This is a genomic window from Thermodesulfovibrio sp. TK500a, assembly GCF_055381765.1.
The window spans coordinates 1607256-1834496 of record NZ_AP041606.1; the positions used below are offsets into that span (position 1 = coordinate 1607256).

General features: G+C 37.9%; 243 protein-coding genes, 8 tRNA genes, 1 pseudogene and 1 riboswitch (2 of these 253 running past the window's edge). Of the genes and pseudogenes, 171 read left to right on the forward strand and 81 right to left on the reverse strand.

Annotated features, from left to right (window positions below):
* The 5 genes from ACZ430_RS08465 to ACZ430_RS08485 all read left to right on the forward strand — a co-directional run.
* Nucleotides 1-242: the 3' end of a Na(+)/H(+) antiporter subunit D gene (locus ACZ430_RS08465; RefSeq protein ID WP_297210712.1), read on the forward strand. Its footprint begins 1528 nt before the window's first position; 242 of the gene's 1770 nt are visible here — the last part of the coding sequence; its start codon lies off the left edge, out of view; its stop codon occupies nt 240-242.
* A gap of 12 nt (nt 243-254) precedes the next feature.
* Nucleotides 255-1694 (forward strand): complex I subunit 4 family protein, encoded by a 1440-nt coding sequence (locus ACZ430_RS08470; RefSeq protein WP_297210714.1) that lies wholly within the window; start codon nt 255-257, stop codon nt 1692-1694.
* Nucleotides 1691-3046, forward strand: a complete 1356-nt coding sequence (locus ACZ430_RS08475) for an NADH-quinone oxidoreductase subunit N (RefSeq protein WP_297210717.1) — start codon at nt 1691-1693, stop codon at nt 3044-3046. Before ACZ430_RS08470 ends, ACZ430_RS08475 begins: the two co-directional genes overlap by 4 nt.
* A 221-nt stretch (nt 3047-3267) precedes the next feature.
* Nucleotides 3268-4851 carry a methyl-accepting chemotaxis protein gene (locus tag ACZ430_RS08480; RefSeq protein WP_464910535.1) on the forward strand — a complete coding sequence of 528 codons (1584 nt, stop codon included), beginning with the start codon at nt 3268-3270 and terminating at the stop codon, nt 4849-4851.
* A 144-nt stretch (nt 4852-4995) separates the two neighbouring features.
* Nucleotides 4996-5895 (forward strand): lysophospholipid acyltransferase family protein, encoded by a 900-nt coding sequence (locus tag ACZ430_RS08485; protein ID WP_297210726.1) that lies wholly within the window; start codon nt 4996-4998, stop codon nt 5893-5895.
* Here the strand turns inward: ACZ430_RS08485 and ACZ430_RS08490 are convergent.
* The 5 genes from ACZ430_RS08490 to pal are packed head-to-tail and all read right to left on the reverse strand — an operon-like array spanning nt 5873 to nt 10768.
* Nucleotides 5873-7642, reverse strand: a complete 1770-nt coding sequence (locus ACZ430_RS08490; protein WP_297210729.1) for an ABC transporter ATP-binding protein — start codon at nt 7640-7642, stop codon at nt 5873-5875. The genes ACZ430_RS08485 and ACZ430_RS08490 overlap by 23 nt on opposite strands.
* Nucleotides 7633-8385, reverse strand: coding sequence for a glycosyltransferase family 2 protein (locus ACZ430_RS08495; RefSeq protein ID WP_297210732.1), 753 nt, complete (start codon nt 8383-8385; stop codon nt 7633-7635). The genes ACZ430_RS08490 and ACZ430_RS08495 overlap by 10 nt, the downstream gene beginning before the upstream one ends.
* A 6-nt stretch (nt 8386-8391) precedes the next feature.
* Nucleotides 8392-9360, reverse strand: coding sequence for a GTP 3',8-cyclase MoaA (moaA, locus tag ACZ430_RS08500; RefSeq protein WP_464910536.1), 969 nt, complete (start codon nt 9358-9360; stop codon nt 8392-8394).
* On the reverse strand, nt 9357-10223 hold the full coding sequence (gene ybgF / locus ACZ430_RS08505) for a tol-pal system protein YbgF (protein WP_297210737.1): 867 nt from the start codon (nt 10221-10223) through the stop codon (nt 9357-9359). The genes moaA and ybgF overlap by 4 nt, the downstream gene beginning before the upstream one ends.
* Nucleotides 10220-10768 carry a peptidoglycan-associated lipoprotein Pal gene (gene pal, locus ACZ430_RS08510; protein WP_297210741.1) on the reverse strand — a complete coding sequence of 183 codons (549 nt, stop codon included), beginning with the start codon at nt 10766-10768 and terminating at the stop codon, nt 10220-10222. The genes ybgF and pal overlap by 4 nt, the downstream gene beginning before the upstream one ends.
* A 378-nt stretch (nt 10769-11146) precedes the next feature.
* On the opposite strand from pal, the gene ACZ430_RS08515 reads away from it, so the two are divergent.
* From ACZ430_RS08515 to ACZ430_RS08550, 8 genes are all read left to right on the forward strand, one after another.
* Nucleotides 11147-11452: a DUF2325 domain-containing protein gene (locus ACZ430_RS08515; protein ID WP_297210744.1), complete on the forward strand. Its 306-nt coding sequence runs from the start codon at nt 11147-11149 to the stop codon at nt 11450-11452.
* Nucleotides 11449-12585, forward strand: a complete 1137-nt coding sequence (locus tag ACZ430_RS08520) for a carbohydrate porin (protein ID WP_297210746.1) — start codon at nt 11449-11451, stop codon at nt 12583-12585. The genes ACZ430_RS08515 and ACZ430_RS08520 overlap by 4 nt, the downstream gene beginning before the upstream one ends.
* A 9-nt stretch (nt 12586-12594) precedes the next feature.
* Nucleotides 12595-13383, forward strand: coding sequence for a diguanylate cyclase (locus tag ACZ430_RS08525; protein ID WP_464910537.1), 789 nt, complete (start codon nt 12595-12597; stop codon nt 13381-13383).
* Nucleotides 13384-13458: 75 nt separating this feature from the next.
* On the forward strand, nt 13459-13689 hold the full coding sequence (locus ACZ430_RS08530; RefSeq protein ID WP_297210751.1) for a FeoA family protein: 231 nt from the start codon (nt 13459-13461) through the stop codon (nt 13687-13689).
* Nucleotides 13686-13913: a FeoA family protein gene (locus ACZ430_RS08535; RefSeq protein WP_297210754.1), complete on the forward strand. Its 228-nt coding sequence runs from the start codon at nt 13686-13688 to the stop codon at nt 13911-13913. The genes ACZ430_RS08530 and ACZ430_RS08535 overlap by 4 nt, the downstream gene beginning before the upstream one ends.
* Nucleotides 13910-16123, forward strand: coding sequence for a ferrous iron transport protein B (gene feoB, locus ACZ430_RS08540; RefSeq protein ID WP_297210757.1), 2214 nt, complete (start codon nt 13910-13912; stop codon nt 16121-16123). Before ACZ430_RS08535 ends, feoB begins: the two co-directional genes overlap by 4 nt.
* Nucleotides 16124-16134: 11 nt before the next feature.
* Complete coding sequence (locus tag ACZ430_RS08545) at nt 16135-16269, forward strand: FeoB-associated Cys-rich membrane protein (protein WP_297210759.1); 135 nt, start codon at nt 16135-16137, stop codon at nt 16267-16269.
* A 94-nt stretch (nt 16270-16363) separates the two neighbouring features.
* A complete protein-coding gene (locus tag ACZ430_RS08550; protein WP_297210763.1) occupies nt 16364-16759 on the forward strand; it encodes a metal-dependent transcriptional regulator in 396 nt (131 codons plus the stop codon).
* A gap of 12 nt (nt 16760-16771) precedes the next feature.
* On the opposite strand, the gene ACZ430_RS08555 is transcribed toward ACZ430_RS08550, so the two are convergent.
* Genes ACZ430_RS08555 through ACZ430_RS08610 form a run of 12 tightly spaced genes read right to left on the reverse strand, consistent with a single transcriptional unit; the run spans nt 16772 to nt 27765 of the window.
* The gene (locus ACZ430_RS08555) at nt 16772-17977 is read right to left on the reverse strand and encodes an anion transporter (protein ID WP_297210765.1); all 1206 of its coding nucleotides are present in this window, start codon (nt 17975-17977) and stop codon (nt 16772-16774) included.
* Nucleotides 17978-17986: 9 nt separating this feature from the next.
* Nucleotides 17987-18826: a ParB/RepB/Spo0J family partition protein gene (locus ACZ430_RS08560; protein WP_297210767.1), complete on the reverse strand. Its 840-nt coding sequence runs from the start codon at nt 18824-18826 to the stop codon at nt 17987-17989.
* Entirely contained in the window at nt 18807-19577 is a 771-nt protein-coding gene (locus ACZ430_RS08565; RefSeq protein WP_297210771.1) for a ParA family protein, read from the reverse strand. Before ACZ430_RS08565 ends, ACZ430_RS08560 begins: the two co-directional genes overlap by 20 nt.
* Before the next feature lie 18 nt (nt 19578-19595).
* Entirely contained in the window at nt 19596-21371 is a 1776-nt protein-coding gene (locus tag ACZ430_RS08570; protein ID WP_297210774.1) for a penicillin-binding protein 1A, read from the reverse strand.
* Between the two features lie 2 nt (nt 21372-21373).
* Nucleotides 21374-21760: a M67 family metallopeptidase gene (locus tag ACZ430_RS08575; RefSeq protein WP_297210777.1), complete on the reverse strand. Its 387-nt coding sequence runs from the start codon at nt 21758-21760 to the stop codon at nt 21374-21376.
* The gene (locus ACZ430_RS08580) at nt 21757-22467 is read right to left on the reverse strand and encodes a HesA/MoeB/ThiF family protein (protein ID WP_464910538.1); all 711 of its coding nucleotides are present in this window, start codon (nt 22465-22467) and stop codon (nt 21757-21759) included. The genes ACZ430_RS08575 and ACZ430_RS08580 overlap by 4 nt, the downstream gene beginning before the upstream one ends.
* A gap of 4 nt (nt 22468-22471) precedes the next feature.
* The gene (locus ACZ430_RS08585; RefSeq protein ID WP_339944581.1) at nt 22472-23752 is read right to left on the reverse strand and encodes a homoserine dehydrogenase; all 1281 of its coding nucleotides are present in this window, start codon (nt 23750-23752) and stop codon (nt 22472-22474) included.
* 17 nt (nt 23753-23769) lie between these two features.
* On the reverse strand, nt 23770-24279 hold the full coding sequence (locus tag ACZ430_RS08590) for a coiled-coil domain-containing protein (RefSeq protein ID WP_464910539.1): 510 nt from the start codon (nt 24277-24279) through the stop codon (nt 23770-23772).
* Between the two features lie 9 nt (nt 24280-24288).
* Nucleotides 24289-25497: an alanine transaminase gene (alaC, locus tag ACZ430_RS08595; protein ID WP_339944585.1), complete on the reverse strand. Its 1209-nt coding sequence runs from the start codon at nt 25495-25497 to the stop codon at nt 24289-24291.
* 20 nt (nt 25498-25517) lie between these two features.
* Nucleotides 25518-26669, reverse strand: coding sequence for an iron-containing alcohol dehydrogenase (locus ACZ430_RS08600; protein WP_464910540.1), 1152 nt, complete (start codon nt 26667-26669; stop codon nt 25518-25520).
* Nucleotides 26656-27516 carry a lipoyl synthase gene (gene lipA / locus ACZ430_RS08605; protein ID WP_464910541.1) on the reverse strand — a complete coding sequence of 287 codons (861 nt, stop codon included), beginning with the start codon at nt 27514-27516 and terminating at the stop codon, nt 26656-26658. Before lipA ends, ACZ430_RS08600 begins: the two co-directional genes overlap by 14 nt.
* Before the next feature lie 45 nt (nt 27517-27561).
* On the reverse strand, nt 27562-27765 hold the full coding sequence (locus tag ACZ430_RS08610) for a cold-shock protein (RefSeq protein WP_297210800.1): 204 nt from the start codon (nt 27763-27765) through the stop codon (nt 27562-27564).
* 173 nt (nt 27766-27938) lie between these two features.
* Between ACZ430_RS08610 and ACZ430_RS08615 the strand changes: the two genes are divergently transcribed.
* Nucleotides 27939-28012, forward strand: a tRNA-Met gene (locus ACZ430_RS08615).
* Between the two features lie 55 nt (nt 28013-28067).
* Here the strand turns inward: ACZ430_RS08615 and ACZ430_RS08620 are convergent.
* The 10 genes from ACZ430_RS08620 to ACZ430_RS08665 form a co-directional block, all read right to left on the reverse strand.
* On the reverse strand, nt 28068-28580 hold the full coding sequence (locus tag ACZ430_RS08620) for a hypothetical protein (protein ID WP_297210802.1): 513 nt from the start codon (nt 28578-28580) through the stop codon (nt 28068-28070).
* A complete protein-coding gene (locus tag ACZ430_RS08625; RefSeq protein ID WP_297210805.1) occupies nt 28529-29458 on the reverse strand; it encodes a type II secretion system protein in 930 nt (309 codons plus the stop codon). The genes ACZ430_RS08620 and ACZ430_RS08625 overlap by 52 nt, the downstream gene beginning before the upstream one ends.
* On the reverse strand, nt 29455-30093 hold the full coding sequence (locus ACZ430_RS08630) for a prepilin-type N-terminal cleavage/methylation domain-containing protein (protein ID WP_297210989.1): 639 nt from the start codon (nt 30091-30093) through the stop codon (nt 29455-29457). Before ACZ430_RS08630 ends, ACZ430_RS08625 begins: the two co-directional genes overlap by 4 nt.
* Nucleotides 30071-30547 carry a pilus assembly FimT family protein gene (locus ACZ430_RS08635; protein WP_464910542.1) on the reverse strand — a complete coding sequence of 159 codons (477 nt, stop codon included), beginning with the start codon at nt 30545-30547 and terminating at the stop codon, nt 30071-30073. The genes ACZ430_RS08630 and ACZ430_RS08635 overlap by 23 nt, the downstream gene beginning before the upstream one ends.
* Nucleotides 30532-34275, reverse strand: a complete 3744-nt coding sequence (locus tag ACZ430_RS08640; RefSeq protein WP_464910543.1) for a pilus assembly protein — start codon at nt 34273-34275, stop codon at nt 30532-30534. Before ACZ430_RS08640 ends, ACZ430_RS08635 begins: the two co-directional genes overlap by 16 nt.
* Nucleotides 34276-34282: 7 nt before the next feature.
* Nucleotides 34283-34576: a hypothetical protein gene (locus tag ACZ430_RS08645; protein WP_297210814.1), complete on the reverse strand. Its 294-nt coding sequence runs from the start codon at nt 34574-34576 to the stop codon at nt 34283-34285.
* Between the two features lie 139 nt (nt 34577-34715).
* The gene (locus ACZ430_RS08650; protein WP_297210816.1) at nt 34716-35615 is read right to left on the reverse strand and encodes an ATP-binding protein; all 900 of its coding nucleotides are present in this window, start codon (nt 35613-35615) and stop codon (nt 34716-34718) included.
* The gene (locus ACZ430_RS08655) at nt 35612-36256 is read right to left on the reverse strand and encodes a response regulator transcription factor (protein ID WP_297210819.1); all 645 of its coding nucleotides are present in this window, start codon (nt 36254-36256) and stop codon (nt 35612-35614) included. The genes ACZ430_RS08650 and ACZ430_RS08655 overlap by 4 nt, the downstream gene beginning before the upstream one ends.
* A gap of 27 nt (nt 36257-36283) precedes the next feature.
* The gene (locus ACZ430_RS08660) at nt 36284-37072 is read right to left on the reverse strand and encodes a menaquinone biosynthesis protein (protein WP_297210822.1); all 789 of its coding nucleotides are present in this window, start codon (nt 37070-37072) and stop codon (nt 36284-36286) included.
* Nucleotides 37069-38517: an RtcB family protein gene (locus ACZ430_RS08665; RefSeq protein ID WP_297210825.1), complete on the reverse strand. Its 1449-nt coding sequence runs from the start codon at nt 38515-38517 to the stop codon at nt 37069-37071. Before ACZ430_RS08665 ends, ACZ430_RS08660 begins: the two co-directional genes overlap by 4 nt.
* 128 nt (nt 38518-38645) lie before the next feature.
* Between ACZ430_RS08665 and aroE the strand changes: the two genes are divergently transcribed.
* From aroE to ACZ430_RS08795, 26 genes are all read left to right on the forward strand, one after another.
* Entirely contained in the window at nt 38646-39500 is an 855-nt protein-coding gene (aroE, locus tag ACZ430_RS08670) for a shikimate dehydrogenase (RefSeq protein WP_297210828.1), read from the forward strand.
* Nucleotides 39500-40438, forward strand: coding sequence for a type IV pilus biogenesis protein PilM (gene pilM / locus ACZ430_RS08675; protein ID WP_297210830.1), 939 nt, complete (start codon nt 39500-39502; stop codon nt 40436-40438). Before aroE ends, pilM begins: the two co-directional genes overlap by 1 nt.
* On the forward strand, nt 40435-40989 hold the full coding sequence (locus ACZ430_RS08680; protein WP_297210833.1) for a PilN domain-containing protein: 555 nt from the start codon (nt 40435-40437) through the stop codon (nt 40987-40989). Before pilM ends, ACZ430_RS08680 begins: the two co-directional genes overlap by 4 nt.
* A 3-nt stretch (nt 40990-40992) precedes the next feature.
* On the forward strand, nt 40993-41595 hold the full coding sequence (locus ACZ430_RS08685) for a type IV pilus inner membrane component PilO (protein WP_297210836.1): 603 nt from the start codon (nt 40993-40995) through the stop codon (nt 41593-41595).
* A complete protein-coding gene (locus tag ACZ430_RS08690; RefSeq protein WP_297210839.1) occupies nt 41595-42080 on the forward strand; it encodes a pilus assembly protein PilP in 486 nt (161 codons plus the stop codon). The genes ACZ430_RS08685 and ACZ430_RS08690 overlap by 1 nt, the downstream gene beginning before the upstream one ends.
* Entirely contained in the window at nt 42077-44068 is a 1992-nt protein-coding gene (gene pilQ, locus ACZ430_RS08695) for a type IV pilus secretin PilQ (RefSeq protein WP_297210841.1), read from the forward strand. The genes ACZ430_RS08690 and pilQ overlap by 4 nt, the downstream gene beginning before the upstream one ends.
* Nucleotides 44068-44712: a response regulator transcription factor gene (locus tag ACZ430_RS08700; RefSeq protein WP_297210844.1), complete on the forward strand. Its 645-nt coding sequence runs from the start codon at nt 44068-44070 to the stop codon at nt 44710-44712. Before pilQ ends, ACZ430_RS08700 begins: the two co-directional genes overlap by 1 nt.
* Complete coding sequence (locus ACZ430_RS08705) at nt 44709-45539, forward strand: sensor histidine kinase (protein WP_297210847.1); 831 nt, start codon at nt 44709-44711, stop codon at nt 45537-45539. Before ACZ430_RS08700 ends, ACZ430_RS08705 begins: the two co-directional genes overlap by 4 nt.
* Before the next feature lie 96 nt (nt 45540-45635).
* Nucleotides 45636-45986, forward strand: coding sequence for a preprotein translocase subunit YajC (gene yajC / locus ACZ430_RS08710; RefSeq protein WP_297210849.1), 351 nt, complete (start codon nt 45636-45638; stop codon nt 45984-45986).
* 9 nt (nt 45987-45995) lie between these two features.
* The gene (gene secD / locus ACZ430_RS08715; protein ID WP_297210852.1) at nt 45996-47618 is read left to right on the forward strand and encodes a protein translocase subunit SecD; all 1623 of its coding nucleotides are present in this window, start codon (nt 45996-45998) and stop codon (nt 47616-47618) included.
* Nucleotides 47615-48520, forward strand: a complete 906-nt coding sequence (gene secF / locus ACZ430_RS08720; RefSeq protein WP_297210855.1) for a protein translocase subunit SecF — start codon at nt 47615-47617, stop codon at nt 48518-48520. The genes secD and secF overlap by 4 nt, the downstream gene beginning before the upstream one ends.
* A 1-nt stretch (nt 48521) precedes the next feature.
* Nucleotides 48522-50195, forward strand: coding sequence for a single-stranded-DNA-specific exonuclease RecJ (gene recJ / locus ACZ430_RS08725; RefSeq protein WP_297210858.1), 1674 nt, complete (start codon nt 48522-48524; stop codon nt 50193-50195).
* A complete protein-coding gene (gene panB, locus ACZ430_RS08730) occupies nt 50192-50986 on the forward strand; it encodes a 3-methyl-2-oxobutanoate hydroxymethyltransferase (protein ID WP_464910544.1) in 795 nt (264 codons plus the stop codon). The genes recJ and panB overlap by 4 nt, the downstream gene beginning before the upstream one ends.
* A gap of 17 nt (nt 50987-51003) precedes the next feature.
* Nucleotides 51004-52215, forward strand: a complete 1212-nt coding sequence (tyrS, locus tag ACZ430_RS08735; RefSeq protein WP_464910545.1) for a tyrosine--tRNA ligase — start codon at nt 51004-51006, stop codon at nt 52213-52215.
* A 132-nt stretch (nt 52216-52347) separates the two neighbouring features.
* The gene (locus ACZ430_RS08740; protein ID WP_297210868.1) at nt 52348-53130 is read left to right on the forward strand and encodes an electron transfer flavoprotein subunit beta/FixA family protein; all 783 of its coding nucleotides are present in this window, start codon (nt 52348-52350) and stop codon (nt 53128-53130) included.
* Nucleotides 53121-54299, forward strand: a complete 1179-nt coding sequence (locus ACZ430_RS08745; protein ID WP_464910546.1) for an FAD-binding protein — start codon at nt 53121-53123, stop codon at nt 54297-54299. The genes ACZ430_RS08740 and ACZ430_RS08745 overlap by 10 nt, the downstream gene beginning before the upstream one ends.
* Nucleotides 54299-55210, forward strand: coding sequence for an ACP S-malonyltransferase (gene fabD, locus ACZ430_RS08750; protein WP_464910547.1), 912 nt, complete (start codon nt 54299-54301; stop codon nt 55208-55210). Before ACZ430_RS08745 ends, fabD begins: the two co-directional genes overlap by 1 nt.
* Nucleotides 55207-56757, forward strand: a complete 1551-nt coding sequence (locus ACZ430_RS08755; protein ID WP_339944639.1) for a TRM11 family SAM-dependent methyltransferase — start codon at nt 55207-55209, stop codon at nt 56755-56757. Before fabD ends, ACZ430_RS08755 begins: the two co-directional genes overlap by 4 nt.
* Entirely contained in the window at nt 56741-57307 is a 567-nt protein-coding gene (locus ACZ430_RS08760) for a hypothetical protein (RefSeq protein ID WP_339944641.1), read from the forward strand. The genes ACZ430_RS08755 and ACZ430_RS08760 overlap by 17 nt, the downstream gene beginning before the upstream one ends.
* Before the next feature lie 14 nt (nt 57308-57321).
* Complete coding sequence (gene mdh, locus ACZ430_RS08765) at nt 57322-58260, forward strand: malate dehydrogenase (RefSeq protein WP_464910548.1); 939 nt, start codon at nt 57322-57324, stop codon at nt 58258-58260.
* A complete protein-coding gene (ndk, locus tag ACZ430_RS08770; RefSeq protein ID WP_366934800.1) occupies nt 58260-58673 on the forward strand; it encodes a nucleoside-diphosphate kinase in 414 nt (137 codons plus the stop codon). The genes mdh and ndk overlap by 1 nt, the downstream gene beginning before the upstream one ends.
* 433 nt (nt 58674-59106) lie before the next feature.
* Nucleotides 59107-59925, forward strand: coding sequence for a DUF169 domain-containing protein (locus ACZ430_RS08775; protein ID WP_464910549.1), 819 nt, complete (start codon nt 59107-59109; stop codon nt 59923-59925).
* 16 nt (nt 59926-59941) lie between these two features.
* On the forward strand, nt 59942-60568 hold the full coding sequence (locus ACZ430_RS08780; protein ID WP_464910550.1) for a TetR/AcrR family transcriptional regulator: 627 nt from the start codon (nt 59942-59944) through the stop codon (nt 60566-60568).
* 69 nt (nt 60569-60637) lie between these two features.
* Nucleotides 60638-61783, forward strand: a complete 1146-nt coding sequence (locus ACZ430_RS08785; RefSeq protein ID WP_464910551.1) for an efflux RND transporter periplasmic adaptor subunit — start codon at nt 60638-60640, stop codon at nt 61781-61783.
* Complete coding sequence (locus ACZ430_RS08790; protein WP_464910552.1) at nt 61783-64914, forward strand: efflux RND transporter permease subunit; 3132 nt, start codon at nt 61783-61785, stop codon at nt 64912-64914. The genes ACZ430_RS08785 and ACZ430_RS08790 overlap by 1 nt, the downstream gene beginning before the upstream one ends.
* Nucleotides 64915-65072: 158 nt before the next feature.
* Entirely contained in the window at nt 65073-66482 is a 1410-nt protein-coding gene (locus ACZ430_RS08795) for an efflux transporter outer membrane subunit (protein WP_297210894.1), read from the forward strand.
* A gap of 28 nt (nt 66483-66510) precedes the next feature.
* Here ACZ430_RS08795 and ACZ430_RS08800 read toward each other — a convergent pair whose 3' ends face one another.
* From ACZ430_RS08800 to ACZ430_RS08825, 6 genes are all read right to left on the reverse strand, one after another.
* Nucleotides 66511-66777: a hypothetical protein gene (locus tag ACZ430_RS08800; RefSeq protein ID WP_297210897.1), complete on the reverse strand. Its 267-nt coding sequence runs from the start codon at nt 66775-66777 to the stop codon at nt 66511-66513.
* Nucleotides 66743-67168, reverse strand: coding sequence for a flagellar export chaperone FliS (gene fliS, locus ACZ430_RS08805; protein WP_297210900.1), 426 nt, complete (start codon nt 67166-67168; stop codon nt 66743-66745). The genes ACZ430_RS08800 and fliS overlap by 35 nt, the downstream gene beginning before the upstream one ends.
* Nucleotide 67169: 1 nt before the next feature.
* On the reverse strand, nt 67170-68486 hold the full coding sequence (gene fliD, locus ACZ430_RS08810; RefSeq protein ID WP_464910553.1) for a flagellar filament capping protein FliD: 1317 nt from the start codon (nt 68484-68486) through the stop codon (nt 67170-67172).
* A 2-nt stretch (nt 68487-68488) separates the two neighbouring features.
* Nucleotides 68489-68875, reverse strand: a complete 387-nt coding sequence (locus tag ACZ430_RS08815) for a flagellar protein FlaG (protein ID WP_297210906.1) — start codon at nt 68873-68875, stop codon at nt 68489-68491.
* Nucleotides 68876-68935: 60 nt separating this feature from the next.
* Nucleotides 68936-70531 carry a flagellin N-terminal helical domain-containing protein gene (locus ACZ430_RS08820; protein ID WP_464910554.1) on the reverse strand — a complete coding sequence of 532 codons (1596 nt, stop codon included), beginning with the start codon at nt 70529-70531 and terminating at the stop codon, nt 68936-68938.
* Between the two features lie 129 nt (nt 70532-70660).
* On the reverse strand, nt 70661-72631 hold the full coding sequence (locus tag ACZ430_RS08825; protein WP_464910555.1) for a motility associated factor glycosyltransferase family protein: 1971 nt from the start codon (nt 72629-72631) through the stop codon (nt 70661-70663).
* A gap of 92 nt (nt 72632-72723) precedes the next feature.
* Between ACZ430_RS08825 and ACZ430_RS08830 the strand changes: the two genes are divergently transcribed.
* Entirely contained in the window at nt 72724-73908 is a 1185-nt protein-coding gene (locus tag ACZ430_RS08830) for an oligosaccharide flippase family protein (protein WP_464910556.1), read from the forward strand.
* A gap of 3 nt (nt 73909-73911) precedes the next feature.
* The gene (locus ACZ430_RS08835) at nt 73912-74853 is read left to right on the forward strand and encodes a UDP-glucuronic acid decarboxylase family protein (RefSeq protein ID WP_464910557.1); all 942 of its coding nucleotides are present in this window, start codon (nt 73912-73914) and stop codon (nt 74851-74853) included.
* A gap of 2 nt (nt 74854-74855) precedes the next feature.
* Here ACZ430_RS08835 and ACZ430_RS08840 read toward each other — a convergent pair whose 3' ends face one another.
* The 16 genes from ACZ430_RS08840 to ACZ430_RS08915 form a co-directional block, all read right to left on the reverse strand.
* Nucleotides 74856-75698, reverse strand: coding sequence for a glycosyltransferase family 2 protein (locus tag ACZ430_RS08840; RefSeq protein ID WP_297210919.1), 843 nt, complete (start codon nt 75696-75698; stop codon nt 74856-74858).
* A gap of 13 nt (nt 75699-75711) precedes the next feature.
* Nucleotides 75712-76569, reverse strand: a complete 858-nt coding sequence (locus ACZ430_RS08845) for a radical SAM protein (protein ID WP_464910558.1) — start codon at nt 76567-76569, stop codon at nt 75712-75714.
* A 1-nt stretch (nt 76570) separates the two neighbouring features.
* A complete protein-coding gene (locus tag ACZ430_RS08850; protein ID WP_297210926.1) occupies nt 76571-77383 on the reverse strand; it encodes an imidazole glycerol phosphate synthase cyclase subunit in 813 nt (270 codons plus the stop codon).
* On the reverse strand, nt 77373-77999 hold the full coding sequence (gene hisH, locus ACZ430_RS08855) for an imidazole glycerol phosphate synthase subunit HisH (RefSeq protein ID WP_297210929.1): 627 nt from the start codon (nt 77997-77999) through the stop codon (nt 77373-77375). The genes ACZ430_RS08850 and hisH overlap by 11 nt, the downstream gene beginning before the upstream one ends.
* A complete protein-coding gene (locus ACZ430_RS08860; protein ID WP_297210931.1) occupies nt 77977-79128 on the reverse strand; it encodes an N-acetyl sugar amidotransferase in 1152 nt (383 codons plus the stop codon). The genes hisH and ACZ430_RS08860 overlap by 23 nt, the downstream gene beginning before the upstream one ends.
* Nucleotides 79129-79146: 18 nt before the next feature.
* On the reverse strand, nt 79147-79902 hold the full coding sequence (locus tag ACZ430_RS08865; protein ID WP_297210934.1) for an oxidoreductase: 756 nt from the start codon (nt 79900-79902) through the stop codon (nt 79147-79149).
* Nucleotides 79886-80596 (reverse strand): acylneuraminate cytidylyltransferase family protein, encoded by a 711-nt coding sequence (locus ACZ430_RS08870; protein ID WP_297210936.1) that lies wholly within the window; start codon nt 80594-80596, stop codon nt 79886-79888. Before ACZ430_RS08870 ends, ACZ430_RS08865 begins: the two co-directional genes overlap by 17 nt.
* The gene (locus ACZ430_RS08875; RefSeq protein ID WP_297210939.1) at nt 80593-81495 is read right to left on the reverse strand and encodes a Gfo/Idh/MocA family protein; all 903 of its coding nucleotides are present in this window, start codon (nt 81493-81495) and stop codon (nt 80593-80595) included. Before ACZ430_RS08875 ends, ACZ430_RS08870 begins: the two co-directional genes overlap by 4 nt.
* Nucleotides 81496-81502: 7 nt before the next feature.
* Nucleotides 81503-82585, reverse strand: coding sequence for a sugar phosphate nucleotidyltransferase (locus ACZ430_RS08880; RefSeq protein ID WP_297210941.1), 1083 nt, complete (start codon nt 82583-82585; stop codon nt 81503-81505).
* Nucleotides 82575-83756, reverse strand: coding sequence for a UDP-N-acetylglucosamine 2-epimerase (neuC, locus tag ACZ430_RS08885; RefSeq protein WP_297210944.1), 1182 nt, complete (start codon nt 83754-83756; stop codon nt 82575-82577). The genes ACZ430_RS08880 and neuC overlap by 11 nt, the downstream gene beginning before the upstream one ends.
* Nucleotides 83746-84747, reverse strand: a complete 1002-nt coding sequence (neuB, locus tag ACZ430_RS08890) for an N-acetylneuraminate synthase (protein ID WP_297210947.1) — start codon at nt 84745-84747, stop codon at nt 83746-83748. Before neuB ends, neuC begins: the two co-directional genes overlap by 11 nt.
* Nucleotides 84744-85322, reverse strand: coding sequence for an acetyltransferase (locus tag ACZ430_RS08895; protein ID WP_297210951.1), 579 nt, complete (start codon nt 85320-85322; stop codon nt 84744-84746). Before ACZ430_RS08895 ends, neuB begins: the two co-directional genes overlap by 4 nt.
* Nucleotides 85319-86488, reverse strand: a complete 1170-nt coding sequence (locus tag ACZ430_RS08900; RefSeq protein WP_297210953.1) for a LegC family aminotransferase — start codon at nt 86486-86488, stop codon at nt 85319-85321. Before ACZ430_RS08900 ends, ACZ430_RS08895 begins: the two co-directional genes overlap by 4 nt.
* Nucleotides 86475-87674 carry an SDR family NAD(P)-dependent oxidoreductase gene (locus tag ACZ430_RS08905; protein WP_297210956.1) on the reverse strand — a complete coding sequence of 400 codons (1200 nt, stop codon included), beginning with the start codon at nt 87672-87674 and terminating at the stop codon, nt 86475-86477. The genes ACZ430_RS08900 and ACZ430_RS08905 overlap by 14 nt, the downstream gene beginning before the upstream one ends.
* Before the next feature lie 610 nt (nt 87675-88284).
* Entirely contained in the window at nt 88285-90243 is a 1959-nt protein-coding gene (locus ACZ430_RS08910) for a methyl-accepting chemotaxis protein (RefSeq protein ID WP_297210959.1), read from the reverse strand.
* Between the two features lie 80 nt (nt 90244-90323).
* Complete coding sequence (locus ACZ430_RS08915) at nt 90324-91634, reverse strand: LuxR family transcriptional regulator (RefSeq protein ID WP_297210963.1); 1311 nt, start codon at nt 91632-91634, stop codon at nt 90324-90326.
* A 235-nt stretch (nt 91635-91869) separates the two neighbouring features.
* Between ACZ430_RS08915 and ACZ430_RS08920 the strand changes: the two genes are divergently transcribed.
* The 15 genes from ACZ430_RS08920 (at nt 91870) to ACZ430_RS08990 (ending at nt 108579) form a co-directional block, all read left to right on the forward strand.
* Entirely contained in the window at nt 91870-93471 is a 1602-nt protein-coding gene (locus tag ACZ430_RS08920) for a hypothetical protein (protein WP_464910559.1), read from the forward strand.
* 28 nt (nt 93472-93499) lie between these two features.
* On the forward strand, nt 93500-94810 hold the full coding sequence (locus ACZ430_RS08925) for an HmuY family protein (RefSeq protein ID WP_464910560.1): 1311 nt from the start codon (nt 93500-93502) through the stop codon (nt 94808-94810).
* A gap of 13 nt (nt 94811-94823) precedes the next feature.
* Nucleotides 94824-98330: a hypothetical protein gene (locus tag ACZ430_RS08930; RefSeq protein WP_464910561.1), complete on the forward strand. Its 3507-nt coding sequence runs from the start codon at nt 94824-94826 to the stop codon at nt 98328-98330.
* 71 nt (nt 98331-98401) lie between these two features.
* Entirely contained in the window at nt 98402-98926 is a 525-nt protein-coding gene (locus ACZ430_RS08935; protein ID WP_297210975.1) for a hypothetical protein, read from the forward strand.
* Nucleotides 98923-100233, forward strand: a complete 1311-nt coding sequence (locus ACZ430_RS08940) for a hypothetical protein (RefSeq protein WP_440871057.1) — start codon at nt 98923-98925, stop codon at nt 100231-100233. The genes ACZ430_RS08935 and ACZ430_RS08940 overlap by 4 nt, the downstream gene beginning before the upstream one ends.
* Nucleotides 100230-100925, forward strand: a complete 696-nt coding sequence (locus ACZ430_RS08945; protein WP_297211429.1) for a hypothetical protein — start codon at nt 100230-100232, stop codon at nt 100923-100925. Before ACZ430_RS08940 ends, ACZ430_RS08945 begins: the two co-directional genes overlap by 4 nt.
* 22 nt (nt 100926-100947) lie before the next feature.
* Nucleotides 100948-101535 carry a hypothetical protein gene (locus ACZ430_RS08950; RefSeq protein ID WP_297211428.1) on the forward strand — a complete coding sequence of 196 codons (588 nt, stop codon included), beginning with the start codon at nt 100948-100950 and terminating at the stop codon, nt 101533-101535.
* A gap of 104 nt (nt 101536-101639) precedes the next feature.
* Nucleotides 101640-102107 carry a hypothetical protein gene (locus ACZ430_RS08955; RefSeq protein WP_297211426.1) on the forward strand — a complete coding sequence of 156 codons (468 nt, stop codon included), beginning with the start codon at nt 101640-101642 and terminating at the stop codon, nt 102105-102107.
* Between the two features lie 93 nt (nt 102108-102200).
* Nucleotides 102201-102632, forward strand: coding sequence for a hypothetical protein (locus tag ACZ430_RS08960; protein WP_297211425.1), 432 nt, complete (start codon nt 102201-102203; stop codon nt 102630-102632).
* Between the two features lie 12 nt (nt 102633-102644).
* On the forward strand, nt 102645-104852 hold the full coding sequence (locus ACZ430_RS08965; protein WP_464910562.1) for a hypothetical protein: 2208 nt from the start codon (nt 102645-102647) through the stop codon (nt 104850-104852).
* A complete protein-coding gene (locus ACZ430_RS08970) occupies nt 104849-106276 on the forward strand; it encodes a DUF2330 domain-containing protein (RefSeq protein ID WP_297211419.1) in 1428 nt (475 codons plus the stop codon). The genes ACZ430_RS08965 and ACZ430_RS08970 overlap by 4 nt, the downstream gene beginning before the upstream one ends.
* Nucleotides 106277-106298: 22 nt before the next feature.
* Nucleotides 106299-106577, forward strand: a complete 279-nt coding sequence (locus ACZ430_RS08975; RefSeq protein ID WP_297211416.1) for a hypothetical protein — start codon at nt 106299-106301, stop codon at nt 106575-106577.
* A gap of 14 nt (nt 106578-106591) precedes the next feature.
* Nucleotides 106592-107014 carry a hypothetical protein gene (locus tag ACZ430_RS08980; RefSeq protein WP_297211413.1) on the forward strand — a complete coding sequence of 141 codons (423 nt, stop codon included), beginning with the start codon at nt 106592-106594 and terminating at the stop codon, nt 107012-107014.
* Between the two features lie 65 nt (nt 107015-107079).
* On the forward strand, nt 107080-107577 hold the full coding sequence (locus tag ACZ430_RS08985; RefSeq protein ID WP_297211410.1) for a hypothetical protein: 498 nt from the start codon (nt 107080-107082) through the stop codon (nt 107575-107577).
* 84 nt (nt 107578-107661) lie between these two features.
* On the forward strand, nt 107662-108579 hold the full coding sequence (locus ACZ430_RS08990) for a histone deacetylase family protein (protein ID WP_297211407.1): 918 nt from the start codon (nt 107662-107664) through the stop codon (nt 108577-108579).
* Here ACZ430_RS08990 and ACZ430_RS08995 read toward each other — a convergent pair.
* From ACZ430_RS08995 to ACZ430_RS09040, 10 genes are all read right to left on the reverse strand, one after another.
* Nucleotides 108576-108998, reverse strand: coding sequence for a PPC domain-containing DNA-binding protein (locus tag ACZ430_RS08995; protein WP_297211404.1), 423 nt, complete (start codon nt 108996-108998; stop codon nt 108576-108578). The two genes, ACZ430_RS08990 and ACZ430_RS08995, sit on opposite strands and share 4 nt — an antisense overlap.
* Before the next feature lie 216 nt (nt 108999-109214).
* Nucleotides 109215-111335, reverse strand: a complete 2121-nt coding sequence (gene ldhH / locus ACZ430_RS09000) for an L-lactate dehydrogenase (quinone) large subunit LdhH (RefSeq protein ID WP_297211401.1) — start codon at nt 111333-111335, stop codon at nt 109215-109217.
* A gap of 12 nt (nt 111336-111347) precedes the next feature.
* Nucleotides 111348-111884, reverse strand: coding sequence for a LutC/YkgG family protein (locus tag ACZ430_RS09005; RefSeq protein WP_297211398.1), 537 nt, complete (start codon nt 111882-111884; stop codon nt 111348-111350).
* 10 nt (nt 111885-111894) lie between these two features.
* The gene (locus tag ACZ430_RS09010) at nt 111895-113202 is read right to left on the reverse strand and encodes a (Fe-S)-binding protein (protein ID WP_297211395.1); all 1308 of its coding nucleotides are present in this window, start codon (nt 113200-113202) and stop codon (nt 111895-111897) included.
* A gap of 1 nt (nt 113203) precedes the next feature.
* Complete coding sequence (locus ACZ430_RS09015) at nt 113204-114595, reverse strand: FAD-binding oxidoreductase (protein WP_297211392.1); 1392 nt, start codon at nt 114593-114595, stop codon at nt 113204-113206.
* Nucleotides 114592-116358 (reverse strand): L-lactate permease, encoded by a 1767-nt coding sequence (locus ACZ430_RS09020; RefSeq protein ID WP_297211389.1) that lies wholly within the window; start codon nt 116356-116358, stop codon nt 114592-114594. The genes ACZ430_RS09015 and ACZ430_RS09020 overlap by 4 nt, the downstream gene beginning before the upstream one ends.
* A 95-nt stretch (nt 116359-116453) precedes the next feature.
* The gene (hepT, locus tag ACZ430_RS09025; protein ID WP_297211386.1) at nt 116454-116879 is read right to left on the reverse strand and encodes a type VII toxin-antitoxin system HepT family RNase toxin; all 426 of its coding nucleotides are present in this window, start codon (nt 116877-116879) and stop codon (nt 116454-116456) included.
* Nucleotides 116872-117312, reverse strand: a complete 441-nt coding sequence (gene mntA, locus ACZ430_RS09030; RefSeq protein ID WP_297211383.1) for a type VII toxin-antitoxin system MntA family adenylyltransferase antitoxin — start codon at nt 117310-117312, stop codon at nt 116872-116874. Before mntA ends, hepT begins: the two co-directional genes overlap by 8 nt.
* A 6-nt stretch (nt 117313-117318) precedes the next feature.
* Nucleotides 117319-118218: an ornithine carbamoyltransferase gene (argF, locus tag ACZ430_RS09035; RefSeq protein ID WP_297211380.1), complete on the reverse strand. Its 900-nt coding sequence runs from the start codon at nt 118216-118218 to the stop codon at nt 117319-117321.
* Nucleotides 118190-119419 (reverse strand): acetylornithine transaminase, encoded by a 1230-nt coding sequence (locus ACZ430_RS09040; RefSeq protein WP_297211378.1) that lies wholly within the window; start codon nt 119417-119419, stop codon nt 118190-118192. The genes argF and ACZ430_RS09040 overlap by 29 nt, the downstream gene beginning before the upstream one ends.
* A gap of 67 nt (nt 119420-119486) precedes the next feature.
* On the opposite strand from ACZ430_RS09040, the gene ACZ430_RS09045 reads away from it, so the two are divergent.
* The 8 genes from ACZ430_RS09045 to pyk are packed head-to-tail and all read left to right on the forward strand — an operon-like array spanning nt 119487 to nt 127720.
* Nucleotides 119487-120038: a 5-formyltetrahydrofolate cyclo-ligase gene (locus ACZ430_RS09045; protein WP_297211375.1), complete on the forward strand. Its 552-nt coding sequence runs from the start codon at nt 119487-119489 to the stop codon at nt 120036-120038.
* Nucleotides 120031-120597, forward strand: coding sequence for a GTP cyclohydrolase I FolE (gene folE, locus ACZ430_RS09050; protein ID WP_297211372.1), 567 nt, complete (start codon nt 120031-120033; stop codon nt 120595-120597). Before ACZ430_RS09045 ends, folE begins: the two co-directional genes overlap by 8 nt.
* A 5-nt stretch (nt 120598-120602) precedes the next feature.
* Nucleotides 120603-121454, forward strand: coding sequence for a bifunctional methylenetetrahydrofolate dehydrogenase/methenyltetrahydrofolate cyclohydrolase FolD (folD, locus tag ACZ430_RS09055; RefSeq protein WP_297211369.1), 852 nt, complete (start codon nt 120603-120605; stop codon nt 121452-121454).
* Entirely contained in the window at nt 121454-122104 is a 651-nt protein-coding gene (locus tag ACZ430_RS09060) for a methylenetetrahydrofolate reductase C-terminal domain-containing protein (protein WP_297211366.1), read from the forward strand. The genes folD and ACZ430_RS09060 overlap by 1 nt, the downstream gene beginning before the upstream one ends.
* A gap of 2 nt (nt 122105-122106) precedes the next feature.
* Nucleotides 122107-122994, forward strand: coding sequence for a methylenetetrahydrofolate reductase (locus ACZ430_RS09065; protein ID WP_297211364.1), 888 nt, complete (start codon nt 122107-122109; stop codon nt 122992-122994).
* Nucleotide 122995: 1 nt separating this feature from the next.
* Nucleotides 122996-124705 (forward strand): type IV-A pilus assembly ATPase PilB, encoded by a 1710-nt coding sequence (gene pilB, locus ACZ430_RS09070; RefSeq protein WP_297211361.1) that lies wholly within the window; start codon nt 122996-122998, stop codon nt 124703-124705.
* A 6-nt stretch (nt 124706-124711) separates the two neighbouring features.
* The gene (gene nadB / locus ACZ430_RS09075) at nt 124712-126295 is read left to right on the forward strand and encodes an L-aspartate oxidase (RefSeq protein WP_297211358.1); all 1584 of its coding nucleotides are present in this window, start codon (nt 124712-124714) and stop codon (nt 126293-126295) included.
* Between the two features lie 6 nt (nt 126296-126301).
* Nucleotides 126302-127720 (forward strand): pyruvate kinase, encoded by a 1419-nt coding sequence (gene pyk, locus ACZ430_RS09080; RefSeq protein ID WP_297211355.1) that lies wholly within the window; start codon nt 126302-126304, stop codon nt 127718-127720.
* Here the strand turns inward: pyk and ACZ430_RS09085 are convergent.
* Complete coding sequence (locus ACZ430_RS09085) at nt 127715-128659, reverse strand: selenium metabolism-associated LysR family transcriptional regulator (RefSeq protein WP_297211352.1); 945 nt, start codon at nt 128657-128659, stop codon at nt 127715-127717. The two genes, pyk and ACZ430_RS09085, sit on opposite strands and share 6 nt — an antisense overlap.
* 83 nt (nt 128660-128742) lie before the next feature.
* Here ACZ430_RS09085 and ACZ430_RS09090 point away from each other — a divergent pair, with 83 nt between their 5' ends.
* Genes ACZ430_RS09090 through ACZ430_RS09105 form a run of 4 tightly spaced genes read left to right on the forward strand, consistent with a single transcriptional unit; the run spans nt 128743 to nt 130860 of the window.
* A complete protein-coding gene (locus ACZ430_RS09090; protein ID WP_297211349.1) occupies nt 128743-129003 on the forward strand; it encodes a metal-sensitive transcriptional regulator in 261 nt (86 codons plus the stop codon).
* An 11-nt stretch (nt 129004-129014) separates the two neighbouring features.
* Entirely contained in the window at nt 129015-129197 is a 183-nt protein-coding gene (locus tag ACZ430_RS09095; protein ID WP_297211346.1) for an FmdB family zinc ribbon protein, read from the forward strand.
* A 39-nt stretch (nt 129198-129236) separates the two neighbouring features.
* Nucleotides 129237-130220, forward strand: a complete 984-nt coding sequence (locus ACZ430_RS09100; RefSeq protein ID WP_339944742.1) for a 4Fe-4S dicluster domain-containing protein — start codon at nt 129237-129239, stop codon at nt 130218-130220.
* Complete coding sequence (locus tag ACZ430_RS09105; protein WP_297211341.1) at nt 130204-130860, forward strand: formate dehydrogenase subunit gamma; 657 nt, start codon at nt 130204-130206, stop codon at nt 130858-130860. The genes ACZ430_RS09100 and ACZ430_RS09105 overlap by 17 nt, the downstream gene beginning before the upstream one ends.
* Nucleotides 130861-130963: 103 nt before the next feature.
* Here the strand turns inward: ACZ430_RS09105 and ACZ430_RS09110 are convergent, their stop codons facing one another.
* The gene (locus ACZ430_RS09110) at nt 130964-131209 is read right to left on the reverse strand and encodes a hypothetical protein (protein ID WP_297211338.1); all 246 of its coding nucleotides are present in this window, start codon (nt 131207-131209) and stop codon (nt 130964-130966) included.
* A 57-nt stretch (nt 131210-131266) separates the two neighbouring features.
* Here ACZ430_RS09110 and ACZ430_RS09115 point away from each other — a divergent pair.
* From ACZ430_RS09115 to pheT, 39 genes are all read left to right on the forward strand, one after another.
* Nucleotides 131267-131340: transfer RNA gene (locus ACZ430_RS09115), tRNA-Arg, on the forward strand.
* A 3-nt stretch (nt 131341-131343) separates the two neighbouring features.
* Nucleotides 131344-131419, forward strand: a tRNA-His gene (locus ACZ430_RS09120).
* A 172-nt stretch (nt 131420-131591) separates the two neighbouring features.
* Nucleotides 131592-131963 (forward strand): 30S ribosomal protein S12, encoded by a 372-nt coding sequence (gene rpsL, locus ACZ430_RS09125; RefSeq protein WP_297211337.1) that lies wholly within the window; start codon nt 131592-131594, stop codon nt 131961-131963.
* A 14-nt stretch (nt 131964-131977) separates the two neighbouring features.
* Entirely contained in the window at nt 131978-132448 is a 471-nt protein-coding gene (gene rpsG, locus ACZ430_RS09130; RefSeq protein ID WP_297211334.1) for a 30S ribosomal protein S7, read from the forward strand.
* A 13-nt stretch (nt 132449-132461) separates the two neighbouring features.
* Entirely contained in the window at nt 132462-134546 is a 2085-nt protein-coding gene (gene fusA / locus ACZ430_RS09135; protein ID WP_464910563.1) for an elongation factor G, read from the forward strand.
* A 30-nt stretch (nt 134547-134576) separates the two neighbouring features.
* Nucleotides 134577-135776 (forward strand): elongation factor Tu, encoded by a 1200-nt coding sequence (tuf, locus tag ACZ430_RS09140; RefSeq protein ID WP_464910564.1) that lies wholly within the window; start codon nt 134577-134579, stop codon nt 135774-135776.
* A gap of 1 nt (nt 135777) precedes the next feature.
* Nucleotides 135778-136083: a 30S ribosomal protein S10 gene (gene rpsJ / locus ACZ430_RS09145; RefSeq protein ID WP_297210163.1), complete on the forward strand. Its 306-nt coding sequence runs from the start codon at nt 135778-135780 to the stop codon at nt 136081-136083.
* On the forward strand, nt 136080-136697 hold the full coding sequence (gene rplC / locus ACZ430_RS09150) for a 50S ribosomal protein L3 (protein WP_297210165.1): 618 nt from the start codon (nt 136080-136082) through the stop codon (nt 136695-136697). Before rpsJ ends, rplC begins: the two co-directional genes overlap by 4 nt.
* Complete coding sequence (gene rplD / locus ACZ430_RS09155) at nt 136694-137329, forward strand: 50S ribosomal protein L4 (RefSeq protein ID WP_297210168.1); 636 nt, start codon at nt 136694-136696, stop codon at nt 137327-137329. The genes rplC and rplD overlap by 4 nt, the downstream gene beginning before the upstream one ends.
* A complete protein-coding gene (rplW, locus tag ACZ430_RS09160; protein WP_297210171.1) occupies nt 137329-137616 on the forward strand; it encodes a 50S ribosomal protein L23 in 288 nt (95 codons plus the stop codon). Before rplD ends, rplW begins: the two co-directional genes overlap by 1 nt.
* Nucleotides 137617-138435 carry a 50S ribosomal protein L2 gene (rplB, locus tag ACZ430_RS09165; RefSeq protein WP_297210174.1) on the forward strand — a complete coding sequence of 273 codons (819 nt, stop codon included), beginning with the start codon at nt 137617-137619 and terminating at the stop codon, nt 138433-138435.
* A gap of 12 nt (nt 138436-138447) precedes the next feature.
* A complete protein-coding gene (rpsS, locus tag ACZ430_RS09170; RefSeq protein WP_297210177.1) occupies nt 138448-138735 on the forward strand; it encodes a 30S ribosomal protein S19 in 288 nt (95 codons plus the stop codon).
* Nucleotides 138736-138738: 3 nt separating this feature from the next.
* The gene (gene rplV, locus ACZ430_RS09175) at nt 138739-139080 is read left to right on the forward strand and encodes a 50S ribosomal protein L22 (protein WP_297210180.1); all 342 of its coding nucleotides are present in this window, start codon (nt 138739-138741) and stop codon (nt 139078-139080) included.
* A gap of 15 nt (nt 139081-139095) precedes the next feature.
* The gene (rpsC, locus tag ACZ430_RS09180) at nt 139096-139746 is read left to right on the forward strand and encodes a 30S ribosomal protein S3 (RefSeq protein WP_297210182.1); all 651 of its coding nucleotides are present in this window, start codon (nt 139096-139098) and stop codon (nt 139744-139746) included.
* An 18-nt stretch (nt 139747-139764) separates the two neighbouring features.
* Nucleotides 139765-140184, forward strand: coding sequence for a 50S ribosomal protein L16 (rplP, locus tag ACZ430_RS09185; protein WP_297210185.1), 420 nt, complete (start codon nt 139765-139767; stop codon nt 140182-140184).
* Nucleotides 140181-140378: a 50S ribosomal protein L29 gene (gene rpmC / locus ACZ430_RS09190; RefSeq protein WP_297210188.1), complete on the forward strand. Its 198-nt coding sequence runs from the start codon at nt 140181-140183 to the stop codon at nt 140376-140378. Before rplP ends, rpmC begins: the two co-directional genes overlap by 4 nt.
* Before the next feature lie 27 nt (nt 140379-140405).
* Complete coding sequence (rpsQ, locus tag ACZ430_RS09195) at nt 140406-140657, forward strand: 30S ribosomal protein S17 (RefSeq protein WP_297210191.1); 252 nt, start codon at nt 140406-140408, stop codon at nt 140655-140657.
* Nucleotides 140654-141022, forward strand: a complete 369-nt coding sequence (rplN, locus tag ACZ430_RS09200) for a 50S ribosomal protein L14 (protein ID WP_297210194.1) — start codon at nt 140654-140656, stop codon at nt 141020-141022. Before rpsQ ends, rplN begins: the two co-directional genes overlap by 4 nt.
* Before the next feature lie 13 nt (nt 141023-141035).
* Nucleotides 141036-141353 (forward strand): 50S ribosomal protein L24, encoded by a 318-nt coding sequence (gene rplX / locus ACZ430_RS09205; RefSeq protein ID WP_297210197.1) that lies wholly within the window; start codon nt 141036-141038, stop codon nt 141351-141353.
* Nucleotides 141353-141919, forward strand: coding sequence for a 50S ribosomal protein L5 (gene rplE / locus ACZ430_RS09210; RefSeq protein WP_464910565.1), 567 nt, complete (start codon nt 141353-141355; stop codon nt 141917-141919). Before rplX ends, rplE begins: the two co-directional genes overlap by 1 nt.
* A gap of 9 nt (nt 141920-141928) precedes the next feature.
* On the forward strand, nt 141929-142114 hold the full coding sequence (locus ACZ430_RS09215) for a type Z 30S ribosomal protein S14 (protein WP_297210203.1): 186 nt from the start codon (nt 141929-141931) through the stop codon (nt 142112-142114).
* A gap of 12 nt (nt 142115-142126) precedes the next feature.
* A complete protein-coding gene (gene rpsH / locus ACZ430_RS09220; RefSeq protein WP_297210206.1) occupies nt 142127-142522 on the forward strand; it encodes a 30S ribosomal protein S8 in 396 nt (131 codons plus the stop codon).
* Nucleotides 142523-142533: 11 nt separating this feature from the next.
* A complete protein-coding gene (gene rplF, locus ACZ430_RS09225; RefSeq protein WP_297210209.1) occupies nt 142534-143076 on the forward strand; it encodes a 50S ribosomal protein L6 in 543 nt (180 codons plus the stop codon).
* A 12-nt stretch (nt 143077-143088) separates the two neighbouring features.
* Nucleotides 143089-143448, forward strand: a complete 360-nt coding sequence (gene rplR / locus ACZ430_RS09230) for a 50S ribosomal protein L18 (RefSeq protein WP_297210212.1) — start codon at nt 143089-143091, stop codon at nt 143446-143448.
* 9 nt (nt 143449-143457) lie between these two features.
* The gene (rpsE, locus tag ACZ430_RS09235; RefSeq protein ID WP_297210215.1) at nt 143458-144000 is read left to right on the forward strand and encodes a 30S ribosomal protein S5; all 543 of its coding nucleotides are present in this window, start codon (nt 143458-143460) and stop codon (nt 143998-144000) included.
* On the forward strand, nt 143997-144437 hold the full coding sequence (rplO, locus tag ACZ430_RS09240; protein ID WP_297210218.1) for a 50S ribosomal protein L15: 441 nt from the start codon (nt 143997-143999) through the stop codon (nt 144435-144437). The genes rpsE and rplO overlap by 4 nt, the downstream gene beginning before the upstream one ends.
* Nucleotides 144437-145744 (forward strand): preprotein translocase subunit SecY, encoded by a 1308-nt coding sequence (secY, locus tag ACZ430_RS09245; protein WP_339945308.1) that lies wholly within the window; start codon nt 144437-144439, stop codon nt 145742-145744. The genes rplO and secY overlap by 1 nt, the downstream gene beginning before the upstream one ends.
* A 7-nt stretch (nt 145745-145751) precedes the next feature.
* Nucleotides 145752-146501 (forward strand): type I methionyl aminopeptidase, encoded by a 750-nt coding sequence (gene map / locus ACZ430_RS09250; RefSeq protein WP_297210221.1) that lies wholly within the window; start codon nt 145752-145754, stop codon nt 146499-146501.
* Between the two features lie 23 nt (nt 146502-146524).
* Nucleotides 146525-146743, forward strand: a complete 219-nt coding sequence (gene infA, locus ACZ430_RS09255) for a translation initiation factor IF-1 (RefSeq protein ID WP_297210224.1) — start codon at nt 146525-146527, stop codon at nt 146741-146743.
* A gap of 10 nt (nt 146744-146753) precedes the next feature.
* Nucleotides 146754-146867: a 50S ribosomal protein L36 gene (gene rpmJ, locus ACZ430_RS09260; RefSeq protein WP_297210227.1), complete on the forward strand. Its 114-nt coding sequence runs from the start codon at nt 146754-146756 to the stop codon at nt 146865-146867.
* A gap of 14 nt (nt 146868-146881) precedes the next feature.
* Nucleotides 146882-147247, forward strand: a complete 366-nt coding sequence (gene rpsM, locus ACZ430_RS09265; RefSeq protein WP_297210229.1) for a 30S ribosomal protein S13 — start codon at nt 146882-146884, stop codon at nt 147245-147247.
* Nucleotides 147248-147268: 21 nt separating this feature from the next.
* The gene (gene rpsK / locus ACZ430_RS09270; RefSeq protein WP_297210232.1) at nt 147269-147655 is read left to right on the forward strand and encodes a 30S ribosomal protein S11; all 387 of its coding nucleotides are present in this window, start codon (nt 147269-147271) and stop codon (nt 147653-147655) included.
* On the forward strand, nt 147656-148282 hold the full coding sequence (gene rpsD / locus ACZ430_RS09275; protein WP_297210235.1) for a 30S ribosomal protein S4: 627 nt from the start codon (nt 147656-147658) through the stop codon (nt 148280-148282). It abuts the gene before it with no gap.
* A gap of 33 nt (nt 148283-148315) precedes the next feature.
* Entirely contained in the window at nt 148316-149347 is a 1032-nt protein-coding gene (locus tag ACZ430_RS09280; protein WP_297210238.1) for a DNA-directed RNA polymerase subunit alpha, read from the forward strand.
* A gap of 5 nt (nt 149348-149352) precedes the next feature.
* The gene (gene rplQ, locus ACZ430_RS09285) at nt 149353-149754 is read left to right on the forward strand and encodes a 50S ribosomal protein L17 (protein WP_297210240.1); all 402 of its coding nucleotides are present in this window, start codon (nt 149353-149355) and stop codon (nt 149752-149754) included.
* An 80-nt stretch (nt 149755-149834) separates the two neighbouring features.
* Nucleotides 149835-149907, forward strand: a tRNA-Asn gene (locus tag ACZ430_RS09290).
* A gap of 69 nt (nt 149908-149976) precedes the next feature.
* Nucleotides 149977-150339: a 50S ribosomal protein L20 gene (gene rplT / locus ACZ430_RS09295; protein WP_297210242.1), complete on the forward strand. Its 363-nt coding sequence runs from the start codon at nt 149977-149979 to the stop codon at nt 150337-150339.
* Nucleotides 150340-151347: a phenylalanine--tRNA ligase subunit alpha gene (gene pheS / locus ACZ430_RS09300; RefSeq protein ID WP_464910566.1), complete on the forward strand. Its 1008-nt coding sequence runs from the start codon at nt 150340-150342 to the stop codon at nt 151345-151347.
* Nucleotides 151347-153431 carry a phenylalanine--tRNA ligase subunit beta gene (pheT, locus tag ACZ430_RS09305; protein WP_297210245.1) on the forward strand — a complete coding sequence of 695 codons (2085 nt, stop codon included), beginning with the start codon at nt 151347-151349 and terminating at the stop codon, nt 153429-153431. Before pheS ends, pheT begins: the two co-directional genes overlap by 1 nt.
* Here the strand turns inward: pheT and ACZ430_RS09310 are convergent.
* The 4 genes from ACZ430_RS09310 to mltG form a co-directional block, all read right to left on the reverse strand.
* The gene (locus tag ACZ430_RS09310) at nt 153420-153620 is read right to left on the reverse strand and encodes a heavy-metal-associated domain-containing protein (protein WP_297210249.1); all 201 of its coding nucleotides are present in this window, start codon (nt 153618-153620) and stop codon (nt 153420-153422) included. The two genes, pheT and ACZ430_RS09310, sit on opposite strands and share 12 nt — an antisense overlap.
* A 12-nt stretch (nt 153621-153632) precedes the next feature.
* Nucleotides 153633-153887 carry a hypothetical protein gene (locus tag ACZ430_RS09315; protein ID WP_464910567.1) on the reverse strand — a complete coding sequence of 85 codons (255 nt, stop codon included), beginning with the start codon at nt 153885-153887 and terminating at the stop codon, nt 153633-153635.
* Nucleotides 153888-153980: 93 nt separating this feature from the next.
* Nucleotides 153981-155048: a flavodoxin-dependent (E)-4-hydroxy-3-methylbut-2-enyl-diphosphate synthase gene (gene ispG, locus ACZ430_RS09320; RefSeq protein WP_366934790.1), complete on the reverse strand. Its 1068-nt coding sequence runs from the start codon at nt 155046-155048 to the stop codon at nt 153981-153983.
* The gene (mltG, locus tag ACZ430_RS09325; RefSeq protein WP_464910568.1) at nt 155035-155964 is read right to left on the reverse strand and encodes an endolytic transglycosylase MltG; all 930 of its coding nucleotides are present in this window, start codon (nt 155962-155964) and stop codon (nt 155035-155037) included. The genes ispG and mltG overlap by 14 nt, the downstream gene beginning before the upstream one ends.
* Nucleotides 155965-156213: 249 nt before the next feature.
* Here mltG and yedE point away from each other — a divergent pair, with 249 nt between their 5' ends.
* From yedE to ACZ430_RS09355, 6 genes are read left to right on the forward strand one after another with little or no spacing between them, the layout of a single operon-like run.
* Complete coding sequence (yedE, locus tag ACZ430_RS09330) at nt 156214-157305, forward strand: YedE family putative selenium transporter (protein WP_297210262.1); 1092 nt, start codon at nt 156214-156216, stop codon at nt 157303-157305.
* 3 nt (nt 157306-157308) lie between these two features.
* Complete coding sequence (locus ACZ430_RS09335; protein WP_297210265.1) at nt 157309-157527, forward strand: sulfurtransferase TusA family protein; 219 nt, start codon at nt 157309-157311, stop codon at nt 157525-157527.
* A 1-nt stretch (nt 157528) separates the two neighbouring features.
* On the forward strand, nt 157529-158083 hold the full coding sequence (locus ACZ430_RS09340) for a putative Se/S carrier protein (protein ID WP_297210267.1): 555 nt from the start codon (nt 157529-157531) through the stop codon (nt 158081-158083).
* Complete coding sequence (locus ACZ430_RS09345; RefSeq protein ID WP_297210270.1) at nt 158071-158919, forward strand: NAD(P)H-hydrate dehydratase; 849 nt, start codon at nt 158071-158073, stop codon at nt 158917-158919. Before ACZ430_RS09340 ends, ACZ430_RS09345 begins: the two co-directional genes overlap by 13 nt.
* A gap of 23 nt (nt 158920-158942) precedes the next feature.
* Nucleotides 158943-160067: an ABC transporter substrate-binding protein gene (locus tag ACZ430_RS09350; protein WP_464910569.1), complete on the forward strand. Its 1125-nt coding sequence runs from the start codon at nt 158943-158945 to the stop codon at nt 160065-160067.
* On the forward strand, nt 160051-162552 hold the full coding sequence (locus ACZ430_RS09355) for a hybrid sensor histidine kinase/response regulator (protein ID WP_464910570.1): 2502 nt from the start codon (nt 160051-160053) through the stop codon (nt 162550-162552). The genes ACZ430_RS09350 and ACZ430_RS09355 overlap by 17 nt, the downstream gene beginning before the upstream one ends.
* Here the strand turns inward: ACZ430_RS09355 and lpxK are convergent.
* Genes lpxK through ACZ430_RS09385 form a run of 6 tightly spaced genes read right to left on the reverse strand, consistent with a single transcriptional unit; the run spans nt 162547 to nt 168081 of the window.
* Complete coding sequence (gene lpxK, locus ACZ430_RS09360) at nt 162547-163509, reverse strand: tetraacyldisaccharide 4'-kinase (protein ID WP_464910571.1); 963 nt, start codon at nt 163507-163509, stop codon at nt 162547-162549. The genes ACZ430_RS09355 and lpxK overlap by 6 nt on opposite strands.
* Nucleotides 163506-164144: a histidine phosphatase family protein gene (locus ACZ430_RS09365; RefSeq protein ID WP_464910572.1), complete on the reverse strand. Its 639-nt coding sequence runs from the start codon at nt 164142-164144 to the stop codon at nt 163506-163508. Before ACZ430_RS09365 ends, lpxK begins: the two co-directional genes overlap by 4 nt.
* Nucleotides 164141-164653 (reverse strand): cob(I)yrinic acid a,c-diamide adenosyltransferase, encoded by a 513-nt coding sequence (gene cobO, locus ACZ430_RS09370; RefSeq protein WP_464910573.1) that lies wholly within the window; start codon nt 164651-164653, stop codon nt 164141-164143. The genes ACZ430_RS09365 and cobO overlap by 4 nt, the downstream gene beginning before the upstream one ends.
* Nucleotides 164653-165243, reverse strand: a complete 591-nt coding sequence (locus ACZ430_RS09375; RefSeq protein WP_464910574.1) for a MarC family protein — start codon at nt 165241-165243, stop codon at nt 164653-164655. The genes cobO and ACZ430_RS09375 overlap by 1 nt, the downstream gene beginning before the upstream one ends.
* Nucleotides 165244-165286: 43 nt before the next feature.
* The gene (locus ACZ430_RS09380; RefSeq protein WP_464910575.1) at nt 165287-167359 is read right to left on the reverse strand and encodes a thioredoxin domain-containing protein; all 2073 of its coding nucleotides are present in this window, start codon (nt 167357-167359) and stop codon (nt 165287-165289) included.
* A gap of 5 nt (nt 167360-167364) precedes the next feature.
* A complete protein-coding gene (locus ACZ430_RS09385; RefSeq protein WP_339945278.1) occupies nt 167365-168081 on the reverse strand; it encodes a DUF6529 family protein in 717 nt (238 codons plus the stop codon).
* 284 nt (nt 168082-168365) lie between these two features.
* Between ACZ430_RS09385 and ACZ430_RS09390 the strand changes: the two genes are divergently transcribed.
* Nucleotides 168366-168791 carry a prepilin-type N-terminal cleavage/methylation domain-containing protein gene (locus ACZ430_RS09390; RefSeq protein WP_464910576.1) on the forward strand — a complete coding sequence of 142 codons (426 nt, stop codon included), beginning with the start codon at nt 168366-168368 and terminating at the stop codon, nt 168789-168791.
* Nucleotides 168792-168897: 106 nt separating this feature from the next.
* Here ACZ430_RS09390 and ACZ430_RS09395 read toward each other — a convergent pair whose 3' ends face one another.
* A complete protein-coding gene (locus ACZ430_RS09395; protein WP_339945274.1) occupies nt 168898-170058 on the reverse strand; it encodes a class I SAM-dependent rRNA methyltransferase in 1161 nt (386 codons plus the stop codon).
* A gap of 95 nt (nt 170059-170153) precedes the next feature.
* On the opposite strand from ACZ430_RS09395, the gene ACZ430_RS09400 reads away from it, so the two are divergent.
* From ACZ430_RS09400 to ACZ430_RS09420, 5 genes are read left to right on the forward strand one after another with little or no spacing between them, the layout of a single operon-like run.
* Complete coding sequence (locus tag ACZ430_RS09400; protein WP_464910577.1) at nt 170154-170378, forward strand: 4Fe-4S dicluster domain-containing protein; 225 nt, start codon at nt 170154-170156, stop codon at nt 170376-170378.
* A gap of 40 nt (nt 170379-170418) precedes the next feature.
* Nucleotides 170419-172257: an FAD-dependent oxidoreductase gene (locus ACZ430_RS09405; protein WP_464910578.1), complete on the forward strand. Its 1839-nt coding sequence runs from the start codon at nt 170419-170421 to the stop codon at nt 172255-172257.
* Nucleotides 172238-172462 carry a sulfurtransferase TusA family protein gene (locus ACZ430_RS09410; protein WP_297210311.1) on the forward strand — a complete coding sequence of 75 codons (225 nt, stop codon included), beginning with the start codon at nt 172238-172240 and terminating at the stop codon, nt 172460-172462. The genes ACZ430_RS09405 and ACZ430_RS09410 overlap by 20 nt, the downstream gene beginning before the upstream one ends.
* Complete coding sequence (locus tag ACZ430_RS09415; RefSeq protein ID WP_464910579.1) at nt 172444-173679, forward strand: ABC transporter substrate-binding protein; 1236 nt, start codon at nt 172444-172446, stop codon at nt 173677-173679. The genes ACZ430_RS09410 and ACZ430_RS09415 overlap by 19 nt, the downstream gene beginning before the upstream one ends.
* Nucleotides 173680-173681: 2 nt before the next feature.
* The gene (locus ACZ430_RS09420; protein ID WP_464910580.1) at nt 173682-175520 is read left to right on the forward strand and encodes an ATP-binding protein; all 1839 of its coding nucleotides are present in this window, start codon (nt 173682-173684) and stop codon (nt 175518-175520) included.
* 2 nt (nt 175521-175522) lie between these two features.
* Here the strand turns inward: ACZ430_RS09420 and ACZ430_RS09425 are convergent, their stop codons facing one another.
* The 4 genes from ACZ430_RS09425 to ACZ430_RS09440 all read right to left on the reverse strand — a co-directional run bounded on the left by ACZ430_RS09425 (nt 175523) and on the right by ACZ430_RS09440 (nt 178394).
* On the reverse strand, nt 175523-176209 hold the full coding sequence (locus ACZ430_RS09425) for a phosphorylase family protein (protein ID WP_366934793.1): 687 nt from the start codon (nt 176207-176209) through the stop codon (nt 175523-175525).
* A 9-nt stretch (nt 176210-176218) separates the two neighbouring features.
* Complete coding sequence (locus ACZ430_RS09430; RefSeq protein ID WP_297210319.1) at nt 176219-177523, reverse strand: B12-binding domain-containing radical SAM protein; 1305 nt, start codon at nt 177521-177523, stop codon at nt 176219-176221.
* Nucleotides 177520-178305, reverse strand: a complete 786-nt coding sequence (locus ACZ430_RS09435; protein ID WP_297210321.1) for a tRNA (adenine-N1)-methyltransferase — start codon at nt 178303-178305, stop codon at nt 177520-177522. The genes ACZ430_RS09430 and ACZ430_RS09435 overlap by 4 nt, the downstream gene beginning before the upstream one ends.
* Nucleotides 178306-178322: 17 nt before the next feature.
* A tRNA-Gly gene (locus tag ACZ430_RS09440) sits at nt 178323-178394 on the reverse strand.
* A 95-nt stretch (nt 178395-178489) separates the two neighbouring features.
* Between ACZ430_RS09440 and ACZ430_RS09445 the strand changes: the two genes are divergently transcribed.
* From ACZ430_RS09445 to ACZ430_RS09465, 5 genes and pseudogenes are all read left to right on the forward strand, one after another.
* Entirely contained in the window at nt 178490-178645 is a 156-nt protein-coding gene (locus ACZ430_RS09445) for a hypothetical protein (protein WP_297210323.1), read from the forward strand.
* Between the two features lie 12 nt (nt 178646-178657).
* Nucleotides 178658-179086: pseudogene (locus ACZ430_RS09450) on the forward strand (DsbA family protein); the annotation flags it as partial.
* Nucleotides 179070-180155 carry a cytochrome c peroxidase gene (locus tag ACZ430_RS09455; RefSeq protein ID WP_297210326.1) on the forward strand — a complete coding sequence of 362 codons (1086 nt, stop codon included), beginning with the start codon at nt 179070-179072 and terminating at the stop codon, nt 180153-180155. The pseudogene ACZ430_RS09450 and the gene ACZ430_RS09455, both read left to right, overlap by 17 nt.
* 14 nt (nt 180156-180169) lie before the next feature.
* Nucleotides 180170-180907 (forward strand): formate dehydrogenase accessory protein FdhE domain-containing protein, encoded by a 738-nt coding sequence (locus ACZ430_RS09460; protein ID WP_297210330.1) that lies wholly within the window; start codon nt 180170-180172, stop codon nt 180905-180907.
* On the forward strand, nt 180907-182844 hold the full coding sequence (locus ACZ430_RS09465; protein ID WP_297210333.1) for a molybdopterin biosynthesis protein: 1938 nt from the start codon (nt 180907-180909) through the stop codon (nt 182842-182844). Before ACZ430_RS09460 ends, ACZ430_RS09465 begins: the two co-directional genes overlap by 1 nt.
* Here ACZ430_RS09465 and ACZ430_RS09470 read toward each other — a convergent pair.
* Entirely contained in the window at nt 182841-183797 is a 957-nt protein-coding gene (locus ACZ430_RS09470) for a C40 family peptidase (protein WP_297210336.1), read from the reverse strand. The two genes, ACZ430_RS09465 and ACZ430_RS09470, sit on opposite strands and share 4 nt — an antisense overlap.
* A 12-nt stretch (nt 183798-183809) precedes the next feature.
* The gene (gene scpB / locus ACZ430_RS09475; RefSeq protein WP_297210338.1) at nt 183810-184352 is read right to left on the reverse strand and encodes an SMC-Scp complex subunit ScpB; all 543 of its coding nucleotides are present in this window, start codon (nt 184350-184352) and stop codon (nt 183810-183812) included.
* Between the two features lie 84 nt (nt 184353-184436).
* On the opposite strand from scpB, the gene ACZ430_RS09480 reads away from it, so the two are divergent.
* Nucleotides 184437-185285 carry an SPL family radical SAM protein gene (locus ACZ430_RS09480; RefSeq protein ID WP_297210341.1) on the forward strand — a complete coding sequence of 283 codons (849 nt, stop codon included), beginning with the start codon at nt 184437-184439 and terminating at the stop codon, nt 185283-185285.
* Here ACZ430_RS09480 and tgt read toward each other — a convergent pair.
* Nucleotides 185277-186395: a tRNA guanosine(34) transglycosylase Tgt gene (gene tgt, locus ACZ430_RS09485; RefSeq protein WP_297210343.1), complete on the reverse strand. Its 1119-nt coding sequence runs from the start codon at nt 186393-186395 to the stop codon at nt 185277-185279. The two genes, ACZ430_RS09480 and tgt, sit on opposite strands and share 9 nt — an antisense overlap.
* Before the next feature lie 94 nt (nt 186396-186489).
* A riboswitch (TPP riboswitch) is annotated at nt 186490-186597 on the forward strand.
* A gap of 50 nt (nt 186598-186647) precedes the next feature.
* Here tgt and thiS point away from each other — a divergent pair.
* The 40 genes from thiS (at nt 186648) to ACZ430_RS09685 (ending at nt 221680) form a co-directional block, all read left to right on the forward strand.
* Nucleotides 186648-186845 carry a sulfur carrier protein ThiS gene (gene thiS / locus ACZ430_RS09490; protein ID WP_297210346.1) on the forward strand — a complete coding sequence of 66 codons (198 nt, stop codon included), beginning with the start codon at nt 186648-186650 and terminating at the stop codon, nt 186843-186845.
* 1 nt (nt 186846) lies between these two features.
* Nucleotides 186847-187620: a thiazole synthase gene (locus tag ACZ430_RS09495; protein ID WP_297210349.1), complete on the forward strand. Its 774-nt coding sequence runs from the start codon at nt 186847-186849 to the stop codon at nt 187618-187620.
* On the forward strand, nt 187617-188234 hold the full coding sequence (gene thiE, locus ACZ430_RS09500; RefSeq protein ID WP_297210351.1) for a thiamine phosphate synthase: 618 nt from the start codon (nt 187617-187619) through the stop codon (nt 188232-188234). The genes ACZ430_RS09495 and thiE overlap by 4 nt, the downstream gene beginning before the upstream one ends.
* 193 nt (nt 188235-188427) lie before the next feature.
* Nucleotides 188428-189723: a phosphomethylpyrimidine synthase ThiC gene (gene thiC / locus ACZ430_RS09505; protein WP_366934794.1), complete on the forward strand. Its 1296-nt coding sequence runs from the start codon at nt 188428-188430 to the stop codon at nt 189721-189723.
* 34 nt (nt 189724-189757) lie between these two features.
* The gene (locus ACZ430_RS09510; RefSeq protein WP_297210357.1) at nt 189758-190549 is read left to right on the forward strand and encodes a hypothetical protein; all 792 of its coding nucleotides are present in this window, start codon (nt 189758-189760) and stop codon (nt 190547-190549) included.
* Between the two features lie 15 nt (nt 190550-190564).
* The gene (gene tatB, locus ACZ430_RS09515) at nt 190565-190885 is read left to right on the forward strand and encodes a Sec-independent protein translocase protein TatB (RefSeq protein ID WP_297210360.1); all 321 of its coding nucleotides are present in this window, start codon (nt 190565-190567) and stop codon (nt 190883-190885) included.
* 6 nt (nt 190886-190891) lie between these two features.
* Entirely contained in the window at nt 190892-191686 is a 795-nt protein-coding gene (tatC, locus tag ACZ430_RS09520) for a twin-arginine translocase subunit TatC (RefSeq protein ID WP_297210363.1), read from the forward strand.
* Nucleotides 191670-191933: a hypothetical protein gene (locus tag ACZ430_RS09525; protein ID WP_297210366.1), complete on the forward strand. Its 264-nt coding sequence runs from the start codon at nt 191670-191672 to the stop codon at nt 191931-191933. Before tatC ends, ACZ430_RS09525 begins: the two co-directional genes overlap by 17 nt.
* On the forward strand, nt 191930-192979 hold the full coding sequence (locus tag ACZ430_RS09530; protein WP_297210369.1) for a DUF933 domain-containing protein: 1050 nt from the start codon (nt 191930-191932) through the stop codon (nt 192977-192979). The genes ACZ430_RS09525 and ACZ430_RS09530 overlap by 4 nt, the downstream gene beginning before the upstream one ends.
* Nucleotides 192980-192990: 11 nt before the next feature.
* The gene (locus ACZ430_RS09535; RefSeq protein WP_297210372.1) at nt 192991-194622 is read left to right on the forward strand and encodes a methyl-accepting chemotaxis protein; all 1632 of its coding nucleotides are present in this window, start codon (nt 192991-192993) and stop codon (nt 194620-194622) included.
* A 27-nt stretch (nt 194623-194649) separates the two neighbouring features.
* Nucleotides 194650-194740 (forward strand) — tRNA-Ser (locus ACZ430_RS09540).
* A gap of 12 nt (nt 194741-194752) precedes the next feature.
* On the forward strand, nt 194753-195361 hold the full coding sequence (locus ACZ430_RS09545; protein ID WP_297210375.1) for a DedA family protein: 609 nt from the start codon (nt 194753-194755) through the stop codon (nt 195359-195361).
* 125 nt (nt 195362-195486) lie between these two features.
* Complete coding sequence (locus ACZ430_RS09550) at nt 195487-196059, forward strand: 2-oxoacid:acceptor oxidoreductase family protein (protein ID WP_297210377.1); 573 nt, start codon at nt 195487-195489, stop codon at nt 196057-196059.
* Complete coding sequence (locus ACZ430_RS09555; RefSeq protein WP_297210380.1) at nt 196056-196346, forward strand: 4Fe-4S binding protein; 291 nt, start codon at nt 196056-196058, stop codon at nt 196344-196346. The genes ACZ430_RS09550 and ACZ430_RS09555 overlap by 4 nt, the downstream gene beginning before the upstream one ends.
* On the forward strand, nt 196346-197527 hold the full coding sequence (gene porA, locus ACZ430_RS09560; protein ID WP_297210383.1) for a pyruvate ferredoxin oxidoreductase: 1182 nt from the start codon (nt 196346-196348) through the stop codon (nt 197525-197527). The genes ACZ430_RS09555 and porA overlap by 1 nt, the downstream gene beginning before the upstream one ends.
* A gap of 1 nt (nt 197528) precedes the next feature.
* Nucleotides 197529-198485, forward strand: a complete 957-nt coding sequence (locus ACZ430_RS09565; protein ID WP_297210385.1) for a thiamine pyrophosphate-dependent enzyme — start codon at nt 197529-197531, stop codon at nt 198483-198485.
* Between the two features lie 142 nt (nt 198486-198627).
* Nucleotides 198628-199008 (forward strand): NADH-quinone oxidoreductase subunit A, encoded by a 381-nt coding sequence (locus ACZ430_RS09570; RefSeq protein ID WP_297210388.1) that lies wholly within the window; start codon nt 198628-198630, stop codon nt 199006-199008.
* A 1-nt stretch (nt 199009) separates the two neighbouring features.
* A complete protein-coding gene (locus ACZ430_RS09575) occupies nt 199010-199624 on the forward strand; it encodes an NADH-quinone oxidoreductase subunit B (protein WP_440871073.1) in 615 nt (204 codons plus the stop codon).
* Nucleotides 199587-200120 (forward strand): NADH-quinone oxidoreductase subunit C, encoded by a 534-nt coding sequence (locus ACZ430_RS09580; protein ID WP_297211515.1) that lies wholly within the window; start codon nt 199587-199589, stop codon nt 200118-200120. Before ACZ430_RS09575 ends, ACZ430_RS09580 begins: the two co-directional genes overlap by 38 nt.
* Entirely contained in the window at nt 200110-201297 is a 1188-nt protein-coding gene (gene nuoD / locus ACZ430_RS09585) for an NADH dehydrogenase (quinone) subunit D (protein ID WP_297211513.1), read from the forward strand. Before ACZ430_RS09580 ends, nuoD begins: the two co-directional genes overlap by 11 nt.
* Nucleotides 201297-202298 carry an NADH-quinone oxidoreductase subunit NuoH gene (gene nuoH / locus ACZ430_RS09590; protein WP_297211511.1) on the forward strand — a complete coding sequence of 334 codons (1002 nt, stop codon included), beginning with the start codon at nt 201297-201299 and terminating at the stop codon, nt 202296-202298. The genes nuoD and nuoH overlap by 1 nt, the downstream gene beginning before the upstream one ends.
* Nucleotides 202299-202305: 7 nt before the next feature.
* Complete coding sequence (locus ACZ430_RS09595; RefSeq protein ID WP_297211510.1) at nt 202306-202905, forward strand: NuoI/complex I 23 kDa subunit family protein; 600 nt, start codon at nt 202306-202308, stop codon at nt 202903-202905.
* Nucleotides 202886-203395 carry an NADH-quinone oxidoreductase subunit J family protein gene (locus ACZ430_RS09600; protein WP_297211508.1) on the forward strand — a complete coding sequence of 170 codons (510 nt, stop codon included), beginning with the start codon at nt 202886-202888 and terminating at the stop codon, nt 203393-203395. The genes ACZ430_RS09595 and ACZ430_RS09600 overlap by 20 nt, the downstream gene beginning before the upstream one ends.
* A complete protein-coding gene (nuoK, locus tag ACZ430_RS09605; protein WP_297211506.1) occupies nt 203392-203688 on the forward strand; it encodes an NADH-quinone oxidoreductase subunit NuoK in 297 nt (98 codons plus the stop codon). The genes ACZ430_RS09600 and nuoK overlap by 4 nt, the downstream gene beginning before the upstream one ends.
* A gap of 1 nt (nt 203689) precedes the next feature.
* Nucleotides 203690-205582, forward strand: coding sequence for an NADH-quinone oxidoreductase subunit L (gene nuoL, locus ACZ430_RS09610; protein WP_297211504.1), 1893 nt, complete (start codon nt 203690-203692; stop codon nt 205580-205582).
* 8 nt (nt 205583-205590) lie between these two features.
* Complete coding sequence (locus ACZ430_RS09615; protein ID WP_297211501.1) at nt 205591-207207, forward strand: NADH-quinone oxidoreductase subunit M; 1617 nt, start codon at nt 205591-205593, stop codon at nt 207205-207207.
* Nucleotides 207204-208580: an NADH-quinone oxidoreductase subunit N gene (locus tag ACZ430_RS09620; RefSeq protein ID WP_297211498.1), complete on the forward strand. Its 1377-nt coding sequence runs from the start codon at nt 207204-207206 to the stop codon at nt 208578-208580. Before ACZ430_RS09615 ends, ACZ430_RS09620 begins: the two co-directional genes overlap by 4 nt.
* 75 nt (nt 208581-208655) lie before the next feature.
* On the forward strand, nt 208656-209750 hold the full coding sequence (locus ACZ430_RS09625) for an efflux RND transporter periplasmic adaptor subunit (RefSeq protein WP_440871074.1): 1095 nt from the start codon (nt 208656-208658) through the stop codon (nt 209748-209750).
* Nucleotides 209747-212839, forward strand: a complete 3093-nt coding sequence (locus tag ACZ430_RS09630) for an efflux RND transporter permease subunit (protein WP_297211493.1) — start codon at nt 209747-209749, stop codon at nt 212837-212839. Before ACZ430_RS09625 ends, ACZ430_RS09630 begins: the two co-directional genes overlap by 4 nt.
* Nucleotides 212840-212876: 37 nt before the next feature.
* Nucleotides 212877-212947, forward strand: a tRNA-Gln gene (locus tag ACZ430_RS09635).
* A gap of 8 nt (nt 212948-212955) precedes the next feature.
* Nucleotides 212956-213030: transfer RNA gene (locus ACZ430_RS09640), tRNA-Glu, on the forward strand.
* Between the two features lie 18 nt (nt 213031-213048).
* Entirely contained in the window at nt 213049-213975 is a 927-nt protein-coding gene (locus ACZ430_RS09645) for a L,D-transpeptidase family protein (RefSeq protein WP_297211490.1), read from the forward strand.
* A 91-nt stretch (nt 213976-214066) separates the two neighbouring features.
* A complete protein-coding gene (rpmE, locus tag ACZ430_RS09650) occupies nt 214067-214267 on the forward strand; it encodes a 50S ribosomal protein L31 (RefSeq protein WP_297211488.1) in 201 nt (66 codons plus the stop codon).
* A 68-nt stretch (nt 214268-214335) separates the two neighbouring features.
* Nucleotides 214336-215223 (forward strand): DUF1385 domain-containing protein, encoded by an 888-nt coding sequence (locus tag ACZ430_RS09655; protein WP_297211485.1) that lies wholly within the window; start codon nt 214336-214338, stop codon nt 215221-215223.
* Nucleotides 215216-216277 (forward strand): peptide chain release factor 1, encoded by a 1062-nt coding sequence (prfA, locus tag ACZ430_RS09660; RefSeq protein ID WP_297211482.1) that lies wholly within the window; start codon nt 215216-215218, stop codon nt 216275-216277. Before ACZ430_RS09655 ends, prfA begins: the two co-directional genes overlap by 8 nt.
* Entirely contained in the window at nt 216274-217119 is an 846-nt protein-coding gene (prmC, locus tag ACZ430_RS09665) for a peptide chain release factor N(5)-glutamine methyltransferase (RefSeq protein ID WP_297211479.1), read from the forward strand. Before prfA ends, prmC begins: the two co-directional genes overlap by 4 nt.
* Before the next feature lie 2 nt (nt 217120-217121).
* Entirely contained in the window at nt 217122-217637 is a 516-nt protein-coding gene (locus tag ACZ430_RS09670) for a C39 family peptidase (RefSeq protein WP_297211476.1), read from the forward strand.
* 15 nt (nt 217638-217652) lie between these two features.
* Nucleotides 217653-218894: a glucose-1-phosphate adenylyltransferase gene (glgC, locus tag ACZ430_RS09675; RefSeq protein WP_297211473.1), complete on the forward strand. Its 1242-nt coding sequence runs from the start codon at nt 217653-217655 to the stop codon at nt 218892-218894.
* Complete coding sequence (locus tag ACZ430_RS09680) at nt 218887-221055, forward strand: sensor histidine kinase (RefSeq protein WP_297211470.1); 2169 nt, start codon at nt 218887-218889, stop codon at nt 221053-221055. Before glgC ends, ACZ430_RS09680 begins: the two co-directional genes overlap by 8 nt.
* Nucleotides 221039-221680, forward strand: coding sequence for a response regulator (locus ACZ430_RS09685; protein ID WP_297211467.1), 642 nt, complete (start codon nt 221039-221041; stop codon nt 221678-221680). The genes ACZ430_RS09680 and ACZ430_RS09685 overlap by 17 nt, the downstream gene beginning before the upstream one ends.
* Here ACZ430_RS09685 and ACZ430_RS09690 read toward each other — a convergent pair.
* The gene (locus tag ACZ430_RS09690; protein ID WP_297211464.1) at nt 221658-222806 is read right to left on the reverse strand and encodes an MFS transporter; all 1149 of its coding nucleotides are present in this window, start codon (nt 222804-222806) and stop codon (nt 221658-221660) included. The genes ACZ430_RS09685 and ACZ430_RS09690 overlap by 23 nt on opposite strands.
* A gap of 140 nt (nt 222807-222946) precedes the next feature.
* On the opposite strand from ACZ430_RS09690, the gene rplM reads away from it, so the two are divergent.
* From rplM to argC, 3 genes are read left to right on the forward strand one after another with little or no spacing between them, the layout of a single operon-like run.
* Complete coding sequence (gene rplM, locus ACZ430_RS09695; protein ID WP_297211461.1) at nt 222947-223384, forward strand: 50S ribosomal protein L13; 438 nt, start codon at nt 222947-222949, stop codon at nt 223382-223384.
* Nucleotides 223385-223395: 11 nt separating this feature from the next.
* The gene (rpsI, locus tag ACZ430_RS09700; RefSeq protein WP_440871075.1) at nt 223396-223785 is read left to right on the forward strand and encodes a 30S ribosomal protein S9; all 390 of its coding nucleotides are present in this window, start codon (nt 223396-223398) and stop codon (nt 223783-223785) included.
* Nucleotide 223786: 1 nt separating this feature from the next.
* Nucleotides 223787-224827: an N-acetyl-gamma-glutamyl-phosphate reductase gene (gene argC, locus ACZ430_RS09705; protein ID WP_464910581.1), complete on the forward strand. Its 1041-nt coding sequence runs from the start codon at nt 223787-223789 to the stop codon at nt 224825-224827.
* On the opposite strand, the gene mnmA is transcribed toward argC, so the two are convergent.
* The gene (gene mnmA / locus ACZ430_RS09710; RefSeq protein ID WP_464910582.1) at nt 224802-225833 is read right to left on the reverse strand and encodes a tRNA 2-thiouridine(34) synthase MnmA; all 1032 of its coding nucleotides are present in this window, start codon (nt 225831-225833) and stop codon (nt 224802-224804) included. The two genes, argC and mnmA, sit on opposite strands and share 26 nt — an antisense overlap.
* Before the next feature lie 456 nt (nt 225834-226289).
* On the opposite strand from mnmA, the gene ACZ430_RS09715 reads away from it, so the two are divergent.
* Nucleotides 226290-226808 carry a chemotaxis protein CheW gene (locus ACZ430_RS09715; RefSeq protein ID WP_464910583.1) on the forward strand — a complete coding sequence of 173 codons (519 nt, stop codon included), beginning with the start codon at nt 226290-226292 and terminating at the stop codon, nt 226806-226808.
* Between the two features lie 40 nt (nt 226809-226848).
* Nucleotides 226849-227241, forward strand: the 5' portion of a protein-coding gene (locus tag ACZ430_RS09720; protein WP_464910584.1) for a methyl-accepting chemotaxis protein. Its footprint extends 1215 nt past the window's final position; the window shows 393 of its 1608 coding nt (coding positions 1-393); it begins with the start codon at nt 226849-226851; its stop codon lies off the right edge, out of view.

A 227241-nucleotide genomic window follows, 5' to 3' on the forward strand; every position in this document is an offset into this window, starting at 1 on the left:
CAGAGTATGATTTCATAAACAATGTTTGGAGATGGATTTTAGATTCCGTAGTTATCCCTATCAGTAAAAGATTAACCCTTTTTGAAAATACAAAAATGAATGGAATTCCTATTTTCATGTCTAACGCAGCAAAGGCAACTGGAGATGGTATAGCTCAGTTTGGAAGTGGAAAAATTCAGGATTATGCTGTATACATGGTAATTTTCATGGCTTTAGCATTAATTCTTTACATTATACTTTAGAGGAGAGTGGTGATGGGTCAGGCATATTTAACAGTACTTATTCCTCTCATAGGTGCTTTAGTATTAGTGATTGTTAAAAATCAATCCTTTCAGCGGGCTTTTGCAGTTTTGACTTCTCTTTTAACCTTAATATTAAGTCTCTTCCAATACACGAGTCTTGACAGGGCTAATAAAGGTTTTCAGCTTCTGTGGGAACATCTCTGGATACCATCTTGGAATTTAAGTATCTCCTTTGGTTTTGATGAACTTAATGCTCCTTTTGTGTTGCTTACTTCATTTATCACTTTGATAAGTGTCCTTTTATCTCTTAGAACAATAGAGAACAACATTGGAAAATATCTTGCTCTCTTATTACTTCTTTCAGCTTCGGTGAATGCCTATTTCCTCTCAACAAACTTTCTTTTCTTCTTCTTTTTCTATGAGGCAATGTTGATTCCCTCAGTGCTTCTGATTAAGCTTTGGGGTGGTAGAAAGGCTTCAGAAGCTGCAATGAAATTCCTTATATACACCTTTGGATTTAGTATATTTCTCTTTGCCTCTATACTTGCTGTCTACATCTTCGGTGGAGGCTTTAGTTTTGACAGTCTCTATAATCTAAGATTAACAAGTGAAAGTAAAATGTTGATTTTCATGGGATTTGTATTAGCTTTCGCAGTGAAGATTCCAATCGTTCCCTTCCATGGCTGGCTCAGAGATGCCTATTACGAAGCACCAATGGCAATTACCATATTCCTTTCGGCAGTGCTTGGAAAGATGGGACTTTATGGTTTAATCAGAGTATCTCCAGCCTTTTATCAGCAAATTTTAGCATACGGTGATTGGTTAGTCGGCTTGTGTATTTTCTCTTTTGTATATGCAGCCTTCTTAGCACTCTTTGAAAGGGACTTAAAGGCAATGTTTGCCTACATGAGCTTAAGTCATGTTGGAATCATTGCAGCAGGAGTTTTTACTGGAAATATCCTTGGTTTTCAGGGAAGTTTGCTTCAGAGTATTAATCACGGCATACTCTCAGCTGCCTTTTTCTATGTGGCTGAATTACTCTACAGAAATACGAAATCCTTTGATGTAGAGAGATTTGGTGCTCTATCGAAAAAAGTTCCTGCCATGACTTTCTTTGCCTTTGCTTATCTAATGGCAATGGGAGGCTTTCCAGGAATGAATTACTTTAATGGTGAACTTCTTCTCTTAAGCGGAATATTTAATAAAAATACATTGCTCGGATTCATAGGAGTTTTTGGAGTTGCCGTTGGTGTTGTCTATCTCTCCTGGTATTTTTACAGAATATTTTTAAGAAAACCTGGCAAAGAACTAAGTACCTTAGTAAGAGATGTTAGATCCTGGGAGTTAGTAATTTTCTCCATATTGTTTGTCCTTTCAATTTATTTAGGACTTAATCCCGACTTTATTTTGTCAGGGGTCAGAGAACTCACTTTATTTGGAGGTAGAGGATGAGTCAATACATAGCTCTTGTTCCTGAAATGGCTTTGCTTGCCCTCGGAGTAGTGTTATTTCTTTATGGTTTAATCAGTAAAGATAATAAAAAAGTTTTCTTTTTGGGAATTTTAAGTATCGCCATTTCTACTGCATTAGCATTAATGTACAGCTTTGAATTTTCAAATTCACTGATACGGATTGATATATACACTATTATTCTACGGTTACTTATTTTATTTACAGGTATTTTGATTCTAATGCTTTCTTACGATGAACTAACAAGAAATAACTCAATGGCAAATGAATACGTTTTCCTGATTATTCTTGCTCTTTTTGGCATGAATATGATGATTGCTGCTAACGACCTCCTAATTCTCTATCTCTCCCTTGAAGCCTTCTCTTTACCCTTGTATTTGTTGGCAGGTTTTTATATAAGAAACAAACAGAGTGTTGAAGCAGGACTTAAATACTTCATTTTAGGCACTGTAGCATCAATACTTCTCATTGGGTCCATAGTATTCTTATATGCCAACACAGGTAGCACATCCTATGAAAGCTTTGCTGCTTTGAGATGGGATAAGTTATCAAGCATATTAATACTTGTTTTTTTACTTTTCACCTTTGCCTTCAAACTCTCCTTAGTTCCCTTTCATGCCTGGGCTCCCGATGTCTATCAAGGAGCACCAACTCCAGTAACTGCCTTTTTCTCAACAGCTCCAAAGGTAGCTGCCTTTGCTGTTCTTATTAAGGTATTCTTAGTATCCCAGCTTGAGATAAAACCACAGACTCTTATTATTATTCTCTCTGCCCTCTCAATGATTGTGGGTAATCTATTGGCACTAAGGCAGACAAATCTTAAGAGACTTTTTGCTTACTCCTCAATCGCCCATGCTGGATATATGTCTATGGCTCTGCTGCTTGTTGATAACACTTTAATACTATCTTTGATTCCCTATTTAATTGCCTATGTATTTATGAACATCGGTGCCTTTGCCGTAATTCTCAGTATATCAGGGGGTGAAAACATATTGAACTATCGAGGACTTAATAAGGTTAATTCTCTAATAGCTATATCTATGGCTATTATCCTCATCTCTCTTACAGGTATTCCGCCAACAGCTGGCTTCATAGTTAAATTTAATCTTTTTAAAAACGTTTTCATGGCTGGCTATCAAGGTTTGGTTTTCCTTGGACTGCTTATGAGTGTCCTTTCAGCCTACTATTACTTAAGAATTGTCTTCTATATTTACAAAGATGTTCCTTCTCGCGTTTCAATAAATAAAAACTCTTTAATAAGTGGCGTTGCTCTTGCTTCAGCAGTTTTTCTAATTTTGTCAGGAGTAATTCCGAGTTTATTAATGATAAATTAAGTTTTTAGGATGAATTGTTTTATTAGTTTACTAAATGGTATAATAAAAATAATTTATAAATCTGTATTTATAGAGGAAAGAAATTTGAAATATTCTGTTTGGTCTTCTAAAAAATTCCTTCGGTGCCTTTCAGGAGAAAAGCAATTTTGTAATCAGTCACTTTAAAGGAGAAATTAATCGGTGACATTCTAAACTATTTTAAGTTAAAAAGGGGGAGGGAAATGAGCGTTAAAAGGCTTTTACAGTTTATTAACGTAATGATTTTTCTTGTATTTATTGGTCTTTTTGTAATCTCTTACTTTAATGAGCAGGGCTTTGAGGAAAGAATAGAGAAGATGACGAAGAAAGACATTAATGTGCTAATTGCCCTAAATGATATGTATGCACAGGGACTTCAGACAGGCCAGGCAGTAAGAAATGTATTTATAAATCCAAAAGATGAGCAGGCAAAAAAGAACTATCAGAAGGCTCATCAGGATTTTATGAAGTCCAATGAAGAGGCAATTAAGCTTACTCAAGGAGATATGCAGGAGCAACTAAAGAAAATACAACAATTATGGCAGAAAGACCATTCTATGAAAATGGAGATTCAGCAGCTATCAGAACAGGGCAAAAAAGATGAAGCTGTGCAAAAGATAATTGAAGAGACAAAGGTTTGGAGAGAGATAAAAGACATGATATTCAAACTAACGGAGTCTCATAGGAAAGAGTTTGACAAACTCAATCAAGAAGTCTCTTCGGTAAGAAAAAGAAATGCCATCATCTATTCTTCGCTTCTTCTAATATCTTTGCTCGGCTTGAGTGCTCTAATATTTTACTCTCATAAGTCCTATGAAAAAAGCATGTCTTCTGCTCTTGTATGCTTTACAAGATTGGAACAGGGAGACTTAAGAGAGGATAAAATGCAGAGCTGCGACTTAATTGGCGATATATATACAAGAATAACAGGGAGCTTGAGGGCAACCATAGGTAAGATTAGGGGAGTTGTAAAAGATACGAACTCTATAGTGTCTTCTCTTTCCCATGAAACAGACAGTTTAGAGAAAAACTCTCGGGAACAACTATCCCGTATAGACCAGATGGCATCGGCCTCTACAGAGATATCGCAGACAATAATTGATGTTGCCAAAAATGCTGCTCAGGCATCGGATTCGGCAAAACAGGCAAATGAAACCGCTGAGAAAGGTAAAAACGCCGTTGAAAAGGCTGTAAAGGCAATGATAGAGATTGCAAACTCCATAAAATCTGCGGCAGGAACAATTGAAGAACTTGGACAGAGCTCGCAGGAGATTGGTGAGATAGTTCTTACCATTAAGGACATAGCAGACCAGACAAATCTTCTTGCCTTAAATGCAGCCATTGAAGCAGCAAGAGCAGGTGAGCAGGGAAGGGGTTTTGCAGTAGTTGCCGATGAAGTTCGTAAACTTGCAGAGCGAACTGCAAAAGCAACAGAGGAGATTGCCGACAAGATTAGAAATATTCAGTCAAAATCTGACGCTTCAGTGAGCGCAATGAATGCAAGTAGTTCGCAAGCAGAAGGTGGAGTGACTTTAGCAAATGATGCAATGCGTGCTCTCGATGAGATTGTTGCTGCAACAGAAAAAGCAATGGATATGATACAGAGAATAGCTGTTGCCACTGAGCAGCTCTCTGCTACAAGTGAAGAGATAGCTCAAAACATGGAAAACATTAAGTCAAGCATAGACCAGACTGTTAAGTTAATAGAGACTGTAAGGTCTATCTCAACAAAACTTTACAGTCAGGCAAGTGCTCTTGATGCCAGTGTGGAGTATTTCAAGATTTAACCTATAACACACTTGGCATACCCCCCACCCTCCTGAAAGGGTGTATGGAAGAGAGAGTCTTCCATACACCCTTCATAAAAAGAGCGAAAGTTGATAGGTGAGATTTTTAATTATCATTAAGAGAATATTATAATTATTAAGACCATGAAAAAACTCGCAAAATATGTTATTTTTAATTTGCTAATTAGGGTTTTTTTAACTCTCGGAGGATTTACAAAAAAGTCTCAATTTAAGGGTATAGCTAATTTTATAGGACATATTGCTTATTTATTACCATGGAAAAGGAAAATAATAGCAAAAGAAAATCTCAAGATAGCCTTCCCTAATATGCCAGAGGAGAACATAAATGCAATACTGAAAAGTTTTATAAAAGAGGTATTTCTAATAGCACTTGAGGCTGCGTCCATAATAAAGAGAAAGGAAAAATTTTCTTCTTACGCATCTGTATGGGGCATTGAAAATTTGGATAATGCCATGAGTAAAGGTAAGGGAGCAATTGCTTTAAGTGGGCACATCGGTAATATAGTTGTTTTAATTGGTTGGTTTGCTGAGAAAGGTTACCCTGTAGCTGTTCTTTTTAAAGAGGGTAGATATTTACCTAAGGGCTTTCTTTATAATCTGATAAAGCGATATGGAGGTTATCCAATCCCCTTTCATTCTGATGAGGAGGTAGTAAGAGAGATAGTAAGGGCTTTGAATAAAAAAATGTTAGTATTTATGCTTGCTGACCAGGCAAGACCGGGTGTTTATGCTAAATTTTTTGATAAATATGTTCAATGCCAGAAAGGAGCTTTTGTTATTTCACAAAGAAAAGGCTCGCCTCTTGTGCCTCTTTTTATTGTAAGAGAGAGCGAAAGATACAGCATAAAGATTTTTCCCCAGATAGATTTGAACTATACTAATTTTTCTTCTTATCAGGATAGAGAAATTAAAATAATTGAAGCAGTCGAAAAATACAACTTTCTACTTGAAAGTTTAATCAGAGAACATCCTGAGCAGTATTATTGGTTTCACAGAAGATTTAAGAAGATGAAGAATTACTAAACTGTAAATTCCACAACTCCCTATAGAGCCCTTCCTTTGCAAGAAGCTCTTCATGAGTTCCTTGTTCAATTATCTGCCCTTTGTCCATTACAATAATCTTATCAGCTCTTTTTATTGTTGAGAGCCTGTGGGCAATTATTATCGTCGTTCTTCCCTTTCTCATCTCCTCAAGGGCTTGCTGTATTTTTTCTTCTGACTCGGTATCAAGTGAGGCTGTTGCTTCATCAAATATTAAAATTCTTGGCTCTCTCAATATAGCCCTGGCAATAGTAATTCTCTGTTTTTGTCCACCTGAGAGTAAAACTCCCTTTTCGCCAACTTTAGAGTCATAACCCTCTGGCAGATTAACTATGAAATTATGAGCATCTGCCATTTTGGCTGCTCTTTCAATATCTTTATTGGTGGAGGATAGATTGCCAAATTTTATGTTATTCATTACGGTGTCATTAAACAAGATAACATCTTGCGTAACCAGGGCAATTTGTGAGCGGAGACTGTGGAGGGATAAATCTCTGATGTTCACGCCATCAATGAGTATGTCACCCTCTGTTGGTGGCCAAAAACCAGCAATTAAATCAGCGATGGTGCTTTTCCCAGCTCCAGAAGGACCTACAATGGCAACAGTTTCACCGGCATTGATAGTAAAGTTAATATTTCTTAAAGCATAATGCTTTGACAGAGGATATTTGAAGGAAACATCTCTGAATACAATGTTCCCTTCAATGGTCTTTTCAATACCCTTTTCCCGTTCGTGTTCAACAAATACTACTTCTCTTAGTCTTTCTATTACATTTCTTCCTCTCTGAAAGGCTGTATTTACTTTGCTTAGTCTCTTCAAGGGTGTATACATTAACATAACCGCTGCTGCAAAGGAGAAAAAATCACCTGAAGATATTTTATCACTCACAACAAGATACCCGCCGTAAAAGAGGATTAAGGCCACGCCAATTCCAGCGATAGTCTCATTTAAAAGATTTGCAAACTCTTCTGTTCTAACCTCTCGCATTACATTTCTGTAGTGCTCCTGAAGAGCCTGTTTATATCTGTCTTTCATATCCTTTTCCATCGTGAAAGCCTTTATAATTTTAATTCCTGTGAGAGTTTCGTGTAGAAGGGTTGTAACTGTAGCAATTCTTAATCTCGTTTTCATTCCGAGTTCTTTCATCTTTTTGCCAACTTTGCCAATTAAATAAACCATCAAAGGCACAACAATAAAGGAAAGCAATGCGAGATCCCATCTTCTGTAGAAGGCTACCACCGCCAGGACAATCACTGTAAATCCCTCTACAAAGAAGTCTTTTATCGTATATGAAACAGTGCTTTTTAGGAGATCAACATCATTTAGCACTTTAGATATTATATTTCCCGAACTGTCTCTACAGAAAAAGGACATTGGTAGCTTTAAAAGTTTTTCATAAACTGCGTCTCTTACTGTTTTTACTATTTTGGCACCTATAGAATTCATGAGATAGTTATTTGCAAATGTAAAAACGCCTCTCAAAGTAAACAAAAGAACTACTCCGAAAGTAATTAGATACAAAAACTCAGAGGATTTTTTTACGAATATTTCATCCATTGCAGGCTTGACTGCCCAGGCAATAGCTCCATTAATTCCTGATATGGCCAAACTGCAGGTTAAAGCAAACAGAAGCCTTAAACGGTGTTCTTTTATTAGTCTCCAGAATACAGCAAAGTCATCTACCCAAGATTTTTTGAATTTAACTTTAAAAAATTTTTCTATTTCCATCGCATCTCCCAAGCTTTTGCATACTTTAAGAAAGAGTAAAAACTATAAAAAACGGCAAGTAGAAGCCCTCTGATTCCGTCGAGAAAGCCAAGCCTTAGGATAAACATCTTTAAAAAAGTAAAAGGTGGCGTAGATAACATTTTGAAAAGTATCCATAATTCAGAGAAATTCTTTTTAGAGATTTCCTCTGCTGAGAGGGTTGAGTAAATCTGCATCTTTTTTATAAAGTCTTCAATACTTTGATAGGTAAAATGAAGAAGAGGTTCTTTGAGGTAAGCTGTTTTACCTTCAACTGTGACTTTTTCATGCACTGCCCGGATTTGCATTTTACTTTTATCCTTTCTGAATAGTCTAACTGTGTAATCAGGCCACCATCCGCTGTGTTTAATCCATTTCCCTAAAAAGTAGTTTTTTCTGGGAATGAGATATGCATCGGCCTCATATTTTGTAATTCTCTCCGAAATCTCTTTTTTTAGTGCTTCCGTAACTCTCTCATCAGCATCAAGTATTAAGACCCACGAAAGAGTGGCTTTATCAATGGCAAACTGTTTTTGTCTGGCAAACCCTCTCCATTCTATTTGAAAAATTTTATCCGTATATTTCTTAGAGATTTCAACGGTTTTATCTTCACTGAAAGCATCGACAATAATAATCTCTTCGAATTCTTTTACAGATTCGAGGGCATCACCAATATTTCTCTCCTCGTTTTTTGTTATGATTGCTACGGAGACTGGAATTTTCAAAAAAGCTTAGCCTCCTATAGTAGACATCGGCCTTAGAGGCTTTGATTCTCTGAGCATACCCTGAGGTTTTAAGTTAATTGTATCTACGATGGCATCTCTTATTTGTCTGTCTGAAGCACCTCCCCTAATAATCCTCTTTAGGTCTATTTCCGCATCTGAGAACAGACATGGTCTTAGTTTACCATCGGCAGTAAGTCTCAATCTGTTGCATCTCACGCAAATGTGTGAGGTCATAGGACTTATAAATCCTAAAATACCCTCGCTTTTTTCAAGCATAAAATACTCAGCTGGCCCTGATTTTTTCATATTTACAGGTATTAATTTTCCAATTTTCTTTTCTATTCTTTCTTTTATCTCATTTTTCGAGATGAAGAACTCTCTGCTCCACGAATTTTGACCAACAGGCATGAACTCTATAAACCTTATCTGGTAGTCAACCTCTCTGCTCCATAGAGCAAAAGTCTCTATTTCATCATCATTAATTCCTCTCATGACAACCATGTTTATTTTCACAGGGTTGAGGCCAACTTTTTTAGCTTCTTCAATTCCTTCTAAAACATCACTTAAACTGCCAAGTCTTGTTATGGTTTTGAATTTATCAGGATTAAGAGAATCAAGACTGACGTTCACCCTTTTTAAGCCTCCCTCCCTTAGCTGTCTTGCAAATTTTTTTAGCAGAACTCCGTTGGTTGTCATGCCAATGTCTTTCAAGCCTTCTAATTTTGAGAGCTTTTCGATAAAAGTAATGATATCTTTTCTTAGAAGTGGTTCTCCGCCTGTAATCCTTACTTTCTTTATTCCCAAATCTACAGCTATTTCTACTATTTTCAGTATTTCCTCATAAGTAAGAATTTCGTCATGAGGAAGAAGGTTTGATATTCCTTCTTCAGGCATGCAGTATATGCATCTGAGATTACATCGGTCTATCACAGATATTCTCAGATAGTCTATTTCTCTGTTGTAACCGTCTTTCATTGTCTATTTTTAGTCTTTGATTTGGGCTTTGAAGTTCTGCTTCCTGAACTCTGACTTTTTAGTATTTCTGCAATCTTCTGCTGAGCTATCTCGGCTTCTTTTGATTTCGGATATCTCTCAATAACTCGTTCAAATACGACTTTTGCTGTTTTCTTGTCTTTTAACTCTAAAAATGCCATTCCTTCTTTCAACATTGCTCCTGGTGCTTTTTCGTGTTTTGGATACTTTTTGAGAAACTCTTCATAGGCTAATATGGCGTCTTCATATTTTTTTTCACTGTAATAGGTCTCTCCAATCCAGAAGTAAGAATTTGGAAGAAGCTCGAAGTCAGGATAGTTCTTTACAATCTCTTCGAATTTAACCCTTGCAGAGGCATACTTTTTTTCTTTTATATCGATGTGAGCAGAGTCATATATTTCCTTTGCTTTTTTAGGAGTTTCAGCTGTTTTTTTCTGTTCTGTTTCTTTATTGGAGACATTCTGTATGCTTTGAGGTGCTGTCTGTGCTAATTTATTCTGCAGCTCTGTAATCTTGTCATTAATCTCTTTAAACTTCTTGTCATTGTTGTATGAGTTTTCTTCAAACCGGCCTTTTAATACTTGTAACTCTCTCACATAATCTTGTGTCTGAGCAATAAGGGTAAGCTGTCCTTCTTTAAGAGCTGTTGCAGTGCTTAAGTCAGAGGACATTTTGTCTACTCTTGTCCTAAGCTCTGAAATATCTTGTCTTAATTGGCTGTTTTCTACGTAGAGTTTTGCAATATCAGCTCGCATCTGCTCGTATTCGCCTGTTGTTACGCATCCTGTTAAGAGACTGAAAGAGGATAAAGCAGCCAAAAATAGTTTAATCTTTTTCTTTGTCATTTCCCCTCCTCAATAAATACGAAATGGGCTCTTCTGTTTTTCTGCCAGCATGCTTCGCTTTGCTCTGTGCATACAGGCTTTTCCTCGCCATAACTGACTATATCTATCCTTGAAGATGGCACGCCAAGAGTCATCAAATACTGCTTTGCTGCATTTGCTCTTTTCTGTCCTAAGGCAAAGTTATATTCATTTGTCCCTCTTTCATCGCAATGTCCTTCTATAATAACTCTCAGGCGAGGATATTTTTGAAGAAAAGAAGCAACTTTTTTTAACATGGGAATATCATTCTGTCTTATGTCGTATTTGTCATAATCGAAATAAATATCTCCGACTTCTTCCTGAATTTTTCTTATTTGCTCTCTTATGTCCTGAGAAGATAACTCGCTAATCTTATTTTCTGCAATCTTATCTTCTTTCTGCAGCATATCATTCGTTTTTGTCTGCTCAGAGGTTACCGTATCTTTCGGAAAATAAATTTTTCGCTCCGCACATCCTAACAATAAGGCCACCATTAATGCTGATATGATCGCAGATTTAAAATGCATTTCATGCCTCCAAAGAACATTTTAACGGCGGGTTTTTATATTGGTTCATACATATATAATACAACAAAAAACTCTTATTTGCTAAGTAAATTCAAAAGTTATAGAAAATTACTTTCTTGACATTATCTCTTCTATTTATTAGGCTTTACCTCTGTCTGTTTCATTCCGAGCTGACTGAAGCGAACTCTGAACCGTATGGAATGGTTCGTGATGAAACTCTTCCGTTCTTAATCATAAAGAATTGCTTAATAAAGTTTTAATATACTATAAAGTTTTTAAATTAAAAATATTATAAGCAAATATTGACAAATAAATATAATATCTAATAAAATTAGAATACTATAAATTTTTAAGAAAATTATAATAAAGGAGGTTGTGATGAGTGTATTACTGCTTGGAGGAATGGACAGGCTTGAAAGGCACTATTTAAATGAAGCAAGCCGAAGGGGTATTAATCTTAAAGTTTTCACTAAGCCCACCAAAGAGATAAGTAGAAAGATTGGTAAGGTTGATGCAATAGTGATATTTACCGATAAGGTTTCTCACTCTATTAAGTATGAAATTGCAAGTTTTGCCAAGGCAAAGGGTATACCTTGCTTTATGTATCACAGTTGTGGTTTATGCACTCTCAGGAAATGTCTTGATTGTCTAAAAAATATTAAACAAAAAGGAGGAGTTGCATGATAAGAATTAATGTTTCAGCCTTAGCTTTATTACTAATTCTTTTCCCTCTATCAGTTCATGCCTTAGACATTACTGACAATCTCTCTGTATCGGGAACAGCAACCACAGTTTATCAGTGGCTTAACCTCACAAAAGGCTATACCGATGAAGAAAATGGCACGAAGAAAAAAGACAGAGGCTCAGCAGTTATTGATTTTAATGTATCTTTCAAACCTTATGAACAAGGTGAACTTTTCCTTCGGGCAAGTTTTGCAAAAGGAGATGGTCTTAAGGCAGTATCTCCTTTTGTGCTATCTCCCAATGCCGATGACCTATTGCATGACTTAAAGAACATAAACGGTCACAGTAGGGACCATCTTCTTGAACTTTGGTATGCCCACAAGTTTGAGCTACAAAAAGAAATGTCTCTTAGAATTCAGGCAGGAATAATAGACTCTACGGCCTTTATAGATGACAATGCCTATGCAAACAGTGAGATTCAACAGTTCATGAATGCTGCTCTGGTAAACAATCCCATAGCAAATCGTCCTACCTATGATGCAGGTGCAGTCATCGAATTTGAATGGGATAAATTCCACCTAAGAGTATTAGGCATGCGTTCAAAGAATGATATTGAAAGAAAATTCAATATAGCAGTAGTGCAAACAGGATATAAGCTTGATACAGAATTAGGTGAGGGTAACTACAGGATTTATGCATACACAACGGACAGGAAATTTCAAAACTGGGATGGTGATTTAAACAAAGCATTAAAAGGAGTTGGAGTCTCCTTCGACCAACAATTAATAAAAGATACTCTCGGAACTTTTTTCAGAGCAGGATGGCAAGATGACTCTGTAAAGACTGACTATCACAGAATGTTTTCCTTTGGAATGAATCTCAACGGAATTATATGGGGAAGAAAGGGGGATGAGATTGGGTTGGGTTATGCTTATTTAAAAAGTCCTTCAAAGAATGAAGAGCTCAAGCACAGTCAGGTATTTGAAAGTTACATAAAGTTTCGACTTTTCTGCTACAAAACTCTTAGCTCAGACATAACCTTTGACTATCAGTATATCCGTGATAGAGCAAGAGAGTCTCAAGACACAAAAGCAGGCAATGTATACGGTATTAGATTAAACTTCAGCTTTTAGAGGAGGCAGATGATGGTTTCAGGGAAAAAGATGCTGTCCCTGAAAGATTTATACATAGGAGAAGCTGCAGAAGTAGTTTTTCTTGACAGCAGGGAAAATCAGGATAAAAGGTTGAGAGATATGGGATTGAGAGAGGGAGTTATTATAGAGTTGATTTCCTATGATTCCCTTATTAATAAGAAAGCTGTTCTGAAGATTAATGAAACCATGCTTGCCTTAGGGATAGAACTTATCGAAAATATCAGAGTAAGACCTATAAAACCTTGGTATAACTTTTATAGAGAAAAAGCTTTTCATGACACACTGACTGGTTGTCTGAATAGAAATGCTGCATTTCTTATCCTCGCTGCTGAATATGAAAAGGCAATGAGTAACAAAATACCTCTTTCCGTAATTCTGATTGATATTGATGATTTTAAGAAAATAAATGATACACATGGTCATACCTTTGGTGACTATGTTTTGCAACAATTAGGTGGCTTGCTTAGGAAGAATTTAAGAAGAACCGATATGGTGTTCCGTTGGGGTGGTGAGGAATTTCTTATAGTGATGAGAGGACTGACAGTTGGAGAGTCTTATATAGTAGCAGAGAGATTAAAGGACTCTGTTTATTTTATTGAATTACCAGATTGTGGTAAGGGATTCCTTAAAATAAGCGCTGGCGTAGATGGTGTTCCACCCTATGTTAATCTCGATGAACTTTTAGAGAGAGTAGACAAAGCTTTGTATGCAGCAAAATCAAGAGGAAAAAATCAGGTTTGCACTTTTTTCTGGAGAAAATACAGTGAGGCTATGTGATTGTATCTATGCTTGAAAGATTCTCCCTTTGAGTATCTCTCAGAGGGTGAATTCTTAAGAAAATGGGAGGAAGGAATGATTCCACTTGCTTTAATTGGAAAAGGAGAAAGAGTAGAAATTATTGATTTGATAAAGAGAGGCAAGGCAATTTTTTGTCATCTAAGGGATATGGGACTGTTTGAGGGAAAAATTATTGAGGTCTTAGACAATCAAAACAAAGGACTTATTATTGTAAAGATTGATAACTCTCGGTTAGCAATTGGAAGAGGTATGGCTATGAAAATAATCGTAAGGAGGCTTACATGAAGCTTAGTGAACTAAAAGTCGGTCAAACTGCAAAAATTCTATCTTTAAGCTCTAAAGGAGCAATAAAAAGGAGGCTTATGGATATGGGTGTGTTAAGCGGTGAAATTCTCAGGATAGAGAAGGTTGCACCTTTAGGCGATCCCATTGATATAGTGATAAAAAATTATCACCTATCATTAAGAAAAAACGAAGCTGACGAGATTGAGGTGGAGGTAATAGAATGAAAAGGCTTACTGTGGCAGTAGCGGGAAATCCGAATTCTGGAAAATCAACTTTGATAAATGCAATTGCAGGAACCTCTTTACAGGTGGGAAACTGGCCAGGCGTTACTGTTGAAAAAAAGATGGCCACACTAAAAATTGAAGACCTTACTATAAAACTTGTTGACCTTCCCGGCACATACAGTCTTAGCCCTTACACGCAAGAAGAGGTTATAGCAAGAGATTTTCTTGTAAAGGAAAAGCCAGACATAATAATTGATGTAGCAGACTCAACCAACCTTGAGAGAAATCTCTACCTTACCGTTCAACTTCTTGAACTTGGAATTCCCGTAATACTTGCTTTAAATATCTTTGATGAGGCAAAGAAAAAAGGCTATGAATTTGACATTGTTAAATTAGAAGAACTTCTTGGCGTAAAAGTTATTCCTACAGTAGCCACAAAGAAAGATGGAGTAGAGGATATTTTGCATTATATCAAGGAATTTGCCGAGGGAAAATCTGTTCATAGCCCTAAAAAAATCAAATATGGCGATGACATAGAGAATTCCTTAAAAATCATAGAAGAGGCTCTTAAGACAAGCAATCCTTCCATCTTAAGCCTGTATCCCTCCAGATGGCTTGCCCTTAAAATTCTTGAGGAAGACCAGCTTGTGCTCAAAGAGACTGGAATAAATGAGGATGCCTACTTTTTGAAGAAAGCAAAAGAGCATTTTATTAATGCCCATGAGGAAGATATCGAATCTATCCTTGCGGACATAAGATATGGTATAGCAAGTGGTGTAACCAGAGAGATTTTAAGCAAAAGAGAAGTTAGAAGGTCAGACCTAACAGAAAGAATTGACAGGGTAGTATTAAACAGATATCTCGGCATCCCCATATTTTTAACTGCCATGTGGCTCGTATTCAAGATAGCCTTTGATTTTTCAAGCCCTCTCAGTGACTGGATTGACTCTACAATAAGCGGAGTTGTTACGAAATGGAGTAAATTTGTTCTCGAAACCATGGGAACTCCTCAATGGCTTGTCTCACTGGCAACAGAGGGAGTTATTGCAGGAGTTGGCGCTGTTTTAGTATTTTTACCGGTAATTGCTGTAATGATGTTCATTATCACTTTTCTTGAGGGAAGCGGATACATGGCAAGGGCTGCTTTTGTTATGGACAGACTTATGCACTACATTGGGCTTCATGGAAAATCCTTTATTCCGATGCTTCTTGGTTTCGGATGCAATGTGCCATCAATCTATGCCACTCGTGTTCTTGAGACAGAGCGCGACAGAAAGCTTACAGCTATGCTTGTTCCACTCATGTCTTGCGGTGCAAGGTTGCCTGTTTATGTAATATTCATCGGAGCATTTTTTGCTCAAAATGCTGCTAATGTTCTTTGGTCTCTGTATGTGCTTGGAATACTGATGGCTGTATTGCTTGGATTATTTCTAAAAAGAACACTTTTTAAGGGTTTTGCTCCCGTCTTCATAATGGAACTTCCTCCTTACAGAGTCCCTGTGCTAAGAGACCTTATGGTGCACACTTGGCAGAAGCTTAAACACTTTGTTGTTAAGGCAGGGACTTATATTTTTGCCGTGTCAATTATAATGTGGTTTTTATTAAATACTCCCTACGGTGTTGAAAAGGAACACTCTATTTTAGGGAGAATAGGAAAAACTATAAGCCCTGTTTTTGCCCCTCTTGGATTTGGCACATGGGAAGCATCATCAAGCCTTGTAGCCGGCCTAATCGCCAAAGAAGTAGTCGTAAGCACCATGGCACAGATATATGTTGATGACAAAGGAGAAAACAAAGGAGAGTCTGAAGCAGCAGAGGTTAATGAAGAGGGTAGAGATGAAAATCTTAAGAAAGAGACGGAAATGGGATTTTTTGAAGATCTTAAAGAGACTGTAATTTCATTTGCAGTCGCAGTCAGAGATTCCTTTGTAAGTTTATTTTCTGGCTTAGGTATACATAGCCTTAAAGCAGAGGAAGATGAGGAGCAAAAAACTCTTCAGTCTAAACTAAAGGGAATTTTTAGCCCCTTAAGTGCTTATGCTTTTTTAGTCTTTGTGCTACTCTACTGGCCATGTGTTGTTGTAGGAATTGCCATGAGGCAGGAGTTTGGAAGCTGGAAGCTTTATGGTCAGACCATGATTATCCATTCAGTTCTTGCTTGGCTTGTTGCTTTTTTAATTTTTCAGGGAGGTAAAATGCTTGGCTTTTAAGGAGGAAAGATATGACCTTCACCGATTTATTGCTTTCAACAGCAATCTTATGTATCGCAGTCTATATTCTTTATCGTTCCATATGGAAAAAGAAAGGTAGTTGCCCTGGCTGCAGCGGATGCTGTTGCTCGAAGATAGAAGATTAGGTTATGAAGAAATGGGGAGATTTTTCTTTTTTAATCTCCCCTCAATGATAGTTTACAAAAGTGATTAATTTGAATATTTTTGTTATAATTTAATGTGACCGATGAACTAAAATTAGAGCTAACGGAGAATCTTGAGGATTATCTACATGATATTTACGATATTCTGAAGAATGCTCCGATTGTCCGCATAAAAGACATTGCAAAAAGAAGAAATGTAAAACTCTCAAGTGTTGTCATTGCTGCGAAAAGCCTTGCAGACAAAGGGCTAATAAACTATCAAAAGTATGGCTACATAACTCTTACTGAAAAGGGATTGGAGATTGCAAAAGAGATAGAAAATAAAAAGAAAATACTCTACAAATTTCTTACAGAGATACTAAAGGTAAGTCACGATTCGGCAATAAGAGATGCCCATAAAATGGAGCATGATTTGTCTGAAGAGACAATTCAGAGGATAATTCAATTTACCAAAAATTGCTCTGAAAACTAAATAAACATTTTCTTAAGACAAAAGAACAAGTATCATAAAACCAGCAAGAATTGTCAATAACGTAATGGGAACTCCAACCTTTAGATACTCGCAGAAGGAAATTTTTACTTTTTGGGACGCAGATTCTATGACTATTATATTGGCGATTGAGCCAACAATTGTTAGATTGCCTGCAAAGGTAGAACTCATTGCAAGACATAACCATGCAAATTCAGAATTTCCAGAGCTGCTTATTAAAGGTTTAAAAATTAAGACAGCAGGGACATTGCTTACTATATTTGACAAAACTGTTGACGATAAAATAAGAGCTAAAGGTGTTTGAACTAAAAGAGCTGCATTGCCAAGAATTCTCTCAAAAAGAACAGAGTTTTCAAATCCTTTTATCACTATGAAAAGACCTATGAACAATATCAAAAGTCTAAAATCGATAAGACTATAAACCTTCTCTGGCTTAATTCTTCTGGTAATGAGAAGAAAGGATGCAACTCCCACAGATACAATCTCAAGAGGTATACCGTAAAAGAAAAGCATTAGAGTGATAATGGCCAAGATAGAAGACTTAATTACAAGAGCTTTGTTGTATCTGTATCTAATTGTCGTTGTTTTTTCAATTTCTTTACGGAGTTCTCTCCGATAGATATAAGCTATTAAAATAAAACAAATTATGAGACCAACCATTGCTACAGGAAACATTTTTAAAAAGAAAGCTCCGTAGCTTATTCCCGAAGCAGAGCCGATTATAATGTTTTGAGGATTGCCTGTTATTGTGGCAACACTTCCTATGTTTGCAGACATGCAGAGGCCTAAAAGATAGGGCTTTGGATTTATATCAAGTTTCTTAGTAAGTTCAACAATAAAGGGAGTAAATATTAAACAAACCGTATCGTTTATAAAAAAGGCTGAAAGAATACCAGATGTAAAAATTATCGCTCCTAAAAGGAGTAAAGGATTTGTTATTTTAGACAGGATAAAGTGTTGAACGAGATTGAAAAAACCTGAAAGTCTTATATTAGCTATTAGAACCATCATTCCGAAAAGAATTATGACTGTCTTATAATCAATTGCCTCGTAGGCATCATAAACTGAGAGTATTTTAAAAATAACCATTAATGAAGCACCTATTATAGCTGCACCAGTCCTGTCTATTCTGAATAAAGGAGGCTGTCCTAAGGCTATAACAGTATATGTAAGCAGAAAAATTACAGAGGCGATATCCATTGGAAGAGTTTATTTTTTGATTATTCTTTCAAGAATTCCCTCGAGTTGGTCGAGGGAGTTGTAATATATCTCAAGTTTACCCCTTTTGCCTTTGTGCAGGATTTTAACTCTTGTTCCCAGTTCGCTGGTTAATCTGTCCTCAAGGTCATTTATTTCGGGGATTTCTTCTTTAACTTTTTTAGATACGGGATTGGTGAATCTTTTAACTAAATCTTCAGTTTGCCTTACGGAGAGAGATTTTTTTATTATCAAAGCAGCCAATTTTTTTTGTTTATCTGTATCATCCAAAGAGAGTATTGCCTTTGCATGTCCAACCGTAATATGCCCTTGTCGTATGTGTTCTTTTATTGCCTCAGGAAGTTTTAAAATTCTTATGAAATTAGCTATGGTAGCTCTGTCTTTTCCAACTCTTTGAGATAGTTCCTCTTGAGTTAGATTAAATTCTTTTATCAATCTTTCAAAGGCCATGGCAGTTTCAATTGGGTCAAGGTCTTCTCTTTGAATGTTTTCAATAAGGGCAATCTCTACAGCTTCAGCAGGAGAGACATCTTTTACTATGGCAGGGATTTTTTCAAGTCCCGCTAATTTTGCTGCTCTCCATCTTCTCTCTCCCGCAATAATTCTAAAAGTTCCATCACCAACTCTTGAGAGAACGATTGGTTGAATGACACCTTTTTCCTTAATTGACTGGGCAAGTTCTTGAAGAGAGTTTTGGTCAAAGCCTGTTCTTGGCTGCGCCATGCCAGGAAGTATTCTCTCTATTTCCACCTCAATCAATAGAGAGTTATTTTGCTCTTTTTCAACTTTTGGTATTAAGGCTTCTAATCCTTTACCTAATGCTTTCTTCATTTAGCATAAACTCCATCGCAAAACTTAAGTAGCTTTGAGAACCTTTTGATTTAATATCATAAAATACTGCTGGTTTGCCGTGGCTTGGTGCTTCAGCCAAAGTAACATTTCTTGGTATGACTGTATTATATACCTTTTTCCCGAAAAATTTTTTCACTTCCTCTGCAACCTGTTTTGAAAGGGTATTCCTTGAGTCGAACATAGTAAGCAGAATTCCCTCAACTTCAAGTTTTGGATTAAAATTTTTAACCAGTTCCACCGTCCTCATTAAAAGTCCAAGTCCTTCAAGGGCATAATACTCACACTGCACGGGAATTAATATGGAGTCGGCACATACAAGACAATTTAGGGTAAGCAGTCCTAAAGAAGGTGGTGCATCAATGAGGACATAGTCAAATTGAGCAGCCACAGGAGTAATGATATTGCGAAGCAAAAACTCTCTATTTTTTCTCTGGATTAGTTCTACCTCAACTCCCACAAGGTCAATAGTTGAGGGAATGAGCCATAAGTTTTCATTTTTAGTTTCTACCCATACGCTTTCGGGTTTTGTTGAGTTTATATAGAGGTCATAAAGGCTTTTTTTGAGTTTTTCTCTGTCAATTCCCAAGCCAGTTGTGAGATTGCCCTGAGGGTCTGAATCAACAAGAAGCACTTTTTTCTTCTCTATTGTCAGACAAGCTCCGAGATTGAGGGTTGTTGTGGTTTTGCCAACTCCACCTTTTTGATTTACTATCGTTACTATTTTGCCCATTTTATATTTTACCATTACTCAGAAGGGCTTTGCCCCCTTCATGAATTCAATCCATATTGGAAGGGCTGCTCGTGCTCCTGCCTCTTTCGGACCTATTGGTTTATGATTGTCTCTGCCTACCCACACACCAACGAGAAGAGTATCGTCAAAACCAACGAACCATGCATCAGAAAAATCATTAGTTGTTCCAGTTTTGCCATAGACCTCTCTACCTAACTCCCTTGCTTTTTGCGCTGTTCCTGAAAGCACTACTTCATGTAGTAGTTCTCTCATCTGTTCAACAATTTCCTCCGGTAAAATCTCTTCAAATTCGGGATGATTTTCCTCAATTATAACACCTTTGTGAGTAGTAATTTTTTCGTAGAATATTGGTTTGATTTTTTTGCCTGTGGCAAAAACTGAATAGGCCGCTGTCAGCTCAATGGGTTTTACATCGGAAGCACCAAGGGCTGTGGAAAGATAGGGATGAATTTTAGTGCTTAATCCACACTGCATAGCAAAATCTACGACATTTTTTATTCCTACTTGCGAGGCAAGTCTTACAGTGGCGGCATTAAGGGAGAGGGCAATGGCTTTTTTTAGAGAGACTTCTCCGTGATATTCGTTGTTGTAGTTTCTCGGACTCCAGCTTTTGCCTTGCACAGCTCCCGGAAAGCTTACTGGTGAGTCTATTATGGTATCTTCGGGAGAGAAACCATCCATTAGGGCTACGGCGTAAACAAAGGGTTTAAAGGCACTTCCTGGCTGTCTCAGAGAGTATACCCTGTTGTATTGAGTTTCCCAGAAGTCGTTTCCACCTACAAGTGCCTTAACATGTCCCGATTTCAAGTCTATGGCAATCAATGCGGCCTGAACAGAAGGTTTAACTCTCTTATGTAATTCATCAAGCCCTTTTCTCACAGCCTCTTCTGCTTTTTTCTGGAGAGAATGGTCAATGGTTGAGTATATTCTCAGTCCATCTTTGTAAAGTCTCTCTCCGTATTTTGCTTCAAGCTCTTGCCTTAAGGTTTCCACAAAATAGGGAGCTTCAAATTTTCTCCAGTGAGGATGTTCTGGTAGGGGTGTGTTTAATGCCTCTTCATATTGTTCTTTAGAGATAAATTTTTCTTCAAACATCTTTTTTAAAACAATATTTCTCCTTTTTAGAGCCGCTTCAGGTTTTTTAAAGGGATTATAGGCAGAAGGAGCTTTTGGCATTGCGGCAAGCAAGGCTATTTCAGCAATTTTTAGTTCTTTGTAGGATTTTCCAAAATAAGCTTCTGCTGCTGCTGCTATTCCATAGGCTCTATTTCCGAAATAGGCCTGATTTAGATAAAGACCTAAAATTTCATCTTTCGTGTATTTTTTCTCTATTTGGATTGAAAGTATTGCTTCTTTTAGCTTTCGGGTTATACTTTTTTCAGGTTTTAGAAATAACATTTTTGCAAGCTGTTGTGTTATGGTACTACCACCCTCAACAATACCGCCCGCTTTTATGTCTCTGTAAAGAGCTCTTAGAATTCCGATAATATCAACACCAGGATGTTTATAAAATCTAACATCTTCTGAGGCTATAAAAGCTTTCTTTACTAAGTCAGGAATTTCATAGTGGGGAACGAATTTTCTTCTTTCGTAGAAAAACTCCGTAAGAATCTGACCGTCTGAAGAGTAAACAATAGATGCTTCAAGAGGTCTATATCCCTCAAGAGATTTTACATCGGGGAGGTCTGAAAATAGCCAGAAAACATAGCCAGAAAAAACTCCGGTTACAAAAAGAAATGTGAAGAATAGAATATATTTAATCTGCTTTATCATCTCTACACTATATCCAGTTCAACCTCTTTAACTACTCCCTCCTTTATTGTAAAACATCTTACAGAAAGCTGAGGTTTTATGGCTATGATTATATGGTAAACATCATAACAGGCAAGTTCGATGTCTTTAAAAGACGGATAGGCATCTCCAAAAGGATGACTGTGAAACACGGCCAGCATTTCAATTCCTTTCGCCTTAATATCCTTAAATGCTTTTAATTGTTCGAGAGGGTCAAAGAAAAAGCTTGTTGAAGAAGGTTCTATGTTTTTTATTTTGTATATTTCTGTAATCTCTTTCTTACCTGCAAGAAGTCCGCATGCTTCAAGAGGAAAACAATTGATACAATGCTTTAGCATATCCATATAGATTTCTTCTTTTATTCTTATCATCCTTTGCAGACATTACAGGAGGGATTTTTTAAAAACTTAACTTCACGAAAACTCTCTTTCAAGGCATCATAAACTATCATTCTTCCTTTTAGAAGATTACCAATGTTTAGAAGAATTTTAAGGGCTTCGGCAGCCTGTATTGCGCCGATTACTCCAGCTACAGGAGCAAATATACCCCTTGTAAGTTTTTCATCTCTTGCTTCTTCAAAAAGACAGTTGTAGCAGGGACCTTCAGGAGAAATTACATCAAATACATGGCCTTCAAATTCGTTTACTGCTCCAACTACAAGAGGTTTTCCTGTCTTAACACAGGAATCATTCAAGATAAAACGGCTATTAAAGTTGTCAGGGCAGGCTACTACAAGGTCATAATCTTCAATATATTGAAAAACGTTTTCCTTTTTTATCTCATCAGGATAGGGAAGTATGTTTATTTTGCTGTTTATCTTTTTTAGGCCTATCATGGCTGATATGGCTTTTGGCATTCCTATGTTTTCTTCTGTGTGGATAATCTGCCTTTGAAGATTGCTCTCTTCAACAATGTCAGGGTCAACTATACCAAGATAGCCAATTCCTGAACAGGCAAGATAGTAAGCCACGATACTACCAAGTCCACCGGCGCCTACAAGCAAAACCTTTGATTTTCTAAGCCTAATCTGTCCCTCTATGCCAATCTCATTGAGGATTATCTGTCTTTGATATCTCAAAAGCTCAGGATTCCTGTCCTTCAACTCTGATGAACACACTTTTTCCAGCAACAACTGGAAGTTTGTCTATTTTTTCAAGAGCCTGAAGCACATCTCTCTCCTTTGCTTTGTGCGTTAGGATAACCAGAGGAACTGCGCCAGCCTTTGACCTTCCCTTTTGAATAACAGAGGCGATGCTTATGTTGTGTTCTCCAAATACCCCTGAAATTTTTGACAACACTCCAGGTCGGTCTAAAGCGGTAAACCTAAAGTAATACATGCTTTCTATCTCTTCGATAGGCTTTATATTGAGGGCTTCTGAAAAATCAAGGGCAGCCTGATTTCCCCCTTTAGCGATGTCAACAATATCAGCAACTACAGCGCTTCCTGTTGGGATACTTCCAGCGCCTCTACCGTAGTAAAGGGTTGCTCCTACATTATCTCCCTCGACATATATGGCATTGAATACACCGTCAACTTTAGCAATTAGATAGTCTTCAGGAATCATGGTAGGATGAACTCTAAGTTCTATCTCTCCATTTAGTATTTTTGTTATGGCAAGCAGCTTTATCTTGTATCCAAACTCTTTTGCAAATGCAATATCTTGAGCAGTAATTTTTGTAATTCCCTCGCAATAGACTTTATTGAAGTTAAAAGGTATGCCGTATGCTAATGATGCTAAAATTGTAATCTTATGGGCAGAGTCAATACCTTCAATGTCAAGGGTTGGGTCAGCCTCGGCATAGCCAAGCTGCTGAGCCTCTCTTAGGGCATCCTGAAAGTCTATGCCTTCATTGGTCATTTTGGTGAGGATATAGTTAGTTGTACCATTGATAATTCCGTAAATGGCAAGCATTTTATTTGCCACAAGCCCTTCACGCATGACTTTTATTATTGGAATTCCTCCTCCTACACTTGCCTCAAAGCCAATCTGTAAGGCTTTTTCTTTAGCAAGGGCAAAGATATCATTTCCGTCTTCGGCAAGTAAGGCTTTATTTGCTGTGACAACATGCTTGCCTCTGCTTAAAGCCTCCATAATGAATTCCTTTGCAGGATGGAGTCCTCCGATAAGTTCTACGACAATATCTATTTCAGGGTCATTGATAACGTCTCTGGCATCCTTTGTAAGCACACCCTCAGGCAGTGTAACCTCTCTCGATCTTGTTATGTCTTTGTCGGCAACTTTTTTGAGTATAAGGTCTATGCCAGTTCTTTTTTTGATTATATCCCTGTGGGTTAGAAGAATTTTTACTGTTCCTGTGCCTACAACACCGAACCCTATTATTCCAACCTTAACTTCTTTCATTCTACCTCCCAATTTTTTTATGCTGCAAGAACTTTATCCTCAAGTCTTTGCACTCTTATTAAGACATCATCAATTATCTCTTTCCTTGAGAGAGCTTCCCTCAAGTCTACTTTGATTTCTGATATTTCTAAGTAAAGTTGATCTATCCTCTTGTTTGTCTCATCAATTCTCTTGTTAGTTTCGTCAATTCTCTTATTCATCTCGTCTACTCTTTTGTTGGTTTCATCAATTCTCTCAGTGTTTTTAATTATCTCATTTTTAAGTTCAACCCTTAGTTCATCAATCTTTTTGTTTGTCTCATCTATCCTCATATTTGTATCGTCAATACGTTTGTTGATATATTCAAGGGCTCGCCTTAAATCTCTAATTTCAGCCTCAACATTGGTAATCCTTGTATTCATCGAGTCAAGAGCAACTTTAAAACCTTCAAGCTGACCTGAAACAGTAGCCTTGAACTCCTTTAATTCAGCCTTTACCTCGCCTACTATTGCTTCTTTAAACTTCTCTAAAATTTTCTCTATTTCCATAGGATTCACCTAAACTACTTTTCTTGCCTTCTTTACAAAGGGAACTAAGTTTAATGCCTTCTTAATTCCCCTTGTTGCCTGTCTTATTCTGTGCTCGTTCTCAACAAGGGCAAAGCGAACAAAGCCTTCTCCACCTTCACCAAAACCTATTCCAGGAGATACGGCAACCTTCGCTTCATTTATAAGGAATTTAGCAAACTCAAGAGACCCCATTTTCTTAAAAGGCTCTGGTATCTCAGCCCATACAAACATTGTTGCCTTTGGAGGAACTACATTCCAGCCTGCCTGCTGGAGCCCCTTAATCAGCACATCCCTTCTTCTTTCATAGGTCTTTCTTATCTCCTCAACACAGTCCTGTGGTCCCCTTAAAGCAACAATAGAGGCAATTTGAATGGGCTGAAACATTCCATAATCAAGATAACTCTTTATCTTGGTGAGTGCTCCTACAATCTCCTTATTTCCAACACAGAAACCTACTCTCCAGCCTGCCATTGAATAGCTCTTGGTCATAGAGAAAAACTCTACTCCCACATCCTTTGCTCCAGGTACTTGCAGGAAGCTTGGCGCTTTGTAGTCATCGAATACTAAATCAGCATAGGCAAAGTCATGAATTACCATTATGTTATTCTCTTTAGCAAAATCTACGACTTTTTTGAAAAAGTCAAGATTCTCAACAACAGCAGTTGTAGGATTATGGGGAAAGTTTATAATTAACATTTTCGGTCTGGGCCATGAATTTTTATATGCTCTCTCAAGCTCTTCAAAAAAATCCATGCAAGGACATACATTAAAGTATCTTACATCTCCTCCTGCTATGATAGCACCGTAAGGATGGATTGGATAGGCTGGCGAAGGCGTAAGAATTACATCGCCAGGCTGAATTGCTGCAAGCAAGAGATGACTTAATCCCTCCTTTGAGCCAATAGTTACAACTGCCTCGGTTTCTGGGTCAATATCTACATCAAATCTTCTTTTATACCATTCTGATATGGCACACCTAAGTTGAGTTATACCTCTTGAGGCAGAATAACGGTGATTTTTCCCTAATTTTGCCGCTTCACAGAGTTTTTCAACGATGTGTTTTGGAGTTGGCAGGTCTGGATTACCCATGCCTAAGTCTATTACATCCTCACCTTTTCTTCGTAGCTCCATCTTTAATTGATTTACTACGGCAAATACATAAGGAGGCAGTCTCTTAATTCTTGGGAAATCAAACATCATTATTCCTCCGTTTTTATTTAATCATTTGCATTTTTGAGTATTTCTGTCAATACATCTAAGGAATATTTTTTTGCCATATCCCATACAGTGGCTATGCTGTAAGCATTTTCTGCAATTTTTGAAATATCCTCCTCTTTAATCTCTACATCCTTCAAAGTCACAGGCGCACCTTTATCTCTGAACCATGCTTTGAGTGCTTCAATTCCCTCGTCTGCACTTTTGAGATTAAATATCTCCCTTGCAAATCTTTCAAACTGGGCTATGTTTTTATCTTTATACCACTTCATCCATGCTGGAATTACAATGCTTAGGCAAGCACCATGTGGTAGGTCATAAAGTGCTCCGAGTGCATGGGCTATCATGTGATTTGGAAATTCTCCTCCTTTTATACCAAGCCTTGTGAGCCCATTGAGAGCAATTGTGGCAGTCCACATGAATTCAGCACGGGCATTATAGTTTTGTGGCTCTCGGAAAATTAATTCTGTAGTCTCCATTACTGTTTTGATTATGCTTTCGATTAATCTATTCTGTAGATTGGGACAGTATTCGCTGCTAAAATAGTGCTCAATAACGTGTGCTATTGTATCTACTGCTGCATAGGCTTGATACTGTTGAGATACTGTAAAGGTTAGTTCTGGATTGAGGATAGATACTTTAGGAAAAATGTGTTCCGAAGATATGGACAGCTTTTCTTTCGTTTCTTCATTGGTAATCACGGCAAATCCGTTCATCTCACTTCCCGTAGCAGCCAGTGTTAGTATCACATAGACAGGTAGAGCTTTTTTAATCTCTTTGCCTCTTTTGAAAAAGTCCCATATTTCTTTGTCTGTTTTAGCTCCGACGGCGATTGTTTTTCCCTCATCAATGACAGAGCCTCCACCGACTGATAGAATTGCGTCAACCTTATATTTTTTTGCTTTCTCAATTCCTTCCTTTGTGTGCGAAAGCACAGGATTTGGTTTTACTCCTCCATGCTCGATAAACTCAATTCCTTCTTTTTGAAGGGATTTAACTACTCTGTCATACAGCCCTGTTTCCTTTATCGAGGACTTTCCATATACAAAAAGAACTCTTTCAATGTCGTTTTTCTCAAGAATTTTACCAATCTTTTTTTCTGTCTCTCTTCCAAAAATTATTTTTGTAGGATTATAAAATTCAAAGTTTTCCATACCTACCCTCCTTTACTAATTGATATGCCTCATAAGCCCTTGTTGAGCTTCTTACAAGTGGAGCACTTAGCACGACTTTAAAACCAATCTCCAGCGCAAGTTCTGCAATTATGTCAAAAACTTCGGGCTTTATATATTCTACTACAGGTAAAGCTTTTTTTGAAGGCTGAAGATATTGACCTACTGTTACTATGTCGCAGTAAGAGGTTTTTAAATCTTCTAAGGTTTTTCTTATTTCATCTATGCTTTCTCCTAAGCCTAACATAAATCCCGACTTAGTAATTATTGAAGGCCTTATTTCTTTAGCTTTTCTTAAAACTTTTAGTGATTTTTCGTAGTCTCCGTCTCTTACATGGCCATACAGTCTTTTTACTACTTCAATATTATGGGCAAAAACAGCTGTGTCTGAATTTACGGTTTTTTCTATGGCATTAAAATGTCCTTTAAAATCGGGGACTAAAATCTCAGTAAATGTATTCGGATTAAGTAGTCTTATTTTTTCTACGGTCATTGCAAAATGTTCTGCTCCGCCGTCTATGAGGTCGTCTCTGGTAGGAGATGTTATTACAACGTATTTAAGGGAAAGTTCTTTAACGGCCATAGCAATTCTTGCAGGCTCTTCTTTATCTACTGGAGTTGGCATGCCCTTTATGGCATTACAGAATTTACAACCTCTCGTGCATATTTCGCCAAGAATCATAAAGGTTGCAGCCTTTTGGCTGTAGCAAAAACTTCTGTTAGGACATCTCAAAGTCTCACAAACTGTGTTTAGTCTTCGATTTTTTAGATAATTTTGAGTTGTTTTTATGTTTCTTATTTGTGTTTTTACCCATTCAGGAAGAGGCATAGGAAGGGTTTATGAAAGGGGGACATTGTGTCCCCCTTAGAGTTTTCAGACTTTTTCTACATTAACTGCTTTGGGGCCTCTGTCTCCTTCAACAACTTCAAATTTAACTCTGTCACCCTGTTTTAGGGTTTTAAAACCATCTCCTTTGATTGATGAGTAATGGACAAAGACATCCTGACCACCGTCCTGCTGAATAAAACCAAAACCCTTAGACTCATTAAACCACTTAACACGTCCTTCAAAAGCCATACTTCTTAAAACCTCCTTCTGTGTCTTCCTACCTACGGCAGGTACTGAAAGCTCGCAAAATGCTAAGCTTCTCTTTTATAACATGCCAATGGATAAAAAGTAAAGGAAAATTTTTATTTGGCTTTCAGAGGTGTTTGCTAAAGGAAAACATATTTTGCTATATTATAATATTCGGCGGCGTAGCTCAGTTGGTCAGAGCAGACGGCTCATATCCGTCGTGTCAGGGGTTCGAATCCCTTCGCCGCCATATAAAATAAGTCACAATTTTTTTCTTGCCTTATAACTTTTGTTAATGCTTATTTCTAACGAGCATAAACAGCTTCAACGCGGGAACGAGTTCCTTGAGGACCTGTAGTTTCGGAAATTATAGTAAACAAAAGCCAATATTCAAAAACTCCTGCTGTTCCGCTACCAATAACTCTCTCTTTGGCAAAGCCTGTTTTGAATTCTCCTCTACCTGTATAACAGATTTGAATATTATTATCAAAAACTCCTGTAGCATTTTGTAATCTAAACTGAATGTTAAAATTTTCGCAGTGACCGTCTGATATCTCACCGTTGAGCGCTCTGTTATAGATATCGAAGCCTCTTGTGGCAATTGCATAATGAACCCCTCCCGCAGCAGCATCACGCACGGAAGAATATGTTTTTATAGTTTGAGAAGAACCAAAAAGCTTAGTAAGTGCAAAATATATTCCTGTCAATACTAATAGAGCAAAAACTCCGATAAGAAGTGCAGAGGGTAGGGCAATTCCTCTGCTGTCTATCTTGCCTGATAGTTTCTTAAAACGATGTCCTGTTCTATTACCTTCCATCTATACCACCTTCCTGTGTTATTCCACCAATTGTTATCTATATTTGGTCCACCACCACATTCATTGCTAAACTGAGGTAAATTTGTTGATGATGTTTGCCTACCACCAACTTGAATTATCATACACAATCTTATCATATTTCTAAAATTGCTTAAATCTCCGATACTGTTGTCCAATTGAGGATTGTTTTCATTCCCCACATAAGCCCTTACAAGAAAAGACTGGACACATGAAATCATAGGTTGAGCATTATCTTGTCCTACTGATTTCATAAGATTAAAAGTGCCTGGAGCACACTCTCTTGGTAAATTAGCATTGTTGAGAAAATACGTTACTCGGAAGTCATTAGGAAATACCAAATTATTCCGTTCAGTAGCAAAAAATGCGAGAGTATTTATATATTCTTCATCACATCTTGTATCATCTACTCCACATTGACACAAAAAGTCTGATGAAGACGGACACCTATTTCTTTTACTTACAGGGTCAAGTATTACATACCAGAAATTTTTTGGATTTAAGTCACAATTTAATCCTCTGTAAGTTGTGCTTCTTATATCCATTGTTCTGTCAGGTCTTACCATTGCCCAACATCCAGACCTCGACTCTTCCCTTGAGGCTAAACTGATGAAAGTGAGAGTATTTCCAACAGAAATATTCTGTAAATTGTCTCTGTCTACTCCGAAACCGGCAGTTTCAATGTCTTTAGTTAGTTGGGAAGTCAAAACAGCTGCATCTTGTTCTTGTTTGGCAACAAAGTGTCTTTGTGCATTTTCTCTTGCCATAAATTGAAAGGCCGAAAATATTCCACCTGCAAGAATACTTAAGATGGCAATTACAACAAGTATTTCTATTATTGAAAATCCTCTGTTATTCATTTGTTGTCCTTAACAACTATTGTATTCATAATCTGAAGTCTGTTTGTAAATGGTTCGAAATACCATACTATTACAGCAGCTACCTTACCCGTTTCTCTGCCTGATTCGTCGATAATTCTTGCCACATTTATGCCTGCGTATATTCTTCTATCAGAAAATCCCTCGTAGGTGCAAACGGGAAGATTTGCTGGGCAGTTGTTACCATTGCATTGACATAAAGAGTTTACTCCATCTGACGAAGGTATTAATCGCATGTTGTTTAAATTTGCTAAAGGCAAGGAAAAATTGCCCAGACCATTGTAAGGGTCGTAAAAATCTATGAAATCATCTCCATCGGCATTTTGATTTTCAAAGGAACATACATTTGTACATGTAGAATTATTCCAGTTGTTATTGTTAGAGTAAAAAATTGATGGAGTTCCGCTTTCGTCCTTTGCATAAGGCATTCTTTCAAGGTCTGCTGATAGAGTTCTTGCTATTTCAACTGCCCTATCTTTCATCTTTACCCTTATTGTATATCTCGAATATTCTATTATTCCTCTGAGAAGACCTAACAGTATTACCATTAAAATTAAAATCGCAATAAGCAATTCAATTAGAGTGAAGCCTTTCTTATTGAATCCTAATCCTACCATATCTGTCAATTATAACCTCTTTTTCATTTCCAAAATCTTCTCTTAATCTAATAGTTTGCATTCCCAATCCACATATAGCATTGAGAGGATATCCTCTTCGATCTACTGTGATAACTATACCGGCTGTGGCATTAACTGTATTTGGAAGATTTACTGTCCTTGTCCTAATGTCTTCACTTCCGTCAATGTTTCTATTGCAGTCTAAATTGTTATCTCTGAATATTATGTATCTCCTTCTGTTATTGTCATCAATAAAAATTCCGTGAGGAACGCTTCCAATAGATTGAGCTTTTATCCAGCCCAATTCATTTGCTATATTATTTGCTGCTTGCTGCAATAATCTTTGAGATTGATATCTCAGATACCAATTTATCGAGAAAAACATGAGAATGCTAATAATAGCAATAACTATTAACACTTCAAATAGGCTAAAACCTGCTATTTTTCTATCCATGTTATAAATTTACCTTGTGCTAAAACTGTTGGAGTTGGCAGTTTAATAATTGTTCCTGCCGATGTCTGAACAATTAGTTTTCCACTTGGTAGAGCCTGGAAGGGCTGTCCCAGTGGCGGAGTTCCAGCACCGATTATCTGGTCAATGACCACAGTTTTGTTCTGTTCAAGGAGAAGCTTGTAGTGTAAAGCTATATATCTTGTTTTGCCAGAATAGTCGCATATGTTTACTGGTGGAATAAAAACGAGACTATTCACCAATTCACCGTAAAGAAAAGGTTGAGAGATTATCGCTTCCCCATTGAGGTAGTAATACCATCCTGTATTAACATTTACATTGCCGCTTAGTTGAGTTTTGTAATAATTTATATCCCTCAATGAACATCCTGAGTTGTCACATATGCATTCTCTTTCTGTAAGATATAGAGAGGTATTAGTCGTAAGGATTGATTTAACATTCACAAGGTCAGCTTTTGTAACAGTAGTTCCTGTAGTATTCCAGAAGGGGTCTTTGTATCCGATTAAATAATTCATATAGGGAATATTTTTATCATTGTTATTTAGAAATTTTCCTGTTCCTAAGAATATCCAGAGATTACTTGATTCATCAAGTGTAAATGCGGGAGCGGCAAATACAGGAGGTTGATGATTACCAGTTTTAAATGTAGAGAGATTAACAGCTAAACTTATGTGTGAATCATTGAGGCTTGATATGGTTTTGTAAGAACTGCCACTTCTAAGCGATATTTTATAGAAATTACCCCAGCTGTTATCTGTTGTTGTTTTACCATATAAACCGAAATAGATTACATCATCTTGATAATCATCATCTACATCAACATTATAAATATCTCCTACAGCGGCTAAAGCCCCAACAACGTTTACCGTTAGACTTTTTACAAGACTGCCATTTCTGAGATTGTAAAAATATATTTTGGCAGAATTTTCGTATGAAAGCGCTTCAGGTCCTTTCGGTCCTGTTCCTATTACCACATACCATTCTCCGTTATTATTCTTATCACCAAGCCTGACAATTGTTGGGAATGATGTGGTAAGTGTATTATCTGGTAAAGTGGCCTCCCATAAAAGAGTAGGGGAAGATGAAGTGCCGTTTAGCCAATCAGTAAGGTCAAGAACAAATATTGAAGAACTGTATATGTTTCCAGAGCCTAAGTCTAACTTTTTACCTCCAAATCCCATAACTCCGACAAGAATTGTTCTCCAACTTGATACTGTTTTCGATGCAGTTGCATCTCCATTTATGGAAGCATCAAAAATTAACGTTCTGTAATCAATTGTTGGAATGTGGCAGTAGTCGTAATGTCCATACCATAGTAAATAGGGCAAAGCATTTTTGGGTATAAATGCCCATTCCTCCTTGCTAATATTTCCAGTTCCGGAATCGTTTGGAGAGTTTTGAAGTTTTGCTGGCTGATTTACATTAGCCTGAGTTTTTATAGTACCTATTCTGAAAGCATGAAGCATCCCGTCATTAGCACCAACATATGCTATAGATGCACGTCTTCTGTAATCATCAGAGGTGATATATGACCGATAGGAGATATCGCCATATCTTAGATGGTAGAAATTTTGTGGTTTATCTGAAGTAACGGATGGTGTAGAATGTATGATGTCTCCCAATTTCCATGTTTTTGTGACATTTGAACCGCAGAAATGATTTATATTCAACTCTCTCATTCTTTTGACATATGATAAGTTTTTACAGGTTGCATCAGAGGAAAGATTTTCACCTCTTAGATATCTTACAATACAGGCGGCATTTGTAGAATTAATAGTGCTATCTATATCATCCCATACTCCTGCGAGATGTGATGCTTCAGCAGTTGAAAAATCGGCAAGAGAGCCACTTTTATTGAATTTAATAACTCTATCAGTAGGAGAGGTATTTGCCAGCCAACAGCCACTGTTGAATACGGAACTGACCTCATCTATTGATACTGTGTCTGTGGCAGTGCAAGTGCTGGCATTTTGAAGTCTTGTAATTTTTGTATTTCCAGTTATGTCAACGAAAAACTGTATTATTCTGTCAAGACTACCAGAGGCAAGGTCAAGAATTTTATTGGCTAAAGAATCCTCTCTAATATTTCCTGTTAAATCCACCCAAAAGGCTCTTAAAAATCCAATCCATTGAACTTCAGTATCGGGAACCTTGGGATAATAGTAGGGTTGAAGAATTAGTGAGGAAATTCCGCTTCTTGAAGATAAAGTAGCAACAGTGGCACCAGACGAAGATTTGCTCATGATTGAGCTTATGGCATAACTTAAAGCTGCTTTAACTTCTCTGGCATTGGAGGCCGCAGCAAAAGTATCCGGTATTCCATCTCCATTTTTGTCCCAATCTGTTGATGAAGGTGGAAGGGATGTGCATGGACTTCCTTTTCCACAGTTTGAAGTAGAACAACAGTCATCAACGGTACAAGTATTAGTTCTTGGATAGTCCGTTAGGTTCCCAGGCCATGTTTTGCTTCTATCAAAGGAACCATACATGGCCACATGTTTTAGAGATTTTTCACCTGTTCCTCCAAGCCAAAGTCCTATTCCATATATTGAGTCAACAAAATATGTTCCTGTCCTGTCATCAACGGGGTTGTTAAACCCTCTTTTATGTAACCAGTATGCAGGAACAACAGGGTCTGCAGAGGAAGATTCATAACCTATGTCTATGCTACATGCAGCATTTACAGGATTTCCACCTCTATTCCACTGTCCATCGGTAAGGAGGATAATAAAATTTTTTGCACACGGAACAGGTTTTAGTTCATTGCTTTGACAGCTACCGTCATTGTTTTCGTCAAAGCATTGGTAAAGTGGGTTTCTCCAATACTCTGTTCCTGTGTTCGGAGTAAAACCTCCATACTGAGGAGAATTTTGCCTGAAGTAGTTGTATGCATCCCATAGAGCAGGAGCAATAGGAGTTGAGCCACTGGGTGCTTCATAGTTTATTAGAGTAATGGTATTTTTATAAGGATTTGATGCATCGTAGGTGGCAGAACTTGTAAAGTCTCCTATATATGTCTTGTTTGTTCGTATTCCGTTGGCTGAGAAAAACATTGCACCAAATCTGGGACGTATTTCAAAGTTTTTAACTTGAAACAATAGCCCTCCCTCAGAGCCGGTAATCCTACTCCATGGTACTTTAACTTTTTGTCCGCTGTCAGAACTTAAAATGCATCCATAACTGTCACAGCTTATATATGAGTTAGGATAGGTCTCTGGATTACATTTTCTATTATCATTTGAATCACAGCTGTTTGGCTTGCCGCCTGTCAATGCCCATCTTAAAAGGTCAATTCTTCTCATGTATAAGAAATTTAGACAAGAACCCTTATATCTATTTGAAGTGTTTATACCTGAAGCTATTTTAGGACATGAAGCGGCGGTTCCTGTTGTCTCTTCCCAGTAGCTTCCTGTAGAGTTGTATCGGTATATTTTATCTGGAATAAAGTAGCCTTCTTCATTGTCACGATAAGTCCAGCCGCATCCTGCAGAATTACTACAGCAATCACTATTACTGCTGGTTGGATTGTATGCACACCATGACATTGAGCCACTTTCATCGATTAATAGTAAAACATTGGGCGGAGCTATTTCACCAACGCCTGGAGGAATGTGGCAGTATGTTCCCATGTCAACGGACTCCACAGATGGATGGTCTTTAATTAGGAGGCAAAGTAAGAGAATAGAAATAAATAAAATTAACTTTTTCATAACATCCTCACTTTAAAAGAGGTGTAGTTATCGTGTGTGTTTTAAATCTATCGCAGTGGTCTGAGTCAATTCCGAAATCGATAACTCTATTTAATATCAATTCCTTGGAGAGTTTTTTTTCTGTATAAAATTCTCTTAATCCCTTGCAAGAGTCGCTGAAGACATCAATCTTTATTTTTCCTGTGTCTGGTTCATAATAAACAACTTTTCCTGTTAGATATAGTTCATCCACAGCAATTGATAAAGCTGGTATTAAAACTGGTATTAAAATTAGAATAGAAACTATCAATAATAATCTCACCTTCATACCTCCAGTTTCTTAGCTGTTAAAAGTTTAACAAAAAAATATCAAAAAAACGTGAAAGTTTTGTGAGAGATTTATTGGGCCAATTTTAGTTGATTGTGTCCATAAAACTATAGAAACGGGAATGTCTATTAAATCATTTTTTAAGTTTCAAAACTACTAAAAAATGCTCTCCTTTTGCTCTGTATTTTAAGGCTAATTTATAGGTTTTGCAAAGATACTCAACTATCTGCAATCCTATTCCTGAACCTTTAAAAATTTCTGAAAAATCATTTCTTATTGCAATAGCTTCTTTGCAAATTTTTATGTGAACTTTAGTATACCCATACCTGAAGGCATTGTCTAAAAGCAAAAAGAGTATCATCTCTATTACTTCTTTGTTTGTCTCAAAAAGGGTCTCGCGAGTTGAGATTATTATTTTTGTTTCTCCTGGGTCATACTGAGAGATTATTTTATCTATTAATTCCCTAATAGATATGACCTGTTTACCTTTTGATACTCTGGGCAGTTTTTTAATGGTTTCCATTGATTTTTTTAGTTCATTGTAGATTACATTACAGCTTTTTTCAATTCTATCGAGAACTTTACTGTCTGGTTTTAGTCTGAGTATTTCTATATTAGTTTTTGTTGCAGAGAGGAAATTGCCAATTTTGTGAGAGAGAACAAAAAAGATAAATCTAAGAAACTCTTCATGTTCCCTCTCTTTTATGCTAATTATGTCTAAAACGCGATAAAATAGATAACTTAGCGAAAGAAGAAGTAGGCCTTCCCAGAGTAGAAGGGTTGCCGAGTATTCTTTGAATTTCTCATCTATCGGAGTATTATCTAATTCCACATCGTTTCCAATTTTTCTCATATTAGGAGGAAGGGGATAGTTTGGATTAGTTTTTAGGATTTCTCTGTAAATTGAAATGAGTTCTTTTTCATGTTTCTTCTGTTCTTCAAGAAAAAAATAAATTGTAACTAAGTTTATGAATGAGAAGATTATTACCATCACAATTACAAAAACAATGAATATTTTTATTTGGAAGTTCAACTCAGCTTATATCCTCTGCCCTTGTATGTAATAATGCTGTTTGCAGGAAGTATTTTTCGCAACTCTTTTATATAGGTTCTCACTACTTCATCACCTACTGCTTTGCCTCCCCATACGTAGTTAAGAATTGTATCAGTATCCAGAATTTCTCCTCGTCTTTTTACAAGAAGGATAAGTAATTCCCAGGCTGTTTTTGATATTTTTATCTCTTCGTTGTTCTTCAGAATAGTCTTAGAATCAATATTTATAACAATGTCACCCATTTTAATTTTGCTTTCTATTTGTTTTCTCTTGCTAAGGGCTAATATTCTCAAATAGAGTTCTTTAGGGTCAAAGGGTTTTACAAGGTAATCGTCTGCTCCTTTTGTGAAACACTCTTCTTTGCTTGAAAGCTCATTTTTGGCTGTAAGTATAAGTATTGGTGTTTTTATATTCTTGTCCCTTATGTAGGTTATTAAATCCTCACCTCTTGAAAAATTCAAAATTAAGTCTAAGATTATTACATCGAAGGCAGATATTTTGATTATATTTGGCAGTTTTCTTTCATCATGAATCCAAAATACATCTATCTCTTTTAATTTCAGAAATTCCTCAAGGCTTTCGCCGAGAGATTTGTCATCTTCTACTAAAAGGACTTTCATCAATTGAATATTACAAAAAAGAAGAGATTATTTCAACAAAGATTTAAGATGATTTTCAAATAAATTCAGGCTTTTTTTGTGTAAGTCTGTGAGTTCGTAATCCATGTTTTCTTGCCAGTAGTAGAGAATTTCTTCTTCGGTCATAAAACTTTTTAGATAATAATCTTTGACCATTTCAGAAAAGTATTCTCTCCATTTGTCTCGAGCATACAGAAGTTTTTGTTTAAAATTAGTATATTCTGCGTAAAGAATGTTTTCAGGTTTTGTAATCTCTTTTCTGGTAATCCATAGGGCAAAAACAAAGGGTAGACCCGTGTATTCATACCAGAGATTTGCAAGGTCATATACTTTTTTGTTTCTATTTTGCTTTCTATATCTTAATGCATCATCACCAATAAGCAAGAAAGAATCTCCTGAAGATGGTGCTGCGGAAATATCATAAGTAGGAGACAGACCAATAAAACTTTCAAGGATTACTCTTAATAACATATGAGAAGTGGCTGACTGGTCAGTAAGAAGAATTTTTTTGCCGTTCATTCTGTTTAGCTCTTGGTCGGTGAACAAAAGCACGCTTCCTACGCTTTTTTTTGAGCTTATGCTTATTCCATCTATAAATTCATATAGTTCTTTATTCAATAGATACTCAACTGAGGAAGAGGGAGAGATATCAATAAGTTCATTTCTCAGAGCCCAGTTTAGCTGGGAAGGAACACCTTTTACGAGATGAATGTCTTCTGTTAGAAGACTCTCTCGTTGAAGAACATAAAATATTGGATACACATTGGCATACTGAATCCATCCAACCTTAAGTTTCATCCTTTTATAACTCCCATTGGTTTTAATTTTAATACTTTCATGGCAATGCCAGCATTGTGGACAACATCAACCACATTTGATACGTCTTTATAGGCATCGGGCATTTCTTCAGCAAGGGTTTCTTTGCCAGCAGAACGGACTACTATACCCCTTTCAGCAAGCTCTTGCTTTATTGAGCGACCCTTTGCCTGCTTTATTGCTTGATTTCTACTTAGAAGCCTTCCTGCTCCATGACAGGTTGAACCGAAAGTCTCCTCCATTGCTCTTGGAAGTCCTACAAGCACAAAAGAAGCTCTTCCCATGTCCCCTGGAATTAGAACGGGCTGTCCAATCTCTTTATAGCAATCGGGCAACTCAGGATGTCCCTTTGGAAAAGCACGGGTAGCACCTTTTCTGTGGACAATCAGTCTTTTTCTCTTTCCATCAACCGTATGAAATTCTTCTTTTGCTATATTATGAGCAACATCAAAAACAACAGTCATTCCAAGGTCTCTTGGTGAAAGTTTAAATACTCTAAGAAAAACCTCTCTTGTCCAGTGCATAAGGCATTGTCTGTTAGCCCAGGCATAGTTTGCGGCTCCTTTCATGGCAGCAAAGTATTGCTGTCCTTCTCTGCTACGAAAAGGCACACAGGCAAGTTCTTTGTCTGGCAGTTCAATTCCATATTTTTTAGCAGCCTGAAGCATCACTCTTATATAATCATCACATATCTGATGACCAAATCCCCTTGAACCCGTATGAATCATTACCGTTAATTGGCCTTTCCATAAGCCCATAGCCTCGGCAATAGAAGGTTCATAAACTTCTGCTACATACTGGATTTCGAGAAAATGATTTCCCGAACCGAGTGTGCCTTGCTGAGAACGTCCCCTTTCGTATGCTTTTGGGCTTATTGCATCAGGGTCTGCTCCTTCAAGACAGCCATGTGACTCGATTCTCTCTAAGTCTTCTGCTCCTCCAAAACCCTGCTCAACTGCCCAGATAGCTCCCTTTCGGACAACCTCTTTTTCGTCTTTTGTTGAAAGCTTTATCTTTCCAGTAGAACCAACACCTGAGGGAATATGATTATAGAGAATATCTATAAGCTCACGCAGTTTAGGTTCTACTTCTTCGCGGGTCAAGTTACTTTTTAGGAGTCTCACTCCGCAGTTAATATCGTATCCCACACCTCCTGGCGAGATAACTCCCTCTTCTGTATCAAAAGCTGCAACACCACCAATTGGAAAACCATATCCTGTGTGAATATCGGGCATTGCCAGGGATTTACCCACAATTCCCGGTAGGGTTGCTACATTTGCGACTTGACGGACCGAGTCGAGTTCGAGTTCTTCCTCTAATACCTGGTCTAAGAAAATCAATCCTTCTGTTTTCATCCCTTCCACAAATCCTTTTGGCACTTTTATTCTATAAGGGTCAATTCTTACAGTTCCATCAATCTTAGGCATAAAGACCTCCTATTTTGAGGGTTATTTACTTTATTTTAACTAAAATGATAGAAATAATCTTTACGTTCATGGAATGAGAATGCCCTTTTATTTGTCATTTAAAGAGTTCTTTTGTTAGAATAGTTGCCATGATAACTGGTAAAACCAAAGTAATAGGTATCTTTGGCTCTCCTATTGAACACACCCTTTCTCCTGTCATTCACAATGAAGCTTTTAGAGTTCTAAAAATTGATTATTGCTACGTGCCATTTTATGTAAAAAAGGAAAATTTAAGGGAAGCAGTACAGGCCATAAGGGCACTTAGCTTGAAGGGAGTTAACGTGACAGTTCCTCATAAAGAGAGAGTAGTTGAGTATCTCGATGAATTATCTGAGGAAGTTTTAAAAATTGGTGCTGCTAATACCATATTAAACTCAGAGGGCATTCTTAAAGGTTTCAACACGGATGTAAAAGGCTTTATTACCTCTATTAAAGAAGAGGGCGTTGAAATTGCAGGGAGAAAGGTGCTCTTAATTGGTGCAGGTGGTGCAGCCAGAGCTGTTGCTTATGGAGTGCTAAAGGAAGCAGGCAAAGTTTATATCTTTAATAGAACTATAGAGAAAGCTAAAGAAATAGAAAAGCAATTTAATGACATCGGAGAGATTAGAGCATTACCCGAACTTAGTGAAAGAGTAACGAGAGATATGGAGATTGTTATAAACGCTACATCTCTTGGCATGAAGAGAGATGACCCCTATCCAATTGGCCCTTATTTATTGAACAGCTCCCATATTTACTACGATGTTGTATATCCCCAGACACCTCTTATGAAAGAGGTAAAAAAGAAGGGCTGCAAAGTTATTGGAGGTTTGGGAATGCTTGTCTGGCAAGCGGTTTATGCTTTTGAGATATGGACTGGAGTTAGACCTTCTGCTGAAATATTTATGAAAATTTTAAATAAGGTATTGACAAATTCTAAAAAATTTGCTACAAAACATACATAATGATTTTAGGAATTGAAATAGAGCCTTCTTCTCTGAGAATAGCTCAGATAGAGAAGAAATATGAGCTTGTAAACTGGGAATTCACCGAATTGCCCGAAGGAGTTATGAGTAATGAGGGCATTTTAGATGCCGATATTTTTGTGAACACTCTATTAAGAGCTTTAGCTAATTTTAAAGTAAAAAATCCAAAAGTTGCTTTTGCCGTGTCAGGTCCAACAAATACGGCTGTAAGAATATTAAAAGTTCCATATGTTGATAGAGACGAAATTGCTCTAAATCTACCACATGAACTTGATAAACATATCCCCTTTAGTGTAAAAGAAGTTTACTTTGATTTTCATATTCTCTCACAAGCAAAGGATAAGTCTTTTACTGAAGTAATAGTGGCAGTGGCTAACAGACAATTAGTTGATGAATACATTAAGGCTTTTGAGAAGGCTGGAATGTCGGTGGCATTAATAGATATTTCAGCTATAGCACTTTTTAATATCTATGAAGTAAGTTATACGGACAATCTTCCTGTAGCGGTAATTAACATAGGCGAGAATGTTATTAATTTTTCTATATCAAGAAAAAGTAAGCCTCTTTTCATAAGGGATAGCACGCACAACTTCAATGTTAATATTGAAAGTGCCAGTGAGGACGAGTTAAGAAATTTTGCCGACGAGGTTGCAGCAGAAATTTACAGACAAGTTGAATATTTTAAAAATTTTATGGAAGAAGACGCTGTAAGGAAGATTTATATTACCGGTTATCTGTCAAATTATCCTACATTCGTCTCTTCCCTTCAGGAAAGGCTTGAGCAGGAAGTACAAGAGTTCAATCCATACAAGAAAATAAAAATAAATAAAAAAATTGAAGCTAAGATGAAGAAATATTCTCATCTTGCCTCAGTATCAATGGGGCTATCACTGAGAGGAACGGAGAAGTTGAAGTGATTAAAATAAATCTACTGCCAAAGAAAGAGATAAAAAAAGCTCCAAGAAAATTAGAATTATCATTACCCACAGAATCGCTGAAAAAAATAATAATTCCATTAGCATTAACATTAATTTTGATTATAGGTATTGTTGTATACTTTGAGATAACATTGGCTGATTTACAAAAAGAAATAAATCAACAAAGAACTACTCTTGCTGGACTAAAGCAAAAGATAGATGAGGTTAAAAAGTTTGAAAGCATAAATAAGGAAATAGAGAATAAAACAAAATTAATTGAAGATTTTAAGAGAATGCAGGCTATACCTCTAACTATACTTTCAACTGTAGTAAAAAAATTGCCCGACGGAGTATGGATTTCAAAAATAAACTACGATGACACTGTAACTATAGAGGGTTATGCATTTTCAAATCTGAATGTAGTCTCTTTTGTTGATAACCTAAAGTCAACGCCCCAACTCAATGAAGTGAACCTTATTGAGACTTCACAAACAGAATTCGAAAAACAATTAATTTACAAATTTGTTATTAAATTCAAGCTCAAGGTGTAAAAGATGAATGGCGAGAAAAAAGCAGGTAAAAGTGGTATTTTGATGATTCTTCTCCCTTTATTATTGATAATTGTCTTCGGTTCTATTTATCTAATTCCCAAGATGGAAACGTTAAACAAGCTTAAAAATGAACATAAGGTTTTATCACAAGAGATAAATAAAGCTAAAGAAGATTCCCGGAGATATGAAGAGTTGAGAGTTTTAAATGAGAGACTTCAGAAGAGAATGGAGTTTCTAAAGACTCTCCTGCCAAAAGAAACAGAGGTTTCGGATGTCTTAAAAAAACTATCGGAAATAGGACTTCAAAAGGGGCTTGTTGTTACTATGTGGAAACCTCAAAGTAAGACAGTCCATCAATCTACAGAAGTATATGAAATTCCTGTAGAAGTTGCCATGAAGGGTAGATATCATATTTTTGGGGGCTTCTTTGCCGAAACAACTAAAATAGAGCGTATTCTCAATATAAAAAAGATGGAGATTAAAAGCGGAGAAAAAGACCCTGTAATGTTGACAGCTACAATGACTGCAGTTACTTACTCTTTAATACCTGAAGAAGAGAAGAAAAAGATACAAGAACAGAAAAAATCTCAGGAAAAGAAGAAATGATGGATAGAAAAAGGATTATAATTTTAATTTTCTTAGGAGTTGTTTTGGTTGGTGGAGGTATTTTCTGGACTTTTTGGGGAATGGAGAAACAGGCTAACATAACTCAAGTGCCTAAAGCTACAAAAAAAACAAAAGAGAGCGAAGAAGTAAAATCTATGGAATTTCCTACTTATTCCTATGATGTGGAAAACTTAAGAGATCCTTTCACTCCGCTGATTGTAAAGAGAGACATGCTTAAAAAGGGGCAGTCTCCTCTGGAGAGTTATGACATAGAAGAATTTAAATTAACAGGTATTGCATGGGATAAAAAAGGAATGTATGCCTTAATACAGGCTCCAGACGGGAAGTTTTATATTGTCAGAGAAAAAGACAAAATAGGTATAAGCGGAGGGAGAGTTGTGAAAATATTAAAAGATTCAATAGAAATTAAAGAAGACAATAGAAAAACAAAATATCTGAAACTCAGAACGGAGGAAGGAGCATGATAAATAAAATAGTTTTTTTTATCCTATCTTTTCTTATTATAATATCCGTTGATGCTCTTGCAGGACAGATTGACTCCGTTGTTTATGAGGATGATGCTTTAAAGATTAAACTTTCTGATAAGGCAGAGCACAGAATAATTCCTCAGGACGATCCATTTAAGATTCAATTAGAACTAATTTCTACCTCTTTAGGCTCATTGAACAGAAAGATGCTATTCCATAATGGATATGTAAGTGAGGTTTCTGGTGAAGAGATAGAAAAAAACACTCACTTAACCATTCTTCTTGCAGAACCCATAAAGCCTGAAATTAAATCAGAAAACAATGTTATCATTATCTCGTTTAAATCTAAGAATGAGCCAACTCCAGTTAAGGCAACGAGAATAATTGATTTGTTGTTGGAAAAATATGGTGAAGATTTTGAAGTCACCTTTTATGCTGATGGAGAACTGCCCGAGCCTACAGTGATAAAAACAGACAATTCCGTAAGTATTGAATTTGCTGACATAAAATTTGATGCTGAAATCCCTAAAGACTTTCCCCTTTCCATGAAAAGGGAAGGTAAAAATTTGAATTTCAGTTTCTTAAAGGGTGAAGGCTTAGATGCAGAAGTCCTTCACTTAGGAGATGAGGTAGTCTTTAGCGTAAAGAGAATAAAGGATAAAAAGCCTGAAAAAGCTCCTGAAAAAGCTAATGAATATAAAATTTCCACAATTGATAATAGTACAGTAAGTAATGTAAAAAGTGATACAACCGTAAATTTCGATTTTCAAGATGCAGACCTTGTTGGAGTGTTCAGGCTACTTGGAGAAATCTCGGGATATAATATGGTTATTCATCCTGAGGTTAAGGGTAAAATCACTCTTAAACTTATAAACGTACCATGGGCGCAGGCGCTTGATATGATTTGTAAAACTTTTCAGCTCCAAAAGGTTGTTGAGGGAAACATTATAAGAATAGCTCCTTTGAAAGTTTTTCAGGAAGAAAAGAAACTGCAGGCAGAGACAAAAGACCTGTTCAAAAAGGCTGAAGATACAAATACGAAAATATTTACTCTCAAATATGCACTGCCAGACAAAGTAAAGACAACTATAGAAGGTGCTAAAATTTTATCTCCTCAGGGCAATATAGTTGTTGACGATAGAACCAGGTCTGTAATAGTAAAGGATATACCTTCAGTTCTAAAGGAAGTAGAGACTTTTATTGTTAATCTTGACAAACCAATAAGACAGATTCTTCTTGAGACACGAATAGTAGAGATTAGCAGTAGTTTTGCTAAGAGTCTTGGTTTTGAGTGGGGAATAAGGTGGTCACCTCCTGGATCAAGGACGAATATAGTGGGCTCGCAGTCTTCTCCTGCCACTGTTCCAGGTGGTACTACTCCGATAGGTATTAATCTTCCTGCATCATCTGGAGCTGTTGGAGCTGGAACGTCGGCTTTCACAATCGGATATATTAATGCATCTGGAACTTTTGCACTTGATGTCAGAATTTCAGCCTTACAGGAGACAGGAAAAGGAAAGATAATTTCAAACCCCAGAATAATTACAATGGACAATCAGAAAGCAAAGATTGTTCAAGGTGAGTCAATCCCTTACGGTGAAAAAGATGTTCAAAGCGGGCAGATTTCGACCAAGTTTAAAGACGTGGCAGTTATAGTTGAAACAACTCCCCATTTAATAGATGACAAGTCTCTCCAACTTGATATAAACGTCACCAAGGAAGACCTCGTGGAGTTTGTAAATATAGGTGGAACATATGCACCAAGAACAACTAAATTAGAGGGAAATACCAAAGTTTCCCTTAAAGATGGAGAAACACTGGTAATCGGAGGCATCTATAAAAAGAAAGATACAACGAGAGACTCCAAAGTTCCCCTTCTTGGCGACATCCCCTTAGCCGGTGAGCTTTTTAAAAGCACGGGAAGAGATGAATCTCTCTATGAAGTAATGATATTCATAACTCCAAGAATATTAAGTTATGAATAATGCGAATTCTTCTTATAGAAGATGATAAGGTTCTTGGGGAAACTTTAAAGGATTATCTTAGTATTGAAAATATAGAGCTCATCTGGTTGTGGGATGAAAGGGAGCTTCCTAAGGTAATTGGTAAATATGAATTTGATGTGATAGTGGTCGATCTCATCCTTAGATATACCTCTGGTGAAAAGATAATAACTGCTCTGAGAAAAGTTGGAATTAAAACTCCTATTCTTGTTATAACTGCAAAAAGTAGCATTAAGGATAAGGAAAACTGCTTTATCCGTGGTGCCGACGATTATCTAACAAAACCCTTTGATTTCAAGGAGTTTGTATTGCGGCTTAAGGCGTTAAGCAAGAGAAAACATATAGAAAGTATAATAACCATAGGAGACATTACGATAAATCTTGACGGAAAAACAATCCACAAGGGTAATGAAGAAATCAGAATATCAAAAAATGCGTGGGAACTATTAAGTCTTTTAATTAAGAAAAAGGGAGAGATAGTTGATACAGAAACTATAATGAATTATATATGGCCAGATAAGGAAGTAGGAGAAGAGATTGTAAGGGCATACATAAAAGAACTCAGAAAAATTTTACCTTCCGATTGTATAAAGACATACCCTGGTAGAGGATATAGACTGCTTTGAGATTTCAAGTAAAAGTAATTTTAGCAACAACTTTAATTATGATTGCCATTTTGTTCTATCTGAACACGATGGTTTTTACCTTTGCCGAAAGTTTAAAAGAAGAATGGCTTTCTGAATTTTTTAATAAAGATAAGATTTCAAAGAGGAATCTTGTAGAGATAAAGTTTAAGGATTACGTTAAAAACGTTCTTCTTTGGGAGTTTTTATTGGTTCTAAGCTTAATGCTCGTTCTTTACAAGATTATCGAGCGCATGACAAGGCAGGAGAGGGAATACAGAGATTTTCTTGAACTAATACTTCTGACCATATCTCACAAGTTTGGTAACTTTCTTGCAACTCAGAGGGGAAATATAGAAATTTTAAAACTTAGAAATGATGCGAGGGCACTTGAGAGGCTGGAAAAGAGTTACTTATATATTCAAGAAGATTTTCATCGCATTCTTGATACTATTAATAAATTTAGAGACTTAAAACACTCTAAAGAAAAAATAAATCTAAGGGAGACTGTAGAGAGAATTCTCACTCTAACTCAAGTTAAAGTAGAAATAAAAACTCTTTTGAATGATGTATATGTAAATTCTAACAGGGAGATGCTTGAAAATATAGTTTTTCCGATAATTGAAAATGCTCTAAAATACTCAAAGGATATTGTTCAGATAAGGCTTTCAAGAAAACAACTTGTTGTGAGGAATAAAATTTTTTCAGAACAAGATAAGGGCTCGGGAATAGGCCTTAAAATTGTAGAAACGCTTGCAAAAAAAATGGGATACAGGCTCATTTACAGAACAAAAGGCGAATATTTTTTAGTTTGCCTTAAACTAAAGTAAAAGAATACATTAACAGGTTTATACTTCCTATGGAACTTGCGATTTTTCTTTAAAGCTTGCTACTATAATAAGATTTAAAATTTTCGGAGGTGAGATATGTATTTATTGAATTTTATAACAGATGTCTATGCTATGGGGCCTGCACCGCAAGGTGGTGCACAGGGAGACCCTGTAATGGGACTTATAGCTAGTCTTCTGCCTTTGTTTCTGATAATTGTTGTCTTTTACTTTTTGCTTATAAGACCTCAACAGAAAAGAGCGAAGGAACACAGACAGATGCTTGAGAATCTTAAAAGAGGAGACAAAGTAATAACTGTTGGAGGACTCTACGGAGTTGTGGACAGTGTAAATCCCAATACCGTTGTGCTTAAAGTTGCTGAAAACGTAAAATTAAAGTTTTCAAAGCAGTCCATTGCGGCCTTAAGACCTCAAACAGACGAGGATTAATAGTTTTTCATGAAAAAAAGTATTTACATCAGAATAGCGCTCATACTCTCTACACTGATTTTAGCGGTTGTGTTCTTTTTGCCGAACACGCCTCTTTTTAACTCGATGCCTGAATGGTGGAAGAAGAATCTTCCAAATAAGGGTATTGTGCTTGGTCTCGACCTTCGGGGAGGTTCCCATCTTATTTTTGAGGTAGATATTAAAAGGGCAAGAGAGATAACCGTTGAAAGAATAGGAATGCATCTTCAAAGTCTTCTTGAGAAAAAAGGGCATAAACCTGTTGTTAAAGTTGAAGGTGAAAAAATATTTGTCCAGCCTGTGAATGATGATGTGAAAAAAATAATAAGAGACAACTATCCAGACCTATCCATTTCTGAGCATGGCAATGCTCTTAATTGTCAGCTTCCAGAGAGTGCTTTTAAGAAAGTCGAGACAACTTCAGTTGAACAGGCAATCGAGGTGATTCGTAACAGGGTTGACCAGCTTGGAGTGGCAGAACCAGTTATTCACAAACAGGGAGACAATGAGATAGTAGTTCAATTGCCTGGAGTAAAGGATCCTAAAAAGGCTCTTGAAATTATTGGTAAAACAGCTCAGCTTGAGTTCAAACTTTTAGACGAAGAAACACCTCTCTGGAAAGAGCTTCCTTCTTTAATAAAAGCTGGAGAGGAAGAGGCTTTCTTAAATCAGTGGAAAGCTAAACTGCCAGAGGGAGATGAGATAGTTTTTCAAAAAATTTCTAATAAAGAAACTGGAGAGGTATACAAAAGACCTTATATAGTAAAAAAAGATGCACTTCTTACAGGAGACCTTCTTGCTGAGGCACATGTGAGTATTGACCAGAGATTTAACGAGCCCTATGTATCTTTGAGATTTAACGAAGCAGGTGCAAAGATGTTCGAGGATATTACGGCAAAGAATGTCAAGAGAAGGCTTGCCATAATACTTGATAGTAATCTTTACTCTGCTCCTGTAATTCAGGAAAAGATTGAAGGTGGTAATGCTCAGATTTCCGGTAATTTTACTCTTGAAGAGGCAAAGGATTTAGCATTAGTTCTTAGAGCTGGAGCTCTTCCTGCACCTGTTAAGCTTATTCAAAATGTAACAGTAGGTCCTACCCTTGGAAAAGACTCAATTGAAGCAGGGAAAACAGCTGTTCTTATAGCATCTATGCTTGTTGTGATTTTTATGATTATTTACTACCGTCTTAGCGGTTTGATTGCAGACCTTGCTTTAGTTCTGAACATTGTTTTACTCATCGGTGCACTTGCTGCCTTGAATGCTACTCTCACTCTTCCAGGTATTGCAGGTATAGCTCTTGCTGTAGGAATGGCAGTGGACTCGAATGTTTTAATGTTCGAAAGGATAAGAGAGGAGTTAAGGCTTGGTAAAACTCCAAGGGCTGCTATAGAAACAGGCTATAAAAAAGCATTCTGGACTATTTTCGATTCTCATGTTACAACTTTAATCACGGCGGCGGTTCTTTTTCATTTTGGCTCTGGTCCTATAAAAGGTTTTGCCGTAACTTTATCTCTTGGAGTTGCTATAAATCTATTTACAGCATTAATTGGTACAAAAACTGTATTTGACCTTATATATACAGGAAAGGAGAGAAAAAGTCTCAGCATATGATACAGTTTCTTGGTAAGACAAACATAGATTTTCTTGGTAAAAAATACATAGCCGTTGGCGCATCGGCTATAATGATTCTTCTTGGTATCTTTGCAATATATCAGATATACGTAGGAAATGCAAATTTAGGAGTAGACTTTGCAGGCGGATTGAGTCTTCAGGTGAGATTTTCTCAGCCTGTTACTCTTGCAGAGGTTAGAGGCGCTCTGGAGAAAGCAGGTATGAAGGATGCAGATATACAGGAGTTGCCTGCAGAAAAAAAGGTTCTCATTAAATTAAAAAAACAGCAGGAAGGAGCGCAAGAAAATATTGAGAAAGCTTTAAAGGAAAACCTGTCTGCTAAAGGACCGATAATTGAGTCAGTAACAGAAATAGGACCTAAAATAGGTGCGAGAACAAAAAGAGATGCCCTCTTTGCAGTTTTGGCCGCTACCGCAGGAATTCTTATATATATTGCTATTCGGTTTAGGTTTCATTTTTCCATAGGTGCTACGGTGGCAACTTTTCATGATGTAATGGCGGTGCTTGCTATTTTTTATTTACTTGACAGAGAGATAAACTTAATTTTTGTAAGTGCCCTTCTTACGATTGCAGGATACTCTCTCACAGACACGGTTGTTGTCTTTGATAGAATTAGAGAAAATCTTGGAAAGGTTGCAAAAGGAGCTATGACCCTTGAAGCATTAATGAATAGAAGTATAAACGAAGTGCTCTCAAGGACGATTGTTACATCTCTCACAACTCTCATGGCAGCGGTGGCTTTATTTTTCTTCGGCGGTGAAGTGTTGCATGATTTTGCCCTTGCTATGATTATAGGTATTCTTGTGGGGACATATTCTTCCATTTTTGTAGCAAGCCCTGTAGTTCTACTTCTCGGCAAGAATTCACTGACAAAGAGATAAAATGCTTTACTCCGAATGGGTTGTCGTAAGGACAAATCAGGAGTATCTTCAGTATGTTTCTAAGACGCTTGATATAACCTTACCTACAGCTCAGGTCATACTCTCAAGAGGACTTAAAAGTATTGAACAAATCTATTCATTTTTAAATCCCCATATTGACAGCATAGACCCTTTTGATATCTCAGGGGTTTATGAGGCTGTTTCCATAATAAAAGAAGCTATAAAATCGGAAACCAAAATTCTCATACATGGTGACTACGATGCCGATGGCTTGACTGCAACAGCTATACTTTACGACATACTCTATAGAAAAGGTGCGCGGGTTTTCTATCACATCCCTCACAGAATTGAGCATGGCTACGGATTAACCCTTAACAGTATAGAAGTGGCAAAAGAATTAGGGGTTAAACTAATAATTACCGTCGATTGTGGAATAAGAGATTTTGAAGCTGTAGAGTATGCGAGTAAAGAAGGTATAGAGGTAATAATTACTGACCATCATGAGCCATTAAGAATTAAAGAGGAGTTAGTCATTCCGAGAGCTCTTGCAGTGATAAATCCTAAAATTGATGACAATGCTAACTACAAATATCTTGCAGGTGTTGGTGTTGCTTTACTCCTTGCAATGGCATTAGACAGGGAGATGGCTTTAGAATATATAGACCTTGTTACGCTTGGAACTTATGCTGACATGGTTCCACTTACACATGCCAACAGAACTTTGACTAAATACGGATGGAGACTAATTGAATCCCCGTTGAGAAACTCTATAAAGATGCTAAAAAATATTGCAGGTATTAATTCAAACTCTCTCAAAGGTTTCCACTTAAGTTACTGCCTTATCCCTCGGATAAACGCACCTGGAAGAATAGATTACGCAAGGGATGTTGTTAAGTTTTTAATCTCCGAAGATGAGGCTGAAGTTGAAAATCTCAGTAAATGGATAAATCAATTAAACACTTTAAGACAGAAAACAGAAGAAAGAATAATGAGCGATATTGAAGAAAAGCTTCTCAGAGAATTTAATGATGACCCTGTTATTGTACTATGGGGAGAGTGGCATCCAGGAGTTGTAGGAACTGTTGCAAGCAAATTAACCGACCGATTTAACCGACCTGCTTTTGTGTTTTCTCTACATGAGGGAAAAGCAAAGGGTTCTGCAAGAAGTCCCTCAGGTATTGATTTGCAGGAGATGCTAAATGGCTGTAAGGACTTGCTCATAAGATTTGGAGGACACAAGCAGGCAGCAGGAGTTACTCTTTCTCATGATAATTTGCAGGCTTTTAGAGATAGACTCTGTCAGCTTGCAAAAGATATATCCGTAGAGGACAAAAGTATTCTCTTTCTTGATGCAGCCGTTAATTTAAGTGAAATCACAGAAAAAGTAGCAGAAGAGATGAACCTTCTTGAGCCTTTTGGAGAGGGTAACAGAGAGCCAATTTTTGGAGCAAAAGAGCTTACGGTGGTAAACTTAAGAAAGGTAGGCAGTAATCATCTTAAGATGTTTTTGAGGCAAAATGGTAGCACCATTTCTGCCATTGGATTTGACATGGGAGATGCTCAAATCCTCGAAGGAGCTTTAATTGATGCAGCCTTTACTCCATCAATCAATGAGTGGGAAGGCAATAAAAATCTTCAGCTTCAGCTTAAAGCTTTGAGAAGGACCCAAAGATGAGATTTACAGTGACAGATTTGCTTGCGAAAAAAAGAGAAAAACAAAAGATAACAATGCTAACTGCCTATGACTATCCTTTTGCCCAAATTGTTGACGAAGCAGGCATAGACATGATTCTCGTGGGAGACTCGCTTTCAATGGTTATTCAAGGAAACGAGACAACCTTGCCTGTAACCGTAGATGAAATTATTTATCATACTAAAATTGTAGTGAGAGCAACAAAAAGAGCCATGGTTGTAGCTGATATGCCGTTCATGTCCTATCAAATAAGCGTAGAGGATGCCGTTAGAAATGCTGGCAGGCTTGTAAAGGAAGCAGGTGCTCAGGCCGTTAAACTTGAGGGAGGAAGAGAAATCATAAGACAGATAAAGGCAATTACTGAGGCAGAAATTCCCGTGATTGGCCACTTAGGTCTTACCCCCCAAGCTGTTTTAAGAATGGGAGGATATAAACTTCAGGGTAAAATTCCTGAACAGGCACAGAGAATTAAAGAAGATGCGATTCTGTTGCAAGAGGCGGGAGTAGTTGCTATAGTTTTAGAGGTAATTCCCTCGGAGCTTGCAAAAGATATTACTGAAAGCCTTGAAATTCCAACAATAGGCATTGGTGCTGGTGTGAACTGCGATGGGCAGGTATTGGTAGTTCATGACTTGCTTGGACTTTTTGAAAAATTTACTCCCAAGTTTGTGAAGAAGTATTTAAATTTGAGAGAGGAGATTTTAAAGGCGATAAAGCAGTATAAAGAAGAAGTAGAAAAAGGAGAATTTCCAGATAAAGAGCATTCCTTTTAAAGTTGAAGGAGGGCAGAGTGTTAACACCAGAAAAACAGTTTGAAATAATCAAAAGAGGGACTGTTGAAATAATTCCCGAAGAGGCTCTTAAAGAAAAGCTTAAAAAGTCATACAAGGAGAACAGTCCACTTAAAATAAAAGTTGGTTTTGATCCGACTGCTCCGGACATTCATCTGGGACACACGGTTTTACTTGAAAAGATGAGACAGTTTCAGGAGCTCGGTCATGAGGTAATATTCCTCATAGGTGATTTTACGGGAATGATTGGAGACCCCTCAGGAAAGACAGAGACAAGAAAGCCATTAACAAGAGAGGAAGTTTTAAAAAATGCTGAGACTTATAAAGAACAGGTTTTCAAGATACTTGACCCTGAAAAAACTGTCATAAGATTTAACAGTGAATGGTTTGGAAACATGTCTGCCCTTGACATGTGTAGACTTGCTGGCATGGAGACAGTTGCACGGATGCTTGAAAGGGAAGACTTTAAGAAAAGATTTACAGAGGGCAGACCAATTAGTATCCTCGAATTCTTATATCCACTGCTACAGGCTTATGACTCGGTTTATCTTAAGGCAGATGTGGAGCTCGGTGGCACAGACCAGAAATTTAATCTTCTCATGGGTAGGCAACTCATGAAACTCTATGATATGGAAGAACAAGTGGTAATAATGATGCCTCTACTTGAGGGGCTCGATGGTGTTCAGAAGATGTCAAAGAGTCTTGGAAACTACATTGGTATAAACGAGCCACCTGATGAAATTTTTGGAAAGGTTATGTCAATAAATGATGAGTTAATGCTCAAATATTATGAACTTTTAAGCCATATATCAATAGATGAGCTTAAGGAACTTAAAAAGGGAATTGAAAATGGAAAGATAAATCCACGAGATGCAAAAGAGTCGCTGGCTTTTGAGATTGTAGAAAGGTATCATGGAAGAAAACTTGCCGAGAGAGCAAGGGAAAACTTTGTTAAACTTTTCAGAAAAAGGGAGATTCCCGAAGAAATTGAAACAGTAGAGGTAAAGGATGAAGGAGAAGGAGTGTGGCTACCCAAAGTTCTTAAAGAAAAAGGAATTGTAAAAAGCACCTCAGAGGCTGTAAGGCTAATTAAACAGGGCGGCATAAGAGTAAACGAAGACCAAATAGATAACCCCGACATAAAGCTTAAGTCTGGCGAGTATGTAGTAAGGATTGGCAAAAGAAGATTTGTCAAGATAGTAGTAAAATGATGAGATTTTTCAGCCAATTCGTTTCGTATAATTATAAGAGCAGAATAAACATTTTAGTTTCTCATGATAGTCTGAGTATTCTCAGGCATTACGCAGAATAAATAAAAGCAGCTCATAAAAATGGAGGAAGGAATGAGAATTATTGTCTGTGTTAAGCAAGTTCCCGATGTAACTGAGGTAAGAATTGACCCTAAAACAAACACCCTTATCAGAGAGGGAGTTCCAAGTATTATGAATCCCTACGACCTTCATGCCGTAGAGGCAGGGCTTCAGATTAGGGACAAAGTAGGAGGAAAAGTTACGGTAGTAACAATGGGACCGCCTCAGGCAGAGGAGGTATTGAGAGAGGCAATCTCTATGGGTGTAGATGATGCAGTTTTACTTACAGACAGAAGATTTGCCGGTGCTGACACTTGGGCAACAGCCTACACACTTTCTAAGGCAGTAGTAAAACTTGGCTTTGACCTGATAATCTGCGGAAAACAGGCAATTGATGGTGACACAGCCCAAGTTGGCCCTGAGATGGCTGAGTTCTTAGACATTCCCCATGTGTCCTATGTAAGACACATTGAGAGTATCACGCCGAACGAGCTTATAGTTGAAAGACTTATGGATGACTGCTATGAAAAAATAGCCCTAAGCCTTCCTGCCCTAATTACGGTTGTAAAGGAGCTTAACACTCCCCGTCCACCATCAATAAGAGGCAAGATGGCTGCAAAGAAAGCACAAATTCCAAGATTTAATGCCGATGATATCGGAGCTGAGGAGGAAAATGTGGGACTTAAAGGTTCACCTACAATGGTCAAAAACATCTTTGCACCACCTCCACGGGGTGAAAGAAGAATTCTTGAAGGAACACCTGAGGAGCAGGTTGAAACATTAGTTAGAGAACTAAGGAGGCTCGGATGCTTATAAGAATTGACATAGAAAAATGCACAGGCTGTGGAACCTGTATAAATGCCTGTCCTTTTGGAGCAATTGAATTAAGGGATTTTAAAGCGTTCATCACAGAGGCATGCACTCTTTGTGGGGCATGCATTGAGAGTTGTCCTGAAAGTGCAATAATTGATGAGAGGGCTAAAGAGGAAAAGAAAGCAGAAGAACACAAAGGAGTATGGATATTTGCTGAACAGTCTCGGGGTAAAATTGCTTCTGTGGCTTATGAACTTCTTGGCATTGGAAGAAAACTTGCCAATCAGAGAGGGTCTAAACTCAGTGCGGTGCTTTTTGGTCCTTCCGATGAGGTTGAGGAACTTATTAGATGGGGCGCAGACATAGTCTATCACGTAAATTCTGAGGATTACGCCTTTCTTGATGATGAACTTTATGCAAAGACACTTATAAAGCTAATTGAGGAGCACAAGCCTGAGATTCTCCTTGCTGGTGCTACTGCTATTGGACGTTCCTTTATACCAAGGGTAGCAGCAAGGCTTAGGGTTGGGCTTACAGCAGACTGCACAGGACTTGAAATAGACAAAGAGACAGGAAATCTTCTTCAGATTCGTCCAGCTTTTGGTGGAAACATTATGGCAACAATTGTCTCTCCTACAAGTCGGCCTCAGATTGCAACGGTAAGACCGAGGGTTATGAAAAGGGGAGAATATGATAAAAACAGAACAGGTGAGATTATTATTGTCCCACCGCTTAAGCCTCAAGGAAGGGTTAAAATACTTGAGAGGGTTGAGGATACCTCTTTCTGTAAGGTCAATCTTCAGGATGCAAAGGTGATTGTATCAGGTGGAAGAGGGCTTGGTTCTCCCGAGGGATTTAAGATGCTTTGGGAGCTTGCCAATCTTCTTGGTGGCACAGTTGGAGCATCCCGTGCAGCCGTTGATGAAGGCTGGATTCCCTATGCCCATCAAGTAGGACAGACTGGTAAAACAGTATGCCCAAAACTTTACATAGCCTGCGGAATTTCAGGAGCAGTGCAGCATCTTGTAGGTATGCAGTCAAGTGATGTAATTGTGGCAATTAACAAAGACCCGAATGCACCGATTTTCAATGTTGCAACCTATGGAATAGTTGGGGATGTAAAAGTAATAATTCCCCTTTTGATTAAGAAACTTCAAGAAGGAGTATCCTAATGATAGCTTTTGTTTTTCCAGGTCAGGGTTCCCAGTATGTGGGAATGGGAAAGAGTGTCTATGAAAGGCAGAAAGGGATATTTGAAGAGGCAAGTGATGTTTTAGGCTTTGACATTGCCAAGCTATGCTTTGAAGGACCAGAGGCAGAGTTAAACCGAACAGAAAACACTCAGCCAGCCCTTTTGACCGTATCCTATGCTTTGCTAAAAGAAGTCTCGGCACTAAACATAAAACCAGACTATGTGGCAGGACATTCCCTTGGCGAATACACTGCCTGTGTGGCTTCGGAGGTTTTTTCATTTAGTGATGCAGTGAGAATAGTAAGAAAACGGGGAGAGCTCATGCAGCAGGCACAGCCAGAAGGAAAAGGTGCAATGGCAGCAGTGCTTGGGCTTGATGAAGGGACATTAAGAGAGATATGTGACAGTATCTCTCACTTTTATGTTGACCTTGCAAACCTGAACTGCCCTGGACAAGTCGTTATCTCCGGAGAGGCAGAGGCTGTAGCACGGGCAATGGAGATTGCAAAGGAAAGGGGTGCAAAAAAGGTTGTGCCCCTTCAGGTAAGCATTCCCTCTCACTGTAAACTCATGAGAGAGGCAGCAGAGAAGTTTGCTCAATTTCTAAAAGACTTTAAATTAAATGCGCCCAAAATTCCTATTGTAACAAATGTAGATGCTGAGGAGAAAAGGGAAGCTCAAGCCCTTTTTGATGTCCTTGTAAAACAACTTTATAGCCCAGTTCGCTGGCAGGACTGTGTAAAATATATGATTTCAAAGGGAGTTCAGACCTTCATTGAGATAGGTCCTGGCAAAGTTCTGTCAGGTCTAATAAAGAGAATAGATGGTAATGTGAGAGTTTTAAATGTAGATAACCTTGAAGACCTAATCAAAATGCAGGAGATAATTTGAGAAGTCTTAAGGAGATAGAATCCTCAGTAATAGCCGATAAACTCAAAGGTCTCTCTGATTCGGAGATTGGTGAGAAATATAAGATCACCTATCGGCAGCTTGAACAAATAATGAGAAAGACCTTTGGAGTAAGCATAAGCTCACCCAAAAAAGAGAGATCTATAAAAAGATATGAGCCAAAGGATTTCCAAGAAGAAACCACCACAGTATGGAGTTTTAAAAGCCGTGGTGACTGGGCAACTCACAGTGGAGAATACAGAGGAAACTGGTCTCCCTACATACCGAGAAATTTAATACTAAAATATTCAAGTCCTGGAGAACTCGTTTTAGACTACTTTTGCGGTGCTGGAACAACAGCAGTTGAGGCAAAGCTGCTTGGAAGAAGATGCATTGCCCTTGATATAAATGAAAAGGCAGTTGAGCTGGCAAGAAGGAACATAGACTTTCAAATTCATTCAAAATATCAGAGATATGAAAGAATCTATGAACCAGAGCTATTTGTAGGTGATGCAAGGGACTTATCTTTCCTCGATAATCAATCAGTAGACCTAATTTGTGCTCATCCTCCTTATGCAAATATAATCCACTATACGAACAATAAAGAGGGAGACCTCTCTTTTTTAGAAGTTGAGCATTACCTCAGAGAACTTGAAAAGGTTGCCAATGAGAGTTATAGAGTTCTTAAGCCGGGTAGAAAGTGCGCCATTTTAATCGGAGACATGAGAAAACACAAACATGTAGTTCCTCTTGGTTTTAAAGTTATTGACGTTTTTCTTAAGGCAGGATTTAAGCTCAAGGAACTCGTAATAAAAAGGCAGCACAACTGTAAAACAACAGGATTTTGGTATGAAAACAGCATAAAATACAATTTTCTCCTTCTTGCCCACGAGTACTTGCCCATATTTGAAAAGCCTTTAAATACAAGTTCAGTGAAAGAGACCAGCTCTGCTTATGGAACAATTAGTTTAAGAGAACGAACACTAAAAGATAGAGATAGCATTAGTTCCCTTGAGACAACGACTGTGTGGATATTTCGTCGGGAAGAGCTTGAAAGTCTCACAGAGATTAACGTAATAGATAGATACCAGAAAAACAACTCTTTCAGGGTAATTGATATTACAAATGACGGAGTGCCTTCAGAGATAGAAAAATTATTAAAAGAGGGTAAAGTTGAGCTGATTTATGTTAAATCTTCTTGTTTAAGCAGAGCGGTCTTGGCTGAGAATGAAGTAGAGAAATACCTTGACAGCGTGAACCAATTAATTTCTATTATTTCAGAAATAGTTAATGATGAAGGTTATCTTGTGATTCAGACAAGGGACGTAAGAGTCAATGGATACATTGAACCAATGGCAAAGAGGATAGTTGAGGTTGTTAAAATTCCTGAACTTAGTCTAAAAGAGATCATAGTTATTGCTGAGAAGGAGTCCAAGAAAATTAATGCAAGGTCGGATGGCTCTCTCCAAATAGTTCACCAGTATCTGCTTGTTTTTAAGGTTTCCCGTAGTTTAAACATTAAGAGGAGTAAAAGTGCCAAAAAGCAATGAACCAATTCCGAAAATGTCATTTAAGAGAAAGGGTGAAAAAATCTCTCCTCTCTTTTTCACCACCATTAACGATAGATTTATTATTGGCGTATATCAAGGAAGTATTAGTCCATACGACATTTTGATAAAGTACAGACAGAGAACAAACAAGGGTTGGTCAAATATCAGAACTCCAAAGCATATACATTGGGCTGTGGATATCTTAATAAAGATGCATTCAGACAGAGAGAAAACTCACAAATTCCTGGATTTTCTTCTGAAAATGTGGGAGAATACTAAACCTATTAAATCAGAAGAGGAAAGAACTCGTCTGCTCAATCTTGAGAGTTTACTTGAAATAGAACCAGAAGAATTCAAAAAATTCGAGGAGCTCGGGGAAAAGGGTGAATACAGCATAAAATTCTTAATACTTCTTGCTCGCTTGCTTATGCTTCAAGAAAAAACAAATCTTGAGACTGCTTACATGTTTAAAAATCTTCTTAGGGCACTGAAAGAAGGTGAGGATATTTTTAAAATAGTATCAATCGCAACTCATAGAGGTAATAAATGAAAGGAGGAATTAAAATGAGAAAAAAGGTTGGAATCGTTGGTGCTGGAAATGTGGGGGCTACTCTTGCTCTCTTTGTGGCAAACAGTGGACTTGCCGATGTAGTTCTCTTTGATATTGTTGAAGGAATGCCTCAGGGCAAGGCACTTGATATTCTTCAAAACACTGCAGTCATGGGAGTTAAGGCAAGTGTTACAGGAACAAACAGTCTTGATGACCTTGCAGGTTCAGACATTGTTGTAATCACAGCAGGTCTTGCAAGAAAGCCAGGCATGAAGAGGGAAGACTTACTAATGGCAAATGCTGACATTGTAGGAGGCATTGTAAGAAGGCTTGCACCTCAGTGTCCTGAGGCTTACTACATTGTTGTAACAAATCCGATGGATGCCATGTCCCATGTAACCCTTGCAATGTCTGGTTCTCCGAGACAAAAGGTTCTTGGCATGGGTGGAGTGCTTGACTCAGGAAGATTTAAGACCTTCATATCAATGGAACTTGGAGTCTCCCCAAGAGATATTGAGACCTTGGTATTGGGTGGACATGGAGATTATATGGTTCCCCTTGTGAGATTTACCACTGTTAAGGGAATTCCCCTTTCAAAATGGCTTTCAAAGGATAAAATTGATGCCCTTGTAAAGAGAACAAGAGACGGCGGTGCTGAGATTGTCTCTCTTCTTAAGACAGGTTCTGCCTATTATGCACCAGCTCAGTCAACCTTTGAGATGGTAAGGTCAATTCTTCTTGACGAAAAGAGAATTCTTCCTTGCTCAGTCTATCTTGATGGAGAGTACGGTGTAAAAGGAGTCTTTAATGGAGTTCCTGTTGTAGTTGGAAGCAAGGGAGTTGAAAAGATAATCGAGCTTGAACTTACTGAGGAAGAGAGACGAGCCTTTGAAATTTCTACAGAAGAGGTCTTTAAAATGATAAAAATACTAAAGGAGGCAGGTAAAGTATGATTGAGCGTACCCTTGTAATCATCAAACCCGATGCAGTAAGCAAAAATCTGATTGGTGAGATTATCTCCCGATTTGAAAAGCAGGGACTGAGAGTGGCAGCCCTTAAGAAACTCAAGCTCACCAAAGAAGGAGCAAAGGGATTCTACATTGTCCACAAGGACAGACCTTTCTACGAGTCCCTTACAGATTTCATGTCAGAGGGACCTATTGTTGTAATGGTATTAGAAGGAGAGGATGCGATAGCGAGGGTTAGAAAAATTATGGGTGCTACAAATCCTGCCCAGGCAGAGGAAGGCACCATAAGAAAAGACTTTGCCGAAAACATTGAGCGAAATGCAGTCCATGGCTCAGACTCTCCTCAATCTGCTGCCTATGAAATCCCTTACTTTTTCTCAGCCTTAGAAATTCTTTAAAAATTAGATAGCCCTGCATATCTTTGTATTAGCTCAAAGATATGGCAGGGTTTTTTATTTGGGAATATTTTTTTCAGAATTTTTCTTGACATGTCAACCTTTATTCTGATAAACTGAACATTAGTTCACATGAACAGACGTTCAGTTGTATGAGTACAAAATGAAGAACTAAAATTTTTGAAATAAATGAGGATGTTCAATTACTAATGATCATTCCGAGCACCCTCAATGGGTGCGAGGAATCTGACCCTTAGGGTCACCCTGAGCGTAAGCAAAGGGTCTCCTCCTTAAATAGGAAAGAGGAGATTCCTCGTCGCTAACGCTCATCGGAATGACAGATGGAGGTAAATGAAAAATATTAAATTCTAATTCCTTGATTTATAAGAAACTGGGAAATTTTGAACAGTCTCATATAAGAAAGGAGGGCTGAAATATGGAAAGCAAAATAGCAAAGGCTTTAAAAATGGAATTAAATCCTGTGGCAATCATATGGTCAGATAAAAGACCAGAAAATGCCTTGCAATTTAGAGAAGGTAAATGGGGCTGTGTTATGTGGTTGTTTGCAAATGCTGTAAAGGGTAAAGTAGCTGTTTTTGATAAAAACACATATGGTTGCTGGGGTGGTGCGGTTGGTCTTGGTTTCGGAAATAAATATTTAGATTTTTTGGGAGGCATAGATTGTTTTTATTATTTTTTATCCTCAGGTAACAAAGAATGGGAGATTGGGAAAAATGTAGCTGAACAAATTAAACCCCATGTAACTAAAGAATTCTATGAGGAGTTTCTTGAAGGAGAGAGATATTTAAAAACTCCTGAAAATGTTAAAAAATTTGTTGAACAGTTACCTATCATAGAAATTCCTACAAAATATGTTATTTTTAAACCTTTGAAGGAAGTAAATTTAGACGAAGAGGAGCCAATAGTTATAGTATTTCCTGTAAATCCTCATCAGCTTTCTGCCCTCGTTGTTCTTGCAAGTTATGGAAGAGAAAGTTTTGAAAATGTGATAGTTCCATGGGGTGCAGGTTGTCAGACAATGGGAATATACGCCTACAGAGAAGCAAAATCAGATTTCCAGAGAGCGGTTATTGGTCTTACAGACCTTTCAGCAAGAAAACATGTAAAAAAGCAGCTTGGAGATAATCTTCTTACTTTTACTGTTCCTTTTAAAATGTTTCTTGAGATGGAAGAAAATGTTGAGGGAAGTTTTTTTGAAAGAAATGTATGGCAATATCTTATAAAAGAAATCTAAAAAATAATTTTTAAAATTGGAGGTAGTTAACATAAGCAGGCGTTCAGGATATGAATCAAAGAAGAGAATAATTGATGCAGCCATAAAGGTATTCTCCCAGTATGGCTACAGTGGAGCTACTATGAGAATGATTGCAAAGGAAGCAGGAATAAGTGTTGGAGGGGTATATCTTTATTTTAGAAATAAAGAAGAGCTTTTCCTTTTTCTGATGCAGGAAAAAACAAAAGATTTGGAGTCGAGGATTGCTTCCATTTTTGAGGAGAAAAGAAATGCAAAGGAGACTTTAGAGGAATATGTAAAAATTGCAGTTGAATATGCATCCGAAAATAAGGAGCTCATCCTGTTGCATGGTAGAGAATTGGGCTTTACCTTTGGAATGGAAATAAAAAAAGGTTTTTTTGAGAAACAGAAGGCATTGCTGAAAAATCTGATTGAATCAGGCATAAAAACTAATGATTTTACCGAATGCAATTCAGAAGAAGTTGCAAAGTTAATCATGCATATTATAAGAGGGTATGTGCTTTCTGTTGTCGTTGACCCTGAAAATCTTATTGACCCAGATGAGTGTGTAAAGATTATTTTCAATGGGTTGCTGAAAGTAAAAGGGGATTCTTCGCCCTCGCTTTACTCGGGCTCAGAATGACATGAAGAAAATAAAAAACTATGCTTACAATGACAGAAAAAGTTCAAGTTTAAATAAAGAGGTGTTAGAATGCGGATAAAGTTAATATTAATTTTGTTTCCTCTTTTGTTTGCCCTATTTCTTTTAGGATGTGAAAAGAAAAAGCCTATGCCTCAGATACCTGAAGTATCGGTTATCAAAATAGAGACAGAGGAGATTCTTCTTACTACAGAGCTTCCCGGAAGGACGTCTCCTTACAGGATTGCTGAGATTAGGCCTCAGGTAAGCGGAATAATTCTTAAAAGATATTTCACTGAAGGAAGCAATGTTAAGGTTGGAGAAGTTCTCTATCAGATTGACCCTGCTCAATACAAAGCAGCCTATGACAATGCCAAAGCAGCACTTTCTCGGGCAGAGGCAAATCTTCAATCAGTCAAGGCAAGATATGAGCGTTATCAGGAACTCATAAAGGTAAATGCCATAAGCAAGCAGGAGTTTGATGATGTTAAAGCTCAGTATGAGCAGACTCTTTCTGAGATTGAGGCATTGAAAGCACAGGTAAGGAATGCTCAGATTAATCTCGGATACACAAAGATAACTGCTCCCATATCAGGCAGGATTGGAAAATCAAATGTTACAGAAGGTGCTCTTGTCACTGCCTATCAGCCACAGGAACTTACAAGAATACAGCAGCTTGACCCCATTTATGTGGACATTCCCCAGTCAACAAAGGAACTGAGAGAGCTTGAAAAAAGACTTGAGCAGGGAAGACTCAAATACGCAGGAAAAGAGCAAAATAAAGTAAAAATCATTCTTGAAGATGGAACAGTTTACCCCTATGACGGAACATTGCAGTTTAAGGATGTAACAGTTGATCCTACAACAGGCTCGGTAATTTTGAGAGCCATAGTTCCAAATCCCAAAGGAGTTCTTCTGCCAGGTATGTTTGTAAGAGCATTAATACGTGAAGGGATAAATAAACAGGCAATTCTTATTTCTCAGCAGGCTGTTTTTCGTGATACAAAGGGGAATCCCTTTGTTTACATTGTTGACAGCGAAAACAAAGTTCAGATAAGACCCATTCAGGTTGATCGTGCAATAGGTGATAAGTGGCTTGTATCTGAAGGGCTTAAAGTTGGTGAACAGTTAATCATTGAAGGAGTTCAAAAAATAATGCCAGGCGCACCTGTAAAGCCTGTGCCCTATATTGAACCAAACCAGAGGCAGGTTAAATAATGCTATCCAGATTCTTTCTTGAAAGACCAGTTTTTGCATGGGTTATTGCCATTGCCATAATGGGAGCAGGTTGTCTTGCAATATCTAACCTGCCAGTAGCACAGTATCCTTCTCTTGCTCCACCTGCTATTTATATTCAGGCGAGCTATCCGGGTGCTTCTGCTGAAACAGTTGAAAACAGTGTTACACAGATTATTGAAGAAAAAATGACAGGACTTGACAGGCTGCTTTACATTTCCTCCACCAGTGATTCCTCTGGCTCATGCCGGATAGAACTCACCTTTGAACCCGGCACAGACCCTGACCTTGCATGGGCAAAGGTGCAGAACAAGCTTCAGCTTGCTATGCCAAGCCTACCAGAGGCTGTTCAGAAGACAGGAATAAGTGTAGGGAAGGCAACAAGAAACTATCTTTTGATTGTCTCACTCATTTCAGAGGATGGAAGGCTTGATGCCTATGACCTGAGAGACTATCTCAAATCCAATGTAGAAAAAGTGCTTGCAAGGATAGAAGGGGTTGGAGAGGTTGAAACTTTTGGATTTCCCTATGCAATGCGAATATGGATAGAGCCTCACAAACTTGTAAGCTATGGGCTTACAATTAGTGATGTAGTCTCAGCAATAAAAGCTTACAATGTGGAGGTTTCAGGTGGACAGCTCGGAGGTGCACCAGCAAAGGAAGGGCAGAGACTTAATGCTCCTATAATAGTTCAGAGCATGCTTAAAGAGCCCGATGAGTTTGCAGCAATCCCTGTAAGGATTAATCCAGATGGTTCATCAGTAAAGATAAAGGACGTTGCAAGAGTTGAGCTCGGCACAGACTATTACGATATAGAGGCCTTTTATAATGGTAAACCCGCTGCTGCCTTAGCTGTAAGACCTCTTCCAGGAGCAAATGCCCTTGATGTGGCTGATAAAGTAAAGAAAAAGATAGACGAATTAAGCAGAAACTTTCCAGCAGGTGTAAAAGTTGTATATCCCTATGATACAACGCCTTTCACGAAGGTTGCTATAAACGAAGTTGTAAAAACACTCATAGAGGCAATAGTTCTTGTTTTTCTCATAATGTGGCTTTTCTTGGGAAGTCTTAGAGCCACCCTTGTTCCTACAATTACTGTTCCTGTGGTGCTTCTTGGAACATTTGCAGTGCTTGGAGTGGCAGGATATTCAATAAATATGCTCACAATGTTCGCAATGGTTCTTGCAATAGGGCTTCTTGTAGATGATGCAATTGTTGTAGTGGAAAATGTGGAGAGAATAATGCGTGAGGAAAAGCTTCCTGTAAGAGAGGCTGTAATAAAATCTATGAACCAGATTACTTCTGCACTCATTGGAATAGGAGTGGTTCTCTCTGCTGTTTTTGCTCCAATGGCATTTTTTAAAGGCTCAACAGGAATAATTTATAGACAGTTTGCCATAACAATTATTTCAGCTATGTTGCTTTCTGTTTTTGTAGCCCTTACACTTGCACCTGTTCTATGCGTTACCTTTTTAAGAACCCACAGGGAAAAACACAGGGAAAGAAAAAATATTTTTTATTATTTCAATCTGATTTATGAGAAATTTTATAAGCTATTTTTCAAATCCCGATTTTCATACACAAAGATTGTTGAAAACTCTTTTAGAAAAGTTCCTGTATATATTTTTGTCTATGTATTTATAGTTATAGCACTTGGCTTTATTTTAATGAAGCTTCCCACTTCCTATCTTCCTGAAGAAGACCAGGGAATGATGCTTGCACAGGTTATTATGCCTTCTGGTTCCACTCTTGAGCAGACTAAGGATGTTTTATCAGAAGTTCAGAAGTATTTTCTTGAAAAAGAAAAGGATGCGGTTGATTCAATAATAACTCTTGCAGGAATCAGTTTTTCAGGAAGAACTCAGTCAAGCGGAATGGCTTTTATAAAGCTCAAAGACTGGCATCTTAGAGATAGCTCAAACCTAAGAGTGAAGGCTATTCAAGAAAGGGCAATGAGGTATTTTGCTCAGAATAAAAAAGCTATGATATTTGTTTTTCCACCACCTTCAATAATAGAACTCGGTAATGCTACAGGTTTTGACCTTCAACTTATGGATATGGGTGGACTTGGGCATCAGAAACTGATGGAAGCACGAAATCAGTTCTTGTATTTTGCCAATCAGGACAGAAGACTTAAAAACGTAAGACCTAATGGTATGGATGATATCCCCGAGTATAAGGTTGATATAGACTGGCAGAAGGCTGGAGCACTTGGTGTGCCTATTAATTCAATCAATAACACCATATCTGCAGCCTTTGGAAGCAGTTATGTTAACGACTTTATAAAAGGTGGGAGAGTTAAAAGAGTTTATGTGCAGGCAGATACTCCTTACAGGATGCTACCAGAAGATATGAACCGTCTTTATGTGCGTAATACGGAGGGGAAAATGGTTCCCTTTTCCTCCTTTGCCTCAGGCAGATGGATCTATGGTTCACCAAGACTTGAGCGATACAACGGGTTTCCATCTATGAATATATGGGGTGAGCCTGCTACAGGAACAAGTTCAGGAGAGGCAATGAAAGCAGTGGAAGAGATCGTTTCAAAACTTCCAAAGGGTGTAGGTTATGCATGGACAGGTTCATCCTATCAAGAAAAACTTGCCACAGGACAGGCACCCGTTCTTTATGCTTTCTCAGTTTTTGTCATATTCCTATGCCTTGCAGCTCTTTATGAATCATGGACAATTCCTATTACAAACTTAATACTGCTTCCTCTTGGTATATTTGGTTCTGCATTAGCAACATGGCTTATGGGACTTCATAACGACGTTTATTTTCAGATAGGATTCCTTGTAACAATGGGGCTTTCGTCAAAAAATGCAATTCTTATTATTCAGTTTGCAAGAGATAGAATTAAGCAAGGAGAGGAATTTCAGAGAGCAACAGTTGAGGCAGCAACAATAAGATACAGACCTGTAATCATGACCTCCTTGGCACTTTTCTTCGGAATTCTTCCACTCGCCATAGCAAGAGGTGCAGGTTCAGGAGCGATGAATGCAATCGGAATTGCCATTGAAGGTGGAGTTCTTGCAGGAACCTTCGTAAGCATAGTTTTTGTTCCCCTTTTCTTTGTGCTTATTTTGAAGCTCTTCAAGGTAAGGATAGTGAAATGAGGTTAAAAAAGATTAAGGAATACTTTTGCCAATCTAATGTGTTAACCGAAAGAGTTACTCCAATCTGTCATTCTGAGCACCCTCAATGGGTGCGAAGAATCTCTCTTTTTTTTAATGAAAGAAAGGAAGAGATTCTTCACCTGCTTTGCAGGTTCAGAATGACAAAACAAACCTTAATTTTCATACTGTCCCTGTTGCTTCTTTCCTGTACAATGATTCCCGAATACAAAAGACCTGATGCACCTGTGCCTAAGGAATGGCCTCAAGGTGATGCCTATAGTTCAATTAATTATGATAAATCACCAAAAGCAACAGAACTTAAATGGAATGAGTTTCTTAAAGATGCAAAACTTCAGAAAATGATTGAAAAAGCTTTATCCAACAACAGAGACCTCAGACTCTCAGCCCTTAATGTTGAGAGAGCCGCTGCCTATTATGGCATTCAAAGAGCAGAGCTTCTGCCAGCAGTGGATGCAATAGGCACGAGTTACAGGGAGAGAACTCCTGCAGACCTTTCACGGACAGGCAGGGCAGAGACAACTTCTAAATACATTGTAAGTCTTGGGATTACCTCTTGGGAGATTGATTTATTTGGAAGGCTTCGGAGTCTGAAAGAAATGGCACTTGAGCAGTATCTTGCCCAAGAACAAACTCACAGGGCGGCAAGACTTTCTCTTATTTCTGCTGTTGCTACTGCCTATTATACTTATGCGACTGATAAAGAAAATCTCAAACTGGCAAAGGAAACCCTTAAAAATCAGCAGGAATACTATGAATTAATGAAAAAACGATATGAAGTTGGAGTAATCTCAGAAATAGACCTTCACAGAGTGAGGACACAGGTAGATACAGCCCGTGAAGCTGTAGCAAGATATACACAGGCATTGGCTCAAGATAAAAACACCCTTGACCTTCTTGCTGGTGAGATACTAACTGAAGAGCTTTTGCCAGAAGGACTTGAGGGCTTAACACCTCCAAAGGATATTTCACCAGGGCTTTCTTCTGATATACTCCTTAATCGTCCTGATATTATGGCAGCAGAGCACACACTTAAGGCATACAATGCCCAGATAGGTGCAGCAAGAGCAGCTTTTTTCCCGAGAATTTCACTTACGACGCTTTTTGGGACAGCGTCAGCTGAGCTTTCAGGATTGTTTGAATCAGGCTCTAAGGCATGGAGTATTCAGCCCCAGGCAATAATGCCAATCTTTGATGCGAGAGTATGGGCAGCCCATGAAGCTGCAAAGGTCGAAAGACAACTTGCTCTTGTTAATTATGAAAAGACCATTCAGACAGCTTTCAAAGAAGTATCCGATGCCTTAGCAGTGAAAGGCACAGTAGATGAACAGTTACAGGCAATTGAATCTCTTGTGCACTCTCTAAGGGAGACCTACAGGCTTGCAAAAATAAGATATGAAAACGGAATTGACAGTTACATGAGTGTTCTTGATGCGCAGAGGTCATTATTTCAGGCACAACAGCAGCTTAACAGCCTTAAGCTTTCAAAAAATCTCAATTTGCTCAATCTCTATAAAGTATTAGGAGGCAGTGTAGATAATAAGCCCTGATTCAATAATATTCACAAACTATAATTTTTCACTCAACGTAATTCTTCCCTGCTTGAATTATTCTGAGTTGTTCCGCAAGATTTAGTTTTTTTTCTTCCGCCAAATCTCTTAGATAGCCAAGCAATGAACCAATAGCCTGCATCTCTTCAATTCCAAGCTCTTTTATTTCATCTGTACTAATGCTTGAAATAACGGCAAGCGCCTCCTCAAAGCGATTTTCCTTGAGGGCAATCTCTGCCTGGATGAGAAGGCTTCTTACCTTAGACCGCTCCTGCAAAGGCTCTTTTTGATTCATCCTGAGATTCCTTGACGTTCTTTTTTATGTCTTCCCATGCTGCTTTTATATTTTTGAGAATTTCAATGCATTTGCCTATTGTTTCAATGTCATTAAATAGATTTGCTTTCACAAGGTCACTTATAAGTATTGAGTAAATTGTCCCTAATTTTTCTGCAATTTCTCCGCCTCTCTGCCTGTCAAGTATTTCATTAAGATAATACAGAATATCTGTAGCTCTGCTGAGTTCAACGGCCTTTTTCTTTACGAGCTCAGGGTCATCGAGGCCTCTATTTATGCAATCCCTTGAAATTTCAAGGGATACGATTGCTCTGTCATAAAGCATAGTAATGAGCTCCAATCCATCTGCTCCCATTACCTTACTCTGTAAATAGGAATCTACGTATGTCATCTTATTTACCTCCCTTTGATGTTCCTGAAAGTGATGTCATAAAGTCTTGTAATCTTGTACTTATCTGATTGGACTGATTAATAAATGCCTCAAGCTGAGAATACTCTTTCCTAAGTCTCTCTTCATATCTTACCAAGTAGTTCTGAAGTTCAGTGAGCCTTCTATTAATGCTTGTTATCTGGCCTTCTCCAATATTTTTATATGTGCTGATTGTGCCTGTCCATGCACTGAGCTGTCCTGAGAAGTTGTTTTTTAGAGTTGAAATAATATCTTTCAGCTTGTCAGGATTGGATGAGCTGAGATTATTAAGGGCTGTAGTATTTATTGAAATAGTTCCATCCTTATCTGAGTAGTTAATAAGTCCTGATTTTATGAGAGGGTCTATCATTCTTACCATGCCTGTTTTAATTGTAGTAATTGTGCTATCGCCCTGAAACTGAGCACCTTTAGATGTCATCTGATTTACAACTGAAACAATGGCATTGTAATTTGAAACGAAGTTGTTAAGAGCGCTGTTAGCCTGAGAGTAGTCTTCGTTGATTGTTACTGTTGCCGAGCCTCTGTCTTTTACAGTTATCTCAAGTCCTGTAAGAAGATTGCTAAATGTGTTCGAAGGTGAAGTTACTTCTGTTGTAGAGTTTCCAATTGTAATTGATGCATTTTGAGCATTCTGAATTGTCTCAAGTCCTCCGAGTTCCTGAGGAATGTTGTCAGCCTCAATTGCAAAGGTTGTATCAGTTGTCTCTCTTGTTGAAGCTGATGCATCGGCCTCTGTAAGAAGAAGTCTGTAGTCTGAGCCTGTGTAGTAAACGGAGGCTTTAACTTTGTTCTGTGCTGAATTTATGCTATTAACTAAATCCTGCAAAGTTTGACCTGCTGAGTAATCTATGTTAAAGGTCTGATAGTTAGCGTTGTCAGTCCAATATCTAAGAGTCATTGTTCCTGATGATGAGAATGTATCTGAAAGGCTGCTTACTCCTCCTGTGCTTGCTCTAATTTCAGTCTGGGCAAGACGGTTTACGGTGATGCCCATTGAGATGTTTGGCGTATCCTTAGTTGCTGTTGCCGTAAGGACTGAAGAGTTTGAGGATGAAGCTTTCTTTGAGCTAAAAAGACTGGTTACATCAAGGGAGCTAAAAAAGTTCTGCATGCCGCTTAAAGCACCATATAAGTTATTGAGGCTTGCCACTTTTCCCTGAACAGCTGCTCTCTGCTGGGCAAGCTTAGTAAGAGGCTGCTGTTTAATTTGCAAGAGTTTGCTTACCATTCCCTCTGTATCAAAGGCTCCTGTGAGCCCTGAAATATAAAGGTCAGCCATTTTTAAACCTCCTCGGCATAAAAGATACCCTTAAGTTCATTCATTCTTCTGAGAATATCTACAACCCACTCTGGCGGAATCTGCCTTATGACTTCCTCTGTGCGCATATCGATAATTTTTGATATGGGCATTTTGAGCTCCGAGTCAATGTCAATTTTCAAATACCTCTCAAGCATGTTAAACTTATGTCTTAATTCTTCCATTATTTTATTAAGTTCTTCTTGAGATACAACAGGTTTCTGTAACTGCTTTGTAGTCTCATCAGGCTGGGTCAGGTTCTTCAGCTGTATCTCTTCGTTAAGTTTTGGAAGTTCAATATGCTGCACATTGTTACTCCCTCTGTAGGGATTAATAGGTATTATCTCTCTATCAATTCCGTCCAGCCTCATCTTTGCTACCTCTTTTTATTTTTTGCCCCCTCCGAAGAGGGGGCTCAAAGGCTAAACTTTTTATCTCAGAAGCTGAAGCACGAGCTGAGGTAAGGCATTTGCTTGGGCAAGCATAGCTACGCCAGACTGCATTCTTATCTGCATGGTTACGAAGGTGCTCATCTCAGCTGCAAAGTCTGTGTTACGTATTACGTTTTCTGCTTCCTTTGTATTATCAAAGGATGCCTTCTGTCCGTCCCAAATAGCCTGGAGATTGTTAATTACGGAACCGATTTGGGTACGAATCTTGTCAGCCTTCTGAATTGCAGTCTTTAGTATATCAAGGGCAAGTTCGGCGTTTTCATTGCTTGTAACGTCAATGGAGTAGAGGTTTTTGAAGCTTGAGTTTCCTGTTGCTGCTACGCCTAAACCTTCAGAGGTTGTTGCAATACCTGTAAAATTGTAGTTAAATGAATCAGGACCCATTACGACAAGTTTACCGACCTGTATTGCTGAACCCGTTGCAGTGGCTGTTCCTGTTGAGGTAGCAGCTGCAGTTACATTTGTAGTAGCACTTGACAGACCTAAGAATTGGGACATGTTGATAGTAAGGGTTCCGTAGCTCTGAGCTGAAGCTGCTGTAACTTCTAATCCAATTGTCTCTCCTTCTGTTGTAAGCACAAGCTTACCTTGGTCTATTTTGGCAGTGATATTTACGTCATTTTGAGATGCCTGTGTATTAATCTGGGTTACAAGGTCTGAGAGAGTTAAAACACTACTTGCGTTTACAGTTACGGTAATATCTGCTGTGTTGTCAGAACCAACAAAAAATTTTATTGTTGCGCTTTGTCCAGCATTGGTCTGAATGTCAGTCCACTGGGCTGCTGCAGTGCTTGTATTAGATGCTCTTGCTGTGATTCCAAGGTTTTGAAGGGCTGAGGCGCTGTTTATATTGTCTGCGATTGTTTTAGCATCAACTGCAAAAGTAAGACCGGTTGAAACTCCAATTCCTGCAACTAATGCCTGGTCTCCTGTATCCCATCTCCAAGCAGTTCCTGTTTGAACTGCACCAGTTGTGGCTGTATATCCATTTGTTACAGTTGAACCTGCTTGAGCGGATGCTGAAACTGCATTGGTGAGAGGACCGCCTCCTATTACCATATTGGCACCGAGCTCATCTGCCTTGACTGAGTCAATTCCTACGGTAATTGTCTGATTTGCCCTTGCACCGTAGTGTATTACTTTATCTGAGAATGTTCCATCAAGGAGTTTGATACCGTTGTACTCAGTGTCTGTTCCAATTTTCTGAATGGCGTCAACAAGATTTTGAATGTCTCTCTGAAGGGCAGAACGGGCATTTGGGTCATTGATGTCATTAGCTGCTGATTGTGCCTTTGTGTAGATAGTTTGCAGTTTCTCAAAAATCTGTCCAACATTGGTCTCGGCAATCTGGAGAGCACTGATACCGGTCTGAATGTTACGGTTACCTTGGTCAAGGGCTGCGGCAACAACGCTAAGTTGGTCAGCAATAAATAGACCGGCTGCGTCATCGGCTGCTGAGAGAATTCTGTTACCTGTTGAAATTCTTAAAAGAGACTTGTTCATTGCCCTTTCGTTTCTTAAAAGGGCGGTGTGTGTAACTGTTGCTTCTGCGTTAAAGTTAATTCTTAATGCCATGGTTTAACCTCCATGTTTTTTTAAGGATGCCTCCTGCATCCAGACAGCTTGTTGGGTTTGGTTTTACCTATACACCTCCCTTCCTCCCTGCTGTCTTGATTATTTATATCGGTTGGTTTTTGAAAAAGTTTAGCGAAAGATTTGTTTGTATGTATCGACTAAGTTGAGTAGCATATCAGTAGATTCTTCAATATATCTTCTAATTGCCTCAACGGTCTCAGGCACGAAATTAATCCCCCTAATCTCTTTCTGATAACAGAGGAATAGAGCAAGATGCTCATAGTGAAGAAATCCTCCTCTGACAAGGAAATTTAGTATTCCGTTATTAGTTTGATTTAGATAAATCCACACGAAGATATTATGAAGAGCATCCATGAGTTGAGATTTATTTTTGATTTTGGATTTCAATTGTGAGAGTGAATGCTTTCTATAGTTTATAGCCTCTCTATTAAGTTGTTCCAATCGTTTGGTTATAAAATCTCTGTTTTTTAGATATTCCTGAGAGAAATTTTGTTTTATAGTCCTAACTGTCTCATCCTTTTTAAATTTTCTAAGACTAATGTTCTCTAATCTCGTCGGAACAGCTCCTTTGATTTTAGCACCATCTGAGGTGTTGTAAATCTTGACATCTGGAAGAGTTTTAATAAAGTCCTCAATCCATGTTCTTGCCCAATTAAGAAACATGTTTGTATAGACATTTCCCCCAAAATTTCCCTCTAACTTCAAATCCTTTCCAAGTTCTTCAGCATAAAAATAGGTGTTTTTGTCAAGAGCAACATTATGATTGGCATGATGTTTTTTGGGGTCTTTATATCCCATGTCAGTTCCAAAAAGATATATCTCCTTAAATCCAGAGTTTACTGCAAAAGAGAGTCCACCGTTTACTACTGTAGGATTTGAAAAAATAAGTCGGGGAATATGAGGCTCAAAAAAGACTGTGCCAGCATCATTTGCTTTAAGGTACATGTAGCTTTCATCAAAAAGGGTTGAAACTAATGGATACATGGGATTGTTGAAAATCACAGGTATGGTTCTTACATATTCAGGGTCTCCAATCCAGACAAGGGCGTCATAGGTTACAACGGTTCTTTCAATGTCAATATGAAAATCAGGCTTGATTCCTGCTTTGTGAAGTGAAGAGAGGCTACTTCCACAGGAAAAAATAACGGCATTGTCAATGTTTTTCCTTATGAAGTCAAGGGAGTAGTCAAGTGAGGGTCCAGCACCAATTATAAATGCATTTGCCTTTGATGAAACAGGACTATTTCCGTAAAAGAGGGGAATTTGATTTTTTATGTTTTCAAGTGTATGCTCCACAGACCAGTATTCGTCCTGAAAAAATCCCCAACCTGTAAAAATTTGATTAAATCTTTTCATGAACTCTGTCATGAACTTTTCAAAAAAGGAGTTTTTAAAATAGCTGAATACGGGCATATCAAAACCTATAGGTGGGTTAAGAATAAACTGGCAATAAGCTACTACTTCTTTCGCAGCCTCAAAAGGATCATCCTTAATAAAAACATTGAAGGTTCTATTGTCTCTCATGTACTTTTCAAGGAAACTCCAATCAATTGTGAAAAGAGAAGCTTTAAATATTTCTGAGTCTTGTTCAACGATGATAAACTGTTTAATTTCATATCGTTTTGTAAGCTCAACGAGATGATGGCCGAGACCGATTCCAAGGCATAGGAAAGTTCCAAAAATGTCTCCTTTTCGTATGATTTTTTTTACAAAGTCAATATTTGGCTTTTCCTTTGCTAAAACTAAGTACTCATACCAATGTCTCATGTCCATCACGCTGTCCTTGAATTGTTCTGGAGTGGTTACATCTGGACCAATATAAAATTTGAATCCAGACCTCTCAAATTCTTCTATATGAGCTAAAGTAACCTTGTATGGGTCAGCTTGGTATAGCTTTTCATCTTCTATAATTAGGTCAATCAACCCCGATTGAGGGTCAATGTATATACCACATTTACTAAGTTTTGATGGTTTTTTAAGTAAATCAAGCAATTGAGGAGCTTTTTTTTCAAGATACTTGATATTTCTGTTTTTTCTTTCTTCAAGGGTTTTGATTATCTTTTGGACATCAACAGGCATGTGATATTTTATCACAATTTTAAAAAAGTTAAGTAAGTCAAAAAATCAGAAAATTTTATCTAAGCATCCCTCTAATGATATAATTTTGCTCAATGGGAATGCTCAAAAATTCAGTGTATGTTTACTCTGCTTTTGTTTATCTAAATTTACTTGTGTATGTTTTTCATTCAATCTTAGGTAAAAGTCTGGGTAAAGAAGGCTACGGTGAATTTAGTGTTGTCTACTCTTTGATTTTTTCAATTGGATATCTTGCATCAATACTCTCAACTCTTTCAATAAAGACAATTATTGAAAACTTTGATAGACGATTTGAATTCTTACAATCAATGAGATTTCTTGGATTGATTTTTGGTGTAGGATTTGCTTCCTCAGCAATGATTTTTTCTGGCTATCTCAAAGATTTTCTGAATGTGACAGAGAGCTATTATTTTTATTTTGTCGGATTATCATGGCTTGTGCTATTTCCTCTTGTAGTAGAAAAAAGTTTCTTGCAAGCTACAGGAAGATTTGGACTGTTTGCTTTCTCAAATGGATTTGAAATGACTGTGAGAGTTCTATTTGCCTACATAGCTATATATATCGGACTTAAAGTTGAGGCAGGTATTGTTGCCTATTTAAGCGGCATAATTTTAGTTGAATTAGTCCTTCTTTTAATTAACAGGGGATGGGGATTTAAGAGAGCCATACTTGATATGAGGAGACTTTTTAAGATTGCTCTTTATGCATTTCCTCTTGGATTTTTTATCTATGCTGATGATTTGTTTATCAGAAGAATTTTTTCTCCTGAAACAGCAGGAAGTTATGCTTCAGTAAGTGCCTTGGGAAAGTTTCTGCTTTGGTCTGTTGTGGCTTTAATGGATGTTTATTTCCCAAAGTTTGTAGAATTCAGAATGGATAGGTCATTAAGAAAATATTTAGTTCAGATTTTTACTATTGCAATTTTATTTGAACTTCTGTTTCAAGCTTTGGTTGCTCTATTTGGGAAGTCTCTTTTTAATCTTATTTTCGGAAGTGAGTTTGTTTCAGCTTATGATTATCTTCCAAAGTATCTTATATCGATTCTATCGTTAATTTTCGTTCAAATATTTATAAGTCTTGCAACTGCATTAGAGAGAGGTATTCATATTGTCTATTTAAATCTAATTTTTTTTTACGGAGGCTTTTTTGTCTTTAATTTTTCATCAATTGAGGATTACCTTCTTTACGTATTTGCAGTTAATTTTATCTTTGTGCTATTTTATCTATACAGTTTTAAAAACTTGATTTTTATAAGGTGAAAGATGAGGAAAAGGGTTCTTGTTACAGGTGGTGGAGGTTTCATTGGTTCCCATCTTTGTGAGAGATTGCTTGAGGAGAAAAATGAAGTTCTTTGTGTAGATAATTTTTACACAGGAACAAAGCAGAATATTGTTCATTTACTCAATAATCCTTATTTTGAGGTTATCCGGCATGATATTACCTTTCCTCTATATGTTGAGGTTGATGAGATTTACAATCTTGCCTGTCCTGCCTCTCCAATTCACTACCAGTTTGACCCTGTACAGACAGTGAAAACCTCTGTTCATGGTTCAATAAATATGCTTGGCCTTGCCAAGAGGCTTAAAATAAAGATACTTCAAGCCTCAACCTCTGAAGTATATGGAGACCCTCAAGTTAATCCTCAGCCTGAGACTTACTGGGGAAATGTAAATCCAATAGGACTTAGAGCTTGCTATGATGAAGGCAAAAGATGTGCTGAAACCCTTTTCTTTGCCTATCATAGGCAGCATAAACTGAGAATAAAAGTGGCAAGAATATTTAATACCTATGGTCCGAGAATGCATCCAAACGATGGAAGAGTAGTAAGTAATTTCATAGTTCAGGCACTTCAGGGGAAAGATATTACAATTTATGGAGATGGGAAACAAACAAGAAGCTTTTGCTATATTGATGACATGATTGAGGGTTTGATAAAACTTATGAACAGTTGTGATGAATTTACCGGACCTGTAAATCTCGGAAACCCTGAGGAGATATCAATAATTGAACTTGCAGAGACAGTTCTTAGACTAACAAAGTCAAAATCAAAACTTATCTTTAAACCTCTACCTGAGGATGACCCAAAGCAGAGAAGACCTGATATAACTTTGGCAAAAAATATTTTGGGTTGGAAACCTGTGGTTAGTTTAGAAGAAGGTTTGGAAAAGACAATATTTTATTTTAAGGAGATTTTTAAAAGATAGTCTTACTCTCTAAAAGCAAAATGTCCTAATTTATCCTGTGCTGTTAATTTATAAGCTTCAAGTCCGATGGTTTCTTCTCCAGGTCTTGGAAGTACATAACATGTAACTTTCTCTAAAAAACCAATTCTAACGCCAGCTTTATAAAACCTGTCCTGAAGGTCAGTATCGTTAACGCGGTTCCATTTTTTTCTCCAGCAGTTTATGTTGTATTTCATGAACTTGAGATAGGACCTGTAAAGCCAGGTCTGAGTACCACCTATTCTTGGCACTTGGTCTTTGACATCAACAAGTATTTCTTTTCCATGTCTAACAGCAATGTATGAACTTGAGACAAACTCATAGTTGCCCTCTTGAGCAAATCTTAGTAGCACCTCAAGATGGTCTTCAGTCCAAATGTCATCATCGTCAATTCTTGCAATCCATTTTCCTCTTACCAGCTTTAATGCAAAGTTTGCTGGAACAACTGGTCCTGCAAACCAGTGGTTTTCAACTGTCGGTGGATATCGATATCCTCTTTTGGGAAGGTTGTAAAACCTGATTCTCGGGTCTCCTATTTTTGTGACAACCTCTTCGGTTTCATCGGTGCAGCAGTCTCCGACTATTATGTATTCAAAATTTTTATAAGTTTGATTAAGAACTGATGGGACTGCTCTCTCAATTAAAAGTTTAGCTCGATTGTAAGTTGGTGTGTATACTGATATTAATGGTTCTTCCTTTTTGTCTCTGTAATCTTTTTCATAAAGAAGTCTCATTATTCTGAGAATTAAAGGCTCTGTAAGGGAGTATCTAATTGAATTTAAACTGCTGATTAATTTATCCTCAAATGTTCTTTTTCTCTCTGTCATACTTATTATTCCTTTAGCATACTTCAATTAGGTCTGGAGTGTACTGTTTGTAAGGTCTATGACTCCAAGGAGTCCAGTTTTCTTTATACTTTTCAATCTCTTCTCTTGTAAGTTTTCTGTCAAAAATTCTGATTCTTCCCTTTAAGAACTTTGGCGACGTAACCTTTTCAAGCTTCTCTGCTATGCTCTTTGAAACCATATCATATTCAAGATGGGCGCTTACCTTTTGAAAAGGTATTGAGGCTCCACAGTTAGGGCAATATCTTTTAATTTGGTCTCTAAATTCAAGAGGAGTCTTATTCCACCATCCCTTTTCTACGGGATATCCACCAGGACCGTCAAAGAGAATGTCTTGGGCAGCAGCAACTTCGCAAAAGAATGCACCTTTCGGTGTTATAGAGGCTGACCAGCGACGTTGTATCCAGCAATCATCAATAAGCTCCCACATTAAATCCTCATCATCAACAACATCCTTAATCGCAATTAAGAGGGGTTGATGCCATCCAACAAGTGGATTGCTGTGGTCATTGTAAACGATGTTTGTTGGTTCAAAGGTTTCCAGAATTATTTTTTCATACTTTTTCCATCCCCATCCATTTGTCCAAAACTGTCGCTTTGATTTATCAGGTATCATCTCCTGAAAAATTCTGCATATCTCTTCAAATTGTGGATGAAGGGTTGGTTCACCACCCATTAATCCAATGCCATATTTGTAACCTTCAAGTGATTCTATTCCCTTTCTTACCAATTCCAAGTCCATAAAAAAGGGTTTTTTATGGTGACCAACAAATCTCGTGCAGTTTGCACAGCTGAGATTACATGCATTGGTGACTTCAATGTGTATTGTTTTCATTTCATAGATTGGTATCATTTTATACCTCCATGGTTAATTTTTTTAATCTTTCAAACTCATTTTCATCCCAATTGGCAAGGTCAATTCCGCTTTTTATTATTTCTCTTCTTGCAAGGGGAAGGCCATTACCGATAAAGTTTAGAAGATTTGCAGTGGCAACGGCATCAACAGTTTTAATTCTTAATCCTTCTATAAAATGCTCAGGTTTGCCAGCTCCTCCTGAAACTATGAGGGGAATTCTAATATCAAAGTCCAAGAGTTTCAGGGATTCCAAGTCATATCCGTAGCCTGTTCCATCTCTGTCTATAGAATTTAATAAAATCTCTCCAATTCCTAATTCCATTACTTTTTTTACTGCCTCCTTTAATTCCATATCTATAAGCCTTTGCCCTCTGTTGATTAGTACCTCATATCTATTATTTTTTCTTCTGTAATCTATTGAAGCAACGATACATTGACTTCCAAAATTTTTTACAAGTTCTTTTATTATTAAATCGTCGGTATAAAGAGTAGTGTTTACCACAATTTTGTCAGCTCCTGAGTGAAGCAGTTTCTTAGCTTTTTCGATTGAGTCAACCCCGCCACCAGCAGCAACAGGCACGAATACAAATTCAACTACCTTCTTTAATGTTTCAGTAAAATACTCTATGTTTCTCTCTCCTCTTGTAACATCAAGGACAATTAGCTCATCTATTGAGTAAGAGATTGATTGAAAATTGTAGTTTTTAATCAGCCAATTTATGTCACCAACTTTTTGCAGTCTAAAATTTCTGCTTAATACAAATTTGCCAGAATCATATAGAAGTATGAAAATGAGTCTTTTATATGGCATTTTTTAATTCAAGGAAGTTTTTTATAACTCTCAATCCATTTGATTGGCTTAGTTCGGGATGAAATTGAGTGCCAAAAATATTTCCATTTTCAACAGCTGCGGTAAACTTTTCTCCATTGTGAGCTAAAGCTATAACAAATTTTTCTTGTGTTAGTGCTCTAAAACTGTGGTTATAATAAAAATCAACTTGACTTCCAAGTTTTTTGAATATTTTTGAATCTTTGATTATCTCTGTTCTTGAAAAACCAATATGAGGAATCTTGACATTTTTATCAGATTGATTGAACTTTTCAACTATTCCTTCTATGAAACCCAGTCCCTCCGTTTCTTCATCTTCGGTTCCTAATTGGAAAAGTAGTTGCATACCAAGACATATTCCCAAAAGAGGAATCCCTTTTTCTAAGACCGCCTTTTTTATAATGGTATCAAGTTTTTTCTGTCTGATGTTTTGCATGGCTTTGTAAAATGAACCTACTCCTGGAAGTATTATTCTTTCAGCTTTAAGAATTTGTTCTTCTTTGTCAGAAAGTATCGGTTCGTATCCAAGAAATCTCACTGCCGAGGTGATTGAATTTATATTCCCCATTCCGTAATTAACTATCACTATCGATTTCAAAATCAACTCCCACTTCAAATTTGGGATACCATCTTCCATCCCTTTTTTCAAACAAATCCTTATTAGCCCATTTATCAAGAACACTATCAAATTCCTCTTTTGTCATTCCGTAGTATTCCAAGTATAGTTCAATGAAGGGTTCTGGATATTGATTGTCATATAGTTTTACTAAATTTATGGCTTGTTCTCTTGTCATTGCTCCGCGCCTGATTTCAATGCCTGCATCTTGAGTAGCTCGTCCGAAACCGAATTTCAGATACATCAAATAGGTATGAAGTGCATAAAAGGCTTGATCGTTTTGAGCAAAGTTTGTGAAAGTGCCGACATTTGTATCTTCGTTTTCCAAAAGTCCGCAGTACTGCTTAGCAACGAGATAGTTTCTGTAGGGGTCCCAGTTTTCAAAGTAGGACCAATGGGTAAGATATAGTTCTTTTCCCTTTAGCTCTTCTTCCTCAGGAAAAAGCCAGAAATATAGTCTATTTTCTGGAAACTTTTCTTTCATTGCCTCAATAGCACTGTGGTAACCACCTTCAAAATAAACTCTTTTTATGTATTCAATATTGAAAAGGCTTATGTTCTTAGTTTCCGTTGAACCTCCATACTCAACTTCACCGTCTTCGGCATAGAATATTAGGGGAATATTGAAATTAATTGCAACTCTTATAACTGCTGTAAGAATTGCTATTAGCCAGCCATAATAGGGAAACCCCTTGTTTATAAAACCAAACTTGTTTAGTTCTCTCATAACTTCAGAGTCAGGACTGATGTGAACATGTTGGTATCCCGAGTTTATAAAATTAAGAAGATTCTTTTTGCCTAATTCCAATTCAAGAGGTGGTCTAACTGTTACAGTTAAAGGGTTCATTCCATATTCGTGCTTTAGTTTGTAAGAAATGTATGAGCCGTCTTTACCACCACTTACCGGCACTATACAGTCAAAGGCTTTGTTGTAACCCCTGTATTTGTTAAGTATTTCTCTTAGTTCTCTCTGTCTTGGAATCCAATCCATTTTTCTTTTCTCTTCAGCCCACTGGCAGGCATTACAAAAACCTCTCTCATCAAATGTTATTCTTGGTCTTGTTGACATGTTTAAACAGTTTTTACACCAAAATATTCTTTTCTTTCCCATTTTTACCTCCATGTAAACCTAAAGAGTAAATCCATCATCAACAATTATGTTTTGACCATTTATAAATTCGCTCATGTCAGAGAGTAAAAAAACAAGAGTTCCATTTATGTCTGATTTTGAGAGCATTCCTTTGTTGAGACAATAGTCTCTGTATCTCTTTAAAAACTTTTCTGGTTGCTTGTCAAGAATTCCTCCAGGACTAATGCAGTTTACTCTAATGTTCTTGCCTTTTAGATACTTAGCAAGATATTTGGTCATATGAATTATTCCAGATTTGATTACTGCATACTCAATAGGCATAGTCATAGTTGTTCCTGTGTACAAATCAAATCTTGGAGCTACTACTCCATAAATTGAAGCTATGTTAACAATGTTACCATAGCCCTGATTTATAAAGAACTTAATGAAACACTGGCAACTCAAAAAGTAACCGCCGAGATGAAGGCATGCATTCTCACAAAAATCCTCAAAGGTTACCTCAAGGAAATCTCTACCATAATTTTGATTTCGAGGGTAGGCAGAATTGACGAGACAATCAATTCGACCGTATTCCTTTGATACTATATTGATAAGATTCTCAATCTGCTCTAACCTTGTAAAGTCAGTCTTTACAAATTTAACCTGTTTATGATTTATGTCAAATTCTTGAAAAGAGACCTCTTTTAAATCAGCAATAATTGCAACTCCTCCATTATTTACAACAGCAGATACAAATTCTCTTCCAAGGAGTCCTGCCCCTCCGATAATAACTATAACCTTATCTTTTAGTAACACTTTGCCTTTTCCTCATTATACACTCAACAATTAATAGGTCAAGTTCGGAATCAATGTCGTAGGCACTTTCTTCTCCCATGACATAAATTCCGGTTTTGTCAAGAAAAAGATTGTTGTGATTAATCAGAATATTTCTTTTCCAAATATAAATTGATGCGTTCATATCGTAAACTCTCGGAGCATCCTGTCTTCTCTTTATTGGTTGATTTAAGGTTTTGCAAAGTCTGACTGTTCCATTTTGGTCAATCTCAATCATGTTAAAATAAGGATTTTTTCTTGATGGAGCAACAGAGAAGAGAATATCATAATCATTATCAATAAAGGTTTTAAAGGCCTTAATGATGTCCTCTGAAGTTCTTACAGGAGAAGTTACATCTAAATCAACAATTACATTGAAGGTAGTTTGAAAAAAGTTTTCACTCTTTAGTAAAGCATCCCTTATGACTTCAATTTTACCCACTTCATCACCAGACAGTTTTGGCTCTCTCTTGAAGAAAACTTCTGCTCCATTTTCTTTTGCTATTTTTAGAATATCTTCAGAATCAGAACTAACTACGATTTTATCGAAGAGATTAGAATTGATTGCTTGCTCTATAGTCCATACAATCAATGGTTTTCCTAAAAGTTGCCTAATATTTTTATTAGGAACTCCTTTACTACCACCCCTTGCACATATAGTACATAGAACTTTCATTTCGATAACTCCTTTATACTATCTATTAATTCAACAACTTTTAGAGCTTCATTGAAGCTACAGGCAATTTTTCTTGACGACAAAATATCTTCATGCATCTCCTTTGTTAATTTATCTGAGTCAAGTCTTCCAACTGACTCTGTAAATTCGTTTTTTTTGTCTTTATATTTCAATTCTCCATTGTATAAATCTATGTAAGCAGAAAATTCTTCAGCATGAACTATAATTAGTCTTAGATTTATCAGACTGATGTAGTCAAGAGTTATCGTAACGTAGACTCCACTGTTTGTAATACCTATCATTGTCATGTAGTCCTCAGAATCAATATCTAAGTTTGAAATTCTTGAAAAGTAAGCATGAAATTTTGAAATATCTCCAAAAAGATGAATTATGTAATCTATTTCATGGCTCAGGTCGAGCATCACTCCACCCCCTTTAGATTGGAAGGCACTGTATGTATCAGCGAGGTTTCTATCATTTCGCCAAAATGGTAAGTAGTAACCACAGTATGCAAAACAAGAAAAAACCTTTTGATTTTTAGTTAACTCTCTGAGTTTTTTTATGAAATGATGATATCTCAACTGGTATCCTACGAAAATTTGATTTCCATTTAAAGATAAACTCTCTCTTTTTGAGAAGAGTGGTTTTTCACAAAGGATAATTTTGTTAGATACATTAGAAACTATGAATTTCAATTGTTCATAATGCTTTGATGTTTCTGAAGCAACTATGATGTAATTATACTGGTCAAGAGGTACTTCTTCAAGGTTTCTATAGAAAATTCCTTTTTTTAATTCCTGCTTTGTTACAAAATGAATTTCCGAAATATCTGAAATCTCCGTGAGAGTTCGAGCATGCCTTTTCCCAGCAGAACCAAAACCTATTATAAGTGCTTTCATTTGTTCATTAAAAATTTTTGATGAGTTCTAATCCTCTTCTGTATTCTTCCCATTGTCCAATGTCAACGTATTCACTCTCTCTAATAGGATAGGCAAATACATTTTTTCTCTCGTTCATTAAAGATTGAATCAACTCGGGCATATCAAAATATTTATCCTCTTGAATATATTTGAAGACATCACGATTTAAAAGATAAACCCCGGTATTGATTTGAAATATCAATTCAGGTTTTTCAATTATCTTGTTTATTTTTCCACCCTTGTTTATTTCAACGACTCCGTAAGGAATTTTGTGATGGTGTATTGAGGTAATGGATGTTAAAATAGCATTGTTTTCAATATGATACTCGTAAACTTCCTTTAGATTTGTCTTTATAAATATATCGCAGTTTGAAACAAAGAAATTTTCATCAGGAAATAACTTTTCAGTGAGCTTTATTCCACCTACAGTTCCAAGATAATCTTTCTCCCAGACAAACTCGATTTGATAGTCCTTTTTTACTGTATTAAAATAGGATTCAATAATCTGACCTTTATAATTCAAGACCGCAAAAAAGCGTCGAATGCCAAATTTCTGAAAAAACTCAATGATTCGCTCCATTGCAGTTTTGTCTCCTACTGGAATTAGCGGCTTGGGTAAAACATCAGTGAATGGTTTAAGTCGAGTTCCCTTCCCCCCTGCCATAATTATGACAGGTATGTCGTGGTCTAACTTATCATAAAGGTCAAATTCATGTTTCGAGATAAAGTCAGCCCAATCAATATAACCTACGAGGCGTTTGTTTTTATCAAGTATGGGAATTATCTCTACTCTTTTTTCAACGAAGAGTGATTTAATGTCGATTTTTTTGACATCCTCTGCAAATAAAAAGACAGGTTCTCGATTATATATGTCCTTTACATATCCCTCTACTTTTGCATTCTTTAAAATATGTCTTCTGATGTCGCCATCTGTAATAGTTCCGAGAAGTGTTCCATTTCTTACGACAAATAAAACTTTTTTGGCGGTATCGTTTAATTTCCTTAGAGCCGTAAGAATGTCCTCATCTTCTCCTACGGTTATTCTCTCAAAGTCTTTCTTAATTGACATGTTTAAAACTCCAATTTCTCAGAATTCCAATAATCTTTAAGGCTGCATCACCATCTCCATATGGATTTTTAATAGTTTTGAGCCTATTTCTAAAATCCTTTCTGTATATCAAATTTAATGCCATTTTTATCTCGTGGTAATCAGGTTTACAGTCTATAACCGATTCGGCTCTTACTCTCCCCCTTTGTCTGTCCCCTATGTTGATTGTAGGCACTTTTAGGGACGGTGCTTCGATAATTCCACTTGATGAGTTACCAATAACTCCGTCTACATGTTTCATGGTTGATAAGTAGATAAGTTGTCCTAAGTTAGCAAATGCTACTGCATTTGACTTGTTTTTAGAGACAAACTCATCAATCATTTTATTAATGAGCCTTCCCTCTGCATCGGCATTGGATTTTGTGAAAATTAGAAGAGTGTTCTTTAGTTTGCTTAATGCTTTGAGAACTTCACTGAAGAAAAACTGATTTCTTTCGGGATTTTTTGTTTCAGGGTGAAAAGTAATTAGAAGATTTTTTTCAAAGAATTTAATGCCAAGAATATTCTCAAGCTTTTTTTTACTAAGTAATTTCATAGTTTTTATGTTGTCGATTCCGAGTGCCCCAACATTAAACACTCTTTCCGGAAGCTTTCCATGCTTAATTAAAACCTCTCTGTATTTTTCTGTCGAAGTAAAGTCAATATCTGAAAGTTGACTTATGGCTCTTCTATATCCATCGTCAAGACTTCCTTCAGTTGTCTCACCTCCGTATAGGTGGGCAATAGGAATTCTTAGAGTATACGCAGTTATGGCAAAGGCGAGAGCTTCAAAACGGTCTCCAAGAATCACTACAATGTCAGGTTTTAATCTCTGAATAGCGTCTGTATAAGATATAATTCCAAGCCCTATTGATTTTGCCATACCCGAATATGTATCGGAGGAAAGAAGAATTTCAATTTTTTCATCAATCAGAAATCCATCTTTTTCAATCTCTTTATAGGTCATGCCAAATTCTGGTGACAGATGCATTCCAGATGCAACTATTTGGACTATGAAATTTTCCTTTTCCTTTGCCGTAGTAATTAGAGGCCTTAGAAGTCCATAATCAGCCCTTGTTCCAGTAAAGAAGCAAATTTTTTTCTTTTCTTTTTCTTGAATTTTTCGAGTTTTTTCCATAATTCTAAATTTCAATCGCTTCACTCTTTTTAAAGTCTCTCTTAGCTACTTTACCTATAATTTCCTTCCATCTCATTGGGCAAATTCCGTCAGCTGGTCGCAGGGTTGTCAAGTTATCTTCTGAAAATACCTCTCCTTTTTTGATATCTCTTTTAGCTACAATGCTTTTTCTTACAATTTTGATATTTCTCATCTCAGAAGGGGAAGGTCTCTTAATTCCATCCCCAAAAGATTTTTCAACATTTCTTATCGCTTTAACAAGCATTTGAAATTCCTCTGGGTCTAAGCTTGCAGTGTGGTCTGGTCCAGGTAGATTTTTATCAAGAGTAAAATGTTTTTCAATTACTGTTGCACCTAAGGCAACTGCTGCGATTGGAACTTCTATACCTAATGTATGGTCAGAGTATCCCACATTAACCTTAAAGGCTTCCTTAATTGTAATCATCGCTTTAAGATTGACATCATCATAGGGTGAAGGATATTCAGAATTACAATGTAATACAGTGATTTCATCTCTTTTTGTGCCTGCTTCAATTAGTACATTTAATGCTTGTTCAACTTCGCAAAGAGAACACATTCCGGTGGACAAAATAACCTTTACTCCGTAGCTGCCGATTTCTCTCAAAAGAGGATAGTTTGTAACTTCTCCAGAGGGAATTTTAAAAGTTTTTAGATTTAGTCTTTTTAGAAATCTCGCACTTTCAATGTCGAATGGCGACGATAAAAAGTCTATATTTTTTGTTTCGGCATATCTTTTAAGTTCAATGAAATCATCAAATGAGAGTTCAAGTTTCTTTAGCATTTCATATTGTGATTCATCGGCTAATGTTCTCTTGATTTGATAATCAGCCTTCTTAGCATCAGTTCTTACAAGATTTTCTGCCCTAAAAGTTTGAAACTTTACTGCATCTGCTCCAACTTCTTTTGCCTTATCTATGAGTAGTTTGGCGAGCTCCATTGAACCATTGTGATTTACTCCTACTTCGGAAATGATATATGTTTTCATTTTATCACACTTCCAGCCTTGATAAAACCTTCAATCTCTGTATACTGTTTCACTGTTGCATTACTTCCTAAGAATGTACCTGAGCGGACTACAACTCCTCCGTTTACGATTGCAGATGTTGATATGTGACAGTGATCCTCAACAATAGCATCATGCTCAATGAGTGCTTTAGAATTAATTATGCAGTTATTTCCTATCTTGGCTCCTGCATTGATAAGAGCATGATGCATTACAACAGTTCCCTCACCTATTGAGGCATATTTTGATACGTAGGCTAAGGGCGATACTACAGTTGCTAATTGTAAGCCTAAATTTTTTAAGTTTCTAAAAATTTCAATTCTCTTGGTTGCATCTCCAATATGTCCAATTGTAATCAAAAATTTTACTCTTTCATTTATGAAGTTTGATATCTCATTATCAGTTCCTATAACTTTGTAACCCAACACATCTTTACCAAGATTTTCCTTTCTGTCGATTATTCCCAGTATCTCAAATTTGTTCGTAAGCTCGATTACATCTATTACAGACCTACAGTGACCTCCTCCTCCAATCAGAATAATTCTTTCTTTACTCATTTTTTTATAATTCTCGATGGAATTCCACTTGGTATATTAGCTATAGTATTTTCAAGCTTTATGCTGTTCTGTAGCTCTGTTTTGAAGCATTTTTCATACATCGGTAGATTTGAAATAAGTCTCCATGCTGCTCTACATTGGACAGAGTTATTTACTGCAAATTCGAGAAAAGACTCTCTTTCGTTTGCATTATCAAACAATATGGCATTGAGCCAGTAATTTGATTTGGCGTATCTTGGTTCAGTAATAAAACTCAAAGATAGACTGTTAAAAAACTCTCGATAAATTAAAGCCAATTCTCTCTTTAGTTCCAAAATTTTTGAGATGTATTCTATCTGAGCAAGACCTATAGCGGCATTGATGTTTGGCATTCTGTAATTATATCCAATTTCGTCGTGGTAGTAATGATATGGATGGGATACTTTTGCAGTTGTTGATAGGTGACGAATTTTTTCTGCTAATTCAGGATTATCGGTAAGAATAGCTCCGCCTCCACCTGTTGTTATTATCTTGTTGCCATTAAAGCTAAGAATTCCCATGATACCAAATGTACCACAATGTTTGCCCTTATAGAAACTTCCAAGAGCCTCAGCAGCATCTTCAACAACAGGAAGTCCGTATTCCTCTGATATGGAGATAATCTTATCTATTTTACATGGATGTCCAAATACGTGAACAGGAACCACAGCAGATATCCTCTTTCCTGATATTTTGTTTATAAGAACTCGATTTTTAATTTTTGTATATTTTTTTAAAAAATCCTTTAGACTTTCAGGACTCATTCCAAGATTCTCTAAATCAACATCTATGAAAATAGGGTTAGCACCGCAATGGGCTATAGCATTGGCAGTAGCGACGAATGTGAGAGGCTGAGTAATTACTTCGTCTCCATATTTGACTCCTAAAGTCAACAAGGCAAGATGTAATGCTGCAGTTCCGTTGACAGTTGCTATTGCATAACCAGTGCCTGTAAACTTTTCTATTTCTCTTTCAAATTGACCTACGAATTCTCCAACATATGATACAAAAGTCGAATCAATACACTCTTCTAAATATTTTTTTTCATTTCCCAAGAATATGGGCTCATGAAGAAAAACCGTGTCTTTATGATAGAGTTCCTTGATGAATTGAACTATAGCTATATATTTATCGCTACATTTTGTCATCGAGATATCTGTATGTTTCAAAATGATCAAATTCTGGTAATATTTCCTTAAAAAGATTGACAAGTTCGCTCTTTGTCCACTCTTTTCTTTTTCTCATTCTTTCTAATTCTGACAGAAATTTTTCAAGTAATTCCTGATTACCTTTGAAAGAGAGTTCAGTGACTCCAATATCTTTATATCTGGTCCAATCTATGAGGTCGCTATCAGTGTAAAATTCCTCTTGCTCCTTCTCTCCTGTTGTATCGGTTTGAGAAATATAGCAAGCCCATTTCCCTTTAGCTGGTAAAGTTGGCGCTAAATTGCGAGCCTCTTCTTCCGAGTTACAAATATAAAGTTCAAACCCGAGGTGATTTAAAAATTTTTCTGCAATTTCAGCAAAGGAGGTAAGAGGCAATCTTTGTTCAATTTTGGGGATGAAAAGTTCTGCATTTTGCCCTGTAGTACAGGAAATCAGACAGAGCAAACTTGCCTCATAGGGAGATATGAAGTATCTCATAACATCTTTTGGGAAAACGAGAGGTTGTCCTTTTAAAATTCTATTGATGAAGCTACATAGTAGACTTCCATCGCTGAATGCTACGTTTGGAAATCTTGAAGTGTTAATCTTAATTTTATCTTTAAACATGAGTAGAGAGATTTCCATGATTCTTTTTGATGCTCCCATCATATTGACAGGATTGGTTGATTTATCAGTGGATACGGTGAAATACCTTTTGACACCCTTTGACGATGCCTTCTTAAGAGTTTTTATAACATTTAAAATATTAACCTCAATCATTCTCATCAGTGTATATATGTCTTTTTCACTCCTTACATGCTTAAGAGCTGAGAAGTTTAGGATGTAGTCATAGCTACATTGTTCTTCGATAAACTTTTCGAAAATATCACTGCCAGTGTCTATAACGTATGTTTTAAAATCACCTTCAATATATCCAATCGAACTTCTAATATCTCTGACCAATTCTGCCAAGTTGTTTTCGTTAATGTCGATTACATGCAAAACCTTGGGATGATGCTTAAAAATTTCTTTGACGGTAGCTGCTCCTATGCTTCCAGCTCCTCCTATAACGAGAAAGGATGCATTTCTGATTAATGTAGGGACATCGTATTCAATAAAATCATTGATGAAAAGATAATTTTCTCTTCCGATTATTTTTAAAATTTTAGAGTTATCAAGAGTGAACATTACTTATTTCCTTTCGAAATATCCGAATCCACTTAAAATAAAAATCTATCAGGAACTTTTGATTTTTAAGTTGCCTAAATTTTAAGGGAGAGATAAAGCTTTTCTGAAACTCTCTGTAACATTTGAATACTTTTCTTAAATTCCATTCCTTAAAAAACGCATTGATTTTATAAAAAAAGTGAATAATTTTATCTGTCTTTCGAATAAACATTAATTTAAAAGATTTAATATTCATTAAAATTTTTATTCTTTTTCTAATCATTTGCTTTGTATCTCAGAAATCCTGATTTTTTACTACTTTAAATTAAGGAGACAAAATTTTTCAATGGTTTATTTTTCTAAATACTAATAGATTGTAAAAGCTATAAAAATGCTCTTTATAATGCATTTTAGCGTTGCATTGCTATAAGAACAGAAGACATGTAAGAAGTTTCAGAATTGAAAGATTTCGATTCAATTTAGACTTATCGCTTAAATGAGTTTAAAAGCTCGCTTTGAAATGAATTAATAGAAGCATTGAAAGTCTCTGGAACTTAATTTATTGACTTTCAACAAATAATAAACTTTTGAAAATGTTTAAAAGAGAAGGAGGCTAAAAGGTTCCTCCTCTTTACACTTTAAATTTTTCAATCTCTCTTGCCAGACTTTCGGTGTTTTCTCTTAGTCTATCAAAGCTTTTGGATATCTCTTCTGCTTTTCGGTCTATTTCTCTTGAATGTTGTGTAGATTTTTCGATGTTTCTTGCCACTTCCTCTGCCACTGCCGATTGTTCCTCAACAGCTGTTGATATATGGGAGATTTCTTCTCTTACAATCTGGACAGTTTCGTAAATCTTTTTGAGTACTTCATCAACTTTGTTGATTAGTTCAGTTGAATTCTTTACTTCCTCGGAGGCACTGTTCATATTTTTTGCCGTATTATTTGCATCCTGCTGAATTGCTATTATTTTGCCTGAAATCTCATCGGTTGCTTTTATTGTTCGCTCTGCAAGTTTACGCACTTCATCGGCAACTACGGCAAATCCTCGTCCTTGTTCACCTGCTCTGGCTGCCTCAATGGCTGCATTGAGGGCAAGAAGATTTGTCTGGTCTGCTATGTCTTTTATTACTGTTATTATCTCTCCTATCTCCCCTGAACGCATGTTGAGGTTTTGTATGAGTTCAGAGAGTCTGTCTGTAACTTCTTTTACTCTTTCCACTGCTTTTACAGCTTCTATGGTTATTTCTCTGCCTTCCTTTACAGCTTCTGTAGCTTCCATAGAGCGTTCCGATGCTGTTGCAGTGTTTCTTGCAATGTCTCCTATGGTCTGGCTCATCTCTTCTGCTGCTGTTGCAATCTGCTCGGCTTGTTTGACCTGTTCGGATGTTGATATCTTTGTCTGATTTATTTTTTCCATAGACTGCTTGGATGAGGAAATAATTTCATTAATCAGAGCTTTGATTTTATCTCTTATCAAAACATGGAAAGTCTCTAAAAGGGAGTTGTTGAAAGCCTGTCCCATTTTACCTATTTCATCATTTCTATTGTATTTAAATCTTTTTGTAAGGTCTGTTCCAAGATTCTGGATAAATTGGGAGAATTCATTTATAGGTCTTATTGCAAGCCTGTTTATGATTAAAAGTGCGAACACTATTATGGATATGTATACTATTCCGTTGAATGCTCCTGCAATATACATTGTTCTGTATACATCTTTAAACTCTGCGTCAAAATGCTCTCTTTTCATTGCGAAAAGATGAATTCCGAATTTTTTGCCTTCGTAGTCTACGGCATCGTAATAGGTGGCGTAATATTTGCTGTTCAATATATAACCTTTCGCAAGTAATGCTTTATAGTCAATTTCTTTTGCTAAATTCACCACATCTTCATCAAACCATTTTGCATTGGCAGTGAAAAACATATCGCCTAACATTACATCGCTGGCAGATTTTTTATATTCCTCCTCTTTTACCGATTTTCTGTCAACGAGCAGGATGTTGTATACCTTTTCCCTTTTAAAAGCTCTGCTAATACTTCCAGTGCCGGCTTGAAATTCTACAAGGCCTACAAAGTTGCCCGAATTATCAAAAACTGGTGCGATACCTCTTAAGAAAACTCCGGTATTTCCTATTTCAAAGCCGGCTATTCCCCTTTTCTCTGCTACTGCCTTTTTTATCAATGGTCTGAAGGAGACGTCATCGTCCCTTTTGTCTGAATAGTTTCTGTAAAGAGTGGTCATATTTGCTCTGATTAGATGCAACCTGACACCACGAAAATCAAAAGAATTGTAAAGTTTTATAAGTTCGCCAATTTCTTTTTCAGCAATTCGGTAGTCATTTTTTACAAAGGCCTCTATTATTTTCGGGTTTCTGCCAATAGCTGCTGCATTGGTTATTTGAAGGTCAAGCTTGTCTTTTAGTTTTTCCTCCATTACAGTTTTAAGGTTTTCGTTTTTTAGTTTTGCCTTGTTATGTTCCATGCTGTTTTTTATAAAAACTGAGAGAATTACCTGAGAAATGATTGCAACAGATATTATAACCATGAAAGAAAGGAAAATTTTACCTTTGATAGAGTTTGTGAGCTTTCCCATTGTTCCCCCTGCAAAGAATGATTGTTATTAAGTGAAAATTATAGCAAAGACGTTTTTTACTGTCAACAGCGGTTTGATTTCTAAGGTTTTTTGCTCAAAACGTTTAAAATCCCTTCTTTTCCGTGAACATTTAATTTGTCAGAGATTCTTTTCACGTATGTTTTTACCGATGATTCGGATATTTGAAGTTCTTGAGCAATCTCTTTGTAAGTTTTCCTCTGAAGTAGAAGTTTGAGAACTTCCATTTCCTTCGGTGAAAACTTTTTTTGATAAGTAGAAAGAATTTCTTCAATTTTATGCGAAAGTAAGACGTCGGCAGAGCGGGGTTTTTCAATTACTCTTTCTTCAAGAGTAAAACTTTCTTCAGGCTGCATTTCTTTTGGCTTTATGCTTTCTGTTGTTCTAATTTTTTTACCTGAGAAGTAGAATAAAAGAGTTGATATTGTCAGTATAATGTTGCCTACAGTGATTAGAAATGTTACAGCATTAGATAGAAATGTAGTTATGAGATTGCCACTCAGTAATGCCATACACATCACACCTACGCCATAACATATGGCTTTGACTGTGCATCCAGAGGTAAGGATTGCGAATATTAAAAAAAAGTCTACCAATGCAAGAGCACCTTGCATTGAAAACATACCAAGGTTAATAAGGGGAGGATTTTCAATTTTTATGAGAGAGAATGATAGCATTCCCAACAAAATTCCAATGGCAAGTGTTGAATCTTTATCCTTCCGAGTTATGTATATGCCTATTAGAGAGAATAGAACGTAAAAAAATAGTTCTATTCCCTGTACATGGGCTACTTTTGTATATTCACTTAGCAAGAAACCGTAAAATATTCCACCAATCAGATAGAACACGTAAATAAATGGAAGGTATCTCTTAAGGTCTCTTAGATTTGTCTCTGAAGAGAAATGAGAAGGGAAAAAAACTACTGAAGCCAGAGCCAGAGCTATTATTAGGAATTTGAAAAAGACGGATAAAGGAAGATAATAAAGAATAAGCACCAAAAAATTGCCCATTGCAAGTCCTGTTCCGATAGAAAGAGGAATTTTATGAGATGAGTTCAAGGTGGACATAATTTTTATTACCGTTCCTGCACTTAGAAATCCTATGAAAATCAATAGATAAGTCTGATAACTCTCTGATAAAGGATAAATAATAGTAAAGAGGGCTAATAAAAATGTTACTGCCTTAATAAGTTTTTCGGGAATATCAGTTTTGTAAGCTATTGGAATAATTGTTAGAGCAATTATATGGGCAATAAGGAAGTAGTTAATATTAAAGGTCTCGCTATTCCATACGAGATTACCCCCCATGGGAAAGGAAAGAAGCCAAAAATCGTAAAGAGAAAGTGCTAAAGCTCCCTTTATCCAATTGTGCATTGCACAAAATACTCCGAAAGAATTTATCTATTTTAACATGGTTGACATAAAAGTTGACAGAAAATCCGGCAGGTTGACATAAAAAGCGACTTTACAGAAAACAGAGTTTCACAGATAATAAATTTAATTAATGGTGTTATTCATAAAATTGGTCTGGGTTTCAACGCTTTAGTTAAATTTTATAGACCAATTTATGTAATATTTCGACCAGGCTCAAAAACTATAGGAGGTGATTATGTTGAAGCCTAGACTTAAAAAAACGTCAAGCATTTTAATCTTGCTCCTTCTTCTGTTCTTCTTTAAAAATGCCCAGGCCGAACATGAATTTCATCTAACAAACGAAATCTCCTTCACTTCTAACAACGTATCTGGGCCTGGCTATCAGAGTTCTTCTCTTACAGAGGGTTTTCATTATCTAAACGTTCTGGGAATAACTGGCATGGGAAAAATCAAAGGCTTTGATTATAATCTTAATCTGGGGGTAAAATCTACTGATGACAGAGCCAATGACCCTAAGACTCACTCACTTACCAATGCTCAGCTGAGGTTTACAAACAAAATCCATACTTTAAACATTGGCGATACCTTTGAGTCCTTTTCTCAGTATACCCTCAGCAGTGCCATAAAGGGAGGTTCTTACAAGTACACAGACCCTTCAATGAAGCTTCCAGAAGTAACATTAATATACGGTGCAGCCTATCCAAGATGGGATAGTCTTTGGCGAGACAAAAAGACAGCGGTTTTAGAAAGGCAGGCCTATGGAGGCAGAATTAAATATAATGTAAGCGAAGAATTCTGGGTAGGGTTCAACTATATTAGGTCTGAGGATGACAAAAGAAGGACAGCCTCAGATACCCTTTATGACAACTCACTTTATTCCTTTGATTTTGAATACAGACCTCTTCCTGGAGCGACAATCTCAAGTGAGCTCGCATTTAATTCAACGAGAAAATCTGAGCAAGAAGGTGAACCATATAAAGAGTATCATGGCATGGCATTTAAGATAACTGCCATTGGAGACAAAGACCCAAGCCGAGTGACCCTTGAGTATGAAAGAGTAGAGCCAGATTTTGAGACTCTTCTTGGCTCTGCTACTGCTGACAGAGAGAAGTTTAAATTCAAATGGAGATATAAACATACAAGAGACCTTATTTTTAATACGGGCTTCCTTTGGTATAGAAACAACCTCGAAGGACAGAAGGCAGATGGAACAACTCATTACTACAAACCAGAATTTGGTGTAACAATAAAAAAGCTCTTTGGAAGACAGTATGCATCAACAGACTTATCTTATAAGTTAAATAGAAGCCATAACAAAACTTCTAAAACAGACCATGTTGTAAACCTCAACTACAGAGACCGATTCGGTCCATTTGATTTTGATGGAAATCTTGGCTACACTTCCTATGACACAAAGGGTGCTTCAAGAAGCAAAAGCTATGAGTTCACCTACAATGGCTCTATAAGTAGCAGACACACTCTCGGCGATTATATTTTGAAGCCCTCTCTTTACCTCGGTGGCTGGAGTTCACGAAACGAACTTGAAGACAAATCTGACATTATATATGAGTATTCACTGGGACTGGGCTTTGAGATACCTAAATATAATATAAATTCCGATTTAAGATTTGGAATGAACAAGCTTGAAAAAGACGCCGGAGATGACTCTCAGAAGGCCTTTGGAAGTTTTAGTATTTACTACAAGCCAAAATTCCTTGAGAAACTTAAATACAGCATGCTCTATCTCAGAGCATATGTGAATGACTACAGATTTACTACTGGCTCAAACAACTTTAGAGAGACAAGCATAACTTTTGGGATTAATCTTGAGATATAAGAGAAAGGCAATAAAAGGAGGATTAAAGATGAGAAGGTTGAGATTATCAAAGCTTTTAATTGTGACCTTATTTATCATATGCCATATTTTAATAAGCCAATCTAAATCAGAGGCGAAGTGGTGGATTTTTGGAGCTTCAGAGGATGAGATAACGATTAAGTATATCTATTTAAACAACATCTCCTATGAAGAACTCGGACAGAAAGTAACACTTTTTAGAGATAATTTGCCTGATGGAAACGCGGTGATTAAAGGTAAAGCAACGGTCAAAACAGGAACAATAGCAAGCGTGAGGGTCACACTTAACAACAAAGAAACCTGGCAGGATGCAACACTCTCTGAGGACGGAGCTTTTGAATTCAGATTCCGTCCAGAGCTAAACAAAAACTATGTAGTATTCATAGAGATAATGGATACAAGAGGAAAGACAAATGACATTGAAGCAACAAGAAAAGAGATAACAGTATCAGAGAGAAACATTACAGCAATGGTAAAGGAAGCACTTGAGGGGATGGCAGAGGCATACAGGAGAGAGGATGCAGGAAAGTTTATGAGCTATGTGGCAGAGGATTTTGCAGGAGATGCAGTAAATCTTGATAGAGCCATAAGAAAGGACTTTAGTCTCTTTGACAATATAGACCTGAGATTTACCATAAACAATGTAGCATCAGGAGGGAAGGGAATAGTAGTCTCTATCAATTTTAGTCGTTCACTTATATCATCAAGGACAGGGAAGTTGCTGTCAGACAAGGGTATAACAGAGTTTGTATTTAAGCTTGGAGATGGAGGGCTTAAGGTATACAGCATGAAGTTTCCATTGATATTTGGGCTAAGTGATGCATCCAATGTGGCAACAGGAGTATTACAGTCACCAAGCAATGAGCCAACTATAGTAGTTGATGACAGTGGAAACGTGGCGAAAGAACCCTTTGACCAGGCAGTAAAGACAGCAATGGAAGAGTTTACTGTAGAGTCGGGAAGTTTTATACTTGAAAGTACGAGTAGTAAGCAAGAAGGCTTTGTTTTTGCTAATGGAGAGGTAATATCTGCTGGAGCAGCAGATATTTATATGGAGATAAATTTAATGTTTTTAAACACTGGAGTTACGGTTGTAGATCTCGGTAGTAACAATATTAACAACATTAAAGAGGCTCCTGCATCTGGCTATAGCTTTACAGATTTCCGAGTCGATCTTAATATCGGACATGTTTATGCAATTAAATTAGCAAATGGCAAATATGCCCTTCTCCAAATTGATAATTGGACTGACATAGGAGGTAGTATTTTTAAGGGTTATTTTAAATATAAATATCAGCCTGATGGGTCAAGGAGATTTTAGAAAGGAATCTATAATGAGAATAAAGCATCTTCTCTTAATTTTTGCTTTTATTTTAGTTTGTCTCCTTAGGGCTCCACAGGAGGTTTCTGCTGCAGCACTTACTAAAGCCGATGACATCCCAGCAGGGCTTAAACTGGGATTAGATGTTGCTCAGGCTATTGCAGACCAGCAAAATGTCCAGAATGGACTTAGTGAGTTTGCAAAGGGTCAGCTTGACGACTGGATGTGGAATTCTATAGGAGGCTATGAAAAGCTCTGGACAGGCCAGCTTGACGATGTAGATGCTGTATCTAAACAGGCTAAGGATAAGATTAAAAAGTCTCTTGAAATTCTTCAGCAGATAACTGATTTTGCAACTAAAGTTGGAGAGGGCAAATATGACGAAGCACTTTTTGTCAGCATAGATGCAGCAGTAAGTCATTTTGACCATCCCGTTGTGAAGACTGCTTGGTCTGCCTGTAAAATTGCTTATGAATCCCATAAACTTGTTCAAGATACAAAGGCAGAGCTTGAGATTGAAGCTCTTTACGGTATGCTAAACAATGATAGAAGATTAATGGGAACCATAACTCCAGGACAAGACCAACCCAGACTAATCCCGGAGAGCGCAGACACTGTAGATTACTTTTTTAATAAATATTTAATGACCAATGACCAAGCCAGAAACCTTATGAAAACTTATGTCCGTAAAGTTCTTGGTGATGAATGGCCTGAACAGAGCTGGGGACAATGGCTTTCAAGCTGGCAAGAGATTGGTTCAGGAGCAGATTCCGCAAGAAGTGCAGAAATAGAAGCTCTTGCCACCGAATTAAGAAATAAAGCCCGCACCTGGATAATGCTATTAATCAAAGATTTGAACAAACAGGTAAAAGTGGCATGGGCACAAGCAAGAGTGCATCAGGAAATGGCAGAGTTTCAGAAGTTTGTTGAAAGAATGAGGGCATTTTCTGGGAATATTGATGAATTATTCAAAGAATTTAAACAGAAAGCTCAGTATAGAAAAGAACTCCCAAAATACAGAGAATTTTTAGCTCAAAGTCCTCAGGCACTTGAAAAGGCAAGAAGTGACTTGGCAGATCCTAAAAAACTCCGACAGGTAAGGGAAATTATAGACCTATGGAAGGGAAATCTCATTCGCTCTTACAGTGCCGCTCGCTTAATCGGGGAGGAAACTTTATCTCGTTCTCTTCAAGAACAGTTAAAAAAATGGTATGAACTTGAGAAGGAATATGAAAAATCTTTACCCTCCTATAATGAGCAATTAGTTCAAAACCCTTCTTCAATTTCCATAAGTTCTGGGCAATATCCTGTTATTTCAAGAATTAGGGGCGAAGGTGACCAGATTATAGAGGTCACTATTTGTACTTTTGCAGATGTTCAATCTTACTATCAAAGATATTTTTCTTCTATACTCAAGCCATTTAGTACGTGGAAGCATGATATTGAAAAACTGAAGCCTCAGGTTTTATCGCTCCTTAAGTCTGGTGATTTTGATGTCGCATCTAAATTAATAGAAGAATGGAAAAAACATAAAGAAGAAATAGATAAGTATTATGCAGAAATGAAACTTAATCTTGATAAGGCAATTGCTAAAAGAGAAGAGGCAGTAAAAGAGATAGCCAGTAGACCCTGGACAAAAGAAACTTCGATGATACTCGCTCGAGAGAATTGTAATTTGGGAGGCGCAGTTGCCATAGCAACAGAAGCGTTCAAAGCGATGGAGTGGGTCACCTATGAGACCTTTAACTCAGGCTCAGGCAATTTAAGTGAAATTTATTCAGTCTATGATGGCTTAAAAAAAACCCGTCAGTCCCAGTGGGGACAATATTATGCCATTATTCAAGAGATGATAAAGAGCCTTCCTCTCTATGCAGTGAGTGGTAAACTCCCTGATTTAGCTTTTTTTAATATAACTGGCTATGACAATCCTTCTCAATGTTCAGAGAATTTAGAATGGTTTTTAAAAGAAGCACAGTCTAATGTCCATACAAAGATCGGTAACGTCATCGGCCCTAATGATAAGATTTATCATTTAAATGGACATCTGGCATCTCTTGGGAATTCTATTCTGAGTGGGATTAAAAATCCTGATAGAATTTTTTCGATTTGCAACAAGTGGATTCCCGTATGGAGAGATTCAGCGAATAAATGGACCCAATTTCCAAAGGTTTCTCAAAGAGAAATGGAAGAAATCGAGATATTTGTTAAACCCGTAGTTGGATTTTCCCAAAGGGGAGCTTTGGATATTTCCAAGCTAAAGGAATTATTGATAATTATTGAGGACACAGCAAAAGGAGTTCCAGGATTGATATCACAAATAGATAGAGATTTAAAAACGCTTGTTCAAATTCTTGATACGGATGCCTCAAATCGTCAAAAAGATGGAGAATGGCTTTTGGAAAAAGCCAGACAGGTTGATTCATTTTTCAAGGACCAGATAGCCAACAAAATTTTTAAGGTAGGACCTAATGATTTCGAGCTTGCACTTTCTCTGGGACAGGACAATATGGCAATAATGGATAATCCATATAGGCATTATGCCACAGAAAAAGACTTTGAAGAATATGCAAAAATGCTTGAAGATAGATGGAATAAATATCCTGTTATGAGTTTTATCAAACAATATGCCCCTAATCAGTATCAAAAGATGCTTAGGCTTGCTCGGGGAGAGGGCATAAAAAAAGCGCCAGAAGAGAACTTTATTCCCATCTTCAGCCGAGAACAGCCTATCTATAAAAGCGGACTAATGCAAGCTAACCTTTTATTAGATAAAACTGCTACGAAGCTCACAGATAACGAATTTAACGGAGTTATGAATGATATAGACACTCTAATTCCCCTGACTGTTCTTAAAGATAACAACCATGTAGCAGGTTGGAAGATAAGAGACGTTATAGAAGGCGATATAAAAGGTCACTCACAGTATTTTCAACATCCTTTGGGAGAGCAGTATGTTAAAGTCTATGACAAAATTAAGAAGTTTATTGACGAACGGACTGGCTACAAAATAGAGGAGAGAATGAAAAAAGAGAGGGAACAGAGTGATGAATGGTGGCGAAAAGCACAGGAAGAGGCAATGAGAAAACAGGAAGAGCAAGCAAGGCAACAGGAACAGGAGAGATTGGCAATGCTTACGAGAGAATTAAGCACAATTAATGAACTTTACGCTCGATTTAAATCTGCCTATGAGTCAAGGAATGACTCTCTTGTGATGAGCTTTCTTGGGGATAGCTGGTCTGCTGGAGACGGGACAACCCTTGCCGATTTACATGACAATCTCAGAAGAACTTTCAAGACCTTTGATGAAGTAAGATTTAATTTGCAGAATTTGAAAATTGATCCTATGAGCTCTGATGTTTTTCGAATTTCCTACGATGTGACAATCACAAGCCGGATTTATAAACGTAATATAAAGCATGAAGAGAAGTCTTCGGTGGTTGAGGAAGTGACAGTTGACAGCAATTCAAAAAAAGCAAAGATTAGCAGAACAATAAGTGGAAGATTTTGGTATATAAAATAGTGTTCTTTGAAAAGAAGAGGTAATGGTAATTTTACCTTGAAGGTGAAAGAGAGATTTTATATACTCTGAATATGAAAACAAAGCTAAAAGAAATGATAATGCCTATTCTCATGGTAATTATAGTCTCTCAGGGCGTTCATGCAGCTGATTTAAAGCTTGAACTCATTAAAAAACTCTGCCCTGTAGAGCCTGTAAGGGAGGGAAATAGGCATGTTTGCCCTGTCTGTCCAGATTTTACCGATTTTGCCGGAGATGATTACGATAAATTTTTGATAGTTCAGGTAATTGAAGGAAACTTCCTTTCTGGAAAGAAGGCAAAGTTCGTAGGATACTTTGGATGTGAGCCAAGAATAAGGCATTACGGTGGCTATTTGTTATTGACGGAGGATGATGGAGCTGAGAGATTGCTTGTTGACGAAGAAAGAAACTATTTAGGTATTTGTAGAAAAATCGCAGGCAAAAACCAAGACCTTTTAGAGTGTAGAGGAGGTGATACTCTTAAGGGCAGGCCTAATTGGTGGAGAGTTTTGTGTAAGGTTAAGGATGATGGAAGTTTGACATGTAAGAAAGGAAAAATTAAGGAGAAAGGGAAATGAAGAAATTAATTTTTCTAATCTCACTTGTGCTAACTTTTTTAACTTTATCGTTTTATTCCTATGCTTACGAAGTTCTTGAGCAAGAGCCTAATAACGAGATACTCAAAGCTCAATTGATACCTCTCAATAAAAAAGTTCTTGGAATTATGCATCATGAGGATGGCCTTGACCACTACAAAGTGTTACTTCCTTCAACAGGAAAGGTGAGAGTGAAGTTTTACGATGTTCCTTCTACATGTGTGATGTTAGTTCAGATAGTTGGCTTCGGAGCTTCTCAGAAAAATTTTGACAACAGGGTTGATAAAACAATTGATTACACATTTAACGCATCCTCTAAAGAAGGCTACATAATAATTAGTTTTCCCGTGAAAGTGGCAGAACTACACATTCCCAAGCAATGGTCTGCGAGGAAATGCTATGAAAAGGGAGACTACAGACTTACTCCTTTTGGTGATGGCTCAACAAAAAACGTGCCTTTTACATATCAGGGACATTCGATTGGACTTCCAGTAAGCTATGGTTTTAGTGTAACCTTAGAAGGTTCTTCTTCCTCTCAAACTCAGCAAGTTCAGCCAGTATTTCTTCCTAAAGAGTTAAATCCAAACAAACCAGGTAGATATATATTTGAAGATGAAGAACTTTTTAAAGTCAAGCCTGAATTGAACAGAAATTTTCCTCTCAATGAGACAATTGTTGGCTATATGCATTATGGGGATTATACTGATAATTTCCAGTTCAAGTTGCCTTCTAAGGGAACTGTAAAGGTCAGATTTTCAACCAATGCTTATGATTGCGATTTTTTCATTACTGCCATAGATTTTCAAAACAAACCCGGTTTAACGAAGAGGCAGATAAAAGTAAAGGGTAGTCAAATAAGCGAAATGACCTTTACTGCAGAAGGTACAATCGGAGTGATAAATGTTACAAGGGATTTAATGACTTCTAAACAGATGTGTAATGATAAAGTATGTGTTACCCAATGTTCACCTAACGGCCCTATCTATTATGCTTCATCTCCGAAAGATAGAGGCATTATGCCATTTCCACCTGAAGGAACGACCTTTGACAACAAGCCTGTTATGTCTATGATAACTTATTATTTAAGTGTAAGCATGATTGAAGAAAAGAGAGCAGAATTAAATGTTGTCCCTGACGGAGTGAGTTTTTTAAAGGGTGATTACAATTCGAACGAATTAAAATTGCAAGATTTTTGGGAGGACAAAAGCTCAGGTTTGTTCAAAGGGTGCGGCAAGATGGAAAGATTGAGTCTAATATGGGAAAATCAAAGAAAGGAGAAAGAAAAATGAAAAGTAGAAAGTTAATTTCAATTGGTTTAGTTTTGGCGATTGTTTTTGGTATTTCCACATATTCACTCGCGATGACTGTTCTTTTACCTAAGTCAAAACTTGTAACACTTCGTGGATACCCTCAAAAACCTTTCTTTGACTTTGAGGAAGGTTGGTATGTTTACGAGTGGGGACCTTACGGTAAAGCTGTTAAGTCTGAAAGTAAAGGAGACATAACGCTTGATTATCTGGGCGTATCTTTTAAAGGAAACAATAAATACAGAATAGGGATAATGAAAAATGTAAGTATACCTGTGTCTCATTGTAAGAAACTAACTGTCTATGCTGCTTGGGGAATTCTCAAAGAGAAAGACTTTGCAGCACCGAATCTCGTTGCTCCTCTGGCAATAATTGTAGGTTACACAGATGAGAAGGGTGTTGCCCATCACAAGTTTTCTCTCCATCCTTTTGGTCCGGATAGTGTATTTTGGCTTGGATTTACTTCATTGGGCAAAGAGGGATTACCAACAGGAACAGAAATTGTAAACAGATTTAGGACTTATGCAGGAACATACGATAAAGGGGAAATTCCTAACATAGACCTTATGCAACTTAAGCCCAAACCAGTTCGTATAGACTTTGTGGCAGTTGAAAGTGCTGGCCCAACTCCGCGAGAAAGTCAGATTATTGAATTAAATTTATACTGTTATTAATAAAAAAAAGGAGGAAAAAGCAATGAAAAGGCAAATCATGTCAGTAGTTTTAGCCTTTGGTATCGTGTGCTTGCTATTTTCTGCTTCCTATGCACAACCGAATTCTTCTTCTAACCCTAATTATCCTTCGCAGATAAAAAAACCAGGCAATAATGATGTAAAAATTAATCCCAATTTAAAAGATTTTATTCAGGGTAAAGCACATGGTGAGAAAATAGACCCTAATAAGACTTCACCAGATATGCAAGCACAGATGAAACCACCAATTCCTCAGAAAGAAAAAGACGACATGCAGAAAGTAAAAGAATGGTCTCAGCAGAATCTTAAATCTATGAGTGTAACTAAAACTAAAACCATTCCAGACCCTAACAATGCTATCTTTGTTTCAAAACCTCGCACCGAAGAACAACCAGTTAAAAAAGACGATAGCATTAAATATAAACTTATGGAGCAGGACATGGGAGGAAAACCTGCGTTTCAACAAACACAAAACCAGAACAAACAAAACGCTCAAGTGCAAAATCAGACACAGAATCAACAGCAGAATTGTGTCAGAGACCCGAAATTTCCTCAACTTATATCATGTGACCCAAAAGGATTAAAGAAATAAGGATGAAAATGGAGGAGACTTTCTTCAACAAGAGTGACACCCCCTCTCCTGTCATTCTGAAGGGTCTCCTCCTGCTTTTAAAAAGGAAAGAAAAGGAGAAAAAAATGAAAACAAAAATTTTGGCTTTAACATCGATTGTAGTATTTACATTGATTTGCTCTATTAATCTCTACGCCCAGGACCCTTCGGATGTAGGCACACCTGCTTTTGCACCGATTTCAAGCAAGACCATGACGCTTAAGTATGGTTTTAAAGGTGCTTCAGTTTATGATACTACTCTTAAGAAATGGCAATTCCTGAAAATGACAACCATAACCCGTTCAAAAGTTGAAGGTTTCGTAAATCAGATTAATGACAATCTTGCTCTTGCTGCAGGCATAGGCACAATTGCAGTTTATGACTTTTCAAAACACAGATGGATTGTTTATGAGAGAGTGACCGTTGATGACTCTACAGCAATGCTCGATAAAAACATAATTCTTGGAAAGGACTATGCGATTGTCAAAGTTTTGAACGGCAACTTTTTAAAATACACTCCTCAGACAGGTTGGTATGAGTTCAGAAAACAGTAAAATAAATTAAGTATGAAGCATCATCCCGCCCCTGACCAGAAATGAAGGGGTGGGTTTTAATTTATAAAAAATCAAAGAGCCGAAGGAGGAAAAATGCTTATTGATGAGATAAAAAAACTACTGCAGAATTATAATGGCAGTCTGGAAGAAAAGAAGGATACTTATAAATTTGAGACAGTTATAGCAGAGAGAAAATCCTTTCTTTCAAGAAAGAAACTCATGTATATAATCAAATTCAAAATTGATGATATCTATAGAAAGATTATTTTTTCCGAAATGCTAAAGGAGACAGGTTTTGGGCTATCTTCATCTGCAGGAGATGATGAGATGAGTTCAGGTTTTACATTTAAAACATACAAAACCAAACAGGGATTTGGTGCTCCAACAGAAGGAACTATCGAGGAACAGTCAAACCTATTTGGGCAGAAATACAGTTATAAATTTGATTTTAAAGTGATTAGGGAGAAAATAAAACAAATAGCCCAGCAGAACGGCTATGAGTTTGAATATAAAATTTGGTTTTAGAAAGGAGAGGAAATGCGAGAGTATTTTTATTTTCTTTCAATTCTTTTAATTTTAATTTCACAGACACTTGTTGCTCAGGCTCAAACTCCTTACTTTGAAAAATCTCTTGATGAATACAATCCTCCTCTTGTTTCTGATATGGTACCGAAAGAACTTCTTAATTTTAAGCCTGTGTCCTTTAAATTTTATGGAGGCACCATAACAGAGTTAAAGGCTACAACTAAAGGAGGTTTGTCACGAAAAACTGATGAAAGAGAACACGGTAAAAAATTACACTTTGAATGGCCAATAAAGGGGAAATTAGTAACACTTGATTATTATGTTGTCTCATGGGAAAATGCTCAGAAGTACTTTGGCGGGAAAAAAGTTCATCCTAATACCTATGCGTATTTGGAGATTATTGGCAAAAAAATAAGGAATGTTTGCTCAGGTGGTAACTGTCCTCATTTGTTTGTAGAATCTAATCTGCCAGAGGAACACAATAAGTGTGATTTTTATGCAAGTCCAGATAAAATATCTACCATTCCTTTTAAGTCAAACTATTACATATATAAACAATGTGCTATGGCTGGTGGACAAAAGTTTTACAATATTTATGTAGGTCTTTGGAGTTATGCTAATGTTTTTATAGAAGTTACTGCATATGATATTGATACACTAAAAAAACTTGGTGAATCAGCAGTTGCTAAATTAATGGGTAAAAGTCTTTCTGTTGAACAACCTGTAGAAAAATCAAAGGAAGCAATCAAAGAACAACCAAAAAAGGAAGAAATACCTGTCAGAGTAATCGCAATGCCTTCTGCTGCAGGAGATGACCTGTGGAGCAATGCCTACCTGCCTGCAACAAACAAGTTACCTGCAAAAATAATAGCAGAGACAAAGCCAAATACACCTGTAACATTTCATATAGTTAAAAGTCCTAAAGATGCTTATTTAGTTATAGGAAATAAAAAAGGTGTTACCATAGAAACTAAATCAGACAACAAAGGCATTGCAGAGGCATTATTTTATTACAATGGTGGTAAAGTTACACAACCAAAGAAGTATGAAATAAAAGTAAGCACAGGTGAGGAAAGAGACATTGCAACAGTCAATGTTGGTTTAGGTCTTGCCTTTGATAAGATTAAAGCAGTGCAGGGTGCATACGGAGACAGACACCCCTTTACTCTTTCTTTGGTAAGTAAGCATTTTCCTAAGTTAAATCTTGGGCTTTACTTTAGCAGTGCTTCACGGAAAGTATGGAATGGGCAGACAGTCGGTATAAGGCTTAAGCCTCAATGGGTAAATAAGCCTGCAAACCTTCCAGCAGACAAAGTATTTAACGGAATAACAAAAATAACACCTGTAATGGCATCTTCAGGTGGAAACAATGTTCTTACAGTGTTGTCTTATGATTCAGGAGAAGAGACAGTCTACAACATAACCAAGTATGCCTATCCTGCAGTAAAAATGATGAGTGACGGAATTCACAACTACAGAATAGTAGGCGAGTTGGTTTTAACAGATGAAGAAGGCAGAGACCTTGGAGGAATTGATGAAACATTAGTTCAATCAGATGCTCTTGCAGTTGTATCAAAAGAAATGCCTGAACACTATATGGTGAGCCTCGTTTGTGCTTTTGAGGCACAGAATGCTGACCAGTTTTTGATGCTTGAAATTCTTAAAAAAACTCCTGCTTACGGTGAAATAATAGATGAGTTTTTAAATGTAACTGGAATACTCTGTAAATTTGGTAAAGCAGACTATGAAGGTTTATTTTATGATTTAACCACATATCTTGGCAGTAAATGGATAGACCATCTTGCAAGCGATAAAGTTTTTCCAAAACTAACACCAAGGCAACAAAAGGCGGTTAAATGGGCAGAGAAAAGCATAGAAAAACTTGGCGATGTTAAGACCCAAAGAGAGTTTCGTGAGAAAATGTCAGAAAGCGATAAAAAATATCAGCCTTCTTATATGGTAATTGATGGAACTATGATATGGGCACCTACACCAGCTGAATTAAAAGAAGCAGAAGAAACAGTAAAGAAAATGGAAGAAAGAGAGCAGAAAAACAAACCCATTGAAGCAAAATTCAACAATGAAAACCTGAAAAAAGCAGAGGAGATGAAACAACAACAAAATACACAGACACAGCAAGGCTCTGAAAACACTGGTGATAATGTTTTTGAAAAGGCAATCAATGAACTGAAAGATGCATTTAAGAAGATATTTAAATGATAAGGTGTTATAACTTGAAAAAAACTTTTTTACTGATAATAGCTCTTATTTTTGTGCTAATTTCTACGGATTCTTCAGCCGACAGGGGACTTTTCTGGTGGGACAGTGATGCCAGATTTACCCAGTCTGCCCAGAAGGCTATAATATTCCATAACTTTAAAGAGGAAGTTCTGATTCTTGAGACAGAGCTTCAGGCAAATATGGCAACAGAGGCACTTGAGTTTATTCCATTTCCCTCTGAACCAGAAGTTGAGCTTGCCAAAGGAGACCCTTTCAAAGAAATGAATAAAATAATAAATAAAAAGAGATTGAGTTTTGAGGAATTATATTTCAAAGGTTCTCCTCTATCAGAACCAGTTGAGGTAAGGGAAAGCAAAAAGATTGGACCTCACGATGTAACCGTGATAAAGATTAACAGTGTTGAGGGATTTAATGAATGGGTTTTGAATTTTCTCAAAAATAAAAAAATTAGAGTAGAGTCTAAAACCTTAAAGAACATTTCAGAAGTTGCTAATGACTATATTCAGAGAGGTATCCAATACTTTGTTTTTGACTATGTGAAAGTTGAAAATCTTTTCCAGAGAGTTGAACCATTAATTTACAGATTTAAGACTGATAAGCTCTATTATCCACTTAAAACATCAAACACTATAGGAGGAGAGGGAAGGGTTGAGATAGTCATGATAATGCCTGAGTTTTTTGAGGGAACAAGGAGAGAGATGAGAGAGATTTCAAAACCCTTTCCTGAATACAATATGCCAATGCTTAGCAATCATGCAGAGATAACTATTTCTGAATTAAGTTTAATTTATGAAAAATTAGACAACTTTTTCCTCAAAGACAAAAAACTATATATCCAAATGCTTCGCTACAGAGGCGAGTATAGATTCAAAGATGACTTGAATTTAGACATATCAAAAATAGTTAAAGATAGACAGAATTTTAAAAAGGACTTAATTGACGCCACTCTTACTGCAATAGATAAAAGCTGGCAGAAAATCAGCAAAGACTCATGTGTAGTATTAACAGACGAAATAAAGAACCAGTTTGAAAAATGGAGAAAAGATTTTTCCTCAATGAAACCAGAAGGTTACAGAGTGCGAACAGTATTTCCTATTGATATCTATGAAATAAAATCATTGCAGATTGGTGGATTTGGACCTCTCTATCCACCATCAAGCATTAGAATAAAAATTAACAAACCACTGAAGATGGGCGATGTAATAAGAAAGGATGATCGTAGCATATATGAAGTGATAAAAGTATCAGACAATCTGAAAAGCACAGATTTAACCGAGAGAATGATAACGCTTTATGCCATCTACACTGAATATGACATAGTCTATTTAAGCAATAGATGTATTTTTAGAGTTGATACAAGAAAGCCGAAACCAACACATTATTATGTATACGTTGATGAATAAAAAAATAAGAGGAGGAAATATTATGAAGAAGTCTTTGATTCTCCTACTATTATCAGTGTGCTTTTTTTATGGAGTATCCTACGCCTATGACAAACCCTATGACAGTGCACAGGGTATTTCAGGTAGCAGTCACAGAGCAGAGCAGCAGTCGCAAGGAGGAATTGATTATAAAAACTTAAACAGTCCTGCAGAAGATGCAAGAAGCAGTGCGGGAAGAGGCTTTGACGGACCAAGAGATTCTAATACAGGTTGGGGCAATCAGTATATTCCAACACCAAAGCCAAAAATTGAAAAACAATAAAAGGAGGTGTAAAAATGAAAAACTTTCTTATCATTAGTTTCATCGTTTTATCTTTAACCGCTCTATCCTATGCAGAACAGATTCCCACACCAAAGCCTGTAACAGACTGTAAAGCCACTCTTGAAGCATGGGGTAATCCACCAAACTGTTATTGTCCTTGCGATACTTGTAGACCTGTATGTAAAAAGACAGAAAAGCCAAAGTCTGATAATGATAAGAAGTCTATGGTTAATCTCTATGCTGAAAGTTCGAGCTATGATGTGAATGTCTCCAACTCGACTGCCACATCTAATTCAAATAAATCCTCTTCTGGCGAGAAAAAAGATGATAAGACATTGACAGACAAAGTGAAAGATACCATCGATAAGGCTATTGACAAAGTTGACCAGAGGAATAAGCCTAAGTGCACTAACTGTGTTATTGGCACAAGAGGTTAAGAGGATTTTTGTAAGTAAGTTATATTAGAAATTTTTAAACAGTTCAATACTCGTAGGAGGCTTATATGCTAATCAGAAGGAGTGTTCTTTTCGTTGCATTGTTTTTAATTTTTTTGCCGAGTTTCTCTTTCTCAATGGCTGAAAAACCAAAGAAGGTTGAGCAGGCCGATAATCTTGAGAAGTCTGTGTTTCAGATTCAGCGAGAGGTAAAACAGACGCTGGACAGCATGATAGAAGCATACAAAAGCAGAAATGTGGCAAGCTTTATGAAATATGTGGCAGAGGATTACACAGGTGAGAGAACAGACCTTGAATGGAGCGTAAGAAAAGATTTCAGTAATTTCAACAACATTGAATTAAGATATAGCATTAACAATATAACTATTGACTCGACAGGCAAGTTCATTCAGGTTACTTTAAATTTTAATAGAACTTATGTGGATATAAAAACAGGCAAAGCTGTTAAAGACTCTGGACAGAGTATTCTTATATTCAAACTTTTCGAAAGTAAACCAAAGCTATACTCAATGCGGGAAAGGAGGCTTTTTGGAATAAGTAAGTAATAAAAATGAGTGCATTCCTCCTCGGACTTCTCAGATATTAGGAAAAACTTGACTTTTTAAGTGGCTGATGCGATATCATTTTCTATGGATAGGAAGGTTGCTTTTGCCTATGATGATATTTTTTTAAAACATGAAACTCCAGAAGGTCACCCTGAATCAAAAGAAAGGCTAATATCAATAGTAAATAGACTAAAAAAGGAAACTATCTGGGAAAGGCTTATTCATATTAAGCCCAGGAGAGCTACAGAAGAAGAGATTGCCTTAGTCCATGAGCCTCATTACATAGAGAGAGTAAAAAACTCTCCTCCTGGCTACATAGACCCAGACACATATATAAGCGAATACAGTTATGAGGCTGCTCTCCATGCAGTTGGTGCAGTCCTTGATGCTGTCGATGGAGTTTACAGCAAGGAGTTTGACCGGGTATTCTGTGCAGTAAGACCGCCTGGACATCATGCTGAGATTGACACAGCAATGGGATTTTGTATCTTCAATAACGTATCTGTTGGAGCAGCCTATGCAAAAACAAAGGGGTATAGAAAGATTTTTATTATAGATTTTGACGTTCATCATGGAAATGGCACTCAACACATCTTTGAGGATGACTGTTCAGTTTTTTATTTTAGCTCCCATCAGTTTCCCTTTTATCCAGGCACAGGTAGAGAGCTTGAAAGTGGAAGAGGAAAGGGTGAGGGTTGCACTTACAATGTGCCTTTAAGGGCAGGTTCAGGAACAAGGGAGTATCTGACGATTTTTCAAGATATTGTTCCACAGAAGATAAGGGAAGTTAAACCAGACCTAATTCTTGTCTCTGCCGGATATGACATGCATCAGGATGACCCGATGAGCTACATAAATGTCACCACAGAGGGAGTAAGAAGTATCGTAAGAAGCATTCTCAACTCCTCATGGGCTCCAAAGATATTTGTTCTTGAGGGTGGCTACAATCTCAACTCTCTTGCCGAATGTGTCAAAGTAACTCTTGAGGAGATGTTAGCTTAGCCTTTCCAAAGAAACAGTCCTGTATCCTCATCAAATCCTCTCTCATAGGCAGTGCCTTCAAACTCAATTATCTCAAATTCAAAGGCAAAAACTTGGGCTTCAAAAAGATGTCCACCGATAGATGAATAGTCCTCTCTTGATAGAACAACATGGATGTGGGGAAAGGGTTCATTATCTTTGATGGAGATGTTTCCTTTTAGAGACAATATCTCCATAGGCTCAGAAAATTCTTGAGACATATATTTACGGTTTCTCTGGTCATAGTAGCCAATTTTTGCCCTCTCTACAGCACCTATTCCGTTTACTACACCGGCAGTTATTCCCTTATCCCTCGCTATCTTTGTAATGCTTGCGACTATTTCATCTCCTTTAAAAAGTCTTCCCTGAAGGATTCTTTTGATTTTGAAATCTTTAATCATAGTTGCCTCCTGTTAATTTGTTTTATCATTCTTAAGCAACTTTTTTACCTTGAATGTTTTTTTCACCCCGACCGATAGCGAGGGGTATCGGTAAAGTATGAGATTCCCTCGTCGCTTACGCTCCTCGGAATGACAAGTAAAAAAATCCTGGAATTATAGAAATATAGAAAGCATCTAAATGATTATAGTGCTTGAACATTTGAGTTTTATTCAATTTTAGTCCATCCTCTCAGCAAGAACTTCAATTGAATGCTTCACTTCAATGTTTAGTCCCTCTCTGTCAACTCCTCCCCTTATCTGCATTACACAGCCCGGACAGTCTGTGCAAACAAGGGATACCTGAGTTTTCTTTATGTTTTCAAGTTTTCTCTTGAGAATTGTTCCTGATATCTCAGGGAATTTAAGGGAGTATGAACCTCCCATACCGCAGCAAGTATCGGACTCAAACATCTCAGTAATTTTCATTCCTGAAGCTAAGAGGCTTTCCCGTGGCTCTTTTTGAATGTTTAGAGTTCTCACTAAATGGCATGGGTCATGATAGGTAAATACTTGTTCTTTACCATCTTTAAATTTAATATTGCCTTCTTTTATGAGAGAATTTATTAACTCTGAGGCATCCTTTACCTTTTCACTTAACTTTTGAGCTTTTCTTATGATTTCCTCGCCATAATTCTGTTCCTTTAGGTCTTTTATAAACTGTGTTTTCAATGCTACTGTGCAGGTAGGACAGGCTGAGACAATGTAGTCTGCATCAATAGATATTAATGCCTCTACGTTCTGCCTTGAGTTATTGGCTGCCACATCCATTACTCCTGAGTATCTTGCTGGTGCTCCACAGCAAGTCTGCTCCTCTGGGAAAAGAACTTCTATGCCTGCAGCATTAAGAAGCTTTACCAGTGCCTCTCCAATCTCAGGATAGGCAAAGTCTATGAGACAACCGGCAAAGAAAATAGCCTTTTTCTGAGACTTGGGTTGCCTAATTTTCTTAAACCTGTCTCTAAAGGGAATGTCGGCAATTGCAGGAAGACTTCTCTCAGCAGTCAGTTCAGAGAGGAAAAAGGGTAGATGCCTTATGAAACCTCCTTTTTCAAAGGGTTTTTGTATCTTTGAAGCTGCTCTGAGTATTGAGTGGAAAAGTTTTCTATTGTTTACTACCGAATAAATTGCCTTTGTTTTAAAGCTTAATCCCTCTTCCTTTGCAAGTCTTTTTCTAATCTCAAGTATCAGTTCGGGAATGTCTATTTTTCCAGGGCAGACTCTTACACAGTTTCCACATTGAATGCAAAGTCCCTGTATGTCCTTTGAAGCTTTAAGTCCCTCTGTCCATGCTGTAAGAATTGTTCCAATTCCACCAGTATAAACTTTGCCAAAAACATGTCCTCCAATGTGCCTAAAAACTGGGCATACATTCAGACAGGAAGCACAGCGGATGCACTGAAGAGTCTGCTTGAACACAGGGTCTTTAGCAATTGAAGAGCGATTATTGTCAAGAAGCACAATATGAAAATCCTTTTGAGAGCCATCTATGTGGGTATAAGGTTTTGAAACAAAGGATATATAGCTTGTAATGAGCTGAGCTGTGGCACTTCTTGGTAAAGCCCTGATTATTGGGAAGATATCTTCAAAGCGGGCAACTAATTTTTCTACTCCCACTACTGCCACGTGAATTTTAGGCAGTGTCATTGTAAGACGGGCATTACCCTCATTTGTGAAAAGAACAATTGTTCCTGTCTCAGCGATGGCAATGTTGGCACCAGAGATTCCCATGTCTGCAGCAAGGAATTTTCTCCTTAAGTGTTTACGGGCAAACTTGACCATTCGGGCTATGTCTGGCTCAATGGGCTCAACTTTTTTGGTAAATACCTCTGAGACATCATATCTTGTAAGATGTATGGCTGGAAGCACCATGTGAGAGGGTCTTTGTCCTGCAAGCTGGATAATCCATTCTCCTAAGTCTGTTTCGTTGACCTCTATTCCTTCATCTTTGAGGTATTTATTAAGATGAATCTCTTCAGTAGCCATTGATTTGGATTTGACGATACTTTTCACATTGTGTTTTTTTGCAAGCTCTATTATGTATTTTCTTACCTCTTCAGGAGATTTTGTATAGAAAACTTTGGCTCCATTTTTCTCGGCAGAGCGGATAAAGGTTTGAACAATCTCCTCAAGATTTTCTGCCACATATGCCTTAGCTCTGGCTATCTTCTCTCTTAACTCTTCAAAATTAAGCCCCTCATAAGCACGGGCTCTACTTACTGCGTATGCTTCAGAGAAACGGGTAAGAGCTCCTCCAAGATTAGCATTTTGAAGAGCTTTCTTTATCTCTTCCTTTATCATTAAGTTTCCTCCTTAAAAGTTATCTATGCAAACAATGATTAATCTTTCCGGTCCGTGAACTCCTATTGTGAGGACTCTCTCTATGTCAGCGGTTCTACTGGGACCGCTAATTACAGTAAGATAGGGAATTTTATTTATATCAATCTTTCTCATTACACTCTCAAGGTCAGGCTCAATTCTGCTCATGGGCAGAATGGCTATGTGAATCTCAGGCAAAGTAGAGCAAAGTCTTCTCTTAACATCTTCAGAAATCTCTATGAGGCTTCCAGTTTCAGCTACACCGTAGTCCACCTGATTTATTCCTACTTTAGCTGAGGATGCCGAGTTAAGGTCTATGTTAAACTCAATCTGGGGAAGTTCCTCTATGAGTGAGTCCTTATCAACACCCTCAAGAAAGGGAGAGTCACACCAAACTACTGATTTGGAGCTTTGATTTGAAGTGTTCTCCCTAATGAAATTCTTTATAAAATCAAGTGCCTCTGCTTTACTTTTGAAAGAATGAACTTCTCCACTTATTGCCTCTGCCTTTTGTTTAAAGAGTTCAAACATTAAGTTCCTCCTAAGATTTTTGCTCAGACCTATAAGACTCAGCAAGAAGACTAACTGTATGGGTTACATTACAATTTCCTCCAAATCTCTTTATACCCTCAAAGAGCTCCATCATACAGGCTGGACATCCAGTACAAACAATCTCAGCTTCGGTTCCCTTTATGTCCTCAGTTTTTGATTTAACTATCTTAAGGGCTGTGTCTGCATGGGTAAGGTGAAAACTTCCACCACTTCCACAGCAGGCATCAGGTTTTTTCATATCTATCAAGGTAAGTCCGGGAATGGTCTTAAGAATCTGTCTTGGCTCATTAAAGACTTTCATTGACTTCTTAAGATGGCATGAGTCATGGTATGTAACTTTAAGATTAAGATTTCCCTTAGGTGATTCAAACCTTATTACTTTTAAAAGAAAAGTTGATATGTCATGAACTCTCTCTACCCACTTTTTTGCCTTTTCTTCGTAGTCTGTTCCTTCAAGGATTATAGGATACTCATGCTTTAAGGCACTTCCGCAGGAGCCACATACTGTAATAATATAGTCTGCACCTGTTTTTTCAAATACTTCTAAGTTCTTCTGAGCAAGCTCTCTTGCTGTTTCAATATCACCATGTACCATTACAGGCATTCCACAGCAGTTCTGCTTCTTTGGAGTGACTACAGAGACTTTATTTCTCTTTAGAACATAGATTAAGTCATCACCAACCTCAGGGTAGAGATAGTTTACAGAACAGCCAGTGAAAAACAAAGCTTTAGCCTGTGCTTGAGGGACTTCCTCTTTTTCCTTTACTCTATCTCGGAAACTTTCCTTGGTGAGCTCCGGTATAATGAATTTTTCGTCAAACCTCGGGCTTACTCCCTTTAGGAATCCTCTCGGTGCACGCTTTCCCTGTTCCTCTGGACTAAGAAAAAGTCCCTGCATGGCTGCAAAGGCTTTCATTCCCTTGTCAAAAAGTTCAGGTTTCTTTAGAAGTCCAAATAGTGCTTTTTTTATGAAATGAATTCCCTTTTTCTTAGCAATTGCTGCCCTGAGCCCAAGAATAATCCTGTCAAAGCGAACACCAGAGGGACAGGCAAGCATACAGGATTTGCAGACAAGGCAGTTAAATATCAATTTTACAAGGGTTTCATCATCAATTTTTATGTCATCACTTAGCACCGCTTCTCCAAGGGCAATCTTTCCACGGGCAACAGAGGACTCCTTTTTCTCAACACTGTAGATTGGGCATACGGACATGCAGTTTCCACATTTCATGCATCTTACAAGCTCTTTCTTTAGAAGTTCCACATCATCAAATATTGTTTTAGCCGCTACGGTCACCTTAGTCCTCCATTGGAACAAGTTTCCCGGGGTTTAGGATATTGTCAGGGTCAAGGGATTGTTTAATTCTTCTCATTGTTTCAATGCCAGAGCGACCTATCTCATTTTTCAGATACTTAAGCTTTGCCACACCAATGCCATGTTCACCAGAGAGAGTGCCACCTAAGGAGAGTGCTACCTCAAAAATCTCATCAACAGCTTTATGAACTTTCTCCATCTCCTCTTTGTTCATTGGGTCAATGAGGAGTGTTGGATGAAGATTTCCATCTCCTGCGTGTCCGAAGGTTCCAATCATGAGACCGTATTTTTTTGAAATATTTTGAACTGCCACAAGCATATCTACAAGTTTTGTTCTTGGCACTGTTGCATCTTCAAGAATTGTTGCAGGCTTTACCTGGGCAAGTGCTGGAAGTGCTGCTCTACGGGCAGCCCATAGGGAGTCTCTTTCTGCATCGGTCTCAGCAATTTTGTATTTACCATTATTCTGCTTGATGATTTCAACGCATTTTTCTGCTTCCCATTCAACGGAGTCCTTACCCATGCCGTCAACTTCTATGAGCAATAGTGCCTCTGCCTGAGTGGGAAGTCCAACTTTAGCGAAGTTTTCAACGGTCTGGATTGTAACTTTGTCCATGATTTCAAGGGTAGCAGGAATAACGTGTGCCCTAACTATGTCTGTCACAGTTTTTCCTGCATCCTCAAGCTTGTCAAATATGGCAAGCATGGATTTACGATACTTTGGTGCTGGTATAAGTTTGCAGATTATTTCAGTAATAATTCCAAGTGTTCCCTCTGAGCCAACGAACAGATGGGTAAAGTCATAGGCAGTGACATTTTTAACACATTTTCCACCAAAACGGAAAATTTCTCCAGTGGGCATCACTACTTCCATTCCCATGATGTAATGCTTGGTAACTCCATATTTTAAGCCACGAAGTCCTCCGGCATTCTCTGCCACGTTTCCTCCTATTGTTGATGTTGCCATTGAGCCAGGGTCTGGAGGATAGAGCAGTCCATACTTGGAAACAGCTGCATTGAGGTCAGCAACAACTACACCAGGCTGAACAGTGGCTGTAAGGTTGTCTGGGTCTATCTCAATAATCTTGTTCATCTTCTGAAAAGAGACAACCACTCCTTTACTTAAAGGTACTGGTCCACCACTTAGACAGGTTCCTGCACCTCTTGGATAGATTGGAGTTTTTGTCTGCCTTGCAAGAAAGATAAGTTCCTGAATTTGCTTGGTATTTTCAGGAAAAACAACTACCCCGGGAATCTCACGGGGAATCCCAGGGGTAGCATCATAACTGTATGCAATGAGTTCTGCCTTGTCTGTAAGAACATTTTCTGCACCGAAAATGCTTTTACATCTCTCAATAAAAGCACTATCTATCATTTTAATACTCCCTTGCCGATTACTCTTGAAAGTATAACTATGAAAATTGAAACGGCAAAAGTTGCTACAAGGTATGTTAGTCCATCACTTGAGGGAGCGGCTTGGGCTGGTTTTGCTGCTTGCACAGCTGCCTGCACTGCCTGTTCCCACTGAGGAATCATCCATGTAAATACATAAGCCTGAAGCATTGCAAGAACTCCCATAATAAGTGTAAGTATGATAGAGTGCTTGAGGGTGAATCTGAAAATGTCTCCTTCATGTCCTACGTAACCCGTTGCTGCTGTAGCAACGGCAATTGACTGAGGAGATATCATTTTTCCAAAAACTCCACCAGAGGAGTTGGTTGCAACGGTAAGCACCGGGTCAATTCCAAGCTGACGGGCTGTAACTTCCTGAAGTTTTCCAAATAGTGCATTGGATGAGGTATCTGAACCGGTCATGAAAACTCCAAGCCAACCAAGGAAGGCTGCAAAGAGCGGGAAAACTGCACCTGTTGATGCAAAGGCATAGCCGAGCGTTATAGCCATTCCTGAAAAGTTGTATAAGTAGGCAAAGCCGAGGATTGTTCCTATTGTCACAATAGGCCACTTAAGCTGATTAAGAGTTCTTCCTGCAACTTTCAGGGCTGTGCTGAGAGATGCTCCCATAACAGGAATTGAGAGAATTCCTGCAAAGAGAATTGCTGTTCCCGCTGCTGAAAGAATATTAAAAGCATAGACTGCAGCTTTAGGTTTGTCTAAATGGTCAATTACAGCTTTGTCAAGACCGGTGATTGGGAATTTTAAAGTTGCAATCTGGTCAAGATAGGCTTTAACTGGCTTTATACCCCATGCAGCAACAAATATCGAAAGAAGTATGAAAGGTGCCCAGGCGCGGAAGACCTGACCGAAGGAATACTGAAGACAAGCTTTCCCTTCTGCACAGGTCTCATGAGAGAATGTCCAGGACTCCTTTGGATGCCAAATCTTAACAAATATAACAGTTGCAATAATTGATATGATTGCAGAAAGTATATCTGGTAGATATGGTCCTATGTAGTTTGAAACTACATACTGGGTTAACGCAAAAGAACCTCCGCTTACAAGAAGAACAGGCCATATCTCTACTGCCTTTTTCCATCCAGCCATTACAACGACCATATAGAATGGAACAAGAACGCTGAAGAAAGGAAGCTGTCTACCGACCATTTTACTTAATGCCATCATATCTACGCCTGAAACTCCTGCACCAACAACAATGGGAATACCGATTGCACCGAAGGCAACGGGTGCGGTATTTGCAATTAAGCATATTCCACAGGCATAGATTGGATTAAATCCAAGTCCTGCGAGCATTGCTGCAGAGATTGCAACGGGAGTTCCAAAACCTGCTGCACCTTCAAGGAATGCACCGAAAGAAAAAGCAATGATTACTGCTTGAATTCTTCTGTCATCGGTGATTGTGGCAAGAGAGTTTTTGATAATCTCAAACTGCTTTGTCTCAACTGATAGATTATAGATGTATACGGCAGTTACGACAATCCAGCAAACAGGCCATAGTCCGAAGATAAAACCGTTGAAAGTAGATAGTACTGCAAGATTAACAGGCATTCCGTAGGCAACAATAGAGATTAACATGGCGATAACAACAGCAGAGATTGCTGCCCAATGCCCTTTCATCCTCTTGTAAGCAAGTGCCCAGAAAAGATAGAAAATAGGCACTGCTGCAACAAGAGCACTGAGGGCAAGACTTCCAAGTGGGTCAACATTAATTTTCCATGGCATAAAGACACCCTCCTGTGATTAATTTTTTATATAATTATGCAAATTGAAAGAAAGCTTGTAAATCGGAAAAATCCTACATTTTTGTAGGAAAATTCCTACAGAGGTTGATTTTTGATTAAAAGATTTAACTGGTCAAGGAACTCCTCAAAACATTTAATTTCCGAGAGTTTTTCAAAGACTTTGCTGTCGTCAACTTTAACATAGTGATGAACAAGAAGATTTCTGAATTTTGCCATTATTGCCAGCTCTCTTAGGGTTTGTTCATTGAAAACCTTTAATTCTTTGAGAATTTCAAAGCAGTTAGAGTAGTCCTTTGGAGCTTTCTTAATGAGTTTTGCTGTGAGATGATAGCATATATCAATTGAGGCTTGCGAGGCTATTATGAAGCAGTATTTGGCATCTCTTATAATTTGAGGAGAGTTTAGAAACTCTTCTTTTGTGAGTTTTGAATACTCTTTTAAAACTTTCAATGCATTTATAATCTCGCTGATATAATTTATAAGTCTATTTCTGTCAATCATGTTTTTCAAGCATATCAGCAAGCACGGTTCTTGAGGTAATCTCGTAGTCCTGATAGAGAGACCAGACTTTTGTGACAAAGTCAATCCATAGGTTTTCGTCCTTGCAGAAAAGAAGTATTCCCTGGGTGGCTTGAAAGCTTAGGCTAAGTGGAGCATCATTTAGAATAACTATGTCAATTGGGTATTTCTTTATTTCACTCTCAAGCTCAACGGCAAGTTGAAGCGAATAGTCTAAGAAATTTTCACGGGGAAATTTATCTTCAAGATACAAGGCTATGTCAATGTCTTTAAAGCGTTTCAATTCTTTGTCAATAAATGAGCCAAAAACATAGGCAAAGATAACATTTGGGTCTTCGAACAGTTCATTCTTTATTAGGGATAAAAGTCTATTTCTTTGCCTTTCAGAGAGTTTATAAAATTTGACCTTTTCCATTTAAATTTAAAGAGTTAGCAAAAATTCAACGATTGCCTTCGAGGTATGAAGTCTGTTTTCAGCTTGATCTAAGACAACGCTTTGAGGTCCATCGAGCACATCATCGGTAATCTCTTCACCTCTGTGGGCTGGAAGGCAGTGCATGACTATAGCGTCAGGCTTTGCCTTTTTTATAAGGCCGTTATTGATTTGAAAGTCTTTGAATTTTCTCTTTTTTTCTTCATTTCCTTCCTCGCCCATGCTTAGCCATACATCAGTATAAACTACGTCTGCATCAATCACTGCCTCAAAGGGATTGTTTGTAATTGTAACCTCGGTGAGTTTTTTTGCTTTATCAATTGAATCTTTATTTGGTTCATAGCCTGGTGGTGTGGCAACAGTAATATTAGCACCAGTGAGAGCAGCTGCCTCAATAAGAGAGTTTGCCACATTGTTTCCATCACCAACATAAGCTATCTTTATTCCCTCAAACTTACCCTTTTTCTCAAAAATTGTAAGCGTATCAGCCATTGCTTGACAGGGATGATGAAGGTCTGTAAGGGCATTTATGACTGGAATTGTTGCCCACTTTGCAAGTTCCTCAATCTTTTCATGTTCAAAGGTTCTTACAACTAACGCATCTAAATAACGAGATAAAACCAAAGCTGTATCCTTAATAGTCTCTCCCCTTGAAAGTTGAAGTTCCCGAGGACTTAGGTAGACAGGATGCCCACCCATTTGATATATGGCTACTTCAAAGGAAACCCTTGTTCTTGTTGAAGGTTTTTCAAAAATCATGCCTATGCTTTTTCCAATAAGAGGACAATAGGAAATGTTCCTATTAATTTTTAGCTCTCTTGCCTTTTCAATTAATGAGAGAAATTCCTCTCTATCTAAATCAAAGACTCTCAGGTAATCTCTCTTCAAATTCAACCTCCTTAAAGGCTTTATCGAGTATGGAGACAGCTTCGTCAATATCCTCTTTTTCAACTATCAAAGGAGGAGTAAATCTTAGCACAGAACCATCTCCTGCAGTGCCTATTAAAAGTCCCTTTTCAAGGCATTTTTTTACTATTTCTACTCCATTATGGGCGAGTTCCATTCCAATGAGCAGTCCCATTCCTCTAACTTCTATAACTTTATCAGGATATTTTTCTTTGATAGCATTAAGCTTTTTCATGAGATACTTGGACATTCTTCCGCAGTAGTCAAGAAGATATCCATCTTCAAGAATTGTCTCTAAGGTTGCCACTGCAGCAGCACAGGCAACAGGATTGCCTCCAAAGGTGGATGCATGGGTTTTGGGAGCAAAGGCTTGAGCAATCTCTTCCTTAGTAAGAATTGCACCGATTGGAATTCCACCACCCAATCCCTTTGCAAGGGTCATTATGTCTGGTTCTATTCCATAGTGTTCATAGGCAAAGAGTTTTCCCGTTCTACCAATGCCTGTCTGGACTTCATCAAAAATCAGTAGAATCCCCCTTTGGTTACAGAGTTCTCTTACAGCCCTTAGGTATTCCTTTTCTGCTACATTAACTCCACCTTCAGCCTGAATTGGCTCAAGAATTACTGCGCAAGTTTTATCTGATATAGCTTTCTTTAGAGCATCTATGTCATTAAAGGGAACAAATTTTACGCCTTCAAGCAGTGGTTCAAATCCATGATGATACTTTTCCTGGCCTGTCACACTAAGACTTCCATAAGTTCTTCCATGAAAGGAGTTCAAAGTTGAGATAAACTCAAATCTATTTTCACCAAGTTTGTTTTTCATGTAAATTCTTGCGAGTTTTAAAGCTCCTTCATTTGCCTCAGTGCCGGAGTTACAGAAAAATACCCTGTCTGCAAAGGAGTTCTTTATTAGAATCTTAGCCAGAGCAATTTGGGGTTCCGTATAATAAAGATTAGATACATGAATCAGTCTCTGCACCTGCTTTTGAACAGCAATGACGACTTTTCTTGGACAGTGACCAAGGACATTAACAGCAATTCCTGCAAGAAAGTCAATGTATTCTTTACCATTAACGTCCCATACTCTTACGCCACGTCCTTTTCGCAAAACAACAGGATATCTTGAATAGGTTGGCATTATGAATTTTTCTGAGAGTTTTATGATATCCCTATCTTCCATAAAGCTTTATGATACCATAAATATTGATGTTAATGGTATAATTTGAAATATTTACGATAAAGGTAAAATGAGCAAGAGAGATATAAGAAGAAAAATGCTTGAAATAAGAAACAGCATTGCAGAGTCAGTTAGAAAAATGAAAGATAGAAAAATAGCAGTAGCTGTGGCTGATTTTTTAATGAAAAAGGGATACAAGGGAATTCTGCTCTATGCTTCTTTTGGCAGTGAGGTGGATACGTGGGGAATTTTTGAGTTTTGTATAAAAAATAATATAAAAACCGCTTTTCCAAAGGTTGCCAATGACAAATTAGACCTTTTCTGGGTAGAAAAAGTTGGACAATTGTCTCCTGGTTTTAAATCCATACTTGAACCAATAACTTCAGAGCGAGCCTCTCTCGCTCAAGTTGATGCTATTTTAGTTCCAGGAGTTGCTTTTGACGAAAATTGCTACAGAATTGGCTATGGTGGAGGCTTTTATGACAGACTTCTGCTAAAACGAACAGCTTTTGCTATAGGTATTGCCTACGAGGAACAGATTGTAGATAAAATTCCGCATGAGCCCTTTGACCAAAGAGTTGACATGATAATTACAGATGAAAGGAGTATAAGCTGTGTTTGACAGGAAAAAAATTGAAGAAGGCGTAAAGCTCATACTGGAAGGCATAGGAGAGGACATAAATAGACCAGGATTAAGAGAGACTCCCCAAAGAATTGCCAGAATGTTTGAGGAGATTTTCAGGGGATTGTTCCCGCCAGAGGAAGATTTACTTAAGTGCATCGAGGGAGAAAGCCATGACGAAATGGTTTTGATAAAAGAAATTCCTTTCTATTCCGTATGTGAACACCATCTACTACCTTTTTTCGGTCATGCTCACATTGCTTACATACCCGATGGTAAAATTGTTGGCTTAAGTGAACTGCCGAAAGCATTAGACTATCTTTCCAAAAGACCGCAGGTTCAGGAGAGACTTACCAGCCAGCTGGCCAATATTTTAATGGAAAAACTCAAACCAAAGGGCTGTATGGTGGTTATAGAAGCGGAACATCTTTGCATGAGCATGAGAGGTATAAAAAAACCGGGAGCAGTTACAGTTACATCGGCAGTAAGAGGAATTTTCAGGAGAAGTCAGGCAACTCGTCAGGAGGCTCTTGAGCTTATTAGCCACAGGGAGGATTAAATTATATGCAGATAATTGACGGTAAAATTTTAGCTGCCAGGATAAAGGAACAACTTAAGGCCGAAGTAAATAGTCTTATAAAATCTGGTATAACCCCAAAGCTTTCAGTAATAATCGTTGGAGAAAACAAAGCATCATTAAAATATGTGAGCTATAAGGAAAAGTCCTGTAATGAGTTGGGAATAAAAAGCGAAGTAATAAAACTGCCCGAGACTGTCATGGAGAAAGAAGTTGTAGAGGTAATTGAAAAGTTAAACACAGACTCTTCTGTAAATGGTATCCTTGTTCAACTACCCTTACCCCGTCATATAAATCAACAAAATATACTCTCTAAAATAGAGCCAAGCAAGGATGTAGATGGTTTTACTCCCTACTGCCTCGGAAGGCTTCTTATGGATATTCCTCTTTTTATACCCTGCACTCCTAAGGGCATTATAAGAATGCTCGATGAATATGGAATAGAGACAGAAAAGAAAAGAGCCGTAGTAGTAGGCAGAAGCATCATAGTTGGAAAGCCCCTTGCTCTGCTTCTGATGAGGAAGAATGCTACGGTAACAGTATGTCACAGTAAAACAGAAAGCCTTGAAGACATAACAAGGGATGCGGATATCTTATGTGTTGCCATCGGCAAGCCAAATTTTATTAACGCTCGTATGGTAAAGCGGGATGCGATAGTAATTGATGTGGGAATAAATGTAGGAACTGATGGGAAAGTTACAGGAGATGTTGATTTTAAAAGCGTAAGTGAGAAGGTCTCATTTATTACGCCTGTTCCGGGAGGGGTTGGTCCCATGACTATAGCTATGCTTATGGAAAACACTGTTGAGGCAACAAAAATACAAAGGGGTATCAAATAATGATTGTCACAAAGAGAAAGCAGCTTGATGAAATAGCAGCTTATATTGACAGCTATAAAAAATTTTTTCTCATCGGCTGTTATGAATGCGCTTCTCTGTGCGGCACAGGAGATGAAGTAGCAATCATGACACTAAAGGACTGGCTTCATAAGGAAGGCAAGTCTGTTACTGGGTGGTTTATAGCAAAGACAGGTTGTCAAATTTTAGGGACTAAAAAGGAGATTTCAGCCTACAGGGAGCTTATTGAGGAGGCCGAATGTATAATGGTTCTTTCCTGTGGTGCAGGAACACAGACCTTAGTAGAATTTTTCGAGGGAAAACCGGTAATACCTGTAAATGATACTTTATTTATTGGCAATATGCGACGATTTAGAGATTTTGAGGAAAGATGCAGAGCCTGTGGAGAGTGTTTTCTTGCAATAACAGGTGTATGCGTTGTAACATTGTGCCCAAAATCAATGTTAAACGGGCCTTGCGGTGGATATAAAGATGGAAAATGCGAGGTTAATAAGGAGAGAAAATGTGCTTGGATTATTGCATTTAGCATTCTTGAAAGGAAAAACCTTGTTGAAAAATTTTATGAGAGCCTTCTGGGACCTAAGGACTGGTCAAAGGCAAATTCTCCGAGAACACTGGCGAGGGAGAAGTAGAATTGTCTTTGCTCAGAGAGAAACTTCTCAAAGGTGACTTTGTGATTACCGTAGAGATTACTCCACCAAAGGGACCCGATGTAACTAAATTAGTTGATAAGCTTCATGAATTAAAGCCCCTTGTAGACGCAGTGAATTTTACCGATAATCCTTCGGCAAAAATGAGAATGTGCTCTATGGCAGCATGTAAACTTTCCCTTGACCTTGGTTTTGAACCAGTCCTTCAAATGTCCTGTAGAGACAGGAATAGACTTGCAATACAGTCAGACCTTTTAGGCGCCCATGCTCTTGGAGTAAGAAATTTACTTGTAATGACAGGAGACCATCCCGTATGGGGAGACCACAAAGAAGCAAAACCTGTCTACGATATAGATTCGTCTATTCTTGTAAACCTTGTCCAGAAACTTAACGATGGTTTTGATATAAATGGCAATAACCTTAATGGCAAAACGGATTTCTTCTTTGGAGCTACTGTAAATCCTGTAGCAGAACCCTTGCTTCCTCAGCTAAAAAGATTTGAGCAGAAGTTGAAGATGGGAGCACAATTTTTTCAAACGCAGATGATTTTCGATGTAGAGAGACTGGAGATGTTTATGGAATATGCAAACAAATTTGCTCCGAAAGTTATTGCTGGAGTAGTTATGATTAGAAACAAAAAAATGTTACAATTCCTTTCAAGTAAAGTTCCCGGTGCAGTGGTGCCTAAAAGTCTCATGGAAAAGGTCGAAAACATGACCGATGAAGACATAGCAAAGTTTGGAGTAGAGATGGCAGCTTCAATAATTTTTGAAATAATTGAGAGACGTTTGTGCCAGGGGGTTCATATAATGGCCTTTTCAAAAGTACAGGAAGTAAAAGATTTATTAAACTTGATAGAAAAGAGGGTTTAAAATGGGTATCGTAGGAGTTACCTCTCTTGGGGAATATTTGGTTAAAAAAGGAGTTATTTCAGAGGGACAACTGATTAATGCCCTTAAGCTTCAAAAATCAGAGGGCATAAGAATTGATGCTGCCATGGTAAAACTTGGATACATAACAGAGGATAAAGTTCTTGAAGCTTTGAGCGAAATTTATGGTTATCCAACAGTAAAATTATCAAATACCGAAATAGACATAGGTGCTCTAAAGCTTATTCCAGAAGGAGTGATTTCGAAGTATAAAATAGTTCCTTTTGCAAAAACAGGTAGCACCGTAAATGTAGCAGTATCTGAGCCATCAAAGACCGTTGTAGATAACATAAAATTTCTTCTGCCCGGCTTTAACATAAAAGTTTATCTGGCTAAAAGTTCAGAAATTGACAAGATTCTCTCAAAGTTTACCTCAAAGGAAGAATCAGGAGCCAGCACTTCCGAATCTGTAAGTGAGTTAGTCGAAAGTGCCCTTGTAGATGTAACACAAGAGTCAGAGGCCGAGATAAAGGAAGAGAGGGTAACGCCTGATGCACCTATAATCAAACTTGCCAATAAAATTATAATTGACTCTGTAAGGATGAGGGCGAGTGATATCCACATTGAACCCTATGAGAAAGGAGTAAATGTAAGATATCGAATAGACGGAGTTCTTCACAATATTCTTAATCTTCCTCTTCAGATAAAGAGCTCACTCATTACGAGGTTTAAAATCATGTCACATCTTGATATTTCGGAAAGAAGGCTTCCACAGGATGGAAGAATAAAACTTAAGATTTCAGGCAAAGAAGTTGATTTCAGAGTCTCAACTCTTCCAACAATATATGGTGAAAAGATTGTTCTTAGAATTCTCGAAAAGGGAAATCTTCAGCTTGACCTTACCAAACTTGGATTTGAAGAGATTTCTCTTCGATTTTTCCTTGAAGCCCTTGAAAAACCATACGGTATGATACTCGTAACAGGTCCTACAGGCTCTGGAAAAACAACGACCCTTTACTCTGCTTTAATGAAGCTAAATAAACCAGAAGTAAACATCATGACCGTTGAAGACCCTGTGGAATACAGCTTTCCTGGTATCAATCAGGTTCAGGTCAAAGAGGACATAGGCCTCACCTTTGCCTCTGCTTTGAGGTCATTTCTAAGGCAAGACCCGGACATTATAATGGTTGGCGAGATAAGAGACTTTGAAACTGCCGAGATAGCTGTAAAAGCAGCATTAACAGGCCATTTAGTATTGAGCACTCTCCATACCAATGATGCGCCAAGCACTATTACGAGGCTCATAAACATGGGAATTGAACCGTTTTTAATTTCTTCCTCTGTAATTCTTGTTATTGCCCAGAGATTGGTAAGAAAACTTTGCAGTCACTGCAAGACAGAAGAGAAACACTCTAAGGAATCCCTTATAAAACTTGGTTTTCCAGAGGACAAAATTGGACATTGTAAAATTTTTGGACCTAAGGGTTGTCCTGAATGTAATAACACCGGTTATTCAGGCAGAGTTGCTCTTTACGAGGTTATGCCAATAAAAGATGAGATAAGGGAGTTGATTTTAACGGGTGCGCCGGTGACGGAAATAAAGAGAGAGGCCATTAGATTGGGAATGCTTACTTTAAGGCAGAGTGGTATACACAAGATTATTCAGGGTATTACTTCTATTAAAGAGGTTGTAAGAACAACCTTTGAGGACTAACTTTCTATGAAACCGTCTTCATCAAAAATTTTCACCGATTATCTAATTATAGGAAGCGGTGTTGCAGGCCTCAGAGCAGCTATTGAGCTTGGAAGTAGGGGTAAAGTAATTGTTGCCACAAAGGATTTACCTACGGAAAGCTCTACCGAGTATGCCCAGGGTGGTGTGGCAGTGGCCCTCAGTGATGAAGATGAGATAGGAATTCATTTTGAAGATACTATCAAGGCTGGCGATGGATTATGTAACGAAGAGGCTGTCAGAATTCTTGTAAGTGAAGGACCTGAAAGAATAATAGAGCTGATAAACTGGGGAGCTGAGTTTGACAGAGAAGGCTCTCGTCTTGCCTTTACTCTCGAGGCAGCCCATTCAAGAAGGAGAATTCTCCATGCTCATGGTGATTCTACGGGAAGGGAGATAGAAAGAGTTCTCATAAAGAAAGCATCAACGATGAAAAATATTCAGAAGGCTTCTTTCACTATGGCATTAGACCTTATTGTTGAAGATGGTATCTGCAGAGGAGCTTTGCTCTTAAGGGAAAAAGAGATAATCCTTTGTTATTCAAAAGCAACGCTTCTTGCCACAGGGGGGGCAGGCCAGGTATTTTTGAGAACTACCAATCCAAGAGTTATTACAGGAGATGGAATGGCAATGGCATTTAGAGCTGGTGCGTATCTTAAAGATATGGAGTTTGTTCAGTTTCATCCTACAGCTCTTTATGCCAGAGATGTGCCTGCTTTTCTTTTAAGCGAGGCAATGAGAGGAGAAGGAGGCGTGCTAAGAAACATTAAGGGAGAGCCTTTCATGAAAAATTATCACTCCCTCGGAGAACTGGCTCCCAGAGATGTTGTTTCGAGAGCGATAATTTCAGAAATGGTAAAGACATCTTCAAGCCATGTTTATCTCGACATGACCCATCTTGACAGAGATTTTATCAGAAATAGATTTCCAAACATCTACTCGACATGTTTGAAGTTTAACATTGATATAACTCGTTCTCCTATTCCAGTCTCTCCAGCTGCACACTTTATAATGGGAGGAGTGGAAACAGATGTAAACGGTAGAACCAATATTGAAGGACTTTTTGCTGCCGGTGAGGTTGCTTGCACAGGCGTTCATGGTGCAAACAGACTTGCAAGTAACAGCCTTCTTGAAGGTCTTGTTTATGGCTATAGAGCGGCAAAGGAATGCTTTAATTATGTCGAAGGCAAAGAGGAAAGGCCATTTCCAGAACATATTGAAATGAAGAAAATTGTCCATTTGGATGTTGAGACAGTAAAGGAAATGCGTGAAAACCTAAGAAAGACCATGTGGGAGAAAACGGGTGTTATTAGATGTGGCGAGTCTCTTGGAATAGCCCTTTCGAAGATAACGCCATATTTTGAACAACTCTCAAAAGTTTTCTCTTTAGACCCCTTTGTGATAGAACTTAAAAATATGGTAACCGTAGGCTTATTAATAACTCTTTCTGCTTTTAATAGAAAAAACAGTGTTGGAGCACATTTTAGAAGTGATTTCAAAGATAAAACTCCAGGATGGCAAAAACATACAAGGGTTATGAAAAGAGAGGAAGGAATAGAGATTTTTTATTGAGGAAATATGCGTAAAGCAAAAATAGTTTGCACAATAGGACCTTCAACGGAAAAAAGGGAGACCCTGAGGCAGTTGATTCTGGCGGGAATGGATGTGGCACGTCTAAATTTTTCTCATGGAAGCTATGAATGGTTTGAAAGAATAGTGAAAACTATAAGGCAAGAGGCAGAAAAACTTGGCAGACCTATAAGTATCCTACAAGACCTTCAGGGAATAAAGATAAGAATAGGAGAGGTGGAAAATGGAGAGTGCGAGCTTGTTGAAGGAGAGACTTTAGAGATTTTTGCAGGTAACGGAGTTTCAAATTGCAAGACAATATTCATTTCCTATCCTCCCTTACTTGAAGATGTAAGGCCAGAAGAGGAAATTCTGATTGATGACGGACTTTTAAAAATTAAAGTTATTGAGAAGCTCCAGGACAGACTTGTTGGTGTTGTTGTAGAAGGAGGAGCTTTAAAGTCAAAGAAGGGTGTAAACTTACCTTATACGAGAACTACCATAAATGCTTTCACTGATAAAGACAAGGCAGACCTTTTGTTTGGCTTACAACTTGACATAGACTACATCGCCGTATCCTTTGTGAGAAATGAAAGAGATATAGGAACCATAAAAAAATGGGCTCGAGAGAAAGGGCTAAGCCTACCGCCGATTATTTCAAAGATTGAAAAGAGAGAGGCTTTAAAAAATATTGAGGCTATTCTTGAACAAAGTGATGGCATAATGGTTGCAAGAGGTGACCTTGGAGTTGAGCTTCCTACAGAAGAAGTGCCTGTTTACCAGAAGATGCTGATTGAGGCGGCTAACAAAAAGAGAAAATTGGTTATCACAGCTACGCAGATGCTTGAGTCAATGAGAGAGCACTCAAGACCTACGAGAGCTGAGGCAACGGATGTGGCAAATGCGGTTCTCGATGGAACAGATGCTTTAATGCTTTCAGCGGAGACTACAACAGGGAAATATCCTGTAGAGGCAGTGAAGACAATGGATTCTATAATAAGGTTTACGGAAGAAAATTTGGGCAATAAAATAATTTCACCTTACAAAGTTAGTAATTACTTTCCCGAAGCTATAGCATCTGGAGCAGTGAGAGTAGCTCAGGATATTGAGGCAAAGGCTATTGTGGTATTTTCTCATTCAGGTTTTTCTGCTTTATTAATCTCAAAGCTTAGACCACCGATGCCAATTGTGGCTTTTACACCAGACTACAAGGTCTTCAAAAGTCTATCATTAATTTGGGGCGTTGTGCCTATGCACATACCTTTCAAGCTTGACGTAATTGACGATGACTTTCTAAAAGAAACGGAAAGTCAGCTAAAGAGTCTTAACCTCGCAAGAAAAGGGGATTCTGTTGTATTTGTTGCAAGCTCACCTTTTTTAGGCAATCGAAACGTCATAAGGCTGCATAAAATCGGAGACCCTCTATAAAAGGTCTGCGTAGGTATAGTTTCTTAGATAGGTTATGAACTCCTCTACAGCAGGAGAAAGAATTGTGTTCTTTGGCAGAACAATATAAAAGTCTCTGGTAATTTTTCCTTCTTTTAGCCTTACAATTTTCAAGTTTCCGCAAGCAATTTCTTTTCTGATTGCCCATTTTGAAACTATTGAAAGACCGATACCTCGCTCAACAGCTTCTTTGATTGCGCCAGTGCTACCAAGAATTAGGGAAACATGCATATCCGAGACACTTAGGCTGTGTTCGGCTAAAAACTTTTCAATGACAAACCTTGTTGATGAGCCTTCTTCTCTAAGGACAAAAGGTTCTTTAATTACGTCGAAAATTGATACTGATTTCTGATTACCAAGGGGATGGTCTGGCGGGCATACAATGCATAGTTCATCTGAGATTATTGGTTCCACTGTATATTTATTTTTCCCTGGCACTTCAGAAGAAATTCCAAAGTCGATAAGGCTTGTATTAAGCATTTCAATTATCTTCTTGTCATTTCCAATGGAGATGCTTACTCTTATTTTTGGATGCCTCTTTTTAAAATCAACGGCTATGGCAGGCAAAATATAGTTGCCCGCCGTAATTCCTGCTCCAATCTTAACGCAGCCCTTAATTAATCCAGTGATTTTACTTATCTCCTTCGCCGCTTCAGCATACATTGTTAAAATTTGCTTAGCATACTTGTAAAGTATCTCGCCTGCAGGTGTGAGATTTATGCTTCCTGAAGAACGGTCAAAAAGCTTTGTCTCGTATAACTCCTCCAGAGCCTGAATCTGTAAACTTACAGCAGGCTGGGTGAGATGAATAATCTCGGAAGTTTTGGAAAAACTTCTCGTTTCCGCTACTGTGCAGAAAACTTTTAGCTTGTGGTCTTCCATAAACAAATTAATTTTAGCATAAAAAATTTTAATAATCAAGCAAAATAATACCCTCATGTTGACATCGAATATCTTCCCGTTATATATTATAAAAAAGATTGATAAGGGGGTAAGGTATAAAGATGGATAGTAAAATCAAGTTAATTCAAAGATTGAAAAGGATTGAAGGTCAGATTAGGGGATTGCAGAGAATGATTGAAGCTGGAAGGGGTTGTGAAGAGATAATAACCCAGTTTTCCTCGATAAATGGAGCACTGAAGGGAGCAGGCTTTTTAATTGTAAAGTTTTATCTTCGGGATTGTCTTACCAGAAATGAGGGCTCCGTAGAAAAAATTGAGAAAGATATTGAAAGAGTAATAAAAACTTATATTTCAGCTGTATAGGAGGTAAAGCTATGCCAATTTATGAATACAGGTGCAAAAAATGCATGAGCGTTTTTGGGAAGTTCAAATCAATCTCCAGCAGAGATGAAAAAGAGATTTGTCCTGTATGTGGAAGTAGTGAGACCGAAAGGGTTATCTCTACATTTGCAAGTAATATCAAAAATTGTAGCACTTCATTCAGTTCTGGTGGCTGAAGGATAAGATAATCGGTAGGTTACCGAGGGAGGAGAAAGATGAAAATTTCAAGGAGAGGTTTCCTTGCCATGTCTACCGCTTTATGCGGAAATTTTTTATTGGGAAATAAGGCAGAAGCAGCAGAAGGTAAATACGCTACGATTATAGATATTACAAAATGTGATGGATGTAAGGATGAGCCTATTCCGCTCTGTGTTAAGGCCTGTAGGGATTATAACAAAGATAGATTTCCTGAGCCTAAAAAGCCAATTCTGCCTTATTGGCCTCGAAAAACCTATGAAGATTGGTCAGACAAAAGAGATAAGATTGATACCCTTACTCCCTACAACTGGATTTTTGTTCAGAAACTAACATTAGAGGGAGAGGAAATCTATATTCCAAGAAGATGTATGCATTGTGATAACCCTCCATGTGTGCGAGAATGTCCATTCGGCGCTCTTACAAAGCAACCGGAGGGCAATTCGGTCATAAGTGATAAGATATGTTTTGGTGGTGCAAAGTGTAGAGATGTCTGCCCTTGGCACATTCCGCAGCGTCAGGCTGGAGTTGGAATATATCTTGAGCTTTTGCCTAAATACGCAGGTGGAGGGGTTATGTATAAGTGTGACCTCTGTAAGGATAAGATTAAAAAAGGTGAAGAGCCTGCGTGTGTTGTGGCTTGCAGAGAAAGGCTGGGAGATAAATCAGTATTTGTTTTTGACGAGAGAAAAAAGATTTTTGAAACAGCCATGAAAAGAGCTAAAGAAGAAAGACTTTATATCTATGGAGACAAACAGAATGGTGGCACTTCAACTCTTTATCTTTCAAAAGTGCCCTTTGATAAGATTGAGCAAACTCTTAAGGAGAAAAAAGAGAGATTTCAGATGCCTATAAAAGTAGAAAACAAGATTGAGTCAAAATTTAATCCAATCGGAAAAATAGTTTTAGCTTCTGCAGTAGTTTCTATGGCAGGAGGAATTTTAGGTGCTCTCTCATCAAGAAAGACGAAGAAAGAGGAGGAAGGCAATGAAAAGGAAAATTAAAAGACACAGCTTAATTGAGATAATAGAGCACTGGAGCATTGCTATTTCAGGGATAGTCTTACTCTTTACAGGGTTGGGATGCTTACCCCTGTATAAGAGATATTATATCTCCGAGATACCTGGTTTTGCATGGACAGCTGACTTTTACAACGTAACTGTAGTGCATTACATTGCCTCGATAATCTTTGTCTCCGCCGTTATTTTTCATATTTTTTATCATGGCTTAAGAAGGGACTTTTCCATTTTGCCGAAAAAAGGAGATTTATCAAAAAGCATAAAAGTTATTGGTGCAATGCTTGGAATTGGCAAAGAACCACCATCGGATAAATATCTCCCAGAGCAAAGAATTGCCTATGTCGGAATTGGCATTGTTGTTCTCATTTTGACAGTAACAGGCATTATAAAAGTATTGAAAAATCTCCAGTGGATTATACTTTCTCCGACTTTTGAATCTATAAATACCCTCATTCACACCTTAACGGGTTTTATTTTCATACTTGCACTCATCGTTCATGTAGGCACGGTCATCCTGTTCAAATCAAACTGGCCGCTTCTTAAAAGCATGTTTACAGGTTATGTAGATGAAGATTATGCAAAGCATAGACATTCTTTGTGGTATGAGAAAATCAGAAAAAATTAGTTGCTTCAATTTTGGGCAAAAGAAAAATTTTTTAATTTTTATCGAAGCTTTTTGCAATCATTAACAGAGTTTTCAACAAAGTTTGTTTAAAATTGGAAAATTATTAGAGTTGAAGGAATTTTTTTCTAATTGTTTCTCTGATTTGTTCGTCAGAGGCATCTGGCTCAGAGAGGAAAAGTTCCATGAGCCTAACGGAATTTCTCGATAGACAATTTGGGCATTTGTCTTGAATGTGGATGGCAAAACAGTCCATACAGAAAAGAGCATTTCTGAGGGGGATAAGACATTTTCCGTATCGTTGCTTTATCGTGCATTTTTCTTCAATTTCGTAAATTTTAGTTTTTTCCATAGATGATTATAGCAGATATTGCAATAAAAGAGATAAAATTTTTAAAATATAATGTCTGCGCCTGTAGCTCAGTCGGATAGAGCAACTGCCTTCTAAGCAGTGGGTCAGGGGTTCGAATCCCTTCAGGCGCGCTGGCGGATGTAGCTCAAAGGTTAGAGCACTGGACTGTGGCTCCAGGTGCTGCGGGTTCGAATCCCGTCATCCGCCCCATCCAATATTTAGCCAGATAAAAGATTAAAATTTTTATCTGACATAAAGGTCGGAAGATTTTTTATTTGCCTTGACATAAGTTTTAATTTTTGATAAACTAAAAAGTCTTGTCTGCAAATGTTAAGAATTTGTTAAAGAATGATAGAGATACTTTAAGATAAGAGGTGAGAAGGTGCCAACAATAGCGCAATTAGTAAAGAAAGGCAGAGAAAAGGTTGAGAAGAAGACTAAATCGCCAGCTTTGCAGTCTTGTCCGCAAAGAAGAGGGGTTTGCGTAAGGGTTTACACGACTACACCTAAAAAGCCTAACTCGGCTCTGAGAAAGGTTGCAAAGGTCAGGCTCACCAATGGTGTCGAGGTGATTGCCTATATACCCGGCGAGGGACACAACCTGCAAGAGCATTCGATAGTTTTAGTAAGAGGTGGAAGAGTAAAGGATTTGCCAGGCGTAAGGTATCACATTGTCAGGGGAACGCTTGATTGCGCAGGAGTTAACAATAGAAGAAAGAGCCGTTCCAAATACGGCACAAAAAGACCAAAATAGTTGAGGAGTAAGAAATGCCAAGAAGAGGTTATGTGCCAAAAAGAGAAGTTTTGCCAGACCCGAAATATCAGAGCAAGCTTGTTTCTAAATTAATAAATGTAATCATGAAAGACGGAAAGAAATCAACGAGTGAAAGAATTTGTTATGGCGCCTTTGAGATAATAAAGGAAAAAACTGGCTCAGACCCACTTAAGGTTTTTAAGCAGGCCATCGAAAACATTAAGCCTGTTCTTGAGGTAAGGCCTCGAAGAGTGGGAGGTGCTACCTATCAGGTGCCGATGGAAGTAAGACCTAACAGGCGACTAAGTCTTGCTTTGAGATGGCTTTCAACTTATGCAAGGCAGCGTAAAGAAAAAACTATGAGAGAAAGGCTGGCAGCCGAAATAATAGATGCTTACAATAATGTAGGTTCTTCAATAAAGAAGAGAGAAGAAACCCACAAAATGGCAGAAGCCAACAGAGCATTCGCTCACTACAGGTGGTAATTTAGAGGAGGCTATGAGTAGATTTCCTTTAGAGAAAACGAGAAATATTGGTATTATGGCTCATATTGACGCCGGTAAAACAACGACGACAGAGCGTATTCTTTATTACACTGGCGTAACATACAAAATTGGCGAAGTCCATGAGGGAACGGCCGTAATGGACTGGATGCCTCAGGAGCAAGAAAGGGGTATTACAATTACAGCAGCTGCAACAAGCTGTGAATGGAAAGACCATAAAATAAACATAATAGATACACCAGGGCATGTAGATTTTACCATAGAAGTCGAGAGGTCTCTCAGAGTTCTTGACGGAGCAATAGCTGTTTTTGATGCTTCTGCTGGAGTTGAACCCCAAAGTGAGACTGTCTGGAGGCAGGCAGATAAATACAGGGTCCCAAGAATTGCTTTTATGAATAAAATGGATAAGCTTGGGGCGGATTTTTCAATGGCTGTAGAGAGCATGGTTGAAAAGCTTGGTGCAAATCCTGTTCCTGTCCAAATACCTATAGGTAAAGAGGATACTTTCAGGGGGCCCATTGACCTAGTTGAGATGAAGGCCTACTACTTTGATGATGAAACTTTGGGGGCTAAATTTGTAGAGGACGAAATACCTCAGCAATATCTTGATGAAGCAAAGAAATATAGAGAGAAAATGATAGAGGCATTATGCGATATAGATGATGTTCTTATGGAAAAATATCTTTCCGGTGAAGAGATTACAGCAGAGGAAATAAGGAAGGCCTTAAGAAAAGGGACTGTTGAGCTGAAGATAACCCCTGTTTTATGTGGCTCTGCTTTTAAGAATAAAGGCGTTCAACTTTTATTGGATGCCATTGTTTATTACCTTCCTTCGCCTCTTGATGTTCCGCCTGTAAAGGGTGTTAATCCTTTGGATGGCTCTGAAATTGAGAGAAGGCCAACTGTTGATGAGCCTCTTACTGCCTTGGCTTTCAAAATTATGGCAGACCCTTACATGGGAAGCTTAACTTACGTGAGGGTTTATTCGGGAGTCTTATCCTCTGGTTCTTACATTTATAATTCCACGAGAAATATAAAAGAGCGTGTGGCAAGAATTTTTAGAATGCATGCCAATCATAGAGAAGAGATTAAAGAAATATGTGCAGGAGATATTGCCGCTGTTGTTGGCCTGAAAAATACGCTGACAGGAGACACTATCTGCGAAGAGTCAAATCCTATTATGCTTGAAGCTATAGAGTTTCCCGAGCCTGTTATCTCTGTGGCAATTGAACCAAAGACAAAGGCAGACCAAGAGAAATTGTCTATGGCACTTCAGAAGATATCTCAGGAAGACCCTTCATTTAGAGTGTCCTACAATGAAGAAACGGGTCAGACGATAATTTCTGGAATGGGCGAGCTTCATCTGGAAATAATTGTCGATAGGTTGACGAGAGAATTTAAAGTAGGCGCGAATGTTGGAAAACCACAGGTTGCCTACAAAGAGACCGTGAAAAATCCTGCTAAAGCAGAAGGTAAATTTATCAGGCAAACCGGTGGTAGAGGACAGTACGGTCATGTATGGATTGATATAGAGCCAATGGAGAGAGGAAAAGGATTTGAATTTGTCAATAAAATCGTAGGAGGAACCATTCCGAGAGAATACATTCCTGCCGTTGAGAAAGGTATTGTAGAGGCCATGGAAGGTGGGGTGCTTGCAGGTTATCCGTTGGTTGATGTAAGGGTAACGCTTTTTGATGGTTCTTATCACGAAGTAGACTCTTCAGAAATGGCTTTTAAGATTGCCGGTTCAATGGCGCTCAAAGAAGCATGCAAAAAGGCAGAACTTGTTCTTCTTGAGCCAATTATGGATGTAGAGGTAGTTACCCCAGAAGACTATATGGGAGAGGTAATAGGAGATTTAAACTCAAGAAGAGGAAGAGTACAGTCCATGGAAAAGAGAGGAAAAGCGCAGGTTATAAGGGCAATGGTTCCGCTCGCAGAGATGTTTGGATATGCTACGGACTTAAGGTCAAAAACTCAGGGTAGAGGCACATACACGATGCAGTTTTCTCATTATGACGAAGTACCGAAAAATCTTACCGAGCAGATTATTGCAAAGATAAAAGGGAATGCAAAATAAAAGTTTAAGAGACTTTGAAGGAGGAGAGTAATGGGAAAGGCAAAATTTGAGAGGAAGAAGCCACATGTGAATGTGGGGACGATAGGGCACATTGACCATGGGAAGACCACATTAACGGCGGCAATAACTAAGTATTTGAATTTAAAGGGCATGGCACAGTTTAGGAGCTATGACCAGATAGACAATGCACCTGAGGAGAAGGCGAGGGGAATAACGATAAACACGGCTCATGTAGAGTATGAGACAGACAAGAGGCATTATGCCCATGTAGACTGTCCTGGGCATGCGGACTACATAAAGAACATGATAACAGGAGCAGCGCAGATGGATGGTTCCATACTGGTAGTAGCAGCCAATGATGGACCAATGCCTCAGACCAGGGAGCACATACTACTTGCAAGACAGGTAGGAGTGCCATACATAGTAGTATTCATGAACAAAGTAGACATGGTAGATGACCCGGAGCTACTTGACTTAGTAGAGTTAGAAGTAAGAGAGCTATTAAGCAAGTATGGATTTCCTGGAGATGAGATACCTGTAGTGAGGGGTTCAGCATTAAAGGCCCTTGAGAGTGGAAGCAACGACCCTAATGCAGAGGAGTACAAGCCCATACAGGCACTACTTGATGCATTAGACAGCTACATACCGGAGCCAGAGAGGCCGATAGACAAGCCATTTTTAATGCCCATAGAAGACGTATTCACCATATCTGGACGTGGGACAGTAGTGACGGGGAGAGTAGAGAGAGGGATAATAAAAGTAGGAGATGAAGTAGAGATAGTAGGATTGAGGGAGACCCGTAAGACAGTAGCAACGGGAGTAGAGATGTTCAGGAAGATATTGGATGAAGGAAGAGCTGGAGACAACATAGGAGTGTTATTGAGGGGAGTAGGGAAGGACGAAGTAGAGAGGGGGATGGTATTGGCGAAGCCAGGGAGTATAACGCCCCATACGAAGTTTAAGGCAGAAGTATACGTATTAACAAAAGAGGAAGGGGGAAGGCATACACCCTTTTTCAATGGATACAGGCCGCAGTTTTACTTTAGGACGACGGATGTGACGGGAGTGATAAAGTTACCTGATGGAGTAGAGATGGTGATGCCAGGGGATAATGTGAACTTAAGTGTAGAGTTGATAGCGCCGATAGCGATGGAGGAAGGATTGAGGTTTGCCATTCGTGAAGGTGGAAGAACTGTCGGTGCAGGCGTTGTGACAGAGGTGTTGGAGTAAAATGGACCAAAAGATTAGAATAAAACTAAAAGCTTACGACCATAGAGTTCTTGACCAGTCGGTCAAGGAGATAGTTGACACTGTCAAAAGAACAGGCGCAAGAATTGCCGGTCCTGTTCCTTTGCCAACAAAAATAAGTAGATACACTGTTTTAAGGTCTACAAATCAGGATAAGAAGTCAAGGGAACAGTTTGAAATAAGAATTCACAAAAGACTTATTGATATACACGATCCCACCCCCGAAACAGTAGAGGCTCTTTCAAAATTAGAGCTTTCTGCAGGGGTAGATGTGGAGATAAAGCTATGAAGGCGATATTGGGCAAAAAAGTAGGAATGACACAAATATTTGACGAAGAAGGCCGAATGGTGCCTGTAACTGTAGTTGAAGCCGGCCCTTGTTGGGTTGTGCAGGTAAGAAGCAAGGAAAAGGATGGATATGAGGCCGTTCAGATAGGTTTTAAAGAAGCTAAAAAGGAAAAGAATATAAAGAAGCCAATTCTGGGAATTTTTAAGAAGGCAGGAATACAGCCTTGCAAGATATTAAAAGAGTTTAAGATGAGCGGCTACAATGTAGGTGACAGGATAACGGTTGAGATATTCTCAAAAGGCGAGGTGGTAAGCGTAGCTGGCATTTCAAAGGGAAAAGGCTTTCAGGGCGTAATGAAGAGACACAACTTCAGGGGCGGACCAGATACGCATGGTTCAATGTTTAACAGAGCTCCAGGCTCAATTGGTGCAAGCTCCTTTCCTTCAAGGGTGTGGAAAGGTAAAAGAATGGCCGGACATATGGGAAATGAAAGGGTTACTGTTAAGAATATAAAAGTCGTAGATGTAATCCCTGAACAGAACCTTATACTTCTTAAGGGTGCTGTTCCAGGTGGAGTTAACGGAATATTAGAGATATGGAAGGTAGAGGTATGATAGAGTTAGAGATAAGAGATATCAACAACAACATTGTTGGCAAAAAAGAAGTTCCAGAAATTGTCTTTAATAATCAGGCAGATGATTCAGTAGTGCATTCAGCTGTGGTGGCATACATGGCAAATCAGCGACAGGGTACCCATGCCACAAAGACAAGAGCGATGGTTTCTGGTGGCGGCAGAAAACCATGGAGACAGAAACATACAGGAAGGGCAAGGCATGGAAGCATCAGGTCTCCCCTTTGGAGAAAGGGAGGGATTGTATTTGGTCCACAACCAAGAGACTATTATATTCAGTTGCCCAAGAAGATGAGAGATGCCGCTTTATTTAAGGCTCTAACACTTAAGTATCAGGATAAAGAAATTTTACTCCTTGACAAAATAGAATTAATGAGGCCCAAGACAAAGGATATGATTGAGATAATCAAAAATCTTGAGCTTGCAGATAGCTCTGTGCTTTTTGTTCTTCCCGATAAAGACGAAAATATCCTTCTGTCCTCAAGAAATATTCCTTATGTGGGTGTTATACGGGCAGGAGATTTAAATGCCTATTATGTTTCGCTTTTTGACAGAGTGGTGTTTACCGTATCTGGCCTTGATAGACTTTTGCAGATTAAGGGGGTGGTAAGCTGATGAACGTATTCGAAATCATAAAAAGACCGATTTTTACTGAAAAGGCGATGAATCTTAAAGAGACCGAAAATAAGATTGTTGTAGAAGTTCATCCGAAGGCAAATAAGGTTCAAATTAAAAAGGCCTTTGAAGAATGCTTTAAAGTTAAGGTAGAGAGTGTGGCTGTGATAAACATTAAACCCCGCACAAAGAGAGTTGGGCTTTATTATACGACAACTAATAGGGCTAAAAAGGCGATAATTACCCTCAAAGAAGGGGAAAAATTAGATTTAATAGAGGGTGTATAAATGGGAATAAAAAGGTCTAAACCAACATCAGCAGGAAGAAGATTTGTCACTTACCCTGATTTTAGCGAAATAACAGCTGACAAACCCTATGAACCTTTAACTGTCTGTATAAAAAAGAGAAAAGGTAGAAACAATCAGGGAAGGGTTACTTCATGGTTAAAAGGCGGGGGTAACAGAAAGCTTTACAGAATAATTGATTTTAAGAGAAACAAATATAACATTCCCGCTAAGGTGGTCAGTATAGAGTATGACCCTAATCGTTCTGCAAGAATAGCTTTGCTCAAGTATGTAGATGGAGAATATAGATATATATTAGCCCCAGATGGCCTAAAAACTGGCGATACAGTAATGAGTGGAACGGGTATAGATATAAAGATTGGTAATGCTCTACCTCTAAAGGAAATCCCTCTTGGCACGATGATTCATAATATAGAGCTTTACCCAAAGGGAGGAGGAAAGCTTGTAAGAAGCGCAGGAGCAGCAGCACAGCTTATGGCTAAAGAAGGTAAATATGCACATGTTAAGTTGCCTTCAGGTGAGATGAGGCTTATAAGCGTAAACTGCATGGCAACAATAGGACAAGTTAGCAATCTTGACCATGAAAATATAATAATAGGTAAAGCTGGAAGGATGAGGCATATGGGCAGAAGACCCTCTGTGAGAGGAGTTGCCATGAATCCAATTGACCATCCACTTGGCGGAGGCGAAGGAAAGGCTTCTGGTGGAAGACCTGCTTGCAGCCCATGGGGTAAACCAGAGGGAGTAAAGACAAGAAAAAACAAAAGAACTGATAAGTTTATAGTAAAGCGCAGGAAGTAAGGGGGGTAGAAAGTGGCGAGATCATTAAAAAAAGGTCCCTTTGTTGATGAAAAACTTATGGAAAAGGTTAAAAAGGCTATAGAGAGTGGAGATAAAAAGCCGATTAAAACATGGTCAAGAAGGTCAACGATTGTGCCAGAATTCATCGGCCTAACCTTTGCAGTTCATAACGGAAGAAAATTCATACCTGTCTATGTTACGGAAAACATGATTGGACATAAATTAGGTGAATTTGCACCTACCAGAACTTTCAAGGGCCATGCAGGCTCAGAAGAGAAGAAAAAGGCTAAGGGGAAATAAAACATGGAAGCAAGGGCTATATTAAGATATGCTCGCATAACTCCAACAAAAGCAAGAAGGGTTATCAATTTAATTAGAGGAAAAAAAGCTGGCGAGGCTCTATTGACCCTCAAATATATGCCTCACAGAGGTGCCAGAATAATTGAAAAGCTTTTGAGGTCCGCGTTAGCGAATGCCGAACAGAAAAATCCAAGAGTTGACATTGACGCTTTAAAAATAGTAAAGGCCTATGTAGACCAGGGGCCAATGTTCAAAAGAATAGAGCACAGAGCAATGGGAAGGGCAAACATAATTAAGAAGAAAACCTCCCATATAACTATATACGTTGGCTCAGAAGAAAATTAAACTGGGGGTGATGAGTTGGGTCAAAAAACAAATCCAATAGGAAACAGAATAGGAATAATTAGGACATGGGAGAGCAGATGGTTCTCAAAGAAGGCCTATGCGGACCAATTAATTGAAGATTTGAATTTACGGAAGAGTTTGAAAGAAAAACTTTATCATGCAGGAATTGCAAGAATTGAGATAGAGAGAGTGGGAGAAAAAATCAAAGTAATTATCTTTGCAGCAAGGCCAGGAATAATAATTGGCAAAAAAGGTGCAGAAGTCGAAAAGCTTAAAAAGGAAGTTGAAGATATAACTGGTAAACAAGCAAATATTGAGATAAAAGAGGTAAGAAGACCTGAACTTGATGCTCAGCTTGTTGCTGAAAACATAGCTCTTCAGATAGAAAAAAGAGTTGCCTATCGTAGAGCAATGAAGAGAGCCGTTGCATCTTCCATAAGATTTGGTGCAAAGGGAATAAAAGTCTCTTGTGCAGGAAGGTTAGCAGGAGCAGAGATAGCAAGAACTGAGTGGTATAGGGAAGGACGAGTTCCTCTCAGCACCTTCAGGGCTGACATAGATTATGGTTTTGCAGAAGCAAAGACTACTTATGGAATTATTGGTGTTAAGGTATGGATATTCAAAGACGAAGTTCAGCCTGGTCGGTATATAAATTACAACTATTAATTGGGTGAGGTACGAATTATGTTAGCTCCTAAGAAAGTTAAATTTCGTAAAATGCAGAAAGGCAGAATGAAAGGCATAGCTTACAGAGGAAGTTCTGTCTCTTTTGGTGATTTTGGATTGAAGGCCTTAGAACCTGCATGGATTACATCAAGGCAGATAGAGGCTGCGAGAGTGGCAATAATGAGGCACGCTAAAAAAGGTTGTAAGCTCTGGATAAGAATTTTCCCAGACAAACCAATTACAAGAAAGCCAGCAGAGACAAGAATGGGAAAAGGAAAGGGTAATCCAGAGTTTTGGGTAGCGGTGGTTAAGCCAGGCAGAGTAATGTTTGAGATTTCAGGAGTTTCAGAAGAAGTGGCTAAAGAGGCTTTTGAACTTGCGGCTCATAAGCTTCCGATAAAGACAAAATTTGTTAAAAGGCAGGAGAGTTTTGTATGAAGGCTAAAGAATTAAGAAATCTTTCACCAGAGGAGTTAAAGAAAAAGGAGATGGAGCTCAGAAGAGAGCTGTTTAATTTGAGATTTCAGCTGGCAAAGGGTGAGCTTCAGAATGTAAGAAGGATAAGAACTGTAAAAAAAGATATTGCCAGAATACTTACCGTTGCAACAGAAATTGAAAAAAAGAAAAACTGAAAATAAAGAGTTTTAAGGAGTAGGGAAATGCCAAAAAAGATACTCAAAGGTACGGTTGTTAGTGATAAAATGGATAAAACTGTTGTGGTCTCTATCGAGAGAGTCTTTCAGCATCCTCTTTACAAGAAGACAATTAAAACAAGAAAAAAGTATAAGGCCCACGATGAAGAAAATAAATGCAAGGTGGGAGACTTTGTAGAAATAATTGAGAGCCGCCCAATAAGTAAAACAAAAAGATGGAAAGTTTTAAGAATTGTGAAGGAGGGTGAAGAGGGATGATTCAGCCAAGAAGCATTCTTGAAGTTGCTGATAACTCAGGAGCCAAAAAGGTTCAGTGCATAAGAGTTATGGGAGGTTCCAATAGAAAGTATGCAAGTTTAGGAGATATAATTATAGTTAGCGTAAAAGAGGCTCTGCCAGACAGCAATATAAAAAAGGGTTCTGTTGCTAAGGCGGTTATTGTGAGGCTTCGTAGGAGCATAAGAAGAGTTGATGGTTCTTATATAAGATTTGACCAGAACGCCGTCGTATTAGTTAATAACCAGCTTGAGCCAATAGGAACAAGAATATTCGGTCCTGTAGCAAGAGAGTTAAGATGGAAAGAGTTTACAAAAATAGTCTCTCTTGCTCCAGAAGTCATATAGATGGAGGAATAAGGTGAGTTTAGGTATTAAAAAAGGAGATACGGTTTTAGTTCTTTGGGGTAAAGATAAAGATAAAAAGGGAAGGGTTCTGGCTGTAATGCCCAAGAAAGAAAGAGTTATTGTTGAAGGGGTAAACATACTAAAAAAACATCAAAAGCCAACCAGAAAATATCCTCAAGGAGGAATAATAGAGAAAGAAGGGCCTATTCCAAGGGCAAAGGTGATGCTTGTTTGTCCAAAATGTGATAAACCTGCTCGCATCGGTGCACGAGTCTTAGAGGATGGCAAGAAGGTGAGAGTTTGTAAGAAGTGCAAGGAGGTTATTGACTAATGACTGCTGAAGCAACAAAGAAATACACACCACGTCTTAAGGAAAAATACTATAGTGACATAATTCCAGCTTTAATGAAGAGATTTAATTACAAGAATATAATGGAAGTTCCAAAGCTTGAGAAGATAGTTGTTCATGTTACTCTTGGAGAAGCAATTCAGAACATAAAACTACTTGATGCGGCAGAAAAACAACTTGCTTTGATAACAGGACAGAAACCTCTCATAACTAAGGCAAAAAAGCCTTTAGCAGCTTTCAAGTTGAAAAAGGGAATGCCTATAGGTGCAAAGGTAACATTGAGAAGAGAAAGAATGTATGAATTTCTTGATAGATTAATTTCCCTCGCTTTGCCAAGAATTAGAGATTTCAGGGGACTTTCAAAGAAGTCCTTTGATGGTAGAGGCAATTATGCCTTTGGTATAAAGGAACAATTCATATTTCCTGAAATTGACTACGACAAAGTTGAAATGATACACGGCTTGGACATAATCATATGCACAACTGCGAAAATAGATGAGGAAGCACTGGAATTATTGAAACAATTTGGAATGCCATACAGAAAATAAGGAGGGGTTGTGGCAAGGAAAAGTAAAATAGAAAGAGCAAAGTATCCACCTAAATTTAAAGTTCGTGTAAGGAATCGTTGCAGAGTTTGTGGCCGTTCGAGAGGTTATTTAAGACAGTTTGGCCTATGTAGAATTTGTTTCAGATTTTTAGCAAATGCCGGGAAAATCCCGGGAGTTGTAAAATCAAGCTGGTAGAGAGGTGAGGATATGTTAACTGACCCAATTGCAGACATGCTTACTCGAATCAGAAATGCCATTAAAGTAAAAGCAGACAAGGTGGATATACCTGCCTCAAGGATAAAGATAGAAATTGCAAAGATACTGAAAGAAGAGGGTTTTATAAAATCTTATAAAATCATCAAAGATAAAAAACAGGGCATAATTAGAGTGAATCTAAAATATACTCCCGAGGGAGATTCTGTTATCTCCAATTTACAAAGGGTGAGTAAGCCTGGCAGAAGGGTGTATGTTGGAAAGGCAGAAATACCAAGCATTATGGGAGGGCTCGGAGTAGCTATTCTGACCACATCAATGGGAATTATGACTGATAAAGAATGCCGACAGAGAGGCGTCGGTGGTGAATTATTATGTTATGTATGGTAAGAGGTGATAGAATGTCAAGAATCGGTAGGAAGCCTATTCTAATACCAGACGGTGTAGAGGTAAAAATAGAAAACAGTAGTGTTAGCGTTAAAGGGCCCAAGGGGCAACTCAGTTATAGCCTGCCAGAGGGTATAACTGCTACATTAGAAGGTAAAACTTTAGTAGTAACAAGAAATTCAGAGGTTTCAAAAACAAGAGCTCTTCATGGACTTGCAAGAAGCCTTATCTCAAATATGATAACGGGTGTGTCACAGGGATTTTCAAAAGCTCTTCAGATAGTTGGTGTAGGTTACAGAGCACAGCTTAGCGGAAACAAGCTCGTAATCAATATCGGTTACTCCCATCCTGTTGAATTCCCCTTGCCTGAAGGCATTAAAGCTACCGTTGATGACAAGCAGACAACAATCACTCTTTACGGTATTGATAAACAGTTGCTCGGGCAGATAGCGGCAAACTTAAGAGCCATAAGGCCTCCAGATGCGTATAAAGGAAAAGGAATTAGATATGCCGATGAAACATTGAAATTAAAACCTGGCAAAACAGGAAAGAAATAAGGAGGTTTAGCTTTGCGCGATAAAAGGGAACTCAAAGAAAGAAGACGCCAAAGAATAAGAAAAAAAATATCTGGAACTAATGAAAGACCCAGGTTGTCTGTGTTTAGAAGCTTAAACCACATATATGCCCAGATAGTTGATGATACAACAGGCAGAACTCTTGTATCAGCTTCAACCTTGGACAAAGAATTTAAGGAAGTGAAAGTTAACAAAAGCAATATAGAGTTTGCTAAGAAAGTCGGAGCTATGATAGCAGAGAAAGCTTTAAATATTGGAATTCAAAAGGTTGTCTTTGACAGGGCAGGCTATAGATATCATGGTTGCATCAAAGCTCTTGCAGATGCTGCGAGAGAAAAGGGATTACAGTTCTAAGGAGGAAGGATGAGGCAGGAAAGAATAAACGCCAGCGAATTAAATCTCAAAGACAAAGTTGTCTACATAAATAGAGTTGCCAAAGTTGTAAAGGGTGGTAGAAGATTCTCTTTCAGCGCACTCGTAGTGGTAGGAAACGAATCTGGCATTGTAGGTGTAGGCAAAGGCAAGGCAGCAGAAGTGCCTGATGCAATTAGAAAGGCTATAGATAAGGCTAAGAAAAATCTTGTAAGCTTTCCACTTAAAGAGACAACAATACCTCATAGAATAGAATATAAATATGGTGCTACAAAAATCGTAATAAATCCTGCTCCAAAAGGAACTGGAATAATCGCTGGAGGACCTGCAAGAGCTGTATTTGAAGTAGCAGGTGTTCAGGATATTGTAGCAAAGGTTCTTGGAAGTCATAATCCTTTTAATTCCGTTAAAGCAACCATTGGAGCATTAAGCAGATTAAAAGAACCTACCTCTGTTGCAAAACTCAGAACAAAGCCCTCAGAGATTGAGGCAACAGAAGAAAACCAGACAGTTGAGGAGGAGAAGGTTTCATGAAAATAAATGAATTAAAACCAGCAGAAGGAAGCAAAAGAAAACCAAAGAGAGTAGGTAGAGGTTTAGGTTCAGGACATGGAAGAACTTCTACAAAAGGTCATAAAGGACAGAAAGCACGCTCGGGCAGAGCAAAGGGACCAGGCTTTGAAGGCGGACAGATGCCTCTTCAGAGAAGGCTGCCAAAACGGGGTTTTTCAAATGCTCCATTCAAAAAAGAATATGCCGTAGTAAATTTGGCTGATTTAAATAAAATTAATGCTGAAATCATAACTCCCGAAGTTTTACTTGAAAAGGGTATTATTAAAAAACTCAAAGATGGATTGAAAGTTTTAGGCAATGGCGATATAGAAAAGTCAATTACAGTAAAAACTCATGCCATAAGTAAAACAGCCCGCCAGAAAATAGAGTCAAAGGGTGGTAAGGTAGAGGTCTTATAGTGGGACTTGTAACAGCCCTCAGAAATATTTTTAAAATTCCAGAACTCAGAGCAAGGGTTCTTTTCACCCTTGCAATGCTCGCTGTTTTTAGAATAGGCGCTCATATTCCAACTCCAGGTATTGACGGAGAGGCGCTTAGTAAGTTTCTCATGGAGCGTGGCGGAGCTGTCATGGGATTTTTCGACATATTCACAGGTGGAGCTCTCTCAAAGGTTACAATATTTGCTCTTGGCGTGATGCCTTACATAAGCGCATCCATAATATTTCAACTTTTAACTGTAGTAATTCCAGCTCTTCAGAAGCTTGCAAAAGAAGGAGAAGAAGGTAGAAAAAAAATTACCAGATACACCCGTTATGCCACAATAGTTATTGCTGCTATTCAGGGATTTGGAATAGCCGTTGGGCTTGAGACAATGGGAGGAGGACAGTTCATTCAAGAGCCTGGCTGGTCATTCAGGCTGGTAACCATGATTACTCTAACTGCTGGAACAGCTTTTCTCATGTGGCTTGGTGAGCAGATAACAGAGAGAGGTATTGGCAATGGAATTTCTCTTATAATCTTTGCAGGAATTGTGGCGAGGTTTCCTAATGCAATATTCTATACATACAATCTTGTTCGTACTGGCGAGCTTTCCATATTTTTTGTTATAGCCCTTGTGGTTGTAATGGTTGCTGTAGTGGCAGGAATTATATTTATTGAAAGAGGACAGAGAAGAATTCCTATTCAGTATGCCAAAAGAGTGGTGGGCAGAAAAATGTATGGCGGCTATACGACCTATCTTCCTTTGAAAATAAATTCTGCAGGAGTTATTCCTCCTATCTTTGCATCTTCTGTTTTAATGTTTCCTGCAACAATTGCTGGATTTATAGCAATACCATGGGTTCAGTCTCTTGCAAAACAGCTATCGCCAGGTAGCTTTCTTCATATTATTTTCTACGTAGGCTTGATAATATTTTTCACTTATTTCTACACGGCTGTCATATATAATCCTGTAGAAATTGCAGATAATTTGCAGAAAAATGGTGGCTTTATCACAGGAGTTAGGCCAGGCCAGAAAACTTCCGAATACATTTACAGAGTTTTGTCAAGGCTGACATTTATTGGAGCATTGTATCTGAGCGCCGTATGTGTCCTGCCGGAAATACTCATTGCAGAGTTTAACGTTCCCTTTTATTTTGGCGGAACTTCACTTTTAATAGCGGTAGGCGTTGCTCTTGACACGGTATCTCAGATTGAAACTCACATGATTAGCAGGTCCTACGATGGATTTTTCAAAAAATTCAGGATTAAGGGCAGGAAGGACTGATTAAATAGTGATTATTATCAAAAGCTCGGAGGAAATAAAAAAAATAAGGAAGTCCTGCCAGATAGTTGCTGAAGCTCTTGAGGCCTTAAAAACCTATATAAAAGAAGGGCTTACGACAAAAGATGTGGAGAGTTTCATTGAAAAAATTATAATTAAAAGGGGTGGAATACCTGCTTTCAAGGGATACAGAGGGTATCCATCAAGTGTATGTGTTTCTGTCAATGAACAAGTTGTTCATGGAATTCCCTCAGTAAGGCAGGTAATAAAGGAAGGGGATATAGTAAGTGTTGATGTAGGTGTTATCCTGGATGGATTTTACGGTGACGGTGCTTACACATATGCGGTAGGTAAGATATCTAATGAAGCGGAGAGACTCTTGAAGGTAACAGAGGAGTCTTTATACATAGGAATTGAACAAGCGGTTGTTGGCAAGAGAATAGGAGATATTTCAAAAGCCATTCAAAGCCATGTGGAACTTAATGGTTTTTCGGTGGTTAGAGCATTTGTTGGACATGGAATTGGCAGGTCTTTGCACGAGGATCCTCAAATTCCTAATTTTGGAACCGAGGGCACAGGCCCCAGATTAAAGGCTGGTATGACACTGGCAATTGAACCTATGGTGAATGCAGGAACGTTCGATGTGAGAGTTTTAGAAGATGGTTGGACTGTAGTTACAAAGGACGGTTCCCTTTCAGCTCACTTTGAGCATACCATTGCAATTACTGAAGATAGGCCAGAAATCTTGACTAAAATATAAAAATAATAATATATTAACAAGTTATGCCGAAAGAAGAAAATATTGAAATGCAGGGAACGATTGAAGAGGCCTTGCCTAATGCTATGTTTAGGGTAAGGCTTGACAATGGCCATTTGATTTTAGCATATGTTTCGGGGAAAATGAGGATGCATTTTATAAAAATATTACCAGGGGATAAAGTTCTCGTAGAGATATCTCCTTATGACCTTACAAAGGGAAGAATAATTTACCGATTTAAATAGGAGGTGTCATTTGAAAGTAAGAGCCTCAGTAAAGAAGGTTTGTTCTAAATGTAAGATAATTAAGAGAAAAGGTGTTTTGCGGATTATCTGTGAAAATCCCAAACACAAACAAAGACAGGGCTAAGAAAGGAGTAAGATATGGCAAGAATAGCCGGAGTAGATATTCCTAAAAACGAGAGGGTAGAAATAGGTTTAACAAGGATATTTGGTATCGGCAGAAGCCTGTCAAGCAGGATATTGAAAGAAACAGGAGTAGACCCTAACAAAAGGGTTAAAGACCTCAGTGACGAAGAGATAGTTAAAATAAGAGCAGAAATAGAGAAGAACTATAAAGTTGAGGGAGAATTAAGAAAAGAAATATCAATGAACATAAAAAGGCTCATTGACATTGGCTGTTATAGAGGACTAAGGCATGTAGCTAACTTGCCTGTAAGAGGACAGCGTACGAGAACCAACTCAAGAACGCGTAAAGGTCCAAGAAGAAAGATGATAAAGAAAAAATAAGAGAGGAGGGCATATAGATTAATGGCACAAAAAAGAAAAGGCATAAAAAAAGTAAAGAAAAACATTCCTCATGGTATTGCCCATGTGCAAACAACTTTCAACAATACAATAATAACAATTACAGACCCAAATGGAAATGTTGTCGCTTGGGCATCCTCGGGTAGTTGCGGATTTAAGGGGTCACGAAAAGGAACTCCCTATGCTGCTCAGATAGCAGCAGAGACTGTTGCAAAAAGGGTTATAGATATGGGAATGAAACAGATAGATGTAATGATTAAAGGCCCTGGAGCTGGAAGAGAGACGGCGATAAGGGCATTACAGGCAGCAGGTCTTGAGATTAATTTAATAAAAGATGTGACACCTGTTCCTCACAATGGGTGTAGACCCCCTAAGAGAAGGAGGGTTTAAATGGCAAGGTATACTGAGTCACTTTGCAGGCTTTGCAGAAGAGAGAGCATGAAACTTTTTCTTAAAGGCACAAGGTGTTATACAGAGAAATGTGCCTTCGAGAGAAGAAAATATCCACCAGGACAACATGGACATAATAAAGGCAAGCTTTCTGATTATGGTCTGCAACTTAGAGAAAAGCAGAAAGTAAAAAGAATGTATGGCGTAATGGAGAGACAGTTTAAGAACTACTTTGAAAAAGCTACAAAGATGAAAGGTGTAACAGGAGAAAATCTTTTAAAGCTTTTAGAGAGAAGAATTGACAATGTTATATATCGTATGGGCTTTGCAATAAATAGAAGGCAGGCAAGGCAGTTGGTAAAACACGGTTTTTTCTTGGTTAATGGCAGAAAAGTTGATATACCGTCTTATTTATTAAGAGCAGGAGATGAAATTGAATTAACTCAGGCTGGAAAAGAGCTTGAAGTAATAAAAGAAAATCTTGCATTGGCAGAACAGAGAGGTTTTCCTGCTTGGGTTGAAGTAAATATTGCAGAGATGAAGGGAAAATTTGTAAGAATTCCGGAAAGAGAAGAAATGCAGCTTCCAGTGCAGGAGCAACTAATTGTAGAGTTTTATTCCAAATAAATTTATAAAGCTATAAAAATTAGGAGGCTGTAAATGAGTTTATATAAAGACTTTCAGATGCCCAAGAAAGTTGAGTTTGAAAAAGAGAGTCTAACAGATAGTTATGGAAAATTGATTATTGAGCCCCTTGAGAGAGGATATGGAACAACATTAGGTAATTCTCTTAGAAGAGTTCTGCTTTCATCTCTTGATGGAGCAGCTGTTTACGCTATAAGAATAGACGGCGTTCTCCACGAGTTTAGCTCAATTAAAGGCGTCAAAGAGGATATACTTGACATTATTCTGAATGTAAAAAAGATAAGATTCAAGTATCATTCTCAAGAAGCTGACAAAAAAATAGCTTCAATAAAAGTTAAAGGTCCTGCTGATGTTACTGCCGAACTTATCAAGACTGACGGGACATATGAGGTATTGAATAAAGGCCAGTTTATATGTTCTATTGATAACGATGCCCAGTTAGAGATGTATCTGTATATTAAAAGAGGCAGAGGTTATGTGCCTTCTGAGATGGTAAAAGATGAAGACCTGCCTGTTGATGCTATGACAATAGATGCAGTATTCAGCCCCATCAAAAAAGTTAATTTCAAAGTAGAAAAAACAAGGGTAGCCGAACATACTGATTATGATAGACTTATACTTGAAGTATGGACAGATGGTAGTATTTCTCCGGAAGTTGCGGTAAGCGAAGCTTCAACGATACTTATAAAGCACTTTGAATATTTCATGCTCGTAAAGGATTCTCTTTCTCATACCAGAGAAACAGAAAGCAATACTACAGATATTGATAATGTTTTAAACATGCATTCGTTGAATGTGAATATTTTAAAGCCAATTGAAGACCTTGAGCTTTCAGTGAGGGCATATAACTGTCTGAAAAGTGCGGGGATTAACACAGTTGCTGAATTAATTCAGAAAACAGAGCCGGAACTGCTTAAAACGAAAAATTTTGGAAGACGCTCTCTTGATGAAATAAAAGAAGTATTGGCAAGACATGGATTGAAATTGGGAATGATATTAGAGCCAGAAGTAATTGAAAAACTACAAGAAAAAGCTCAGAGGGGGTAAGTATAATGAGGCATAGAGTTGATGGAAGACACTTTGGAAGAACGGCAAATCAAAGAAAAGCACTGCTTAGAGGTCTTGTAGCCTCTTTAATTAAATATGAAAGAATTGAAACTACCTTAGCGAAGGCAAAGGCAATAAAGGAAATTGCCGATAGGCTTGTTACATTTGGGAAAAAAGGTGATTTACACTCAAGAAGGCTTGCTTTATCCTATCTGCCCGACAGAGAGCTCGTAAGAAAACTTTTTTCAGAGATTGCCCCTCGTTTTGTCGATAGAAACGGCGGATATGTAAGGGTTGTGAGAACGGGAATGCGAATAAAAGATAGTGCACCTATGGCAATCATAGAGTTCGTGGATTATGTTAAGGAGGAAAAGGAAAAGCCTAAAGAAGAGAAAAAAACAGACTAATTAGCCGTAAGCTCTTTTAAAACAAAGAAAATTCTTCTTAAATTGACATAATTTCTTAAAATTTGCTATTTTTATATAATTCCTGGGTAGCTCAGCCGGCAGAGCGGGTGGCTGTTAACCACTTGGTCGGGGGTTCGAATCCCTCCCCAGGAGTCTAAATTAGATAAAAATCTTGCCTTCAGATGCTTAGCATCATGAGGATGAAATGAGAGGAGGATATAAATGCCAAGAGTAAAAGGTGGACCTAAGACAAGAAGGTATCATAAAAAAGTTCTTTCCATGGCAAAGGGTTATTACAGCGGCAGACGTCGTTCATACAAAGTTGCTGCAAAAGCTGTAGAGAAAGCGTTGGAACACTCTTACAAAGACAGAAGGCTTAAGAAAAGAGACTTCAGGTCGCTCTGGATAACCAGAATTAATGCGGCTGTCAGAATGTTCGGTCTTACATACAGTCAATTTATCGATGCCCTTAAGAAAGCGGAGATAGGTCTTAACAGAAAAGCTCTTGCCCACATAGCCTACAATGATATAAATGCATTCAAAGAAATCGTTGAAAAGGTAAAACCCTTTGTGAAAGCCGCATAAATGGAAGACCCTCTTAAACAAAGTTTTCTTAGTGAAATCGGGCAAGTATCTTCTCTACAGAAACTTTTAAATATTAAAGCCAGGTATATTGGCAAGAAAGGACTCCTGACAGAAAAAATAAAGGGACTGGGAAATCTCTCTAATGAAGACCGGAAGTTTTATGGAAAATACTATAATGAACTTAAAAATTTTATTGAAGAACAATTAAAAACAAAAGAGAGCGAATTAAAACAGAGGGAAATAGAACACTCTCTTAGAAAAGACATAATAGATATAACTCTTCCAGGTAAGGATTACTACTTTGGTGGCTGTCATCCTGTAAATAAGACTCTCATTGAGATAATAAAAATATTCCAAGAGCTTGGTTTCACTGTTGAAGAAGGTCCTGAAGTAGAGCTTGACTACTATAACTTTGAAGCTCTCAATATTCCCAAGAATCATCCTGCCAGGGACATGCAGGATACCTTTTATGTGAGCGAAGAAGTGGTGCTAAGAACTCATACTTCACCTGTGCAGGTGAGGGTTATGGAGAAGAAAAAACCGCCTTTAAGGTTCATATCGCCGGGCAAAGTGTATCGATGTGATTCTGACGTTACCCACACTCCTATGTTTCATCAAGTTGAGGGTTTAATGGTTGATGAAGACGTGTCTTTTTCGCATCTTAAAGGAGTATTGGTTTATTTCTTAGAGAGACTTTTTGGAGAAAATACACCTGTAAGGTTTCGTCCAAGTTTTTTTCCTTTTACTGAACCTTCAACAGAGATAGATATAGGATGTATAATCTGCGGAGCAAAAGGTTGTAGGGTTTGTAAAGGAACAGGATGGCTTGAAGTGCTCGGTGCAGGGATGGTTCACCCGAATGTTTTCAGATTTGCCGGTTATCCAGAGGGTAAATATACAGGATTTGCCTTTGGAATGGGTGTTGAGAGGCTCACTATGCTTAAATATGGCATTGATGATATAAGATTATTTTTTGAGAATGATATAAGATTTCTGAGGCAGTTCTAATGAAGATTCCCCTAAGCTGGCTAAAAGAATATCTTGAAGGCACTATGGACGAAGCAATTCTTCCAGAGGCTCTAACAATGGCAGGCCTTGAAGTTGGTTCAGTTGAAGAGATTGAGGGAGATAAGGTCTTTGACCTTGAGATAACGCCGAATAGAGCAGATTGTTTAAGCCTTCTTGGTATTGCAAGGGAGATTAAGGCTATTTTCAGGTTAAATCTGAAAAAGCCACAATTTGAGATAAAGCAAGCTCTGAGAGATGATAGGTTTACAATTTCAATAGCAGACCCTCACCTTTGTTATCGCTATGCAGGAAGGATAATCAGAAATGTTAAAGTAACTTCATCTCCTGAATGGCTCAAACTAAGATTAGAAAAAGCAGGAATTCGTTCTATAAACAATGTGGTAGATGTGACTAACTATGTTCTCCTTGAATACGGCCATCCTTTACATGCCTTTGATTTAGACCTTCTTGAGGATTACTGCATCAGGGTTGGGACGCCAAAGAGTATTTTAGGAACAAGCTCAGCAGAAATAGAGACACTCGATGGTGTAAAGAGAGTTGTCGGCTCAGAGGACCTTTTAATTTGGGATGGAAAGCGGCCTGTTGCTGTGGCAGGAGTAATGGGAGGGGCTAATACGGAGGTTACTGATAGAACAGTAAACATTCTTCTTGAAAGCGCTTATTTTAAACCTGAGTCAATAAGGAAAACGGCTAAGAGACTTGGCATTTCAACAGAGGCTTCATACAGATTTGAAAGAGGCACAGACATAGAAAATCTCATCAATGCCCTTGACAGAGCAGCCTATCTCATTCAGAAGTTAACAGGTGGAGAAATATATGAGACAATCGATGTATATCCGACAAAAATTCCCGTAAAAGAGATTTCATTCAAAACAGACAGGATAAGAAAATTCATCGGCCTTGAAATAGACGACAGAGAAATATTAGAGATTCTCAGCGAGCTTGATATTGAAGTTAAAAAGAAAGAAGATTTCTACATTGCAAAAGTGCCGACCCATAGGCAAGACCTTTCGATTGAGGAAGATATTGCCGAAGAAGTGGCAAGAATATACGGTTATGACCGTGTTCCAGCAGAAATGCCGAAGGCTTTTAAGCCAGTTAAGGAAAATTTAGAACTCTCAAAACGCAGAGAATTTATAAATCTAATAAGAGATGCCATGATTTCCCTTGGTTTCAGTGAAGCTGTTAATATGAGCTTTATGTCTGTTCAGGATTTAGACAATCTTGAAATTCCACAGGAAGACAGGCGAAGAAAGGTAATTTCCCTTTTAAATCCTTTGAGACAGGAAGAATCGGTGATGCGAACCATGCTTACTCCTTCAATAATCAGAAATATTGAGAGAAATACTTCAAGAGGTATAGAGACAATTAAATTATTTGAGATAGGAAGGGTTTTCTTCTCAGAGCATAGCGAGCCATTACCTCAAGAGCTAACTCATATTTGCTTTGCAACAAAAAAAGAAGATTTTAAGTCAATATTCAATGAAGACCCCTTTGATTTTTATTCTCTGAAGGGAATAGTCGAAGGTCTACTTAGAAGGCTTAGGCTGAAAGACATTCTTTTCAGAAGGTCTTCTGAACCCTTTTTACATACAGGCCAGTCTGCGGATATTTATATTAACGGAGAAAAGTTCGGTTTCATAGGTGTTTTATCTCCTAAAGTTATTTCAAAATTTGACTTCAAAACAAAGCCATATGTATGTATTGCCGAGTTAAATCTTGAAGCTTTATTTAGAGCCATTCAGAATATAGCTGCCGTTACATATAAACCTTTTTCAAACTATCCGCCTATAAAAAGAGATACGGCCTTATTAGTGCCAATTGATTTTGAAGCTCAAAAGATTTTTGATTTAATAAGCTCCTATGGAAATGAACTTGTTGAGGATGTTTATATTTTTGACGTATATAAAGGTAAAGGCATTCCTGAAGGAAAATTAAGCATTGCTTTCAGAATAACATATCGGGCATCTGAAAGAACTCTCACCTCTGAAGAAGTTGATACCCTTCATTCAAAACTAATTCAGAATATTATATCTGAGACAGGAGCAGAATTAAGATTTTAGCCTGTATCCTGCCTCCTCAAGAGCTTTTGATATTTCCGAAAGTGTAACCATGTTTTCATCAAAAACTATATGAGCTTTTCCGATTTCAACATCTGCATCTTCCACTCCTGCTTTTAAGAGTGCTTCGGTGACTCTTTTTACACAGTGCTGACAGGTCATTCCTTCAATAAAAATTGTCATTTCTTTCATCATAACCTCCAATTAAATTTTAATTGCAAATATCTTGATTATTAGATATGAAAAAACAAAATAGGCTAATAGTCCTGTAACTAAAGAAGGTATAACTCCTATTTTTGAACTCAGAGATATGACGGAAAAAATATATGCCAACCACGGAAATAGCATAATCAGCAGGCTTTTAGCATACAATACCACATTCTTCTGGCCTGATTCGACGTATATTATGATAAATGTTACAAGAGTTATTACGGGAAGATTGGCAAAAAAGGCTGCCATTAGTCCTTTTGAGTGCGACGCAAAATAACTTACAAGGCTTACAACTGTTCCACCAAGTACAAAATATAGTAAGTATTTGAATTCCATATTAAGTTAAAGATTATTTAGATTTTTTCTAATCTCTTCAATTAGGGAGAAGACAAGTTCGCTCTCTTTCACGGTTTTTATTACCTCACCTTTTGCAAAAACTATTCCCTGACCTTTTCCTCCCGCTATTCCAAAGTCTGCTTCCTTTGCTTCCCCTGGTCCGTTAACGCAACATCCCATAACAGCTACTTTCAAGGGAGATTTTATATTTTTTAGAGATTTCCTAACCTGTGTTACCATTCTCTTTATATTGACCTCACATCTTCCACAGGTGGGACAACTAATTATCTCAACTCCAACTTTTCTTGCTCCAACAGTTCTTAATATTTCATAGGCTACTTCAACCTCTTTTACAGGAGAGTCAGTAAGCGATACTCTAACGGTATCGCCAATTCCTTCAAGTAAGAGGATTCCTATTCCTATAGCTCCTTTGACAATTCCCTCTGGAGGCGGGCCTGCCTCAGTTATTCCTACATGAAGAGGATAATCGTATTTTTCACTGAAGACACGATAGGCCTCAATTGTTTTCAAAACATCGGATGCTTTAAGAGATACTTTGATATAGGAGAAGTCTAATTCTTCAAGAATATCAATATGTCTTGAAGCTGCCTCAACCATTGCCTCTGGAGAAGAGTGTCCGTATTTTTGCAGAATATCTTTTGGAAGAGACCCTGCGTTAACTCCGATTCTTATGGGAATTTTATTTTCTTTTGCTGCATTTACCACTTCTTTTATTTTCCATTGAGCTCCTATATTTCCCGGATTGATTCTTAGTCCACTGACGCCTTGCCTTATCGATTCAAGAGCAAGCTTATAATTAAAGTGTATATCTGCTATGATAGGGATTTTTACGCTTTTTTTTATCTTGCCTATTGCTTTGGCTGCTTCCATATCTGGCACTGCCACTCTCACTATTTCAGCTCCTGCTTTCTGTAGTTGTTTAATCTGAAGGATTGTTTTTTTTGTGTCTCGTGTATCAGTTTTTGTCATCGATTGAACAGAAATGGGAGCATCACCTCCAATAGGCACATTTCCAACATATATTTTTCTTGTTTTTCTCCTATTCACTCTTATTCCCTCTTAGTTCATTTATCACTGAGACATGTCTGTCATAATTTACGGAAAATTCGTGTGAACCGTCTCCTCTTGCAACAAAGTAAAGATAGGGAACTTTAGCAGGATTGAGAGCTGCTTTTATGGAGGTTAAGCTTGGCGAGGCAATAGGACCAGGTGGTAGCCCTTTGATTATGTAGGTATTATAAGGTGTTCTGTTCTGGAGGTCTTTCTTTGTCACTCCTTCTCTGTATCTTTTAATTCCGTAAATAGCAGTGGGGTCTGCCTGAAGGGGCATTCCAAGTTTCAGTCTGTTATGATATACGGCAGAGATAATAGGCTTTTCCTCCTCAAGTTTTGCCTCTTTCTCAATAATTGAAGCCAGAGTAACTACTTGATTTACTGTCCATCCGAGCTCTTTTGTTTTATTTATAAGAGCTTCATCGTATACACTCCAGAATTTCCTCACCATCATTGTCACTATTTCCTCTATTTCCATTCCCTTGGGAATACTGTATGTGGCAGGATACAAGTAGCCCTCAAGGGATGGAGCATCAATGTTTAGGGATTTTAGAAATTCCTTTTTTGTGCTTAATTCTAAAAATTTAGAGCTATAGTCAGGATTTAACTTTGAAAGCTTCTCGGCAATTTCAAATATGCTGTCTCCTTCAACAACTGTAAATGAGTAGTCTAAGATTTTTCCTTCCAGCAGCTTGTAAAGAAGGTCAACTAAGTTCATTTCAGGAGTTATCAAGTAATAACCTGCTCGTGCCTTTTTTTCGATACCGAGAGCTCTACCGGCAATTTTGAATACGGTTTCATTTCTAATAAAGCCCTTCTCTTTGAATATTGATGCAATTGTAGAGAAACTTGCACCTTTAGGTATATAGACCTCTGCGTTTTCTCTGATGTTAAAAGGCTTGAGCAACTCTAACATCAGATAGACTATTAAGAATAAAAGATAACAGACGAGCGTTAAAGCGAGGGCTTTGCGAATGTTCATTTTTTAATGATATCAGATATTTTGTGAATGAGGCAAATCTATCGCAGAAGCCTCATATATGGTCATAAAAATTAGTTTCATATCGATAAAAGCTATCCTTAGAAAAATTAAGATAGAAAAAAACAATTTTACTAAAAGGTTAAATTTATATAAAATTTTTAATAAAAAACTCTGGAGGGTCATATGGGTGAGTGGAAAAACTTTCTTGCTACTCGATGGGGTATAATTTTTGTTGGCATTTTAATAGGCATTCTTGCTTCAATCTTACAGAAGCTTGGCAATCCCCCAAATATGGGCATATGCGTTGCCTGTATGGAAAGAGATATTGCTGGAGCATTAGGATTTCACAGAGCTTCGGTTGTTCAGTATATGAGGCCTGAAATTCTCGGGTTTGTCCTCGGTGCTTTCCTTTCTGCCCTTGCCTTTAGGGAGTTTCGTCCAAGAGGTGGTTCTGCACCTTTTATAAGATTTATTCTTGGCGTTTTTGCCATGATAGGTGCATTGGTTTTTTTAGGATGCCCTTGGAGAACACTGCTGAGGCTTGCCGGTGGTGATGGAAATGCCATTTTTGGTCTTCTTGGACTTATCTTTGGTATTTGGATAGGAACAAGGTTTTTGAAGGCAGGATACTCTCTTGGAAGAACGCAAGTTTCAACTTCAAAGGCAGTGGGTCTTGGGTTTCCTCTTTTAATGCTTGGATTACTTATACTTCTTCTTATTGACCCTCAGCCAGAGGGAGAGTCAAGGGGTATGCTTCTTTTCTATAGCCTGAAAGGACCAGGGTCACAGCATGCACCCTTGTTAATATCTCTTGCCGTGGGCTTACTGATTGGAGTTATTGCCCAGAGAAGTAGATTTTGCACAATGGGTGCTTTCAGAGACCTCATCCTTTTCAGACAGGGACATCTGTTTTCTGGTATAGCGGCTTTATTTATTGCCGCATTTATTACAAATTTAATTCTCGGCCAGTTCAATCCAGGTTTTGAAAAACAGCCGATTGCTCATACAATGCAGCTTTGGAATTTTCTTGGAATGACCCTTGCTGGACTTGCCTTCACACTTGCCGGTGGCTGTCCTGGTAGACAACTTTTCATGTCTGGAGAAGGTGATGGAGATGCAGCAGTTTTTGCTACAGGAATGATTGTCGGTGCAGCCATAGCCCATAATTTCGGACTTGCCAGTTCTCCATCGGGAATAGGTCCCAATGGAGCTGTTGCAACAGTCATTGGTTTAATCGTATGCCTAATTATAGGTTTAACAATGAGAAGGAGGTAAAAAATGGCTGAAATTGTTGATGCAAGAGGACTTTCGTGCCCTGAACCTGTTCTTTTAACTCTTGAGGCAATTAAAAGACTTGGTAAGGGGGAAATAGAGATTCTTGTTGATACGGATACATCAAAAGAGAATGTCTCAAGGGCGGCCTCTTCAATGGGTTGGCAGATTGAAAATGTTATTGAGGAAGGCTCTGGATACAGGATAAGGATAAAGAGGGATTGAAATGGGGATACTTAAAAAGCTTTTTAAGGGAAAAGAGGAGAGTTCTCAAGTAGTATCTTGCAATGACAAGGCGATTTTACTCTTTGAAAACACTTCGGAGGTAATAAGGGCCGAGAATATTCTTAAAGAAAATGGTTACACCATAAGGGTAGTAGGTCCTCCGGCTCATGTGCGAAAGGGATGTGACCTTGCGATAGAAATTCCTCTGTTACATACAATGGGAATTTTGAAGGTTTTAAACTCTTATGGATTACCACCTCTTGATTGGTTACCCTCAGATAATGGAAAGCTAAAGCCTGTAGACCTTTTTCACATAAAGGATTTTGGGCGTTATTTAATGGTTAGGGCAGCTAATATGAAAATCACTGTTCACAAGGCCTCTTTAACAATCGTAAATGTTTCTGGTGGTGGCTGTCCTGATGTGCCATACCTGGCAGCAATGATGGTCGGTAAAAAACTAAATGAGGCCATAGAGCCAAGACTAATTGGACATACTTTATGTGGATATGCCCTTCAGTTAGCCTATGATAAAATAAAGGAACTATGCTTGCCATAATAGGCACAGTTCCTGATGAAGAATTTAAGCTTTATGCAGGCGAAGTAAGCTTAGAGGGAGAAAGTCTTGTCCTGAAAGATAGGAGAATTCCAATCCAAAGAGGAACTCCTGCTTTAATTGCCTCAGCTATCAAGATATTTGAGTTATTTGGAAAAACCCTTCCATTTGTTTATCTTGCAGGAGACACTGGTAGAGGAAATGGCAGTAAGAGGCTTTATGAATTTTTAGTAAATGACCTGAAAAATAGAACTTTTACAACTTTGACATTCCATTATCTCCTTCCTGATGCAGACTGGTGTAATAAAATTCTTTTTTCTATCGATGAAATGCCTCTTCGTCCTTTTCTAATTGCTGATGCAGGATTTATGTATGCTGCAAAGATGAGTGGAAACGCCACTTCTTTTGACCTCTTTACTCCAGACATAGGAGAACTTGCATTCTTAGCCGATGAAGAAGCTCCCCATCCTTTCTATACGAGGGGATTTCTTCTTCAAGAAGAGGACAAGGTAGAAGAACTTGTTCAAAGAGCCTATGCACATGGTAATGCATCAAAATATCTTCTCGTAAAGGGAAGAGCCGACTGTGTTGTTAAGGAAGGTAAGATTATTGAGACAATATCAGAACCTATGGTAGAAACCCTTGAGCCTATTGGCGGGACAGGAGACACTTTGACAGGCATACTGTCTGCTTTAATTGAATGTGGCTATGCTTTAGAGACTGCCTGCATTACTGCTTCCAGAATAAATAGATTGGCAGGAAAACGTGCTAATCCAGACCCATCCACTCAGATAGGAGATATAATTAAATATATTCCCGAGGCTTTTAAACTCATCTAATATTTGATATAATTGACTTAAAAATGAATAAGAGCTTCTACATTACCATATCGTTTATTCTAAGCATTGCTGCACTCCTTTGGTTTGTCTATCCTCCTTCTAAACCACCTATAAAAATAGGTCTCATGGTTTCACTTACAGGAAGTTCGCCAGAACTTGGTAGAGAAATAAGAGATGGTGCATTTATGGCTGTGGAGGAGATAAACAGAGAAGGGGGGGTTAGGGGCAGAAAATTAGAGCTGATAATAAAGGACAACAAAGAAAATGTTGAAATAGCAAAAATAAATTATCTCGAACTAATAGATGAAGGAGTTGTGGCAGTAATCGGGCCTTCAACAAGCACGAGAGCGAGAGAGTTATTACCGCTTATAAATGAAGAGAAAGTTTTAACTATCTCGCCAACTGTTTCGGGCAATATATTTGCAAAGAGAGATGATTATTTTATAAGGCTTGAGCCAACTAATAAGGATTTTGGTCACTCACTCGGAAAATATGTGAAGGATAAAATAAAGCCTAAGAGAGTTTTGTTGATGGTAGATGAGAGAAATCCCATATATACTGCTGATTTTGCAGGAAGTTTTATTGTGCAACTCAACAAAGGTTCTTCCATATTTAGCATTCCCATTGAAAAGAATATCTCAGATTTCAATGCCCTGATAGAAAAGGCTTTAAAATATAATCCAGATTTTATAGTTATGATAACGGACACCTTTAACGCCTCCATTATAACCCAGAAAATTAGGACAACTAATCCTAAAATAAAACTGGCCATAGCACCGTGGGCCAGATTTTACGGCTTCATATCCTTTGCCGGGCCTTTTGCTGAGGGAGTTTTAAGTGTTGGATATTATGACGAGTCTCCAAAAAATGAAAAATACATGATTTTTAAGACAAAATTTATGCAAAAATTTGGCTATCCGCCGGATTCATCAGTTATAAACAGCTATAATGCGGTTATGCTAATAAAAGAGTCGATTATTAGAGGAGCAGAGCCTTATAAAATCAGAAAAAATATCATAAATGGCATCTTTAGACTTCCTCTCGGTGAGTTAAAAATAGACAGGCATGGAGATGTAGAGATAAAGCCTTTTGTAGTAGAGATAAGAAATGGTATGTTTGAGAGAATAGACCATGAAAGTAACTTTTAATTTTAAAACATTTATCTTCATACTACTTCTTATTTTCGCAGTCTCTCTTATTATTTCAACGAACGCTTATATTTACATTTTTTCAAAAATTCTAATAACCAGAGATAAACAAAATGAGTATGAGGCAATAATAGAGACTTTTCAGCAGTACTTTGAAGGAAACATAAAGGATAACGAAATTTTCTTAAACTCAGTAAGGAACATTATTGAGAGAGAGACAAACTCTAAGGAAAGAAAGGTTCAGCTACAGAGATTGCTTGAGCTAAATCCCTCCGTTAAATATATAATCATTTTTAGTAAGAACGGTTTTATCAAAAAGATATACCCCGAAAGAAAGGATGCTCTTAATTTGTATCTTGGCAATTCTCCTATTTTTTTAGATATCGGAAAAGCTTTATTCTCTGGTCCCCATGTTTTTCTAATTGACAGAAAATCCTATTATGCCCAGTCATTGAAATTCAGAGACGATTACATTTCAATACTTGTAGATTTACCAGATTTTAACAGCTATCTTAAGGGTTTAAATAAAAAAGGCTACGTTTCCTTTGTCGTTGACAATAAGGGTAAGATAATTGCTCATTATGAGGAAAGTTTTGTAAATGAAGGAATGAATATTAAGATGTTAATTTCGGACTTATACGAGATAAGGGAGACGGACACTCCAAAAGAGTTTACGATAAAGGATAAAAAGTATCTCCTATACTCAAAGTATATTCCTCCTTTGGATAAATATATTTTTATGGGAAATGAATACAGACGAGCCTTTGCAGAGTATAACATCTTCAAGGAGCAGATACTATGGCTTGTTTTATTTTTTATAATGATAGCCTTTGCATTAAGTCTTGTTGTGTCAAATTTTATTCAGAAACCATTTTTTGAGCTGTTTGGGCTAATAGACAACATAAAAAAACGAAATAAAAATCTGTCATTTACGAAAACTTATTTTCTTGAATTCAATAACCTTGCCGAAAACATCTCAGATATGGGCAGAGAAATAGCCGAGAGAGAGGAGAAACTCGTAAAACTTTTTGAAACATCACGAGATGCTATAATAATCTCGGATATTAAAGGCCAGATTTTAGAGATAAATCCAGCAGGACTACAGATGTTTGGATACGAAAACAAAGAGCAGATAGAAAGTGCTTTAGCCTTTTATTCAAAGCCATCAGACCGTAGCAGATTCATAGAACAAGTGATGCAGAAGGGATATATTGAAAATTACGAAATCAAAGCTAAGCGTAAAGACGGTAGCTATTTTTATGCATTACTATCTTCCTCCCTTGTAAGAGATGAGAGAAATGAGCCACTCTTCTTTATCTCTGTTGCAAAGGACATAACAGAAAAGTTAAGAATACAGCAGCAGCTCTTTCAGGCTCAGAAAATGGAAAGCCTTGGAAAACTGGTAGGAACTATTGCCCATGACCTCAACAACATGCTCACTGTAGTATCAAGCAACAATCAATTGATACAGATTCATACTAAGGAAGATGAAAAAATAGGGAAGTATACGGAGGGTATTGCTGTTGCCGTAGGAAAAATAAGAGATTTTATAAAACAGCTTCTTGCCTTCTCAAAAAGACAGGTTTTTGAATTTAAAATTTATGACCTAAATGAGGTAATTCAGGAAGAGATAAAACTTTTAAAACCAGCTCTCAGAGAGGATGTAACTCTAAAAGTGAAAACATACTCTGAACCTTTATATGTAAGCCTTGACGTTACACAGTTTACCCAGGTTTTGCTAAATCTTCTTGTTAATTCCTTAGAGGCGATGCCTAATGGAGGAGAAATATCTATATCCTTAGAGAGAAAAAGAATAGAAAAAATCGTTGCCGATAGTTATCCCAGAGTAAAGGAAGGCGTATTTGCCTGTGTAAGCTTTTCAGATACAGGCAAGGGAATTCCAGAGGAGATAATCGATAAAATTTTTGAGCCTTTCTTCACAACTAAGGAAAGCGGCACAGGTCTTGGACTATCTACTGTTTACAGCATCGTAGAGCAGCACAAGGGATTTATAAATGTTTACAGTGAGTTAGGAAAGGGTACTACCTTCAGAATATACTTGCCTCTCACTGATAAGGAAAAGGAGACGTCACTAAAGATTGAAAATAAAATCACTGTGGAAAAGAGGAGAATCCTTCTTGTTGAGGATAATCCAGAAGTAAGAACTGCAATAGAAGAGTTGTTGAGAAAATACGGTTTTGAAGTTCATTCATTTGCAAGCGGAGTAGAGCTTATTGAGAAGTTTGATTATTACATTGATAGATTTGACGTTTGCCTGTCCGACATAATAATGCCAAGGATGAATGGTCTTGAACTTTATAGAAAATTAAAACAGACAAAGCCTGACATTAAATTCCTCTTTATGACAGGTTATGCAGAGAATATTGAACAAATAAATGAGCTTACAAAAGAGGGATTAAAGGTTTTATCAAAACCTTTCAGTATTGACGAGTTTGTTCAGAAAATAAGAGAAATCGAGCTATGATATTTTTCTAACTATCTCTTGCATTGCAGATGAGTCAATTTCTAATGAAATATCAAGATAACAGAATTTATCAGTAAGGGAAGGGTGCTTTCCAATCTTTACGAAGTCCTTTTTGGTGGTTATTACTAATTGAGCTTCAGAGGCAAGAGAATTAATTTTTTTAAGTAATTTTTCAGAATATATTTTGTGGTCTATGAATTTTTTGTATCCTACAACTTCTAAATTTAGACTTTTTAAAGAGTTTAGAAAGCCTTCAAAATTGCCTATGCCCGCAAAGGCATATACCTTTTGCCCTACTGGTGTTATTTTTTTCCCTTCAAAGCTAAATATTCCCTTAATTGAAAGGGGCGAAAAAAAGAGATTTTTAAATCCTTTTTCTTGAATTTCTCTCTTTAGGGACTCATTTTCCCTCTTTGTAATAAACACCATGTCAGCTTCAATTATTTCCTCTAAAGGAGACCTAAGGGAGCCTAAGGGTAGCAACCGTTGATTGTCAAATCCTCTGTATCCGTCTATTAGTAGAATGTTTAAGTTTCTTTGTAACTGCCAGTGTTGAAATCCATCGTCAAGAATAAAAATAACTCTGTCTTTTTCTGTTAAACATAGTTTCTCAATGGCATAAACTCCACCGACATATCTGTTAATAGCCTTTACGACAGTAAATCCTTCCATGACCATCATAAGTGGTTCATCACCTACATCTTCTGCATTCATGTATTCTTTCACAATTACTGGCCTCTTCAGTCTACCTCTGTATCCTCTTGTGAGAATTATAGTTCTGTATCCTTTTTTTTCAAGCTCTTTGGCTAAAGCTACAGTGAATGGAGTTTTGCCTGTCCCTCCTACTGTGAGATTGCCAATACTGATAACGGGAAAGGGAAGTTTTTTCTGATTTTTAATAGCTTTTTTCTTTTTTAGTCCATAAAAAAACAGGTAGACTTTCTCTAAGATACTCATTCTCGCCAGAAAACTCCGTTTATCAGTTTTACGACAGGCTGGTTTTCATAAAATTCTATTATGTTTACGCAGGCAAACTCTTGCTCAATTCTGAATATATTTTCAAGGGGGATACCAAGTATATTGCAAAGTATGACTCTGTTTATTCCGCCATGGGCAGTGATGAAAACTTGACTGTTTTGGTGGCTTGATATTATTTCACTTAAAGCCTCTGATGCTCTTTCGCTTACCTGCAAAGTGCTCTCACCACCAGGTGGTGAAAATCTTAAAGGGTCTGTTCGCCACCTTTCAAATTCTTCTGGATAAAGGGAGACAATATCATTAATGCTTAAACCTTCCCACTTGCCAAAACTTCTCTCTTTAAGGCTTTGTAAAGGCTTGGCCTTTGCCCTTAATGATAACTCCTCTGCTATTATCTCTGCAGTTTTTACAGCCCTTTTAAGGGGAGAGGAATAGCAAAACTCTACTTGGAGGTCGTATCTCTTCGTATAGTTTTTGAGAAATTTTGCTGTTTTCTCTACCTGCCTTTCTCCTTCTTTGCTCAAAGGAATGTCGATATGTCCCTTATAAACTTTTTTCTGCCCTTCTGTTTCACCGTGTCTTAAAAGATAAAGAACAAGCGTAGGCGTTATCAATATTCAATCCCCCTTCTTGCCTGTATTCCTCTGTCAAAGTAGTGTTTTATCTTTCTCATCTCTGTAACGAGGTCTGCTTTCTCAATTAGCCACTCAGGAGCTCCTCTTCCTGTTATAATGAGTTCACTGGATTTTGGCTTAATTTCAATTAGCCTTTCTGCTTCTTCTTTTGTTATGAGCCCTGTGCTTATTGCTACAGAGAATTCGTCAAGAATGATGAGGTCATATGTGTTTTTTTTGATTTTCTCTTCAATCTCTCTAAGACAGTCTTTTACTTTTTGCCTTTGAAGTTCATCGGGTGATTTAAAAACAAAGCCTGTGCTACAGCGGTATATTTCAACTAATTCTTGAAATTTGCTGAGAAATTCTACCTCGCCTGTTTGAGAACCTTTTATAAACTGCACAAATAGAACTTTTAAGCCATTTCCAATTGCTCTTACTGTTAAGCCTACAGCAGCCGTTGTTTTACCCTTGCCATCTCCTGTATATATGTGAATTAATCCTTCCATTAGATAGTCTCCAGGATTTTTACGAATCCCTTTTTTATTAAACTTACGGCGATTGTTGCCAGTAGAAGAGCCATGACTTTTGCAAAGGCTTTTATTCCATGAACTCCCATGATTTTAATTATCAGCTGGGCTTTCTCAAGCATCACCCAAGCAATAAGGAGATTCAGAATCAGTGATAAAATAACCATTCCATATCCATGTGTGCCAGCGAGAATTAGCAGAGTTGTAAGCGTTGCTGGGCCTGCAAGCAATGGTGTTCCAATAGGAACAACTCCGAGAGTTTCACTTATGGCAAATTCCTTTTCTTTAACCCTTAAAATTTCTGAAATAGACAGAATTAAAAGCAAAATACCTCCTGCAATCATAAAATCTTCAAGCTTAATAGCAAGAAGAGAAAATATAATGTTGCCCAGAAAAAGAAAAGAGATTGCCACTAAAAACGCTGTTATAACAGACTGTCTTGCAATCTTTGATTTTTCCCTGTCCGAGAGGCTCTCAACGAGTGAAATGTAAAGCGGCAGAATTCCAGGAGCATCAATGGCTACAAAGAGGGGTATAAAAGTGAGAAGAAAAGTGTCGATTATGTTCATCTATTAAGCATAACAAAAATAACGAGAAATAAGGAATTTCCCTTTAGGCAGAAATTATCGCATTCTCTATGGCTGTTTTATCTGTAGTGGGTGGCTCACAGGAGTAGTTTTTGCAGAGAAAATAAGTAGTTTTTCCTTCTAAGGTTTTCAGCTTCTTTATTTCTTCAGAGATACTTTCATTGATAAAGTCTTTCAAAAGAGGCAAAAAAGAGGGCAAAAACTGCTTTTGTAATTTACGAAGGAACTCCTTATCATCTTCAGTAATGTTTTCTGTAACTACTGCAAGTTTCTCTGTTCCCTTGAATATTAAATCAAGGGGTAGGGCAGAAAAGATATAATTCGAAGGAACTTTATCGATTTCTGAAGAGAATACTTTTAGAGTATCTATGGCTAATTTTTCATATTGATTTTTTCCTATAAGCCTTGCAAGCCTTATTAAATTGTATATCATAACTGAATTACCCGAGGGAGTTACGCCATCATAAATTTCCTTAGTTCTCTCTATGACAACCTCAGCATAATCGGCAATGCTGTAAAATCCACCTCGTTTTTTATCACGGAAATTTTCAATAACGAACTCGCAGAGATTTATTGCCTTAAGAAGATAGAGACTTTCAAGGGTTGCAAAATAGAGTTCCATCAATGCCCATATTAGATAGGCATAATCTTCCAGATAGCCATAAATAGAAGCTTCTCCTTCAAAGTATCTGTGAAGAAGCCTTCCTTCCTTGTCAAACATTTTCGAGAGTATGAATTCTATTGCTTTCTGAGCGGTTTCAATATACTCTTTATTTTCAAAGCCAACACCTGCCCTGCAAAAGGCAACAATAGCAAGGGCGTTCCAGTCTGTAAGGATTTTTTCATCCCTGAGCGGTTTTGCTCTCTTTTGTCTTATAGTAAATAACTTTTTTCGAATACTCTCTATTCTTTCAGTTAATTCGTTAATCTCAGTTTTAAGAGCCTCTGCTAATTCTTCCAGTGAGTTGTTTAAATAGAGAATATTTTTGCCCTTTCTTTTTCCTGTAGCTTCTTCGCAGTAATTTCCTTCAGTAGTAATTGGATAAAGCCTTTTGAAAAGTTCAAACTCAGCTTTACTGAGTGTATTTTCTATTTGATTATAAGTCCACAGATAAAACTCTCCTTCTTTTCCCTCACTGTCTGCATCTTCTGCAGAGTAAAAAGCTCCTTCGGGAGAATACATATCTCTCTTTAGATAGGTGGCAATCTCTTCTGTAACTCTTTTAAAGAACTCATCTCTGGTAATCTGATAGGCCTCTGTATAGGCAAGCATTAAGAGAGCATTATCATAGAGCATTTTTTCAAAATGAGGAATTATCCATTGTCGGTCTGTCGAGTATCTGTGGAAGCCAAAGCCAATATGGTCGTATATTCCACCCATTCTCATTTTTTTAAGAGTTTCAAGGCTAATCTGCAGAGCAATTTTATCTTTGTATCTGTAAAAATACCTGTGAAGAAAGAGCATATTAAGGGGTAGCGGAAACTTGGGAGCTTTGCCAAATCCTCCAAATTGTATGTCATAGACAATTCTCAGTCCTTCGAAGGCCTTGTGGATTGTCATTTCTGAAAGCTCTGTCTCAGCTTCTGATTTATTTAGAAATTTCTTCAGTGCCTCAGTTGCTCCCTGAGATACTTCAGTTATCTTTTCTCTATTTTTATTCCAGAGTTCTGAAATTCTTAAAAGAACGTTTTTGAAGCCGAGTTTTCCATACATATCATCTCTTGGTATATAGGTATCAACGAAAAAGGGTTTTTTGTCGGCTGTCATAAATACTGACAGTGGCCATCCGCCTCTATCTTGGAAGAGATAGCAGCTTTTCATGTAAATGCTGTCAATATCTGGTCTTTCTTCTCTGTCAACTTTGATGGAGATAAAAAAACGATTTAGTATTTCCGCTATCTCCTCATTTTCAAAAGATTCCTTTTCCATGACATGACACCAGTGGCAGGTAGAGTATCCGATGGAGAGAAAAATCGGTTTATTTTCTAATTTTGCCTTTTCAAAGGCTTCTTCACACCAAGGATACCAGTCAACTGGATTGAAAGCGTGTTGGCGCAAATAGGGGCTTTTTTCATTGATAAGCCTATTGGGAGACATTTGTCTTATAGGGTTTTCATGTAAGCAATTAAGTCTGCCAGCTGTTCATCGGTGAGGTCATTGAAAGAAGGCATATATTTGTAAGGTTTTTTTATTTGTAAGATAATGTTTTCTGTATTGACTGGTTTTTTGCTTACAGGAAGGTTTTTCTCTGCAAATATTCCTTTAAGTCCTGGTGCAGCTCTTTTGAAATCTTTTTTGTCAGTGTAATGGCAGGAAGAGCATAATTCGGTGAAAAGTTTTTTCCCTCGTTCTGCACTACCTTCTTTGCTTTTTGCAACAAGTTGTAACTGGTTTGTCTGTTTTGGCTCGTTTCTATCCCCCATTCCTGTAACGAGGCTGTAGCCCGTTGAAAAAGCTAATAAATTAAAAGTAAGAAGCACAACGAGGATACCGAGCAGTTTCGCATACGAATAGAACTGTCGGTAAAATTTTATAAAGACTATCTTAAGGGAGAACAGAAGAAAAATTGCTACTGCTGAAAAGGCATGGAGAGTTGCTCTCGGCGTAAGTTCAGCTTTTGTCTGAGAGAGTATGTATATGCAGGCGACAGCACCGATTAAAAACAATAAAAAGAAAACTCTTCCATTAATTCGGTGAATTTTTTTAAGTATTTCCATATTTCTCCTCCTTTCTTGTCTACCAAATATCTCAAACATCGTATAGCTTCCTACAAAAGACAGGACAATTAGAAGGGCTGATAAGATTAGCTTTAGAAGCATAGATAAATTATACCATACGGCTAAGCTTATTTTTATGTTTTATAGGAAATTTAATGGTAATTAGTGTCTATGCCCTCTGAGATATTTTTCTACTATTCTAATTATCCTAGAGATAAGTTTTTATTCACGGAATTTTCACAACTTTTATAGAAGGTTGGAATAAAATAATTTCATGAAAATGATGAATCGTGATAAGAACATACACAAAGTAAAAAAAGGAGGTGAGATATTTTTCAAAAGAGGATTCCTTTGGAGTCCTCAAAATCTTTAAGGAGGTTTTTAACATGAAAAAGCTTTTCATCAGAGACCAGAGAGGTTTCACACTTATCGAGCTCTTAATCGTTATTGCCATTATTGCTATTCTTGCATCTCTTGCTATTCCCCAGTACATGAGCTATCAGAGAAAGGCAAGAATATCCTCTTATGCAGAGCCAATTGCAAGAGCATGTATGATGGATTTAGCAGCCTATTGTGCTGAGAATCCAACTACTCAGCCTGGACAGAACGATCTTAGAAATTGTAATAACCCTCCGAATACTCCTGGTGGTCAAGTTACTTTGGTAAACGCTAACCTTCAATGTGATGCTACTGGAAATGGCCAGCCTGCAGCAAACGCAGAGTCAGTTGCTCAACTTGCTGGTGTTAACGATTACGAAGCAAGATGTAACTTTGAAAACCAGAGTGTAAGGTGTACAATACGTAACCGTTAATTTCTTCTCTCGCCCCCTGCCTCATTGGCAGGGGGTTTTTTTATTTTTGATAAACCTGCCGATGAGGAAAGCTTTTTTGAGGAATACCAGCCAGATTTTATAAATCTTACCAAACTCTGATAATTAAACACTTAAGATATGCTGTCTCCGGCATTGTAAGGAGAATAGGATGGTCTTTGCTTTGTGTGCCTTTGTGAAGAAGTATTCCTTTCTTGTTTAATGAGCTCATAGCCTCTTTGATTATTTCCATAAAGTCAATCTCTGAGATATGTTGAGAACAGGAAGACGTGGCCATAATTCCTTGAGGTTTTAACAGCTTAAGGCCGAGTTTATTCAGGGTTAAGTAACCTTCAATGGCGTCTTTTTTTTCGTCTTTTGATTTGACAAAGGCCGGTGGGTCTATTACAATAAAATCGTATTTCTTACCTTTCTTCACTTCCCACTTTAGGAAATCGAAGGCATCCGCTTTTATGAATTTAGACTTTTCACTAACGCTGTTTAGCTTAGCATTTTCTTTAGCTATTTCAACTGCCCGCTCCGAGATATCTACTGCTTTTATGTTTGCTCCTTTTCTGGCTAAATGAATACTCCATGCCCCTATGTAACAGAATAAATCAAGTCCTTCACCGGAACTAATGAGATTTTTTAAAAATAGCCTATTTTCTCTCTGGTCAAGAAAGAAGCCCGTTTTTTGCCCCTCTAAAGGGTCGAAGTAAAAACACAAATCATCCTCTACTGTCGTAAGAAATTTGTCAACATCTCCCTTTACGACCTCCTTTTCAACTTTCAATCCCTCTTTTACTCTTGCATGAGAGTCATTCTTGAGTATGATTATTTGAGGATTGAGTAATTCATCAAGTATCTCTAAAATCAGTTTTTTCAGCCTCTCCATTCCTGCAGTCAATATCTGAACTACAAGCGACTTATCATATCTGTCAACTATAAGGCCGGGCAGAAAATCGGATTCACTAAAAATTAGTCGGTAACTGTCCTTTAAGCCTAAAAACTCCTCCCTGTATTTCAATGCATCTTTAATCCTCTTTGTTAGAAATTCTTTGTTGATTTCTTCGTCATTAAAACTTAAAAGCCGTATTGATATTACAGAATTTTTGTTTATATATCCTGTGCCGATAATCTTATTTGTTTTCGCCTCGTATATTTTTACTATTCTGCCAGGTTCAATATCTGATATATTTGATAGGATTTCATTTCGATAAATCCAGAGACTACCCTTTCTTTTAAGGGGTTTTACAAGAATTTTATCCATAAAGCATAGTTTGAAAAGCCTTCCAATAAAAAGTCAATACTTATCTGAGCCTCTTCGGTTTGACTTATTCTTTCTTAAAGTTTTAGAATTTCTGTATGCGGACCGCAAAGAAAGGAAAGATAGAGATTAACTCTGATAGATGTAAAGGCTGTAAGTATTGCCTTCTGACCTGTCCTAAGGGGTGTATAGATATATCGTCGAATTTTAACTCCTCAGGATATTTTCCCGCCTATTTTGCTAATCCCGATAACTGCATAGGCTGTGCAATGTGTGCTGTTGTCTGCCCCGATATTGCAATTGAAGTGTTTGTAGAAGAGTAAACGTTTTTTTGTGTTAAAATATCTCCATCTTCAATAAGGGGTGGGGCGACTTTTGAATATCGGGGTAATTTTCTGCATTTGTTCAGGTCAGATTGATGAAAAGATTCCCTTTAATAATTTCAGAGATTTAATATCAAAAGAAGTCGAATGGATTGAAAGATTTGACCTTGCCTGTTCAGAAGACTCTCAGAGTATATTATCGGATAGACTCTCCCAGAAGAAACCCGAGGGTTTAATTGTTCTTGCCTGTTCAATTCATAACAAAGGTTCTCTGTTTGAAGAGATTGCTAAAAGGGCAGGTATTAATCCTTATATGGTCAACATTGTAAACTTGAGAGAACAGGTGGCATGGGTGACGAAAGACAAAGAAGCGGCAATCCATAAAGCCTATGCCCTTTTCAAAGGAGCATTGGAGAGGCTCAAAAAGCAGACTCCTCTTACATATTCGGAATTTCCTGTGTGCCAGGACGTTCTTGTGGTAGGAGGAGGCGTTGCTGGAATAAATTCGGCTTTATTGCTTTCGAAGTCGGGAAGAAAAGTTTTCCTGATTGAGAGAGAGGATTTTCTTGGAGGTAAGATTTCAAGATTTGAAAAACTTTTTCCTGTCCTAAGCTGCTCTCCTTGCTATGTCCATCCGATGATTGAGGAGATTTTAAATGGCTCTGTTGAGTTAAGACTGAATGCTGAAATAAGAGAGATAAAAGGCTATTTTGGAAATATTTATGCAGAAGTTTTGACAAAACCAATCTATGTAAATCCCAAAAAATGCATAGGCTGTTCAGCCTGCGAGGACATGTGCCCTGAAGGAGCTATAAGGGTAGACCCCATGAAATTACCTCCTATGGCAAGAATAAACTTGGAAAACTGCCTTAATTTTAAAGGAGATTCTTGTAGTCTATGTAAGGTAGAATGCCCCGTTGAAGGAGCAATTGATTTTAGTGAATTAGAGAAGGTTGAAAAAATAAAGGTAGGCTCAGTTTTATGGGCTACAGGATTTAATCTTATTGACTGTAGTATTTTCTCAAATCTTGGCTACGGAAAGGCTGATTACATATACAATGCCATTGAGTTTGAGGAAATTCTAAATGTAGAAGGACCAAGCAAGGGAGAGATTCTTGTGAAAAACGGAAAAGACCCTGAAAGTATAGCCATAATTCATTGCGTTGGAAGCCTTGATGAGAGATACAAGCCCTACTGCAGCAAAGTCTACTGTCAATATGCCTTTAAATTCAACAGAATTCTGAGGCAAAGATACGGAGAACTTAAAATTATACATTTCGTGAAGGAGATAGTCCTTCCTGGTAGAAAAGCCTATTCGCTTTATCAAAGTTCAATAAAAGACCCTCTTGTTGAGATTGTAAGGTATGAAAACATAGATGAGCTTTCAGTAAGGTCTGACGAGTCTATTCTCATAGATTTTAAGGATAGGAGATATGAAGTTGACCTGGTGGTTTTATGCCCAGCGATTATAAGTGGAGACAGTATTCCTGAAATTTCGGGTATAGTTCCGGTTGGTTCCATAAAAGAAGCGATGAGTGTAGAGGAGGCTGTAACAGATGCCTTTTCAGCAGTGGGAAAAATTCTTTCAGAACTCGGAGATGGCAGAATTATTAAATCTCCAGTCATAGCTAAAATAGATTATAATAGATGCACAAAATGTGGCATTTGCATTATCCAGTGTCCCTACAGTGCGATTGAACTGGAGGCGAATTCTCCAACTTTAATCGAGGCTCTGTGTGAGGGATGTGGAATATGTGTAGTTAGCTGTCCTGCCAAGGCTATGGACTTAGCAGGATTTACAACTGAACAGATAGAGGCTGAGATAGAAGGAATTTTATATGCTTTAAGGAGGAAAGAGGATGGCTTTAATAGTATTTGATGCGAGGGGATTAAAATGTCCCCAGCCTACCATACAGATGACAATTAAGGCTTTAAAAATGAAAAAGGGAGATATTCTTGAAGTTGTTGCTGACTGTCCTACCTTTGAAAATGATGTTAAAAACTGGTGCCGAAGAAACAATAAGGTTCTTCTCTGGATTAGGGACGAGGGTGGAGGAGTTAAAAGATGTCAAGTGCAGTTTTAAAGATTTCGTTAGTCATACTGATTCTTCTTCCAACCTTTCTTTATGCTCAGCAAGAAGATGTAATTGTTCTTGGTATGTCTGCTGCTTTCAAAGGTCCTACAGGTGGGCTGGGTATAGAACTTTACAGAGGAGCAATGGCCTATTTTTCTTACATCAATGAGAAAGGTGGCATAAACGGTAGAAAAATAGTGATAAAGGCCTATGACGATGGTTACAATCCTATACCTACCATTAAAAATACAGTAAAACTTATAGAAGAAGATAAGGTTTTCGCACTTTTCAATTATGTTGGAACTCCAACAGTAACGAGAATTCTTCCAATTTTAAAGAGTAACAGTGACAGAAATATCTATCTGTTTTTTCCTTTCACTGGTGCCATGCCCCACAGAACTCCTCCTTATGATGAATTCGTCTTTAATCTTAGAGCTTCCTATGAACAGGAAACAGGCGGACTTGTTGAAAACTTTATCAAAATTGGAAGAAAGAGAATTGGAATATTCTATCAAGCTGACGCCTACGGCAGAAGTGGTTGGAATGGAGTTAGGAAAACTCTCGCTAAATACGGTGGGAAAATTGTTGCAGAGGCAACTTATAAAAGAGGAGCAAAGTATTCTGATAGCTTTACAAAACAGGTTGAAATTCTCAGGAATGCAGGAGTTGATGCCATAATCTCTGTAGGGGCATATGCGGCATGTGCTGGTTTTATAAGAGATGCAAGGAATATGAAATGGGATGTGCCCATTGCAAATGTATCTTTTGTAGGTAGTGAGTTCATGATAAATCTTCTTCTTGAGGAAGAGCGAAAAACGGGGGTTTCCTACACTAAAAATCTAATTAACTCTCAGGTAGTTCCAAGTTACGAAGATACGGGACTTCCGGCAGTTAGACTTTACAGGGAGTTGATGGATAGATATAACCCCTTGCCGCCGTCAGATTTAATGGAAAAAGACTATAAAATTCTTAAATACAGTTTTGTCAGTTTTGAGGGCTTTTTGAATGCAAAGTTGATGGTAGAGATACTGAAAAAATTGGGTAAAGAACCTAAAAGACAGGAGATTAAAGGAGCTGCCGAGTCCATAAAAAATTTGGATGTTGGCATTGACGAAAAAATAAGCTTTTCACCTAAAAAACATCAAGCCCTTGACAAAGTCTACTACACTACTGTAAAGGATGGCAAATTTGTTCCTATAAGAGATTGGAGTGACTGGAAAAAATGAGAATGTCAAGGCTATTTCAGAGAACTCTTCTCGGCATTATTTTTCTTTTTGCCATAATATTCTTTGCAATCAGCATTTTTTCTGGTTGGCACTTATATGAAAATCTCACAGAAGAATACAAATCAAAAGGAACAGCCATAGCAAGCAGCATAGCTTCATCATCGGTTGAGACAATTCTTAATCTTGACTCTGCCACTGTTCAGGCAATGATAGATCAGTATCTTGACATTGAGGGAGTATCCTATGTTTTCGTTATAGATTCTTCTGGCGAGATAATATCGTACACCTTTGTGCCCTCTATTCCTTCAGAGATAGTTGAGCTTTCGAAATCTCACAGAGGGGGGATTCGAGATGTAAGAATTGAAGGTATGGGAGAGTTTCTTGATGTAGTAGCGCCAATAACAGAGGGTGCTATAGGATTTGTGCATGTTGGTATGAACAAAAATATTATTGACAGAAAAATGTGGACGGTTATTGGAAAACAACTTGGTTTGCTTCTGTTTATTTTTCTCTTTAGCGTGGTGCTTGCCTATTTTATGGTTAATAGGATATCGCAGCCTCTCAATGAACTTACGGAGTATGCAAAAAAGCTTCTCAAGCATGACTTCAGCGCAAAAGTAGATATAAAGTCAACCGATGAAATTGGTCTGCTTGCTAACACTATGCAGTCAATGGCAGATAACATAAATGAGATATTTGACAGATACGAGTATGCTCTTAAAGATGCGGTGGTAGAGCTTCAGGATACTCTTGCCTATCTTACAACTATTATTGATAATATGGCAGATGGTTTGATAGTTGTTGACAGAGATGGAGTAATAAATCACATAAATCCTGCAGCTTCAGATATGTTTGGATTGGCTGAGCACGAAATGATAGGTAAAAATATTGAAATTTTAGGAAAAAAACTGGTTGAACTGGTCAACAACTCTCTAAAAACAGAGGATATACTATCCACTGAAATAACACTTACAAAAAATAGGTTTGGCAAAGCTGTGGCAAAGAGTATTAAAAAGGAATACTTTTCAGAAGACTCTGAAGCAAGGGGTATCTTGGGTTCGGTCATTCTCATAAGAGATATAACTCAAGAAAAACAGGTTGACAAAGTTAAGACAGAATTTATAACCATCGTAAGTCATGAACTACGGACACCATTGACTTCCATACTTGGTTTTGTCGAAATGATTGAACGGAAATTTAAAGACACTCTCATACCTCAGATAGGTACAAAAGATACGAAAATAAATAAAGTTTTGAATAAAATCAACAGAGATTTTGACATTATTCGTTCTGAAGGTGAAAGAATAACCTCGTTAATAAATGATATTCTTGACATCTCAAAACTTGAGTCTGGTTCTGTAAAGTGGAACTTTGAAGAGATATCAATAGAGGAGGTAATATTTGATGCTTACAGAGCACTTTCTGCCCTTTTTGAACAGAAGGGTTTGCCTTTCCAGCACAGTATTCAACCTGATTTGCCTAAGATATACGCTGACAGAGAGAGGCTCATTCAAGTAATGATAAATCTTTTCTCAAACGCCCTTAAGTTTACCGAAAGGGGTTACATTGCCTGTAGGGCAGAGCTCAGGAATGGAGAGATACTTGTGAGCGTTGAAGACACGGGAGTAGGAATTCCAGAGTCCGATGTGGATAAAGTCTTTGAGAAGTTTAAACAGGTAGGGGATATAATGAGAGAAAAACCTAAAGGAACAGGGCTTGGTCTTCCTATCTCAAAGCAGATTATTGAAGCTCACGGAGGGAAAATCTGGGTTGAAAGTCAAATTGGCAGGGGTAGTATTTTTTACTTTACCGTTCCTATAAAAAGATTAGATAAAAAATAGCATTAGACCATAAGGGAAGATATGTTCTCTATGATAAACTTCTGCATTATCTCTGAAGCTTTCTTTATCTCAATTGGGCTTAAAAGCCTACGTCTGCTTTTTACAAAGTTGCTTATTGCCCTTATCTCCATTGTGGGAATATTGAAGTATTGAGCAGCTTTGGCAATTGCAAAACCTTCCATATTTTCACATACAGCATTAAATTTTCTCTCCAGAAAATTTGCTCTTTTTAGATTGCCCGTGCATGATGAGACCGTAAGAAACGTTCCTTTTTTTAGCTTTCTAAGGCTTTGAGGTATTTCCAGATTTATCTCCTCAATACTTAAAAAAAGAAAGGAATTAGGATGGTCATTGCAAGTTCTTAGAAGTCCCTCATCAGCGTTTATTTCTTTTTGAGCTACTACAATTTCTCCTATATTCAAGCCTGAATTTGGATATGCACCGGCAATACCTGAAATTAGAGCTTTTTTTATTGGTAAATTTTGAAAGGCAATGGTTGAGGAAATTGCAGCGTTTACTTTGCCGATACCTGTTATACAAAGGACAATCTCATATTTTCCCAACTTTCCTATTGTGTATAGTAGGTTTCCGATTGAATTTTCAGACTTTTTCTTTAATTCTTTTTTTATCAGTTCAGACTCTACTTTTGTGGCAAAAAAAAAGCTAACAATCCTTGAGCCTCCTTGTATTAAAGTTTTCTATATTAGCAGATTGTATTTGTTAACATCAATTTTTATCTGAGCAAGCTCTTTTTTGTCATACTGACAGAAAAGTTCTGAAAAAATAGAGTTGTTAGTCATAAGGGGGTCTAAATCGTCTGGTATAACTCCTTTTTTTACTAACACCTGCCAGTAGTATGTGCCTTTGATAGGCGAAAATTCAGTCAGATGAACTCGAACTTTTAATTTTTTGATAAATTCGATGCCTCTTCTTACTTCATCCAAACTCTGTTCTGGAAGTCCATACATTATATAGATACCTATCTCCTGAGAGGAGAAGCCAGCTTTTTTAAGATAGAACACGGCTCTCTCAATGTCATCATTTGTTACCTTACCACTACTTTCAATCTGTCTTTTAATGTCCACAGTTTCGAGGCTGAGCCTAAGTGTTTTAAATCCTGTCTGTCGCATAAGCAGTGCAAGTTCTTCGTCGATAAATCTTGCGTGAAGTCCATTGGGTGTGTGAAAACGTATGGATAATCTTTCCTTTATTAGCTCTCTTAGAATTGGTTTAATATGTATATCAGCATTGAAAAGAAGAGCATCGTCATAGAATGCAAAGTCTCTTACGCCGAGTTTATAGAGTCCTTTAATCTCTTCTATTACCTCTTCTTTATGCCTTTGCTTGAAAGTCTGGTTGAGAAGAGAGGATGCGCAGTAATAACAGCGGAAAGGACATCCTGTTGAAGTCAACAGTGGTGCATAAGGCATATCTTTATAGAAACCCATCTGCCACCAGTAAAAGCGTTTATCCCTCTGTTCTTTAAGGTTTATTCCAAATTTTTCAATAATCCCTTTAATTCTATCGTCAATCTCTCCTGTATATATGTAGTCGGCATCAATATTTCTTTCAGCATGTTCTTTGTAGAGGGTTGCATATATACCTCCGACAATGATAGGCGTATCCTTAAAAATATCTCTTAATATATTGATGCAATGTTTTATTCCGTGCCACCAGTATGACATGATGGAAGTAATGAGTATTAAGTCAACTTTGCCAATTTTTTTTAGGAGTTCAGTAAAGAGGTTTTCTGATATGCCGTATCTTTTGTATTTCCTTGGAATTGCCTTAAGTTTCTCAGGCTTTTCAACGGTAGTTGTTTCGTATTTTCCAGTGCCGTATTTTTTTGGATTGAAAGAATTACTGCAGTCAATTAGAATTAGATTAAAATTAAATCTACTGAAAAACTCTGCCACTTTAAGTAGTCCAAGGGGTCTTGCCCAGAAGTTATAAGCTGCGAAGTCGTATATCCAAGGGTTTACAAGAAGAAATCTAAAACTCATCCAATTTTTCTGAAGACTACTATAAATCCAGTGTGAGCAACCATTCTAAGCGAAGGCCTAAGGCTCAGTCCTTCTTTTTCCCAATTTCTTTCAAGGAGTTCAAATATTCCAATCTTGTAAAGGGTTTTACTGTAATGCTTCTCAACTTCTTCCATAAGACTATAAATCTGTAAGACTGTTGTCAGATAACAGCCAAGAATTCCTCCTTGTTTAAGATTTTTTACTACTCCATCAAGAAATAGCCATGGTTCTGTTAAGTCTAAAATTGCCCTGTCAAAGTCTGTATCATCGATACCGGCAGAGATATCTCTGTTTTGTAATGACAGAGACTCTAACATTTGGGGCGGTATAAAACTCTCTATGTTTTCTTTTGCTCTCTTGTAGAAGTCCTCTCTCTTTTCGTAGGAAATAATCTTTCCATAGGGATATACAGCTCTGAGTAGATGCATAGTTAATGCACCGGAACCTGTGCCTGCTTCAAATACTTTTGCTCCGGGAAATATGTCAAGAAGCGTAATTATTCTTGAAATGTCTTTTGGATATATTATCTGAGCGCCTCTTTGCATTTTTAAAATATACTCTTCAAGGGTTGGCCGGAAAACTATGAGTTTTTCTCCCATTGAAGAAGTGACCGTAGAGCCGTCGGGCTTGCCAATTATATCATTGAGTTTTATATTGCCTTTATGGAAAGAAAAGACTGCGTCTTTTTTTAATTTAAGGAGATATTTTCTACCTTTTGTATCAATAAGAAGGGCAAATTCATTTTCACTGAATAATGACACTTAACCTCCAATAAAAAAGCGGGCGACGGGATTCGAACCCGCGACCTTCAGCTTGGGAAGCTGACACTCTCCCGCTGAGTTACGCCCGCAATTTTATTTTTTATATCATTCAGATAAAAAATAAGTCAACCTTTGCGGCTGCTTTCTGATATAATTAATTTTAAGAACAAGGAGGAGACCTTTAATGAAAAGGAAGTTGGCCATCTTTTTTTATTTTTTAATTATCTTACCCGTTTTAGTTCATGCTGAACCTCGATATTCAATCTCCCTTGAAAATTCCCCTTTCATAGGAAGCGAAAAAGCACCTGTTACAATTATCGAATTCATAGACTATCAGTGACCCCATTGCGTTGAGGTCGGTCCGACCATTGAGGGCTTGGTGAAGGAGCTTGAAGGTAAGGTGAAATTAGTTGTCAAATTTTTTCCGTATCGCTACAGAGACCATGCGAGAATCGCCGCCGAGGCTGCTGTGGAAGCCTGGAGACAGGGCAAGTTTGCAGAAATGCATGAATTACTAATTAAAAAGTCACCAAAACTTGACAGAGAATCTCTCATAGCCTATGCAAAAGAGTTAAATCTCAATGTGGAAAAGTTTATAAAAGCAATAGACAATATGGAAGGAGCGGATATTATTGAGAGAGACTTGAAGCTGGCTAAAGAATTAGACCTTTACGTAACACCTGCTTTTTTTATAAACGGAATTAAAGTGCTTGGCGTAAGAGATGCCGATTATTTCAAAAATATTATTTTCAGGGAGCTTGAAAATGCAAAGCAGAGGTAGTATAAGAGTCTTTTTAATTGCCTCTCTTGTATTTGCCTGTTTTTTATGCTTAAATGCATATGCTTCAGAGAGAAAGAAGAGTATTGAACCTCTTCCACAACCACCTTCACCGAAATACAATACCACTACGCCTGAAAAAGTTGAGCTTGGCAAAAAGCTCTTCTTTGACAGACGTCTTTCAGGAGACGGAACAACAAGTTGTGCCAGCTGTCATGACCCTGAGAAAACCTTCACCGATGCCTCCGAGATATCTCTGAGCTATCCAACCACAAGAAACTTTAGAAACGCTCCTACTCTCATAAACATAGCCTATGCAAAGAGCTTTTTCTGGGACGGTAGAGCCAAAACACTCGAACAGCAGGCTGAATTTCCCATAATGTCTCCTTTTGAAATGAATCAAAATCTTGATTTCGTTGAGGAAGAGATAAGAATAGTGCCTGAATACAGAGAGGCTTTTCGTAGAGTATTCGGACAAGAAGTGAATATAAAGTTAATAGCAAAAGCACTGGCCGCTTTTCAAAGAACTCTCGTATCTCAGAATGCTCCCATAGACAGATATCTGAGAGGCGACAAGAATGCTCTATCTGATGAAGCAAAGAAAGGACTTGAGATATTCACAGGAAAGGGTAAATGTATAAAATGTCATCACGGTGCCTATTTAAGTGACCAAAAGTTTCATGCCCTCATGGTTCCTGAAAATCCAAAATATGCAAACGAAGAAAAGTTCATCGTTACCAGAAGATATGTAGCCAAGATAAATAAATATCCTGACTATATGAACATAAAGGAAGACCTCGGTAGATACTTTAAAACCAAGAAAAAAGCTGACTATAAAGCCTTTAAAACTCCCACTTTAAGAGAGGTTGCTAAAACTGCTCCATATATGCACAATGGCATATTTAAAAATTTAGATGAAGTAATAGAGTTTTTCAACAAAGGGGGAGGAGAGGGCAATAGAGAATTAAAACCTCTTGGTCTTAATGACGAAGAGAAGAGAGTTTTAAAGATATTCTTGACAGAAGCTTTAAGTGGTGACGATTTGAAAATTAAGCCACCTGAAATTCCATAAAATGAGGAGGTATCATGACTTTTGACGAAATAATAAAGGAAAAGCCTCATCTACAAAGCCCTCTTGAGTTATACAGTAAAATAAGAACTTTTACCGAATGGTGCAAACACGAAAAACAACGAGTAAAGCTTGAGAGTACTACAGATTTAATCGATATTGTTCTGAGAGGTTTTTCTTCAACATTTAATATTCCTTACGAGTCTGTGTCTTTCATAAAAGAGGAGATACTAAGAGAGGGTAAAAATCCAAAAGAAGAGCCTTCAAGTCTATGGAGTCTTTCCATACAAAGCGAAGAACTCTCAAAGGAAGAGCTTAACAGGCTCCTATTCATACTCAGTAAGCCTTTTTTTGTTTTTTTAAGAAAAGAAGGTCAGCAAGCATCATTTATGGAAACGGGAAAATGTCCTGTCTGCGGCAGCGATTCATCACTTGCAATGATAACGGATAACAATGAAAGAATAATGATTTGCCCCCTATGTGAACACGGTGGAAGTTTTTATCGTATAGGCTGTCCTTACTGTTTTAACAAAGACTCAAGTAAAATGGAGATAATTCTCGATGATGAAGAAATTAGGGCTGATTACTGCTTAGAGTGCAATACCTATATAAAAACATTCAGAGAAAAAGATTACATAAAATACAGAGACCCTTTCCTCATAGACCTTATAAGTCTTCCTCTTGATATAGTCGCTCAGAAAAAGGGTTACATAAGAAGGTCACCGAACATAATAGGATTGAGGAACATAGAATAATGGCTGAAAAAAAGGTCTTTCATGAACTGCTATCTCTTCGAGAGGCAAAGAAAAGATTAATTGATAAATTTATCGAGCAAGTAGAGCTTCCCATTGCCTCTGAAGTAGTCTTTGTCAAGGATGCTCTGGATAGAATAACAGCAGAGCCTGTTTTTGCAAAATTTTCCTCGCCATACTTTCACTCTTCTGCTATGGATGGATATGCGGTAAGAGCAAAGGATACTTTTTTGGCCACAGAAAGAGAGCCTGTTAAGCTAAAAATTGGTCAGGATGCTTACTGGATTGAGACAGGAGACCCTCTTAAAGAAGGATTTGATGCAGTAATACCTGTTGAAGAGGTAAGCATAAAAGACGGCTATATAGAGATTTATTCGTCAGTGCCTCCTTACAATGATGTAAGGCCAATAGGCGAGGATATCGTGGCAACGGAGCTTATAATACCCGAAAGCCACAGGGTTCGAGCTATTGATATTGGCGCAATGCTTGCCAGTGGAATAACACATATTAAAGTCAGAAGAAAGCCTGTTGTTGGTATCATACCTACTGGTTCGGAGCTTATCAGTGCCGATGAACTGTCTCATAAACTGCCCGAGCCTCCTCAGCTAATTGAATACAACTCGGCAGTTTTAAGTGGATTTGTTAAGCAAGCAGGAGCAGAACCAAAGGTATATCCGATTGTAAAAGATAATTACGATGAAATTAAAGAAGCAGTTTTGACTGCTTTGAGAGAGTGTAATATGGTTTTACTCAATGCAGGCTCAGGGTATGGAAAAGAAGATTTTACTTATAAAGTAATGAGCGAAATAGGAGAGGTAATAATAAACGGCGTTGCCATAAAGCCAGGAAAACCATTCATTGCAGCATTTATAGATAATAAGCCAGTCTTAGGAATACCGGGATATCCAGTGTCTGCGATTATATGTTATGAATTGTTTGTAAAGCCTCTTTTAGACCTATATCTTGGCACGTCTATGGAGGAAAAAGAGGAATTAACCGCTATAATTTCAAGACAAATCTCTTCAAATATAGGAGTAGATGAGTTTGTGAGGGTTAAGGTGGGACGAGTAGGAGAAAAGTATGTTGTCACACCTATGGGACGTGGAGCGGGGCTGCTTATGTCAGTAGTTAGAGCTGATGGCTTCATGGTGATACCACAAGGTTCAGAGGGGTATTCGCAGGGAAGTGAGGTTAAGGTTAATCTATGGAGAAGTAAAAAAGAAATAGACAACACAATAGTTTGTATAGGCAGTCATGACAATACTCTTGACATAATATATAACTTTCTGCGGAAAAGATATCCCCATATAACACTTTCCTCTGCCCATGTAGGTTCTATGGCCGGTCTCATCGCCATAAAGAAAAGAGAAGCTCACGTTGCGGGAACTCATTTGCTCGATGAAGAGACAGGTCAATACAATGTTCCATTTATCAAAAAGTTAATGGCCGACAGGGAGATTTTTCTTATAAATCTGGTCTATCGAATTCAAGGATTTATAGTAAAGAAGGGAAATCCGAAAAATATAAATAGATTTGAAGACCTCACTCGTCAGGATGTTGTGTTTATCAACAGACAGGCAGGTTCAGGCACCAGACTTCTTCTTGACAAACACTTAAGGGAGCTTAATATTCCTCCTTCAGCTATAAGAGGATATGAAACGGATGAATACACTCACATGGGCGTTGCTGCCGCAGTTTTAACGGGAAGGGCAGATGTGGGTTTAGGAATTCTTTCAGCTGCTCAAGCTTTAGGGCTTGATTTCATTCCCTTAGCAGAGGAGAGGTATGACCTTGTTATTCCTGCTGAATTCATGGATTTAGAGATAATTAAAGCATTGCTTGATACGATTACTAATGATAAGGAATTTAGAGAGACCGTTTTAAAACTCGGTGGTTACGACATCAGGGACATGGGAAAGATACTATACAAAAGCTATTAACTTTCCTGTTTTTTCACTTCTTCTAAGGCTTTTTCAAGTTCTTCCTTGTCTATTCCCAGTATTCTTTTTGCACCAATGTATCTTTGCAGATAATAGGGAGCTTCTAAACTGTCAATGGTTACTTTTTTTGCCCTTGTGGATGCATGGATGAATAAATTGTCTCCAAGATATATTCCCACATGGGATGGAAATTTTGCATATGTTCTGAAAAAGACTAAATCGCCCGGTTGAAGTTCGTCTTTTGCTATGGGAACGCCCACTGTAAACTGTTCTCTTGCACTTCTCGGTAAAGTTATTCCCACCATAGAGTAAACTTTTTTAACAAAGAAAGAACAATCAAGGCCTGTAAAGTTATTTCCCCCAAATCTATATGGAAGATGTAGCATTTTTTTAGCGAAAAGGAGAAGCCTGTCTGTAAGGCTCATTTGTGATAAATCTTCTGATGCTTTAATCTCCTCTATTTCCTCAACCTTTGAGTCGATATCTAATTTTGAGGCAGCAAGGGTTGGCACTTTTTCATCCGGCCTGACTGATAAGTTTTCAGAAGACTTAGGTTGAGCTTTTACTAAGAGTTTCTGGCCATTACTCAGCTTGTTAGTGGTTAGGTTGTTCATTCTTTTTAATTCGTCAACGGTCAAGTTATATTTTTTGGCTATTCTGTAAAGATTTTCTCCCTTTTTTACAGTATGATATGTTGGCTCTGTTTCTTTATTTTTTGAGCCTGATGCTTTGACTGTTTTTTTATTATTTTTTTCGGGTATTTCTATCTTCATACCTACTTGAAGGTTGTTACTTTTCAGATTATTATTCTTTTTTATATCCTCTACGGACACATTAAACTTTTTCGCTATTCTCCATATATTGTCACCCTTCTTGACCGTATATGTATCGGCAAATACAAGACAAGGGATGATTAATATCGCAACAATTAAAAGATGAACGTAATGTTTCATACTTCACCTCCTCTAAGCAACATTGATTTTTTCAAACTGAGAAATTTCGGGCAGTTCTTTTAAGCTTGATATTCCGAAGAGCCTTAAAAATTCTCTCGTAGTTCCGTAAAGAAAAGGTCTGCCCGGCACTTCCTTTTTTCCTACAATTTTTATCAGTCTCTTTTCAAGGAGACTTTTAATAGCATGGTCTGAGTTGACTCCTCTTATTTTTTCAATTTCTGCCTTAGTAATTGGCTGTTTATAAGCGATTACAGAAAGAGTTTCAATTGCTTGTTCAGAGAGCCTGTTGTTGGAATTAAATTTTTTAAATATCGTTATCCATTCTCCGTATTCAGGATTAGTTACCATCTGATAAGATTCTTCTAATTGCACTATTATTATACCAGATTTTTTATTTTTTCTCTCATCAGCGAGTTCAGATATTACTGCTTTTACCTCACTTTCTTCGATACTAAGAAGATTACTCAAAAATTTTACTGAAAGAGGTTTTTCAGATACGAACAAGAGGGCTTCTACGATTCCTCTTATCTGCTCTTTGTTGGCAAATAAATTCATCGATTGCCAATTATACACTACAAAAAGAAAAAAAATCAAACTTTTTTGTTTGAGTGAAAATTTGCTCTTAATGCATAATAGAGCATGTATCTTCGTGAATTTGACCCTTGGAAAAGCGAACTATGCACCTGTCCATCCAAATACTCACTTAACCCGTATACCGGTTGTTCTCATGGCTGTGTTTACTGTTACGCTTCATCCTATATTAAAAATTTCTTCAAATGTCGCACAAAACCTGGCCTTATTGAAAAATTGAAAAGGGAAATAAAAAGAATACACCAAGATTCTCTAATTTCTCTTAGCAACACCTCAGACCCTTATCCACCTATGGAAGCTAATCTTGGCATTACAAGACAATGTCTTGAAATCTTTGGAAAACATTATATGAGAGTGTTAATAATAACCAAAAGCAGTCTGGTTTGTAGAGATAGGGATATACTAAAAAATATAAAATCTGCTGTAACTATAACAGTAACAACCTTGAAATTTGCAGACAAACTTGAACCATTCGCTCCTCCGCCTTTGGAGCGGTTTAAGTCTTTGGAAGAACTTAGCAAAGCAGGAATTCCAACAGGTCTAAGACTTGACCCTATAATTCCCTTGCTAAATGAGGAGGAGATTGAATCAATACTGAAAATGGCAAAAGACTGCGGAATAGGCCATGTAACTTTTAGCAGTTTTAAACCAAGACTGGATAGTTGGCAGAGGTTGAAGAGAGTTTTTCCAGATTTGTCAAGAAAAATTGAACCTATGTATTTCAAAGAGGGCACAAAAAAATCTAATGCTTGGTATTTAAAAGATGAAGTGAGAAAGTCAATAATTTTAAGCGCAAGGCAGATATGCGACAGCCTTTCTCTTACTTTTTCCTCCTGCAGAGAAGGTTTCTATGAGCTAAATTCTGCTTCAAGCTGTGACGGAAGTCATTTAATCTGAATTAAAATTTCTCTCAAGAATAGGTATCCACTGATTTTTAAAGATTGAAAACTCTCCTTTTTCTATAGCGTGTCTCATATTTTCAAAAAAACGGCAGTAAAAATACAGATTATGAATCGTATTGAGCCTCATTGATAGAATTTCCCTGCACATATAAAGATGGCGTAGGAATGCTCTTGAGTAATTTCTACAGGTATAACAGTCGCATAATGGGTCTAATGGCGAGGAGTCTTCTTTAAACTCACTTCTTTTTATGCTAATCCTTCCCTCTGAAGTAAAGAGCGTGCCGTTTCTGGCATTTCTTGTGGGCATAACACAGTCAAACATATCTATGCCGTGCTCTACGGCATAGATAACATCGAGGAGGTCTCCGACTCCCATCAGATATCTTGGTTTGTCTTCAGGCATGGCTGGTGCTGTATTTTTAACGGTCTCATACATTTCTTTTTTAGGTTCTCCCACGCTGACACCACCTATTGCATAGCCATCAAAATCCATTTTGACCAGTTCCTCTAAAGCCTTCAGTCTCAGGTCAGGGTAAAAGCCGCCTTGAATTATTCCAAAAAGAGAATTTTTTCTTTTTCTTTTTTCAAAGTAGTCTCTGCATCTTTTTGCCCATTCATTGGTGAGAAGTAGAGATTTTTCCACGTACTCTCTTTCAGCCCCATAGGGAACACACTCATCAAGAACCATGAGTATGTCTGAATTGAGACTTAACTGTATTTCTATTGCTCCTTCCGGTGTTATAAAGTGAGATGAACCGTCTATGTGGGAGCGAAATTCTACACCCTCTGAGGTTATTTTTCTCAGTGATGCAAGACTGTATATCTGAAAACCACCGCTGTCTGTAAGAATTGGTTTTTGCCAGTTTATAAAGTCATGTATACCACCTAACTTTTTTATCACTTCGTGTCCTGGTCTAAGGTAAAGATGATAGGTATTTGAAAGGATTATTTCATAGCCGATTTCAGATATTTCTTCAGGAGTCATGGCTTTCACAGTTCCGTTTGTGCCTACAGGCATGAAAGCAGGCGTATGAATTAATCCTCTCGAAGTCTCAATTATCCCTGTTCTTGCGAGGCCGTCATTTTTAACCACTTTAAATTTCATTTAGATATTTTATCAGTTTCGGCTATGAGTTTTTAATTTTCCGATAGCAGATTTTTTGGCAATTGACACCTCTATATGAAAATTTATAAAATTAACTAATCCCTGGGGGAGGTCCTTGTAGGACCTGAGAGTTCCCGTTGAGGGAAGACCCCTTGAACCTGATCCGGATAATACCGGCGTAGGGAACGGGAGAGACTGAAAAAATCTCAGCCTCTATCCTCAGGGATAGAGGCTTTTTGTTTTGGAGGGACTATGAGGGTTAAGGTCAATGGCACTGAGATGGAGATAAAGGCAGAAACATTGATGGAACTACTTGAGGAACTCTCTATAAATCCGCAGAGAGTTGCTGTTGAAGTAAACCTTGAGATTGTAAGAAAAGACAGATTTAGTGAATATAAAATCAAAGAAGGCGATTCAATAGAAATCGTCAATTTTGTTGGAGGAGGATAAAATGAATGACCCATTAATAATCAGAGGCATTGAGTTTAAGTCAAGGCTTTGGGTTGGAACAGGTAAATATAGAGATTTTGAAGAGACTGCAAGAGCAATTGAAGCCTCTGGAGCAGATGTGGTTACTGTGGCAGTAAGAAGGGTAAACATTATTGACCGGACAAAGGAGAATCTCCTTGACTACATTGACCCTAAGAAATATAAAATTCTTCCCAATACTGCAGGATGTTACACCGTTGAAGATGCCCTTCGTTATGCAAGGCTCGCAAGAGAAGCAGGTGTTTCAGACATGATAAAGCTTGAAGTAATCGGCGATGAAAAAACTCTTTTCCCCGACGTATGCGGACTTCTTAAAGCAACGGAGATTTTAGCAAAAGAGGGATTTATAGTATTTCCCTACACAAATGATGACCCAATCACAGCAAAGAGACTTGTAGATGCTGGAGCTGCGGCAGTAATGCCTCTGGGAGCACCCATTGGCTCGGGTCTTGGAATAAGAAATCCCTACAACATAAAGATAATTCTTGAAACAGTAAACATTCCTGTTATTGTGGACGCAGGAGTGGGCACAGCATCAGATGTTTCAATTGCCATGGAGCTCGGATGCGATGCAGTGCTTGTTAATACAGCAATTGCAGGCGCAAAAGACCCAATTATGATGGCCGAGGCATTAAAGCATGCCTGTATTGCAGGAAGACTTGCCTACAGGGCGGGAAGAATCCCTAAAAAACTTTATGCCTCTGCAAGTTCGCCTATTGAGGGAATGTTAACATGAACTTTAAGCTTTATCTTATTGGAAACAGTAAGCTTTTCTCCGATGAAGAATCCTTCACTATGGCAGTTGATAGGGCACTTAAGGCTGGAGTTAAAGCGTTTCAACTAAGAGAGAAGGACTTAACAGCAAAGCAGTATTACGGTCTTGCAAAAAAAATGAGAGAGATTACAAAGAGAAACGATGCTTTGCTTTTTATAAACGATAGGATTGACATAGCATTAGCTGTTGATGCAGACGGAGTTCATCTTCCTCAGAGTGGTTTTCCAGCCCATGTGGTAAGAAAGGTCTGGAAAGAAAGGTTTCTCATTGGCGTATCAACGCATTCTATTGATGAGGCAAGAGAGGCATCAGAGTGGGCTGATTTTATCACCTTTAGTCCAATTTTCTATACAGCTTCTAAGGCTCAGTATGGAGAACCACAGGGAGTTGAAAGTTTAAGGGAAGTTAAACAATCGGTTAAATGTAAGGTTTTTGCGCTCGGAGGTATCAACTTGGACAATGTGCATGATGTAATACCATACTGTGACGGTGTTGCTATGATAAGTGGAATACTTGCCCAGAAGGATATTGAGGGAACTGTGAAGAGATTTAGCGAAATCTTAGGGGGTATTTGAAAGATAAATTACTGTATTGAGCGATTTAGATATCTTTGGGAAACATTTCTTAACGAAGCGAAGTGTAGACAGCCGCAACTGTTTGAGCCTGAAAGGCGAGTTTTGCGGCTGTAGCGTAGCGAGTTTAGAAATGTCCAAAGATATCTCATGAGCGAAAACAGTAATTTCATTTATAATCTAAAATCACAGGAGAATAGATATGACAAGGATTGAAATGGCTAAAAAAGGTTTAATAACTGATGAAGTAAAAGAGGTGGCTCAGGAGGAAGGAATTTCTGCGGAAGACCTTGCCAAGAATATAGCAGAGGGAAGGGCAGTTATAACAAGAAATATATTAAGAAACATAAAGCCCCTTGGCATTGGAAAATCTCTTAGAACGAAGATAAATGCTAACATTGGCACATCAAGGGATAAGACTGACATAGAGGAAGAGCTTGAAAAGCTTCATATTGCAGTTAAATACGGTGCTGACGCTGTCATGGACCTTTCAACGGGCGGACCTTTACGAGAGATGAGAAATGCCATTATAAAGCATTCTCCTGTAAGTATTGGAACAGTGCCTATTTACGAGGTTGCTGTGAGGGCAAAGGAGAAATACGGAAGCCTTGTAAAAATGACTGTAGAGGATATTTTCGAGATCATTGAAGAGCATGCTAAGGATGGAGTTGATTTTATAACTGTCCACTGTGGTGTGACAATGAAAATAGTTGAAATGCTTAAAAATAATGATAGAGTATTACCAATTGTTAGCAGAGGCGGTTCTCTTCTGGCCGATTGGATTTGCTATCACGGAAAGGAAAACCCCCTTTATGAGTATTTTGACAGACTTATTGAAATAGCCAAGAAATACGACTTGACTTTGAGTCTTGGCGATGGATTAAGACCAGGCTGTCTTATGGATGCTACCGACAGATATCAGCTCCTTGAGCTTATAACAATTGGCAAGCTAAAAGAAATAGCTGTATCAGAGGGAGTTCAATGCATAATCGAAGGTCCTGGCCATCTCCCCCTTAATCATGTGGAGACCAACATAAAGCTTCAGAAAAGCATCTGCAAAGAAGCGCCTTTTTATGTTTTAGGTCCTCTTGTAACTGACTGTGCAATGGGTTATGACCACATAGCTGCAGCTATAGGTGGCACTCTTGCAGGAATGTATGGGGCAGATTTCCTTTGCTATGTAACACCTTCAGAACACATAAGGTTGCCTAACAAGGAAGATGTGAAGGAGGGCGTAATAGCCTCTCGCATTGCTGCTCATGCCGCAGACCTTGCAAAGGGATATGCAAAAGCATGGGAGAGAGACAGAAAAATGGCACAAGCAAGAAGAGAATTTGACTGGCAAAGTCAGATTGAACTTTCCTTTGACCCAGAGAAAGTTCTTTCTATGCGCTCTGAAAGGCCACCTATTGAGGATGAAAAGGTTTGCAGCATGTGTGGAGAATTCTGTGCTATAAAAGTTTCCCGAAGGGCTGTGGAGGAAAGTATTTGACAGATTATGTTTTTTTTGATATGCTTTTCTTTAAATGAAAAAAATACTTGTTGCTTTAGTTTTACTTTTCAGTATTTTTTCCAATGCCAATGCTTTCGACAGAAAGGGTTTTTCTCCGACCGCTCCTTTTTCGGTGTTTTCAACGTTTTCAGCAGACTCGCTGAATCAGAATAAGGTTGCCCTTGACATGAACTTTGAGTTTACAAACGACCCTCAAATACAGAGGACTAATCTGAATATTTCATATGGTCTTACCAATAATGTAGAAGTATCTCTTAATTTACCTTACAATCTTGTCTACCATAATTCAATAAATACAAGTGGTGCTGAAGATTTAAACTTTGGTATCAAACACAGATTTATTGAAGAGACAACCTTTACGCCTGCTGTTGCCTATCTATTATTTGTCTCTGGCGATTTTGGCTCAAAAGATTTTTCCACAGAAGGAGGAATTGGCGGAGGATTGATAGTTACTAAAAAGGTAGGACCTGTAAGGGCTCATGGAAATCTTCTGTATTTTCGACCTGAGAAATATGGGATGAAAGAGACCTGGAACATAAACTTAGGCTCAGAGCTTAATGTTAGTTATAACTCAACATTACTCTTTGAAATAATAGGACGAAAGGCCATAGATAAAGGAAAAATAGACCTCATTGAATGGAGGCTTGGTTACAGGGTAAAAGTTAACGATTTCTCATACACAACTGTAGGAGCTGGTTTCGATATTAGGAATCGAACTCCAGACCTCCGACTAATGTTCGGTATAACCTTTGTTCTTCCCAAAGAAAAGCAGAGATACAAAAAAATTGTAGACACAAATGATTAATGTTATAATAATCCTATGTTTGACCTTGGAATTCAAGAGTTAATCGTAATATTCATTGTGGCTTTACTTGTTTTTGGGCCCAAAAGACTACCTGAACTTGGCTATACTCTTGGAAAAACAATGAATGAGATAAAGAAAGCTTTTCAAAGTGCTAAGTCTGAGATGGAGAAGGAGATAGATGAAGTTAAGGAAAAGGTTGATGAGGCAAAAAAGGATATAAAAAACCCTCTTGAACTAAAAAACGAACTTTTCAAGGATATGCCTTCTCTTGAAGATTTAAGGATAGATAAACACATTGAGAAGGTTGCTAAAAGAGAGATAGAGAAAAAGGAGTAGGGATGAATGGAAGAACAAAAAATGTCATTGGTGGAACATCTCTCAGAACTGAGAAAGAGAATAGTAATCTGCCTTGTTGCTCTTGTTGTTGCTTTTATAATAACCTTCAGTCAGTCAGAGGCCATCTTTGAGCTTTTGCTATTTCCGCTAAATTATTCTCCTCAGTTTTCATTAAAAGAAGGTTTAGTTTTTGTCCCCGAACAGAAACTGCAGAATACAAAGCTTATATTTTTAGGTCCTGCCGAAGCCTTCTGGATGAACATGAAGATAGCCCTCGTAAGTGGCTTTATTCTCACCATACCCGTTATATTCTATGAAATATGGAAATTCATCTCTCCAGGCCTTTATTCACATGAGAAGAAATATGTTCTTCCCTTTGTTCTTGCTGCAACCGGTCTTTTTCTCGTGGGAGTAACCTTCTGTTATTTAATCGTCTTACCTTTTGCTATGAGTTTTCTTCTAAACTACAAAGTCGGAGATTTTCTGATGCCGATGCTTTCTGTGGGATTGTATATTGATTTTTTGTTGAAGTTTTTACTGGCCTTTGGTTTTGTCTTTGAATTGCCCGTTTTAATTGTCATAACCACAAGAATGGGATTGATTACGCCCCAAACTCTTAAAAAATACAGAAGGCTTGCCATATTGCTTGCCTTTATTGTGGCAGCAATTATAACTCCTACACCGGATGCTTTTAATCAGACCCTTATGGCAGTACCGATGATAATTCTATATGAGATAGGAATATGGGTTTCAATTATACTAAACAGAAAAAGAGAAGAGGGCAATGGAGGGAAGGAGTAAATCTCTATCAGCTATAGCCAATGATATAGCAGAAGGCTTTACTTCTGTCAATCCAATTTTCTGCAAGAAATTTCGGGATATAGAGCTAAGGGAACTTCTTGATATTTTGATAAAGAAAGACAGACAAATCAGGGCTGAACCTTTTCCTTTTAATGATGCTTTGAAAATTCGTAAGAGAAATATGAAGCTTCAGAGAATCTCTCAGGCAATGGTAATAATAAAGAATTTCCTCGAAGGTAGAATATGAAAATAGCCCTTGTAGGTTTCTCTAACTCTGGCAAAACAACAATTTTCAATGCAATGACACATCAAAAAATAGAGACCGCTTCCTGCATGACCTCTGCTGATGTAGTCCATAAGGGCATACTTAAAGTTGAAGACCCGAGACTTAGAAAGTTAAGCGAGATTGTTAACCCTAAAAAAACTACCTTTGCTACTGTTGAATGTGTTGATACAGCAGGATTTATTAAGAATAATTTTTCTCACAACTCAAGATTAATCAGAGAGATATACGATGCCGATGCTTTGATTTACGTATTAAGAGGTTTTGATGACCTCTCTGTTCCATACCAGTTCGACCTTATCAATCCCCTCAGAGACCTAACGGAGCTGGAATATGAATTTTTAATGATTGACTTAGACCTTGTAACTAAGAGAATTGAGCGAATGGAAGAACAGCGAAAAAAAGGCCAGAAAATAAATCAAAAGGAGCGAGATGTTCTTGAGTTTTTTAAGAATCATTTAGAAGAAGGAAAGGCCTTAAAAGAACTGGCACTTGCTGAAGAACAGTTGGCAGAGATAAGGCATCTCAACTTCATAAGTTTAAAACCCTCCTTTGCAGTAATTAACGTCGATGAAAAAACATTCAACGAACAAAAACTCTCCGATTCCAGCTATACAATTATATGCGGAACTCTTGAAAATGAAATAGCCCAGTTGCCTGAAGAGGAAATCAACAGTTTTCTTGAAGCCATGGGCATTGATGAGCCAGTAAGTAAAAAGGTTATAAGAAAGGCCTATGAAGTTCTGAATTACATATCTTTTTTCACAGCAGGACCGCAGGAAGTAAGGGCTTGGAGTATAAAAAGAGGAACAAAGGCTCTGTATGCCGCTGGTAAGATTCATTCGGACATTCAAAGGGGCTTTATAAGAGCAGAAGTAATATCTTATGATGATTTTATCCTTCTAAATGGCGATATTAATCTTGCCAGACAGAAGGGAGTTTTAAGGCTTGAAGGCAAAGAATACGAGGTGAAAGACGGTGATATAATAACATTTAGATTTAAAGTATGAGGAGGGGGGACATGAATTTTTTAAGAGAATTGGACAGAAAAATTAAGCTCCGCTGGAAGATGATTTTGCCTCTTGCTATTGCAATTACTTTTGGTATCATCGCTACGGTTTTGGTCACAGGATACGGAGTTTACTGGATTGTGAAAGATACGGTGGCTTATTTTGGTTCAAAGGAGATTCCAGAACAGATTAAAAAGGAAGTCACAAACCTTCAGCTTGCCTTTGCCATCCTGGGTTTTCTCGGTATCATCGCTTCCTCTGCTATTGTTTATGTAACCTACATGATTACCCACAGACCTTTAAATCTTCTTGATAGAACTCTTCAAAGAATTGCCGAAGGAGATTTAACAGTCACCATAGAATTTAAAGACAGAGTTGATGTAATCGGCAGGCTTGCCCAGAGTGCCAACAAGGTTCTTCACGCTTTTATTAATCTTACGGATAAATCTCTTGATTATTCTCAAAGGCTTGCTATGTCTGTGGACAAATGTAATCACATAATAAATGACACCATTGAGGCATCTAAAAAGCAATCTCAGCAGGCTAATCAGATAGCAACTGCTGCTGAAGAGATGACTCAGACAATAACAGATATCGCCAACAATGCTTCTAAAGCTTCTGAAACAGCCTCAGAGGCCATGGAGATGGCAAAGAAAGGACAGGATACTGCTCAGATAGCTGTAAGGAAAGTTAACACTGTCTATGAAACAACTAATGAATTAGGTCAGATGATTACAAAATTAAATAACAGTGCCTCGGAAATTGGAGAAATAGTAACGGTAATTAAAGATATCGCAGACCAGACAAATCTGCTTGCCCTTAATGCTGCAATTGAGGCAGCAAGGGCAGGAGAGCAGGGCAGAGGATTTGCAGTAGTAGCTGACGAAGTGCGTAAACTTGCTGAAAGAACTATTAAAGCCACTGAGGAAATAGCAAATAAGATAGGATTAATACAGAGAGACACTTCCGAGACAGCTCAGTCAATGAACAGAGAACTCAAGGAAGTTAAAGAAGTTACAGAGGCTGTAAACATTATAGGAGATTCCCTTGGAGAGATTGTCTCTTCCGTAATAAAAGTGAAAGACCAGATAACGCAGATTGCCACAGCAGTGGAAGAGCAATCTGCAGCCAGTGAGGAAGTGGCAAGAAATATTGAAGAAAGCGCAAGGATAGCCTCAGAGATAGAAAAGTTGGCCGAAATTATAGTTAAGGATGCCTATGAAATTCTTCATATCTCCTCAGACCTCAGGCATACTGCCTCTGTTGTAAAGACCAAGAAGACGCAGGAGATGATTTTTGACATATTCAAAGGAGACCATGAACGAATGATGGTTAGAATTCATGCTCATCTAAGAGGTATAGACAGATTAGACCCTGAAAGACTTGCCGATTATAAGTCTTGCGGTTTTGGAAAATGGTATCATAGCGAAGAAGGTCAAAAGTTCAAAGATATCGCTGGTTTCAGAGAAATAGAGGATATACACAGAGCCTGTCATTTAATTGGCAAAGACATAGTTATTGCTCACAATGCAGGTGAACATGAGAGGGTAAGAAAGCTTATGGATGAGATGGCAAAGAACAGTGAAAAGCTCATGAGACTGTTAGACCAGATTAAAAGTGGTTACCTTGCAAGAATCAGGTAAAGAATGCTATTATTAACCATTAAGCTTGGAGAGGTGGCCGAGTCGGTCGAAGGCAGCCGCCTGCTAAGCGGTTGTAGGGCCAAAAGCTCTACCCAGGGTTCGAATCCCTGCCTCTCCGTTTCTTTCTACAATGGATTCATATTCATTTATCGCTAAGTTTTCCTATCCTGGATTATTTATACTTCTTATTCTGGGAGGAATTGGTGTTCCATTTTTTCCTGAAGACTTAATTCTCATTGCCTGTGGGATGCTGATATCTTTTGATATAATTCAACCTGTTCCAGCAGTAATTACTTCCTATGTGGGTTTGTTGGTCTCTGATTTTTTGCTTTACTATAGCGGCAGAAAGTTTGGCAGAAGAATTGTTTTGAATAAAAGATTTAGTAAAATTCTCTCTCCTTCCAGATTTTACTTTCTTGAGCAGAAGTTTATTCGTCATAGCACTTTAATTATGTTATTGGCAAGGTTGTTAATTGGCTTCAGGGCGCAAGCTTTCATTCTCGCAGGCATTACAAGAGTATCAGTAAGGAAATTTCTTCTAATTGATGCCTTTGGTTCTGCTGTAGTGCTTTCAATAATGGTCTCCGCAGGCTTCATAGGTGGAAAATTTCTTGAAAATATTAAGAAGGGAATGATTTTCATGGAATACCTTGTAGGACTTGTGATATTAGCATTAATTGTTGCCCTGATTGTTTACTACTCATACCGTTTTATAAACAAAAACAAGATTGAAAAATAGAAAATTTCTTTAAATTGAAAGTATTTATAGGCCTATTTATTATTTTTATTAATCTATAAAAAAAACTTGAGAATTTGTTAAGATTTTGTTAAAATAGTTAAAAATTTTTACTTGAGAGGTGTCTCATGGAAAAGGTTGAGATAAGATGGCATGGTAGAGGTGGACAGGGAACGGTTACAGCAGCTAAAGTATTCGCCGATGCTTGCCTAAGCGGTGGTAGATATGTTCAGGCTTTCCCAGAATACGGACCTGAAAGAGCAGGTGCACCCCTCAGAGCATACAACAGGATAAGCTCTAACGAACTACGAATGCACTGCCCTGTCACAAATCCAGATGTGGTCGTAATAGTAGACCCCACGTTAATAGAAAGTATTGATGTGACTGAAGGTGCGAAAGACGATACTAAATTCATAATAAATTCCTCTAAAGACCCTGCAGAATTAAGAAAAAAGCTTAATTTAAAGCCTTCACAAAAGCTTTATGTCGTTGATGCTACCAAGATTGCCATTGATTGTTTTGGAAGACCGATGCCTAATTCCCCTATGGTTGGAGCTTTAAACAGAGTAACAGGACTTGTAAGCCTTGAGACTGTTCTGGAGGATGTAAGGAAAAGCTTTGGCAAAAAGTTTTCTCAAAAAATAATAGACGGTAACCTCCTTGCTGTAAAGAGAGGTTACGAGGAGGTGAGAGAAGGATGATTGGATGGAAAGATATACCGCCAGGAATGGTAATTTTAGAGGCAGGAAGTGCTATGAAAATTAAAACAGGCTCTTGGAGAGCGGCATATAGGCCAAAGTGGATTGAGGAAAACTGTATACACTGTCTTCTTTGCTGGTTGTATTGTCCTGACAATTCGGTAAAAGTTAAAGATGGTAAAAGAGGAGAATTCGACTACGACTACTGTAAGGGCTGTGGTATATGTGCTGTTGAGTGTCCTGGGAAAAAGGGTAATAAAGCAATTGTAATGGAAGAGGAGGTCAAATAATGACAAAGGTTGTAGCAGTCACAGGAAATGAAGCAGTAGCAAACGCCTTTCGTCAGATAGAGCCCGATGTATGTGCAGCCTATCCCATTACCCCTCAAACAGAGCTTATGCAGAGATTTGCTTCTTTTGTATCAAACGGGCAAGTTAAAACAGAATTAATCTTGGTTGAAAGTGAGCATTCTGCCTTAAGTGCCTGTGTAGGAGCGGCTGCAGCAGGAGGAAGAGTAGCAACAGCGACCTCTTCCCAAGGACTTGCTTTAATGTGGGAGATTTTATTCATTGCTGCAGGTTTCAGGTTGCCCATTGTAATGCCTGTCGTAAACAGAGCCCTTTCTGCTCCGATTAATATACACTGTGACCACTCCGATGCAATGGGAGCAAGAGACAGTGGCTGGATTCAACTTTGGAGTGAAAATGCGCAGGAAGCATATGACAATACAATTCAGGCTTTCCGAATTGCTGAGGATATGGATATCAGGCTTCCAGTGATGGTTTGCTATGACGGTTTTATAATAAGCCACTCCATAGAAAGAATTGAGTATCTCGACGACGAAACAGTTAAGAGTTTTGTTGGAGACTACAAGCCTCTGTTTCCTTTGCTTGATGTAGATAATCCCAAAAGCTTTGGTCCACTTATTCTCACAGACCTTTATCACGAAGTGAGAAAAGCCCATTCAGAAACATATAAAAAAGTTCCTCAAGTTGTCTTAAGGGTAGCTGAAGAGTTCGAGAAGATATCTGGTAGAAAATATGGGTTTTTTGAAGCATACAGGCTTGAAGATGCGGAGATAGGAATTGTTATTTTAAATTCGGCGGCAGGAACAACAAAAGATGTTATAGATGAATACAGGCAGAGGGGAGTGAAAGTAGGACTATTAAAGCCAAGACTTTTTAGACCATTTCCATATGAGGAAATCGGTAATGCTCTAAAACATCTTAAAGCACTTTGCGTTCTTGACAGAGCCGATGCCTTTGGTGGCTCTTACGGTCCTCTTTACCTTGACATTGCAGCAAGTCTATGTAACTATTCGCAAAAACCTTTACTTATAAACAGGATATATGGGCTTGGCGGAAGAGATTATATGCCAGAACAAGCAGCTAAAGTGATAGAAGAGCTGATGGAAATTGCTAAAACTGGCAAGGTAGGTAGCTTAAAAGAATACATAGGAGTGAGGGAGTAAAATGGCTACACCACTTAATTTGAAAGAGTTATCAAAACAGGAGATAAGATTTACCGCAGGTCATCGTCTTTGCGCAGGCTGTGCAGCTCCTACGGTTGTAAAAATGATTCTGCTTGCTGCCTGTGATTACCCTGTTGTTGCCGCTTCTTCTACAGGATGTCTTGAGGTTTCTTCATGTATATCAACATACACAGCCTGGAAAATTCCTTGGATTCACAATGCCTTTGAAAATGCCGCCGCTACTCTTTCTGGCGTTGAAACAATGTATAGGGCTTTGAAGAAGCAGGGTAAAATTGACAGGGATATTAAATTTATTGCCATCTGCGGTGATGGTGGCACTTATGATATAGGTTTTCAGAGTCTATCTGGCGCAATGGAGCGGGGTCATGATATGCTTTATGTCTGCTATGACAACGGGGCATATATGAACACGGGTATTCAACGTTCTGGAGCTACTCCAACCTTTGCAGATACAACAACATGCCCGGCAGGAGCAGTAATACCAGGGAAACCCCAACAGAGAAAAGACCTAACAAGAATAATGGCTGCTCACGGAATACCTTATGTTGCACAAGCATCTCCCAGCCACTGGCCAGATTTAATGAAAAAAGTAAGAAAAGCAATAGAAACACCGGGAGCTAAGTTTATAAACATCTTCACACCCTGTAACAGAGGCTGGAGAAGCAGGACAGATGACGCAATTTTACTTAGCAGACTGGCGGTGGAGACATGTTTCTGGCCTCTCTATGAAGTTGAAAACGGTGTTACAAGAGTTACAGTCAAACCAAAAGAGAAAAAACCGATAGTTGAATTTTTAAAGGCTCAGGGAAGATTTAAGCATATCTTTGAGCCCGGCAGAGAGCAGATGATTGAAGCTATTCAACAAGCCATAGATAAAAACTGGGAACGTCTTCTTAAGGAGGAGGAAATATCTGCCTCTGGTGAAAAAGCAGAATAATTAATTTAAAACTGGGTATGCTAATGGAAGGCTAAGTTTTTAGATTAGCACACCCAGTTATTCGATTTTTTTTAATTTTCTCTTTTAACATTACTTAAAAATTTGTTATTGTATTTAACTATACCTAATTTTTTGGGAGAAGATGGGGTCTGAAATTTTATTAAGAGATAAATATTTACCAGTGCTTTTAGTCATAGCGATATCCATCGCGATTGGCGTTGCCATGCTTTTAGTTAGTAAGTTTTTCAGACCTAAAAGACCTTATACATTAAAGCTAACTGCTTACGAATGCGGTATACCATCTACAGGAGATACATGGGAGAGGTTTAATGTTAAATTTTACATTGTTGCTATAGCGTTTGTCATTTTTGATGTGGAGACAGTATTCCTATATCCCTGGGCGCTCGTATACAAAAAAATAGGCTTCTATGCTTTATTGGAGATGTATCTGTTTATCTTTATTCTCCTAATTGGTTATTTTTACGCACTTGGTAAAAATATCTTTAACTGGAGGAAAGACTGATTTGTCAGGTTTAATAAAGATTTTTGACAATCACACAGAAGCGGTGGAAGTAGAAAAGGGAGTTACGGTAGTTCCAGCAGCAAATACGATTATCACAACCATTGATAAAATTGCAAGCTGGGGAAGGCGCTCTTCTCTTTGGCCTCTTACTTTTGGTCTTGCCTGTTGTGCCATTGAAATGATGGCTGCAGGAGCATCACACTATGACCTTGACAGATTTGGGGTTATATTTAGAGCCTCGCCAAGACAGGCCGATGTGATGATTGTGGCAGGAACTGTTAGCAAAAAGATGGCACCTGTTGTAGTTAACCTATATCATCAAATGCCTGAGCCGAGATATGTTATAGCCATGGGAAGTTGTGCCTGTAGTGGTGGCATATTTAACACTTACAGCACTGTGCAGGGAGTAGATGAGATACTACCTGTAGACGTTTATATTCCCGGCTGTCCTCCAAGACCAGAGGCGTTAATTGAAGGAATATTAAATCTGCAGGAAAAAATAAAAAATGAATCCTATTACAGAGAGAGATGTCTTTCTGGTGTATGCCTAATTGAGAATTCTAAATTTGGAGCGAAAGATGAATCCCACCGAAATAGTGAAGAGATTAAAAGATAGCTTTCCAGAAGAGATTCTTTGGTATAGATGTTTTAGAAATGAGTGTGACGTTACAGTTAAGAAAGAAAAAAATAGAGAAATACTACTTTATTTAAAAAACACACCTTCACTTGAATTTGACTATCTCATAGACCTGACTGCCGTTGATTATCTTGGTTTTAGAGAACCTCGTTTTGATGTGGTCTATCATTTGATGTCCATAAAACATAGGCATCGAATAAGGATAAAGGCTGAAGTACCCGAGCAGGGTTGCTGTATTTCATCGGTTGCAGATATCTGGAAGACGGCAGATTGGTTTGAGAGAGAATGTTTTGATATGTTCGGAATAATTTTTAAAGGTCATCCTGACCTGAGAAGAATTCTCTTACCAGAAGACTGGAATGGATTTCCACTCAGAAAGGACTATCCTGTTCATAGCGACTTAGGTGATAAAGAATGGAAAACTTATAGAGAATTAAAGGAAGCAGCAAGAGGTTGGAAAGATAATGAATCTTGAAAACACAAAAGAGCTAATCATAAACATGGGGCCTCAGCATCCCGCTACGCATGGGGTGCTCAGATTAGTTCTTGAAGTAGAGGGAGAAGTAATAAAAAGGTGCATCCCCTACATTGGTTATCTACACAGAGGAGTTGAGAAGTTATCAGAAGACCTCACGTATGTTCAATCCCTTCCCCTTACAGACAGGCTTGATTATCTTTCAAGTATGGTTAACAATGTTGGTTTTTGTATTGCCGTAGAAAAACTCATGGGCATTGAAGTGCCTCTTAGAGCAAAATTTATAAGAACAATTCTTTCTGAGATGGCAAGAATATGCAGCCATCTTGTATGGATTGCCACTCATGCCCTTGACATAGGAGCTATGACTGTTTTTCTTTATGCTATGAGAGATAGGGAAAAACTGCTTGAGCTTTTTGAAATGGTTACTGGAGCAAGACTAACCGTTAGCTATCCAAGAGTTGGTGGAGTAAGGTGTGACATAAACGAGGAGTTTATTAATGAACTTTCTGATTTCATTAACAAATTTCCTGAAAGAGTCGAAGAGTATGAAACTTTAATAGATAAAAACAGAGTATGGCTTAAGAGAACAAAAGGTGTAGGAGTTATTACTGCAGAAGAAGCAATAAATTGGGGATTAACAGGACCTACTCTCAGAGGGTCAGGTGTTTACTACGATGTGCGAAAATTTTTCCCCTATGATGCCTATGACATGGTTGATTTTGAAGTGCCCATTGGAAAAAATGGAGATATCTATGACAGGTATAAATGCAGGATGCTCGAATTCAGACAGTCTGCAAGAATAATAAAACAGTGTATAGAGAAGCTCCCAGAAGGAGCAATTCTTGCAGAGGAATCTCCGAAAATAAGAATGCCTTCTTCGCCGCTTAAAATAGACAAAAACGATATACAATTTGAGATATATGTTGAAGATAGGAACATAGAGGATTTTATAAAGAAGTTTACCGATGTTTATGCCTCTGTGGAAGCACCAAGAGGAGAACTCGGTTTTTATATTGTCTGTGATGACTCTGCTAAGCCTTATAGAATGAGAGTAAGGGCTCCATCCTTTGTGCATGCTGGCGTTTTACCAAAACTATGCGAAGGAGCATTAATTGCTGATGTAATAGCAAACATTGGCTCTATAGACATTGTTCTGGGAGAGTGTGACAGATAATGGATACTTTGTATTTAATTGCTGTAACAATCATAAAAACAGCAATTTACTTTGGGCTGCTCATGCTTCATGTAGCCTATGCTACCTATGCAGAGAGAAAAGTAATAGGTCATATTCAGCTAAGACTTGGTCCTATGGTGGTGGGACCTCATGGAATTTTACAGCCTATTGCTGACATTATAAAGCTTATATTTAAAGAGGATATTATTCCTTCTGCTGTAGACAGACGTATATTTACCATTGCTCCTCTCATTAGCCTTACTGCTGCATTGAGCACCTTTGCTGTTATTCCTGTTTCAGAAGGATGGGTTATTTCAGACATTAATGTGGGAATTCTCTATGTTTTAGGAATTGCTGGTATAGGAATTTACGGAATAATTTTTGCAGGTTGGTCATCAAATTCAAAATACGCTTTTCTTGGAGGCTTAAGGTCTGCTGCTCAGATGATAAGCTATGAGGTAGCTCTTGCTATGAGTCTTGTGGGTGTTATTCTCATGGCAGAGTCTTTCAATCTTACGGAAATCGTCAACAAACAGGCTCAATATCCTATGGGAATGTTCTTACTTCCTCAGATAATTGGATATTTTGTTTTCGTAGTTGCTATGCTTGCAGAGACTAATCGAGTCCCTTTTGACCTGCCTGAGGCAGAGACTGAGCTTGTGGCTGGCTATTTTGTAGAATACTCGGGAATAAGGTTTTCGCTGTTCTATCTTGCCGAATATCTTGCCATGTTCTGCATGTCTGCATTGGCCACAATTTGTTTTTGGGGGGGATGGACAGTGCCCCCATTTTTGGTTGAAATATTTCCTTTTATTGGAATAATTCCCGGAGTTGTCTGGTTTCTTCTAAAGGTATACTTCCATATGTTTCTGTTTTTCTGGCTCAGGGGAACGCTTCCTCGCTATAGATATGACCAGCTCATGTCAATTGGATGGAAAGTGCTAATTCCCCTCGCTCTAATAAACATAGTTATAACTTCTATAATTAAATATTACAGCTGAGGTAAGAATGAGAGTTGGAGAGATACTGAATAAGGTTTTTTTAATAGAGATTTTCAAAGGCTTAGCTCTTACATTAAGGATGCTTTTCAGCAAGACAGTAACAATTCAGTATCCCTCTCAGAAAAGAAAGGTCCATGAGGGCTTTCGTGGTAGACACGCTCTTGTGAGAGACCCCTTTTCAGGTAATGACAAATGCATTGGTTGTATGAGATGCACTACTGTGTGCCCTTCGAAATGCATTCATATAAAAAGAGAGAAAACAGAAAATAAAATGGTCGTTATAGACTATATCATAGATGCTTCAAGATGTATTTACTGTGCCTATTGCGTAGAGGCTTGTCCTGTTTGTGCTCTTGTGCTGACAGAAGACTATGAGTATTCATCCTACAGAAGAGAAGGTCTTGTGTTCAACAAAGAGAAGCTTCTCAAGAATTGGGATGACTTTGCCAAAAGATGGCATAAAGATTTTTATTTCAATAAATTCTGGCAACCACCTGGTATAGACCCTTCAAGATGGCCTAAGACAAAGAGAGAACAAGCTCCTATACCGCTTAGAAGAGTTGTAGAGATAAAGAGGGAGGTTACTGATGAATCAGACGGCAGTTGACCAGGCTTTTTTCATATACTTTTATCTGAGCCTTTCTATTTTAAGCATTGCTGTTATAGTCTCAAAGAATATAATTCACAGTGCCTTTTTTCTTTTAATTTTCCTTCTCCATGTGGCAGCAGTCTTTCTGTTTTTAAATTCTGAATTTCTGATGGTAATACAGATTATTGTCTATGTGGGAGGAGTTCTTGCTTTATTTGTATTTGCCATAATGGTTATGAACATTAAAGAAGAGTTAAAACATAGAAGATTTGTCAGATTTGCTGGTGCTGGAATACTGGTAAGTCTACTGTTTTTCGCAGTTTTTTATGGCTTTGTAAAAAATGTAAAAGTATCTTCTAATCCTCCGCCTCCTAATGATGTCAATCTTTTGGGAAGTCTGCTTTACTCCTACTATCTGCTACCTTTTGAGATTCTCTCAGTGGTGCTTCTTATAGCTCTTGTGGCGGGAATAATTATTGCAAGAAAGTCTCCGAGGGAGGAGAAATGATAAACGAATATCTGCTTTTAAGCGCCACTTTATTTACTATAGGTTTTATCGGTTTTCTCATAAGAAGAGATTTGATAGTCATGCTCATGTGCCTTGAAATAATGTTTAATGCCGTAAATATAAGTTTTGCCGCTTTCAGTTATTATGGCGGAAATTTTATCGGTCAGGTTTTTGTGCTTTTTTCAATAGCCCTTGCTGCCTCAGAGGCTGCTGTTGGACTTGCCATTGTTCTTGCTCTTGTAAGGGCTACGGGAGTAAACCATTCCGATGAAATAATAAGGTTGAGAGGTTAGAATGGAAAGTCTTTATGTATTAATTCCCCTGTTTCCGCTTTTAGGTTTTTTTGTGAATATAATTTTTGGAAGACTGAGTAGTACAAAATTTGTAAATATAGTTGCAATTTCATCTATAGTTGCATCTTTTATAATATCTCTTGTCGCTGTTTCTGAGGTTTTGTCAGGCAAGACAATTCAGTATAATCTTTATACATGGATTTTTTCTGCAGATTTTACTGTAACTTTTGGTTATCTCATTGACCAACTAACGGCAGTAATGCTTGTTGTTGTGACTACTGTAAGCCTTCTTGTGCATATCTACTCCATAGGTTACATGCACGGCGATGATGGCTATGCAAGATATTTTGCTTACTTGAATTTATTTGTTTTCTCCATGCTGATGCTTGTAATGGGCAATAATTTGCTTCAGCTTTACTTTGGATGGGAAGCAGTAGGCTTATGTTCATATTTTCTAATAGGCTTCTGGTATAAGAAAAAATCGGCCTCTGATGCAGGGAAGAAAGCTTTTATAGTAAACAGAATAGGCGATTTTGGTTTTGCTATAGGTATTTTTCTTCTTTTTGTAAGCGTGCACACCATAAACTATATTGATATATTTCCTAAATTACCGGAATTACAAGGTCAGACGCTGAATATTCTTGGCATGAATATAGACTTGATAACTTTGATTGCCCTTCTTCTGTTTTGCGGTGCCATAGGCAAATCTGCTCAGTTACCTCTGCATGTATGGCTTCCCGATGCCATGGAAGGACCTACGCCTGTGAGTGCACTCATTCATGCTGCAACAATGGTAACAGCAGGAGTATTTATGGTGGCAAGGCTTAATCCTCTTTTTGGCCTCTCAGAGACTGCCCTTGCTGTAGTGGCCTTCACAGGAGCAATTACAAGTTTCATGGCTGCCACAATTGGCATTGTGCAGAGAGATATAAAGAGAATTATCGCTTACTCTACCATTAGCCAGCTTGGATACATGTTTTTAGCTTGTGGTCTTGCTGCCTATGGAGCAGGCATTTTTCATCTCTACACCCATGCCTTTTTTAAAGCATTGCTTTTTCTCTGCGCCGGTAGTGTTATGCATGCAATGGCAGGAGAGCTTGATATCTTTAAGATGGGTGGGCTTAGAAAAAAGATGCCCATAACATACTTAACCTTTTTAATAGCCGCTTTAGCCATTTCAGGAATACCAGGACTGTCAGGCTTTTTCAGCAAGGACGAGATACTTTGGTTTGCCTATTCTTCTCCGAAAGGTTATGGTAAAATTCTTTGGATTCTTGCCACAATAACAGCAGCTTTAACAGCTTTCTATACTTTCCGCATACTCTTTGTTGCTTTTCATGGAAAGTTTAGGGGAGATGAAGAGACTTTGAAGCACGTCCATGAATCACCAAGAGTAATGACCTATCCTTTAATCATTCTTGCAATCTGTTCTGTATTAGCTGGGTATCTGTCTATAAGTAGTTTCTTGGAGCCACTTCTTGGAGAGGGAATTTCAGCTATGCCAAAGGAGAATCAAAAAGTTGTTGTATACGGCTCTGTTTTAGCAGGAGTTTCGGGAATTTTCTTTGCTTGGTATATATATGTTATCAAACCAAAGATTGCTGATGTTTTTTACACTAAATTTCAAGCAGCTTACAGATTGCTTTGGAATAAGTATTACTTTGACGAAATTTATAATTTTCTCTTTGTGAAGCCTACGTTATGGATTTCATCAAATGTGGTTGAAAAATTGACGGACAAAAAATTAATTGAAGGCATTGTAAATGGTATTCCAGCCCTATGCAATAAAGCTGGTAAGGAGTTAAGCAAGCTTCAGACAGGATACTTACAGCATTATGCGATTTTGATGGTCATAGGTATATGTATAATTCTGTTCATAATCTTTAGTGTGTGAGGTAAACAATGCAGACTGAACTTGAAAATTTACAAGCAAGCACAGAACTCTTAAAAAGAAGGTTACTATTAACTCTTTTAATATTTTTACTTTCAGGGGTTGTTATCGTTTCCTTGGGAGTATTTTTTGATAAAATCAGCTATCCCGTGCTTTCAACTCTAATTTTCTTCCCTGTAGTTGGGTCAGGAATAATTCTTTTAATTAAAAGAGAGCAAGAGGAGCTTATAAAAATTGCTTCGTTAATTATAGCCGTTATAGAATTCATGCTGAGTTTACCTCTCTATTTGTCTTTTGATAGAAACTCGACAGCGATGCAGTTCCGAGAAGAGTATATGTGGATTCCTCAATGGGGAATAAAATACTCCTTAGGTATCGACGGTATAAGTGTGCTTTTTGTCTTACTCAGCAGTCTCCTTACTATTCTGTGTGTGCTTGTGTCTTGGAATGAGATAAACAAAAAAGTTAAGGAGTTCTATATATCTCTTCTGATTACTCATTCAGCCATGATTGGTGTTTTCATGAGTCTTGATGCTTTTCTTTTTTATATCTTTTGGGAAGCCATGCTGATTCCAATGTATCTTATTGTGGGTGTATGGGGTGGTCCGAACAGACTTTATGCGGCAATAAAGTTTTTTCTCTACACATTTATCGGAAGCCTCTTTATGCTTATCGGAATAATTGTCCTTTATATCTATACAGGAACTTCGGACATATTGAAGCTTTCTCAGTTTGCCTATCCCTATAAAATGCAACTCTGGCTTTTCTGGGCCTTTCTTGCTGCTTTTGCTGTAAAAGTGCCCATGTGGCCTGTTCACACATGGCTGCCAGATGCTCATACAGAGGCTCCTACTGCAGGAAGTGTAATTCTGGCGGGTATACTAATAAAAATGGGTGCCTATGGTATTTTAAGATTCAATATACCTATGTTTCCTGAGGCAACTGTTGCTATGACTCCTGTGATGCTAATACTTTCTGTTATAGCAATTGTATATGGAGCTCTAATATGTTTAGTCCAAAAAGACCTAAAACGCCTTATAGCTTATAGCTCTGTAAGCCATATGGGCTTTGTCACACTCGGAATTTTTGCCCTTAATCATCAGGGTGTGCAGGGTGGGATTCTTCAGATGATAAACCATGGAATAGTAACAGGTGCTCTATTTTTATGTGTTGGAATTGTTTATCAAAGGACTCACACAAGAGAAATTGCCAAATACGGAGGACTTGCCACAGTAATGCCACTTTATTCAGCATTTTTTATGATATTCACCCTTGCCTCAATAGGACTTCCAGGAACAAATGGCTTTATAGGAGAATTTTTAATTCTGCTTGGAGCTTTTAAATCTTGGAAAATAATGAGTGTCCTTGCCGCAACGGCTCTTATAACAGGAGCAGCCTATATGCTGTGGCTATTTCAAAGAGTGTTTTTTGAAAAAACAAACAGATATATTTCAGAGCATATTAATGAAGATGGAGATTTGAATACACGGGAGATAATCATACTTTTGCCACTAATTTTAGCTGTGTTCTGGATTGGTTTCTTTCCCAATGCTTTGCTTGGCTTTATGGATTTATCCGTTAAGGAGCTTCTCAATCAATTCAATTCTGTTATAGGAGTCATGAAATGACCATTCCCCAGATTCCTTTGGATTTTAATTCTATCATTCCTGAAATCATTTTAACTTCTCTTGCTTCATTATTACTCTTGCTTGGTTTACTGAGAATTAACAGGTCAGTTCTGGTATGGAGTGCTGTTGTATTAATACTATCACTAATTCCTACTATACCTATTTTTGAAGGAAAAGCCTTTGGTGAGTTCTTTTTAAATGACTCTCTTGCCGTTTATATAAAGATAATTTTACTCTTAGGCACTATCCTGTCTCTTCTTCTTATTTCTTCCTCTTTAAGCAAAGGGTATATTTTGATAAAAGAGTCAATAGCATTGGTTGTCTTTGCCTCTACAGGCATGATGCTTCTCGTATCTTGTCGGGAGTTGATTAGTTTCTTTGTGTCCCTTGAGCTAATGTCTTTAAGCCTCTATGCTCTTGTAGCCATTAGAAAGTATGATATTAGAGCAAACGAAGCAGCGATAAAATATTTTATGCTTGGAGGTCTCTCGACGGTAATAACTCTTTTTGGTATAGCTCTTATTTACGGTGCAACAAAATCAACGGATTTTATTCATATAATAAAGGCTGTCAATACCTCTTCAGAACTTCTAATTGGTGGACTTAGTCTTTTTATAGTAGGTTTTTGTTTTAAGATAGCCCTTGTGCCCTTTCATATGTGGGCTCCAGATGTTTATGAAGGAGCACCAACGTCTGTTACTGCTTTCATATCTACTGTGCCCAAAGTTGCGATTTTAGGTGCTTTTGCAAGAATATTAATAGAAATCTTTCCTGCTTACCATCTTCAATGGAGTAGTTTTTTAATACTGTTTTCAATCCTCTCTATGGCTATAGGAAATATTCTCGCTTTATCTCAGAAAAATATTAAAAGAATGCTTGCCTATTCAGGAATAGCTCACGGAGGATATGTGATTTTAGGCTTAATTGCCGGAACTCAGGCAGGTTTAAACGCTGTTGTCACCTATATGCTTGTGTATACATTCATGAACATAGGTGCTTTCGCAGTGGTCATTGCCTTAAACGAAGAAAGCATTGAAAATTATAAAGGCATACATAAATATCATCCGCTCATAGCTTTTGTCATGCTAATTTTCATGTTTTCTCTAACTGGTGTTCCGCCTACAGTAGGATTTATTGTTAAATTTAACGTATTCCTTCAGGCTATAAAAGCTGGTTTAGTGTGGCTTGTCATAATTGCTGTTTTATTTACTGTGGTTTCTGCTTATTACTATCTAAGAGTAGTAATGTTTATGTATATGAAAGAACCTTTAAAAAGGCCAGCCGCATCGCTCTCAAGAGATGTTGAAATAGTCCTTGCCCTCTGTGCAATTGGTTCTACAATACTCGGTATTCTGCCTCTTTTTTTAATTTAAATTTTATTATTGACAGAAGGAACTTTATTTTATTATTTTAGTAAGTGCTTACATGCTAAAAGTGTTGGGGGCAATGTGAAACGTCTTAAATTTATTGTAATTTTTTCTGTTTTTTGCTTCATGTTTTTTTCGTGTTCAAAAGCAGCTCCTCAGAAAAAACAGCCTTCTGTTCCCGTAGTAGTTGCGCCTGTCACAAAGAAGGATATGCCTATTCAGATTTCTGCAATTGGTAGCGTTGAGGCCTACTCTTCGGTTACTGTCAAATCAAGAATAGATGGACAGCTTCTTCAGGCAAACTTCAAAGAGGGTGAAGAGGTAAAGAAAGGTCAGCTTTTATTTGTCATTGACCCCCGTCCTTTCGAGGAAGCAGTAAGGCAGGCAGAGGCAAATTTATTAAGAGACAAGGCACAGCTTGATTTTGCAAAAGCAGACTTGGAGAGATACGAAGAGTTATACAGGGAACAACTTGTCTCAAGGCAGCAGTATGAGAAAATTCGAACCAGCTATGAGACGCTTAAATCGACTGTGAAAGCAGACGAGGCAGTCCTCAATAATGCAAGATTAAATTTAAATTACTGCTATATCCACTCTCCTATTGACGGCAAGATAGGCTCTTTACTTGTTCATCCAGGCAATATGATAAAAGCCAATGATACCCAGATTGCTACGATAAATCAGATCATGCCTATTTATGTTCGTTTCTCTGTTCCTGAAGCAGAACTCGTTAGAATAAAAAAAGCTATGAAAGAGGGAGTTCTTAAAACGGAAGCCATTTTAAAAGCAACTGACTCTAATTACACTGCTTCAGGCAAAGTCGTATTTATTGATAATGCCGTTGATACAGCCACGGGCACAATTAAGCTTAAATCTGAATTTCCCAACAAAGACAAAATGCTGTGGCCTGGACAGTTTGTAAATGTAGTTCTTACGGTTGGTGTAAAAAAGGATGCCCTTGTTATACCCTACAGGGCTTTGCAGACAGGACAGCAGGGACAGTTTGTTTTCGTAATAAAGGAAGACAAAACTGCTCAGATACGAGAAGTTGTGGCAGGACAGAGACTGGGCGATGAAGTAGTTGTTGAAAAAGGATTAGAGGTTGGTGAAACCGTTGTTATAGATGGTCAACTTAGACTTACTCCAGGGGCAAAGGTGGAGATAAAGAATAAATGAATCTCTCCGAAGTTTTTATCCGCCGGCCTGTAATGACTACTCTTGTTATGTTCAGCATAGTTCTTTTTGGAGTTGTCGGTTATCGTTATTTACCAATAGCAGAGTTGCCAAATGTTGATTTTCCAACAATACTCGTATCTGCCTCTCTGCCTGGTGCTTCTCCTGAAACAATGGCCTCGGCAGTAGCAACTCCACTTGAAAGAGAATTCTCTACTATTCAAGGACTAAAGGCTATGAACTCTGTAAATGCAAGAGGTATCACTCAGATAACTCTTGAGTTTGATTTAAGTAGAGATATAGATTCTGCTGCCCAAGATGTTCAGACTGCCATAGCAACAGCGCTTAGGAATTTGCCTTCCAATATGCCTTCACCGCCCACATACAGAAAGGTCAATCCTGCTGATATGCCCATTCTTTACTTTGCCATAACATCACCGACAATGCCTCTTTACAGGCTTAATGAGTATGGGGACACTCTTTTGGCACAGAACATTTCAATGGTTCAGGGAGTTTCACAAGTTCAAATATTTGGCGCTCAGAAATATGCTGTAAGAGTGAGAATTGACCCTCAGCTTATAGCTGCCAGAGGGATAGGAATAGACGAAGTAGAAGGAGCAATTAAAAGAGGAAATGTTGAACTTCCAACGGGAACTCTCTACGGGCACTTTCAAGCTTTTACCATAGAGGCAACAGGTCAACTTTACACAGCAGAGAATTTCAATAATCTAATCATAAAAGAACGTCAAGGAGCAACTGTTAGAGTTAGAGATGTGGGCACAGCTATAGATAGTGTGGAAAATGATAAGCTTGCAGCCTGGTTTGGAAGCGAAGGGAAGCTTCAAAGAGCAATGGTTCTTGCTATTTACAGACAGCCCGGCACAAACACCGTAGAAGTTGCTGACAATGTTAAAAAAAGAGTTGAACAACTGAGTAGGCAGTTACCTCAAGGTGTTACTCTGAATTTTCTGTATGACCGTTCAGTTTCGATAAGGGAGTCTGTAAGAGATGTTCAGTTTACCCTGCTTTTTACTGTTTTTCTTGTTTTAATGGTAATTTTTATTTTTCTCAGGCGTCTTTCTGCAACGATAATTCCTTCTGCTGCTTTGCCTATATCAATAATTGGAACTTTTGCCGTTATGTATCTGCTCAACTACAGCCTTGATAATCTGTCTTTAATGGCTTTAACTCTATCAATTGGCTTTCTTGTAGACGATGCAATAGTTATGCTTGAAAACATAGTAAGGCATTTAGAAAGAGGTAAAAATCCCTATGAGGCAGCTTTGGACGGTTCTAAGGAGATTGGCTTTACAATTATTTCTATGACTTTGTCTCTCGTTGCTGTTTTCATCCCCGTTCTGTTTATGGGAGGAATTATAGGAAGGTTATTTAAAGAATTTGCCGTAACAATATCGGTTGCAATTTTAATCTCAGGAGTTGTCTCGCTTACTCTTACTCCAATGATGTGCAGCAGATTTCTTAGATTAGAAAATCAAGCTCACGGAAGAATTTACAACTTTTTAGAGAGAGGTTTTCAATGGAGTCTCGATTTATACAAAAAAACATTAAAATGGTCTCTTAAAAATCACCGAATGGTGATGATAGTGTCAGGATTTGTGTTACTATTTACATTTTTTCTCTTCGTCAAGATACCAAAAGGATTTCTTCCCAGTGAAGACAAAGGGCAGATTTTTGTAATGACAGAGGGAGCTGAAGATATATCCTTTGATGAGATGGTGAGGCATCAGCTAATGCTTGCAAATATCGTATTAAAGGAGCCCTACGTAAGAGCTTTTATGACATCTGTTGGACCAGGTCCTGGCTCTCCTGCTTCAAATGCAGGTAGAATGTTCTTAAATCTCCAGCCTGCCTCTGAAAGACAACACGTAGACAAGCTTATTGAGCAGCTAAGGCCAAAGTTGATGAGCGTTCCTGGAATAAAGGCATATCCTCAAAATCCTCCAACTATTCGTATAGGAGGCACTTTAACAAAGAGTCTTTACCAGTTGACCATCTCAAGTTCAGACATGAATGAACTTTACCATTATGCTCAGGTTTTAGAAAATAAGATGAGAGAAATGCCCCTACTTCAAGATGTTTCAAGCAACCTACAACTGAAAAATCCACAGTTGAATATAAAAATTGACAGAGAAAGGGCGGAGTCAAAAGGGGTGACGGCAGAACAGATAGAGAATGCCCTCTGGAATGCCTACGGTAATAAATGGATTTCAACAATTTATGCCCCCAATAATCAATATCAGGTTATCCTTGAAGTTAAACCAGAGTTTCAAAGAGAGCCATCGGCACTTTCTATGTTGTATATCCGTTCATCTCGAGGAGAACTCGTTCCTCTCAATGCTGTCTCAACGATATCTCAAGGAATAGGTCCTCTTACGGTAAATCATACAGGGCAGCTTCCTTCTGTTACCATATCTTTTAACTTAAAACCTGGCGTATCGCTTGGAGACGCAATTGCAGAGGTTGAAAGACTGGCAAAGTCAACTTTACCTCAAACAATGTCTATCGCATTTCAGGGTGCTGCTCAGGCTTTTCAGGAGTCTTTCCATGGACTGTGGTTTCTTCTTCTCGTAGCTGTCTTGGTTGTTTATATCGTGCTTGGTATTCTCTATGAAAGCTTTATTCATCCACTTACCATACTTACGGCTTTACCTTTTGCTGGATTTGGAGCTTTGATAACTCTCATGATTTTTAGAATGGAACTGAATGTTTATTCCTTTGTGGGAATAATACTCCTTATCGGCCTTGTAAAGAAAAATGGAATAATGATGATAGATTTTGCCCTTGATGCTCAGCGAAAAGAGGGTAAGCCTCCGCAAGAGGCTATTTTCAATGCTTGCATAATAAGATTTCGTCCCATAATGATGACAACAATGGCAGCACTCTTCGGGGCTGTTCCAATAGCTTTGGGATTTGGAGCAGGTGGTGAAGTCCGTCAACCACTTGGACTCGCAGTTGTTGGAGGATTGCTTTTTTCTCAGATGCTTACACTTTTTGTAACACCTGTTTTTTATCTGTATATGGAAAAATTACAGCTGAAATTGTCTGCTTTTAGAGGTAAATCAAAAGTTTGACAACACAAGCTTTTTTATGATATACAATAAAATGATTTGGGGAGTCGTCTAACGGCAGGACGGCAGACTCTGGATCTGCTTGTAGGGGTTCGAATCCTCTCTCCCCAGTTAAACTTGGTCCCATCGTCTAGCCAGGTCTAGGACGTAGCCCTCTCAAGGCTAAAACACGGGTTCGAATCCCGTTGGGACCGTTTTTATATATTTCGAATATGCGAAAGTTAAAATATTTAATAGAATCCTTTCTTTTCATTCTGATAATCTTTGAGGGAGTTTTATCAGCGGAGACATTCACAATCTCTTCTAATACAACTGTAATAGGAACAGTCAGGTATCATAACGTAAATAAAGGAGAATCTCTAATTGAGATTGCAAGACACTACAACTTGGGTTACAATGAGATAGTTGCGGCAAATCCAGATTTAGACCCTTTCATTCCACCTGAAAACAGTAGAATAGTCATTCCAACACAGTGGATTCTTCCAGAAAAACCTGCAAATTTTCAGGGAATTGTAATAAATCTATCGGAAATGAGACTTTACTATTTTTACAAAAGCTCACAACTTGTTACTTTTCCGATTGGAATTGGAGACGATGGACTTGAAACACCTGTCGGAAAATTCAAAATAAGCCATAAGATTGTCAATCCTCCTTGGTATGTGCCAGAGTCAATAAGAAAAGAAAGACCCGAGTTGCCTGCTGTAGTGCCTCCCGGTCCAGAAAATCCACTGGGCAGTCATGCTATGAGACTTTCTGGCCTGAGTTATCTCATACACGGCACAAACAGACCTTGGGCAATAGGCAGAAAGGTTACCCATGGATGTATCAGGCTGTATCCCGAAGACATTCCAAAACTTTATGAAATTGTCCCTGTAGGCACAGAGGTAATAATAACAAGACAGCCTGTAAAAGTGGGCAAAATAGGTGAAGAAATTTTCGTTGAAGTTCATATGGATGACCAGTTAGAGAATTTTGACTATCTCCAAAATGCAATGGAACTTTTAGGGAAAAAAGGCTATCTTAAATACATAGATACTTTCAAGCTTTACAACGTAATAAAGAGAAAGAGTGGGATTCCAACTTCTGTTACAACGAAAGAGAAAGAACCGACAGTAATTCCTTCGGACATATGGTTGTAGTATCGTTAGTCTCCTTACGTTCACTTGCTAAAAATTTATATTTCAGGCTAAAATTAAATTTAACGTCAAAAAAAGCTTTGGAGGAGAAGAAATGAAAGAGAAGATTCATCCTGAATACAAAGAAGCCAAAGTAGTTTGTGCTTGTGGAGAGACCTTTACAACCCGCTCAACAAAACCTCTCATAAAAGTAGACATATGTTCAAAATGTCACCCTTTTTACACAGGAAAGCAGAAGATTGTTGACACCGAGGGTAGAGTTGAGAAGTTCATGAAAAAATACAGTAAAAAATAGCCTGAGAAGATTACTTTAAGGGGTTAGAGTTTTTCCTTTCTTCTAACCCCTTTTTATTTGGAGAAGAAATGGAGAAGAAAACAGTAGGCGGACAGGCTGTAATTGAAGGTGTAATGATGAAGTCCTCTCTGGGATGGGCTGTAGCTGTTAGAAATCCTAAGGGAGAGATTATTTTAAAAGCGGAGGAGTTTAAAGGGCAAAACAGGCTTAATAAAATTCCTGTAATAAGAGGTTTTTTCATACTTCTTGAGACTTTATGGCTTGGTATGAAAGCTATAGATTTTAGCAGTAAAATTGTCTTTGAAGAGGAGAAATCAAGTCCTTTGAGTCTTTTGCTTTCCCTTGGTCTTGCTTTTTTAATTGGAACTTTTCTATTCATTCTTGTGCCTCTTTACATTACAAAAGTTTCAGCTTCTTTTATTGCCTTAATCTCCGATAGCTCTCTTGTTTTTAATATTGTTGATGGAGTATTGAGGGTTTTGATATTTATAGGTTACGTATTTGCCATAAGTTTATGGCCACAGATGGGAAGAATTTTTGCCTATCATGGTGCCGAACATAAGACTATTAACGCCTATGAATCTGGTGAAGCTTTAATTCCCGAGAGGATTGCCAACTATTCAAGATTACATGTAAGATGCGGTACGAGTTTCATTTTTATTGTCCTTACCGTAAGCATTCTCGTTTTTTCTCTAATTCCATCTTCATGGAGCTTTACTCTAAAAGCTATTTCACGAATAGTTCTTCTTCCTCTTATTGCAGGTTTTTCCTATGAGATTCTCAAACTATCTGACCGATGGAAGAACAATATTTTAGGACGATTTATTATATTGCCGGGATTACTCTTCCAAAAAATAACAACCAAAGAACCAGATATTAAACAGATTGAAGTTGCCTGTGAAGCTTTGAGAACTGTTTTAAATTTTTCAAAAAGGGAGGAGAAAATAAATGATTGAGAAACTCAATGAAATTGAGAACAAATACGAGAAGATAACCAGCGCCCTTTCTGACCCTAAGGTGCTTTCAAATAAAGAAGAGTTTATGAAATACTCTAAGGAACAGTCAGAACTTGAACCAATAGTAACGAAATTCAGAGACTACAAAAAGATTCTTGCCCAGATTGAAGAAGTAGAGGAGATTTTAAAGAGCGGTGATGGAGAATTGAGAGAGCTTGCTGAAGAGGAACTCCAATCGCTAAAAAAAATAAAGCCTCAACTGGAACAGGAGCTAAAACTCCTGCTCATACCAAAAGACCAAAGAGATGAGAAAAACGTTATTTTAGAGATTAGAGCAGGCACAGGTGGTGACGAGGCAGCTCTCTTCGCCTCAGACCTATTCAGGATGTATTCAAAATACGCCGAATCAAAGGGATGGAAGGTTGAGGTTATTGACTCTCATTCAACCGGCCTGGGAGGATTTAAAGAGATAATTGCAACTATCTCTGGCCGTGGTGCATTCAGTAAGCTAAAATATGAAAGCGGTGTTCACCGTGTTCAGAGAATTCCTGTTACTGAAGCATCGGGAAGAATTCATACCTCTACAGCCACTGTAGCAGTATTACCTGAGGCTGAAGAAGTTGACATAAGGATTGATGAAAAGGATTTGCGAATTGACACTTTTTGTTCCTCAGGACCCGGTGGACAATCGGTAAATACAGCCTATTCGGCAGTAAGAATTGTTCATATCCCTACAGGCATAATAGTGCAGTGTCAGGATGAAAGATCACAGATTAAAAACAGAGAGAAGGCAATGAAGGTTCTGAGAGCAAGGCTTCTTGAGATGGAACGACAGAAAAAAGAAGCAGAAAGAGCAGCTGAAAGAAAAGGACAGGTGGGAACAGGAGAGAGAAGTGAGAGAATCAGAACATATAATTTTCCTCAAAATAGGGTAACAGACCACAGAATAGGGCTTACCCTCTATAAGCTTGAACAGGTCTTGAATGGAGACTTAGATGAAATAATTGATGCCTTGGTCTCTCATTATCAGGCCGAGAAACTCAAAGAGATGTGAGAGCCTTTGATAAAATAAGACAAATCAAATCGTCTCTCGAAAAAATTTCTTTAGCTAATGCCACAAAAGAAGCAGAAGAAATAGTTTTACATGTATTAAAGACAACAAAGGTCAGATTATTTACTGAAAATCCTCTCCTCACTGAAGAGCAAATAAGAATAATAAACTCACTTGTCCAGAGAAGACTTAACAGAGAACCCCTTGAATACATGCTTGGTGAGTGTGATTTCTGTAATATTAGAGTTAAAGTAGGACCAGGAGTTTTAATCCCAAGACCAGAGACAGAAATTATCGTTGAAGAGTTTAAAAAAAACGTAAAGTTCCTGCCAAGGCAGAATAATCGAATCCTTGACCTCTGCACAGGCTCAGGATGTATAGCCCTTTCAATAGCCAGAGAGTTTCCTGAGCTAAGAGTTTTTGGTGTTGATATATCTATTAAAGCCCTCTCTTACGCATCGGCCAACAAGAAGATTAACGATATTAAAAATGTTCATTTCATAGGGGGTAATCTTTTTTCTCCGTTCAGATATGGTGCTTTTGCGGCTATAACAGCAAATCCTCCCTATGTCACCAAAGGGGAGATAGAAAAATTACAGGTTGAAGTAAGAGACCATGAACCACATTTAGCTTTAAACGGAGGTGAGGATGGCCTTTTATTTTACAGGCAGATTATAAGGCAAGCAGATATGTATTTACTGCCGGGGGGCTTGATTTTTTTTGAGATGGGAATAGGGCAGATATCAAGTATTAGAAAAATGGCTGAAAATGAAGGATATGAAATATTAAAAATTGTTAAAGACCTTGCAGGAATTGATAGAGTTATGATATTAAAGAGAAGTTAACGATGAAAACTTTTCTATTCATATTGATATGTTTTCTTACATTTATGTCTGTTCAAGCTCTATCTGAGGAAAGATATATTATCGAATCAGTTCCCTTTTTCCCCTCCGAAGACTATCAATGCGGGCCTGCCTCTCTGGCTTCAGTTTTGGTTTATCTGGGGATTATAGTAATACCAGATGATATATCTAAGGAAATATATAGCTCCGGAGCTAAAGGAACAGCAGATTTTGACATGGTCTTATACCCTATTAAAAAAGGACTTAAAACTATGCAGTATCGAGGAAGTCTTGAAGATTTGAAAGAAAAAATCAAAGAGGGAAAACCTTTGATTGTAATGACCGATGAGGGAGTGTGGTTCTATAAAAAGTATCACTACATGGTGGTTTTAGGTTTTGAAGGTTCAAAAGTTATCGTAAATTCGGAAAAAGAGAGGCATAAAAAAATAGATATCGATGATTTTGTAAAGAAGTGGCAGAAGACAGATTTCTGGACTCTTTTGATAGAGAGAGTAAATTAAAGAAGGAGAGGGAAGATGGCAAACCCCAGGATATTGGCAATAGTCCTTGCAGGTGGTAAAGGAGAGAGGCTTTTTCCGCTTACTTCTTTTCGCTCAAAGCCCTCTGTGCCATTTGGAGCAAGATTCAGAATTGTAGACTTTGTTCTCAGTAACCTTGTAAACTCCCAAATTTACTCTATTTATCTTCTTGTTCAGTATAAATCTCAGTCTCTCATTGAACATATTCGTCAAAACTGGTTTTTCTCTTCTGTTGGAAGAGACCACTTCGTCACTGTTGTGCCTCCCCAGATGCGAATGGGCCCTGAGTGGTTTCAAGGAACAGCAGATGCTGTTTTTCAAAATATGGCACTCATTAAAGACATTAACCCTGAACTTGTATTAATATTCGGTGCAGACCATATTTACAGGATGGATATTAGGCAGATGATTGATTTCCACCTTGAAAAATCTGCTGAGACAACTGTAGCAGCCCGTCCTGTACCAATAGACACTGCTTCATCTTTCGGAGTGATAGTGGCTGAAAGGGATAACAAAATTACGGGTTTTCAGGAAAAGCCTAAAAATCCTATGCCAATGCCTGATAATCCAGATATGGCATATGTTTCGATGGGCAATTACATATTTAACAAGGATATACTAATTGAGGCACTCATTAGAGCGGAGAAGAAAAAACAACATGACTTTGGCGCTCACGTAATTCCAGACCTTGTTCAAAGGGGTTCTAAGGTATATGCCTATGATTTCGGTAAAAATGAGGTGCCCGGGATTAAAATCTACGAGGAAAAAGGCTACTGGAGAGATGTGGGCACAATTAAGGCCTATTTTGATGCCCACATGGACATGCTTGGAGACAGCCCACTTTTTGATATTTTTAATAAAATGTGGACAATCTATCCATCAAGATACGACATTCCGCCATCGAAAATTCTGGATGGTGTAATCGTTAACAGCGTAATTGCCGATGGTTCTGTAGTCAGAGGAGGCAGAATAGAAAACTCATTCATAGGAAGTGGAGTTGTTGTTGAGAAGGGTGCAGAGATAAAAGACTCGATAATCTTCGATGATGTTTTTATTAAGGCAAACAGCAAGCTACATCGGGTCATAGTGGATAAAAAAAATGTTATCTACGAAGGAGAAGAGATTGGTTTTCTGCCCGAAAAAGACCGCTTCCGTTGTCACATTGATGCTTCTGGCATTTCCATAATTCCAAGAGCGGCAAGATATAGTGACTGGCTAAGAGAAACTGGAAATGCATAGATGTCTTCTTTCTCTTTTATTAATTTTGTTTTTATTCTCTTCAAACCTATATGGGCAGACAGAAAGTAAAAAAAAGATTCTAATACTTAATTCCTATCATCACGGCCTAAGCTGGACAGACAACATAGTGAAAGGCATTAAGGAGTCGCTCAAACCCATTGAAAGTCAGATTGAGTATTATATTGAATACATGGATACAAAACGTTTTTATAGAGAGGCATACTTCAACAGAATATACAGACTTCTTAAAGACAAGTATGCCAACAAAAAATTCGACTTAATCTTTGTCTCTGATAATGATGCTTTATTTTTTACCATGAAGCACTACAGAGAGCTGTTTAGGGATACACCTGTAGTATTCTGCGGCATAAATAACTTCAGTGATAGCATGATTCATAAATACAGAAAGTGGTTTACAGGTGTTGCTGAAGAAACAGATGTAGCAGGAACAATACAGGTAGCCTTGCGACTACATCCTGATACAGAGCGTATTTATGTGATAAACGATGTTACCACAACAGGTCTTGCAATGAAAAGAAGCCTCCTTGAAGTAGCTCCTCGATTTTTGAGAAAAGTTCAGTTCATAATGCTTGAAAATCCCGATATGAGAGAATTACTGAGCGAAGTTGAGAAAATCCCTCCAAAAAGTATAATACTTTTGCTGCTTGTTAACAGAGACAGGACAGGTAATTTTTTTGCCTATGAGGAAAGCTTAGACCTGCTCTATCCTCACACAAAACTTCCCATTTATAGTGTCTGGGATTTCTATCTTGGCAGGGGAATTGTGGGAGGCAAATTAACCAGTGCATTCTTACAGGGGAAAAAAGCAGGAGAACTGGGAATTCAGATTTTAAGAGGTAAAGCACCCTCTCAAATTCCTGTTGTTAAAGAAAGCCCTAATGAGTTTATGTTTGATTACAATGAGCTGAAACGATTTAATATCTCTCTTAAAAGACTTCCTCAGGAAAGCAGGATAATAAATCTTCCCGAGAGTTTCTTTATTAAATACAGAAGAACTTTATTAACAATTGCTTTTGGTTTTGTCTTTCTTTCCTTTGTTATAGTTGTGCTTACCATCAATATCACTAAAAGAAAGAAGATAGAGAGGGAACTAAGGATTTCAGAGGAAAAATACAGAGACCTCTATGACAATGCTCCTGACATGTATCATTCTGTCGATAAAAACGGAATAATAATTGACTGCAATGAAACAGAAGCAAAGATGCTGGGATACAAGAAGGAAGAGATAATCGGAAAACCAATAACTTACTTTATGACAGAGGAATCAAAAAAAGCACAAGCTGAGTTTTTTCCAAACATTCATAAATACAGCTTTGTTCAGATAGAGAGAGATTTTGTAAGAAAAGACGGGTCTGTCTTTACAGCGTCTCTAAATGTATATGTAGAAGTTGACGAGAAAGGAAATTTTGTAAAGACAAAAACAATCGGAAGGGACATAACATACAGAAAGAAAATTGAAGAGGAACTAAGAAAGTCAAAGGAAGCCTTAAGAAAGCTCTCTGTGTATCTTCAGAATGCCAGAGAGAATGAGAGAAAGGAAATAGCCAGCGAAATTCACGATGAACTTGGTCAGTCTCTTACAGCCCTGAAACTCTCTCTTTCATGGATAAGAAAAAGAATTGACGATGAAACTCTAAGGACAAAATTTGACGAATCTCTCTCTATTGTGAATGCTCTTATCAAAGAAGTTCAGAACATAGCTAACAGACTTAGACCATCGTTGATTGACTATTTAAATTTACAGGATGCAATAAAATGGCAGGTAAAGGAGTTCGAGAGAAACACATATATAAACTGTAAACTCGAAATTGTAGAGGATAAACTCTCTCTGCCTAAAGAGATCTCTCTGCCCCTCTTTAGAATATTTCAGGAGGCACTTACCAATATTGCAAGGCATGCTAATGCGTCGGAAGTTTTTGTTAAGATGTTCAAATCAAATGGAAGCATAGTGCTGATAATAAAAGACAATGGTGTGGGAATTGATGAAGAGAAAATTAAAAGTCCCGATTCTTTTGGACTTATGGCCATGCGTGAACGGGCTTATTCAATAAATGGTACAATTGACATTAGGAGAGCAATGGAAGGCGGAACGGAAGTGATAATATCTGTTCCCTTGAGGAAAAATGAACAGAAAAATTAAAGTTATGATTATTGATGACCATACCCTTTTCAGAAAGGGATTAAGAGAGATACTGCTTGACTTTCCCTTTATCGAAGAATGTAAAGAGGCAAGAAGTGGTAAAGAGGCTTTAGAAATTCTCTCGCAGGAGAAATTTGACATTCTTTTTCTTGATATAGCCATGCCTGACATGGATGGCATAGAGACGCTTAAGCTGATAAAGAACAGAGACTACCAGACAAAGATACTCATGTTAAGCATGTATCCAGAGGAGCAGTATGCCATAAGAGCTTTGAAGTGTGGTGCTTCCGGTTACATAACAAAATCTGCAGACCCAGAAGAACTAATGAGAGCAATTGAAAAGATAATTGCCGGTGGCAAATACGTTCCAGAAGCTTTCTCTGAAAAAGTTCTTCATTACATAGACAAGTCAGAAGCTCTCTCTCCTCACGAAATGCTTTCGGAGAGAGAGCTTCAAGTCTTTATGATGATAGCTCGTGGTAAGAGCCTTGTTGAGATATCGAGAGAATTATCCATAAGCATAAAAACAGTAAGCACATACAGGGCAAGAATTCTCGAAAAGCTAAATCTTCAGAACAACGCTGAGATAATAAATTATGCAATCAGGCACGGGTTGATAATTTAGAGACCGAGTAAATTCCAACGGATATCATGATTAGCAGAAATGCTATAAATGCCTCCCAACCCAAGTTTTTATAAACAACTCCCGGCAGATATGAACCAAGAACTCCTCCCGAGTAATAGGTTGCAATGTAAGCACCATTTATAAGACTTTTTTGAGTTGTCGCAAGTTTATTTAAATATCCTGAAGCTACGGAGTGAACAAGAAACATACCGGAGCAAAATCCGAACATCACAAAAAATATAATCAAAAGATTTGGAATGCTGAACATTAAAAGAAAGAGACTGTATATTAAAAGGCCTGTAAGGAGGGTTTTTTTCTCACTTCCAAGGAGCTTAATAATTTTAGTAGCAATGAATGAAACGGCTATGCCTGTAATATATCCCGAGTATATCAATCCGATGGTAAGCTCACTGCTGTCAGTAAAGAGGCTTTTTATTCTGAAAGGTAAAAAGTTGGTAATGCCGGTAAACACGAAAAACAAACAGAAAATGGCAAGATAAATTTTTTTGTTTGTTCTGTTAAGAAGAATTGCCTTCAGCTTTTTAATTGAAAAGTAAGATTTCTCTGATTTTGAAAGAGAAATATCTTCGAGATAGAAATAAACCACCGGAAGCACCACCAGAAGACTTAAGGACATAATTTGAAAACAGGCCTGCCATCCCAGATATGTGGCTATACTGCTTCCAATTACCCTTCCAAGCAAACCTCCTATCGTTGTAAAGGCAATATAGTAGGACATGTAAAACTGAATTTTTTCTGGCTTTGCCTTAATGGATATGTAGGTGGTATTAGATGTTAGAATAACAGAAATTAAAAATCCTTCAATGAATCTTAGCAGAATAGCTAAGTAAACCAGATTGGTAAGCGAAATAGCAAGAACTACAAAGGAGTGAACAAGGGCAGAGAAAAAAATTAATTTCTTCGGTGATAGGTAGTTTAGAATAAAACTTGAAACTATGGGGATTATTGTAAGAGGAATGAAAGTAGCGCTCATGATAAGGGATATGGTATCCATTTCAACATTAAAAACTTTACTAAGAAGGGGCAGAAGAGGCTGGGGCATGTGTAGTGCTGATATAGTTAGCACAGTCGCATATATTATGGCAAGAAAACTCTTAAGTGGCATGAATTAGAGTATTACCTCTTAACAAATTTAATGTCAAGAACCGTATTGAACTTCCTCTTTCTATTTGACAAATCATTCAAATTTAAGGTAATTTATAATTTTGAATTTGAAGAAAATTAATTAGAGGTGAGGGATAAAAGATGAAGACAGAATTTGTAAAAAGAGAAGAAACAAGCAGAAACTGGTATATTGCAGATGCGGCAGGTCAGACATTAGGAAGGTTTGCCTCTCGCATAGCGAAGGTTTTGATGGGTAAACACAAGCCAACTTATACGCCAAATGTTGACAATGGCGACTTTGTTGTGGTAATTAATGCTGAAAAGATTAGAGTAACCGGCAAAAAGCTTACCGATAAGGTTTATTATCACCACACAGGCTACATGGGAAATCTGAAGGCAGAAACTCTTAAAGACAGGCTCGAGAAAGAGCCAGAAGAAGTTATTGTCGATGCTGTCTGGGGCATGATTCCTAAAAACAGACTCGGAAGAAAAATTATCAAAAAATTAAAAGTATACAGGGGCTCTGAGCATCCCCATAAGGCTCAAAAACCCGAGCCTCTTCAATTAAGTAAGAGTTGAGGTGATTTATCATGGCAATTGAATATCTGGCAACAGGAAGAAGAAAAAGGTCTATTGCAAGAGTTATACTTCAGCCCGGCACAGGAAAGGTGATGGTAAATGAAAAGCCTATTGAAGATTATTTCCCAAGAGAGACTCTAAGGATGATTCTCATGCAACCTTTTCAAGTGGCCGGAGTAGCGGGTAAGTATGATGCTTTCATAACCGTTGATGGAGGAGGACTTAGCGGACAGGCAAGTGCCATAAGGCATGGCATAGCAAGAGCTTTAGTGAACCTAAATCCAGACCTTAAGCCAAAGCTAAAAAAAGAAGGACTTCTCACAAGAGACCCACGAGAGGTAGAAAGAAAGAAATACGGACAACCCAAGGCAAGAAAGAGATTCCAGTTCTCCAAGAGATAAAATGCTAAGGGTTTTAATTTGTGGTGGTAGTGGTTACACAGGAAGCGAGCTTTTAAGAATTTTGGCTCTTCATGACGAAGTTCAGATAACAGGTGTGACAAGTGAAAAATCAGCAGGGATGGCTGTAAGTGAGCTTTTCCCTGCTTTTTTTATTTATGAAAACCTTAAATTTGAGCCCCTTCAGATTGAAAAAATAAAAGAAAAGGCAGACCTATTTTTCCTCGCCTTACCGCATGGTAAATCTCAAGAAGTTGCGGCAGCTCTTATTAATGCAGGCAAGAGAGTTATCGACCTTTCAGCAGACTTTAGAATTAAAGATGCGAAGATTTACGAGACATGGTATAAAACTCCCCATCTTTATCATCAACTTCTCAGCAATGCTGTATACGGATTGCCAGAAATCTACAGAGACAAAATAATTTCAGCAAGGCTAATTGCCAATCCAGGCTGTTATCCTACCAGTGTAATTTTGCCTTTATATCCCTTTCTAAAGAAAGAGCTCATTGATACAGATACAATAGTAGTTGATTCAAAATCAGGTACTTCGGGTGCAGGAAGGAAAGCGGAAGTGTCGCTTAACTACTGTGAGGTAAATGAGGACTTCAGGGCATACAATGTGGCAAAACACAGGCATACGCCAGAGATTGAACAGGAGTTAAGTTTTGCTTCTGGTAAAAACATAACAATAGACTTTACTACTCATCTTTTACCTGTAAACAGAGGAATTCTCTCCACTATATATGCCAGACTTATTAAATCTTTGAATACCAGTGATGCTCTTGAGATATTAGAAGAGGTATACAGGGACGAGCCTTTTGTGAAAATACTTCCAGAAGGGCAACTGCCTGCTATTAAATATATAAAAGGCACAAACTTTTGTTACATAAGCGCTGTTGTTAATTCAAGAACAGGCAGAATAATTCTTATCTCCGCTATTGACAATCTTGTAAAAGGTGCTTCAGGCCAGGCTGTTCAGAATATGAACATAATGTTTGGAATAGAAGAGACAAAAGCCCTTAAAAATCTTGCCCTGTCTCCTTAATTACTCCACCACCCAAGACAGTATCTTCCCTGTAGAAAACAGCACTCTGGCCAGGAGTAGGTGCAAATTGAGGCTTTTCAAAGAATACTTGGACTGTTTCCCTGTCAACGACCTTAAGAAGTGCCTTTTCTGGAGACATGGCATAGCGAATTTTAACCTCACAGGAAAACTCATTCTTCTCTAAATTAGAAAGCCAGTTGAGCTCATTTACAATTACTTCTCGTTTATAAGCTTTTTCTTTAGTGCCAACGAATATGGCTTTCGTGAACGGGTCTATTTTTAAAACATAAAGAGGATTTGGAGAGGCTATACCTAATCTCTTTCTCTGCCCAATCGTGTACAGATGAATTCCCTTGTGCTGTCCTATTATTTTACCCGTCGATATATCAATTATTGGGCCGTATTCTACGGGCTTTATGAATTCGTAGTATCTTCTATCTTTTAGAAAGCATACTTCTGTGCTTTCCTTTGATACTTTTGAAGGTAGGGCTATCTCTTCTGCTAAAGATTTTACCTTTTCTTTAGTGTATTCACCAAGAGGAAATATGATATTACTAAGAAATTTTCTATCTAAGCCATATAAAAAATAGGACTGGTCTTTTTTGCTGTCCAGACCTTTTAAAAGAAAACTCATCGTATTTTGATTTTTTACTCTTGCGTAATGGCCTGTAGCAACATATTTTGCCTTTAGCTTTTCTGCAAATTCCACTAAGACAGGAAATTTTATTTTCCTATTGCATACAACGCATGGATTGGGAGTTATACCTTTTTTATATGCTGCAAAAAAGGGCTCAATAACCTCTTTTTGAAAAGTTGCTCTTAAATCTTTAATATGTAGATTTATCTTAAAAAACTCTGCTGTTTTTTTAACCATTTCAACGGCTTCAGGTTCATCAAAAAGCATAAAGAAGACTCCCTCTACAGCCATTCCTCTCTGTTTCAATAGAAAAGCTGCTACAGATGAGTCTACGCCACCACTCATTGCAATTACAACCTTTTCAGACATTGCTTCAATAAAAAGTATATTAGCATTTTTAGGATTTAAGCAAGGTAGAATTAATTCGAGGCTTTCAAATTTAGATGGACAGGTTGTATTTTAAAGAGTTTTTTGATAAAATTTTTCCATGAATGAAATAAAACATAAGAGAAGTATTGATTTAGATGCAGTTTCCAGAAAATATTTTACTCCATCCGAGAAATTCAAAAAATATAGTATATTCAAAACAGTAGCCTTCAATTTCAAAGGAGGCTGTTTAATTATTAAAGGTCATTCCGAGCACCCTCAATGGGTGCGAGGAATCTGGCCTGTAGGGTCATCCCGAGGGTGAAGCCCGAGGGATCTCTTGATTTGAAAAATCTGGGGATTCCTCGCAGGCCCTTCGCCTCTGGCTCAGGGCTCGCTTCGCTCGGCTCGGAATGACAGATGGAGGTAATTGAAAAATTTTAGAAGAGGAGGTGAAGTATGCAGACAGCATTAGTAGCAAAAGAGACAAGGCTTTCTGACAGTTCTCAGATACTTCAGCTGGTAACATTCACGCTTGGAGGAGAAGAGTATGCCGTAGATATACTGAAAGTGCAAGAAATAAACAGAATGAAAGAGATAACCCGTGTGCCCAATGCACCTTATTACGTGGAAGGAGTGATTAATCTCAGAGGTAAAGTTATACCTGTTGTTAGTTTGAGGAAGTTTTTTGGATTACCAGAAGAGGAAGACAGACTCAAGCAGAAAATAATGATAATGGACATACAGGGAGTAACGATGGGGCTGATAGTGGACACCGTATCTGAGGTATTAAGGATATCATCAAGCATAGTAGAGCCACCGCCTGCAATGACCTCATCAGTGAGCAGCGAATTTATCTCAGGTATAGCAAAGCTGGAAGACAGGCTAATCATACTGCTTGATATGGACAGGCTCATAGGCAAAGAAGAGACAGCAAGTATGATAGGCATGACAGAGAAAGCAGCTATTGAAGGATAAGAAATAAAACTTAAGGGGGGTATGAGGGATGTTTAAAAACATGACCATAGTAAAAAAACTTGGAATAAGCTATGGAGTTATAATTGTTCTCTTACTAATACTCGGTATTTATAGTCAATATAACACGGCACAGATAAAGCAGGAAACTAAGGATGTGGATGAGAGAGTAGACAAGATAACAAATGCTGCAACAATCAGAAAAATAATAAAGGACAATCAGATTGAGGTAAGAGAAATTCTTCTGGCAGATAACATGAAAGATAAAGAAGAAAGTAAAAAGATTATAGAAGAGAATAGAAAAATTTATAAAGAAAATATGGAATATCTTGAAAAAACAACTCGCTCTGAGAAAGGCAAGAAAATATTAGCTGAACTTAAGGAATCCTTTGAAGACGTTGCAAAGGCAAATAATAAGATAATTGAACTTTCTTTT

What these genes read in the sequence shown, in the direction of transcription:
- ACZ430_RS08945 (WP_297211429.1), top strand. Translation starts at nt 100,230, where the DNA reads ATGAAAAGTAGAAAGTTAATTTCAATTGGTTTAGTTTTGGCGATTGTT.
- ACZ430_RS08665 (WP_297210825.1), bottom strand. Translation starts at nt 38,517, where the DNA reads ATGCCTAAGATTGATGGAACTGTAAGAATTGACCCTTATAGAATAAAA.
- ACZ430_RS08870 (WP_297210936.1), bottom strand. Translation starts at nt 80,596, where the DNA reads ATGAAAGTTCTATGTACTATATGTGCAAGGGGTGGTAGTAAAGGAGTT.
- pheS (WP_464910566.1), top strand. Translation starts at nt 150,340, where the DNA reads ATGGAAGACCCTCTTAAACAAAGTTTTCTTAGTGAAATCGGGCAAGTA.
- ACZ430_RS09620 (WP_297211498.1), top strand. Translation starts at nt 207,204, where the DNA reads ATGACCATTCCCCAGATTCCTTTGGATTTTAATTCTATCATTCCTGAA.
- ACZ430_RS08795 (WP_297210894.1), top strand. Translation starts at nt 65,073, where the DNA reads ATGACAAAACAAACCTTAATTTTCATACTGTCCCTGTTGCTTCTTTCC.
- ACZ430_RS08745 (WP_464910546.1), top strand. Translation starts at nt 53,121, where the DNA reads ATGCTTATAAGAATTGACATAGAAAAATGCACAGGCTGTGGAACCTGT.
- secF (WP_297210855.1), top strand. Translation starts at nt 47,615, where the DNA reads ATGATACAGTTTCTTGGTAAGACAAACATAGATTTTCTTGGTAAAAAA.
- nuoL (WP_297211504.1), top strand. Translation starts at nt 203,690, where the DNA reads ATGGAAAGTCTTTATGTATTAATTCCCCTGTTTCCGCTTTTAGGTTTT.
- ACZ430_RS08950 (WP_297211428.1), top strand. Translation starts at nt 100,948, where the DNA reads ATGAAAAGGCAAATCATGTCAGTAGTTTTAGCCTTTGGTATCGTGTGC.
- mltG (WP_464910568.1), bottom strand. Translation starts at nt 155,964, where the DNA reads ATGTTAGAGTTGCTCAAGCCTTTTAACATCAGAGAAAACGCAGAGGTC.
- ACZ430_RS09550 (WP_297210377.1), top strand. Translation starts at nt 195,487, where the DNA reads ATGGAAAAGGTTGAGATAAGATGGCATGGTAGAGGTGGACAGGGAACG.
- ACZ430_RS08785 (WP_464910551.1), top strand. Translation starts at nt 60,638, where the DNA reads ATGCGGATAAAGTTAATATTAATTTTGTTTCCTCTTTTGTTTGCCCTA.
- thiE (WP_297210351.1), top strand. Translation starts at nt 187,617, where the DNA reads ATGAACTTTAAGCTTTATCTTATTGGAAACAGTAAGCTTTTCTCCGAT.
- ACZ430_RS08925 (WP_464910560.1), top strand. Translation starts at nt 93,500, where the DNA reads ATGAGAAGGTTGAGATTATCAAAGCTTTTAATTGTGACCTTATTTATC.
- secD (WP_297210852.1), top strand. Translation starts at nt 45,996, where the DNA reads ATGAAAAAAAGTATTTACATCAGAATAGCGCTCATACTCTCTACACTG.
- ACZ430_RS08975 (WP_297211416.1), top strand. Translation starts at nt 106,299, where the DNA reads ATGAAGAAGTCTTTGATTCTCCTACTATTATCAGTGTGCTTTTTTTAT.
- glgC (WP_297211473.1), top strand. Translation starts at nt 217,653, where the DNA reads ATGGCAAACCCCAGGATATTGGCAATAGTCCTTGCAGGTGGTAAAGGA.
- pal (WP_297210741.1), bottom strand. Translation starts at nt 10,768, where the DNA reads ATGCATTTTAAATCTGCGATCATATCAGCATTAATGGTGGCCTTATTG.
- rpsI (WP_440871075.1), top strand. Translation starts at nt 223,396, where the DNA reads ATGGCAATTGAATATCTGGCAACAGGAAGAAGAAAAAGGTCTATTGCA.
- ACZ430_RS09015 (WP_297211392.1), bottom strand. Translation starts at nt 114,595, where the DNA reads ATGATAGATAGTGCTTTTATTGAGAGATGTAAAAGCATTTTCGGTGCA.
- fusA (WP_464910563.1), top strand. Translation starts at nt 132,462, where the DNA reads ATGAGTAGATTTCCTTTAGAGAAAACGAGAAATATTGGTATTATGGCT.
- ACZ430_RS09060 (WP_297211366.1), top strand. Translation starts at nt 121,454, where the DNA reads ATGATTGTCACAAAGAGAAAGCAGCTTGATGAAATAGCAGCTTATATT.
- infA (WP_297210224.1), top strand. Translation starts at nt 146,525, where the DNA reads ATGCCGAAAGAAGAAAATATTGAAATGCAGGGAACGATTGAAGAGGCC.
- ACZ430_RS08790 (WP_464910552.1), top strand. Translation starts at nt 61,783, where the DNA reads ATGCTATCCAGATTCTTTCTTGAAAGACCAGTTTTTGCATGGGTTATT.
- rplT (WP_297210242.1), top strand. Translation starts at nt 149,977, where the DNA reads ATGCCAAGAGTAAAAGGTGGACCTAAGACAAGAAGGTATCATAAAAAA.
- ACZ430_RS09615 (WP_297211501.1), top strand. Translation starts at nt 205,591, where the DNA reads ATGCAGACTGAACTTGAAAATTTACAAGCAAGCACAGAACTCTTAAAA.
- ACZ430_RS08630 (WP_297210989.1), bottom strand. Translation starts at nt 30,093, where the DNA reads ATGGTAGGATTAGGATTCAATAAGAAAGGCTTCACTCTAATTGAATTG.
- ACZ430_RS08920 (WP_464910559.1), top strand. Translation starts at nt 91,870, where the DNA reads ATGTTGAAGCCTAGACTTAAAAAAACGTCAAGCATTTTAATCTTGCTC.
- ACZ430_RS09470 (WP_297210336.1), bottom strand. Translation starts at nt 183,797, where the DNA reads ATGAAACATTACGTTCATCTTTTAATTGTTGCGATATTAATCATCCCT.
- rplB (WP_297210174.1), top strand. Translation starts at nt 137,617, where the DNA reads ATGGGAATAAAAAGGTCTAAACCAACATCAGCAGGAAGAAGATTTGTC.
- ACZ430_RS08610 (WP_297210800.1), bottom strand. Translation starts at nt 27,765, where the DNA reads ATGGCTTTTGAAGGACGTGTTAAGTGGTTTAATGAGTCTAAGGGTTTT.
- lipA (WP_464910541.1), bottom strand. Translation starts at nt 27,516, where the DNA reads ATGCCTCTTCCTGAATGGGTAAAAACACAAATAAGAAACATAAAAACA.
- ACZ430_RS08555 (WP_297210765.1), bottom strand. Translation starts at nt 17,977, where the DNA reads ATGGATATCGCCTCTGTAATTTTTCTGCTTACATATACTGTTATAGCC.
- rpsM (WP_297210229.1), top strand. Translation starts at nt 146,882, where the DNA reads ATGGCAAGAATAGCCGGAGTAGATATTCCTAAAAACGAGAGGGTAGAA.
- hepT (WP_297211386.1), bottom strand. Translation starts at nt 116,879, where the DNA reads ATGATTGACAGAAATAGACTTATAAATTATATCAGCGAGATTATAAAT.
- panB (WP_464910544.1), top strand. Translation starts at nt 50,192, where the DNA reads ATGAGATTTACAGTGACAGATTTGCTTGCGAAAAAAAGAGAAAAACAA.
- ACZ430_RS08900 (WP_297210953.1), bottom strand. Translation starts at nt 86,488, where the DNA reads ATGACAAAATGTAGCGATAAATATATAGCTATAGTTCAATTCATCAAG.
- ACZ430_RS08525 (WP_464910537.1), top strand. Translation starts at nt 12,595, where the DNA reads ATGATGGTTTCAGGGAAAAAGATGCTGTCCCTGAAAGATTTATACATA.
- ACZ430_RS09630 (WP_297211493.1), top strand. Translation starts at nt 209,747, where the DNA reads ATGAATCTCTCCGAAGTTTTTATCCGCCGGCCTGTAATGACTACTCTT.
- pilB (WP_297211361.1), top strand. Translation starts at nt 122,996, where the DNA reads ATGGGTATCGTAGGAGTTACCTCTCTTGGGGAATATTTGGTTAAAAAA.
- ACZ430_RS08740 (WP_297210868.1), top strand. Translation starts at nt 52,348, where the DNA reads ATGAGAATTATTGTCTGTGTTAAGCAAGTTCCCGATGTAACTGAGGTA.
- ACZ430_RS09280 (WP_297210238.1), top strand. Translation starts at nt 148,316, where the DNA reads ATGAGTTTATATAAAGACTTTCAGATGCCCAAGAAAGTTGAGTTTGAA.
- ACZ430_RS08995 (WP_297211404.1), bottom strand. Translation starts at nt 108,998, where the DNA reads ATGATTAAAGATTTCAAAATCAAAAGAATCCTTCAGGGAAGACTTTTT.
- ACZ430_RS08970 (WP_297211419.1), top strand. Translation starts at nt 104,849, where the DNA reads ATGATAAGGTGTTATAACTTGAAAAAAACTTTTTTACTGATAATAGCT.
- ACZ430_RS08575 (WP_297210777.1), bottom strand. Translation starts at nt 21,760, where the DNA reads ATGATAAGAATAAAAGAAGAAATCTATATGGATATGCTAAAGCATTGT.
- argC (WP_464910581.1), top strand. Translation starts at nt 223,787, where the DNA reads ATGCTAAGGGTTTTAATTTGTGGTGGTAGTGGTTACACAGGAAGCGAG.
- ACZ430_RS09335 (WP_297210265.1), top strand. Translation starts at nt 157,309, where the DNA reads ATGGCTGAAATTGTTGATGCAAGAGGACTTTCGTGCCCTGAACCTGTT.
- ACZ430_RS09555 (WP_297210380.1), top strand. Translation starts at nt 196,056, where the DNA reads ATGATTGGATGGAAAGATATACCGCCAGGAATGGTAATTTTAGAGGCA.
- rpmE (WP_297211488.1), top strand. Translation starts at nt 214,067, where the DNA reads ATGAAAGAGAAGATTCATCCTGAATACAAAGAAGCCAAAGTAGTTTGT.
- nuoK (WP_297211506.1), top strand. Translation starts at nt 203,392, where the DNA reads ATGATAAACGAATATCTGCTTTTAAGCGCCACTTTATTTACTATAGGT.
- ACZ430_RS08685 (WP_297210836.1), top strand. Translation starts at nt 40,993, where the DNA reads ATGAATGGCGAGAAAAAAGCAGGTAAAAGTGGTATTTTGATGATTCTT.
- ACZ430_RS08690 (WP_297210839.1), top strand. Translation starts at nt 41,595, where the DNA reads ATGGATAGAAAAAGGATTATAATTTTAATTTTCTTAGGAGTTGTTTTG.
- cobO (WP_464910573.1), bottom strand. Translation starts at nt 164,653, where the DNA reads ATGGAAGGATTAATTCACATATATACAGGAGATGGCAAGGGTAAAACA.
- ACZ430_RS09510 (WP_297210357.1), top strand. Translation starts at nt 189,758, where the DNA reads ATGAAAAAAATACTTGTTGCTTTAGTTTTACTTTTCAGTATTTTTTCC.
- tatC (WP_297210363.1), top strand. Translation starts at nt 190,892, where the DNA reads ATGGAAGAACAAAAAATGTCATTGGTGGAACATCTCTCAGAACTGAGA.
- ACZ430_RS09495 (WP_297210349.1), top strand. Translation starts at nt 186,847, where the DNA reads ATGAATGACCCATTAATAATCAGAGGCATTGAGTTTAAGTCAAGGCTT.
- ACZ430_RS08930 (WP_464910561.1), top strand. Translation starts at nt 94,824, where the DNA reads ATGAGAATAAAGCATCTTCTCTTAATTTTTGCTTTTATTTTAGTTTGT.
- ACZ430_RS09310 (WP_297210249.1), bottom strand. Translation starts at nt 153,620, where the DNA reads ATGAAAGAAATGACAATTTTTATTGAAGGAATGACCTGTCAGCACTGT.
- ACZ430_RS08990 (WP_297211407.1), top strand. Translation starts at nt 107,662, where the DNA reads ATGGATAGGAAGGTTGCTTTTGCCTATGATGATATTTTTTTAAAACAT.
- ldhH (WP_297211401.1), bottom strand. Translation starts at nt 111,335, where the DNA reads ATGATAAAGGAAGAGATAAAGAAAGCTCTTCAAAATGCTAATCTTGGA.
- ACZ430_RS09315 (WP_464910567.1), bottom strand. Translation starts at nt 153,887, where the DNA reads ATGGCAGCCTTTTTTGCCAATCTTCCCGTAATAACTCTTGTAACATTT.
- ACZ430_RS09445 (WP_297210323.1), top strand. Translation starts at nt 178,490, where the DNA reads ATGAAAAGGAAGTTGGCCATCTTTTTTTATTTTTTAATTATCTTACCC.
- ACZ430_RS08910 (WP_297210959.1), bottom strand. Translation starts at nt 90,243, where the DNA reads ATGGGAAAGCTCACAAACTCTATCAAAGGTAAAATTTTCCTTTCTTTC.
- ACZ430_RS09375 (WP_464910574.1), bottom strand. Translation starts at nt 165,243, where the DNA reads ATGAACATAATCGACACTTTTCTTCTCACTTTTATACCCCTCTTTGTA.
- ACZ430_RS08980 (WP_297211413.1), top strand. Translation starts at nt 106,592, where the DNA reads ATGAAAAACTTTCTTATCATTAGTTTCATCGTTTTATCTTTAACCGCT.
- mntA (WP_297211383.1), bottom strand. Translation starts at nt 117,312, where the DNA reads ATGGAAAAGGTCAAATTTTATAAACTCTCTGAAAGGCAAAGAAATAGA.
- ACZ430_RS08965 (WP_464910562.1), top strand. Translation starts at nt 102,645, where the DNA reads ATGCGAGAGTATTTTTATTTTCTTTCAATTCTTTTAATTTTAATTTCA.
- ACZ430_RS09090 (WP_297211349.1), top strand. Translation starts at nt 128,743, where the DNA reads ATGGATAGTAAAATCAAGTTAATTCAAAGATTGAAAAGGATTGAAGGT.
- ACZ430_RS09400 (WP_464910577.1), top strand. Translation starts at nt 170,154, where the DNA reads ATGCGGACCGCAAAGAAAGGAAAGATAGAGATTAACTCTGATAGATGT.
- ACZ430_RS09105 (WP_297211341.1), top strand. Translation starts at nt 130,204, where the DNA reads ATGAAAAGGAAAATTAAAAGACACAGCTTAATTGAGATAATAGAGCAC.
- fliD (WP_464910553.1), bottom strand. Translation starts at nt 68,486, where the DNA reads ATGGCTGACCTTTATATTTCAGGGCTCACAGGAGCCTTTGATACAGAG.
- ACZ430_RS09430 (WP_297210319.1), bottom strand. Translation starts at nt 177,523, where the DNA reads ATGAGTTTTAGATTTCTTCTTGTAAACCCTTGGATATACGACTTCGCA.
- ACZ430_RS09045 (WP_297211375.1), top strand. Translation starts at nt 119,487, where the DNA reads ATGAGCAAGAGAGATATAAGAAGAAAAATGCTTGAAATAAGAAACAGC.
- ACZ430_RS09480 (WP_297210341.1), top strand. Translation starts at nt 184,437, where the DNA reads ATGTATCTTCGTGAATTTGACCCTTGGAAAAGCGAACTATGCACCTGT.
- pilM (WP_297210830.1), top strand. Translation starts at nt 39,500, where the DNA reads ATGATTTTAGGAATTGAAATAGAGCCTTCTTCTCTGAGAATAGCTCAG.
- rpsH (WP_297210206.1), top strand. Translation starts at nt 142,127, where the DNA reads ATGTTAACTGACCCAATTGCAGACATGCTTACTCGAATCAGAAATGCC.
- rplQ (WP_297210240.1), top strand. Translation starts at nt 149,353, where the DNA reads ATGAGGCATAGAGTTGATGGAAGACACTTTGGAAGAACGGCAAATCAA.
- prfA (WP_297211482.1), top strand. Translation starts at nt 215,216, where the DNA reads ATGATTGAGAAACTCAATGAAATTGAGAACAAATACGAGAAGATAACC.
- nuoD (WP_297211513.1), top strand. Translation starts at nt 200,110, where the DNA reads ATGAATCTTGAAAACACAAAAGAGCTAATCATAAACATGGGGCCTCAG.
- ACZ430_RS08850 (WP_297210926.1), bottom strand. Translation starts at nt 77,383, where the DNA reads ATGCCATATAAAAGACTCATTTTCATACTTCTATATGATTCTGGCAAA.
- ACZ430_RS09110 (WP_297211338.1), bottom strand. Translation starts at nt 131,209, where the DNA reads ATGGAAAAAACTAAAATTTACGAAATTGAAGAAAAATGCACGATAAAG.
- ACZ430_RS08570 (WP_297210774.1), bottom strand. Translation starts at nt 21,371, where the DNA reads ATGATAAAGCAGATTAAATATATTCTATTCTTCACATTTCTTTTTGTA.
- rplV (WP_297210180.1), top strand. Translation starts at nt 138,739, where the DNA reads ATGGAAGCAAGGGCTATATTAAGATATGCTCGCATAACTCCAACAAAA.
- ACZ430_RS08905 (WP_297210956.1), bottom strand. Translation starts at nt 87,674, where the DNA reads ATGTTCACTCTTGATAACTCTAAAATTTTAAAAATAATCGGAAGAGAA.
- ACZ430_RS08520 (WP_297210746.1), top strand. Translation starts at nt 11,449, where the DNA reads ATGATAAGAATTAATGTTTCAGCCTTAGCTTTATTACTAATTCTTTTC.
- ACZ430_RS09645 (WP_297211490.1), top strand. Translation starts at nt 213,049, where the DNA reads ATGCGAAAGTTAAAATATTTAATAGAATCCTTTCTTTTCATTCTGATA.
- ACZ430_RS08600 (WP_464910540.1), bottom strand. Translation starts at nt 26,669, where the DNA reads ATGGAAAACTTTGAATTTTATAATCCTACAAAAATAATTTTTGGAAGA.
- ACZ430_RS08480 (WP_464910535.1), top strand. Translation starts at nt 3,268, where the DNA reads ATGAGCGTTAAAAGGCTTTTACAGTTTATTAACGTAATGATTTTTCTT.
- rplO (WP_297210218.1), top strand. Translation starts at nt 143,997, where the DNA reads ATGAAAATAAATGAATTAAAACCAGCAGAAGGAAGCAAAAGAAAACCA.
- ACZ430_RS08640 (WP_464910543.1), bottom strand. Translation starts at nt 34,275, where the DNA reads ATGAAAAAGTTAATTTTATTTATTTCTATTCTCTTACTTTGCCTCCTA.
- ACZ430_RS09580 (WP_297211515.1), top strand. Translation starts at nt 199,587, where the DNA reads ATGAATCCCACCGAAATAGTGAAGAGATTAAAAGATAGCTTTCCAGAA.
- thiS (WP_297210346.1), top strand. Translation starts at nt 186,648, where the DNA reads ATGAGGGTTAAGGTCAATGGCACTGAGATGGAGATAAAGGCAGAAACA.
- ACZ430_RS08470 (WP_297210714.1), top strand. Translation starts at nt 255, where the DNA reads ATGGGTCAGGCATATTTAACAGTACTTATTCCTCTCATAGGTGCTTTA.
- ACZ430_RS08840 (WP_297210919.1), bottom strand. Translation starts at nt 75,698, where the DNA reads ATGACAGAGAGAAAAAGAACATTTGAGGATAAATTAATCAGCAGTTTA.
- rplM (WP_297211461.1), top strand. Translation starts at nt 222,947, where the DNA reads ATGAAGACAGAATTTGTAAAAAGAGAAGAAACAAGCAGAAACTGGTAT.
- pyk (WP_297211355.1), top strand. Translation starts at nt 126,302, where the DNA reads ATGCGTAAAGCAAAAATAGTTTGCACAATAGGACCTTCAACGGAAAAA.
- ACZ430_RS09350 (WP_464910569.1), top strand. Translation starts at nt 158,943, where the DNA reads ATGAATAAGAGCTTCTACATTACCATATCGTTTATTCTAAGCATTGCT.
- ACZ430_RS09345 (WP_297210270.1), top strand. Translation starts at nt 158,071, where the DNA reads ATGCTTGCCATAATAGGCACAGTTCCTGATGAAGAATTTAAGCTTTAT.
- ACZ430_RS08985 (WP_297211410.1), top strand. Translation starts at nt 107,080, where the DNA reads ATGCTAATCAGAAGGAGTGTTCTTTTCGTTGCATTGTTTTTAATTTTT.
- mnmA (WP_464910582.1), bottom strand. Translation starts at nt 225,833, where the DNA reads ATGTCTGAAAAGGTTGTAATTGCAATGAGTGGTGGCGTAGACTCATCT.
- ACZ430_RS09595 (WP_297211510.1), top strand. Translation starts at nt 202,306, where the DNA reads ATGAGAGTTGGAGAGATACTGAATAAGGTTTTTTTAATAGAGATTTTC.
- recJ (WP_297210858.1), top strand. Translation starts at nt 48,522, where the DNA reads ATGCTTTACTCCGAATGGGTTGTCGTAAGGACAAATCAGGAGTATCTT.
- ACZ430_RS08560 (WP_297210767.1), bottom strand. Translation starts at nt 18,826, where the DNA reads ATGAAGAAAGCATTAGGTAAAGGATTAGAAGCCTTAATACCAAAAGTT.
- ACZ430_RS09020 (WP_297211389.1), bottom strand. Translation starts at nt 116,358, where the DNA reads ATGCCATGGAAAATTAATGTTGACCCACTTGGAAGTCTTGCCCTCAGT.
- ACZ430_RS08835 (WP_464910557.1), top strand. Translation starts at nt 73,912, where the DNA reads ATGAGGAAAAGGGTTCTTGTTACAGGTGGTGGAGGTTTCATTGGTTCC.
- lpxK (WP_464910571.1), bottom strand. Translation starts at nt 163,509, where the DNA reads ATGAGTATCTTAGAGAAAGTCTACCTGTTTTTTTATGGACTAAAAAAG.
- neuB (WP_297210947.1), bottom strand. Translation starts at nt 84,747, where the DNA reads ATGAAAACATATATCATTTCCGAAGTAGGAGTAAATCACAATGGTTCA.
- ACZ430_RS08845 (WP_464910558.1), bottom strand. Translation starts at nt 76,569, where the DNA reads ATGATACCAATCTATGAAATGAAAACAATACACATTGAAGTCACCAAT.
- rpsK (WP_297210232.1), top strand. Translation starts at nt 147,269, where the DNA reads ATGGCACAAAAAAGAAAAGGCATAAAAAAAGTAAAGAAAAACATTCCT.
- ACZ430_RS08860 (WP_297210931.1), bottom strand. Translation starts at nt 79,128, where the DNA reads ATGGGAAAGAAAAGAATATTTTGGTGTAAAAACTGTTTAAACATGTCA.
- ACZ430_RS08940 (WP_440871057.1), top strand. Translation starts at nt 98,923, where the DNA reads ATGAAGAAATTAATTTTTCTAATCTCACTTGTGCTAACTTTTTTAACT.
- scpB (WP_297210338.1), bottom strand. Translation starts at nt 184,352, where the DNA reads ATGAATTTATTTGCCAACAAAGAGCAGATAAGAGGAATCGTAGAAGCC.
- ACZ430_RS08935 (WP_297210975.1), top strand. Translation starts at nt 98,402, where the DNA reads ATGAAAACAAAGCTAAAAGAAATGATAATGCCTATTCTCATGGTAATT.
- ACZ430_RS08660 (WP_297210822.1), bottom strand. Translation starts at nt 37,072, where the DNA reads ATGAAACTTAAGGTTGGATGGATTCAGTATGCCAATGTGTATCCAATA.
- ACZ430_RS09465 (WP_297210333.1), top strand. Translation starts at nt 180,907, where the DNA reads ATGGCTGAAAAAAAGGTCTTTCATGAACTGCTATCTCTTCGAGAGGCA.
- ACZ430_RS08880 (WP_297210941.1), bottom strand. Translation starts at nt 82,585, where the DNA reads ATGTCAATTAAGAAAGACTTTGAGAGAATAACCGTAGGAGAAGATGAG.
- yajC (WP_297210849.1), top strand. Translation starts at nt 45,636, where the DNA reads ATGTATTTATTGAATTTTATAACAGATGTCTATGCTATGGGGCCTGCA.
- yedE (WP_297210262.1), top strand. Translation starts at nt 156,214, where the DNA reads ATGGGTGAGTGGAAAAACTTTCTTGCTACTCGATGGGGTATAATTTTT.
- ACZ430_RS09095 (WP_297211346.1), top strand. Translation starts at nt 129,015, where the DNA reads ATGCCAATTTATGAATACAGGTGCAAAAAATGCATGAGCGTTTTTGGG.
- ACZ430_RS09410 (WP_297210311.1), top strand. Translation starts at nt 172,238, where the DNA reads ATGGCTTTAATAGTATTTGATGCGAGGGGATTAAAATGTCCCCAGCCT.
- feoB (WP_297210757.1), top strand. Translation starts at nt 13,910, where the DNA reads ATGAAAAGGCTTACTGTGGCAGTAGCGGGAAATCCGAATTCTGGAAAA.
- ACZ430_RS09655 (WP_297211485.1), top strand. Translation starts at nt 214,336, where the DNA reads ATGGAGAAGAAAACAGTAGGCGGACAGGCTGTAATTGAAGGTGTAATG.
- ACZ430_RS09040 (WP_297211378.1), bottom strand. Translation starts at nt 119,419, where the DNA reads ATGGAAGATAGGGATATCATAAAACTCTCAGAAAAATTCATAATGCCA.
- rplP (WP_297210185.1), top strand. Translation starts at nt 139,765, where the DNA reads ATGTTAGCTCCTAAGAAAGTTAAATTTCGTAAAATGCAGAAAGGCAGA.
- ACZ430_RS09355 (WP_464910570.1), top strand. Translation starts at nt 160,051, where the DNA reads ATGAAAGTAACTTTTAATTTTAAAACATTTATCTTCATACTACTTCTT.
- ACZ430_RS09340 (WP_297210267.1), top strand. Translation starts at nt 157,529, where the DNA reads ATGGGGATACTTAAAAAGCTTTTTAAGGGAAAAGAGGAGAGTTCTCAA.
- rpsJ (WP_297210163.1), top strand. Translation starts at nt 135,778, where the DNA reads ATGGACCAAAAGATTAGAATAAAACTAAAAGCTTACGACCATAGAGTT.
- ACZ430_RS08830 (WP_464910556.1), top strand. Translation starts at nt 72,724, where the DNA reads ATGGGAATGCTCAAAAATTCAGTGTATGTTTACTCTGCTTTTGTTTAT.
- ACZ430_RS08585 (WP_339944581.1), bottom strand. Translation starts at nt 23,752, where the DNA reads ATGAAAGAAGTTAAGGTTGGAATAATAGGGTTCGGTGTTGTAGGCACA.
- ACZ430_RS09545 (WP_297210375.1), top strand. Translation starts at nt 194,753, where the DNA reads ATGGATTCATATTCATTTATCGCTAAGTTTTCCTATCCTGGATTATTT.
- ACZ430_RS09525 (WP_297210366.1), top strand. Translation starts at nt 191,670, where the DNA reads ATGGAGGGAAGGAGTAAATCTCTATCAGCTATAGCCAATGATATAGCA.
- ACZ430_RS09005 (WP_297211398.1), bottom strand. Translation starts at nt 111,884, where the DNA reads ATGTTTGAACTCTTTAAACAAAAGGCAGAGGCAATAAGTGGAGAAGTT.
- aroE (WP_297210828.1), top strand. Translation starts at nt 38,646, where the DNA reads ATGATAACTGGTAAAACCAAAGTAATAGGTATCTTTGGCTCTCCTATT.
- rpsG (WP_297211334.1), top strand. Translation starts at nt 131,978, where the DNA reads ATGCCAAGAAGAGGTTATGTGCCAAAAAGAGAAGTTTTGCCAGACCCG.
- ACZ430_RS08590 (WP_464910539.1), bottom strand. Translation starts at nt 24,279, where the DNA reads ATGGAAATAGAGAAAATTTTAGAGAAGTTTAAAGAAGCAATAGTAGGC.
- ACZ430_RS09570 (WP_297210388.1), top strand. Translation starts at nt 198,628, where the DNA reads ATGGGGTCTGAAATTTTATTAAGAGATAAATATTTACCAGTGCTTTTA.
- rplE (WP_464910565.1), top strand. Translation starts at nt 141,353, where the DNA reads ATGACTGCTGAAGCAACAAAGAAATACACACCACGTCTTAAGGAAAAA.
- ACZ430_RS09460 (WP_297210330.1), top strand. Translation starts at nt 180,170, where the DNA reads ATGACTTTTGACGAAATAATAAAGGAAAAGCCTCATCTACAAAGCCCT.
- ACZ430_RS08775 (WP_464910549.1), top strand. Translation starts at nt 59,107, where the DNA reads ATGGAAAGCAAAATAGCAAAGGCTTTAAAAATGGAATTAAATCCTGTG.
- ACZ430_RS09690 (WP_297211464.1), bottom strand. Translation starts at nt 222,806, where the DNA reads ATGCCACTTAAGAGTTTTCTTGCCATAATATATGCGACTGTGCTAACT.
- ACZ430_RS09455 (WP_297210326.1), top strand. Translation starts at nt 179,070, where the DNA reads ATGCAAAGCAGAGGTAGTATAAGAGTCTTTTTAATTGCCTCTCTTGTA.
- ACZ430_RS08825 (WP_464910555.1), bottom strand. Translation starts at nt 72,631, where the DNA reads ATGCCTGTTGATGTCCAAAAGATAATCAAAACCCTTGAAGAAAGAAAA.
- nadB (WP_297211358.1), top strand. Translation starts at nt 124,712, where the DNA reads ATGAAACCGTCTTCATCAAAAATTTTCACCGATTATCTAATTATAGGA.
- rplN (WP_297210194.1), top strand. Translation starts at nt 140,654, where the DNA reads ATGATTCAGCCAAGAAGCATTCTTGAAGTTGCTGATAACTCAGGAGCC.
- rplD (WP_297210168.1), top strand. Translation starts at nt 136,694, where the DNA reads ATGATAGAGTTAGAGATAAGAGATATCAACAACAACATTGTTGGCAAA.
- ACZ430_RS09390 (WP_464910576.1), top strand. Translation starts at nt 168,366, where the DNA reads ATGAAAAAGCTTTTCATCAGAGACCAGAGAGGTTTCACACTTATCGAG.
- rplC (WP_297210165.1), top strand. Translation starts at nt 136,080, where the DNA reads ATGAAGGCGATATTGGGCAAAAAAGTAGGAATGACACAAATATTTGAC.
- ACZ430_RS08565 (WP_297210771.1), bottom strand. Translation starts at nt 19,577, where the DNA reads ATGGGCAAAATAGTAACGATAGTAAATCAAAAAGGTGGAGTTGGCAAA.
- fliS (WP_297210900.1), bottom strand. Translation starts at nt 67,168, where the DNA reads ATGACATACGTAGATTCCTATTTACAGAGTAAGGTAATGGGAGCAGAT.
- ACZ430_RS08620 (WP_297210802.1), bottom strand. Translation starts at nt 28,580, where the DNA reads ATGGAAGGTAATAGAACAGGACATCGTTTTAAGAAACTATCAGGCAAG.
- ACZ430_RS08490 (WP_297210729.1), bottom strand. Translation starts at nt 7,642, where the DNA reads ATGGAAATAGAAAAATTTTTTAAAGTTAAATTCAAAAAATCTTGGGTA.
- rpsE (WP_297210215.1), top strand. Translation starts at nt 143,458, where the DNA reads ATGAGGCAGGAAAGAATAAACGCCAGCGAATTAAATCTCAAAGACAAA.
- ACZ430_RS08485 (WP_297210726.1), top strand. Translation starts at nt 4,996, where the DNA reads ATGAAAAAACTCGCAAAATATGTTATTTTTAATTTGCTAATTAGGGTT.
- tgt (WP_297210343.1), bottom strand. Translation starts at nt 186,395, where the DNA reads ATGAAATTTAAAGTGGTTAAAAATGACGGCCTCGCAAGAACAGGGATA.
- ybgF (WP_297210737.1), bottom strand. Translation starts at nt 10,223, where the DNA reads ATGACAAAGAAAAAGATTAAACTATTTTTGGCTGCTTTATCCTCTTTC.
- rpsQ (WP_297210191.1), top strand. Translation starts at nt 140,406, where the DNA reads ATGCCAAAAAAGATACTCAAAGGTACGGTTGTTAGTGATAAAATGGAT.
- ACZ430_RS09380 (WP_464910575.1), bottom strand. Translation starts at nt 167,359, where the DNA reads ATGTCTCCCAATAGGCTTATCAATGAAAAAAGCCCCTATTTGCGCCAA.
- ACZ430_RS08700 (WP_297210844.1), top strand. Translation starts at nt 44,068, where the DNA reads ATGCGAATTCTTCTTATAGAAGATGATAAGGTTCTTGGGGAAACTTTA.
- ACZ430_RS09395 (WP_339945274.1), bottom strand. Translation starts at nt 170,058, where the DNA reads ATGGATAAAATTCTTGTAAAACCCCTTAAAAGAAAGGGTAGTCTCTGG.
- rplF (WP_297210209.1), top strand. Translation starts at nt 142,534, where the DNA reads ATGTCAAGAATCGGTAGGAAGCCTATTCTAATACCAGACGGTGTAGAG.
- tuf (WP_464910564.1), top strand. Translation starts at nt 134,577, where the DNA reads ATGGGAAAGGCAAAATTTGAGAGGAAGAAGCCACATGTGAATGTGGGG.
- ACZ430_RS08875 (WP_297210939.1), bottom strand. Translation starts at nt 81,495, where the DNA reads ATGAAAGCACTTATAATAGGTTTTGGTTCTGCTGGGAAAAGGCATGCT.
- ACZ430_RS08625 (WP_297210805.1), bottom strand. Translation starts at nt 29,458, where the DNA reads ATGAATAACAGAGGATTTTCAATAATAGAAATACTTGTTGTAATTGCC.
- rplW (WP_297210171.1), top strand. Translation starts at nt 137,329, where the DNA reads ATGAACGTATTCGAAATCATAAAAAGACCGATTTTTACTGAAAAGGCG.
- mdh (WP_464910548.1), top strand. Translation starts at nt 57,322, where the DNA reads ATGAGAAAAAAGGTTGGAATCGTTGGTGCTGGAAATGTGGGGGCTACT.
- ACZ430_RS09535 (WP_297210372.1), top strand. Translation starts at nt 192,991, where the DNA reads ATGAATTTTTTAAGAGAATTGGACAGAAAAATTAAGCTCCGCTGGAAG.
- folD (WP_297211369.1), top strand. Translation starts at nt 120,603, where the DNA reads ATGCAGATAATTGACGGTAAAATTTTAGCTGCCAGGATAAAGGAACAA.
- ACZ430_RS09670 (WP_297211476.1), top strand. Translation starts at nt 217,122, where the DNA reads ATGAAAACTTTTCTATTCATATTGATATGTTTTCTTACATTTATGTCT.
- ACZ430_RS08955 (WP_297211426.1), top strand. Translation starts at nt 101,640, where the DNA reads ATGAAAACAAAAATTTTGGCTTTAACATCGATTGTAGTATTTACATTG.
- pheT (WP_297210245.1), top strand. Translation starts at nt 151,347, where the DNA reads ATGAAGATTCCCCTAAGCTGGCTAAAAGAATATCTTGAAGGCACTATG.
- ACZ430_RS09685 (WP_297211467.1), top strand. Translation starts at nt 221,039, where the DNA reads ATGAACAGAAAAATTAAAGTTATGATTATTGATGACCATACCCTTTTC.
- ACZ430_RS08655 (WP_297210819.1), bottom strand. Translation starts at nt 36,256, where the DNA reads ATGAAAGTCCTTTTAGTAGAAGATGACAAATCTCTCGGCGAAAGCCTT.
- tatB (WP_297210360.1), top strand. Translation starts at nt 190,565, where the DNA reads ATGTTTGACCTTGGAATTCAAGAGTTAATCGTAATATTCATTGTGGCT.
- ACZ430_RS08475 (WP_297210717.1), top strand. Translation starts at nt 1,691, where the DNA reads ATGAGTCAATACATAGCTCTTGTTCCTGAAATGGCTTTGCTTGCCCTC.
- nuoH (WP_297211511.1), top strand. Translation starts at nt 201,297, where the DNA reads ATGGATACTTTGTATTTAATTGCTGTAACAATCATAAAAACAGCAATT.
- ACZ430_RS09385 (WP_339945278.1), bottom strand. Translation starts at nt 168,081, where the DNA reads ATGCTTCTAAAGCTAATCTTATCAGCCCTTCTAATTGTCCTGTCTTTT.
- ACZ430_RS08545 (WP_297210759.1), top strand. Translation starts at nt 16,135, where the DNA reads ATGACCTTCACCGATTTATTGCTTTCAACAGCAATCTTATGTATCGCA.
- ACZ430_RS09715 (WP_464910583.1), top strand. Translation starts at nt 226,290, where the DNA reads ATGCAGACAGCATTAGTAGCAAAAGAGACAAGGCTTTCTGACAGTTCT.
- alaC (WP_339944585.1), bottom strand. Translation starts at nt 25,497, where the DNA reads ATGTTTGATTTCCCAAGAATTAAGAGACTGCCTCCTTATGTATTTGCC.
- ACZ430_RS08820 (WP_464910554.1), bottom strand. Translation starts at nt 70,531, where the DNA reads ATGGCATTAAGAATTAACTTTAACGCAGAAGCAACAGTTACACACACC.
- pilQ (WP_297210841.1), top strand. Translation starts at nt 42,077, where the DNA reads ATGATAAATAAAATAGTTTTTTTTATCCTATCTTTTCTTATTATAATA.
- ACZ430_RS08515 (WP_297210744.1), top strand. Translation starts at nt 11,147, where the DNA reads ATGAGTGTATTACTGCTTGGAGGAATGGACAGGCTTGAAAGGCACTAT.
- ACZ430_RS09100 (WP_339944742.1), top strand. Translation starts at nt 129,237, where the DNA reads ATGAAAATTTCAAGGAGAGGTTTCCTTGCCATGTCTACCGCTTTATGC.
- ACZ430_RS08960 (WP_297211425.1), top strand. Translation starts at nt 102,201, where the DNA reads ATGCTTATTGATGAGATAAAAAAACTACTGCAGAATTATAATGGCAGT.
- ACZ430_RS09565 (WP_297210385.1), top strand. Translation starts at nt 197,529, where the DNA reads ATGGCTACACCACTTAATTTGAAAGAGTTATCAAAACAGGAGATAAGA.
- ACZ430_RS09420 (WP_464910580.1), top strand. Translation starts at nt 173,682, where the DNA reads ATGTCAAGGCTATTTCAGAGAACTCTTCTCGGCATTATTTTTCTTTTT.
- ACZ430_RS08915 (WP_297210963.1), bottom strand. Translation starts at nt 91,634, where the DNA reads ATGCACAATTGGATAAAGGGAGCTTTAGCACTTTCTCTTTACGATTTT.
- ACZ430_RS08530 (WP_297210751.1), top strand. Translation starts at nt 13,459, where the DNA reads ATGATTCCACTTGCTTTAATTGGAAAAGGAGAAAGAGTAGAAATTATT.
- moaA (WP_464910536.1), bottom strand. Translation starts at nt 9,360, where the DNA reads ATGAAAGACGGTTACAACAGAGAAATAGACTATCTGAGAATATCTGTG.
- ACZ430_RS09680 (WP_297211470.1), top strand. Translation starts at nt 218,887, where the DNA reads ATGCATAGATGTCTTCTTTCTCTTTTATTAATTTTGTTTTTATTCTCT.
- fabD (WP_464910547.1), top strand. Translation starts at nt 54,299, where the DNA reads ATGATAGCTTTTGTTTTTCCAGGTCAGGGTTCCCAGTATGTGGGAATG.
- ACZ430_RS09530 (WP_297210369.1), top strand. Translation starts at nt 191,930, where the DNA reads ATGAAAATAGCCCTTGTAGGTTTCTCTAACTCTGGCAAAACAACAATT.
- ACZ430_RS09600 (WP_297211508.1), top strand. Translation starts at nt 202,886, where the DNA reads ATGAATCAGACGGCAGTTGACCAGGCTTTTTTCATATACTTTTATCTG.
- ACZ430_RS08815 (WP_297210906.1), bottom strand. Translation starts at nt 68,875, where the DNA reads ATGAGGCTGGACGGAATTGATAGAGAGATAATACCTATTAATCCCTAC.
- ACZ430_RS08895 (WP_297210951.1), bottom strand. Translation starts at nt 85,322, where the DNA reads ATGAGTAAAGAAAGAATTATTCTGATTGGAGGAGGAGGTCACTGTAGG.
- porA (WP_297210383.1), top strand. Translation starts at nt 196,346, where the DNA reads ATGACAAAGGTTGTAGCAGTCACAGGAAATGAAGCAGTAGCAAACGCC.
- ACZ430_RS09415 (WP_464910579.1), top strand. Translation starts at nt 172,444, where the DNA reads ATGTCAAGTGCAGTTTTAAAGATTTCGTTAGTCATACTGATTCTTCTT.
- ACZ430_RS08635 (WP_464910542.1), bottom strand. Translation starts at nt 30,547, where the DNA reads ATGGATAGAAAAATAGCAGGTTTTAGCCTATTTGAAGTGTTAATAGTT.
- rpmC (WP_297210188.1), top strand. Translation starts at nt 140,181, where the DNA reads ATGAAGGCTAAAGAATTAAGAAATCTTTCACCAGAGGAGTTAAAGAAA.
- ACZ430_RS08800 (WP_297210897.1), bottom strand. Translation starts at nt 66,777, where the DNA reads ATGAATCAAAAAGAGCCTTTGCAGGAGCGGTCTAAGGTAAGAAGCCTT.
- ACZ430_RS08535 (WP_297210754.1), top strand. Translation starts at nt 13,686, where the DNA reads ATGAAGCTTAGTGAACTAAAAGTCGGTCAAACTGCAAAAATTCTATCT.
- rpsD (WP_297210235.1), top strand. Translation starts at nt 147,656, where the DNA reads ATGGCAAGGTATACTGAGTCACTTTGCAGGCTTTGCAGAAGAGAGAGC.